The sequence below is a fragment of the Nocardioides sp. WG-D5 genome (assembly GCF_054031175.1).
In genome coordinates this window covers 948,094-1,157,500 of the sequence record NZ_CM132928.1, presented here as the reverse complement: position 1 = coordinate 1,157,500, position 209,407 = coordinate 948,094, and the positions used below count along the sequence as shown (strand labels likewise).

General features: G+C 68.2%; 193 protein-coding genes, 1 tRNA gene, 2 rRNA genes, 1 pseudogene and 2 riboswitches (2 of these 199 running past the window's edge). Of the genes and pseudogenes, 107 read left to right on the top strand and 90 right to left on the bottom strand.

Going from position 1 to position 209,407, the window contains the following annotated elements:
- The 4 genes from ACWZJV_RS05665 to ACWZJV_RS05650 all read left to right on the top strand — a co-directional run.
- A 23S ribosomal RNA gene (locus ACWZJV_RS05665) occupies positions 1 to 1,819 on the top strand (it extends 1,273 nt beyond the left edge of the window).
- A gap of 172 nt (positions 1,820 to 1,991) precedes the next feature.
- A 5S ribosomal RNA gene (gene rrf, locus ACWZJV_RS05660) occupies positions 1,992 to 2,108 on the top strand.
- Between the two features lie 127 nt (positions 2,109 to 2,235).
- Positions 2,236 to 3,345, top strand: coding sequence for a tetratricopeptide repeat protein (locus tag ACWZJV_RS05655; protein WP_457180536.1), 1,110 nt, complete (start codon positions 2,236 to 2,238; stop codon positions 3,343 to 3,345).
- A gap of 207 nt (positions 3,346 to 3,552) precedes the next feature.
- Positions 3,553 to 4,083, top strand: coding sequence for a DUF3145 domain-containing protein (locus ACWZJV_RS05650; RefSeq protein WP_008364247.1), 531 nt, complete (start codon positions 3,553 to 3,555; stop codon positions 4,081 to 4,083).
- A 93-nt stretch (positions 4,084 to 4,176) separates the two neighbouring features.
- On the opposite strand, the gene ACWZJV_RS05645 is transcribed toward ACWZJV_RS05650, so the two are convergent.
- The 7 genes from ACWZJV_RS05645 to aceE all read right to left on the bottom strand — a co-directional run bounded on the left by ACWZJV_RS05645 (position 4,177) and on the right by aceE (position 13,600).
- On the bottom strand, positions 4,177 to 5,622 hold the full coding sequence (locus tag ACWZJV_RS05645) for an acyl-CoA carboxylase subunit beta (protein ID WP_196873426.1): 1,446 nt from the start codon (positions 5,620 to 5,622) through the stop codon (positions 4,177 to 4,179).
- Positions 5,622 to 6,890, bottom strand: a complete 1,269-nt coding sequence (locus ACWZJV_RS05640) for a beta-ketoacyl-[acyl-carrier-protein] synthase family protein (protein WP_008364249.1) — start codon at positions 6,888 to 6,890, stop codon at positions 5,622 to 5,624. The genes ACWZJV_RS05645 and ACWZJV_RS05640 overlap by 1 nt, the downstream gene beginning before the upstream one ends.
- A 91-nt stretch (positions 6,891 to 6,981) precedes the next feature.
- Complete coding sequence (locus ACWZJV_RS05635) at positions 6,982 to 7,233, bottom strand: acyl carrier protein (RefSeq protein WP_008364250.1); 252 nt, start codon at positions 7,231 to 7,233, stop codon at positions 6,982 to 6,984.
- Positions 7,234 to 7,289: 56 nt separating this feature from the next.
- The gene (locus ACWZJV_RS05630) at positions 7,290 to 8,276 is read right to left on the bottom strand and encodes a beta-ketoacyl-ACP synthase III (RefSeq protein ID WP_457180535.1); all 987 of its coding nucleotides are present in this window, start codon (positions 8,274 to 8,276) and stop codon (positions 7,290 to 7,292) included.
- A complete protein-coding gene (locus ACWZJV_RS05625) occupies positions 8,273 to 9,463 on the bottom strand; it encodes an acyltransferase domain-containing protein (RefSeq protein WP_008364252.1) in 1,191 nt (396 codons plus the stop codon). The genes ACWZJV_RS05630 and ACWZJV_RS05625 overlap by 4 nt, the downstream gene beginning before the upstream one ends.
- A gap of 103 nt (positions 9,464 to 9,566) precedes the next feature.
- Positions 9,567 to 10,754 (bottom strand): PucR family transcriptional regulator, encoded by a 1,188-nt coding sequence (locus ACWZJV_RS05620; RefSeq protein ID WP_008364253.1) that lies wholly within the window; start codon positions 10,752 to 10,754, stop codon positions 9,567 to 9,569.
- 110 nt (positions 10,755 to 10,864) lie between these two features.
- Positions 10,865 to 13,600 carry a pyruvate dehydrogenase (acetyl-transferring), homodimeric type gene (aceE, locus tag ACWZJV_RS05615; RefSeq protein WP_457181936.1) on the bottom strand — a complete coding sequence of 912 codons (2,736 nt, stop codon included), beginning with the start codon at positions 13,598 to 13,600 and terminating at the stop codon, positions 10,865 to 10,867.
- A 190-nt stretch (positions 13,601 to 13,790) separates the two neighbouring features.
- Here aceE and ACWZJV_RS05610 point away from each other — a divergent pair, with 190 nt between their 5' ends.
- Complete coding sequence (locus ACWZJV_RS05610) at positions 13,791 to 14,684, top strand: carbohydrate kinase family protein (RefSeq protein ID WP_457180534.1); 894 nt, start codon at positions 13,791 to 13,793, stop codon at positions 14,682 to 14,684.
- On the opposite strand, the gene ACWZJV_RS05605 is transcribed toward ACWZJV_RS05610, so the two are convergent.
- The 4 genes from ACWZJV_RS05605 to ACWZJV_RS05590 form a co-directional block, all read right to left on the bottom strand.
- Positions 14,681 to 15,250: an RNA polymerase sigma factor gene (locus tag ACWZJV_RS05605; RefSeq protein WP_457180533.1), complete on the bottom strand. Its 570-nt coding sequence runs from the start codon at positions 15,248 to 15,250 to the stop codon at positions 14,681 to 14,683. The genes ACWZJV_RS05610 and ACWZJV_RS05605 overlap by 4 nt on opposite strands.
- On the bottom strand, positions 15,247 to 15,702 hold the full coding sequence (locus ACWZJV_RS05600) for a peroxiredoxin family protein (protein WP_457180532.1): 456 nt from the start codon (positions 15,700 to 15,702) through the stop codon (positions 15,247 to 15,249). Before ACWZJV_RS05600 ends, ACWZJV_RS05605 begins: the two co-directional genes overlap by 4 nt.
- A 92-nt stretch (positions 15,703 to 15,794) precedes the next feature.
- Positions 15,795 to 16,757, bottom strand: a complete 963-nt coding sequence (locus ACWZJV_RS05595; protein ID WP_457180531.1) for an NAD(P)/FAD-dependent oxidoreductase — start codon at positions 16,755 to 16,757, stop codon at positions 15,795 to 15,797.
- A complete protein-coding gene (locus ACWZJV_RS05590; RefSeq protein WP_457180530.1) occupies positions 16,754 to 17,878 on the bottom strand; it encodes a glutamate-cysteine ligase family protein in 1,125 nt (374 codons plus the stop codon). The genes ACWZJV_RS05595 and ACWZJV_RS05590 overlap by 4 nt, the downstream gene beginning before the upstream one ends.
- 67 nt (positions 17,879 to 17,945) lie before the next feature.
- On the opposite strand from ACWZJV_RS05590, the gene ACWZJV_RS05585 reads away from it, so the two are divergent.
- Positions 17,946 to 18,731: a siderophore-interacting protein gene (locus ACWZJV_RS05585; RefSeq protein ID WP_196873432.1), complete on the top strand. Its 786-nt coding sequence runs from the start codon at positions 17,946 to 17,948 to the stop codon at positions 18,729 to 18,731.
- Positions 18,732 to 18,920: 189 nt separating this feature from the next.
- The gene (locus tag ACWZJV_RS05580) at positions 18,921 to 20,108 is read left to right on the top strand and encodes a Cmx/CmrA family chloramphenicol efflux MFS transporter (protein WP_196873433.1); all 1,188 of its coding nucleotides are present in this window, start codon (positions 18,921 to 18,923) and stop codon (positions 20,106 to 20,108) included.
- Between the two features lie 34 nt (positions 20,109 to 20,142).
- Here ACWZJV_RS05580 and ACWZJV_RS05575 read toward each other — a convergent pair whose 3' ends face one another.
- A complete protein-coding gene (locus ACWZJV_RS05575; RefSeq protein ID WP_196873434.1) occupies positions 20,143 to 21,327 on the bottom strand; it encodes a glycoside hydrolase 5 family protein in 1,185 nt (394 codons plus the stop codon).
- A gap of 35 nt (positions 21,328 to 21,362) precedes the next feature.
- Positions 21,363 to 22,385 (bottom strand): LacI family DNA-binding transcriptional regulator, encoded by a 1,023-nt coding sequence (locus ACWZJV_RS05570; RefSeq protein WP_196873435.1) that lies wholly within the window; start codon positions 22,383 to 22,385, stop codon positions 21,363 to 21,365.
- A 140-nt stretch (positions 22,386 to 22,525) separates the two neighbouring features.
- Here ACWZJV_RS05570 and ACWZJV_RS05565 point away from each other — a divergent pair, with 140 nt between their 5' ends.
- From ACWZJV_RS05565 to ACWZJV_RS05505, 13 genes are all read left to right on the top strand, one after another.
- Positions 22,526 to 23,803 carry an ABC transporter substrate-binding protein gene (locus tag ACWZJV_RS05565; RefSeq protein ID WP_008358195.1) on the top strand — a complete coding sequence of 426 codons (1,278 nt, stop codon included), beginning with the start codon at positions 22,526 to 22,528 and terminating at the stop codon, positions 23,801 to 23,803.
- Positions 23,804 to 23,832: 29 nt separating this feature from the next.
- The gene (locus tag ACWZJV_RS05560) at positions 23,833 to 24,705 is read left to right on the top strand and encodes a carbohydrate ABC transporter permease (RefSeq protein WP_457181935.1); all 873 of its coding nucleotides are present in this window, start codon (positions 23,833 to 23,835) and stop codon (positions 24,703 to 24,705) included.
- Positions 24,702 to 25,586: a carbohydrate ABC transporter permease gene (locus ACWZJV_RS05555; protein WP_457181934.1), complete on the top strand. Its 885-nt coding sequence runs from the start codon at positions 24,702 to 24,704 to the stop codon at positions 25,584 to 25,586. Before ACWZJV_RS05560 ends, ACWZJV_RS05555 begins: the two co-directional genes overlap by 4 nt.
- A complete protein-coding gene (locus ACWZJV_RS05550) occupies positions 25,583 to 26,812 on the top strand; it encodes an AGE family epimerase/isomerase (RefSeq protein ID WP_457180529.1) in 1,230 nt (409 codons plus the stop codon). The genes ACWZJV_RS05555 and ACWZJV_RS05550 overlap by 4 nt, the downstream gene beginning before the upstream one ends.
- Positions 26,809 to 29,877 (top strand): GH92 family glycosyl hydrolase, encoded by a 3,069-nt coding sequence (locus tag ACWZJV_RS05545; protein ID WP_457180528.1) that lies wholly within the window; start codon positions 26,809 to 26,811, stop codon positions 29,875 to 29,877. Before ACWZJV_RS05550 ends, ACWZJV_RS05545 begins: the two co-directional genes overlap by 4 nt.
- On the top strand, positions 29,877 to 32,837 hold the full coding sequence (locus tag ACWZJV_RS05540) for an alpha-mannosidase (protein WP_457180527.1): 2,961 nt from the start codon (positions 29,877 to 29,879) through the stop codon (positions 32,835 to 32,837). The genes ACWZJV_RS05545 and ACWZJV_RS05540 overlap by 1 nt, the downstream gene beginning before the upstream one ends.
- A 29-nt stretch (positions 32,838 to 32,866) precedes the next feature.
- Positions 32,867 to 33,775: an endo-beta-N-acetylglucosaminidase H gene (locus ACWZJV_RS05535; protein WP_457180526.1), complete on the top strand. Its 909-nt coding sequence runs from the start codon at positions 32,867 to 32,869 to the stop codon at positions 33,773 to 33,775.
- 82 nt (positions 33,776 to 33,857) lie between these two features.
- Positions 33,858 to 35,417: a TIGR03767 family metallophosphoesterase gene (locus ACWZJV_RS05530; RefSeq protein ID WP_457180525.1), complete on the top strand. Its 1,560-nt coding sequence runs from the start codon at positions 33,858 to 33,860 to the stop codon at positions 35,415 to 35,417.
- 133 nt (positions 35,418 to 35,550) lie between these two features.
- Complete coding sequence (locus tag ACWZJV_RS05525) at positions 35,551 to 35,964, top strand: DUF3052 domain-containing protein (protein WP_196873439.1); 414 nt, start codon at positions 35,551 to 35,553, stop codon at positions 35,962 to 35,964.
- A gap of 69 nt (positions 35,965 to 36,033) precedes the next feature.
- A complete protein-coding gene (locus tag ACWZJV_RS05520; RefSeq protein WP_457180524.1) occupies positions 36,034 to 37,698 on the top strand; it encodes an AMP-binding protein in 1,665 nt (554 codons plus the stop codon).
- Positions 37,695 to 38,159 (top strand): peroxiredoxin, encoded by a 465-nt coding sequence (locus ACWZJV_RS05515; RefSeq protein ID WP_196873441.1) that lies wholly within the window; start codon positions 37,695 to 37,697, stop codon positions 38,157 to 38,159. The genes ACWZJV_RS05520 and ACWZJV_RS05515 overlap by 4 nt, the downstream gene beginning before the upstream one ends.
- A 184-nt stretch (positions 38,160 to 38,343) precedes the next feature.
- Positions 38,344 to 38,419, top strand: a tRNA-Val gene (locus tag ACWZJV_RS05510).
- Positions 38,420 to 38,576: 157 nt separating this feature from the next.
- Positions 38,577 to 38,783 carry a hypothetical protein gene (locus ACWZJV_RS05505; protein WP_457180523.1) on the top strand — a complete coding sequence of 69 codons (207 nt, stop codon included), beginning with the start codon at positions 38,577 to 38,579 and terminating at the stop codon, positions 38,781 to 38,783.
- Positions 38,784 to 39,038: 255 nt separating this feature from the next.
- On the opposite strand, the pseudogene ACWZJV_RS05500 reads toward ACWZJV_RS05505, so the two are convergent.
- The 3 genes and pseudogenes from ACWZJV_RS05500 to ACWZJV_RS05490 form a co-directional block, all read right to left on the bottom strand.
- A pseudogene (locus tag ACWZJV_RS05500) lies at positions 39,039 to 40,088 on the bottom strand (recombinase family protein); the annotation flags it as partial.
- Between the two features lie 38 nt (positions 40,089 to 40,126).
- Entirely contained in the window at positions 40,127 to 41,611 is a 1,485-nt protein-coding gene (locus ACWZJV_RS05495) for a tyrosine-type recombinase/integrase (protein ID WP_457180522.1), read from the bottom strand.
- A complete protein-coding gene (locus ACWZJV_RS05490; protein ID WP_457180521.1) occupies positions 41,608 to 41,844 on the bottom strand; it encodes a helix-turn-helix domain-containing protein in 237 nt (78 codons plus the stop codon). The genes ACWZJV_RS05495 and ACWZJV_RS05490 overlap by 4 nt, the downstream gene beginning before the upstream one ends.
- Before the next feature lie 197 nt (positions 41,845 to 42,041).
- Here ACWZJV_RS05490 and ACWZJV_RS05485 point away from each other — a divergent pair, with 197 nt between their 5' ends.
- On the top strand, positions 42,042 to 42,296 hold the full coding sequence (locus tag ACWZJV_RS05485; protein WP_457180520.1) for a hypothetical protein: 255 nt from the start codon (positions 42,042 to 42,044) through the stop codon (positions 42,294 to 42,296).
- Positions 42,297 to 42,346: 50 nt separating this feature from the next.
- On the opposite strand, the gene ACWZJV_RS05480 is transcribed toward ACWZJV_RS05485, so the two are convergent.
- The 11 genes from ACWZJV_RS05480 to ACWZJV_RS05430 all read right to left on the bottom strand — a co-directional run bounded on the left by ACWZJV_RS05480 (position 42,347) and on the right by ACWZJV_RS05430 (position 50,881).
- Positions 42,347 to 43,093, bottom strand: a complete 747-nt coding sequence (locus tag ACWZJV_RS05480) for a hypothetical protein (RefSeq protein WP_457180519.1) — start codon at positions 43,091 to 43,093, stop codon at positions 42,347 to 42,349.
- Positions 43,059 to 43,463, bottom strand: coding sequence for a recombinase family protein (locus ACWZJV_RS05475; protein WP_457180518.1), 405 nt, complete (start codon positions 43,461 to 43,463; stop codon positions 43,059 to 43,061). The genes ACWZJV_RS05480 and ACWZJV_RS05475 overlap by 35 nt, the downstream gene beginning before the upstream one ends.
- Positions 43,450 to 43,821 (bottom strand): hypothetical protein, encoded by a 372-nt coding sequence (locus ACWZJV_RS05470; RefSeq protein ID WP_457180517.1) that lies wholly within the window; start codon positions 43,819 to 43,821, stop codon positions 43,450 to 43,452. The genes ACWZJV_RS05475 and ACWZJV_RS05470 overlap by 14 nt, the downstream gene beginning before the upstream one ends.
- A 20-nt stretch (positions 43,822 to 43,841) precedes the next feature.
- On the bottom strand, positions 43,842 to 44,675 hold the full coding sequence (locus ACWZJV_RS05465; RefSeq protein WP_457180516.1) for a replication-relaxation family protein: 834 nt from the start codon (positions 44,673 to 44,675) through the stop codon (positions 43,842 to 43,844).
- A gap of 265 nt (positions 44,676 to 44,940) precedes the next feature.
- Positions 44,941 to 47,157: a type IV secretory system conjugative DNA transfer family protein gene (locus tag ACWZJV_RS05460; protein ID WP_457180515.1), complete on the bottom strand. Its 2,217-nt coding sequence runs from the start codon at positions 47,155 to 47,157 to the stop codon at positions 44,941 to 44,943.
- A complete protein-coding gene (locus ACWZJV_RS05455; RefSeq protein ID WP_457180514.1) occupies positions 47,144 to 47,341 on the bottom strand; it encodes a hypothetical protein in 198 nt (65 codons plus the stop codon). The genes ACWZJV_RS05460 and ACWZJV_RS05455 overlap by 14 nt, the downstream gene beginning before the upstream one ends.
- 71 nt (positions 47,342 to 47,412) lie before the next feature.
- Positions 47,413 to 47,628, bottom strand: coding sequence for a hypothetical protein (locus tag ACWZJV_RS05450; protein WP_457180513.1), 216 nt, complete (start codon positions 47,626 to 47,628; stop codon positions 47,413 to 47,415).
- A complete protein-coding gene (locus ACWZJV_RS05445) occupies positions 47,625 to 48,245 on the bottom strand; it encodes an MT-A70 family methyltransferase (RefSeq protein WP_457180512.1) in 621 nt (206 codons plus the stop codon). The genes ACWZJV_RS05450 and ACWZJV_RS05445 overlap by 4 nt, the downstream gene beginning before the upstream one ends.
- A gap of 120 nt (positions 48,246 to 48,365) precedes the next feature.
- Positions 48,366 to 48,920, bottom strand: coding sequence for a vWA domain-containing protein (locus ACWZJV_RS05440; protein ID WP_457180511.1), 555 nt, complete (start codon positions 48,918 to 48,920; stop codon positions 48,366 to 48,368).
- A gap of 111 nt (positions 48,921 to 49,031) precedes the next feature.
- On the bottom strand, positions 49,032 to 50,120 hold the full coding sequence (locus ACWZJV_RS05435; RefSeq protein WP_457180510.1) for a hypothetical protein: 1,089 nt from the start codon (positions 50,118 to 50,120) through the stop codon (positions 49,032 to 49,034).
- Positions 50,117 to 50,881 (bottom strand): hypothetical protein, encoded by a 765-nt coding sequence (locus ACWZJV_RS05430; RefSeq protein ID WP_457180509.1) that lies wholly within the window; start codon positions 50,879 to 50,881, stop codon positions 50,117 to 50,119. The genes ACWZJV_RS05435 and ACWZJV_RS05430 overlap by 4 nt, the downstream gene beginning before the upstream one ends.
- A gap of 205 nt (positions 50,882 to 51,086) precedes the next feature.
- On the opposite strand from ACWZJV_RS05430, the gene ACWZJV_RS05425 reads away from it, so the two are divergent.
- On the top strand, positions 51,087 to 51,854 hold the full coding sequence (locus tag ACWZJV_RS05425; protein ID WP_457180508.1) for a hypothetical protein: 768 nt from the start codon (positions 51,087 to 51,089) through the stop codon (positions 51,852 to 51,854).
- Here ACWZJV_RS05425 and ACWZJV_RS05420 read toward each other — a convergent pair.
- The 3 genes from ACWZJV_RS05420 to ACWZJV_RS05410 all read right to left on the bottom strand — a co-directional run bounded on the left by ACWZJV_RS05420 (position 51,825) and on the right by ACWZJV_RS05410 (position 53,898).
- Complete coding sequence (locus tag ACWZJV_RS05420) at positions 51,825 to 52,250, bottom strand: hypothetical protein (protein WP_457180507.1); 426 nt, start codon at positions 52,248 to 52,250, stop codon at positions 51,825 to 51,827. The genes ACWZJV_RS05425 and ACWZJV_RS05420 overlap by 30 nt on opposite strands.
- 168 nt (positions 52,251 to 52,418) lie before the next feature.
- A complete protein-coding gene (locus tag ACWZJV_RS05415; RefSeq protein ID WP_457180506.1) occupies positions 52,419 to 52,910 on the bottom strand; it encodes a DUF3846 domain-containing protein in 492 nt (163 codons plus the stop codon).
- A gap of 646 nt (positions 52,911 to 53,556) precedes the next feature.
- Positions 53,557 to 53,898, bottom strand: a complete 342-nt coding sequence (locus tag ACWZJV_RS05410) for a hypothetical protein (RefSeq protein WP_457180505.1) — start codon at positions 53,896 to 53,898, stop codon at positions 53,557 to 53,559.
- Positions 53,899 to 55,347: 1,449 nt separating this feature from the next.
- On the opposite strand from ACWZJV_RS05410, the gene ACWZJV_RS05405 reads away from it, so the two are divergent.
- The 3 genes from ACWZJV_RS05405 to ACWZJV_RS05395 all read left to right on the top strand — a co-directional run bounded on the left by ACWZJV_RS05405 (position 55,348) and on the right by ACWZJV_RS05395 (position 57,363).
- Complete coding sequence (locus ACWZJV_RS05405; protein ID WP_457180504.1) at positions 55,348 to 55,863, top strand: hypothetical protein; 516 nt, start codon at positions 55,348 to 55,350, stop codon at positions 55,861 to 55,863.
- Positions 55,864 to 56,227: 364 nt separating this feature from the next.
- The gene (locus ACWZJV_RS05400; RefSeq protein ID WP_457180503.1) at positions 56,228 to 56,656 is read left to right on the top strand and encodes a hypothetical protein; all 429 of its coding nucleotides are present in this window, start codon (positions 56,228 to 56,230) and stop codon (positions 56,654 to 56,656) included.
- Between the two features lie 224 nt (positions 56,657 to 56,880).
- Positions 56,881 to 57,363 (top strand): hypothetical protein, encoded by a 483-nt coding sequence (locus tag ACWZJV_RS05395; protein WP_457180502.1) that lies wholly within the window; start codon positions 56,881 to 56,883, stop codon positions 57,361 to 57,363.
- Positions 57,364 to 57,497: 134 nt separating this feature from the next.
- On the opposite strand, the gene ACWZJV_RS05390 is transcribed toward ACWZJV_RS05395, so the two are convergent.
- The gene (locus ACWZJV_RS05390) at positions 57,498 to 57,746 is read right to left on the bottom strand and encodes a hypothetical protein (protein ID WP_457180501.1); all 249 of its coding nucleotides are present in this window, start codon (positions 57,744 to 57,746) and stop codon (positions 57,498 to 57,500) included.
- A gap of 340 nt (positions 57,747 to 58,086) precedes the next feature.
- On the opposite strand from ACWZJV_RS05390, the gene ACWZJV_RS05385 reads away from it, so the two are divergent.
- The 4 genes from ACWZJV_RS05385 to ACWZJV_RS05370 all read left to right on the top strand — a co-directional run bounded on the left by ACWZJV_RS05385 (position 58,087) and on the right by ACWZJV_RS05370 (position 62,899).
- Complete coding sequence (locus ACWZJV_RS05385) at positions 58,087 to 59,691, top strand: hypothetical protein (protein WP_457180500.1); 1,605 nt, start codon at positions 58,087 to 58,089, stop codon at positions 59,689 to 59,691.
- Between the two features lie 265 nt (positions 59,692 to 59,956).
- Positions 59,957 to 60,565: a hypothetical protein gene (locus tag ACWZJV_RS05380; RefSeq protein WP_457180499.1), complete on the top strand. Its 609-nt coding sequence runs from the start codon at positions 59,957 to 59,959 to the stop codon at positions 60,563 to 60,565.
- Positions 60,566 to 60,732: 167 nt separating this feature from the next.
- On the top strand, positions 60,733 to 62,136 hold the full coding sequence (locus ACWZJV_RS05375) for a DEAD/DEAH box helicase (protein ID WP_457180498.1): 1,404 nt from the start codon (positions 60,733 to 60,735) through the stop codon (positions 62,134 to 62,136).
- Between the two features lie 217 nt (positions 62,137 to 62,353).
- Positions 62,354 to 62,899, top strand: coding sequence for a hypothetical protein (locus tag ACWZJV_RS05370; protein ID WP_457180497.1), 546 nt, complete (start codon positions 62,354 to 62,356; stop codon positions 62,897 to 62,899).
- Between the two features lie 317 nt (positions 62,900 to 63,216).
- Here the strand turns inward: ACWZJV_RS05370 and ACWZJV_RS05365 are convergent, their stop codons facing one another.
- Genes ACWZJV_RS05365 through ACWZJV_RS05355 form a run of 3 tightly spaced genes read right to left on the bottom strand, consistent with a single transcriptional unit; the run spans position 63,217 to position 65,044 of the window.
- Positions 63,217 to 63,681: a dCMP deaminase gene (locus tag ACWZJV_RS05365; protein WP_457180496.1), complete on the bottom strand. Its 465-nt coding sequence runs from the start codon at positions 63,679 to 63,681 to the stop codon at positions 63,217 to 63,219.
- The gene (locus ACWZJV_RS05360; RefSeq protein ID WP_457180495.1) at positions 63,678 to 64,349 is read right to left on the bottom strand and encodes a RibD family protein; all 672 of its coding nucleotides are present in this window, start codon (positions 64,347 to 64,349) and stop codon (positions 63,678 to 63,680) included. The genes ACWZJV_RS05365 and ACWZJV_RS05360 overlap by 4 nt, the downstream gene beginning before the upstream one ends.
- Positions 64,346 to 65,044: a helix-turn-helix domain-containing protein gene (locus ACWZJV_RS05355; RefSeq protein ID WP_457180494.1), complete on the bottom strand. Its 699-nt coding sequence runs from the start codon at positions 65,042 to 65,044 to the stop codon at positions 64,346 to 64,348. The genes ACWZJV_RS05360 and ACWZJV_RS05355 overlap by 4 nt, the downstream gene beginning before the upstream one ends.
- 532 nt (positions 65,045 to 65,576) lie before the next feature.
- Here ACWZJV_RS05355 and ACWZJV_RS05350 point away from each other — a divergent pair.
- From ACWZJV_RS05350 to ACWZJV_RS05295, 12 genes are all read left to right on the top strand, one after another.
- The gene (locus tag ACWZJV_RS05350) at positions 65,577 to 66,623 is read left to right on the top strand and encodes a hypothetical protein (RefSeq protein ID WP_457180493.1); all 1,047 of its coding nucleotides are present in this window, start codon (positions 65,577 to 65,579) and stop codon (positions 66,621 to 66,623) included.
- On the top strand, positions 66,623 to 67,627 hold the full coding sequence (locus ACWZJV_RS05345) for a hypothetical protein (RefSeq protein WP_457180492.1): 1,005 nt from the start codon (positions 66,623 to 66,625) through the stop codon (positions 67,625 to 67,627). Before ACWZJV_RS05350 ends, ACWZJV_RS05345 begins: the two co-directional genes overlap by 1 nt.
- The gene (locus tag ACWZJV_RS05340; RefSeq protein WP_457180491.1) at positions 67,624 to 68,451 is read left to right on the top strand and encodes a phosphotransferase; all 828 of its coding nucleotides are present in this window, start codon (positions 67,624 to 67,626) and stop codon (positions 68,449 to 68,451) included. Before ACWZJV_RS05345 ends, ACWZJV_RS05340 begins: the two co-directional genes overlap by 4 nt.
- Complete coding sequence (locus ACWZJV_RS05335) at positions 68,448 to 69,518, top strand: hypothetical protein (RefSeq protein WP_457180490.1); 1,071 nt, start codon at positions 68,448 to 68,450, stop codon at positions 69,516 to 69,518. Before ACWZJV_RS05340 ends, ACWZJV_RS05335 begins: the two co-directional genes overlap by 4 nt.
- A gap of 38 nt (positions 69,519 to 69,556) precedes the next feature.
- Entirely contained in the window at positions 69,557 to 70,573 is a 1,017-nt protein-coding gene (locus ACWZJV_RS05330; protein WP_457180489.1) for a tryptophan--tRNA ligase, read from the top strand.
- Between the two features lie 17 nt (positions 70,574 to 70,590).
- Positions 70,591 to 71,283, top strand: coding sequence for an HAD family hydrolase (locus tag ACWZJV_RS05325; protein ID WP_457180488.1), 693 nt, complete (start codon positions 70,591 to 70,593; stop codon positions 71,281 to 71,283).
- 732 nt (positions 71,284 to 72,015) lie between these two features.
- Positions 72,016 to 73,980 carry a type I restriction-modification system subunit M gene (locus ACWZJV_RS05320; RefSeq protein WP_457180487.1) on the top strand — a complete coding sequence of 655 codons (1,965 nt, stop codon included), beginning with the start codon at positions 72,016 to 72,018 and terminating at the stop codon, positions 73,978 to 73,980.
- The gene (locus tag ACWZJV_RS05315) at positions 73,973 to 75,214 is read left to right on the top strand and encodes a hypothetical protein (protein WP_457180486.1); all 1,242 of its coding nucleotides are present in this window, start codon (positions 73,973 to 73,975) and stop codon (positions 75,212 to 75,214) included. The genes ACWZJV_RS05320 and ACWZJV_RS05315 overlap by 8 nt, the downstream gene beginning before the upstream one ends.
- The gene (locus ACWZJV_RS05310; RefSeq protein WP_457180485.1) at positions 75,211 to 78,330 is read left to right on the top strand and encodes a type I restriction endonuclease subunit R; all 3,120 of its coding nucleotides are present in this window, start codon (positions 75,211 to 75,213) and stop codon (positions 78,328 to 78,330) included. Before ACWZJV_RS05315 ends, ACWZJV_RS05310 begins: the two co-directional genes overlap by 4 nt.
- Positions 78,317 to 78,559, top strand: coding sequence for a helix-turn-helix domain-containing protein (locus ACWZJV_RS05305; protein ID WP_457180484.1), 243 nt, complete (start codon positions 78,317 to 78,319; stop codon positions 78,557 to 78,559). Before ACWZJV_RS05310 ends, ACWZJV_RS05305 begins: the two co-directional genes overlap by 14 nt.
- Before the next feature lie 385 nt (positions 78,560 to 78,944).
- Entirely contained in the window at positions 78,945 to 79,442 is a 498-nt protein-coding gene (locus tag ACWZJV_RS05300; protein ID WP_457181933.1) for a DUF4365 domain-containing protein, read from the top strand.
- The gene (locus ACWZJV_RS05295; RefSeq protein ID WP_457180483.1) at positions 79,421 to 80,686 is read left to right on the top strand and encodes a hypothetical protein; all 1,266 of its coding nucleotides are present in this window, start codon (positions 79,421 to 79,423) and stop codon (positions 80,684 to 80,686) included. The genes ACWZJV_RS05300 and ACWZJV_RS05295 overlap by 22 nt, the downstream gene beginning before the upstream one ends.
- 59 nt (positions 80,687 to 80,745) lie before the next feature.
- Here the strand turns inward: ACWZJV_RS05295 and ACWZJV_RS05290 are convergent, their stop codons facing one another.
- Entirely contained in the window at positions 80,746 to 81,186 is a 441-nt protein-coding gene (locus ACWZJV_RS05290; RefSeq protein WP_457180482.1) for a hypothetical protein, read from the bottom strand.
- Between the two features lie 451 nt (positions 81,187 to 81,637).
- On the opposite strand from ACWZJV_RS05290, the gene ACWZJV_RS05285 reads away from it, so the two are divergent.
- Positions 81,638 to 82,639: a restriction endonuclease gene (locus ACWZJV_RS05285; protein ID WP_457180481.1), complete on the top strand. Its 1,002-nt coding sequence runs from the start codon at positions 81,638 to 81,640 to the stop codon at positions 82,637 to 82,639.
- 34 nt (positions 82,640 to 82,673) lie between these two features.
- On the opposite strand, the gene ACWZJV_RS05280 is transcribed toward ACWZJV_RS05285, so the two are convergent.
- On the bottom strand, positions 82,674 to 83,141 hold the full coding sequence (locus ACWZJV_RS05280) for a hypothetical protein (RefSeq protein ID WP_457180480.1): 468 nt from the start codon (positions 83,139 to 83,141) through the stop codon (positions 82,674 to 82,676).
- Positions 83,142 to 83,523: 382 nt separating this feature from the next.
- On the opposite strand from ACWZJV_RS05280, the gene ACWZJV_RS05275 reads away from it, so the two are divergent.
- Both ACWZJV_RS05275 and ACWZJV_RS05270 read left to right on the top strand, forming a co-directional pair.
- Positions 83,524 to 84,006: a hypothetical protein gene (locus ACWZJV_RS05275; RefSeq protein WP_457180479.1), complete on the top strand. Its 483-nt coding sequence runs from the start codon at positions 83,524 to 83,526 to the stop codon at positions 84,004 to 84,006.
- A 210-nt stretch (positions 84,007 to 84,216) separates the two neighbouring features.
- Entirely contained in the window at positions 84,217 to 84,525 is a 309-nt protein-coding gene (locus ACWZJV_RS05270) for a histone-like nucleoid-structuring protein Lsr2 (protein WP_457180478.1), read from the top strand.
- Between the two features lie 21 nt (positions 84,526 to 84,546).
- Here the strand turns inward: ACWZJV_RS05270 and ACWZJV_RS05265 are convergent, their stop codons facing one another.
- Positions 84,547 to 85,125, bottom strand: coding sequence for a hypothetical protein (locus tag ACWZJV_RS05265; protein WP_457180477.1), 579 nt, complete (start codon positions 85,123 to 85,125; stop codon positions 84,547 to 84,549).
- A gap of 614 nt (positions 85,126 to 85,739) precedes the next feature.
- On the opposite strand from ACWZJV_RS05265, the gene ACWZJV_RS05260 reads away from it, so the two are divergent.
- The 3 genes from ACWZJV_RS05260 to ACWZJV_RS05250 all read left to right on the top strand — a co-directional run bounded on the left by ACWZJV_RS05260 (position 85,740) and on the right by ACWZJV_RS05250 (position 90,534).
- Entirely contained in the window at positions 85,740 to 86,387 is a 648-nt protein-coding gene (locus ACWZJV_RS05260; protein ID WP_457180476.1) for a hypothetical protein, read from the top strand.
- Positions 86,387 to 86,647: a hypothetical protein gene (locus ACWZJV_RS05255; RefSeq protein WP_457180475.1), complete on the top strand. Its 261-nt coding sequence runs from the start codon at positions 86,387 to 86,389 to the stop codon at positions 86,645 to 86,647. The genes ACWZJV_RS05260 and ACWZJV_RS05255 overlap by 1 nt, the downstream gene beginning before the upstream one ends.
- Before the next feature lie 308 nt (positions 86,648 to 86,955).
- Positions 86,956 to 90,534, top strand: coding sequence for a fibronectin type III domain-containing protein (locus ACWZJV_RS05250; RefSeq protein ID WP_457180474.1), 3,579 nt, complete (start codon positions 86,956 to 86,958; stop codon positions 90,532 to 90,534).
- A gap of 132 nt (positions 90,535 to 90,666) precedes the next feature.
- Here ACWZJV_RS05250 and ACWZJV_RS05245 read toward each other — a convergent pair whose 3' ends face one another.
- The gene (locus ACWZJV_RS05245; RefSeq protein WP_457180473.1) at positions 90,667 to 91,929 is read right to left on the bottom strand and encodes a PGN_0703 family putative restriction endonuclease; all 1,263 of its coding nucleotides are present in this window, start codon (positions 91,927 to 91,929) and stop codon (positions 90,667 to 90,669) included.
- A gap of 212 nt (positions 91,930 to 92,141) precedes the next feature.
- Between ACWZJV_RS05245 and ACWZJV_RS05240 the strand changes: the two genes are divergently transcribed.
- The 3 genes from ACWZJV_RS05240 to ACWZJV_RS05230 all read left to right on the top strand — a co-directional run bounded on the left by ACWZJV_RS05240 (position 92,142) and on the right by ACWZJV_RS05230 (position 94,783).
- Complete coding sequence (locus ACWZJV_RS05240; protein ID WP_457180472.1) at positions 92,142 to 92,555, top strand: hypothetical protein; 414 nt, start codon at positions 92,142 to 92,144, stop codon at positions 92,553 to 92,555.
- Positions 92,556 to 92,685: 130 nt separating this feature from the next.
- Positions 92,686 to 93,924, top strand: a complete 1,239-nt coding sequence (locus ACWZJV_RS05235) for a hypothetical protein (protein WP_457180471.1) — start codon at positions 92,686 to 92,688, stop codon at positions 93,922 to 93,924.
- A gap of 7 nt (positions 93,925 to 93,931) precedes the next feature.
- Positions 93,932 to 94,783 carry a GIY-YIG nuclease family protein gene (locus ACWZJV_RS05230; RefSeq protein WP_457180470.1) on the top strand — a complete coding sequence of 284 codons (852 nt, stop codon included), beginning with the start codon at positions 93,932 to 93,934 and terminating at the stop codon, positions 94,781 to 94,783.
- A 135-nt stretch (positions 94,784 to 94,918) separates the two neighbouring features.
- Here the strand turns inward: ACWZJV_RS05230 and ACWZJV_RS05225 are convergent, their stop codons facing one another.
- From ACWZJV_RS05225 to ACWZJV_RS05210, 4 genes are all read right to left on the bottom strand, one after another.
- Entirely contained in the window at positions 94,919 to 96,037 is a 1,119-nt protein-coding gene (locus ACWZJV_RS05225) for a hypothetical protein (protein ID WP_457180469.1), read from the bottom strand.
- An 88-nt stretch (positions 96,038 to 96,125) separates the two neighbouring features.
- Positions 96,126 to 96,518, bottom strand: coding sequence for a DUF6527 family protein (locus ACWZJV_RS05220; protein ID WP_457180468.1), 393 nt, complete (start codon positions 96,516 to 96,518; stop codon positions 96,126 to 96,128).
- A complete protein-coding gene (locus tag ACWZJV_RS05215; protein ID WP_457180467.1) occupies positions 96,518 to 97,681 on the bottom strand; it encodes a ThiF family adenylyltransferase in 1,164 nt (387 codons plus the stop codon). The genes ACWZJV_RS05220 and ACWZJV_RS05215 overlap by 1 nt, the downstream gene beginning before the upstream one ends.
- The gene (locus tag ACWZJV_RS05210; protein WP_457180466.1) at positions 97,659 to 97,919 is read right to left on the bottom strand and encodes a multiubiquitin domain-containing protein; all 261 of its coding nucleotides are present in this window, start codon (positions 97,917 to 97,919) and stop codon (positions 97,659 to 97,661) included. Before ACWZJV_RS05210 ends, ACWZJV_RS05215 begins: the two co-directional genes overlap by 23 nt.
- A 154-nt stretch (positions 97,920 to 98,073) precedes the next feature.
- Between ACWZJV_RS05210 and ACWZJV_RS05205 the strand changes: the two genes are divergently transcribed.
- Both ACWZJV_RS05205 and ACWZJV_RS05200 read left to right on the top strand, forming a co-directional pair.
- Positions 98,074 to 98,451, top strand: a complete 378-nt coding sequence (locus ACWZJV_RS05205; protein WP_457180464.1) for a hypothetical protein — start codon at positions 98,074 to 98,076, stop codon at positions 98,449 to 98,451.
- Positions 98,448 to 99,029 (top strand): ImmA/IrrE family metallo-endopeptidase, encoded by a 582-nt coding sequence (locus tag ACWZJV_RS05200; RefSeq protein ID WP_457180463.1) that lies wholly within the window; start codon positions 98,448 to 98,450, stop codon positions 99,027 to 99,029. The genes ACWZJV_RS05205 and ACWZJV_RS05200 overlap by 4 nt, the downstream gene beginning before the upstream one ends.
- Before the next feature lie 253 nt (positions 99,030 to 99,282).
- Here ACWZJV_RS05200 and ACWZJV_RS05195 read toward each other — a convergent pair whose 3' ends face one another.
- From ACWZJV_RS05195 to ACWZJV_RS05185, 3 genes are all read right to left on the bottom strand, one after another.
- Entirely contained in the window at positions 99,283 to 99,579 is a 297-nt protein-coding gene (locus ACWZJV_RS05195; RefSeq protein ID WP_457180462.1) for a hypothetical protein, read from the bottom strand.
- A 261-nt stretch (positions 99,580 to 99,840) separates the two neighbouring features.
- Entirely contained in the window at positions 99,841 to 100,293 is a 453-nt protein-coding gene (locus ACWZJV_RS05190; protein WP_457180461.1) for a nitroreductase/quinone reductase family protein, read from the bottom strand.
- Between the two features lie 97 nt (positions 100,294 to 100,390).
- A complete protein-coding gene (locus ACWZJV_RS05185) occupies positions 100,391 to 101,614 on the bottom strand; it encodes an MFS transporter (protein WP_457180460.1) in 1,224 nt (407 codons plus the stop codon).
- 84 nt (positions 101,615 to 101,698) lie between these two features.
- Here ACWZJV_RS05185 and ACWZJV_RS05180 point away from each other — a divergent pair, with 84 nt between their 5' ends.
- Positions 101,699 to 102,622: a LysR family transcriptional regulator gene (locus ACWZJV_RS05180; RefSeq protein ID WP_457180459.1), complete on the top strand. Its 924-nt coding sequence runs from the start codon at positions 101,699 to 101,701 to the stop codon at positions 102,620 to 102,622.
- 54 nt (positions 102,623 to 102,676) lie between these two features.
- Positions 102,677 to 102,928, top strand: a complete 252-nt coding sequence (locus ACWZJV_RS05175; protein ID WP_457180458.1) for a hypothetical protein — start codon at positions 102,677 to 102,679, stop codon at positions 102,926 to 102,928.
- Between the two features lie 9 nt (positions 102,929 to 102,937).
- Here the strand turns inward: ACWZJV_RS05175 and ACWZJV_RS05170 are convergent, their stop codons facing one another.
- Positions 102,938 to 103,855, bottom strand: coding sequence for a LysR family transcriptional regulator (locus tag ACWZJV_RS05170; protein WP_457180456.1), 918 nt, complete (start codon positions 103,853 to 103,855; stop codon positions 102,938 to 102,940).
- Positions 103,856 to 104,063: 208 nt separating this feature from the next.
- Between ACWZJV_RS05170 and ACWZJV_RS05165 the strand changes: the two genes are divergently transcribed.
- The 7 genes from ACWZJV_RS05165 (at position 104,064) to ACWZJV_RS05135 (ending at position 112,969) form a co-directional block, all read left to right on the top strand.
- Entirely contained in the window at positions 104,064 to 105,173 is a 1,110-nt protein-coding gene (locus ACWZJV_RS05165) for a PrpF domain-containing protein (protein ID WP_457180455.1), read from the top strand.
- Positions 105,174 to 105,231: 58 nt separating this feature from the next.
- On the top strand, positions 105,232 to 106,437 hold the full coding sequence (locus ACWZJV_RS05160; protein ID WP_457180453.1) for a Bug family tripartite tricarboxylate transporter substrate binding protein: 1,206 nt from the start codon (positions 105,232 to 105,234) through the stop codon (positions 106,435 to 106,437).
- Between the two features lie 4 nt (positions 106,438 to 106,441).
- Positions 106,442 to 108,514, top strand: a complete 2,073-nt coding sequence (locus tag ACWZJV_RS05155) for a tripartite tricarboxylate transporter permease (protein WP_457180452.1) — start codon at positions 106,442 to 106,444, stop codon at positions 108,512 to 108,514.
- A 46-nt stretch (positions 108,515 to 108,560) separates the two neighbouring features.
- Entirely contained in the window at positions 108,561 to 108,935 is a 375-nt protein-coding gene (locus tag ACWZJV_RS05150; protein WP_457180451.1) for a universal stress protein, read from the top strand.
- A 97-nt stretch (positions 108,936 to 109,032) separates the two neighbouring features.
- A complete protein-coding gene (locus ACWZJV_RS05145; protein WP_457180450.1) occupies positions 109,033 to 111,105 on the top strand; it encodes an MMPL family transporter in 2,073 nt (690 codons plus the stop codon).
- Complete coding sequence (locus tag ACWZJV_RS05140; RefSeq protein WP_457180449.1) at positions 111,102 to 112,355, top strand: sensor histidine kinase; 1,254 nt, start codon at positions 111,102 to 111,104, stop codon at positions 112,353 to 112,355. The genes ACWZJV_RS05145 and ACWZJV_RS05140 overlap by 4 nt, the downstream gene beginning before the upstream one ends.
- Positions 112,352 to 112,969, top strand: a complete 618-nt coding sequence (locus tag ACWZJV_RS05135) for a response regulator (RefSeq protein ID WP_457180448.1) — start codon at positions 112,352 to 112,354, stop codon at positions 112,967 to 112,969. The genes ACWZJV_RS05140 and ACWZJV_RS05135 overlap by 4 nt, the downstream gene beginning before the upstream one ends.
- A 1-nt stretch (position 112,970) precedes the next feature.
- Here the strand turns inward: ACWZJV_RS05135 and ACWZJV_RS05130 are convergent, their stop codons facing one another.
- Together ACWZJV_RS05130 and ACWZJV_RS05125 are read right to left on the bottom strand one after the other, a co-directional pair.
- Positions 112,971 to 113,630, bottom strand: a complete 660-nt coding sequence (locus tag ACWZJV_RS05130) for a response regulator (protein WP_457180447.1) — start codon at positions 113,628 to 113,630, stop codon at positions 112,971 to 112,973.
- The gene (locus ACWZJV_RS05125; RefSeq protein ID WP_457180446.1) at positions 113,627 to 114,883 is read right to left on the bottom strand and encodes a sensor histidine kinase; all 1,257 of its coding nucleotides are present in this window, start codon (positions 114,881 to 114,883) and stop codon (positions 113,627 to 113,629) included. Before ACWZJV_RS05125 ends, ACWZJV_RS05130 begins: the two co-directional genes overlap by 4 nt.
- A 144-nt stretch (positions 114,884 to 115,027) precedes the next feature.
- On the opposite strand from ACWZJV_RS05125, the gene ACWZJV_RS05120 reads away from it, so the two are divergent.
- Together ACWZJV_RS05120 and ACWZJV_RS05115 are read left to right on the top strand one after the other, a co-directional pair.
- Entirely contained in the window at positions 115,028 to 115,930 is a 903-nt protein-coding gene (locus ACWZJV_RS05120; protein WP_008358146.1) for a type II CAAX endopeptidase family protein, read from the top strand.
- A 9-nt stretch (positions 115,931 to 115,939) separates the two neighbouring features.
- The gene (locus ACWZJV_RS05115; RefSeq protein ID WP_457180445.1) at positions 115,940 to 116,536 is read left to right on the top strand and encodes a DUF4232 domain-containing protein; all 597 of its coding nucleotides are present in this window, start codon (positions 115,940 to 115,942) and stop codon (positions 116,534 to 116,536) included.
- Positions 116,537 to 116,554: 18 nt separating this feature from the next.
- On the opposite strand, the gene ACWZJV_RS05110 is transcribed toward ACWZJV_RS05115, so the two are convergent.
- On the bottom strand, positions 116,555 to 117,811 hold the full coding sequence (locus ACWZJV_RS05110; RefSeq protein ID WP_457180444.1) for an MFS transporter: 1,257 nt from the start codon (positions 117,809 to 117,811) through the stop codon (positions 116,555 to 116,557).
- Positions 117,812 to 117,915: 104 nt separating this feature from the next.
- On the opposite strand from ACWZJV_RS05110, the gene ACWZJV_RS05105 reads away from it, so the two are divergent.
- Genes ACWZJV_RS05105 through ACWZJV_RS05085 form a run of 5 tightly spaced genes read left to right on the top strand, consistent with a single transcriptional unit; the run spans position 117,916 to position 125,501 of the window.
- On the top strand, positions 117,916 to 119,355 hold the full coding sequence (locus ACWZJV_RS05105; RefSeq protein ID WP_457180443.1) for a pyridoxal phosphate-dependent decarboxylase family protein: 1,440 nt from the start codon (positions 117,916 to 117,918) through the stop codon (positions 119,353 to 119,355).
- Positions 119,352 to 120,701 carry a lysine N(6)-hydroxylase/L-ornithine N(5)-oxygenase family protein gene (locus ACWZJV_RS05100; protein ID WP_457180442.1) on the top strand — a complete coding sequence of 450 codons (1,350 nt, stop codon included), beginning with the start codon at positions 119,352 to 119,354 and terminating at the stop codon, positions 120,699 to 120,701. The genes ACWZJV_RS05105 and ACWZJV_RS05100 overlap by 4 nt, the downstream gene beginning before the upstream one ends.
- A complete protein-coding gene (locus ACWZJV_RS05095; protein WP_457180441.1) occupies positions 120,698 to 122,995 on the top strand; it encodes a GNAT family N-acetyltransferase in 2,298 nt (765 codons plus the stop codon). Before ACWZJV_RS05100 ends, ACWZJV_RS05095 begins: the two co-directional genes overlap by 4 nt.
- Positions 122,992 to 124,998: a penicillin acylase family protein gene (locus ACWZJV_RS05090; RefSeq protein WP_457180440.1), complete on the top strand. Its 2,007-nt coding sequence runs from the start codon at positions 122,992 to 122,994 to the stop codon at positions 124,996 to 124,998. Before ACWZJV_RS05095 ends, ACWZJV_RS05090 begins: the two co-directional genes overlap by 4 nt.
- Positions 124,989 to 125,501 (top strand): GNAT family N-acetyltransferase, encoded by a 513-nt coding sequence (locus ACWZJV_RS05085; RefSeq protein ID WP_457180439.1) that lies wholly within the window; start codon positions 124,989 to 124,991, stop codon positions 125,499 to 125,501. Before ACWZJV_RS05090 ends, ACWZJV_RS05085 begins: the two co-directional genes overlap by 10 nt.
- A gap of 1 nt (position 125,502) precedes the next feature.
- Here ACWZJV_RS05085 and ACWZJV_RS05080 read toward each other — a convergent pair whose 3' ends face one another.
- Both ACWZJV_RS05080 and ACWZJV_RS05075 read right to left on the bottom strand, forming a co-directional pair.
- Positions 125,503 to 125,838 (bottom strand): DUF1048 domain-containing protein, encoded by a 336-nt coding sequence (locus ACWZJV_RS05080; RefSeq protein ID WP_457180438.1) that lies wholly within the window; start codon positions 125,836 to 125,838, stop codon positions 125,503 to 125,505.
- 370 nt (positions 125,839 to 126,208) lie between these two features.
- Positions 126,209 to 126,718 (bottom strand): hypothetical protein, encoded by a 510-nt coding sequence (locus tag ACWZJV_RS05075; protein ID WP_457180437.1) that lies wholly within the window; start codon positions 126,716 to 126,718, stop codon positions 126,209 to 126,211.
- A gap of 151 nt (positions 126,719 to 126,869) precedes the next feature.
- Between ACWZJV_RS05075 and ACWZJV_RS05070 the strand changes: the two genes are divergently transcribed.
- The 3 genes from ACWZJV_RS05070 to ACWZJV_RS05060 all read left to right on the top strand — a co-directional run bounded on the left by ACWZJV_RS05070 (position 126,870) and on the right by ACWZJV_RS05060 (position 128,323).
- Positions 126,870 to 127,415 (top strand): hypothetical protein, encoded by a 546-nt coding sequence (locus ACWZJV_RS05070; RefSeq protein WP_457180436.1) that lies wholly within the window; start codon positions 126,870 to 126,872, stop codon positions 127,413 to 127,415.
- A gap of 93 nt (positions 127,416 to 127,508) precedes the next feature.
- Positions 127,509 to 127,889 (top strand): hypothetical protein, encoded by a 381-nt coding sequence (locus ACWZJV_RS05065; RefSeq protein ID WP_457180435.1) that lies wholly within the window; start codon positions 127,509 to 127,511, stop codon positions 127,887 to 127,889.
- A gap of 23 nt (positions 127,890 to 127,912) precedes the next feature.
- Positions 127,913 to 128,323 (top strand): MarR family winged helix-turn-helix transcriptional regulator, encoded by a 411-nt coding sequence (locus tag ACWZJV_RS05060; protein ID WP_457180434.1) that lies wholly within the window; start codon positions 127,913 to 127,915, stop codon positions 128,321 to 128,323.
- Between the two features lie 4 nt (positions 128,324 to 128,327).
- On the opposite strand, the gene ACWZJV_RS05055 is transcribed toward ACWZJV_RS05060, so the two are convergent.
- From ACWZJV_RS05055 to ACWZJV_RS05045, 3 genes are read right to left on the bottom strand one after another with little or no spacing between them, the layout of a single operon-like run.
- Positions 128,328 to 128,822, bottom strand: a complete 495-nt coding sequence (locus ACWZJV_RS05055; protein WP_457180433.1) for a hypothetical protein — start codon at positions 128,820 to 128,822, stop codon at positions 128,328 to 128,330.
- 43 nt (positions 128,823 to 128,865) lie between these two features.
- Positions 128,866 to 129,381, bottom strand: coding sequence for a SigE family RNA polymerase sigma factor (locus tag ACWZJV_RS05050; RefSeq protein ID WP_457180432.1), 516 nt, complete (start codon positions 129,379 to 129,381; stop codon positions 128,866 to 128,868).
- A complete protein-coding gene (locus tag ACWZJV_RS05045; protein WP_457180431.1) occupies positions 129,368 to 130,831 on the bottom strand; it encodes a hypothetical protein in 1,464 nt (487 codons plus the stop codon). The genes ACWZJV_RS05050 and ACWZJV_RS05045 overlap by 14 nt, the downstream gene beginning before the upstream one ends.
- Between ACWZJV_RS05045 and ACWZJV_RS05040 the strand changes: the two genes are divergently transcribed.
- The 4 genes from ACWZJV_RS05040 (at position 130,793) to ACWZJV_RS05025 (ending at position 136,944) form a co-directional block, all read left to right on the top strand.
- Positions 130,793 to 133,054 (top strand): HAD-IB family hydrolase, encoded by a 2,262-nt coding sequence (locus tag ACWZJV_RS05040; protein WP_457180430.1) that lies wholly within the window; start codon positions 130,793 to 130,795, stop codon positions 133,052 to 133,054. The two genes, ACWZJV_RS05045 and ACWZJV_RS05040, sit on opposite strands and share 39 nt — an antisense overlap.
- A 20-nt stretch (positions 133,055 to 133,074) precedes the next feature.
- Entirely contained in the window at positions 133,075 to 134,265 is a 1,191-nt protein-coding gene (locus tag ACWZJV_RS05035; protein WP_457180429.1) for a zinc-dependent alcohol dehydrogenase, read from the top strand.
- Between the two features lie 14 nt (positions 134,266 to 134,279).
- Positions 134,280 to 135,860: a lactate racemase domain-containing protein gene (locus ACWZJV_RS05030; RefSeq protein ID WP_457180428.1), complete on the top strand. Its 1,581-nt coding sequence runs from the start codon at positions 134,280 to 134,282 to the stop codon at positions 135,858 to 135,860.
- 193 nt (positions 135,861 to 136,053) lie between these two features.
- Entirely contained in the window at positions 136,054 to 136,944 is an 891-nt protein-coding gene (locus tag ACWZJV_RS05025) for a lysophospholipid acyltransferase family protein (protein WP_457180427.1), read from the top strand.
- Between the two features lie 3 nt (positions 136,945 to 136,947).
- Here the strand turns inward: ACWZJV_RS05025 and ACWZJV_RS05020 are convergent, their stop codons facing one another.
- Both ACWZJV_RS05020 and ACWZJV_RS05015 read right to left on the bottom strand, forming a co-directional pair.
- Positions 136,948 to 138,030, bottom strand: a complete 1,083-nt coding sequence (locus ACWZJV_RS05020) for a baeRF2 domain-containing protein (protein WP_196873461.1) — start codon at positions 138,028 to 138,030, stop codon at positions 136,948 to 136,950.
- 43 nt (positions 138,031 to 138,073) lie between these two features.
- Positions 138,074 to 138,508: a hypothetical protein gene (locus tag ACWZJV_RS05015; RefSeq protein WP_457180426.1), complete on the bottom strand. Its 435-nt coding sequence runs from the start codon at positions 138,506 to 138,508 to the stop codon at positions 138,074 to 138,076.
- Between the two features lie 149 nt (positions 138,509 to 138,657).
- On the opposite strand from ACWZJV_RS05015, the gene ACWZJV_RS05010 reads away from it, so the two are divergent.
- Together ACWZJV_RS05010 and ACWZJV_RS05005 are read left to right on the top strand one after the other, a co-directional pair.
- On the top strand, positions 138,658 to 138,993 hold the full coding sequence (locus tag ACWZJV_RS05010; RefSeq protein ID WP_457180425.1) for a hypothetical protein: 336 nt from the start codon (positions 138,658 to 138,660) through the stop codon (positions 138,991 to 138,993).
- Positions 138,994 to 139,001: 8 nt separating this feature from the next.
- Positions 139,002 to 139,874: a serine/threonine-protein kinase gene (locus ACWZJV_RS05005; RefSeq protein WP_457180424.1), complete on the top strand. Its 873-nt coding sequence runs from the start codon at positions 139,002 to 139,004 to the stop codon at positions 139,872 to 139,874.
- Positions 139,875 to 140,332: 458 nt separating this feature from the next.
- Here the strand turns inward: ACWZJV_RS05005 and ACWZJV_RS05000 are convergent, their stop codons facing one another.
- The gene (locus ACWZJV_RS05000; RefSeq protein ID WP_457181932.1) at positions 140,333 to 140,548 is read right to left on the bottom strand and encodes a LuxR C-terminal-related transcriptional regulator; all 216 of its coding nucleotides are present in this window, start codon (positions 140,546 to 140,548) and stop codon (positions 140,333 to 140,335) included.
- Positions 140,549 to 141,008: 460 nt separating this feature from the next.
- Here ACWZJV_RS05000 and ACWZJV_RS04995 point away from each other — a divergent pair, with 460 nt between their 5' ends.
- Positions 141,009 to 142,316, top strand: coding sequence for a hypothetical protein (locus ACWZJV_RS04995; protein ID WP_457180423.1), 1,308 nt, complete (start codon positions 141,009 to 141,011; stop codon positions 142,314 to 142,316).
- A gap of 155 nt (positions 142,317 to 142,471) precedes the next feature.
- Positions 142,472 to 142,897, top strand: coding sequence for a hypothetical protein (locus ACWZJV_RS04990; protein ID WP_457180422.1), 426 nt, complete (start codon positions 142,472 to 142,474; stop codon positions 142,895 to 142,897).
- A 179-nt stretch (positions 142,898 to 143,076) separates the two neighbouring features.
- Here the strand turns inward: ACWZJV_RS04990 and ACWZJV_RS04985 are convergent, their stop codons facing one another.
- Genes ACWZJV_RS04985 through ACWZJV_RS04975 form a run of 3 tightly spaced genes read right to left on the bottom strand, consistent with a single transcriptional unit; the run spans position 143,077 to position 145,455 of the window.
- Entirely contained in the window at positions 143,077 to 143,742 is a 666-nt protein-coding gene (locus tag ACWZJV_RS04985) for a response regulator transcription factor (protein WP_008358089.1), read from the bottom strand.
- Positions 143,727 to 145,220 (bottom strand): sensor histidine kinase, encoded by a 1,494-nt coding sequence (locus ACWZJV_RS04980; protein WP_457180421.1) that lies wholly within the window; start codon positions 145,218 to 145,220, stop codon positions 143,727 to 143,729. Before ACWZJV_RS04980 ends, ACWZJV_RS04985 begins: the two co-directional genes overlap by 16 nt.
- Complete coding sequence (locus ACWZJV_RS04975) at positions 145,189 to 145,455, bottom strand: hypothetical protein (protein ID WP_457180420.1); 267 nt, start codon at positions 145,453 to 145,455, stop codon at positions 145,189 to 145,191. Before ACWZJV_RS04975 ends, ACWZJV_RS04980 begins: the two co-directional genes overlap by 32 nt.
- A gap of 104 nt (positions 145,456 to 145,559) precedes the next feature.
- Between ACWZJV_RS04975 and ACWZJV_RS04970 the strand changes: the two genes are divergently transcribed.
- Positions 145,560 to 147,101: an AMP-binding protein gene (locus tag ACWZJV_RS04970; RefSeq protein ID WP_008358083.1), complete on the top strand. Its 1,542-nt coding sequence runs from the start codon at positions 145,560 to 145,562 to the stop codon at positions 147,099 to 147,101.
- A gap of 16 nt (positions 147,102 to 147,117) precedes the next feature.
- Here the strand turns inward: ACWZJV_RS04970 and ACWZJV_RS04965 are convergent, their stop codons facing one another.
- The 9 genes from ACWZJV_RS04965 to ACWZJV_RS04925 all read right to left on the bottom strand — a co-directional run bounded on the left by ACWZJV_RS04965 (position 147,118) and on the right by ACWZJV_RS04925 (position 156,728).
- Complete coding sequence (locus tag ACWZJV_RS04965; protein WP_457180419.1) at positions 147,118 to 148,815, bottom strand: phytoene desaturase family protein; 1,698 nt, start codon at positions 148,813 to 148,815, stop codon at positions 147,118 to 147,120.
- An 82-nt stretch (positions 148,816 to 148,897) separates the two neighbouring features.
- Positions 148,898 to 149,560, bottom strand: a complete 663-nt coding sequence (locus tag ACWZJV_RS04960) for a TetR/AcrR family transcriptional regulator (RefSeq protein WP_457180418.1) — start codon at positions 149,558 to 149,560, stop codon at positions 148,898 to 148,900.
- A gap of 127 nt (positions 149,561 to 149,687) precedes the next feature.
- Positions 149,688 to 150,611, bottom strand: coding sequence for an intradiol ring-cleavage dioxygenase (locus ACWZJV_RS04955; RefSeq protein ID WP_457180417.1), 924 nt, complete (start codon positions 150,609 to 150,611; stop codon positions 149,688 to 149,690).
- Between the two features lie 104 nt (positions 150,612 to 150,715).
- On the bottom strand, positions 150,716 to 150,964 hold the full coding sequence (locus ACWZJV_RS04950) for a zinc-ribbon domain-containing protein (RefSeq protein WP_040755044.1): 249 nt from the start codon (positions 150,962 to 150,964) through the stop codon (positions 150,716 to 150,718).
- Positions 150,965 to 150,985: 21 nt separating this feature from the next.
- Entirely contained in the window at positions 150,986 to 152,629 is a 1,644-nt protein-coding gene (locus ACWZJV_RS04945; RefSeq protein ID WP_457180416.1) for an amidohydrolase, read from the bottom strand.
- Positions 152,629 to 153,462, bottom strand: coding sequence for an ABC transporter permease (locus ACWZJV_RS04940; protein WP_457180415.1), 834 nt, complete (start codon positions 153,460 to 153,462; stop codon positions 152,629 to 152,631). The genes ACWZJV_RS04945 and ACWZJV_RS04940 overlap by 1 nt, the downstream gene beginning before the upstream one ends.
- Positions 153,459 to 154,403 carry an ABC transporter permease gene (locus tag ACWZJV_RS04935; protein WP_008358074.1) on the bottom strand — a complete coding sequence of 315 codons (945 nt, stop codon included), beginning with the start codon at positions 154,401 to 154,403 and terminating at the stop codon, positions 153,459 to 153,461. Before ACWZJV_RS04935 ends, ACWZJV_RS04940 begins: the two co-directional genes overlap by 4 nt.
- Positions 154,396 to 155,601, bottom strand: coding sequence for a polyamine ABC transporter substrate-binding protein (locus ACWZJV_RS04930; RefSeq protein WP_196873470.1), 1,206 nt, complete (start codon positions 155,599 to 155,601; stop codon positions 154,396 to 154,398). Before ACWZJV_RS04930 ends, ACWZJV_RS04935 begins: the two co-directional genes overlap by 8 nt.
- A complete protein-coding gene (locus ACWZJV_RS04925; RefSeq protein ID WP_378905918.1) occupies positions 155,598 to 156,728 on the bottom strand; it encodes an ABC transporter ATP-binding protein in 1,131 nt (376 codons plus the stop codon). The genes ACWZJV_RS04930 and ACWZJV_RS04925 overlap by 4 nt, the downstream gene beginning before the upstream one ends.
- Before the next feature lie 154 nt (positions 156,729 to 156,882).
- Between ACWZJV_RS04925 and ACWZJV_RS04920 the strand changes: the two genes are divergently transcribed.
- From ACWZJV_RS04920 to ACWZJV_RS04910, 3 genes are read left to right on the top strand one after another with little or no spacing between them, the layout of a single operon-like run.
- Entirely contained in the window at positions 156,883 to 157,689 is an 807-nt protein-coding gene (locus tag ACWZJV_RS04920) for a Nif3-like dinuclear metal center hexameric protein (protein ID WP_457180414.1), read from the top strand.
- A gap of 42 nt (positions 157,690 to 157,731) precedes the next feature.
- The gene (locus tag ACWZJV_RS04915) at positions 157,732 to 158,448 is read left to right on the top strand and encodes a zinc ribbon domain-containing protein (RefSeq protein ID WP_008358069.1); all 717 of its coding nucleotides are present in this window, start codon (positions 157,732 to 157,734) and stop codon (positions 158,446 to 158,448) included.
- A complete protein-coding gene (locus ACWZJV_RS04910) occupies positions 158,445 to 159,131 on the top strand; it encodes a histidine phosphatase family protein (RefSeq protein ID WP_050800669.1) in 687 nt (228 codons plus the stop codon). The genes ACWZJV_RS04915 and ACWZJV_RS04910 overlap by 4 nt, the downstream gene beginning before the upstream one ends.
- A gap of 94 nt (positions 159,132 to 159,225) precedes the next feature.
- Here the strand turns inward: ACWZJV_RS04910 and ACWZJV_RS04905 are convergent, their stop codons facing one another.
- Together ACWZJV_RS04905 and yaaA are read right to left on the bottom strand one after the other, a co-directional pair.
- A complete protein-coding gene (locus tag ACWZJV_RS04905; protein WP_457180413.1) occupies positions 159,226 to 159,516 on the bottom strand; it encodes a GIY-YIG nuclease family protein in 291 nt (96 codons plus the stop codon).
- Between the two features lie 99 nt (positions 159,517 to 159,615).
- Positions 159,616 to 160,407, bottom strand: coding sequence for a peroxide stress protein YaaA (gene yaaA / locus ACWZJV_RS04900; protein ID WP_457180412.1), 792 nt, complete (start codon positions 160,405 to 160,407; stop codon positions 159,616 to 159,618).
- Between the two features lie 103 nt (positions 160,408 to 160,510).
- Between yaaA and ACWZJV_RS04895 the strand changes: the two genes are divergently transcribed.
- A complete protein-coding gene (locus ACWZJV_RS04895) occupies positions 160,511 to 160,834 on the top strand; it encodes a hypothetical protein (RefSeq protein ID WP_457180411.1) in 324 nt (107 codons plus the stop codon).
- 17 nt (positions 160,835 to 160,851) lie between these two features.
- Positions 160,852 to 162,315, top strand: a complete 1,464-nt coding sequence (locus tag ACWZJV_RS04890; RefSeq protein WP_457180410.1) for an RNB domain-containing ribonuclease — start codon at positions 160,852 to 160,854, stop codon at positions 162,313 to 162,315.
- A 44-nt stretch (positions 162,316 to 162,359) separates the two neighbouring features.
- Here the strand turns inward: ACWZJV_RS04890 and ACWZJV_RS04885 are convergent, their stop codons facing one another.
- On the bottom strand, positions 162,360 to 163,292 hold the full coding sequence (locus tag ACWZJV_RS04885) for a TauD/TfdA dioxygenase family protein (RefSeq protein ID WP_457180409.1): 933 nt from the start codon (positions 163,290 to 163,292) through the stop codon (positions 162,360 to 162,362).
- 139 nt (positions 163,293 to 163,431) lie between these two features.
- On the opposite strand from ACWZJV_RS04885, the gene ACWZJV_RS04880 reads away from it, so the two are divergent.
- From ACWZJV_RS04880 to ACWZJV_RS04870, 3 genes are all read left to right on the top strand, one after another.
- The gene (locus ACWZJV_RS04880; RefSeq protein WP_008358057.1) at positions 163,432 to 164,712 is read left to right on the top strand and encodes a hydroxyacid-oxoacid transhydrogenase; all 1,281 of its coding nucleotides are present in this window, start codon (positions 163,432 to 163,434) and stop codon (positions 164,710 to 164,712) included.
- 85 nt (positions 164,713 to 164,797) lie between these two features.
- The gene (locus ACWZJV_RS04875; RefSeq protein ID WP_008358056.1) at positions 164,798 to 166,009 is read left to right on the top strand and encodes a multidrug effflux MFS transporter; all 1,212 of its coding nucleotides are present in this window, start codon (positions 164,798 to 164,800) and stop codon (positions 166,007 to 166,009) included.
- Positions 166,010 to 166,125: 116 nt separating this feature from the next.
- Positions 166,126 to 168,837: a DEAD/DEAH box helicase gene (locus ACWZJV_RS04870; protein WP_457180408.1), complete on the top strand. Its 2,712-nt coding sequence runs from the start codon at positions 166,126 to 166,128 to the stop codon at positions 168,835 to 168,837.
- Positions 168,838 to 168,963: 126 nt separating this feature from the next.
- Here the strand turns inward: ACWZJV_RS04870 and ACWZJV_RS04865 are convergent, their stop codons facing one another.
- On the bottom strand, positions 168,964 to 169,713 hold the full coding sequence (locus tag ACWZJV_RS04865) for an SGNH/GDSL hydrolase family protein (protein ID WP_457180407.1): 750 nt from the start codon (positions 169,711 to 169,713) through the stop codon (positions 168,964 to 168,966).
- A 144-nt stretch (positions 169,714 to 169,857) separates the two neighbouring features.
- On the opposite strand from ACWZJV_RS04865, the gene ACWZJV_RS04860 reads away from it, so the two are divergent.
- Positions 169,858 to 171,078: a sensor histidine kinase gene (locus ACWZJV_RS04860; RefSeq protein ID WP_457180406.1), complete on the top strand. Its 1,221-nt coding sequence runs from the start codon at positions 169,858 to 169,860 to the stop codon at positions 171,076 to 171,078.
- Entirely contained in the window at positions 171,075 to 171,755 is a 681-nt protein-coding gene (locus tag ACWZJV_RS04855) for a response regulator (RefSeq protein WP_457180405.1), read from the top strand. The genes ACWZJV_RS04860 and ACWZJV_RS04855 overlap by 4 nt, the downstream gene beginning before the upstream one ends.
- A gap of 373 nt (positions 171,756 to 172,128) precedes the next feature.
- Here ACWZJV_RS04855 and ACWZJV_RS04850 read toward each other — a convergent pair whose 3' ends face one another.
- Positions 172,129 to 173,391 carry a DUF222 domain-containing protein gene (locus ACWZJV_RS04850; protein WP_457180404.1) on the bottom strand — a complete coding sequence of 421 codons (1,263 nt, stop codon included), beginning with the start codon at positions 173,389 to 173,391 and terminating at the stop codon, positions 172,129 to 172,131.
- Between the two features lie 459 nt (positions 173,392 to 173,850).
- Positions 173,851 to 175,677 (bottom strand): flavin-containing monooxygenase, encoded by a 1,827-nt coding sequence (locus tag ACWZJV_RS04845; RefSeq protein ID WP_457180403.1) that lies wholly within the window; start codon positions 175,675 to 175,677, stop codon positions 173,851 to 173,853.
- Positions 175,678 to 175,784: 107 nt separating this feature from the next.
- Between ACWZJV_RS04845 and ACWZJV_RS04840 the strand changes: the two genes are divergently transcribed.
- The 3 genes from ACWZJV_RS04840 to ACWZJV_RS04830 all read left to right on the top strand — a co-directional run bounded on the left by ACWZJV_RS04840 (position 175,785) and on the right by ACWZJV_RS04830 (position 180,158).
- Entirely contained in the window at positions 175,785 to 176,966 is a 1,182-nt protein-coding gene (locus tag ACWZJV_RS04840; protein ID WP_457180402.1) for a GAF domain-containing protein, read from the top strand.
- 97 nt (positions 176,967 to 177,063) lie between these two features.
- Positions 177,064 to 177,774: an ABC transporter ATP-binding protein gene (locus ACWZJV_RS04835; RefSeq protein WP_457180401.1), complete on the top strand. Its 711-nt coding sequence runs from the start codon at positions 177,064 to 177,066 to the stop codon at positions 177,772 to 177,774.
- Positions 177,774 to 180,158 carry an ABC transporter permease gene (locus tag ACWZJV_RS04830; protein ID WP_457180400.1) on the top strand — a complete coding sequence of 795 codons (2,385 nt, stop codon included), beginning with the start codon at positions 177,774 to 177,776 and terminating at the stop codon, positions 180,156 to 180,158. The genes ACWZJV_RS04835 and ACWZJV_RS04830 overlap by 1 nt, the downstream gene beginning before the upstream one ends.
- A gap of 133 nt (positions 180,159 to 180,291) precedes the next feature.
- Here the strand turns inward: ACWZJV_RS04830 and ACWZJV_RS04825 are convergent, their stop codons facing one another.
- Entirely contained in the window at positions 180,292 to 181,227 is a 936-nt protein-coding gene (locus ACWZJV_RS04825; protein WP_457180399.1) for a TerC family protein, read from the bottom strand.
- Between the two features lie 202 nt (positions 181,228 to 181,429).
- Here ACWZJV_RS04825 and ACWZJV_RS04820 point away from each other — a divergent pair, with 202 nt between their 5' ends.
- A complete protein-coding gene (locus ACWZJV_RS04820) occupies positions 181,430 to 182,812 on the top strand; it encodes an FAD-binding oxidoreductase (protein WP_457180398.1) in 1,383 nt (460 codons plus the stop codon).
- A 24-nt stretch (positions 182,813 to 182,836) separates the two neighbouring features.
- Positions 182,837 to 183,664 (top strand): hypothetical protein, encoded by an 828-nt coding sequence (locus ACWZJV_RS04815; RefSeq protein WP_457180397.1) that lies wholly within the window; start codon positions 182,837 to 182,839, stop codon positions 183,662 to 183,664.
- A 3-nt stretch (positions 183,665 to 183,667) separates the two neighbouring features.
- Here ACWZJV_RS04815 and ACWZJV_RS04810 read toward each other — a convergent pair whose 3' ends face one another.
- The 5 genes from ACWZJV_RS04810 to ACWZJV_RS04790 form a co-directional block, all read right to left on the bottom strand.
- Entirely contained in the window at positions 183,668 to 185,371 is a 1,704-nt protein-coding gene (locus ACWZJV_RS04810; protein ID WP_457180396.1) for a copper resistance CopC/CopD family protein, read from the bottom strand.
- Positions 185,368 to 186,078 (bottom strand): YcnI family copper-binding membrane protein, encoded by a 711-nt coding sequence (locus tag ACWZJV_RS04805; RefSeq protein ID WP_457180395.1) that lies wholly within the window; start codon positions 186,076 to 186,078, stop codon positions 185,368 to 185,370. The genes ACWZJV_RS04810 and ACWZJV_RS04805 overlap by 4 nt, the downstream gene beginning before the upstream one ends.
- 65 nt (positions 186,079 to 186,143) lie before the next feature.
- Positions 186,144 to 186,665: a cell division protein FtsQ gene (locus tag ACWZJV_RS04800; protein ID WP_457181931.1), complete on the bottom strand. Its 522-nt coding sequence runs from the start codon at positions 186,663 to 186,665 to the stop codon at positions 186,144 to 186,146.
- 86 nt (positions 186,666 to 186,751) lie between these two features.
- The gene (locus ACWZJV_RS04795) at positions 186,752 to 187,381 is read right to left on the bottom strand and encodes a 3-oxoacid CoA-transferase subunit B (protein WP_008358027.1); all 630 of its coding nucleotides are present in this window, start codon (positions 187,379 to 187,381) and stop codon (positions 186,752 to 186,754) included.
- Between the two features lies 1 nt (position 187,382).
- Positions 187,383 to 188,147, bottom strand: coding sequence for a CoA transferase subunit A (locus ACWZJV_RS04790; RefSeq protein ID WP_008358026.1), 765 nt, complete (start codon positions 188,145 to 188,147; stop codon positions 187,383 to 187,385).
- A gap of 128 nt (positions 188,148 to 188,275) precedes the next feature.
- Here ACWZJV_RS04790 and ACWZJV_RS04785 point away from each other — a divergent pair, with 128 nt between their 5' ends.
- Entirely contained in the window at positions 188,276 to 189,037 is a 762-nt protein-coding gene (locus ACWZJV_RS04785; RefSeq protein WP_008358023.1) for an IclR family transcriptional regulator, read from the top strand.
- Here the strand turns inward: ACWZJV_RS04785 and ACWZJV_RS04780 are convergent.
- Genes ACWZJV_RS04780 through ACWZJV_RS04760 form a run of 5 tightly spaced genes read right to left on the bottom strand, consistent with a single transcriptional unit; the run spans position 189,012 to position 194,862 of the window.
- Positions 189,012 to 190,031 carry an LLM class flavin-dependent oxidoreductase gene (locus ACWZJV_RS04780; protein WP_457180394.1) on the bottom strand — a complete coding sequence of 340 codons (1,020 nt, stop codon included), beginning with the start codon at positions 190,029 to 190,031 and terminating at the stop codon, positions 189,012 to 189,014. The genes ACWZJV_RS04785 and ACWZJV_RS04780 overlap by 26 nt on opposite strands.
- Positions 190,032 to 190,067: 36 nt before the next feature.
- Complete coding sequence (locus ACWZJV_RS04775; RefSeq protein ID WP_457180393.1) at positions 190,068 to 191,705, bottom strand: glycoside hydrolase family 13 protein; 1,638 nt, start codon at positions 191,703 to 191,705, stop codon at positions 190,068 to 190,070.
- Positions 191,706 to 191,740: 35 nt separating this feature from the next.
- Complete coding sequence (locus ACWZJV_RS04770) at positions 191,741 to 192,592, bottom strand: carbohydrate ABC transporter permease (RefSeq protein ID WP_457180392.1); 852 nt, start codon at positions 192,590 to 192,592, stop codon at positions 191,741 to 191,743.
- Positions 192,593 to 192,595: 3 nt separating this feature from the next.
- The gene (locus ACWZJV_RS04765) at positions 192,596 to 193,552 is read right to left on the bottom strand and encodes a carbohydrate ABC transporter permease (RefSeq protein ID WP_457180391.1); all 957 of its coding nucleotides are present in this window, start codon (positions 193,550 to 193,552) and stop codon (positions 192,596 to 192,598) included.
- Between the two features lie 2 nt (positions 193,553 to 193,554).
- Positions 193,555 to 194,862, bottom strand: a complete 1,308-nt coding sequence (locus ACWZJV_RS04760; RefSeq protein ID WP_457180390.1) for an ABC transporter substrate-binding protein — start codon at positions 194,860 to 194,862, stop codon at positions 193,555 to 193,557.
- 184 nt (positions 194,863 to 195,046) lie between these two features.
- Here ACWZJV_RS04760 and ACWZJV_RS04755 point away from each other — a divergent pair, with 184 nt between their 5' ends.
- From ACWZJV_RS04755 to ACWZJV_RS04745, 3 genes are all read left to right on the top strand, one after another.
- Complete coding sequence (locus tag ACWZJV_RS04755) at positions 195,047 to 196,072, top strand: LacI family DNA-binding transcriptional regulator (protein ID WP_457180389.1); 1,026 nt, start codon at positions 195,047 to 195,049, stop codon at positions 196,070 to 196,072.
- Positions 196,073 to 196,212: 140 nt separating this feature from the next.
- Positions 196,213 to 196,893, top strand: a complete 681-nt coding sequence (locus ACWZJV_RS04750; protein ID WP_008358019.1) for a Crp/Fnr family transcriptional regulator — start codon at positions 196,213 to 196,215, stop codon at positions 196,891 to 196,893.
- A 31-nt stretch (positions 196,894 to 196,924) separates the two neighbouring features.
- Positions 196,925 to 197,743, top strand: a complete 819-nt coding sequence (locus tag ACWZJV_RS04745; RefSeq protein WP_008358017.1) for a hypothetical protein — start codon at positions 196,925 to 196,927, stop codon at positions 197,741 to 197,743.
- Here the strand turns inward: ACWZJV_RS04745 and ACWZJV_RS04740 are convergent.
- Positions 197,705 to 198,739 (bottom strand): CobW family GTP-binding protein, encoded by a 1,035-nt coding sequence (locus tag ACWZJV_RS04740; protein WP_008358014.1) that lies wholly within the window; start codon positions 198,737 to 198,739, stop codon positions 197,705 to 197,707. The genes ACWZJV_RS04745 and ACWZJV_RS04740 overlap by 39 nt on opposite strands.
- A 113-nt stretch (positions 198,740 to 198,852) precedes the next feature.
- Positions 198,853 to 198,948, top strand: a riboswitch (glycine riboswitch).
- Between the two features lies 1 nt (position 198,949).
- A riboswitch (glycine riboswitch) is annotated at positions 198,950 to 199,050 on the top strand.
- 56 nt (positions 199,051 to 199,106) lie between these two features.
- Between ACWZJV_RS04740 and gcvT the strand changes: the two genes are divergently transcribed.
- The 6 genes from gcvT to ACWZJV_RS04710 all read left to right on the top strand — a co-directional run bounded on the left by gcvT (position 199,107) and on the right by ACWZJV_RS04710 (position 205,113).
- Complete coding sequence (gene gcvT / locus ACWZJV_RS04735; RefSeq protein ID WP_008358012.1) at positions 199,107 to 200,210, top strand: glycine cleavage system aminomethyltransferase GcvT; 1,104 nt, start codon at positions 199,107 to 199,109, stop codon at positions 200,208 to 200,210.
- Between the two features lie 8 nt (positions 200,211 to 200,218).
- On the top strand, positions 200,219 to 200,590 hold the full coding sequence (gcvH, locus tag ACWZJV_RS04730) for a glycine cleavage system protein GcvH (RefSeq protein WP_008358009.1): 372 nt from the start codon (positions 200,219 to 200,221) through the stop codon (positions 200,588 to 200,590).
- A gap of 37 nt (positions 200,591 to 200,627) precedes the next feature.
- A complete protein-coding gene (locus ACWZJV_RS04725) occupies positions 200,628 to 202,034 on the top strand; it encodes an L-serine ammonia-lyase (protein ID WP_040755223.1) in 1,407 nt (468 codons plus the stop codon).
- Positions 202,035 to 202,103: 69 nt separating this feature from the next.
- Positions 202,104 to 203,072 carry an SDR family NAD(P)-dependent oxidoreductase gene (locus ACWZJV_RS04720; protein WP_008358004.1) on the top strand — a complete coding sequence of 323 codons (969 nt, stop codon included), beginning with the start codon at positions 202,104 to 202,106 and terminating at the stop codon, positions 203,070 to 203,072.
- On the top strand, positions 203,069 to 203,503 hold the full coding sequence (locus tag ACWZJV_RS04715) for an SRPBCC family protein (protein WP_008358002.1): 435 nt from the start codon (positions 203,069 to 203,071) through the stop codon (positions 203,501 to 203,503). The genes ACWZJV_RS04720 and ACWZJV_RS04715 overlap by 4 nt, the downstream gene beginning before the upstream one ends.
- Positions 203,500 to 205,113, top strand: a complete 1,614-nt coding sequence (locus ACWZJV_RS04710) for a phytoene desaturase family protein (protein WP_008358000.1) — start codon at positions 203,500 to 203,502, stop codon at positions 205,111 to 205,113. The genes ACWZJV_RS04715 and ACWZJV_RS04710 overlap by 4 nt, the downstream gene beginning before the upstream one ends.
- A 49-nt stretch (positions 205,114 to 205,162) precedes the next feature.
- Here the strand turns inward: ACWZJV_RS04710 and ACWZJV_RS04705 are convergent, their stop codons facing one another.
- The gene (locus ACWZJV_RS04705) at positions 205,163 to 205,648 is read right to left on the bottom strand and encodes an FBP domain-containing protein (protein ID WP_040755221.1); all 486 of its coding nucleotides are present in this window, start codon (positions 205,646 to 205,648) and stop codon (positions 205,163 to 205,165) included.
- Between the two features lie 59 nt (positions 205,649 to 205,707).
- Here ACWZJV_RS04705 and ACWZJV_RS04700 point away from each other — a divergent pair, with 59 nt between their 5' ends.
- Both ACWZJV_RS04700 and ACWZJV_RS04695 read left to right on the top strand, forming a co-directional pair.
- Positions 205,708 to 206,319 carry a TetR-like C-terminal domain-containing protein gene (locus tag ACWZJV_RS04700; RefSeq protein WP_457180388.1) on the top strand — a complete coding sequence of 204 codons (612 nt, stop codon included), beginning with the start codon at positions 205,708 to 205,710 and terminating at the stop codon, positions 206,317 to 206,319.
- A gap of 151 nt (positions 206,320 to 206,470) precedes the next feature.
- Positions 206,471 to 207,049 (top strand): hypothetical protein, encoded by a 579-nt coding sequence (locus tag ACWZJV_RS04695; protein WP_196873498.1) that lies wholly within the window; start codon positions 206,471 to 206,473, stop codon positions 207,047 to 207,049.
- 16 nt (positions 207,050 to 207,065) lie between these two features.
- Here ACWZJV_RS04695 and ACWZJV_RS04690 read toward each other — a convergent pair whose 3' ends face one another.
- Both ACWZJV_RS04690 and ACWZJV_RS04685 read right to left on the bottom strand, forming a co-directional pair.
- A complete protein-coding gene (locus ACWZJV_RS04690) occupies positions 207,066 to 209,015 on the bottom strand; it encodes a caspase, EACC1-associated type (protein ID WP_457180387.1) in 1,950 nt (649 codons plus the stop codon).
- Positions 209,012 to 209,407, bottom strand: the 3' portion of a protein-coding gene (locus ACWZJV_RS04685) for a hypothetical protein (protein WP_008357995.1). 12 nt of this gene lie beyond the right edge of the window; 396 of the gene's 408 nt are visible here — the last part of the coding sequence; the start codon falls outside the window, past its right edge; the stop codon is at positions 209,012 to 209,014. The genes ACWZJV_RS04690 and ACWZJV_RS04685 overlap by 4 nt, the downstream gene beginning before the upstream one ends.

The window sequence follows — 209,407 nt, the reverse complement described above, 5'->3', positions numbered from 1 at the left end:
TTTTCCGGGGTGGGTAGGGGAGCGTCGTGTATCGGGTGAAGCAGCGGAGTGATCCAGCGGTGGACGGTACGCGAGTGAGAATGCAGGCATGAGTAGCGAATGATGTGTGAGAAACACATCCGCCGATTGATCAAGGGTTCCAGGGTCAAGCTAATCTGCCCTGGGTAAGTCGGGACCTAAGGCGAGGCCGACAGGCGTAGTCGATGGACAACGGGTTGATATTCCCGTACCGGCGAAATGACGCCCATGATGAGGCGCATGATGCTAACCATCTGAAGCGCACGTGACCGATCCCTTCGGGGTGAGGCGTGTGTGTGGAACATGGGACCCGAGTGTGTAGTAGTCAAGTGATGGGGTGACGCAGGAAGGTAGTCGAACCGGCGCGATGGTTGTCGCCGGCCAAGCATGTAGGACTGAGTCTAGGCAAATCCGGGCTCTGTATGTCTGAGATGTGATGGGGAGCCGTTTGGTGAAGTCGATGATCCTATGCTGTCGAGAAAAACCTCTAGCGAGTCATGAGCCGCCCGTACCCCAAACCGACTCAGGTGATCAGGTAGAGAATACCGAGGCGATCGAGCGAACCATGGTTAAGGAACTCGGCAAAATGCCCCCGTAACTTCGGGAGAAGGGGGGCCCGGATCGTGAACCCACTAGCTGGGGGAAGCGTGAAGGGCCGCAGAGACCAGGCCCAAGCGACTGTTTACTAAAAACACAGGTCCGTGCGAAGTTGTAAGACGATGTATACGGACTGACTCCTGCCCGGTGCTGGAAGGTTAAGAGGACGGGTTAGCACTTGTGCGAAGCTCAGAATTTAAGCCCCAGTAAACGGCGGTGGTAACTATAACCATCCTAAGGTAGCGAAATTCCTTGTCGGGTAAGTTCCGACCTGCACGAATGGAGTAACGACTTGGGCGCTGTCTCAACCGTGGACTCGGCGAAATTGCACTACGAGTAAAGATGCTCGTTACGCGCGGCAGGACGGAAAGACCCCGGGACCTTTACTATAGTTTGGTATTGGTGTTTGGTTCGGCTTGTGTAGGATAGGTGGGAGACTGTGAAGCGCATACGCCAGTGTGTGTGGAGTCATCGTTGAAATACCACTCTGGTCGTACTAGATGTCTAACTTCGGACCATGATCTGGTTCAGGGACAGTGCCTGATGGGTAGTTTAACTGGGGCGGTTGCCTCCTAAAATGTAACGGAGGCGCTCAAAGGTTCCCTCAGCCTGGTTGGCAATCAGGTGGCGAGTGTAAGTGCACAAGGGAGCTTGACTGTGAGACAGACATGTCGAGCAGGGACGAAAGTCGGAACTAGTGATCTGGCCACGGCATGTGGAAGCGTGGTCACTCAACGGATAAAAGGTACCCCGGGGATAACAGGCTGATCTTCCCCAAGAGTCCATATCGACGGGATGGTTTGGCACCTCGATGTCGGCTCGTCGCATCCTGGGGCTGGAGTAGGTCCCAAGGGTTGGGCTGTTCGCCCATTAAAGCGGCACGCGAGCTGGGTTTAGAACGTCGTGAGACAGTTCGGTCCCTATCCGCCGCGCGCGTAGGAAACTTGAGAAAGGCTGTCCCTAGTACGAGAGGACCGGGATGGACGAACCTCTGGTGTGCCAGTTGTACCGCCAGGTGCATGGCTGGTTGGCTACGTTCGGAAGTGATAACCGCTGAACGCATCTAAGCGGGAAGCACGTTTCAAGATGAGGTTTCCCACCCTTTATGGGTTAAGGCCCCCTACAGACTATGGGGTTGATAGGCCGGAGGTGTACAGCAGTGATGCCCAGCCGACCGGTACTAATAGGCCGAGGGCTTATCTTTCATAAACCCTCAACAAAAACAACAACCATCGAAGACTGATTCTTTGATGAGACTGTTCGCGTCCACACCAACTAGCAACAAGCTAGAACTGAACAATGGCTTGGCCACCCCAAGCAGCTCTGCCTGGCAGCGAAAGCGCCGGCGGATGAGTGCGGGGGTGAGTCGATAGAGTTACGGCGGCCATAGCGAAGGGGAAATACCCGGTCCCATCCCGAACCCGGAAGTCAAGCCCTTCAGCGCCGATGGTACTGCAACCGAGAGGCTGTGGGAGAGTAGGACGCCGCCGGACAAAATTTCAGGTAGAGGCCGCCCTTTTGGGCGGCCTCTACTGCTTTTACCAGCACCGATCTTGTCTGCACAATGATCTGGGGATCTTTCGAAGTCGGCTGCCAGAGGCAGCAGTGAGGATGGCAGCTATGGCTGACGAGCGCCGTAGCAACAGGGGCGGTAAGCCCGCCGGACGCCCGGGGCGTCCGAAGAGCTCGGGTTCATCCGCTGGTGGCCGTGGAGGCCGATCGGGCGGCGGTCGACCGGGCACCGGCGCAGGTCGCAGCAGCGACCGTCGCGATGGTGGCGGCGGCCGCGGAGGCGAGCAGCGCCGTGACGGTGCTCGTGGCGGAGACCAGCGCCGCGACGGCGGTCGTGGCGGCGAGGAGCGCCGCGACGGCAAGCCCTCGACCGGACGCGGCGGTCCGCGCGCAGGTGGCCGTCCTGACGGTCCGAAGCGCGGCGGCGGCAGCGACCGCAAGGGCGGTTACTCCAAGGACCGCGGCGGCAAGCCCGGTGGCAAGCCGCAGCGGCGCTTCGACGAGCCGCGCGAGGAGCGTACGGCGGACCAGCGGGCCTACGACGGTCCGGAGCTGCCGGATGAGGTGACCGGCAAGGAGCTGGACCGGTCCATCGCGGCTCAGCTGCGTGGTCTCCCGGAGAAGCTGGCGGCGCGGATCGCCCGCCACCTGGTCGCTGCCGACATGTTCATCGACTCCGACCCCGAGCTGGCCTACCAGCACGCCAAGGCGGCCAAGTCGCGTACGCAGCGGATCGCGGTGATCCGTGAGGCGCTGGGGGAGGCGGCGTACGCTGCCGGCCACTACGCCGAGGCGCTGGCTGAGCTGCGCGCGGCGAAGCGGATGAACGGGGCGACGGCCTACCTGCCGATCATGGCGGACTGCCACCGTGCATTGGGCCAGCCCGAGCAGGCGATCAAGCTCGCTCACAGCCCGTCCGTGGTGAACTTCGAGGCGCCGGCGAAGGCCGAGATGACGATCGTCGAGGCCGGTGCTCGTCGAGACATGGGCCAGTACGACGCGGCCCTGCGCATCCTCGAGCAGTCGCCGCTCAACAACAAGAGCCGCGAGCCGTGGGTGGTGCGGCTGCGCTACGCCTACGCCGACACGCTCCAGGACGCCGGCCGGGACAAGGACGCGCTGACCTGGTTCCACCGCACCTACGCGATCGACGCCGACGAGATCACCGACGCCGCGGCACGGGCCGAGGCGCTTGAGAAGACGGTCGAGAGGGACTGAGTCCCTCCTCGGTTCGGGAAGTCAGTGGCGATCGACCTCTGTGTTGGTCGCCACTGACCGTTTTGCCTCGATACTGGAGATCCTGGGCCGGGTAGGTAAGAATGGACTGCACAACTACATCCATGTGATCCACCGAAGTGTTTCCTTCACGCATGATCGAGCCCGCTGGGGAAGGCGTAGCTCGCGCCGCAACGAAGGAGATATTCGGTGACCACTCAGATCAAGGACCCGAGCGCCTCGCGTGGTATCGCCCGAGGCGTTGTGTTCGTGCATTCGGCTCCCTCCGCGCTCTGCCCTCACATCGAATGGGCCGTCGCGGGGGTTCTCGGTGTGCCGGTGAACTTCGACTGGACGGCGCAGCCCGCCCAGGCCGGCACCTACCGAGCTGAGCTCTTCTGGTCGGGTGCGATCGGTTCCGCTGCGGCGATCGCCTCGGCGCTGAAGGGATGGACGCACCTGCGCTTCGAGGTCACCGAGGACGCGACGTCCACCTCCGAGGGTGCGCGCTACTCCTTCACCCCCGACCTCGGCGTCTTCCACGCCGTCACCGGGATGCACGGGGACATCATGATCCCGGAGGACCGGCTCAAGGCCGCGGTCGTGAAGGCCTCTCTCGGCGACACCACGCTCGAGCTCGAGGTGGACAAGCTCCTCGGCAAGCCGTGGGACGACGAGCTGGAGACGTTCCGTCACGCGGGAGAGGGCGCGCCCGTACGCTGGCTGCACCAGGTCGTCTGAGCGACCCCGTCGGCCGCAGAGCACGGCCGACGACCGACAGAGGCCCCGGAGCGTGAGCTCCGGGGCCTCTGTGCGTTGTCTGGCCGGTGTCGGTCAGAGGGGGATGTTGCCGTGAGCACCGCGGCGTACGCCGACGGTCTGGATCGCGTCCTCGAAGGCGGCAGCGATCGCGCTGCGGGTGGCCGAGGGCTCGATGACCTCGTCCACGACGCCGATCTCGACGGCCTTGTCGACACCGCCGGCGAGACGCTCGTGCTCGGCTGCGAGCTCCGCCTCGACCTGAGGACGGAGATCGGGCGCGACCTCGGCGAGCTTGCGGCGGTGCAGGATGCGGATGGCGGCGACCGGGCCCATGACCGCGACCTCGGCGCCCGGCCAGGCGAAGACCTTGGTCGCACCGAGGGAGCGGGCGTTCATGGCGATGTAGGCGCCACCGTAGGTCTTGCGGGTCACCAGGGTGACCCGGGGGACCACACACTCGCCGAAGGCGTGCAGGAGCTTGGCGCCGCGGCGGACGACCCCGTCCCACTCCTGACCGACGCCCGGCAGGTAGCCCGGGACGTCGACGACGACGATCAGCGGGACGCCGAGCGAGTCGCAGAGGCGTACGAACCGGGAGGCCTTCTCCGCGGAGAGGGAGTCGAGGCAGCCGCCGAGCCGCAGCGGGTTGTTGGCCACGACGCCGACGGTGCGGCCGCCGAAGCGGCCCAGGGCCGTGACGATGTTGGGCGCCCAGCGCGCGTGCAGCTCCTGGGTGGTGCCCTCATCGAGGATGTTCTCCACGAGCGGGTGCACGTCGTAGGCGCGCTTCTTCGACTCCGGCAGCTGCTCGGCGAGGTCCTTGTCCTCCACCGCGGCGACGTCGAGGCCGCCCTGGGAGCCGAGGAGGGAGGTGACCGTGCGGGCCTTGTCGAGCGCCTCGCGCTCGGACTCGGTGAGGATGTGGACGACACCGGAGCGGCGGCCGTGCGGCTCCGGGCCACCGAGGCGCAGCATGTCGACGTCCTCACCAGTGACGGAGCGTACGACGTCGGGGCCGGTCACGAAGATCCGGCCCTCGGGGCCGAGGATGACGACGTCGGTGAGGGCGGGACCGTACGCAGCGCCGCCGGCGGCGGGGCCGAGGACGACCGAGATCTGCGGGATCTTGCCGCTGGCCTGCGTCATCGCGTGGAAGATCCGGCCCACGGCGTGCAGGGAGAGCACGCCCTCGGCGAGCCGGGCACCGCCCGAATGCCACAGGCCGATGATAGGGATGCCGTCGGTCATAGCCCGGTGGTAGGCGTCGACGACCACACGGCAGCCGAGGTCCCCCATCGCGCCGCCCATGACGGTGGCGTCGGAGCAGAAGGCGACCGCGCGGGTGCCGTCGACCTCGCCGACGGCAGCCAGCATGCCCGAATCGTCGTCGGGGGAGATGAGCTTGACGGTGCCCTCGTCGAAGAGCGCCTTCAGACGGGTCAGCGGGTTGCGCGGGTCCTGGTCGCGAGGAAGCTTCTGCTTCGCCGCGGGGGCCGGCGCAGGCGCCGTGATCGTCATCAGATGCTTCCGTAGACGACCGCGACGTTCGCGCCACCGAAGCCGAAGGAGTTGTTGAGCGCTGCGATGTCGCCGACCGGCAGGTCGCGCGTCTTGGTGGCGATGTCGAGCTCGACCGCGGGGTCGAGGTTGTCGAGGTTGATCGTCGGGGGCGACTGGCGGTGGTGGATCGCCAGCACGGTCGCGACGGTCTCGAGCGCGCCGGCTCCACCGAGCAGGTGGCCGGTCATCGACTTGGTCGAGGTGACCACGACGTTCTCGACGTGCTTGCCGAGGGTGGCGTGGAGCATCAGGCCCTCGGCGATGTCGCCCTGCGGGGTCGAGGTCGCGTGGGCGTTGACGTGGGCGATCGTGCTCGGGTCGATGTCGCCGTCCTCGAGCGCGCGCTTGATGGCGCGGCTGCCGCCACGACCCTCCGGGTCGGGCTGGGCGATGTCGTGGGCGTCGGCGGTCACGCCGGAGCCGAGGACCTCGGCGTAGATCCGGGCGCCACGGGCCTGGGCGTGCTCGAGCGACTCGAGCACGACGATGCCGGCGCCCTCACCGAGGACGAAGCCGTCGCGGGCGGTGTCCCACGGACGGCTGACCGAGGTCGGGTCGCCGCCGTCGGGGCCGGACGCCGTCTTGGACAGGGCCATCATGTTGGCGAACGCGGCGATCGGCAGCGGGTGGATCGCGGCCTCGGTGCCACCGGCGAGCACGACGTCGGCCCGGCCCAGACGGATCTGGTCGGCGGCCAGGGCGACCGCCTCGGAGCCGGAGGCGCAGGCCGAGATCGGGGTCTGAGCCGCGGCGCGGGCGCCGTAGGTCAGCGAGATGTTGGCTGCCGAGGCGTTGGCCATCAGCATCGGGACGGCCAGCGGGCTGACCCGGCGCGGTCCCTTGGCGAGAAGCGTGTCGTAGTTGTCGAGCAGGGTCGTCACCCCGCCGATCCCGGTGGCGACGGCGACGCCGAGACGCTCACCGTCGAGGCCGGCCTCGGTGGCCGTGCCTTCGAAGCCGGCGTCCTTCCAGGCCTCGGCCGCGGCGACCACGGCGAACTGTGCGGAGCGGTCCAGGCGCCGGGCCTTGACCCTCTCCAGAACCTCGGACGGCTCGACGGCGATGCGGCCGGCGATGCGTACGGGAAGCTCTTGAGCCCACTCCTCGGTGAGCTCGCGGATGCCGGAGCGGCCGGCGATCAAGGCATCCCAGGTGGTGGCTACGTCTCCGCCGACCGGGTTGGTGGTGCCCAATCCGGTGACGACTACTCGGGTGCGGCTGCTCATGTGGTCTCCGTGGGGTGTTCGGCGCGTTGGGATCGGGTGACGAAGGTCCGGCGGCTCGGCCTGGGAGGGTTGGCCGAGCCGCCGGGGCGCGTCAGGCGTTCGCGGAAGCCTTCTCGATGAAGCTCACCGCGTCGCCAACGGTCTTGAGGTTCTTGACCTCCTCGTCGGGGATGGATACGCCGAACTTCTCCTCGGCGGCAACGACGACCTCGACCATGGACAGCGAGTCGACGTCGAGGTCGTCGACGAAGGACTTGTCGAGCTGGACGTCGGCGACATCGATGCCGGCGACCTCGTTGACGATCTCGGCGAGGTCGGAGCGGATCTCTTCGGTGGTGGCCATGTGTGGTGCTTCCTCTCGGATTTTCTTTGTGGTGAAACTCTGGGTGGTGCGGGGGACTAGGGCAGGACGACGACCTGGGCGGCGTAGACCAGCCCGGCGCCGAATGCGATGAGCAGAGCGGTGTCGCCCGACTGAGCCTGCCCCTCTTCGATCATCCGCTCAAGGGCCAGCGGGACCGAGGCGGCCGAGGTGTTGCCCATGGTGGCGATGTCGCGGGCGATCTTGACCGACTCCGGGAGCTTCATGGAGCGGGCCAGGGCGTCGACGATACGCATGTTGGCCTGGTGCGGGATGAAGCAGTCGAGCTCGTCGGCGGTGATGCCGGCCTTCTCGAGCGCCTCCTGGCCGACCTTGGCCATCGCGAAGGAGGCCCACCGGAAGACGGGGTTGCCCTCCATCGTCAGCCAGGGCGTCTCCTTGGCCTCGTTGGCCACGAACCAGTCGGGTGTCTGGATCAGCTCGGCCTTGTCGCCCGAGGAGCCCCACACGACCGGTCCGATCCCGGGCTCCTCGCTCGGGCCGACGACCGCTGCGCCCGCGCCGTCGGCGAAGATGAAGGCGGTGCCACGGTCGTGCGGGTTGGTGATGTCGGAGAGCCGTTCGACGCCGATGACGAGTACGTGACGGGCGCTGCCACCGCGGATGAAGTCGTTGGCCATCGCGATGCCGTGGCAGAAGCCGGCACAGGCGGCCGAGATGTCGAAGGCGGCCGGGTTGTCGGCGCCGAGCTCGTCGGCGATCAGCGCCGCGACCGCGGGGGTCTGGCGCATGTGACTGACCGTCGCGACGATGACGCAGTCGATCTGGTCGATGCCGATCCCGGCTTGCTCGAGGGCCTTGCGGGAGGCGGCGACCGACATCATCTGCACGGTCTCCTCGTCGTTCGCCCAGCGGCGCTCGACGATGCCGGAGCGGGTGCGGATCCACTCGTCGGAGGAGTCGATGAGGCCGACGATCTCGCTGTTGGGGATCACCCGGCTGGGGCGGTAGCCGCCCACACCGAGGATGCGGGCGTTCGGGGCACCTGTAGGGGCTGAGATCACGAGTGCTGCGCTCCCGTCGGGTGCAGGCGGAGCAGGGGCTGACCGGGGGAGACGAGGTCGCCGTCCTCGACCAGCCACTCGATGACCTCGCCCCCGTGGGCCGAGGTGATCGCGATCGTGTCGCGGAGGCTGGCGATCGCACCGATCTCGGTGCCGGCCGGGATCACGTCGAGGCCGGACACCGTCTCGGAGAGCTTGAAGGTGCCCTTGGAGGGGGAGACGACCATGCGCCAGGTCGGCGTGGTCTCGATCGGGTTGGCCTCACCGTGCTTCTCGACGAACGCGCGGGCGTCCTCGAGCTGGTCGGGCGTCTTCAGGGCGAAGGTCTCGACGCCCTTGAGGGCTCGCTTGGCGATCCCGGTCAGGGTGCCGGCCGGCGGCATCTCCAGGATGCCGGTCACGCCGATGTCGGACATGGTGTCGAGGCAGAGGTCCCAGCGCACCGGGTTGGCGATCTGGCCGACGATCCGGTCCAGCGCCTTGGCGCCGTCGTGGACGATCTGGCCGTCCTTGTTGCTGATCAGGCGCGTACGCGGGTCGTGGGTCGAGACGCTCTGGGCCAGCCGGGCGAGGTGGCCGACAGCAGGCTCCATGTGCTTGGTGTGGAAGGCGCCGGCGACGCTGAGCGGCATCAGCCGGGCCTTGGCGGGCGGCTCGGCGGCGAAGGCCTCGAGCTGCTCGAGCGTGCCCGCGGCGACGATCTGGCCGGGGCCGTTGTCGTTGGCGGGGGTGAGGCCGTGCTTCTCGATCGCGGCGAGGACCTCCTCGCGGACGCCGCCGAGGACGGCGGTCATGCCGGTCGGCGTCTTCGCAGCGGCCTCGGCCATGGCCTTGCCGCGCTCACGGACGAGGACCATCGCCTGCTCGGCGCTGATCGCGCGAGCGCCGGCGGCGGCGGTGATCTCACCGACGCTGTGGCCGGCGACGGCGCCGATCTTCGAAAAGGCGTCCGCGGGCTGCGGGAAGAGCTGCAGGGCCGCGACCAGGCCGGTGGCGACCAGCAGGGGCTGGGCGATCTCGGTGGCGCGGATGGTCTCGGCATCGGCATTGGTGCCGTAGTCGATCAGGTCGAGGCCTGCGACGGTTGAGAGCCACTCCATACGAGCGGCGAAAGCGGGGTCCTCCAGCCACGGGGTGAGGAATCCTGGTGTCTGAGCACCTTGTCCGGGGGCGACAATGACGAGCACGGAATGATGGTCCCGTCTGGAGGGGTCCTGGTTCACCTTCGGCGACAACGAATATCTGTCACGCAATCTTGTAGGAGTTCTACAATCCGCGCCGGAACCAGTGTCAGTGGTCCTGCTGTCGGCCGAGGATCAGCGCGACTTGCAGCGCCAGAGCGTCCCGCGAGTCGGTCGGGGTGAACCCGGTGAGCTCGGCGACCTGCTTGAGACGGTAGCGCACGGTGTTGGGGTGCACGAACAGGGTCCGGCCGGTGGCTTCCAGGCCGCCTCCGGCCGCGAAGTACGCAGCCAGCGTCTCGATCAGCGTGCTGCGGGCCTCCACCAACGGCTGGTAGAGATGCTCGATCAGGTAGCGGTGGGCCCACGCGTCGCCGGCCAGGGCGCGTTCGGGCAGGAACGACTGGCTGCGCGCCGGACGGGGTGCGTCAGGCCAGCCGGGCGCGGCCCGGTAGGCCGAGAGCGCGGCCCGGGCCGAGTCGGCGGCGGTGGCGAGGCCGGTGGCCATCGGCCCGACCACGACGGGCCCGTCGGCGAAGAGGTCGGCGATGCGCTCGGCGGCTTCGAGGGGGTCCTCGATGCCACCGAGCAGGGCGACGAGCCGGTCACCCTGGACCGCGCACAGGGTGTGCATGTCGTGGGCGCGGGCTCGGCGGCGTACCTCCTCCATGGCGGCGTCGAGGCCGATGCCCTCGGGCGCGTGGCCGAGGACGGCGCACAGCTGCAGGTCGGCGTCCCAGCCGAGCGCGCTGGCCCGGGACAGGACGACCTCGTCGGTCTCGGCGCGCAGGACTGCGTCGACCACCAGCGCCTCGAGCCGGGCGTCCCACGCGCCACGCTGCTCGGCGGCACGGGCGTAGACCTCGGCGGTGGCGAAGGCGACCTCGCGGGCGTAGCGGCCGATCGCCTCGTGCACGTCGGCGGCGTCCTCGGGGCCGAGCAGGTCGTCGATGTTGGCCTCGACCACCTCGATCGAGAGGCGGACGAGGTCGACGGTCTGCTGGAGCGTGATGATGCCGGTCAGCGCACGTGGCGCGACGCCGAACATCGAGGCGGCCAGGTCGGGCTTGGCGGTGTCAGCGGAGGCGCCGCCGGCGTACCAGCCGACGAACTCCTTGATGCCGGCCTGGACGATCAGGCCGACCAGGGAGCGGTTCTTCGCGGAGAGATCCTTGAACCACGGCATCGCGTCGTCCATCCGCGAGGTCGCTGCGGTCGCCAGCCTGCCGGTGGCACGCCGCAGCGCCTGCGCGGTGCGCTGGCGGGTGGGAGGGATCACTGCGGTCACGTTGTCCATTCTTGCGCTTAGTACATCTCATGACATGCCGAGTCGGCGCATCCGACCCCTCTGGCTCGCTTCGCTTCGCCAGACAGGGGGTCAGATGCGCCGACTCGGCGCCACGAGGGTCAGGCGTCGCCGCCCTCTTGCATGATGCCCTTCGTCGCTGTCGGGTCGTCGATGCGGTAGGTGTCGAAGGCCTTCTTCACCAGCGCGGCGTCGATCTCGCCGGCCTCGGCCAGGGCCTGGAGGGCCTGGACGACGACGGACTGGGCGTCGATCTGGAAGAAGCGACGCGCGGCCGGGCGGGTGTCGGCGAAGCCGAACCCGTCGGCACCGAGGACGCGGTAGTCGTCCGGTACCCAGCGGGCGATCTGCAGCGGGACGGCCCGCATGTAGTCGGAGACCGCGATGACGGGGCCGTTGGACGCCGAGAGCTTCTCGGTGACGTACGGCGTGCGCGGGGTCTCGCCCGGGTGGTTGAGGCTCCACTGCTCGGCGTCGATCGCGTCACGAGCGAGCTCGTTCCACGAGGTGACCGACCAGGTGTCGGCGTTGACGCCCCAGTCCTCCTTGAGGATGCGGGCGGCCTCCTCGACCCACGGGAACCCGACGCCCGAGGCCAGCAGGCGGACCTTCGGGCCGTCGCCTTCGGCGGTCGAGACCTGGTGGATGCCCTTCAGGATGCCCTCGACATCGACGCCCTCGGGCTCCTTGGGCTGGCTGACCGGCTCGTTGTAGACGGTCAGGTAGAAGATCACGTTCTCGCCGTGCGGGTGCTCCTCGGAGGTGCCGTACATCCGCTCGAGGCCGCTCTGCATGATGTGCGAGACCTCGTAGGCGAACGCCGGGTCGTAGTGCACGACCGCCGGGTTGGTCGCCGCGAGCAGCGGGGAGTGACCGTCGGCGTGCTGGAGACCCTCACCGGTCAGCGTGGTGCGGCCGGCGGTGGCGCCGATCAGGAAGCCGCGGCCCATCATGTCGGCCATGGCCCAGATGGAGTCGCCGGTGCGCTGGAACCCGAACATCGAGTAGAAGATGTAGAACGGGATCATCGGCTCGCCGTGGGTGGCATACGCGGTGCCGGCAGCGGTCGCCGAAGCGAGCGCCCCCGCCTCGGAGATGCCCTCGTGGAGCAGCTGGCCCTGTGCGGACTCCTTGTAGGAGAGCAACAACTTCCGGTCGACGCTCTCGTACTGCTGGCCGCCAGGGTTGTAGACCTTGGCACTCGGGAACATCGCGTCCATGCCGAACGTGCGGTACTCGTCGGGCGCGATCGGGACGATGCGCTTGCCGATCTCCGGGTCACGCATCCAGTCCTTGAGGAGCCGGACGGTGGCCATCGTGGAGGCGATCTTGTTCTTCCCGGAGCCCTGCTTGAGCTCGGAGTAGACCTTGTCGCCCGGCAGGGTGAGCGGCTTGAACTCGACCCGGCGCTGGGGGAGCGGGCCGCCGAGCTGCTTGCGGCGCTCCATCATGTATTCGATCTCGGCCGACTCCGGGCCCGGGTTGAAGAACGGAGCGGCGCCGGTCTGCTCGTAGGTCGCCTCGAGCTCCTTGTCGGAGATCGGCAGGAGCAGACGGTCGCGGAACTTCTTCAGGTCCGCCATGGTCAGCTTCTTCATCTGGTGGGTGGCGTTCTTGCCCTCCAGAGCGTCGATCGTCCAGCCCTTGATGGTGTGGGCCAGGATCACGGTCGGCTGCCCGACGGTCTTGGTGGCCGCGTCGAAGGCCGCGTAGACCTTGCGGTAGTCGTGACCACCGCGGGGGAGCTTGCGGATCTGCTCGTCGCTCATCTGCTCGACCATCTTGCGCAGGCGCGGGTCGGAGCCGAAGAAGTTCTCCCGGACGTAGGCACCGGTCTCGACCGAGTAGGTCTGGAACTGGCCGTCGGGGGTGGAGTTCATCTTGTTGACCAGGACGCCGTCGACGTCCTTGGCGAGCAGCTGGTCCCACTCGCGGCCCCAGATGACCTTGATGACGTTCCAGCCGGCACCGCGGAAGTTGGACTCCAGCTCCTGGATGACCTTGCCGTTGCCGGTCACCGGGCCGTCGAGCTGCTGCAGGTTGCAGTTGACCACCCAGACCAGGTTGTCGAGCTCCTCGCGGGCGGCGACCCGGATGGCGCCGAGCGACTCGGGCTCACCCATCTCGCCGTCGCCGAGGAAGGCCCACACGCGCTGGTCGGAGGTGTCCTTGATGCCGCGGTTCTGCAGGTAGCGGTTGAACCGGGCCTGGTAGATCGAGTTGATCCCGGTCAGGCCCATGGAGACCGTCGGGAACTCCCAGAAGTCCGGCATCAGGCGCGGGTGCGGGTAGGACGAGATGCCCTGGCCGACGCCGTGCTGCACCTCCTGGCGGAAGCGGAAGAGCTGCTCCTCGGTGAGCCGGCCCTCGAGGAACGCACGCGCGTAGATGCCGGGGGAGGCGTGGCCCTGGATGAAGACCTGGTCGCCGCCGCCGGGGTGGTCCTTGCCGCGGAAGAAGTGGTTGAAGCCGACCTCGTAGAGGCTCGCGGAGGACTGGTAGGTGGCGATGTGGCCGCCCACCTCGAGGCCCTTGCGGTTGGCGGAGGAGACCATGACGGCGGCGTTCCAGCGGATGAAGGCGCGGATGCGTCGCTCGATGTCCTCATCGCCCGGGAACCACGGCTCGCGGTCGGAGGGGATGGTGTTGATGTAGTCGGTGCTTCGCAGGGCGGGGACGCCGACGGACTGCTCGCGGGCGCGCTCCAGAAGACGCAGCATGACGTAGCGGGCCCGTTCGCGCCCGCTCGACTCGAGCATCGCGTCGAACGAGCCGAGCCACTCACTGGTCTCTTCGGGATCGATGTCCGGAAGCTGGGTCGGTAGACCCTCGTGGATTACGGTCGGCTGGGCGGGGGTCGGGCCCTGCGGACCACCAGTCGTCTCGGTGGATTCTTCGGTCACATCCTCAATGGTCGCACGCGGTCGCGAGCGGTCGCGCACCCGCGGTGGGTTACTGGACAGTAGGAGGTTTCTGCTGGTCAACCCCGAAAATTCGTTGGTACGTCGAGTTGCTAATCTGCCGCCCGTGACCAGCCTGGATCGTGACAATGCCGTTGCTGACGTATTGGTGGTAGGTGAGGCACTGGTCGACGTGGTCACCACGTCCGACGGTGTGACCCAGGACCATCCCGGCGGTAGCGGCGCCAATGTCGCCGTCGCGCTGGGCCGGCTCGGCCGTCCGGTGCGCTACGCGGCGTCCTACGCCGACGACGCCCGTGGGCAGGCTCTGGCCGCCCACCTGGCCGGTTCCGGGGTCCGGATGGCCTGCGACCCGCACGTGCTGGCCCGGACCTCGACGGCGCAGGCGACCATCACGGCCGACGGGTCGGCGACGTACGTCTTCGATCTGGAGTGGAAGCTCGGCGAGGTCGCGGTGGGCACGCCGCGGTTCGTGCACATCGGCTCGCTCGCCCCGGTGCTCTCGCCCGGCGCCGAGACGGTCTTCGCGCTGCTCGACGGGCTCCCGGACTCGGTGCGCGTCCTCTACGACATCAACATGCGACCCACCCTGACCGGAACCGGCCAGGAGGTCGTCTCGCGGATCGAGCGGGCGGCGGCGTACGCCGATGTGGTCAAGGCCAGCGACGAGGACCTGGAGACCCTCTACCCGGGGATCGGTCTGGACAAGGCGGCCGCGCGGCTGCTCGAGCTCGGTGCCGGTGCGGTCGCGGTGACCCGCGGCGGCGACGGCGCCAGCTGGATCACCGCCTCCGAGCGGATCGACGTCGAGGCCCAGAAGGTGACCGTCGTGGACACCATCGGTGCCGGTGACACCTTCTCCGCCGGCCTGGTCGACGCGCTGTGGGACGACTTCGACCGCGACCGCCGCGAGGTGCTCGCCCACGGCGTCCGGGCGGCGGCGGTCACCGTCTCGCGCGCCGGTGCCAACCCGCCGACCCGGGCCGAGCTGGGCAGCTAGGCCGAGTCTGCGAGCGCGGCCCGGAGCGCTGCCCGGGCGCGATGCAGGCGTGACTTCATCGCGGGCAGGCTCAGGCCCAGGTGCTTCGCGACCGTTCTGCCGCTGTAGCCGTGCACGTCGCGCAACAGCAGCACCTGCCGTTGGTCGGGTGGAAGCTCCGCGATGGCCGCGGAGACGAGACGAGCCTCGATCCCTGCCAGCGCGGCCTCCTCGGCCGACGAGCTCGTTCGCAGGGGCAGATCGGTCACCTCGGCGAGGACGTGCCTCCTGCTGACGGTCCAGCGACGTACGCACTCGTTGCGCACGATGGTGAACATCCACGACGCCAACGCTCCGGTCGCTCGCAGCGTCCCGATCTTGCGGTAGAGGATGACCAGCGCCTCCTGCGTCGCATCCTCCGCGTCCTGCTCGCTCAGGCAGAGCGACATGGCGAACCGCCGAACGTGCGGGTGGGCTCCTTCCACGAGCACCGAGATCGCGGCCACGTCGCCCGCCTGCGCTGACCGGACGACGGCCGTGTCGGGCCACGAGCCGCGCATGTCCGTCTGCTGGTCCACCATGGTCATCGCGCGCGTTGTGGCAGGGCGTCGAGCGCCGCGAGGACGTCGCGGTGACGGTATCCGCCGGTCGGCACGGTGACGATGTCCGCGTACGTGACCCAGCCGGTGGCGTCCACGATGACGGTTCCGGACTGCATCATCGAGCCGAGCAGGCGGCGGGCGAGGCCGAGGTCACCGTGGAGTCCGGGGACGACGGGGAACGGGACCTGCCGCCGCTCCACCCAGGCCCGGGCCGTGGTGGCGTCCTCGGGGACGGCGATCAGGACCCGAACGCCTCGGTCGCGGAAGTCCTTCGCGTTGGACGTGAGGGTGCGTACGTGGGCGTTGCACATCATGCAGGTCGTGGTTCGCATGAAGTAGACGAGTGTTCCCCGGTGGCCTTCCCCGAGGAGATCGGCCGTCGCGCCGTCGCTCAGCTGCACGGAGGTGGACTCGATCGTGCTTCCTACGTCGATCACGTGTGTTCCTCTCTGTTCCGCCCGCGGCGCGGGCTGTCGCAGACAGGAGCGATCCGGCGCGCAAAAGGATTCAGCTCGGCCGCGCCCGCTGATCAGCTGGTCCCGAGCCGCTCGGCGAGCGTACGTCCCAGCCAGGCCGCCGAGCGGATGGCGCTGCCGCAGTTGGCGACGAGGACGCCCGGGCTCGGCTCGTCGACCACGAGGGTCTTCTGAGCGGTGTCGACGCCCCAGAGGATGTCGTCGACGCGGGCATCGCGGAGCCAGGGGAGGGTCTCGGCGAGACCGCTGTCGAGGATCTCCTTCCAGTGGTCGACGGCGCCCGAGGTGTCCTCGTCCTCGACGATGTCCTCCTGGCCGACGAGGACCCTCAGCCGCCCGTCGATGAGCTTCACGAAGACATAGCCGAAGCCGTCGCCGATCGGCACGATCGTGTGGGGCAGCTGCTCGCGTTCGGGCGGGACCGGGAGGTCGAGCACGAACAGCTGGCGCTTCTCCGGCTCCGCGCTGGCCTGCGGGAACACCGAGGCGTTCGCCGCGCCCATCGCGCCGAGGACCCGCCCCGCGCGGATGGTGCCGCGGGAGGTCTCGACCACATGACCGCTGCCGTCGGGGCGTACGCCGGTGACGAGCGCGTCGACCAGCGTCGCCCCCGCTTCCCGGGCGTGGTCGCGGAGCATCTCGACGAGCCCGGTCGCGGAGACGTTGAGCGCGGGGATGTGCTCACCGGTGTGCAGCAGGTGGTAGGTGTTCTCGATCATCCCCAGGTCGGCGCCGGGCGCGGCACCGCGGATGTACTGCTCGGTCTGGGTCGTCATCTCGCGCTTGACCGGGTCGGGCCACGTCCACCGGATGCTGCCGCCCGCATAGCGGTAGGTAGCGACATGGCCGGGGTCGTCGGCGGGGTCGTGGTCGATGAGGACCACCCGCAGGCCGGGCCGGGCCAGGAACGTGGCCGTCGCAGCGCCGATCGGGCCTGCTCCGCAGATCGCCACGTCGGCCTCCGCAGGCAGTGTCACGAGTCGGTCAGCGGGCAGGTCGGCGGGGAGATCAGTCAACGAAGTCCTTCCGGGTGGTACATCAGGCCGGTGCTCGAATATGCGTCCAGAAGGCTATCGGCTGGGGTACGTCCCTCGCTCAGCAACTGGTCCAGACCATCGAGGTGGCCGACTTCGTGCCGCAGGCCAGCACGTTCGGAGAGCGCCCGGCGCGCCGCCGCGAGCACCTGGCGGGCGCCGGCAGCGATCTCGGGGTCGGCGAACGCCGCGGTCGCGGCCCGCTGGTGGAGGTCGCGACTGGGCCTGTCGGCCAGTCCGGGCAGGTCGTCGGCGAGGCAGACGCCGAGCGTCAGCGCCGCGCCGCCGAGCAGCAGATCCCGGGTGAGGAAGGAGTCGAAGGCCTTGAACTCGATGCGTCCCTCCTCGCGAGGGATCCGCGGTGGGTGGACCATGGTGGGCTCGACGCCCGCGGTCGTCTCGACGAAGCAGCGCGCCGCCACCCGGCGCCAGGTGCGCTCGTAGGTGCGCTTGCTGGGGCCGTGCCAGACCTTTCCGGCGTGGAAGGGTGAGCTGAAGCTGAACGGCACCATGAACGGGCTGTAGTAGGTCAGCCTGCGGGTCACCTCGACGACCTGTGCCGCGGAGAGCCCCGGGAAGGACAGGTTGATGTCGGGGCCGTAGCTCAGGTTGGAGACCTCGGCGTGGTCGTACTCCCGGTGCTCGGCCCGCATCCGCTGCTCCCACTCGTTGAGCGGCGGGTCGAGGACGTACGCCTCGCGGACCGGGTTGAAGCCGACGATGCCCAGGTGCAGGCCGAGGGGCTCGAGACGCTTGGCGATGTCGCCCTGCAGGTCGACGAGCCGGTCGGCGGCCTCGGTGATGCTCGGGCAGATCGGGGTGCGGATCTCCACGCCCTTGACCAGCATCGTGGTGAAGGTGCCCTCGGCGTCGAACCGCTCGTCGCCCTCGAGGTACCAATAGCCGCTCTTGATGCCGAGGTCGCCGCGGACGAGGCCGTCGTCGGTGGTGCCGGAGCCGTCGGCGAGAGCGCGTTGGAGGGCGTCGAAGTCGAGGTCTTCGAAGTCATGGAATGTGCCCGCGTCGCGAATCGCACCCGCGCCTACGTCGGGTGACTCCGTCACCAGGGCATACTCGAACTCGAACCCGGCGGAGTAGAGCACGGCGCAACTCTAGGGCAGTCGGCGGGCCACCATCCGCATTTCTCGGAAATTAGGTTAGGCTCCCCTCATGTTTCGCGCGGACAAGCCGGAGACAAAGCCGGCGACACGGGTCGTGGTCACCTCGACCCGCCGGCTCAGTGCCGGGATGACCCGCGTCCATTTCCGTGCCGAGGACCTCTCCGCGTTCGACGGCAGCGTGTGCACCGACCGGTTCCTGCGTCTGGAGATCCCGGTCGGTGACGGCTCGACCGTCTGCCGCACCTACACCGCGCTCGACCCCTCCGTCGCCGAGGGCACCCTGGCCGTCGACTTCGTCCACCACGGTGACGAGGGCGTCGCCGGCAGGTGGGCTGCCGCCGCGGCTCCGGGTGACGTGCTGACCGTGCGCGGGCCCGGTGGGACGTACGCCCCGGACCCGGCTGCCGACTGGCACCTGCTCGTCGGCGACGAGTCCGGTCTGCCCGCGATCCGCGCGGCGCTGGCGGCGCTCCCGGCCGACGCGGTCGGCTACGCCGTGATCGAGGTGCCCTCCGCGGAGCACCTCCAGCAGGTCGAGGCGCCGGCCGGCGTCGAGGTGCGCTGGGTGGACGCCACGGTCGACCCGCCGCTGGAGACCGTCGTCCGCGAGCTGCCCTGGCTGCTCGGCCGGGTGCACGCCTTCGTGCACGGCGAGGCCGAGGTCACCATGCAGCGGATCCGTCCCTACCTGCTGCGTGAGCGCGGGATGCCGCGCGGGGACCTGTCGATCTCCGGCTACTGGCGCCGCGGCAACAGTGAGGACAGCTTCCGGGTGTGGAAGCGCAGCCAGGCCGCCGACCGGCAGGCTGCGTACGCCGGTCAGGCGCTGCGGTAGTCTGACGGCCATGTCGAGCCCTGAGGCAGCCACTGTGGGGGCTTTCGGTCACGCCGTCAGCCCCCTGAACCACTGAGGTTCGAGCCCTCCCGCCCTGGCGCGAAACGCGCGGGCGGTCGATAGGCCACCCCGGGTGCTGGCCGTGGTGACGAGACGCGTTCCGTCCGTTTCCTGCCTCGGAGTATCCACATGCCTCTCGCGCTCTACCTGCTCGCCCTGGCGGTCTTCGCCATGGGCACCTCGGAGTTCATGCTCGCCGGCCTCGTGCCGGACATCGCCGCCGGCCTCGACGTCTCGGTCGGGACCGCCGGTCTGCTCACGTCCGCGTTCGCCGTCGGGATGATCCTCGGCGCGCCCGTCATGGCCGCGTTCGCTCGCCGGTGGCCGGCCCGGGCCGCCCTTCTCGGCTGCCTGGCGCTCTTCGCCGCCTGCCATGTCGTCGCCGCCGTTACGCCGGCCTTTTCCGTGCTGTTCGCGACCCGGGTGGTGGCGGCGGTCGCCAACGCCGGGTTCCTGGCGGTCGCGCTCAGCACCGCCACCCGCCTCGTCGCTCCCGACCGGAAGGGCCGCGCGCTCGCCGTCCTGCTGTCGGGTACGACGCTCGCCACCGTCGCCGGTGTGCCCGGCGGGGCGCTGCTCGGCGCCGCCCTGGGCTGGCGGGCGACGTTCTGGGCGGTCGCGCTGCTGTGCGTGCCCGCCGCCATCGGGATCGCCCACGGGGTGCGGCCCGGCACGGTGGAGGCGTCGGTCCGGTCCGGTCCGTCCTTGGTCGCCGAGCTCGCCCAGCTGCGAGCGCCGCGACTGCTCGTCGCGATGTCGCTGGGTGCTCTGGTCAACGGCGGAACCTTCGCCGCGTTCACCTTCGTGGCACCGATCGTCACCGGCCCGGCCGGGTTGGCCGAGGTGTGGGTGTCGCTGGCGCTGGTGCTGTTCGGCATCGGCTCCTTCGTCGGGGTCGCCGCGGCCGGGCGGTTCTCCGACCGGCACCCGCGGCTGGTCATCGCCGTGGCCTCGCCCGCGCTGCTCCTGGGGTGGCTGGCTCTGGGGCTGCTCGCGGACCGTGCGGTGCCGCTGCTCGTGCTGGTGCTCGTCCAGGGCGTCCTGGCGTTCGCGGTCGGCAGCAGCCTGATCGCGAGGGTGCTCTACGCGGCCTCGGATGCGCCGACCATGGGCGGCGCCTACGCGACCGTGGCGCTCAACGTCGGTGCCGCGGCAGGTCCGGCGCTCGGGGCGGCCACCCTGTCGGGCACAGGCGTGCTCGGGCCGGTGTGGGTGGCGGCCGTCCTGACCGGGGTCGCGCTGGTCGCCATGGTGCCGTCGCTCCACCTGATCGCCCCGCGGGACCGGCCCGGGAGTGGCGTCGTGCCGACTCCGTGACCGGTCCGCGCGGCGCGACCCGATCAGGCCCGGGTCAGCGGGGCGCGACGATCTCGACCGGCCCGTCGACCCGGGCGGCGACCCAGGCGCGGTGGAAGTCGCTGCCCGGCGCGACCTCGGCCCGGCGCTCGGGCTCGCGGAGCAGGTCGACCGGGCACTCGAGCTGTCGGCGCGGTGTCGGAGCAGGGCGAGGACCGCTGTGCGCCGCGATCGCCTCGGCCAGCGCCTCGGCGACCGGCTTGCGCCGGTGGTCGACGGTGAAGAGACCGAGGTCGTACTCCCGCTCGGGGAAGTCGACCAGTGACCGGTCCAGGTCGTGGGAGCACCACCAGGTGATGCCGAACAGCGCCGGGTTCTGGACGACGTGGTCGACCGTTCCCCGGACGAACTCGCGGACGGACCCAGGGTCGATCTCCGGCAGGGGAGCGCCGATCTCCTGGAGCCAGACCGGGCGCCCCGGCTCGGTGGCGTACGCAGCAGCCAGCTCGACCAGGTAGTCGGCGTGCGTGAGCGTGGCCGGCCCCAGGGGCGCGTCGATCGCGCCGACGCCGTTGAAGACCCAGGAGTGCACGGTGCTCAGGTCGCCGAGCGTGGTGACGTCGGCAGGCGCGAAGGGATGGTCGGGCGCGTAGAAGGCGTCGTCGAAGAGCGAGTGGAGGCAGAGCAGGCCGGGGGCCGCCTTGCGGGCGGTCTCGAGGAGCTCGTGGGCCCACGAGCGCGAGTCGGCGATCGTGGTCGGGTTGGACGGCCACAGGTTGTTGACCTCGTTGCCGAGGGTGAGGGCGAAGACGTTGTCGCGGGTGGAGACCGCGGCGGCGAGGGTGTCGACGTAGGTGCGCAGGCCCGCGCGCACCTCCGGGTGGCTGAAGACCGATCGCTGGTGGTGGGTGAGCACCCACGAGGGCAGGAAGTCGAAGCTCGACAGGTGTCCCTGGACCAGGTCGACGCAGACGTCGAGGCCGCGGGCGGCGGCCAGATCGATGGTGGTGAGCACGTCGTCGACCGCCGCGGAGCGGATCAGCGAGCGGTTGGGCTGGATCCACGGCCAGACCGGGAAGATGCGTACGTGGTCGAGACCGAGGCCGGCGAGGTCGTCGAAGTCGCGGGCGATCTGGTCGGCGTCGAAGTCGAGCCAGGAGTAGAACCAGCCGGATGAGGGCACGTGGTTGGCTCCGAAGCGCAACGGGGCAGTGGCGGCGGGGGTCGGGTGAGCTGGCACCCGCGCAATATAAACCGTTTAAGTAAACCAGGCAATCAGCGTCCGGCGGGCGGAGCCGTGCTCTCCCGCGGGACGAGGACCGGGGTGCTCGACTGGTGACGCACGGTGAGCGTCGGGTCGGCGATCAGCCGGAGCAGCTCACGGGCCGCCTCGGTGGCCCAGCCCTGGGTGTCACGGGTGAGTGCGGTCAGTGCGGGGTGGGTCAGCCGGGCCAGCAGGGAGTCGTCGAAGGAGAGGATCGAGAGGTCCTGCGGCACCCGTACGCCCATCTCCAGGGCGACGCCCAGTCCTGCCACGGCCATCACGTCGCTGTCGTAGACGATCGCGGTCGGCCGCTCCCGCCGCGAGAGGACCCGACGGGTGATGACGGCGCCCTCGGAGTCGCTGTAGTCGGTCGGGATCGAGACCACCTCGGCCAGCTCGTGGCGCGCCTTGGCCTCGGTGAGCACGTCCATCCGGCGCTTGGTGTGCAGGAACTGTGGCATACCGGCGACGTGGACGACGTGGCGGTGGCCGAGCGCTGCGAGGTAGTCGACCGCCTCGTGCATGGCCTCGCTGTCGTCGGCCCAGCTGTAGCTCAGCGACGTGTCCGGGAGCGGTCCGCCGAGCACCATCACCGGCACGTCGAGCGCCTCGAGCACGGCGAACCGGGGGTCCTCGATGAGCGGGTCGAGGAGCACGAAGCCGTCGACCCGCTTCTCGGCCGCCCAGCTGCGGTAGGCGGCCATCTCCGCCTCGGGGTCCTCGACTACGAGCAGCTGCAGCGCGGTGCCGTCCTCGGCAAGGCCGGCCTGCAGGCCGGAGACGACCTGGCCGAAGAAGGGCTCGAGCCCGAGCGTACGAGCGGGGCGGGACAGGATCAGGCCGACCGCTCCGGCGCGCGAGTTGCCCAGGGACCTGGCGGCCCGGTGGGGGCGCCAGTTCATCTCGTCGGCGACGGCCAGGATGCGTCGCCGGGTCTCCTCGCTGACTCCCGGCCGTCCGTTGAGCGCGAACGAGACCGCGCCCTTGGAGACGCCGGCGCGCTCGGCGATGTCCGCGATCGTGGGTCGTGCCATCGGGCAAGTCCTTCCTGGGTCGAGGCAGGAGGCTGATTGTGGCGCTCCTCACACGGATGCCTTGACGGCACACCTCGTTCGGTGAATAGTACGGCCCGAACTTAACCGCTTTATCAAAAGCTTTCAGCAAGGAGCCGAAAATGAGCGTACGCCGGTTGGTGGGGGTCGCCGCTGGATTGGCCATGGGCATCACTGCGATGACGGGTTGCGGGGCAGGTGACGAGCCGTCCGCCGGTGACCTCGAGGGCAAGATCGAGGGCAAGGTCTCGATCCAGACCTGGGCGCTGAAGCCCAAGTTCACCGACTACGTCGAGGGCGTGATCGCCGCCTTCGAGAAGGAGAACCCCGGCGTCGAGGTCACCTGGCTCGACCAGCCCGGCGACGGCTACGACCAGAAGGTGCTCACCCAGGCCCAGTCCGGTGATCTCCCCGACGTCGTCAACCTGCCGCCGGACTTCGCGCTGCCGCTGGCCGAGCAGGACCAGCTGCTCGACCTCGAGGAGACCGACGTCGACCTGGAGGGGACGTTCGTCGAGGGTGGCCTGCAGGGCTACCGGTACGACGGCCTCGACGGCACCTACGGCTACCCGTGGTACCTCGGCACCGACGTGAACTACTGGAACACCAAGCTGCTCGAGGAGAACGGCCTCGACCCGGAGAACCTCCCGACCGACTGGGACTCCCTCTTCGAGCAGGCGGCGACGTACCAGAAGACGGCCAAGGGCTCGTCCTACCTGGTCAGCCGCAAGCCGGGCATCAACGACTTCCAGAACCTCGGCGTCGACATCTTCAACGAGGACGGCACCGAGCTGACCTTCAACCAGCCCGAGGTGGTCGAGCTGGTGCAGAAGTTCGCCGACGGCTACGAGGCGGGCCTGCTGCCGAAGAACCTGCTCTCGGAGGAGTTCCAGGGCAACTCGGCGATGTACAACGAGTCCAAGGTCGCCTGGACCACCGGCGGTGGCCAGCACATCAACACGACGCTGAAGACCGAGGCCCCCAGCCTGGTCGACGTGACGACCTCCAACCACGCCTTCGGCGACGGCCCGCTCTACGTCCAGGGCCTCTCGGTCAACGCCGGGTCGAAGAACCTCGCCGCCGCCAACGCGCTCGCCCAGTTCGTGACCAACGCCGAGAACCAGAAGGCCTTCGCCGAGCTGGTCCCGGGCATCTACCCGAGCACCACCGAGTCCGCCGAGGACGAGTTCTTCGCCAAGAGCGACGGCACCAACGCCGGTGACGCCCAGGTGACCGCGTTCGAGACCCTCTCGACCGCGATCCCCAACAACCCGCGCTGGTCGCCGGCCATGGAGACGATCCTGCAGCAGCAGCTCGCCGCGGCGATCACCGGAGACGCGACCCCGCAGGAAGCCCTCGACAAGGCCGTCGAGGAATGCAACAAGATCCTCACCCAGTGACGAGTCCGATCACGAGGCCGGGCGGCCGGGTGCGTGACCACCGGTGGTTCACGCCCTGGCTGCTGGTCGCGCCGGCCGTGGTGTGGCTGTGCGTCTTCAACGTCTATCCCGCCCTCAACACCATCTACATGGCGTTCACGAACACCAAGCCACTGGGCGGCGGGGAGTTCACCGGGCTGGCCAACTTCGAGCGGATGCTCGACGACGACCAGCTCGTGCACGCGCTGACCAACTCGATCCTCTACATGATCGTCTGCGTACCGCTGCTCACCCTGCTGCCGCTGCTGCTCGCGGTGCTGGTGGAGAAGAAGCTGCCGGGCCTGACCTTCTTCCGGGTCACCTTCTACACGCCGGTGGTCGCCTCGGCGGTCGTGGTCGCGCTGATCTGGGGCTGGCTGCTCGACGACCGCGGCGCGATCAACTCGATCCTGTCGGCGCTGCAGGTGGTCACCGAGCCCATCCCGTTCCTGACCGACCGCTGGCTGCTGCTCTTCAGCGCGATCAGCCTGACGGTCTGGAAGGGTCTCGGCTACTACATGATCATCTACCTCTCGGCCCTCGGGAACGTCGGCAAGGAGCTGCACGAGGCGGCCGCCGTCGACGGCGCGGGCCCGGTCCGCCGCTTCTGGAGCGTGACCGTCCCGGGCGTACGCGGCACGATGCTGCTGATCACGATCCTGATCACCATCTCGGCGCTGCGCGTGTTCACCGAGCTCTACGTGATGACCGGCGGCACGGGTGGCCCGGGCGGCAAGGTGAGCTCGATGGTCATGCTGATCCAGCTCTACTCCACGGGCTTCACCGGCAGCCTCGGCTACGCCTCCGCGCTGAGCCTGCTGCTCTTCGTGCTCACCCTGCTGCCGATGCTGCTGCTGGCCCGGCTCAACCGGAAGGACGGCTGATGACCGACACGCGACCGCGTTCTTCGAAGCGCGCGAAGAGGTCGTACTCGTTCCACCGGATGTCCACGGGCGAGATGGTGACGCGCTACGTGCTGCTGCTGGTGGTGCTCGCGATCACGGTCCTGCCGTTCGTGTGGCAGCTGTCGACCTCGCTGAAGTCGATCGACGAGGACGTCTACTCCTCGACCCCGAGCTTCATCCCGGAGCACCCGACGTTCGCCAATTACGTCAAGGTCGCCGAGGTGGTGCCGGTGGTCGACTACGCGATGAACTCGGTCGTCGTCGCGGTCCTGGTCGTGGGCGGCAACATCCTCGGCGCCACGATGGCGGGCTACGCGCTGGCGAAGCTGCGCTTCCGCGGGTCGAGGCTGGTGCTGGGCGCGCTGCTGGCGACGCTGATCCTGCCGGGGGAGGCGACGATCATCGCCCAGTACGTCACGGTCCGCTCGCTCGGCCTGACCGACACCCTGCTCGGGGTCGCGCTGCCCGGCATGATCGGGATGATCAACGTCCTGCTGATGCGGGCGGCCTTCACCGCGATCCCCGACGAGCTCGAGATGGCCGCCAAGGTCGACGGCGCCAACGCCTGGCAGCGGCTGATCCACGTCAACCTCCCCGGCGTACGCGGCATGCTCAGCGTCATCTCGATCTTCGCGTTCATCGGCGCCTGGGACGACTTCCTGTGGCCGCTGATCGTGCTGACCGACCCGGAGAACCTCACGCTGACCGTCGGCCTGCAGTATCTGTCCGGAACGTTCACCAACAACCCCCGCCTGATCGCGGCAGGCACCATGATCTCGTTCGTCCCGATCGTGATCGTCTTCGCGGTGCTGCAGCGCTACTTCTTCCGCGGGGTCGAGGAAGGGGCCATCAAGGGATGACCGAGGTGCAACTGACCGCCGCCGAGATCGCCCGCTTCGAGGAGGAGTCGGCCCGGTTGCTGGCCTTCGCCCGCGGGTCCCGTCACGAGGGTGGCGGCTTCGGGTGGCTCGACGAGCACGGTCTGCTCACTCCCGGGCGGCCCGTCGAGACCTGGATCACCTGCCGGATGACGCACGTCTTCGGGCTGGCGCAGCTGCGTGGTGACGCCTCGGCTGCTGCGTACGTCGACCACGGCGTCGCCGCGCTCACCGGGCGGCTCCACGATGCCGAGAACGGCGGGTGGCACTCCGCGGTCTCCCCGGAGACCGGCGAGGTGGTCAGCACCGTGAAGGAGGGGTACGCCCATGCCTTCGTCGTGCTCGCCGCCACCACCGCGTACGCCGCGGGCCACCCCGGCGCGGAGGCGCTGCTCGACGACGCGCTGAGCGTGATGGAGGAGCGGTTCTGGCGCGAGGAGGACGGGCTCATCCTCGACGTGTGGAGCGCCGACTGGGCCTCGTTGGACGGCTACCGCGGCGTCAACGCCAACATGCACGCCGTCGAGGCGTTCCTCGCGGTCGCCGAGGTGACCGGGCGCCGGGTCTGGCTCGAGCGCGCGCTGCGGATCCTGGAGCGGGTCGTGCACGGCTTCGCGCGCGAGCACGACTGGCGGCTCCCGGAGCACTTCTCCTCGGCCTGGACCGTGGAGCTGGACTACAACATCGACGATCCGGGGCACCCATTCCGGCCGTACGGGGTCACCATCGGGCACCTCTTCGAGTGGGCGCGGCTGGCGCTGCACGCGCGGATCATGCTGGGGTCGGAGGCGCCGTCATGGCTGCTCGAGGACGCGCAGTCGCTCCTCGCCGCCGCGGCCTCGCGCGGCTGGGCAGTCGACGGTGCCCCCGGCTTCGTCTACACCACCGACTTCGCCGACCAGCCGGTCGTGCGCGAGCGGATGCACTGGGTCGCCGCCGAGGCGGTCGCCGCGGCCTGGACGCTCTTCCGAGACACCGGCTCGGCCGATGCGCTCGCCGACGTACGCCGCTGGTGGGCCTACTGCGAGGAGCACCTCGTCGACCGCGAGGGCGGTTCATGGCACCACGAGCTCGACGCCCGCAACCGGCCCTCGGCCACGGTCTGGCCAGGCAAGCCCGACGTCTACCACGCCTACCAGATGGCGATCCTGCCGTTGCTCCCCGCGAGCGCGAGCTTCGCCGGTGCGGTGCTGAAGGGGCTCGCGTGAGCCTCACTCTCGGGAACGGGCCCGCCGACCCGGTCAACGCCCGTGCGGGCGTGGGGTACTCCTCGCCGCAGGCGTGGTGCTTCGAGGTCGAGCCGGGGGCCGGCCATGTCGAGGCGGAGCTTCCGCTGGAGGCGCCGATCGAGGTGGCCGACGGGGACGAGCTGCGCTTCGTCGTGTTCCCCGAGTCGGCCTCGTCCGATGAGCGGCGGTGGGAGGCGACGTACGTCTGTGTGGACGGGCTGCTCGACGACGGCCGGCGGCTCAGCGGGATCGGGCTCGTGGACCAGTACGGGCAGGCGCTGACGCCGACCGGGCAGGGGGAGGGGAAGCGGGCGTGGGTCGACCAGTGGAACCTGCGCCGGGTGCCGCTGACCGGGCTCGCCGGCCGCCGGATCGTGCGCCTCCTCGTCGTGGCGCGGGCGGCCGAGGTGCCGTTGCGGGTGTGGGTCGACGATGTCACCGTCGGGCCCGCCCGCGTGCTCCCGGCCGCGCCGCTCGACCAGGTCGACACCCGACGCGGGACCCACTCCAGCGACCGGTTCTCGCGCGGCAACAACGCGCCGCTGGTCGGCCTGCCGCACGGCGGTGTCTTCGGGCTGCCGATGACCGACGCCTCGGCGGGCAACTGGCCCTACGCCTGGCACGCGCACCACCGTGAGACCGCCGGCGGACCCAACCGTCCGGCGATCGAGGCGTTCGCGACCTCGCACATCCCGAGCCCGTGGATGGGCGACCACGGGGTCTTCCAGGTGATGCCGAGCCCGCTGGTCGAGCCCGACGACGACCGGCGTGCGCGGGCCTTGGGGTTCGACCACGCCGACGAGCAGGCCGGGCCGCACCGGTACGCGGTCGCGCTCGACGGCGGCGTCACCGCCGAGCTCGTCCCGGGCGACTTCGCGCTCGGGATGCGGTTCACCGGCGCCCGCTCGCTGGTGCTCGACCACCACGGCAGGATCCGGACGCTGACCTGCCAGAACGACAGGGGACAGGTGGTCGTCCGTGCCCTCCTGGACGGCCGCGATGGCAAGCCGGCCCAGCACATCCACCTCCGCGTCTCCGGGACTTCGCAGCTGCGTCTGGGCGGCGGCCGGCTCCGTGGCCACATCGCGCTGAGCGGCGCGAGGGCTGTCGACGTACGTCTGGGCATCTCGACGGTCAGCGACGAGCAGGCGGCAGCCAATCTCGAGGCCGCCGGGTCGTTCGACGAGATGGCCGCGCGGGCTCGTACGGCGTGGGAGCAGGCTCTGGCGACCGTCGAGGTGGAGGGAGCGAGCGAGGACCAGCTGGTCTCGATCCGATCAGGGCTCTACCGGCTCTTCCTCTACCCGAATCGCTACGGCGAAGGGCCCACGCACGCGCACACCTCGCCCTACGACCTCACCACCGTCCGGCATGCGCCGATGACGGTCACCCACGGCTTCTGGGACACCTACCGCACCGCCTGGCCGCTGCTCGCGCTCCTCGACCCGGCCGGTGCCGGCTCGCTCGCCGAAGGCTTCGTCGAGCACTTCCGCGACCGCGGCTGGACGCCGCGGTGGAGCGCTCCGGGCGCCGAGGACTGCATGACCGGCACCACCTTCGACACGGTGGTCGCCGACCTGGCCCTGCGCGAGGTGCCCGGGATCGACCTGGAGACCGCCTACGCCTCGGCGCTGAAGAACGCGACCGTGCCGCCCGATGACGTACGCGTCGGCCGCAAGGGGCTCCGCCGCGGGATCTTCGCCGGCTACGTGGACACCGACACCCACGAGGGGATGTCGTGGACCCTGGACAACGCGATCAACGACTGGGGGATCTCTCGGCTTGCCCGGAGGTTGCGTGCGGGTGGATCACCCCGCACCTCGGAGGACCTTGCGGCGGAGGAGGAGTACTTCGCGCGGCGGGCGCTCGGATATCGCAACGTGTTCGACCGTGAGAGAGGGTTCTTCATCGGTCGCGACCCCGCGGGCGAGTGGCGTGGAACATTCGATCCCGACGTGTGGGGCCACGACTACACCGAGACCAACGCCTGGGGGACCGCGTTCACCGCACCCCACGACGGCGCCGGGCTGGCCGAGCTCCACGGCGGCGAGGAGGCTCTCGGCGCGAAGCTGGACGACTTCTTCGCCCGCCCGGAGACGGGCGCGGCCGAGCTGAGCGGCCACTACGGCTTCGCGATCCACGAGATGACCGAGGCCCGGGACGTACGCATGGGGATGCTCGGGCTCTCCAACCAGCCGGCCCACCACATCCCGTTCATGTACATGTTCGCCGGGCGGCACGACGACGCCCACCGGATCGTCCGCGAGTGCCTCTCCCGGCTCTTCGTCGGCTCCGACCTCGGCCAGGGATATCCGGGTGACGAGGACAACGGCGAGATGTCGGCCTGGTATGTCTTCGCCACGATCGGGCTCTACCCGCTGGTCCCGGGCTCTGCCTCCTACGTGATCGTCCCGCCGTCGGTCCGGCGGACCGTGCTGCGGCCGACCGACGGCAAGGAGATCGTCATCGAGGCGGTCGGCACCGGCGGCCACATCCGCTCGGTGACGCTCGACGGCGAGCCCTGGGACGAGGTCTCGGTCCCGCACGCCCGCCTGGCCGACGGTGCGCACCTGGTCGTCGAGCTCTCCGAGACGCCCTGCGGCTGGGCGAAGGCGTCCCGCCCGCCTTCTGCGTCCCGGACGGCTCCCGGCCTCCCCGTGACCGACGCGACCGTGGTGGTGCCGGACTCCCTGACCGACGACACCGGCGAGACCACGGTCGCGCTGAGGGCGGGGGAGCGGATGGAGGTCCCGCTCCTCGGCGAGCGGCGGCTCTCGCTCTACACCGTGACCTCCGCCGAGCCGGGCGACCTGGCCTGGAAGCTGGACTATCTCGACCCCGACGGCACGACCGTGGCCCGCGAGGAGCGGGCTGGTGAGACGTACGTCTGGGCAGGTCAGACCCGGGTTTTCCGGGTCAGACGCGGCGAGCCGGTCGCGGCGGGAGCCGTACGGTTCACCGCGTTGACCGACTGCGTGCTCACGCAGCTGGAGTTCATCGAAGACGACGCCGACAACAGAGACGACAGACAGGACGAGCACTGATGCACGACGACGTACACCTCACCGAAGGCCGCGTGAGCCGGGTCCTCAAGGAGCGCCTGTGGCCGGCCGTGCACACCGCCTCGGCGCCCGTGAGCGTCGCCTGGCACGAGCTGCCCGGGGAGCCGATCGCTCCCGCGGAGGGGCTGGCGCTGACGTACGAGCCCTTCGAGGTCGGCAGCGACTGGGGTCCGGCCTGGGGGACCGCCTGGTTCCGGATCACCGGCACCGTGCCCGCGGAGTGGGCCGGCAGGCGGGTGGAGCTGGTCTGCGACCTCGGCTTCGACGTCAACATGCCCGGCTTCCAGTGTGAGGGGCTGGTCTACACGCCCGAGGGCGAGCCGATCAAGAGCCTCAACCCCCGCAACCAGTGGGTGCTGGTCGCCGACGAGGCGAAGGGTGGCGAGGAGATCGAGCTCTTCCTGGAGGCCGCGGCCAACCCGGTCCTGCTCGACTACCACCCCTTCCTGCCCACCCAGGAAGGCGACATCGAGACCTCCTCGAAGAAGAGGCTCTACACCACCCGCCGGATCGAGTTCGCCGTCTTCGAGAAGGACGTCTTCGAGCTCTGCCTCGACCTGGAGACGCTCCACGAGCTGCAGGTCGAGCTGCCCGAGGGGCCGCGCAAGTTCCGCATCCTGCAGGCCATCGACGACGCCCTCGACCGGGTCGACCTGCAGCGGATCCGGGAGACGGCCGCCGACGCCCGAGAGGCGCTGACCGAGGTCCTCGAGGCGACCGCGCACGACTCCGCCCACCAGATCGCCGCGATCGGCCACGCCCACATCGACTCCGCATGGCTGTGGCCGGTGCGCGAGACGATCCGCAAGGTCGCCCGCACCACCTCCTCGATGACGGAGCTGCTCGGCGAGGACCCCGACTTCCGCTACGGGATGTCATCGGCCCAGCAGTACGCCTGGCTCAAAGAGCACCGTCCGGAGGTCTACGCCAAGGTCAAGGCGGCGGTCGCCGAGGGCCGCTTCATCCCGCTCGGCGGCATGTGGGTCGAGTCCGACACCACGATGCCGTCGGGGGAGTCGCTGGTGCGGCAGTTCCTCTACGGGCAGCGGTTCTTCGAGACCGAGTTCGGGATCCGCTGCAAGGGTGTCTGGCTGCCCGACTCCTTCGGCTACAGCCCGGCGCTGCCGCAGCTGATGAAGCGGGCCGGGTTCGAGTGGTTCTTCACCCAGAAGATCTCCTGGAACCAGGTCAACAAGTTCCCCCACCACACCTTCGAGTGGGAGGGCATCGACGGCTCCCGGATCCTGAGCCACTTCCCGCCGATGGACACCTACAACTCCCGGCTCTCCGGCGCGGAGGTCGCCAAGGCCTCCCGCCAGTTCCGGGAGAACCGGGTCGCCACCGGCTCGATCGCTCCGGTCGGCTGGGGCGACGGCGGTGGCGGCACCACCCGCGAGATGGCCGGCAAGGCCCGTCGTCTCCGCGATCTCGAAGGCTCCGCGCAGGTGTCCTGGCGTCACCCGGACGAGTTCTTCGCCGAGGCCCGGGCCGAGCTGCCGGACCCGGCGGTCTGGGTCGGTGAGCTCTACCTCGAGCTCCACCGCGCCACCCTCACGTCCCAGCACCTCACCAAGCAGGGCAACCGGCGCTGCGAGCATCTGCTCGTCGAGGCCGAGCTGTGGTCGGCCACCGCGGCGGTCCGTAGTCTGCTCGACTACCCCTACGACGAGCTGGACGCGCTGTGGCAGCAGATCCTGCTCCAGCAGTTCCACGACATCCTGCCCGGCACCTCGATCGCCTGGGTGCACCGCGAGGCGGCGGCGCAGTATGCCCGGGTCGCCGAAGTGGCGACGGCCATCGTCGAGCGGGCGCTCACGGCGCTCGCCGGCGAGGGAACCGTCGCGCTGCGGGCCGACGGGCGCTCGGGTGCGGTGCTGGCGGCCGAACCGGTGGCGGCCGTCTCCGTGGTCGAGAAGGACGGGACGTACGTCTTGGGGAACGGGGTCGTCGAGGTCACCGTCTCCGCCGAGGGCCTGATCATCTCGGCGGTCGATCTCGCGACCGGTCGCGACGCGATCCCGGCCGGGGCCGAGGCCAACCTTCTCCAGCTCCACCAGGACTTCCCGAACATGTGGGACGCCTGGGACGTGGACCGGTTCTACCGCAACCGGGTCACCGACCTGCGCGAGGTCACCTCGATCGAGATCACCGAGGACGGGCTGGTCGTCGAGCGGCCGATCTCGCCCGAGTCGTCGACGACCCAGGTGCTCTCGCTGGCTCCCGGGTCGCGGGTGCTCGACATCGCGCAGAGCACCGAGTGGCACGAGACCGAGAAGTTCCTCAAGGTGGCCTTCCCGCTCGACGTCAGGGCCGAGCAGACGCTGGCCGAGACCCAGTTCGGCTACCACCGCCGCCCGACCCACACCAACACCTCCTGGGAGGCGGCGAAGTTCGAGACCTCGATGCACCGCTGGGTGCTGGCCTCCGAGCCTGGGTTCGGAGTGGCGCTGGTCAACGACTCCACCTACGGCTTCGATGTGACCCGTCCGACGGCGCTCACCACCGAGGTGCGGCTCTCGCTGCTGCGGGCGCCGCGGTTCCCCGACCCGGAGACGGACCAGGGCGTGCAGACCCACCGTTACGGCCTGGTCATCGGGGCCGACGTCGCGACCACAACCGAGGCCGGGGCCGCGCTCAACACACCGGCTCGCCGGATCACCGGCGCGGACGCCGTCCAGCCGCTGGTGACCGTCTCCGGTGACGGTCTGGTGATCTCGAGCGTGAAGCTCGCCGCCGACCGCTCCGGCGATCTGGTCGTGCGTGTCTACGAGTCCACCGGCGCGCGTACGCAGGGGGAGCTGCGCGTCGCGGAGAGCTACGAGCGGGTCGAGGAGATCTCGCTCGTGGAGGACCCGATCGCCGAGGTGAGCGCCGATGGCGGTGTCGTCGCGCTCAGTCTCGGGGCCTTCGAGGTCCGCACCCTGAGGTTCCACCGCAACTAAAGGCCCACCAAAAGGAGACCAGTAGCACCATGTCAGTTCCCCACATCTCACGCAGACACATGCTGCTCGGCGCGGGCGCCGCGGCCATCGGAGCGACCGCCGCCACCGGCCTCGCCCCCTCGGCGGAAGCGGCGCGCCCGCTCGCGTCGCCGACGCTGATGACCGGATACGTCGAGGTCAACAACTACAGCATCGGCAACGTCGCCAAGTACGAGCTGGCCGGAGGCGGCAACGTCTTCGACATCGGTCTGATCTTCGCGGCCAACATCAACTACGACGGCCAGCGGGCCTACCTCTACAACAACCCGCAGGTGCAGGCGCAGCTCGACGCCGCCGACGTGCACATCCGTCCGGCCCAGGCCAAGGGCATCAAGATCCTGCTCTCCGTGCTCGGCAACCACCAGGGCGCCGGCTTCGCCAACTTCCCGGACCGGGCGTCTGCCGAGGCGTTCGCCGACCAGCTCGCCGACGCGGTGACCCGCTACGGCCTGGACGGGATCGACTTCGACGACGAGTGGGCCAACTACGGGGCCAACGGCACCGGCCAGCCCAACGACTTCTCCTTCGTCTACCTGCTCCAGGCGCTGCGCTCGCGGATTCCGGACAAGCTGATCACGCTCTACTACATCGGCCCGTCCGCACAGCGGCTCTCCTACGGCGGGGTCAACGCCGGCGACCTGCTCGACTACGCCTGGAACCCCTACTACGGCACCTGGGGCGTACCGAACGTCCCCGGGCTCGGCAAGCCCGAGCTCGCCCCCGCCGCGATCAACATCCAGGGCACTTCGGCCTCGACCGCCGCCAGCCTCGCCTCGCGCACGGTCTCCCAGGGCTACGGCGTCTTCAACACCTACAACCTCGGCTCCGCCGACGCGAGCGCCTACCTCTCCAACGTCACCCGCAACCTGTACGGCAAGGCGACCGTCTACACGGGCTGACCGATAGGAGCGGTCGCCGCGGTCTGGGAGTATCGTTCGCGCACGGACCGCGGCGGCCGGTGCTGAGGGAGAAGAGGCGTAGATGGGTGTCACGAGCGAGAGCGGGCGGATCGTCGCGGGTGGCCGGAAGGGCACCTACGTACGTCTGGCCGAAGGCCCTCAGGAGCGCCACATCTCGCGCACCGACCTGGCCCGGAAGCCCGAGGAGCTCGGTGATCCGGTGCTCACCGTCGCCCACCTGTCCGACATGCACATCTGCGACCACCAATCGCCGGCGCGGGTCGAGGTCCTGGACCGGCTCATGGACCCCGACGCCTCGACCCGGGAGCTGATCGAGGAGATCGGGACGTACCGGGCCCAGGAGCTGCTGACCGCACAGGTCGGAGCGGCGATGGTCGAGGCGATCAACGAGATCACCGAGGGACCCGTCGGCGGCGGCCCGCTCGACCTGGCGATCGCGACCGGCGACAACACCGACAACGGGCAGTACAACGAGCTCGACTGGTACCTGACGCTGCTCGACGGCGGCCGGCTGACCCCCGACTCCGGCGACATGCTGCACTACGAAGGCGTCGCCGCCCTGCCGGACAAGCGCTTCTGGCACCCCCAGGGCGAGACGTACGACATGCGCCGGGGCGATCACGGTTTCCCGCTCGTCCCCGGGCTGCTGAAGGCCGTGCGGCGCGCGATCGACTCACCCGGGCTCGAGGTGCCCTGGCTGGCCGTCAACGGCAACCACGACGGGCTGCTGCAGGGCACCGTGCCGGGCAACTCCGCCATCGCCGAGATCGCGGTCGGCGACCTGAAGGCGATCGCGATGCCCGAGCACTGGACCGACGAGGCGAAGGCGAAGCTGATCGCCGGGCTGATCTCCGGTGACCCGGCGGCGCTCGCGATGCTGGCCGAGCTGGAGCCGTACGAGGTGACCGCCGACCGGCGTCGCCGGCAGACCACGCTGCAGGAGTTCGTCGACTCCCACGTCCACGACGAGGCGAAGCCGCCGGGCCACGGGTTCCACGCCGGTGGCGAGTCCTACTACCGCCACGACGTCAACGACGAGGTCACCTTCGTCGTCCTCGACACGGTCAACCCCGCCGGCGGCTTCCAGGGATCGATCGACGCCGAGCAGCTGGAGTGGCTCGACGCCGTGCTCGCCTCCACCGACTACGACGAGCGGCTCGCCGTGATCGCCAGCCACCACGACGTGGCGTCGCTGGTCAACGACATGAGCGGCGCGGGCGGCAGCCGGCGGGTCCTCGGCGACGAGATCGAGCAGACCGTCTCGCGTCATGAGAGCGCGGTCCTCTGGCTCAACGGCCACACCCACCGTACGTCGGTGAAGCCTCACGGCTCGTGGTGGGAGGTCACCGCGCCCTCCCTGATCGACTGGCCGCAGCAGGGCCGGGTGGTCGAGCTCATCTCCGACGGGGACGTGCTCACCATCGCCACCACGATGCTCGACCACGCCGGTCCCGCCCGGTGGAGCGGCTCCATCGAGGAGGTCGGCCACCTCGCCTCGCTGTCTCGTGAGCTGGCCGCGAACGACTGGCAGACACCGAAGGTCCCCCTGGCAGAGCATCCCTTCTCAGGGACGGCCCAGGACCGCAACGTACTGCTCCATCTGCTCGATCCGAGGGCCTGAAGGGCCTCCGACACGCCGTTATCTAGCGGTTGACAGGCGGGTGGGGTTGCGTGGACCAGCGTTCTCCGCTGGACTACCACCAACCAAGTTCATGCAAGCGGCATGGACACATCAAGCCTTGGAGGAAAGACACGTGAGCTCGACCGCAGCCACAGGGCCTGCGGACCGGCTGGGCCTCAAGTCCGGCATGGTCATCCAGGAACTGGGCTGGGACAACGATACGGATGACGAGCTGCGGGTCGCCATCGAAGACGCCGTCGACGCGGACCTGGTGGACGGTGAGTACGGCAATGTCGTCGACGCCGTGCTGCTGTGGTGGCGCGACGACGACGGCGACCTCGTCGACGGACTCGTCGACGCGCTGACCGACCTCGTCGGAGGCGGGGTCATCTGGCTGCTGACGCCGAAGGTGGGCCGCCCGGGTGCGGTCGACGCGGCGGACATCGCCGAGGCCGCGCCGATCGCAGGACTGTCCCAGACCACCACCGCATCTGTGAGCAAGGACTGGGCCGCGACGCGTCTGCTGGCGCCGAAGACTCCTGCCTGATGGCAACGGTTCTCGGGGTCGCTGGACACCCGCAGGAGTCTTCGCGTGAGCGACGTTAGACTCCCAACGGTGTTCTCGACTACGGCTGCCAAGGCACGCACCGCCGGATCCGCGGCGATGATCCTGGCCGGTTCCGGCATCGTCCGGCCGGTCAGTCCGCTCGGGCTCGCACGGACCGGTCTGGCGCTCGCGCGCTGGGGCACCGGGCCGGCCGGAGGCTTCATCGGCCTCGCCCACCGCTATCCGCGCCGCACCGCGGTCATCGACGAGCTCGGGTCGCTGACGTACGCCGACCTCGACCGCCGCTCCAACGCGATCGCCCGGGCCCTCTCGGCCCGGGGGATCGGCGAGGGCGACGGGGTCGCGATCATGTGCCGCAACCACCGCGGGTTCGTCGACGCCACCTTGGCGGTCGCGAAGCTGGGCGCCGATGTCCTCTACCTCAACACCGCCTTCGCCGGTCCGCAGCTCGTCGGGGTGCTGGAGCGCGACAAGCCCGCGCTGATCATCCACGACGAGGAGTTCACCGGGATGCTGTCCTCGGCGGCCTCGGCCCAGCGCCTGGTCGCGTGGGTCGACTCCGACGATCCTGGTGAGACCCTCGAGTCGCTGGTCGCCGGCGACGCGCGGCCGGTGCCGCCGCCGAAGCGGCACGGCCGGATCGTGATCCTGACCTCCGGCACGACCGGGGCGCCCAAGTCGGCGCCGCGTCCGGAGGCCGGGTTCGACGCCGCGGTCGCGCTGATGTCGCGGATGCCGATGAAGGACGGCTGGCGCTGTTTCATCGCCGCGCCGCTCTTCCACACCTGGGGGCTCGCCCACCTGCTCTTCGCCGAGCTGCTCGGCACCACCATGATCCTGCGTCGCCGGTTCGACCCGGAGGACGCGCTGGCGACCCTCCAGGAGACCGGGGCCGACTCGTTCGTGGTCATCCCGGTCATGATGCAGCGGATCCTGTCGCTGCCGGAGGAGACGCTTGCTGCGTACGACCTGGAGGGGATCGCCTCCCGGCTGAAGGCCGTCGCGTCCTCCGGCTCGGCGCTGCCCGGCGACCTGGCGCTGGAGTGGATGGACCGCTTCGGCGACAGCCTCTACAACGTCTACGGCTCGACCGAGGTCTCCTACGCCTCGATCGCCGACCCCGTCGACCTGCGCGAGGCGCCGACCTCGGCCGGCAAGATCCCGTGGGGCACCCGGATGAGGATCCTCGACGCCGACGGCGTGCCGGTCCCCGACGGTGAGGCCGGCCGGATCTTCGTCGGCAACGGCCTGCTCTTCGAGGGCTACACCAGCGGCGGCGGCAAGGAGGTCGTCGACGGTCTGATGGCGACCGGCGACGTCGGACGGTTCGGTCCCGACGGCCGGCTCTACGTCGAGGGCCGCGACGACGACATGATCGTCTCCGGCGGCGAGAACGTCTTCCCGCAGGAGGTCGAGGACTGCCTGATGCGCCACCCGCTCGTCACCGACGCGGCCTGCGTCGGGGTCGACGACGCCGACTTCGGCAAGCGCCTGCGTGGGTTCGTCGTGGTGGTGCCCGGCACCGAGGACGGCGTCGATGCGGTTCTCAAGGACTGGGTCAAGGAGAATCTTGCTCGCTTCAAGGTGCCGCGGGAGATCGTCGTGACCGACGCTCTGCCACGCAACGCGACGGGCAAGGTGCTCCGCCGCGAGCTGGCCACCTGGGACATCGAGGCGGCAGGATCGAACGGCGAGAGGGCGGCAGGGCAGTGAGTGGACTTCAGATCGGCGGTCCGGCTCCGGACTTCACCCTCCGGGACCAGTTCGGGGCCGACGTCACGCTCACCGACTTCCACGGCAAGAAGGCCGTCGCGATCTTCTTCTTCCCGTTCGCCTTCTCCGGTGTGTGCACCGGCGAGATGAGCGGACTGCGCGACCGGCTCGACGAGTTCGTCACCTTCGACACCGAGGTCCTGGCGATCTCGTGCGACCCGGTCTACGCGATCCGGCAGTTCGCCGACACCGACCGGCTCAACTTCCCGGTGCTCTCCGACTTCTGGCCCCACGGCGAGGTCACCAAGGCCTACGACGTCTTCAACGAGCGCACCGGAGCCCCGCTCCGGTCCTCCTACGTCATCGACAAGGCGGGTGTCGTGCGGTGGGCCGTGCACAACGACAACGCCGACGGCCGCGACCTCGAGGAGCACCTCCGGCAGCTCCACGCGGCCGTCTGAGCAGGTAATTTACGGGTCATCAAAGGTCCGTTAACAGGCTGGTTACATCGCTTTTCCTATGCCCTGGGCGGGATCTAATCTTGAGTTGTTGAGCCGCTGATGACCCGAGACGTCAGCGGCTCAACTTCCATTTACGGCCCAGTTCGCCGGGCCCGCCCCTGATCGCGTACTCTTGGGGCGCTTCGGACGCATAGCTCAGTTGGTAGAGCGCCTCCCTTACAAGGAGGATGTCAGGGGTTCGAGTCCCTTTGCGTCCACCAAAGGATTGTCATTGGAACCCATGACATCTCGAGGATCCAAGTAACAGTCATCGCCGGGCCCATCAGGGCCCGGCGTTTCTGTCTTCCCAGCCGGGAGCGTGAGCTCGGCTAGTTCCCGGCTAGCCTGGAGGGCATTGGCGAAGACGGTGTGGTCGGCGTGGGTGACCGGCTGTTGGTCGGGGTCTTCGATGACGGGATCGATGTAGATCCGGGTGAACCACGCCTGGTTGAAGCGGCGACGGTCTGCGTCGCGGAGCTGCTGGTAGGTCGGAGCTGGCTCCGTGATCAGGTTGAGCACGGCGTCGAGGGTCGCTTGGGTGTCGATACCAGCGCGTTGCAGGGCGCCGAGTTCGCCTTCGAGTGAGGCGAGCTGGCGGGCGAGTTGTTCCTGCTTCTCGCGGGCGATGTCGGGTGGCACGACACCATCCATGGCGTTCTCCGCCCACTTGTACCGGTCGCGGCGGATCTTGTCGATGCGCTTCTGCAAGCTTGTGCTGTCGGCCTGTGCACCTGCTTGGAGTGCATGGAGCTGCTCGGTGAGACGTTGGCGGATCTGCGGTACCGCGGTGGTGCGCCAGGGCTCCTGTTCTGTGCTCCAAAGCCTTCCGACTGCTTGCTCGATCTTGTCGACGGCGATGTAGGGCGCTTGGCAACCGTTCGATTTGGTGTGGCGACCGGAGCAGACGAAGTACTCGTAGACGCCGCCTCGTCCGCGGCTGCGGCTGTAGACCATGCGTGAGCCGCACGGGCCGCAGTAGAGCGTGCCGGTGAGGTAGTGGAGATGCTTGCGTTCTCGGTTGCCAGCGGCTCGGTTTTCCGCGAGGCGATCCTGGACCGCTGCGAAGACTTGCTCGTCGATGATCGGCTGGTGGGTGCCGGGGTACTCGACGTCGCGCCAGGTGACGTAGCCGGCGTAGTAGCGGTTGGTGAGCATGCGGTGGACCTGGCTGCGCGGAAGCGGCCGCTCGGCCTGCTTCTTGGTGGCTTTGATCGTGAGCCCGCGCGCTTCGAGCAGTTCCGTCATGCGGGTGAGGGTCATGTCGCGGTTGTTGGCGTACTCCTCGAATGCCCAGCGGATGTGGTGGGCGCGTTCGGGGTCGACTTGGATGACGCGCGCCTCGCGGCCGCTTACAGTCGTGCGGACGTTGAGGTAGCCGACGGGGGCACGTGTCGGGGTGCCGCCTTGGCGGACCTTCTCCTCCATACCCTTGACGACCTCTTGGGCGAGGTTCTTGCTGTAGAACTCAGCCACCGAGCTGAAGATGCCGTGGACGAGCTGACCCTGCGGCGTCTCGTCGACGTTCTCGCTCACCGAGATCAGGCGGGCACCAGTCTCGCGGATGGCGAGGTTGATCATGACGTCGTCGTACCGGTTGCGTGCCAGGCGGTCGAGCTTGTGCACGATGACGTACTGAATGCGGTTCGCCTTGATGTAGGTGAGCATCCTCTGAAGCTCGGGTCGGTCGGTGGTCTTGGCTGACTCACCAGCCTCGACGAACTCCCTGACGACATGGGCGCCGACGCTGTCGGCCTTGCCCTTGATGGCCGTGCGCTGTGCCGGTAGGGAGAGTCCTTCTGCCAGACCGCCCCGGTGGGCCTGGTCCTTGGTACTGACCCGGATGTAGCTGACAGCGCTGACTGCGAGGCCTTCGGTCTGGAGAGCTGACATCTCATCCTCGTTTCGTAGTAACAATCGGCGGAACAGGTTCATGCGGCAAGGTCTCCACCACCTTCCAGGTCTCGTACCTGGGCATTGAGGCGTTCGTGCAGTTCGCGGATCAGCCACCCGGTGCTGTGATCATGCGGGCAAGGCTGGTGTGGGCGCATGCTGTCCAAGCGATCCAGCTGCTTCGCGAGTGCTGCAATCTCGGCTGCAGTTTGCTGCAGTTTCAGGCCGGTGTGAGCGTCCGAGGGCGTGCTGTTAACAGGGGTCGGCTGCGACTCACGGTGTGCAGATTCTGCCTCCAAAACCATACGTCGGGGGTTCGAGTCCCTCTGCCCCTGCCAGGGGTCAGCGCATCGATTTTCGGTGCCTTGACCTGTGGAAAAGTCGGTACCTGCTGCAGTTTCGGATGCAGTTTGCTGCTGTGTGAGGCTGCCTAGAGCGTTCAGTGCCTCAGATTCGAGTTCCATGTCCGCGTGCTGGTAGATCTGCTGAGTCGTTGTGATGTCGGCATGGCCAAGGATGTGTTGGATGTCCCGATCGGGCACGCCGATCTTCTTCAGGAGCGTTGCCGTGGTGTGTCGCAGATCGTGGAGACGGATACGCGGCAAGCCGGCCTCGGCGCAGATCGCCTGGAACTGGCGAGTGAAGTTCTGCGGATCGATCCCAGTCCCCGTCGTGGAACGGAATACGAGATTCGTCTCGTCGCCAACGTCGCCGTCAGGAGGCGCCACGGGCCCGAGGACGCGCCGCACACTCTCGGAGAGCGGTAGGACCCGCTGGCCGGCTTCAGTCTTGACGGGCGAGATGGTCAACTTCCCGTCGATCCGCTGGAGTTGTTGGTCGATCCGGATAGTTCCCGCTTCGAAGTCGATGTTCTTCCACGGCAAGCCAAGGACTTCACCTCGACGGGCGCCGTAGGTGGCAAGGATCAGGAAGGCGCCATACCAACGGTGGCGCTTGACTACTTCGAGGAATCGCTCGAGTTCGGCGGGCGTCCATGGCGTGATGTTCTTGCGTTGGTATTTCGGCACGGTGATTCGACTGGCGGCGTTGCGTAGGACCAGCTCCTCCCGTTCGGCGTGACCAAGTGCGGCGCGGAGGGTGGCTCGAGCCTTGTTCGTCGTCCGGGCAAGCCCGGTGCGTGCGTAGATGTCGTTTACGAGCTTCTGTACGTCGCGGGGTGATAGCTGCGACAAGCGAAGCTTGCCGACCCCAGGTTTGAGGTACTTGCGAGTGATGAAGCTGTAGTCATAGATGGTTGTTGGTCGCGCCCTGATGGGAACGACCTCCTGGAGCCAGTAGTCGAGATACTCGCCGACCGTCTGCTCGCGCTCAGGGGTGCGGAAGCCATCGCGATCCCGCTTGAGCCGCTCCTGGAGTCGGGCGTTCGCTTCGGGCCGTGTGGCTGCAGTGACTGTGATTCGCTTGCTGCCACCGCCGACAAGGCGGATGATGCCTTGCGCGGCCCACCTGCCGTTGGGTCGCTGGAAGACAGTTCCCTCGCCGTTTCCGCGCCTACCGCTCATCGCTGGTACTCCTCACGGCTCTCGGTGATGAACGCCTCCAAGTCGGCGGGATCGATGAGCCGACGGCGCCCGATGCGTACGGTCGCAATCTGGCCGTAGTTCGCGGCGCGGAGCAGGCTGTCAACGCTGATGCGCAGTTGGTCGGCCGCCTCTTCGAGGGTCAAGAGGCGTGTTGGGCCTCCCCGCGGCTCCTCATTGTTGTTGGTGTGGTTGGTTGTCGTAGTGGTGGCCATATGTGCCTCCTTCCATAATTCTCTTATTTCTGGTTCCACATTCCCCGGATACCCCCGTTATTGCTCCCATAATAAAGAAATATGGGGCGGAATGTAATAGTAAATGGCGATAATACATCGGAATTCCGAGGTTTCTGGTTCCTTGCCGCGATAATCCGCTTCTCCTGTGGCGATATTCGGCATATAGTGAAATACATATGACGAACGATGAATTTGACCGGCTATTCAAGGATATGAGTGATAGATTCGACAAGATTGAGGGTCGGCTCGACGGTATGGCTACGAAGGGCGATCTCGATGGTCTCCGTATTCAGCTCGATGGACTCCTTGACCGTATGGACACCGACAGCACGGAGCGTGCCGCGATGGTTCATCAGCAGGATCGGCAGCAGGGCAAGCTCGATGATCACGAGGACCGCATTGCTGGGCTCGAGCAGCAGTTGGCTGCCTAGTTGCATTCCGAAGCCGGAGACCTGATGCGAGAGCGCCCCGTGTGGGCGCTCTACTTGTTGAACAGGTAGAACCTCCCTTGGTAGGCGACGATGTCGTAGGTTTCGCGCACTAGGTTGAGCACCTTCGACGGATCGATCGAGGCGAAGTAGCCGACTTCGGATTCATCGAGCGCTTGATCGAGTTCGAGCGTCTCGATCGTGTCGGCGATCAGCTGGCTGGGGTCGTCGAGCGACATCGCGAAAGCGTCGTGGAAGAGGTCACGGGCGTTCTCCTCGGTGACGTCCGGCAGACGCAGGAACGCGGCGAAGGCCGACCCAAGCTCTCGGATGGCTTCCTGGATGTCCTCGCTGTACGTCTCGACTGTCGGTGTCGGGCCGCGTAGTTTCTCAGCCTGTCGGAGGATGTAGGTGCCCAGCCAGTTGGCCCACTCGTACATCTCCACGGAGATGCTGCGGTCGGAGAAGACCCTGGCTAGCTCGTCGCTCATTTGCTCGAAGTTGGCACTGGCGGTCACTGCGAAGTGATGGAGAGCCGGTGCGCGGTGTGGTCCTTCGTAGTCGGCGAGGTATCGCGAGATGGCTCGTGCTCCGATGTGGGAGACCTCGCCGCCGTATTCCTGGGCGGTAGCGATGGCGTCTTCGATCGTGACGCGCAGCGCTGGGTAGGTTTCGTTGGCGCCGGTGAAGTCGACCTCCCCGGGGTTGAGCCGCTCGGCCGGTGGTCCGGAGTAGCGGTTCTGGTCGTCTGGCTGGTCGGGTGTGTTAGGCCGTTCCATCTGGTGCCTCGCGTACGTCATCGTCAGTCACGACCCGCAGGACCGCATCGCTCTCGGCGAGGACGACTTGTGCGCCGTAACCCTGGAGTTGCAGCACCTCGGACAGCCCTGCCGATGACGTACGGCCGAGGCGGCTTACCTCCAGGACCACGACGTAGTCGACGTCGTGGTCTTCGACGAAGTCATAGAGCGCCTCCATACCAGGCTTGGAGTTGGCGTGGGCGGACACGCCCTGGTCGACAAACTCCTGCAGCACGCGAGCACCGAGGCGTTCGGCCGTCGACCTACAGCGCTCGAGTTGGAGCTCCACTGAGCGTTCACTTGTAAGCATTGTCGAGGCAGCTACCCGGGCGTAGGCGACCGCTGTTGGCTCGGAGCTACGCCGTTCCATGGTTGCTCTCCTTGCTTGCGTCGGTGGCCTCGAGGAAGGTGGCGAGCGCCAGCAGCCACCTTGTCGGAGGAGTCCCGAAGCGCACCGCCTCGAGCTCGGTCCGCGCCTTGGGGTTAATCAGGTGCCCGGTGGCGGCGAAGCGCTCCAGGGCGCTGCCCGGTCCGCCGTGAACGGTGGCGGCGATCAGGCGGGCGGTCGCTTCGTCGATGCGCTTTGCCTTCTTGTGGGCGCGCTTGGTGACCTTGTCGATGCGCCGCCAGGCGCGGCGTTCGTTGTGGTCGATTGGCCCGTACAGCAGCGAGCGAGCGGTGACTCGCCCGCCGGTTTGGCGCTGGTTCTTTTCGTTGGTGATGCTCATGGATTCCTCCTCTTGGGCTGTTAGGGGGTTGGTGGTGTTGGGCCGCCTGGGCTGCCGTCCGGGGCGTGGGCGACGACGGCAGTGGTGATGAAGTCCTCTGCCATCACGACCCGATGCAGTTCGGGTGTTAGCCCTGGGGTGCGTTCGAGCGTTCGCTCGATGGCTTCCCGTCGTGGCCCGTCGTCGACGATCCACAGCACGGCGGGGAAGATGCCGTGCTTGGTCTGGTAGGCGCCGGTCGCGAAGTAGCGCTGGTAGACCTGTGCCTTGCGTGAGATGGCTGGCCCGTGCTCGGTGCCGAGATCGCGTTCGAGGAACCAGTGGTTCTCGTAGTCGCCGGCGATCGTCACTGCGGTGAGGTCGGGCTTTAGGACTTCGGCTCGGCCATGGGCGCCGAGGAAGCGGATCCAGTTGTCGGGTTCGGCGCTGAGGGTCAGCTCCTCGATCTCCTTCGTGTGGAGCGTCTGCTGGAGCTGCGCGGCGAGCTCGGTTACGGCGATGGTGTGCGTGATGAACGCTCGCCCCGGCTCCACGTAGCGGCGACGGTGGTCACCGTCGATGACCGACAGCAGCCGGTCGCCCGTCACGTCGAGTTGCCAGATCACGCTCTCGGCTCCTCGCTTGGAGCCGCCGAGTCGCTGACTCAGTCGCCTCAGGAGGCGGTGCCGCTCCAGCCGCGCCAGTGCGCGCTGGCAGCTGCGTAGCGATGCCCCTTCACTGGTGAAGCCCTCGACGAAGTGCCAGCGGCGGACCTGCTGTGTCGTCGCCAGCCGGTGGGCTCGCAGCATCCGCAGCACTCGGAGGTCGCGTGGGCCGAGCCTGCCCTCCAGCCAGCGCACATCGACCCGCGTCATGACAGCCTCGGCTGCGACCCGGCGATGCGACTGGTGTTGGTTGGCACGTGGTGGTGTTGCTCGTTCCGGTGATCGTTCCGGCGATCGCGACCAGCAAGGACCTTCCGTCCCAATCCGGCCCACGACCTGCGATGCCGCTCGTGTTCCAGATGGGACTGACCCGCTTTCAGCGGGTCTTCCTCCGCTCCGCTTCGCCTGCCAGCTTCTCTCAGCCGATCCGCTTCGGCTTCTGCTCCTCCAGTCGCAGCTTGTCCTCGTACCAGCCTCATCGCTGCCTCCGCTTCCGGCCGACTGGCGGCGGCTGGCCAGGCAGTTGGGGCACTGCCAGCTCCTGGGCGGCGGGGGGTGTTGGCCCGCCAGGGGCGGTTTCCGGGCCGGTGGCGGCCTGGGCGGGGCCAGGCGGCGCTGCCACCGGCTTTGGCGCCGGAGCGGCCCACCGTGCGCGGCTGTGCGCCCGCACACGCTCGGGGTCTGCGATGGTCTTGCTTGGCGGTAGAGTGCGAACCAGTGCCCATCCTTGTGGGTGGCCGTCGGCGACGAGGTTGGCGTAGGCCTCGTACTTGCCCAGCGACATGAAGTCCTCGCTGGTGAGGTCACGCACGCCACGTGTGAAGTGGTTGGCGTCCTCGTACTCGGTGCGGAAGACGATCTTGCTGCGGGCGTTCATGTCGACCGCTGAGCGCATCTCGGGTGGGAACTGTCCGACGAACTGTGCGGCCAGGAACCAGCCGACGCCGAGTGAACGGCTGACTGCCAGCGCATCCGCGAGGCTCGAGGGCAGGTGTAGGAAGCGGGGTGCTTCGTCGACATAGACGACGCCGGGGCGCTTCTCCGGGGTGTTCTCGGCTGCTCGTTCCTGGATGGCTAGCCACAGGTCGGCGACGAAGAGGGAGCCGAGCATGCTGGCGGTTCCGGCTCCGATGAGTCCCTCGTTGAGGGGCACGAGCACGATTAGGTTCTCGCGCCAGATGTTGCGCAGCGACAGGCGGGTCTGGCGCTGGTCGAGGGTGTGAAGTAGGGCCGGCCGGAGCAGCAGCTGACGTAGGCGTGAGAGCGGTGCGGCGATCGCTGCCGCTTGTGCTGCTGGTGACTGGCTGTCGTACCAGCCCCAGAAACTGGCCAGCCCTTCGTCGTGCTGCAGGTTGCCCATGACAGTGCTGCGGAAGGGCAGGTCGGTGAGGATGCGGGGAACGTCCGCCAGGGTTGCTGGGACGCCGGTGATCACGCTGGCTCGGGCGAGTGAGCGCAGGGCACCCGAGAAGATGTCGAGCGTGCGAGGTCCCCAGCCGCCGGCGAACAGGTCGCCGAAGACCGCCATGATGCCGTCGACCACCACGTCCGGATCACGCCCGGCCACGTCCAGCGGGTTGAAGCCCACCGGTTGTTCATCGCCGACATCGAGCACGACGACCTGGTCACGTCGCTCCCTAGGAACCCTGGCGAGTAGATCGTCGACAAGCTGGCGCTTCGGGTCGAGCACGATCACCGGACGACCGGCCTTCATGTCCTCCTCGACGAGGTGGAGCATGGCCGTGCTCTTGCCGGACCCGGACGGCCCGTAGGCCACACCGTGGAACAGCGCATCATGGGACGAGATGCCGACCAGACGGTCTTCTCCGAGCACCGCCGATCGGGCGAACACTCGCTCCGTGTCGTGCACCGCAGCCGAAGGACGCAGTGGCTTCGGGTGCGGGCTCGGGATGCCGGGCAGTGCCTCTTCGCCGAGCGGCCAGCCGATCAGGCCGACCAACTCGGCGCAGCTCAGCTCAAGCCGTGGGCGGCGCGGGAGCTGGGCGCTGTCGAGCAAGCGGTGGTCTTCTCGCACCAGATCCACCCACACACCAGGTGTCCGAGCGGTCAGAACGGCACCGAGTAGGTGTTTCACGAGCCGCTGCGGACGGTCTGGATCTGGCGAGGTGGTTCCGAGGCGCACGGTGGCGGCGAAGCTCGGCTCCTCCGTGCGTACGCGCAGGGCTTTGCGTTCCTCGGCGTTCGCCGGTCGCGCCGATCCGGTGAGCATCTGCCACCAGCCTGTCGACGGTGGCAGTACGTCGGCCGGTAGCAGGGCGGGGGCGTGTGGGTGCCCCAGCACGATCTGCATGGCGACCGCCTCGTCCTTCGTCAGGTGGACGCTGGCCGCTGAGAGCAACCCCCGGGTGACTGCCAGAGGGTCATCGGTGCGCAGCGGTAGTCCCATCGGGCGAAGCTGCAACCGGCCGCTGGCCTCCATAGGTGTTCGGGTCGGTGCGCTGGAGAACAAGACCCCCGGCAGCTCGTCCCGCAGTAGTCGCTTCACTGTGTGCACGGCGGTGACGTCGCAGCCCAGCAGGTGCGCGACGCCGTCGGCGGTACCGCGCAGCTCGAAGACGATCGGTGAGCGCAGTCGCTGGCTTGCTAGATCGACGAGCAGGGCATGGACGCGTGACTCGTCGAGCGGCCGCGGGAGGTGCAGTCTGGTCCAGACGATCTCAGGCCGAGTCATGTCGGTCCTCCTCGACCTGGCGATCCTCCTGGTCGCGATTCGCGTCCGGCAGGTTCTTGCCCTCCAGGTAGTGGTCCACCGCGGTGCTGACGATGCGCGAGATGTCTGGATTCACGCGGCGGATGCCACGTGCGACGATGCGGAAGTCGCCTTGGCGACGGTTCTTGCGAGTGCGGCGGGTCATGTCAGGTCACCTCCTTCGGGGTCGTTAGGGCGCTCGTGAGCGCGAGCTTGTGTTGGCGGTAGTGGTGCGGGTCACCAGCGGCGGCGCTGGGCGTCTCGGATGCGCCAGACGAGATAGGCGACACCGACCACGAGGCCGAGGCCGACAATCCACGGCAGCAGGTCGACGAGTATGTCGATGGCCAGCTGCAGCGCGATGGCGATGCCGAGCACCATCAGGGCGGTGTTGACGAGCCACTGGACGGGGTTACGCACGGGCTTCTTCTCCTCGTCCTTCTTGGTGGTCACGACGCCTGCTCCTCGTCGGGCTCACCCGGGCGGGCCTTGTCGGTGTAGATCGGCACCGGGAAGCCTGGAATCTCGATGTCACTGGGGATCTGGTCGCCCCACACGCTCCAGTCGGAGGTGCTCAGCGGCCGGCGCCTAGCGAAGAGCTCGAGGTACGGCCCGGGGCTGACGCGCTCGATGAGGGCGAACTGCTCCTCAGGCTTGTGGCTGTGGTCGGTGATCGGTGCGCTGAACCACGACGGCTGCGAGCGGTAGAGCACAGGGGCCTTGCCGCGCGTGGCGAACACGACGTGCTCGGTAGCGTTGCGCAGGTAGTTGCCGAGGCCGAGCTTGGGCCACTTCACCCAGGTCAGTACCGAGCGGGGAGTGAAGCCCCACGCTTCGGCGACCTCGTGCGCAGCGACAAGCGTGGCGTTGGTGCACCAGATCCAGGCGTGCGCGTCGTCGTCCATGAGGTCGGCGATCGGCATCTTCTTGATCCGGTCGAGGGTCATCAGGTCGTAGTGCATCTGGGCACCACGGGCACCCTTCTGCTGGATGTCCCAGGGCGGGTCGGCCAGCACGGTCTTGAACGTCCGCTGCGACGATGAGGCCACCGCCGTCGTGTTGTCGGTCATGAAGGTCTCCGTTTCTGCCAGCGAGCTGGCATTTAGTGATGGGTCGAATCCTCTTGAGAGGTCGTGCTCCGGCCGCTGCGAGAGGCCGGAGGGCCGGGCGGGGGAGACCCCCGCCTCTGGTTAGGCCGGCGACGGGGCAAGTCGATGGCGAGTCAGGCCGTGCAAGATCGCCTTCGCAAGCGCTCCAGGCGGTTGGCCGTGCGGGATCGCGATGCTGACGTCAGCTCCGGGTACAGATACGTCGGACGGCGCACCGAGCACGCAGGCGTAGACCGTCGCCGGCAGGTGCGCTAGCTCGTCGAGCACGCCGTCGGGGTTGCTGTCGGTGATCTGGAAGTCGCTCAGCACCGCCACCACGGCGTCGTGCTCGGGGTACTGCCGGAGGACTTCCCCTACTCGGTGCACGGCTGGCCGCAGATTGCTGGTGCCAGCGCCTCCCAGGGGCAGACGCAAGGTCGGGTCGAGAGCGCGAATCCCCAGTCGGGTGAGTCGCTGGGCTGAGATGTCGCCAGCCGGGGTGTCGAAGTGCGCCACCGTGGCCAGCTCGCGCTTACAGCGACACCGCTGACCGACGGCTACAAGTGCAGCCCTGATCTCGGCGTAACGGTTGGAGATCGGATCGGATCCACCGGGCGCGGTCACGGAGCCGGAGTCGTCAACGACAGCGACGAACAACGTCGGGATCTTCGGACAACGGCCAACCGGCCCTAGTCGATCGACCCCCCCCAATGGCTGTATTGGCGGCTTCACCGATCAGCGAGGGAGCGAGCAGTCTCGAGGTAAGCATCATCGCTCACCGCCAGCGCGGGTGCGACGGCCGATCGGAGTCTCCTTGAGGCCGAAGCCGTGCCCGACCAGTCCAGGGTTGTTCCGCAGGATCCGCCACTTCAGTGCCGTGATGTGCCTGCCGGCCGCGCGGCCGCGGGCGGCATGCTCGTCGCGGACCGAGGTTGCTTCAGTGCTTGCGGTGAGGTGGCGAACGAGCTGTGGATGCGATGCGAGGTGGTTGGCGCGTTCGAGCTCGCGTGCGTAGTCGGCCTCGGCGGCGTCGATCTGGTCGGCGATCTCGTCGGTGTAGAAGTAGGCGTTGATTCCCGACGCGAGCGCGATGCCGATGGCCAGCAACCCGTAGACGAACCCTGCTGCGGAGCCCTCGATGATCGCCCGCAGCCAGTAGATGCCACCGGCGATGGTGAGGCTGGCGATAACGCCCGTCCCGATGATGACCTTGGCGAATCCCAGGCCGAGGTCAGGTGCCCGAAACAGATGCTCGTAGGGCACCAACGTTTCGGGCAGCTCACCGGACTCACGATGACGACGAGCTGCTCCACGCAGGTCACGCAGCTCGCCACCGACCATGCCCGCAGTCAGCGCCGCCATGCCCGTGGCCAGCGCCTGGGGGATCGCGGTAACCGGATGCTCACCATAGGACAGCGCGGCACCAGCCTGACCAGCGACGTCCCCGCCGAGCAGGAAACCCCAGCGCGTCAGGTACCACTTCTTGGCACCGGGCTCGCGACGACGGAACGGCCGCAACGCCTGGCGCGTGCGCACGAAGGCGTCTCGTGCCTCCGCCAGAACGGCCCGGTGACCATCAATGTGGCGGCAAGCCTCCTCAGCGGGCATCTCGGTGGCAGCCTCAGCCTTTTGCGACTCGCGTCGAGCCACCAGGCCCTCTGCCTCCCAGAGCGGATCCTGCTCCGATGCCAGGTCGTCGTACTCCAGCTCGGCATAGGTTTCGGCCACGGCGTCGGGGCGAACCGGGAGGCTCGCGGCATCGACGGGCTGGAGGCGAACGGCCTCGGCCAGCGCCTCGATGTCCTCGGTCCGGTCGTTCGGTCCCTCGCCGGACAGCACGCGGAAGATCGACCTCACGATGCTGCTCCTGCCGCTTCGGTGACGACCTCACAGCGGTCGGCCCCGGTACGCGTACACAACGTGTTATAGAAGGTCTTGACCGCATCGACCACCTCGGTTGCCGGTGCATCCTGTGCCACCTGCCCGATCCCCGAGAACGTCACCTCGCTGCCGCTGAGATCCGGGACGGCGAAGCTACTGGCGGCATCCTCGGGGGAGTGGACGATCTGGGCGAGCGTCACGCCGGTGTTCTGCAAGCCGTCGGTCAGGAGCAGGACATGGAGCTGGCCCTCGTCAGTCTGGCTGGCCCACTCGGCAGCAAGCCGAAGCTGCGCCACAATGTCCGAGCCGTCCTGGTCGAGCGTCGCGACGGCATCTGTGTAGGAGCCGGTCACCTGCTCACCGACCGCGTCGACCGCCTTGCCGAGCCGGCGCGCCTTAGCCTGGTTCGTGGCTCCGCGCAGCTCGATCCGCCCCTCGAAGAGCGTGACCGTGGAGGCGCTGGATCCGGTGAAGGCGACGACCTTCGCGGTGCCACCGCAAGCGGCGACGGACGCGAGGCTGTCCTTCATCGCCCCGACACGAGGAGCGTCGAGCCCGTTGTCGCGACCGGAGCCGCTGGCGTCGAAGGCGATGTAGGCGTTGATCGGGTTATCGCCGCAGGACTCGATGAGCTCCTTGGCATCTCCGATCCCGCTCGGCGAGCTGCAGGCCGCCAGGCCGAGCAGAGAGAATCCGGTGAGCATGAGGGCAGGAAGCGTCGAGGTTGTATGTTGCATACGTCGGCTCCGTTTCGTGATCTATGGCTAGGTCTGGGATGGGTGTTGATGCGGTGGGTGGCCACGTTGGCGCGGGGCCACCCACGTCTTGTTGCTCGTCATGGCGGTAGAGCCGCCTCGTGAGCTCCTTGTGTCGATACGCTGACACGTCGGGAGATCACTGTCATCGACAGATTTCTTGCAAAGTTGCAGGTAAGTTGCGCACATGACGATCGGGGTTGACAACGAGCACGAGCGTGCTGTGGAGATCCTGAAGGGACTGAAGCAACTGCGTCGTCTGGAAGGTCCGTATAAGCCCGAGAAATTGCTCAAGGTTCCCAGGCTCATCGAGCTCATTGCGTACGGCGATCTGCTCCGAGCGGCCGACCGACTGCAGGACGTCATCTGGATGCATTCACCACATGACAAGCACGTAAAAGCGGCATGCGCCATGTTGGCGTTTACGCCCTACCACGTCGGAAGCATGGATGCTCGCCTGAAGGCCGTTGCGACGGAAGACTTCGCCGACCAGGCAACCATCCGGCGGTGGGGTGATATCGGTCTCAAGAAGATCGCCCACAAACTGTCTTTGCGTCACGACGATATCTGGCGGCCGCCCCTTGCTGTGTTAACAGCAGAGCTTCAGGAAGCAGCACTCGAAGTTTCAATCCACTACTACTACCCGGCGGGTCTGCCTCCCCCGCAACGTCCTATCGCAATTATCGACAACCAGTACTGCGCGTGGCGGTTTCCGTGGGACCCGGGTAATGACGAGGATAAAGTCACCGAGACGCCGCTTGGGGACTTGAACTTCAAGTTAGCCTCGGCCAGGTTCGAATTCACAAGTGAGGAACTACCCAAGGAAGTTCAGTTTGTGTTTCGACGAAAGACCGATCTTCGATACGCTTCCTATGTGCGGTCGGACCTTGCAAACGTATATATCCAGACCTACCACGTAAAAGAGTCAGTTGCCCTCGAGATCGGCCCAGCCTGACCTTTCTGCGACCATCGCTGCGAAGGCATCGGCGAGTTGCTCATAAATCTCGTCAGGGAAGGCGTCGACGCCCATTCGTTCACGTGACGGCTGGTCGATGACCTTCTTGACCTCCCGCAACGCAAGGCGTAGGTGATCCTTCGACGGCTGCTTGCCGTCGATGATGACCGCGGGCGGTCGATCGACGTTGGTCAGCGACAAACTGGGTGTGGGGAGATCCGACGCGACATGGATATCAATGTCTAACACCTCTGATAGTCGCTCAAGTGTTGGCGGCTCTTTGCGGGGGAGCTGAAGCGACAGTACGACGGCCTGCTGACGCGTGCAGTGGATCGCCCAGTCAAACTCTCCCGCCGGGGTGGACTCCACGCTGCGCATCACTTCGAGAAGTGTCATCTCACGGGGGCTTTCCGGATGATTGTCTTGATGTCGTTCGATTGCGGTCCTACTTTCGATAAGCGCAAATGAAATTGGGCGGGAGCCTGAGCGTGCTCGTTCGAGCTGCACTCAGACTCCCGCCCGCCGGGATGTGTCGTCAGGCGAAGTGCCCGACAGCGGTTGGCGTCACGGGTCGACGGGGACGACTCTGAGGTCGTCGATCTCTCGACGATGCATCTTTAGTTGGAGCCCCCAGATGGTGGCTCCGAAGAAGTCAGCGAAGTCGATGTCCTCGCGGTACCACTTGGAGGAGCCAGTCACCTTCACCTCGACGGCGAAGCTGGTTCCGGCTGCGAGGAGCAGCTTTCGGGTCTCCTCGGGAACGTCAAGGGTCTCGCCGTTCCGGTCTGCTGGGCCCACCAAGACGGCGGGCCCGTTGATGTAGTCGGCCCCTCTGGCCGATGGCAGATTGAGCCACCAGAAGAGCGTTGCCCGAACATTCATGGGCATGCCGATGAACTTAGCCTCGGCGTCCACGAAGAACGATGAGCCGTCGATGTCGACCGGGATCGCCTCGACCTCACCGCCAACTGCACGCTGGTAGTCCTGCAACTCATCGAAGCGCACGAGGACCACGGGCTCTCGCTCATCGAGCGGGAAGAGGATGCCATCCGGCATCGTAATCACCTCTTTCGTAGGCGCGTATCTCCGGACCCGGGTTGGCCGGAGATGTCTGCCTGCGAGACAGGAGAGAGGGGCGGATCCAGAGCCTGGGTGGGCTCCGCGAACTGGATCCGCCTCGTGGGTTTGCCACTCGAATGAAGATCGACGGCCTGGCGTACTCCCAATCACGAGGGTGGGTGGTCAGCCGATGAGACCAAGGATCTCTACTTCGTAGGCGGTGCTCTCCAGTGATACCCAAACTGGAGAGCTGTGCCGGCGAGGAGTGATACCTCGTCGGTGGAAGCCTCATCCCCGAGTTCTATATATAGAGGCGGGCGGCCATGGGGTGGGCTTCCACCGAGACACCGCGGCAACCGATCGTTCCTGCGGTGCGGTATGCGGGTCCACGAGAGTGGTGGTGATGAAGGTCGTCGCGGCCGGGCTCGAACCCTCCAGTCGTTGGTCGGACGACGTCATGGTCCGAAGCGTCGGATCATGACCCATGCTGGAGTCAGATCACCGGTTCATGAACGCTGCTCCCCAGCCCGTGACTGATGCTTGGCTAGGGAGTGACGAGCACGAAGGGTCGGACTCCGGGGTGAGCGGGAGTCCCGGCGCTCAGCGCTGATCACGCTGGCACCGGAACTCCACGACCGTTCCTCTACGGCGTGCGCTTGGCGGCGCTTGAGCCGGATGAACGGGTAGAGGAGGTCTTGCCTCCGGTGTTGCCATCCCCGCTGAAGATCGCGGCGATGGCGTTGCGCTGAGTCTGAGCGTTGCGCTCGATCTCAGCCTTGACCGTCTCGGCCTTCTTCAGGACGTCGGGATCGCTCTTCATCTTCGCGATCCGGTCCTCGATGGCCAGGCGGATCTCCTCGGTGGCACTGCGACCCGTGAGCTGAGCGATGACGTCCAGCTGGGCCCGCAGGTCCTCCGAGATCCTCACAGCCAGAGTTCTCATCTGGCTTCCACCCGAGACGGGTGGCGCGGTGTTGTCGCTCATTGCGACCTACCTCCTCGGTGAATTGCGGCTGACCACGTGGTGGGTGATCAAAAAGGCCGCAGAGCGCCGATGAGGAATGTGCTCCCTCCGTTCAGCAAGACTCGTCTGTTAGACGGCAAATGCTGATAACAAGGCGGATTGTGAACTACATTTGACAATTTGTCAATACTTTTAGTGTGGTTTCGGTCGATTGAGGCACCACATATGGCGTTTCAAGAGTCTCTTGAACAGGGGTGCCTGTACGTTGCGCAGTGTTGTTGTGAAATTAACAACGTACGGCATGACTGGTCGACGAGTGTCTGCGTTAGCACCGCCACGCATGCCAGAACGCGACCGGCGGTCCAGACTATTGGCGGGTGGGGAAGTCTCGCGTGGCAATTCGGATCTCAATAAGAGAATTTCGTCGTCTCGCTCGATCCCTGCCGCTTAGGCAGGCCGCATCCCAACTCGGACACAAGTTCCACACGCGGCCCGGCTGCTGCGCCCCTAGGCCGCCTCGCTGCTGGGCGCGTGGCCAACGGTGCGTCCCCACTGTTGGGGGTATCTGACCGCCTGGTCCGTTCAACAGACGAACGGGACAGGAGGGTAAATGACGATTACTGAATCGGGCTGACACCGGGAGGGAAGGATCTTGCACTCCGGATCAACACTCTTGCTAAGGGTCCATGGTCTTCGTCACCCGCTTGCCATCGCGGCGAGCGCTCGGTCACGCCGTCGAGCCTTGCCGCTGAGGCAGAGTTATGCCCGCTGATCAGGCTGCCTACGAGCGGTCGAACCTCGACTGGGGTCGTCTGCAGCGTTACGCGCAGCGGGTTGCACGGGAGACCAGGCTCCCGTTGAAAGAACCGATCACCTACAGCGAACAGCAGACCCGGTCAGAGACTGTGATCGTTCGCGGCGGCTTCCTCGGGCTGTTCAAACGGCCTACCCAAGTTCCAGTCTCTGACGTCAAGGTCACAACGGTGATCGGTGCGCATTGGCCTCTCCATCGATGGGACTGGCATAGGTCGACCGAGACAGGCAGGCGAGGCCGAGGATCCACCTGGCATGAAGAGACGAACTGGGAGTGGCAACTCACCGCGCTACTGCCCTCCGGCGAGATCGTTGTCGCGTATTACCACGACGAGACGGTGATGGGAGGCGGCGAAACGGGTTTCTTTAGGATTTTTACTCCGACCTCTCGTTCGGCGCCGGCTACTGAGAGGGATGTTCTCGATCTGGACCATTCATTTCCATACCACTCGCACCAGCCTGGGCATGGGAAACTGAATGTCTGGGGAACCCGTGATCCTGGTCCCCTCCGGCGACATGCGAAGGGTGTCGGGATTAACCTACGACTCAAAGGCATCTTGGAGGGCGGCATCCCGAGTGCCTCGATCGACTGAAGGCTTGAGGTTCGAGGTTTGAGGATAAATCCCTCCACGAGGGTCTAGGAGAAGGAAGTCGGCAATGATCGCTACCTGGCCAGAACTAATCCGCTTCGCGAAACAAGTCGCCCTGGTGCGGCGACAGCGTTCGGAACCACAGGAATTGGTCTCTGTGCCGGGCGGCGTCAAGATCATCGAGGACCGCGTCGGCTTTCTTGGCCTTCGGACCAGGCATCGCGAGGTGAGCATTCCTCCAGTTGTGCTCCTCCGCGGTTGGCCGCTGTTGCATCTCGGCTGCGTGTATGAGCACGTCGCTTGGGGTGGAGACACGCCACCGCTGGTCGAGGAGAAGCTTGGGGCGATCTGGATTGATGGCGACGGTGGGTTGCATGTCGTCGAGACCCAGAGTGGCTCCCCGCCTTCCGTACGAGCCCTAGACGAGTTCGATGCAGAGCGGCTTTCGGGTGTCCGTGAATGGACCTATAGCCACAGTGACAGGCATGGACAGCGTACGCACGAGTACAGCATGGCTACCTTCGCGCCTGTTGATGGGGACCCCTTCCATTCAATCCGCGGCGCCTTGGCCAAGTTCTGCTAGGCGGTACCTATCAGGCTCACGGGTATGGGATTCCGGCGGCTGTTCCAAGCAGCGTCGAGGTTTTCCGTCACCACCATTGGGGACACTTGTGCGCCTGTGCGCTCTTTACGGCGCCATCCCGGATGCTAGTCGTAGGCATCCAACCGGGTTGCCGTTGACTGAACTGGAGAGACTCATGCGACTCACCCTCCCTTTGCTGCGCTCGTGGGAGCAGGAGTGCATCTGCGGGCATGTCGGATCCGGCAACGGTACCAAGCCGCCGACGTGCCCGAACTGCGGCAACAGCTGGTGAGACGGACAGGCCGCGCGTGGCGCTATCTCGCTGCGTCTGTTGGTTCAATGAATTGATGGAGGACCAAGGAGCATGGGACTCTTCTCGCGCAAGGGAAAGACACCCGTCCCGTCGGATCTCTTTCCAAACTGGTCGACGGACCCGATCGTGCAACAGTTCCCGAGCCGCGCGACGACACCACCGGATGACTTGTTCGAGGCCGTCTCGACGATCCTCGAGCGAGGTGGCGGCGGGAACTCGCTCCTCGCTTGGGAGCGAACGCTCCTTATCCTCAGCGTGCAGATAGACAGGTATGCCGAGAAGCTTCCGGATGGCGATCAGATGGTGATCGCAAAGGGGCAGATCCTAGCGCGTCCAGACTTTGACATCCGCATGCTCTTCGACTTCCTGACCTACTTCGGAGGTTTCGGCATCGCAGCCAACAACGCGCTCGTGGAACAGGTCCCTTCGGTACTGGACGCGATCGCCGAGGCAGTTGCGGCAGGTGCATTCAGCGACTGATGCCTCTCGCCGAACATCTCCTCAAGGTCCGTAGTGCAACGCCTTCGACGATCTGAGCGAGACGCAGGCTGGGATTAAAGCAGGCCGGCAGTCACCCATTCGTTGATATTATGCACCAATTATGTTAAAATAGTCGCATTCCTTCCTTGTGAGATGGAGCGCTCTGAATTCGAGCAATTGCTCGCGGCTGGAGCGCTCCATCCCAACGTTACAAGGAGGAATATATGGGTATTCAAGACGATCGCCAGAGCAGCCTAACTGGTCGTCTCGCAGGATCGGATGAGAAACTCGAGCTGTGGCTGGTCAATGCGGGACTAGACCCCAAGCTGCCGGTCACAGAGTCGTACGGGTGCTTCAGCTTTGCTGAGGCGCAGGCTTCGCTTTTCAAGACTCTCCGGCATGTGCCGGTGCCCGTCTTTCTTGACGACGAACGTCAAGATGACGTCGGGTATCGCGAGCGCGTAAAGATACCCATCGTCCTCGACCATGCTCGTGCCGTGTGGTATCCGCACGACGGGGAAGACAACGAGGGTAGTCCCGCCTGGCTCTTTGAGGGCTGGGTGATGTCTGATCGCGTGGACCCTTACACGCCTCGTCGGCGAGTACGGATCTCCGTGTCACCGCTGCACGCCCATTGCTTCGAGGAAGACGACGAGATATTCCTCTGGCAGTACATCCCGAGTCACGAGGTCGTTCCGACCGTGTGACCCCAACAGGCCCGGAGTCCCCAGACATCACGTCTGGGGACTCCGGGCCATCTTCATGTCTTGTAGAAGCGTGGTTTGGTCCAGATTCAATGTGGCCTGTTTGGACCGTCGAAGTGCGCACCCGACCGGGGCTGCTACCCAGCGAGGTTCCGCCAGGGCGGGCCAGCCGCGTCGGTCATGGTCCGGCGGGCCTGGACATGCTCGGCGTGGATGTGAGCGTCAGGATTCGGGCAGTCCTTTTTTGCCCAGAGCTCCTGGAACTTCTGCCAGGCGGCCATCCCTACCAAGACCGACCCTGCGGCGACACCGCTCGCCCAGTCCATCTGCAGGGTCGCGCTGATGGCGATGCCGCCGGCCAGGCCGACCTGGAACGCGGGCTTCATCGGGGGAACTCCGACCCGAGCGGGGGCACGTTACTGGAATCGCTCATGTGCTTCTCCTTGGTTTGCATTGTTCGGCCCGCTGGAGGGACCCGTGATCGCCGGCCAGTACTTGGGCGGTGACCAAAAGCGAAGCGCCACACACGGCACACACAAGCCCGTTGCGGCGAGAATCTCTGTGTGAGCGTGCGTTGGGGTGGGGTGGACGACTGAACGCCCTACCCCAGGTAGGGGTTGGAGCACGTCGAACTACCAGCGGCGGGCAGGCACAACCGGCAGAATCAGAGAATCTTGTAGACCGTTGAAGAGCGTTGAGGTAGGCATGGGCGATCCGGAGCTCCTCGTGAGTGACGTCGAGAAGCTGCTCTTCCCTACCAGCGGCCAGGTCAGCGTGAGCACCGCCGGACTCGATGCGATCAACGAATCAGTCTCCAAGGCCATGGCCCAGCACCTCGGTATTGGATCTCGTCTGGCCGAGACATTCGCCTGGTGGCTGGTTCGGCAGCTCGTGACGGAGACTCCTCACCGGACCGATGAGACGTCAAGAGCCCACCTCCTCGCCGCCCGGCATCTGCTCGCACTTGGTGACTACACCGACGAAGCAACCATTCGAGAGGAGACGGGAAAGTCGTTTGACCGGATCCGCGGCAGCGAGGTCAGGCCGCGGAGTGAGAACGAGCAAGCCGAGGATGCACTACGGGCGAGCAGCACACTGCGGATGTCGTACGCAGCAGCGGCCGCGTTTGGGGGGAGCCGCGCGCTGTTGCGTACGCCGACACGGGAACATCCGTCCCGGCGGCTCGAGGTTGTTCATACGTTGGCGACGGCGTTGGCTAAGCGAATTGACGGAGCGGGAAGCCTACAGTCGGACTGGAAGGATTTCTACAACGCAGGGGCTGAGACTGGACTGATTCAGTCCGTACGCGGCTTGAGTGGTGGATGGGGACCGACAAGAGATACTTGGAACAGCGCAGCGCTGGCGCCATACCCGGTGTTCAACTCTCGGACAGACCACCCTGTCCTGAAGGACACGCGGACGTTCTTTCGCGCCAGTGAAGCCAGCGGCCCGATCCTCCTACAGGAGCCCCGTTCGTACCTTGTCGTAGAGCCGCGCAAGATCTACCGCGGGGTCGTGATCGTTTCCTACGATAGCCACCCCGGACGAGCAGAGAACGTGCCGATTCAAGACATTCGTGTCCGTGTGCAAGGCCCGGGACGAATGGTCGGGTCTGGGCGCTTCACTGCCTTTGTGGAGGTTCCCGGTGTCACTCCACAGGCGCTGTGGGACTCTCTAATCGTGGTGTTGCCGCACCCAACGCTGTCGGCAGCCATCCGATTGGCGGGGAATGCCAGTGCTACTACAGAACGACGAGGACGCAAGAATCCGGTCGAGGCCAGCAAGCGCGACCTCTTTGGGGATGGCGTCCAACTCGGAGGTCTGGGCGAGGCGTTCATCCTGAGGCCGGCCGACTACGCGGCGGTGATGTTCGACTTTGTGATCGACATGCCCGACTTCGAGATTGACGCCGTAGCGCGGCGCGTCGACGGGAATGAATTCCTGCCACGCGTGCATGTTGGTCCCGGGGACGTCTTCGAGGTGAAGATTGAGTACCGGAATACTGGTACCGTGCAGCAAGATGGCGTCCAGATCGTTCTCGGCGACCTGCCCCTAGAGTTGCGCTACGTCGAAGGCTCGCTTGAGATTGCGAACTCGAAGACCGGCGGCTGGCGCGCTTCTGGCCATGACCTTTCGCCTAATCGCGGTGTGAGCCTCGGCTCCTATACTGCCGGTGCTAACGCGTTCGTTAAGTTTCGGCTCATGGCGAGAGATCGGCGAATCTTTCGTTACGAGACTGGTATCCATTGGCTGACGACCGATAAGCTTATCAAAGTCTTTACTGCTAATGGCAGCAAGTCGACAGGTATCACCACACTTTTGTCTGTGTGAGGTGGCCTTATGGGGAGCTTCAATCCCATGGTTTAGTTGACATTACAACTAAACCATGTTAATATAGCAGGTGCGAGATTCTCCTCTTAAGAGTCGAGCAATTCTATCGCACCTTGCGTTCGATATCGCCAAGTCGATTGTCTCGGATTGCCAGCCAAGCGGCATCGTGATCTTCCCGGAATGGAATGAGATCGCTGTCCCGTTTGGCTGCGCAGTCCTGTGCAGCTTCCCCAACTCTTCCCGCGACGCGGGAAAGGAGGCTGCCATGGACAGCAACAATGATCCCTTTACGGAGATCACCATCGTCGACGGGCAAGAGTGCCGTCGCCATACGAACCCCGACGGCAGCGTCGGGGGTTGGGTGGCCCTCACGGCCACCGTAGAACCAACGGTGCACCTCGCAGAAGGTGTCCAGGTTCGAGACCGTGCCACGGTTCGTGACGCGGTGACCGTCAGGGGCGACGCGATCATCGCTGACGACGCCATCGTTCGAGAACAGGCCGAGATTTCCGGCCCCGCGCGAATCGGCGGCTGCGCCATCATCGGCGGCGAGGCGATCGTCGCCGATGCGGCGGTTCGTGGCAGCGCTGTCATCAGTGATCGCGCGGTGGTCAGTGACCCCGGGACGATCGTCGAAGGCAATGCCGTGATTCGAGGCGAGGCCAACGTGTACGATCACCCCCATGTCGGTGGCAACGCCGTCGTTCGGGGCAGGGCTGTCGTCTCTGCCTACGCCAGTGTCGAGGGCAACGCCGTCATCCAGGATGACGCAAACGTCCTTGGGTGCGCGCTGATAAGCGGGAATGCCGTGGTCTGTGACAAAGCGTGGATCGTTCGCGACGCCCGAATCACCACGGGCGTAATCACAGCATGATGCTCCCGGTTACGGCCGGGCACATCTTCACCCCCTTCTCCCTGCGCCCTCGTGCGCAGGGAGAAGGGGGTGCTTCAATTTGAACAGAGAGCACGCGCTGTCGCCTGAACCGCCCTGTTGCCCGCGAGGGCACGGTCTTGTGGAGCCCGGACAAGCCGCGAGAGCTGATGCTGACCGAGGGTTGCAAGCCGGGGGCGACATTCACCGAACTGCCGACGGCGCTCGCACCAGGGATCCCACCAAACACTAAGCCGATCGAGGAGGCGATCAGGGAAGTCGCTGTCGAAGCAGCTGATGCTCCGGCCTTGCCGAGGTCAGCGATCATGGACGTCTTGTCGCTGCGTGCGCCGCGCCTTCAAGATGGGGCATGCCAGCCGGAGGACGAGAGCACCGTCGTTGGCATCGTGTCGACGCTGCGGGCGATGGACGACTCTTATCTGGCCGTGCAGGGTCCCCCGGGGACGGGGAAGACCTGGACTGCGTCTCGGGTGATCAAAGAACTGGTCGAGCAGCACCACTGGCGTATCGGCGTTGTAGCCCAGTCGCATGCCGTGGTGGAGAACCTGCTCGCCGGGATCGTGTCGGCCGGCCTCGCGCCGGATCTGGTCGGAAAGAGCAAGAACGACCGACCAGATCCAACCTGGACCACGATCCCCGACACGTCCACCGCCCGCGCAGCGTTCCTCACCGCCCACGCCGCGACTGGATGTGTTCTGGGCGGGACCGCATGGACCTACGCCGCCACAAAGCTAATTGAGCGCAGAGGCCTGGACCTGCTGGTGATCGACGAGGCCGGCCAGTTTGCCCTCGCTCCGACCATCGGCGCCTCGATCGCCGCGAAGCGGCTCCTGCTCCTCGGTGACCCACAGCAGCTCCCGCAAGTGAGCCAGGGCACCCACGCCGAACCGGTCGACGAGTCTGCACTCGGCTGGATCATAAACGGTCACAAGACCCTGCCCCCCGAGAACGGCTACTTCCTGGAGGAGAGCTGGCGAATGCATCCTGCAGTCTGCGCGAAGGTCTCCACCCTCTCCTACGAAGGCCGCCTGGCCGCGGCACCGCACGCGAGCGAGCGATCACTGGAAGGCGAAGACCCAGGTGTTGAGATCATCGAGGTGGCGCACACCGGCAACCGGGTCGACTCACCGGAAGAAGCTGCCAGAGTGGTCGACCTCGTACGGCACCACCTCGGTCAGACCTGGACGACCGCACATGGCTCACGACCGCTCAAGGCAGGCGATGTCCTGGTCGTCGCGCCGTACAACGCTCAAGTTGCCATGATCAAGGAGCGCCTTAAGGCGGCAGGTCTGGGTGACGTTCCGGTCGGTACGGTCGACAAGTTCCAAGGGCAGGAAGCCCCGGTGACCATTTTGTCGATGACTGCGTCCTCTCAAGGCGACGTTCCCCGAGGCATGGGCTTCCTGCTGAGCCGAAACCGCATCAACGTCGCGATCTCGCGGGCTCAGTGGAAGGCCTACGTCCTGCGTTCACCGGCCCTGACCTCGTACATGCCGAGCAGCGCCAAGGAAGTGCTGGACCTCGGTGCGTTCATTGGTCTCGCGCGATCCTGATCTGGGGTCGACGTGGCGGGAGGAAACCCGTTTGAGTCGTCGTCGGTGATAGGTGGGCAGGGACGGGCTTCCTGAAATGCAATGGCCGGCGTGGGTGGCGGCGTCCACACTCGTGAAGAGTGGCTAACTCGTCAGCTGTGCGAGGTGGTCGTACGCCTTCGACTGGCCGTCGCTCAGCGTCGTCAGTGGAGATCTCGAAGCGGAGGAAACGGTGAACATGAGGAAATCGGCCAACATCCTGGGCCAGGACCTTGGCCTGACGGCACAGGAAACGAACATACTCCTAAAGGAAGAAGGCTTCCTTGAGGGAGAGCCTGGCGCATATGCGGTCACCGAGAAGGGTGCGAAGTACGCCGACGAACAAGACCATCACCGTGGCACCGGCGGGTCCAGCCTTTACAACCGTTACTGGACGACCCGTAGTTGGGATCCGTCCATCACGAACGAGCTGGACGTTACCGCCGAGCGCAAGCGGGAGATCCGGCAGAAGGCCGCCGATGCCCGACGCGCCTCGAGGGAGCCTGCAGCCGAGGACGCGAGCGGGCTTGCGCCTACGGATGACATAGATCGAGAAGGCATTAGCCTCCGTCCAATAGTCCTAGTAGGAGGCGGCGTGGTCGCTGCCTTCGGAATCTACAAGGCCGCTCCGCATATCAAACGCTTCGTCAAGGAGAAGGTTGTCCCCCGGCTCCGCAGGGCGAGAACCGAGGTCAATATGCCTGGTGCGCTGAACCAGGATCCTGACGACAATTCCCTGAGCTGAATGTGTCGGGTGCTAGAAGGCTTCCGGCTCAGGTGCAGTTGATGCAAGGGCTTGCGCGTACCTGACAGGTATGTGCCGGGTAAATGGGCCCGAGAATGCCGACACGGGCCGATCAGGATCTAAGTCTGCCGATTAAGCACCTACGCCCGGATTCGGCAGGCAATACGTTTCGGCGAAAGTCGTATCTAACCGGCATCGGTTGCACTGCGCCCCAGCCTGGGCCGCTCCTACGGCAGAAGGCTGTGTGGACAGGCGCTAACCCGGGGCTTTCACGACCCCGCCACAGATGCGATTCGAAGCGACATGTCGCGGGGCGGTCAGGGAACGTCAAGAAGATGCGTGTTCACTGCGCGGGCGGCATCAGCCAGTTCCGTCAGTTGGATCACGGTTCGGCCGGCCGCCTCGAGGGTCTCGGCGCCCACACAGTCGACGAAGGTCGATGGTTCGCGCCAGGCGTACACGATCCGTGGGATGCCTGCGCTCAGGATGTGCTGGGTGCAGGTGACCGGACGCGAGGCGCGGGTGCTGCACGGCTCGAGTGACGTGTAGATCGTCGCGCTCGTGAGGTCGGTGCCTTCAAGGAGTGAATCGAGCGCGGCTTCCTCGGCGTGTTGGTGCGGATCGTCCTTCCGCGACCATCCTTCGCCGAGCACGGTCCCGTCTGGGGATGTGATGAGGGCGCCGACGGAGAATGCAGTCGTCGACGGCGGGCAGCGTTCAGCCAGCTCGATTGCCCGAATCAACAGGCGGCGGTCGAGGTCTGAGGCGGTTCGATCGTTCATCGCGGAAGGTAGCGGAGCAGGACGCAGTCACCGATCTGCCGGGCCTCGGCGAGGTTCATGCGATGGCTCGGGTCTTGCGGAAAGTCGCCGGGGTTCACGAACCGCGGTGCAGCGGCATCGCCGACAAAGAACGGGGCGAAGACCAGATGGAGCTCGTCGGCGAGCCCGGCGGTGAGGAACATGGTGTGGATCGTCCCGCCGCCTTCGACCATCAGGCGTTGTACGCCGCGGGCGGCGAGGTCATCGAGGACCGCCTCGGGTGTGACGGTTTCGCCGAGCCCGACAACCGTGGCCGAACCGGCAAGACGATCGGTGAGGCTGGGTGCTGCGGTCTCGGTGGTGTAGGCGATCTTGTCGACCTCACCGGTGGCGAAGAACTTCGCGTTCGGGTCGAGATCACCGGAGGTGGTGATGGTGACCTTGATCGGTGTCGCTGTGCGGCCGTCGGCTTCGCGCTTCTCGCGCCGTTCATCCGAACGGACCATCAGGCGCGGGTTGTCGGCCCGAATGGTGTTGGCCCCGACGAGGATCGCGTCGACTCCGGCCCGGACTTCATCGACCCGGTCGAAGTCTTCGTCGTTGGACAACAGCAGCCGCTCCGAGGTGGCGTCGTCGATGTAGCCGTCTAGGGAGGCCGCGACGGAGAGCAGGACGTAGGGGCGAGTCACAGCAGGGTTCCAATCTCGTTCATCGCGCGCTCGGTGATCGCGGTGAACTGGGTAGGGGTTACGCACTGGGCGAGATCGGCGACGAGCCCAGTGCTCGTCCTGTTTTCAGCGCAGAGGGCTTCCAACGTACGTGCAGCAGTGCCGCCGGTGGGACCGAAGGGCAGGACTGGGATTCCGAGTGCTTGGGCGATGCTGACCTCAGCCGCGGTGCCTGACGCTCCGCCGACGACGATCATCAGGTCAGCTCCATGAACAACGTTCTCCCGGCCGAACCGGGCGCTGCTCATCACGAATCCTGCGGGGCGGAACTGGTCAGCGACGTAGGTGACCACCTCGATCCCGATGCCGACCGGGCCGTGGTTCACCGCGATGCCTGAGAAGGCGACGAGTCGCGCGAGCGCGGCCACGGTTGCATCCAGCAACTGGTCGTCGCACCCCGGCGCGCGGCTACCGCTGATGACCACGCAAGGCGGACCCGAGGCGGGCTCCGCACGCTCGGTGAGCATTCCCTCGAGCTCGGCCGGTGTGACGTTCAGAAGCTTGGCGAGGTGCGGACGGAAGGTGGCCAGGGGAGTGGCCTCGCCCGCTTCCCATCGCGCGATCGTCGAGCGGTCCACCTCCATCGCGTACGCCAGGCGCTCCTGGGAGAAGCCCGCGAGCTTGCGTTGACGCACGAGGTCGTTACGCCGTGCCATGCACCCTCCCAAGCCGGATCGAACCTTCTGTACGCACGTGCTGTGCGGCATCGCTGCACAGATGCGGCAACAGTGCGACATCGGTGCCATGTCCACAGCGTCCAGCCTCGCGTTGACTGGATCTCAGTAATCGAACTGCCCTGATCACAAGCCAGAATCCGGAGGCGCGCGTCGACATGAACAACGCTAGCGCAAACCCATCGTCGTCGGCGCGGACCACGGCCGCGATCTACAAGACCGTGTACGGGAGCTTCTGGCACTACGAGGCTGTCGGTCGGCGGAGGAGCAGCTATGTGCTCACCGCATGCGGACGACGTCTCGGCCGCTGGCACATCGAACCTGCGCAGTCAGCCGCAGCGATCCCGGCCGAGGACATCTGCGCCGGGTGCGTTCGAAAGCTGACCCACTAACAGCGCCACCAGCCCGCAGGTGGAGCCAGCCGCCGCCAAGGAGATCCACCCACGACGTCGACGGCGCCGTCGGGTCCGTCATGCCGCCACCCCATCATTTGCTGATCTCGAGGAGCACCACGATGAGCATCGACACTCTTCCACCCCCGACCACCGGCGTCCCCAGCTCCGGGGCCGCCGAGGAGCTCGGAGACCTCCTTCGCTCGCGTGGCCCGGACCGGGACCGCCGCTGGCGGATGTGGGCTCACCAGCTCACCGGCGCTACGACAACCACAGCGGCTGACCTCGTCGACCTTTGGAAGACGGTCGTCAACTTTGATCCGGTGCTGCAGGGACATCTCGCCGACCCGATCGATCTGGGTTCAGGCACGGTGCTTGTCGCCGGTAGCGGCAAGGAGACGCTGAAGACCTTCAACGTGTCCACAGCCGCCGCGGTCCTGGCCGCCTCAGCTGGAGCGCGAGTGGTGAAAGGGATCTCCGCCTCGGTGTCGGCGGTCAGCGGCTCCGCTGACGTTCTCGGAACCCTCGGGATCGAGTCGGTGAAGAGCGTCGGAGAGCTCAGGCGCGCCGTCGACGAGGTGGGCATCGCGTTCGTGCCGTACGCAATGTTCTGTCCCCGCTACGCCGCCGAGTACGACGACGTCTTCACCCAGGTGAACCCGTTCAGCTTCATGATGCCGATCGCCGTACTTGCCGTTCGTGCCGGCTCCTTCGTCTACGGCATCGCAGATCGTCGCGTCGGCCTGTCAGCGCATGTCATCAGCGCATGCCGACCCGATCTGCCTCACGGAAGCGTGGTCATGACCGAGCCCCAGCCGGGCGGGATCATCGACGAGAGCGTGCCGTACGGTCGGGCGCGCCACGCGCTTGCAGGCGGCGGATCGGTGAGCGTTCAGGAGGCGACGTACCCGGATGCGCCACCACACTGGGTTCGTGCCGTAGGGCACGGAACCGACCACGATGCCAACGCCGCCCGGCTGACCGCGTCCCTCGCACCTCGCAACTCGGGTCCGAGCTGCGATCTCGTCGAGACGAACGCCGCTCTCATCTGGTGGGAGTCCACCGGCCGTCTCGGCAACCTCACCGACGCGCGACGCCACGTTCACGAGGCACGGATCTCCGGACGCGCCCACAACCTGCTGATCACGCTCCAGGAAAGGGGCCTGTGATGACCGCCGCCACGTCACCCATCAACTCGACAGTCCAGCCGATCTCACGGCCGGTGCATGATCGTCTGGGACCGCTTGCCCGCCGGTTCTCCCACGAGGACAGCGCCGCGGATGTCCTTCCCACAGACCTCACTGATCTCGAAGTCGTCACAGGGTTCGGGCCGACCAACGCTCCCACTGCCGGGACGTTGTCGGTCATGATCGGCATCGTCGAGCTGCAGCAACGACTCGGCGTCCCGATGACGGTGATCGTCTCCGAGCTCGGCGCCTGGAACTCCCGCAATGTCGCCTGGGCGGACCTGCTCCGCGTGCGCGACCAGATGCTGGCATTCCTCCGGGTCATCGGGTTCGACGAGCACCGCGGAGAACTGCGAACCCATCTGCACGAGGGCAACCTCACCCGTGCCGGCCGGATCGCCCGCTATCTGACCCCCACGGACCTGGCCGAGCATTGCGAAGACCTCAACGACCTCTACGACGCTCATGGGTTGCTCGGTGGGGAGGTCGGCCTGACGGTTGACTCGCTCTATACCGTCGCCGACATCCTCGGACCCGCCGAGAACGGTGCACGCAACATCTTGATGGTGTCCGGCATGGAAGAGGCCTACTTCACACAGCTGGCGCGGATCGTCCTCGAGCGACAGCGCACCGCGGGAGATCTCAGTCTCGGCTGGGAGGCCGAGGTCGGAGCGGTCTACTTCCGGGTCATCGGTGGACTCGGTGGGTATCCGAAGATGTCCAAGAGCATCCCCGCATCGGCCATCCACCTCGGGATGAACCACGACGATCTCAGAGCCAAGATCCTCAGCGATGCCCCGGCGGATCAGCCGGCGCTGTTCTCGGCAATGGACCTGGCCAGTGGATGGAGTGACGCGCAGATACGTGCAGCACGCTCTTCCTACGATGCTCGTGACGCCGATCCGATCACCTGGGCACAGGTGAAGTCCGACTACCTCGACACGTTCGTCGAGTACGCGGACCAGTGGAAGCGCTGCGCACGATGAGCGCCGCAGCCATGACGAGCGACCCGTTCGCCCACCCACGCCAACGCAACCGAACCCGACTCGACAGCGACGGCTCCGGTAGACCCAGCGTGCTGAAGGAGTACGCGCACCTGTGCGGCGAGGACGTCCGAGCACTGTCCAAGATCGAGCATCGGCTCCGCTCCGCCGGCGTGCCGATGCCCGAGATGCTCGACTGGTCAGCAGAGCCGCCCACCACGGTCCACGAATACGTCAACGGCGAGCACCGCACCGACCTCACCCCGGAGATGATCGATGCCGCAGCCGAGGTCTTCGCGAAGCAGCTCAAGGTGCTCCGTCGTACAAGCGCACCCTGGGTTCCTCGTCGCCCGGTCGGGCTGCCCGCGCGGAGCCGAGAAGCGGCACACGCCGCTCGTTCGAGTTACCTGAGAGACGCCATCGTCGGGTCGTGGCACCGGATCAGCGAGCTCGCAGCCTCCCACCCCTGGACCACGACCCATGGCGACTGGCGAGCCGACAACCTCCTCTATGCCGACGACGGGGTCCTGGCCGTCCTGGACTGGGAGATCCTCATCTCCGTGCCCGTCGCCGAGGCGGTCGGCTACGCGGCAGCCTCGCTGACCCACAGCTGGCGGCCCGACCTGCGAGCTCCGCTCGATCCCGGCACCGTGGTCACGTTCATCCGCAGCGCCGAGAGGCATCACGCACTGGCGCCCGGCGAGACCGGGCACGCGCGCCTTGCCGCGCTCCATGTGGCTGCCGTACGCCTGGCCGAGGATGAGGCCGACGGGATCGACGCCCCCACCCTCTCCGAACTCACCCGACACCTGGGAGCCCGACGATGACGATGCCCAACGTGCTGCAGATCCCGTCACACATGACCTACGCCAAGGCGCTCGGCCCCGCCCACACGGTCCCTGAGGTGGCTAGCCCGACTCTTCGGATCGCTGACCTCCTTGCCCAACCACGGTGGGACTTCGACATCGTTCACCTCCACTCACTGGAGCTCGTGACCCTCGATAACCTGATCCGGCTGCGCAAGCGCACGGTCGCTGAGGGCGTACGTCTGGTGGCCACGATCCACGACCTCGTGCCCAACATCGAGGCCAATGTCGGTGACTTCCTGATCAAGGTCGCCTACGTCGCGTCCGAGGCCGACCACGTGTTCACCCTCACGCCACAGGCGGCCGACCAGATCGCAGAGCTGGCACCTCACGCCGAGCCCGCCGAAGCCTTACCCCATGGCGCCGCCATCGCGATCGATTCGATTCCCGCCGTTCCCGTCAGCGGCGACGGGGGGTTCGCCGTGTTCGGTGCTTTCCGCCCCTACCGCGAGCTCGAGATCTTGGTGCGGGCGTGGCAGCGCTTGGGGGAGGAGCGCCCCAAACTTCGAGTGCTGCTTCGATCGGTCACCCGGGCCGACCAAGAACGTGACGCCGCGCTGCTCAACCTGCTCGAAGAGACCGCACGCGCTGATCCACGACTCCATCTGACTTTCGCGAACACCATGCTCGGCGACGACGACTTGGTGGACTGGCTCACAGGCGCGTCCGCACTCGTACTGCCCTACTCCCACATCACCCACTCCGGGCAGCTCGAGCTCGCTCGAGACATCGGCCTCCCGGTCATCGCGCCCGACATCGCGAGCCTGCACAGCCAGCTCACCGCGGGCCCACGAAAGGACCTGCCCGTGGTCTGGTTTGCACCCGACACGCTCACCATCGACGCGTTCCCGACATGCCTGCGCCACGCCAGCGAACTCGCCCTCGACACCGCCCACCGCAGCAGTGCCATCGCAACGGAGGACCAGGACCATGTGCGGGCGGTCCGACTGGCCGAGCGCACCGAGATCACCGAACGTCACGCCGAGGTCTACGCGGACCTCCTGACCAGGACCGGAGAGCGAGTATGACCACAGAGTCGAACCTGACCGCCCCTAGACTCCACCTCATGTCGCAGACAGACGCCAAGGTCTCCCTGACCGGAATCAAGCCGACAGGCGAGCCACACCTCGGGAACTACATCGGCGCGATCCGACCTGCGCTCGAGCTGACCAAGCAGCACGAGTCGATCTACTTCATCGCGGACTATCACGCCCTGACCAGCATCAGGGATCCCGAGCTCCTGCGTCACTACACCCGCTCGGTCGCCGCCACCTGGCTTGCCGCCGGCCTCGACCCGACCGAAACCCTCATCTACCGCCAGTCCGACGTGCCCGAGATTTTCGAGATGCACTGGGTGATGTCCTGCATCACCGCCAAGGGTCTGATGAACCGAGCCCACGCTTACAAGGCCGCCCGCGACCAGAACGCCGCAGCCGGACGCGACGAGCTCGACGCCGGCATCAACATGGGGCTGTACAACTACCCGGTCCTCATGGCCGTCGACATCCTCATCATGGGCTCCGACATCGTCCCTGTCGGCAAAGACCAGATGCAGCACGTCGAGTACGCAGCCGACATCGCCGGCACGTTCAACCACCTCTACGGCAAGGCGTACACCCTCAAGATCCCCGAAGCCTCCGTCCCGGCCGAGGACTCCGGGCGTACGCTGCCTGGCCTCGACGGCCGCAAGATGAGCAAGTCCTACGGCAACACCATCCCGCTCTTCCTGCCCGAGGCGAAGCTTCGGAAGATGGTCCGCAAGATCCCCACCGACAGCACGCCGGTCGAGGAATCCAAGGACCCCGAGACCTCCCACGTCTTCCAGATCCTCGCCCAGTTCGCCACCCCGGCAGAGACCGAAGACACCCGACAGCGACTAACTGCCGGCGGGTATGGGTGGGGACAGCTCAAGAACGACCTCGCCGACATCCTCGAACGCGAACTCGGCCCGATGAGAGAGCGCTACGACACCCTCATGGAGCCCGGCAGCGACCTCGACCGCATCCTGCACAACGGAGCCGAGGCAGCCAGGAAGCGTGCCCGACCCGTCCTCGACGGCGTACGCGCTGCGATCGGCATCTGAGGCAGATGGACCGCTCGATGTCAGCCACGACGGTGATCTTCGACCTGTTCGGGACGCTCGTTGCCGCACCATCGCGCTCGGATCGAGCCGCCGCCGTGCGAGCACTCAGCGCCGCAGCAGAAAGCGGCACCGCAGCTGTCGATGAATATCTCCACGAATCGTGGACGACCAGACACGACGGGTCGCTCCCGGACGTCGACTCACTCGTCGACCACCTGATGAAGCACGTCGGCTCGTCTGCGTCACCGAGCCGGGTTGCCGCGGCGTGGCGAAGCCTGGCTACCCCCAGACTCGTGCCGGACCGGTCGGTCTCGACGCTGCTCGCCGATCTCCGTGGGAACGGGATCCGCATCGGGCTCGTCAGCGATGCGAGCGCCGAGATTGCCGAGGCATGGCCGGCCGTTCGGCTCGCGCAAGACGTCGACCACGCCGTCTTCTCCTGTACTTCAGGTGCGGTAAAGCCGTCCTCGGCGCTCTACCGAGAAGCCCTCGAGCATCTGGCAGCCTGTCCGGCCGAGGCTCTCTACGTCGGTGATGGCGGTGGCGACGAACTCAGAGGAGCACGGGAGCTGGGCATGACTCCCGTTCGTGTCGCTCGCCGAGGCGGCGCCGGTACCTTGGCATTTGGCGTTGGGCCCACGTGGGGCGGCCTGGCCCTGTCGTCGGTCGAAGAGATCGGTGCTGAACGCCTTGTGCGGCTGGGTGTGTAGCCGGCTATATGGAAGCCCGATCTGGCCGACCTATCTAGCGGTTCGTCGCCGATCTGGCGTCGAGGTCCCCGCTCCGGAGGCGTACCGAACCGGTGACCCCAAGTGCCCGCCGGAACGGCGCTGATGAGCGTCTGCGAGCCTCCGGATGGATCTGGGCGACTTCGACGCGCGGCTACCTCAGTCACGGGAGCAGCACTAGGTCGCTTCTGGCGCCAATGCGATGTCGGGTTCTTGACTGCTACGTCTGAGTGAAGGTTCCGATCAGACGCCGGAACCGTAAGGTCGATCTCCGGGCACCGGATTACGAAAGAGGAGATCTGACCTCCGACAGCAAGAGACTCGTCCCGGAGGGGTTGCGGAGACCACCCCTACGAGCTGACTCGGGGCCTGACGGCGACTTTTGACCGTCACAAGCCACCGTTCCTCGAGGTCGGCCACGCGGACGAGGACTCAGTATCGTCCTGCAGCGCAGCCAGGATCGATGTCCCGGCGATGACGAGGTCCGGGCAATGTCGGCCGCGGTAGGTGTCGCGGCCTGCTGGACTGCGTCGATAAGGGCTGCTCGAAGTTCATGGCTCAAGTCGTGGATCATGCCGGGCCGACATTGTGTCGCCAGGCTCGGAGGTTCTGCAGAGAAATGAGCCGATCGTGCTGAACGTGGCGTGCAGATCGACTCGAAAATGTAAAGTATCTGATACAAGAACACCGCGACTCGACGAGCGAAGAGGCTTCATGACAACCACTCCCCAGGCCCATGCCCAACGCGCGGCGACGACCGCGAACGTCGTCTGGGACACTGCAGACAAGTTCCTGCGCAACGTCGTCGAGGAGACCGAGTACGGAGACTACATCCTGCCATTCACGGTGCTGCGTCGCCTCGAGTGCCTGCTCGCCGACACGAAGACAGAGCTGATCAGCGTCGTCAAGATGCTCGTCGACAACGACACCCCAACGCGATTCATCGACGCCGAGGTCAAGCGTCGTTTCGGGCTGAGTTTCTACAACACCTCGCCGCTGAGCATGGCGACGATCGCCTCGACGGACGACAACGTCGCGAAGTCGGTCCTCGCCTACGTCGGGGAGTTCTCGAGCAACATCGCCGACATCTGGACGTCGTTCGAGTTCCCGCGCCTGGTGCAGAAGCTCGACGACGCGAACCGCCTGCACCAGGTCATCCGCCACTTCGCGGGGCTTGACCTCTCGGCGAAGTCGATGCCGAACACCGTGATGGGCGACCTCTTTGAGGACGTCATGTACCGGGCTTTCGACAAGAAGGGGAAGGCCGCGGGTGGGTTCTACACCCCGCGCGACGCCATCCACCTCATGGTCGACCTGCTCTTCGCCTCCGACGAGGAGTCTTTGGCCGGGCGCAGCACGACGCGCTCGATCTACGACCCGACGGCAGGGTCGGGCGGAATGCTACTCGTGGCGAAGGACCACCTCGCAGCGCTCAACGAGGACATCGAGGTCAACCTCTTCGGCCAGGAGATGATGCCCAACTCCTACGCGCTCGGTAAGGCGGACCTCCTCATCCAGGGCGGCCTGCCCGACGCGATCCGCAAGGGCGACACGCTTATCAGGGACGAGTACGAGGATCGGCAGTTCGACTACGTGCTGTCCAATCCGCCGTTCGGCACCGACTGGGAGGTCGAATACGACTCGGTCGTCAGGCAGTCGAAGGTGGACGGTACCCGCTTCTCCCACGGCCTGCCGGGCAAGAGTGACGGGCAGATGCTGTTCCTCGCGCACTGCGCCTCGAAGCTCGCTCCCGCAGGCAAGGCAGGACACGGTGGCCGCGCTGCCGTGGTCTCGAACGCCTCGCCGCTGTTCAATAGCGACAAGGGTCCGACATCGATCCGTCAGTGGCTGTTCGACGAGGATCTCATCGACGCGGTTGTGCAACTGCCGAACGACATGTTCTACGGCACCGGCATCGCGACCTACGTATGGATCCTCGATACGAACAAGGAGCCCGCGCGCCGGGGCAAGGTCCAGCTCATCGACGCCTCTGGTCAGTGGGACTCGATGCGCAAGCCGATGGGCTTCAAGCGTCGCCAGATGACCGAGAAGAAGCGCATTGTCGTGCACGAGGCTTACAAGGCTTTCGAGGAGGCAGACCCGGCAATCTCGCGGGTGATGGTCAAGGAGGACTTCATGTTCCGCGACGTACCCGTGTACAAGCAGGCCCGGCTCGCGACGAGGTTCTCCGGCGAGGCGATCGAGCAGGCCAGCGAGCACAGGAGCTGGTCCAACGAGTATGTCGAGATCCTGCGGGGTCTTGACGGCTTCGTCTGGAACAAGCTGCCGGAAGCGTTCAAGCAGCGCTGCAAGAACGCCGGTCTCAAGGCTCCACTGGGTCTTGTAGACGCCGTGTGCGCTGCGATGGGTGTTCAGGACGAAGACGCGCCTCTCGCCATCGACCGTAAAGGAAACCCTGTGCTGCTAGACGGGTGGAAGCTTACTGAGCGGGTGCCGATGAGTGAAGACCTCGACGAGCACATGGCTCGTGAGGTGCTGCCATTCGCCGCGGGCGCGACCTGGGATGAGGCCAAGGCCAAGGAAGGCAACGAGATCCCCTTCACCCGGATCTTCTACGTCCCCGAGGAGCCACGCGCGCTCGGGGACATCGACGCCGATGTTGCGCGCCTCATGGGCGAGCTCCGTGTCATGTTCGAGGCGGTGCACAAGGATGCGTGAGACCGCGCCGCTATGGCGGTACGTCGACATCCGCACGTCGAACGTCGACAAGAAGTCGAAGCGCGGCGAGCAGCCTGTTCGCCTCGTGAACTACACGGACGTGTACTACCACCAGTGGATCACACCTAACCTCGATCTGATGGTCGCGTCAGCCTCCGCCGAGCAAATCGCTCGGCTTGGCGTGAGGGCCGGGGACGTCATCATCACTAAGGACTCGGAGTCGCCCGATGACATCGGAGTTCCGGCGCTTGTCACCGGTTCGGCCCCAGACATGGTGTGTGCTTACCACCTTTCTCTGCTGCGTCCGGATTCGTCTGTGGCTGAGCCACGCTTCATCTACTGGCTCCTCGAATCGGATTACGCAAAGTGCTACTGGCTCAACAACTCATTCGGGGTCACGCGGTATTCGCTTCTTGGCGGCGCGATTTCGCGCCTTCCAGTGCCGACTTACAACCTCGACGAGCAGAATCGCATCGCCGACTACCTCGACCGCGAGACTGGCGAGATCGACGCGATGATCGCGAAACTCGACGAGCTGGCCGTGACGCTGCGTTTCCGGGTGGGTGAGGTCGCGACGCGTGCGGTGTTCGGCTTGGACAACGGGCAACTGCACCGAACGATCGACGCGAGCTCCCCGCTGGTTGGTATCCCTGACCACTGGGATCACACAAAGTTCGGCTACGACTTCGTCGAGAGCACAGAACGAAACGGCGACGACCCGCCAGGCCCCCTGCTGTCAATCTCGGAGTATCGCGGGGTCGAGCTCAACACCCGAACGGACGGTCAGCAAGCGTCGGCAGACGTGTCGAAGTACCGGGTTGTGCGGCCTGGGCAACTGGCGGCCAACATGATGTGGCTCAACCACGGAGGGCTCGGTGTGTCGTCAATGACGGGCTATATCAGCCCGGACTACAAGGCCTTCTGGATCTCCGATCGGTTCGCCCCTCAATACGTTCACTACCTCTTCCGGAGTTCGAGGTACGTCGACTACTTTTCAGCGATCAGCACGGGGGTCCGCCCGAACGCGAAGCGGGTGACGAAGACCGTGCTGGACGCTACGCCGGTTCCGCTGCCCGACATGGACGAGCAGAAGCGCATCGCCTATCACCTCGACGAAGTCACCGGGCGCCTGGACCAGATGCTCGCCAAAGTCGCCGACCTGAAGCACCTTCTCCTTGAGCGCCGGTCGGCGCTCATCACCGATGTCGTCACCGGACGAAAGGACATCGCATGAGCGCTGACCAGCAATTGATGGAGCTCGAGTTCGAGAAGAACCTCTGTGAGGCGCTCGGCGAGCGCGGCTGGATCTACGAGAGCGCCGGCAACCCGGGCGCTGCCGGCTGGGACGTCGCGCGCGCCATGGTGCCCGGTGACGTGCTCGACTGGCTCGCCACGCAGTACCCCGACGAGTACGAGAAGGCGGTGCCCTCGGACCTCGTGAACGGCGCGCTCGAGCTCGCGCAGTCGAAGCTCCTCGAGCACGTCATCAAGGAACTCGGCAAGATCACGAAGATGGACCCGATCAGCGGGCACCCCATGGGCGGTCTACTCGGCGTGCTCCGTAAGGGCTTCAGCTATGCCCAGGTCGGCCGGCCGACGGCAAAGTTCGGGCCCCTCGTCGTGTTCCCGCCGGCGAACCCTCAACTCACGAGCGTCGTCGACCAGTCTGCAGCTGTGAAACTCCGTGTCCTGCGTCAGGTGCGCTTCGACACGAAGACGACTGAGACGATCGACGTCGTGCTCCTGGCCAACGGCCTGCCGATCGTCACCCTCGAACTCAAGACCGACAACACGCAGACGGTCAACGATGCCATCAAGCAGTACAAGGTTGACCGGGTGCCCGGCGCGACAAGGGCGCTGCTCGCTCCGGGCCGTGCACTCGTGCACTTCGCGGTGTCGAACGACCGGGTCTTCATGACGACGAAGCTCGCCGGTGCGGACACCGTGTTTCTGCCGTTCAACCAGGGCGACGATGGTCACGAGGGCAACCCGCCCTCGGAGACAGGCTCGGCATCGGACTACCTGTGGCGCGAGATCCTCGCCCGGCCGATGTTCATGCGCATCGTCAAGGACTTCGCGCTCTTCGAGCCGGGACGGGCGAAGAAGAAGGATGGCCGGCTCGTCTTCCCCCGGTTCCACCAGCTGCGCGCCGTCGAGCGCGTGGTGGCCGACATCGAGGCTCACGGACCGGGCGGCCGATACCTCGTGTGGCACTCGGCGGGCTCGGGCAAGACGAAGACGATCGCGTGGCTATCGCATCGGCTCATCAGGCACATGGGTGCCGACGCTTCCTCGACCTTCGACTCGGTCATCGTCGTCACCGACCGGACCGTGCTCGACGAGAACGTGCGCGACGACATGAACCTCGTGCAGTCGTCCACCGGTCTCGTGGTGAACATCGGCAGCGCCTCAGGTGCGAAGTCCGCGCAGGTGAAGACGGCGCTCTTGGACGGCGGCCACATCATCACATGCACCCTGCAGACATTCCCGCACGTCATGAAGCTCATCGAGGACACCGCACAGCTGCAGGGCCGGCACTGGGCGATCGTGGCCGACGAGGCGCACTCCTCGCAGACGGGGACCTCGGCCCGAGCCCTCAAGGCGCTCCTCGTCGACGTCGAGCTCGACGACGACGAAGAGATCAGCGCTGACGACCTGCTCGCGGCCACGGACTCGGCCATCGCACAGAGCGCAAACATCACGTTCATCGCGCTCACGGCGACGCCGAAGGCGAAGACGCTGCGTCTGTTCGGCACGAAGGTCGACGGTGAGGACCGGTGGGAGGCGTTCGACAACTACACGATGGCCCAGGCGATCGAGGAGGGGTTCATCCTCGATGTCCTCACGAACTACTCGACGTACGACATGTTCCTGAGGGTCAAGAGCGCGCTCGACGACGAGGAGAACGAGACGGAGGTGGAGACGCGCCGTGCCGTGAAGGACATCCTGAGGTTCGCACAGCTGCATCCGACCGCGATCGCGCAGAAGGTCCAAGTCGTCGTCGAGCACTTCCGGCGCAACGTCGCAGGGCAACTCGACGGGCAGGCCCGCGCGATGGTCGTGACCTCGGGGCGCAAGGATGCCGTCTTGTGGTCGGAGAAAATGAACGCCTACATCGCCGCTTGCGGCTACGACCGGGAGTTCCAGGCCCTCGTCGCCTTCTCTGGGGCGATCGAAAACGACGCCGGCATCGATGTCACCGAGGTCTCGATGAACGGCGTGAGTGACGTGGCGACCGCCTTCCGCGAGGAGGACGCTTACAAGGTCCTCATCGTCGCGAACAAGTTTCAGACCGGCTTCGACGAGCCGCGCCTGATGGCGATGTACGTCGACAAGGTGCTCACCGACATCGCCACGGTGCAGACCCTTTCGCGGCTCAACCGGATCTACCCCGGCAAGTCGGCTCCGATGGTCGTTGACTTCGTCAACAGCCCGGAGAGTATCCAGCGCGACTTCGAGCGGTACTACACGGATGCCCATGTCGAGGGCGAAGTGGACGCGAACGCGCTCATCGAGCTCGCTGAGCGCCTGGACGCCTCGGGGCTGTACACCGAGGCGCAGTTGCACGCCGTGGCCGAGGCGTACATCGAGAAGCAGGGCGGCGAGGCGATCCAGCAGGCCCTCGGCCCGATCAAGCACGCCTGGGGCACTGAGCTGCAGAAGGCGAAGCTCACGCAGGACAAGGACCGGTACGAGGAGCTCAAGCAGTTCCGTGCCGACGTGATCAGCTACCGCAATGCTTGGCAGTTTCTCTCGCAGATCGTCGACTACCAGGACGAGGACCTGCGCCTGCGCGCGGTCCTCGCGACCTTGCTCGCCCGCAACCTCCATCTCACTCCCGAGACGTACGACGACTCATACTTGGAGGGCGTGCAACTCGGTGGCGTGAAGCTCGTGCCAGGCAAGGTCGGCGAGAACTACGCCCTGTCGTCGGGCGAGGAGAGCCAGACCCTCGACTTGCCGACCTTCGGCACGCAGCCCCACAGTGACGCTGCGAAGCCGAAGGGGCCGCTCGAGGAAGCCATCGAGAAGGTCAACGACCTGTTCAGCGGGCAGGGCATCGACGCGAACCCGGTGAGCGTCGCAGGTTTCATTACCGCGTACTGGGGGTACCTCGACGCCAACGAGGAAGCCGTGGCGATGGCCAAGAGCAACACGGTCGAGCAGCTCGACAGCTCGACGAAGTTCTCGGACGCTGCCGAGTACGCGGCGTTCCAGGCATTCCAAGACTCTGGTGAGATCAAGAAGGCGCTGGCTGACCCGGACGTGATGGACAGGCTCATCGCGATCAGTGCCGAGATGATGCACGCCGAGCACCACGGCAAGGCCGACGACGTTGACCCAGTCTGAAGAGCCGATGAGCGCGGTGGCTAAGCGGATCCGTGAGGCCCGCGATGCCCACGGCTGGTCGCAGGAAGAGCTGGCAGAGCACGCCGGCGTCTCGCGGCCGAGCATCGCTCGGATCGAGCGCGGCGACGATGTCAACACCGCGACGCTCGTGAAGGTTGCCTACGTACTCGGGCTGACACTGGAGGTGCAGGTAATTAATGAATCCGACTCGTCGCAGTCAGGGGTGTAGTGGCCGTGATCGAGTCTTCGCAGCCTGACTGCTAGCCACACCAACCGCCCTCGGTGTGACAACCAACGGGTTCGAGGATCCCGGACAGACGCTCACGTCGGGCAGGTCTGTGGTGCTGGGACTGCGGTTGGGAGGGCTTCGCCGTATCCGTGTGCTGAGGCGTCGCTGGTGTAGGTCAGCCCCGTCTCGGTCTTCTCGAGCGACCTCAGCATGCCGACACCACACCCTGCTGCGCCGTAGCAGCGAACCGCAGCTGAAGTCGAGGTTCTTGCACGCGGGCGGTGCCGGCCATGGTTCGATGTGGTGTGCGAGTTTTACAGGGCGTGCATGGATGACACAGCAGGGGTCTCATGTGGTGCCAGACGGTTCCTTGCCCGTGTCGGCGATGAAGGAGGAGCTCAGCAAGGCTTACATCGGCATGGTTGCTGGCGCCGCTGGTCTCACGCTGGGAAGTTGGAGCCAGGACTACGACTGCATGGACGTCACGCTGTCCTCAACCGTCGACTACTCGCCTCAGCGGTGTGCGCCGAAGATCGATGTCCAGTTGAAGTGCACCGGCCAGGCGTCGGTGGTGCGGGACGGTCACATCGCATGGTCGTTGGACGTGCGCACAGTCGAGAAGATGACGAAGCTCAACCGGTCGAACCCCATGCTGTTGTGCGTGCTGGTGACCGCGGCTGACTACTGGGACTGGCTTCACCACGACCATGCAGGTTTGTTGGCCAAGAGCCATATGTATTGGCTGTGGGGGCATCAGATGCCTGCTGCGATGATGGGACAGGAAACGCAGACCATTCATCTGCCCGATGGCAATCGGGTCACTCCGGAGTCGATCCTTATGTTGATGGAGGAGGCAAGCGCATGGCAGCCGCAGATTCTATGAGCGAGCGGCTGGCCGAGTACGCCGAGGTCCTGACCGACTCGAACGTCGCTCAGTTCCTTGCCACCGAGAGTTGGACGATCCAACAGGATCTCGGGTGGGAGCAGGTGTGGGCCAATGCCGAGGTCCAGCACCGTGGCTCGCCCATGTATCTCCACATTCCACGCAACAACAGGCTTGAGGACTACCAGCTCAGGTTGGCTCAGGCCGTCGAGGCGATCGGTCAGGCCTATGGCTGGACCCTGCCGACCATTGCAGAGCGGGTCTCGGCGATCCGTGCGGACCTGTTCTTCGTACGAGTCGATCAGAGTTCCAAAGACGGCACGATTCCGCTACGTCAAGCCAGCGAGCTCCTTGAAAGCATCGACTCGATGGTGCGATCGGCAGCGTTGACGGCCCACAATCCCAGAGGGACAGGAAAAGGACGGCTGCCCGAGTACGTAAGAGACTTCCTTGCCGAGGACGTACGGATGGGCCACACCAAGCGCGGCAGTTTCATTATCACGGTGGCGGCACGACTCGACACCGACGAACTACCAGGCTTCCCGGCCTCGCCTCACGATGACACGGCGGGGACCGTCGCCGAGCGAATCTTCGCCGCGCCGCCCGTCGAAGAGCCACCAGTCGAAGAGCCGATGGCCAACTACACCCGACGGGTGATGACCACCCTCTCAAGAAGCTTGGAAGTCACGCAGCGATACGTCGTCGCCGGCGGATCCTCCGATGAGCTTGAGGAGGCCGTCGCGCAGGGAATGCGCCTACCTCTGATCAAGGCACTGCGCACCGCCGGGGGAGGGGAGGGTGTTCGGGGGCTGGATCTGTCCTTCGAGTGGTCTGCGCTCGAGCCGATGTGGGCCGATGTGCCTAGCGAGATCCGCATCGACCGTGAAGTCCTCACCTCCCTCGAGCCGGTGGAACGACAGTTGGCCAAGCGTGATGAGGAACCAAGGCAGGAGACGATCGTGGGCGCTGTTGTGGAGCTCAAGCGGGCAGCCGACGCGGACAGCAACACTGGTGAGTACGAGGGCGAGGTCGTAATCCAGGGCGAGATCGACGGCAGACAGCGACGAGTCACGGTTCCGCTGCATGGCGATGACTACGACTGGGCCATCCAGGCGCACCGCCGCCGCATCCCGTTCACCGTCAGTGGTCGTCTTGAAAAGGTCGGCAGGAGTTGGCGGCTCGGCGGACGCGTTCAAGCCGACACTTCGTTCCTTGAGTACGTGACCAAGCGTCCTCAGGATTAGCCCACAGGGCTCAGTCGGGTCCAGGCGGAAACCGGCCGCACAGTGAGTGACAATGACGGCTACGTACTGCCGCGACGCCCCAGCCGGTCTTCAGCCCAGGAGACGACCGCGTCTGCGGTCTCCTCCAGTGTGGCTGAAGACGTGTCGAAGACCGTTGAGATATGCACGCGCAGCCAGTCAGCGAACTCCTGCTGCTGTTCAATGTCACGGGCACGCCACGCGGGTCTTGCCGCGATCCGGTCGCGTCTGTCGGTGGCGGAGCAGTCGAGCGCGGCGAAATGAACACTATCGACCCACCTTCGTCCGGGCAGATCCTCGAGGTAGTCCGGGACAAACGGGCCTAGCAGGAGCATGGGTAGGCCATTTTGAGCGACGCCGTGCGCGACGTGCAGCCAGGTGTCTCGATAGGCGTGCCAATCGATGTTCACTGGACCGCCCATCGGATCGATGAGCCAGTCGACATCGAATACGGCGCACCAGCGGTGGAGCCGTTCCAGCAACAGTGGGAACAACGCTGACTTGCCGGCTCCGGATGCACCCGTGAGGACCAGCAGCGGGAGCCGGGTCGCTGCAAGGTCAACCGCAGCACATCGCCCGCAACCGGCGGTCCCGTTATCGGAGGGCAGCATTGCGCGCGGTTCGTCGCAGGACTGGCAATAGTGAATGCCAGGCACCGTAGTCGGTCCGGCCGCAGTGTCATCGCATCCATGGCTCCTGGGATGGCATCTGCCAGACTCCATGGGCAAACGGTCATCGGCTAGTTCGGACCCAGGTGGCCACCGCAGGTCTCAGGTGCTTCCAGCCTCCGTATCTGTGGCGTGCCCGAGGCGCAGATCGAGGTCGCGGTGGTCGTGCTTGATGAACTGCTTCGGCCATCGCTACGTACCTTCACATGCCTTGCTGAGCGGGGCTGACCCTGCCAAACATGGCATGGCCAGTAGCGCGGACGCTATGGCATCTGGCAAGTGCACCCGTACTGCCAGCCGCACCAGACCCGCTGCGAAGCTCGAAACTGGCATCAAGAACGGCACAAGACGACAAGATGGACGCATGCAGGACGAGCCAGTTTCGTACAGCGTGTTCGAGGCGGCGGTGCGCGTGGCCGGCGCCGCGCTGCACTACAAGCGATCACTAGAACAGATTCTGCGCAACAGTGGGGTCAGCGAGAACGGCTACGCCCGCCATCGTGACAAGAATAAGTACGTCATCATGCGCTCGATCTGGGATGACCTGGATCGTGCTGGCCCACGTGGACGGAAAGTGCAGCATCGAATCATCACTGCGTTGGCCAACGTCGACCGGCCTGAGCCCGATGCGCCAGACCAGACAGCAGGTCGCGATGCCATCGCCGACCTACGTCGTCTAGCCACCGAAGCCAAGTTGCTCGTATCCCCGGCGGAGGAGGCACGCAAGCAGCGGCGCGAGGCGGCAGCCGCGAAGGTGCAGGTGACGACGAGCCGTCGTGAGCGCCTATCTGTGCTAAACCGTACCTTCGCGGACTGGCACACCGATACGGACCGACAACGCCGTGGATACGGGTTCGAGCGGCTCCTAAACGACCTGTTCGACCTGGCCGAACTCGAACACCATTGCTCGTACAAGACTGCTGTCGACCAAGTCGATGGTTCGGTAACCTTCGAGGCATTTACCTACCTCGTTGAAGCACGATGGAGACAAGACGTTGCCACAGCCAGTGATCTAGAGACGTTTTCCAGCAAGGTATCGCGCCGTCTCGACGCTACACGTGGCATATTCATCTCAATGGCAGGGTTTCGCGATGAAGCCGTGCAGTTGTACCGCCTAGCCAAGGACAACCGCTTGATTCTCATCGACGGCCAGGATTTGGCCTGGATCCTTGATGATCGCATCGACCTGATCGACGCGCTCAAGGCTAAAGTGCAGGCCGCCCAGGTCCGGGGCGAGCCGTACCTGCGCCTGGCGGAGATCAGCTGACTTGGCGGTCAGCTCTGCAGGACTTTGTGCACACCTACTCGGCAAGCAGCCGACGAACAACCTCCATGTCGCGCTCCTGATTCGGCACGATGTGCTTGCGTCGCACCGTGAACTGGTCTTTGTGGATCACCATGAGACGCAGGCCGTTGGCCGGGATCAGCTGCGCCTTGCGCTCGTCGTAGAGCCGGCGCTGCTCGCCCCGATGGATGCCGGACACCGTGAGCACGTCCGGCTTGTCGAACAGCTTCACGGCCTGAGAGTGCTGCTCCTCTTGAAACTCCATGACCAACCCAAGGGACTCCCAGTACGCATCGACCGGGAGCCGCACATGTCGTCCGGTCTTGGGTGACAGGTCGCCGAGCAGCCATGCGAATCGATGCTCGCGGGAGGCTGGAACGCCCAGGACTGCATCGCACAGGTCCGTCACGTAATGCTGGTCTTGTCGCGGCATGGCTTGCTCCTTGAACACGCTATCGAGGTGCTCGCGCATGGTGGTGAGCACGATCAGCCTGTCCGGGTCGTGTCGCGAGTCTGACCATCACATCTCGGTGATGCACAAAGTCGGCAAGACATCCCCCAGATTGGGCGAACCTCCAACTCCGGCGACAGTAGAGCCCGGGTGTGCGGGAGCTCGTCTCGACAAGGGTCGCAACCTTGCCGCCATGCGCTCGGAGCGGTCTAATCGCGAAACCCGTATAACCCACGTGGTCGGGCATCGTTCGCAACGGGCATGCGCTTGGCGGAACCGGACGGATACCAAGCGTCGCCGGCGCGACGTTCAGCGGGCAACCTGGTGCTGGTCAAGCCAGGTGAGGTTGGCGTCCCCCCGCAGGTGTTGGCCCAAACCGACATTGAACTATCCGCTGAGCCAATAGACTCTCACGATGATCGTTGCGATCGTTGGACTAGTTGGTGTCGTCGTCGGGGCTATCGTCACCGGGGGTGTGAACTATGCGATTGCACGTCGCGAGGAAAGGTTCGCACAGCGTGCCGCGGTACGTCTACTTTGCACTGATCTGCACAAGGTCGTCGCGGTCACCGAGAGTGTTGCCAATGATGGGAACTGGGGTCCTGAGAAGGGGCCGCTACCAACCAGTGCTTACGAGGCACATGCCGGAACTTTGGCGCGCATGCTTCCGTCACGTGAATGGAAGGAAGTCGAGGGCTCGGTGCTCGGCGTACTGTACCTGGATGGGATCAGACAGGAGTTGATCGAGGGGGACCGCTCTGCAACAGCTAGCGAACTCCAAAGCGTCCATCGGATTCGTGGGTTTATCGAGGTCACCCTAAGGACTCTGGATCGCGAGGCCTGGGCCATCAAGCCGCGACCAGGGAGCGAAACGGAGAAGCACGGCAGAGGCCACTGAGTTGCACGCGACTCCAGTGTTGCCCAGTTGTCAGTGGAGTGGCCTTTGCCACAGCGACGGTCACGATAGAGAGCGTCGTTCCCGCTCAGCCGGAAGCCCATCGAGGGCTGAGTGGCGTCGCCGTTTCCGGTTCCCAAATAGGCCGAGTTCAACGTACGATCTGTGGCGCGTGACCCATAGACGAAGGGAAGTCACATCGTGGCTCGGAAAGTGCAAATCATTCTCGAGGACGACCTCGACGGCGGCGAGGCCACTCAGACCGTGACGTTCGGTCTGGCTGGAACAAACTACGAGATCGATCTCAGCGAAAAGAACGCCGACAAGCTCGCCAAGGCACTGGACCCGTTTGTTGCTGCGGCTCGGAAGGTTGGCAAGACTTCAGGCCGTACCAAGAAGGCCGCTGTTGGAAGCGGAACCCCTGCAGAGATGCGCGCCTGGGCCAAGGACAACGGCTACGAAGTTCCTGAACGCGGTCGGATCCCTGCCGACGTCCGCAAGGCATTCGACGCAGCCAACTGACCCACGGACCCCTCCTGTGGGTCAGTTGGCGCGGACGTACCAGAACTGGCTGGGCTTCCCGCTCGGTGCGGTGGTCGTCACGAGGTGGCCGCGACCGTTCATGTCGTGAATCGCGTCGTAGACGCTGATGTAAACTACGTTCGGGATGCGCCTCCAGACCTCGTGAAGCCGCAGACCCTTTTCGCCGGCAGTCCAGCCGCCGCTCTCGATCAGTTGCTCAATCTCCGCCACGCACTCTGCGACTGAGAGGTGACGCATGTTTGGGTAGTGCGACGGGCTTCGGAGCGTCTCGTCACCTTCCGGCTCGTCGATCAGCAGCCAGTCGCGCTGGAGCTGGTTACTGACTCGGTTCCAAGCATTGCGCACGGCTCCGCTGTCAGGCCCGAAGCGCTCTTCAAGCAGACGAAGCCAACCAACCCAATTCGCAAGAACTCCCTCGTCGTACTTCTGCAGTACAAAGTCGCGCATGGCCGGGTCGATACCGCTCGGGCCACTTCGGGTCGTAACCGAGTGCGCCTGTGCACGGGCAATCTTTCCGTGCTGCCCGCAGTAGCAGGGATCGGCATCGCAGAGGTGGCAATAATCGCTCATCGTCGCCATTCAAGCATCAGCGTGCGATTTGTTCACGCTTCTGAGGCGCACCGCTACCGTCTGCCGAGTCACGCCGTATCTATCGCCCAGAGCGCGGAGAGTCCAGCCCTGCTCGCGGAGCGACGCCATCTCGCTCAACGCGCCAGGGTCGAGGTGCTCCTGCCGCCGCACCTCGACCCCAGCCTCTTAAGCCGGGCGAGCACCGTGTTCTCCGCGATGCCGTACTTGCGGGACAGCAGAACGCAACCATTCCGCTCGCGTAGCCAGCGGTCATCGCGTCGAGATCAGCCGCCAGAATTTGCCGCACACGCGTCGTTCCGACCAGCTTGGGGCCAAATCGGAACCGCGCCGACCCGTTCGTCGTTGGACAGCGGCACAGTTGTACGCAGGAGACGGCGGCCAACAGCACCAACAAGCCGCGGATCTCCCCGACGCCTGCACCACGCTCGGTATCCGCTGGATGAGTCTGCCGGACTTCGTCGACGCGCAGGGGTGGAAGATCCAACTTGGCTGGTGATCGGTCCATGTCGTAAGTGGTGCACGCTCGCCAGGTCAAGGTCGGCAAATTGTCGGTGCTGCCCTCTACTCTCAGGTCCGAGGGGATTACGACGGAGGGACAGACCATGTCAGATCTGCTCCAAGAGGTGCTCAAGCACCGCTACGTCTACGTGCCGCACCGACAAGTCAAGGACAGCCTGGCGCTGGGCAAGAGGCTCGGTCTGGCCGTTGCGCGATCACAAAGGGTGCCACTGACCGTGCTGTCGCCGCGTAAGAGCGATGTGACCCAGCACGCCGAGCTCAACAAGCTGACCATCGTGACCGAGCGCAGTGGATACATTGCAGACGGTGGTGTGGTCCTTGTTTGGTGCCCGAGGTTCAAGACCATGGAGAAGCTCCATCATTTGGAGAGCAGTACCATCGTATTGGTCGAGTGGGTCCCGGGTGAGATGGAGCCCTGGGCGAAGGTCACCGGCGCGTACAACGTAGCGACTGGTGTGGTCATGGATGCCGGGCTGAGCGCCGAGGCGGAGAAGGCGCTGGAAGGAATCGTTTACGAGGGATACAAGGGCTGGACGGATGACATCTCCGCTCGGGGCGTTTTTCGCCACCTCAAAGACCTCCTGGCAGCCGGCGCCTACGACCGTGCTCTAGTGCTGGCGTACGCGCGCCTGACCATGTGGGAGCGCGCCATCGAGCGGCTCGAGAAGATCCTCGACAAGTTCGAGGCCGCGAGCCACGAGCCGCGGCCTGTTCGAGGTACGGGCGAGTGATGAGCAGAATGCGCGTCGAGCACACTCTTTACGGGCGCCTAGTCGAACCGGGGGCCACATGGACCGAATCGCTGCCGCAGCTGCAGTTTCAGGCCGTCATCGTATGCGATGCCATCAGCCCAGACCGCTGGCATGCGGAGGTTCGTTTCGGACGCCACGTGTTGATCTCCACACCGCAAGTCAATAGTCACGAACGGGCTTCTCGGCAGGCTCTCGACGCCTTCGAGGCGAGGGTCGTCGAGCTTTTTCGCGAGGACTGACGCCGAGCAGTTTGGCGTGCGTGGCGTGGTTTGCGCTGTGGCAGACGACGCGGGAAGTCCCTGGCTCCTCGAGACCCCGTTGTATGTCAGGTAGGAGCGAGGCGTCTAGCGCTAGGGCGCTGGAAGTTCCGATAGGCAGTAACAGCGGCCGTGGCGTGCCCCAGCTACTCCCCGATTTCAACGAAGTCGCCTGGCCGTCGGCGGTTGCTCTCGGGTATCGGTGTTTGGCTGACTCACGTGGCCACTGCGATGGGCACGTCACGGTCGGGCTGCCAGTAGCGATGGGCACAATCGGAGAGCAGGCGCATGTGAAGACGACGGCATCTCGGTTGGTTCTTCTGGTGGCAATGACGTTGGCCATCACCATGATGCAGCCAACACTGCCAGGGCACGCTGCGAGTGCGCTGTCGGTTTCACCGACATCGGGCATCGCGGGAGAGAGGGTGACATTCTCCGGGAGATTCCCTGGCCCGAAGAGGCCTGTCGTCTTGCAGCGGAAGGTCGGGCGGACCTGGACAAAGGTCGTCTCGGCCAAGTCGACGGCGACCGGTCGATATGTGATCAGGTGGAAGATTCCGACCAGCACGACGACATACCGGGTTTACGCCAGGCGGGTGCGAATCAACGGCCGCGTCTACAGCGCAGCTGTGTCAGCCTCGCGGACCGTCAAGACGCAGCGCCAGACAGCGGTGCTCCTCGCACCCGCCACCGGGACGGTCGGTCAGAAACTCACCGCCACGGCCCAGTTCACTCCGGTCAGGGTGGGCAGGCCGGCGAGACTCGAGATGCGTAGCGGTGACCAATGGGTCACGATCGCCACGAAGATGCAGACCTCGACGGGGAAGGCCACCTTCACGATCACTGCGAACACACCCGGCTCCAAGGTTTACCGCGTCACGGCGATGCAGTTCAACGGCGCGGCAGCGATCACGTCGGCAACGCGCACCATCAAGGTTTCCCCACCACCGGACACCACGGCGCCGCCGGTTCCCTCCGGCGTGGCAGCTGATCCTTCCGACCAGCGCGTCACGTTGTCATGGAATGAAGTGCTGGCCAGCGATCTGGCCGGGTACGTGGTCTACCAGGCCGCGCTATCAGGAGACTGGACTCGGCTCAACTCAGCTCCCTTGACGCGCACGAACCAGACCGTAACTGGCCTGGCTAACGGCACTACCTACAGGTTTGCTGTGGCCAGCGCCGACACGTCTGGGAACGTCTCGGCACGGTCCTCCGCCGTGACCGTCACGCCTGCTGCGCCCCCAGATACGACTTCGCCGTCTGTGCCCGGAGGTCTGCAGGTCGCGGCCGGTGACCAGGCAGCGGAGGTCGCCTGGCTGCCAGTCCTCGACGATGACCTTGCCGGGTACCGGGTCTATCGCGCGATGCTCCCCTCCGGTGGCTGGGAGCAGGTTGGGGAGACCAACTCAGAGACCACGACGCTTCGCGTCACGGAGCTCATCAACGGCACGACCTATCAGATCGCCGTGGCAGCGTTTGATGCAACCGGGAATGAGTCTGGTCGCTCAGAGCCGGCGACCGTCACACCCCAGTCAGCGAGCCCGCCACCGGGACCGGTTGTACAAGAACACTGCGGAGACGTCACCAACTCTGAGCGCTGGACGACTGCTGAGGTACACGTCCTTACCTGTGATCTTCGTATCCAGTTCGCCGCCATCGTCACGGTTGAGCCGGGCACGATCATCAAGGTCGCCGAGGGGGTCCGGATCCATCTCGACGGTGGCCAGTTCCGCGCCGTTGGAACGAGTGCCGCACCAATTCTGATCGCGTCGGCTCACGACGACACTGCCGGAGGTGACACCGATCGCGACGAGGACCCGACCGTCCCACCGACAGCCTGGCGCGGCCCGTACCTCTACGGGACAGGTGGCGCAGATCTTGAGTGGGTAACGGTGCGCAACGGGGCGCTGACCCGCGAAGCAGCCTCTGAACCAGCGACCACCACGCTGAACCGTGTCTCCGCCACCGAGATCGTAGTGATGACTCCAACATCCACAGTCACGAACTCACATACGGCCGGCTCACTCGTCGTTGACAACATGCACCATGTGGGCGCGAACTCGTCTGTTTCTGTCACCGGGAACGAAGTGGGAACGAATCTCAGGGTCGAGACCCGCGGCGGTCCTACCCGCGTCGGCGGCAATACAGTTCAAGGAACACTGAGAGCGACAACCGGACGGCAGAGCGACGTGCCAGGTGGGCAACTCGTGGTCGAGGACAATCAGATCACGGGCAGCAGGCCACCCCTTAACCAGTTTGCGCTAACCATCGACACTGGCGCAGTTCACGGCACGCCGTCTCCAGTGGTGACTGGAAATGTCATCGGGATGAGCGGACAGACGGTCTACGTGCGCGGGGCGAACCTGAACCCAGCACGAATCGACAACGTGGTCGCCGACGGGCAACCAGGCACTCTGGAACTCGTCGGACGAGTGACCGGAGACCTCATGGTCTCTGCCGAGGACGACTTCGCACTCGTGGTCGGAACGACGATCTGTGGAGAGGCTGCATCTTGGCTTTGGTTGTCTGGGCTCACTATCGCTCCCGGTGCGACCTTGTCTCTCGCGGCCGGGGCGACTGTGAAGTTCCGGCACCACTCGCCGGGCTGCTGGGGCGGAAGCGCGCCCAGCTTGGCCGTCCAGGGCACCTTGACCGCGATGGGCACTGACCAGGCACCGGTCATCCTCACCTCGGACGGCGATGACTCCGCAGGCGGCGATCTAGACGGCGATGGCCCACCGGACGGACCCATTGCAGTGAACTGGGACGGCGTCGTCGCGGACGCCGGCAGCACCGTCACTCTCAACGGCGTCGATGTCCGATACGCATCCACCGCACTCTTCAGCTATGCAGATGCACATGCTGAGATCCACGGTCGGGTCGCCGACTCTGACGTCGGAGTCCATGGTTACGGGGGCGCTTTTGTCGATGCGCGCAACGTTGACTGGGGCGACCCGAACGGTCCCGCGCCGATCGGAACAGGTGCCGCAGCCGCGGGAAGCGGCGTGGTGGCGGTCCCCTGGAGAGGCTGGGTCGAGCCGGAGGTACCGACGAGGTCAGACCCCGGAACACCTCCGACTACATCAGGCCCCGGATGCAAACAGTTGATGTTCCTCGGTGTTCGCGGATCTGGCGAATTGCCGTACGAACAGAACGGGGACCTGTGGTACTCAGGATGGGAAGACGGCCTCGGCGAACCAGTCCAAGGCGTCTACAACGGGTTCGCACAAGCACTGTCCGATGCCGGGCGCACTGGGCCGGAAGTACATAAGGTCATCGGCCTTCGATACACCGCGATGCATGTGCCTCTTGTGGAGGGCGTGGTCGGTGGCATGGTTTCGGTTGGCATCGCGACCGGCTATAGCTGGGCCGCCTATCGAGCAAGCATCTGGGAAGGGGTTGACCGGCTCGAGCAGTACATCGAAGACGAGATCCATCGCTGCGAGGATGCTCAACGGTATGTACTTGTCGGCTACTCCCAGGGTGCTCTGGCCATCCACCTCTATTTGACGGAACGCGCCAGCTCCAAGGCGCTGGCGAAGATCTCAGCGGTCGGGCTCGTCGCCGATCCTGCGAAGAACTCCTATCCGGAGGAGGATGTATACAGCAACGACTTTGTTCAGGCCGGAGACACCGCGGTTGCGAGGTCGCGAGAGGGAGCGTATGCATACGCCGGTCTTCGCGGTTCGGGTCCATTGCCTAGCGATGTCGCCGCGCGCACAGTGTCGATGTGCCACGAACTAGACATCGTTTGCGCGCCTGGGTGGCCGGCATCGGAAGCAGCGCACACCAACTACGCCGGTAGTGGCAACGAGATGATCGACATGGGGGCGGAGCTTGCAGCCCGAGCAACAGGGTCGGGGCCCTGACCTGCCTGAGCGAGTCGATGAGTGACGCCCACCTGAGTGGCATACGGATCCCCGGTGCTGATGGCGAGCCGAGGGCCACCGGGCGATCCTTCGAGTGATCTCTCATGATCAATTCGACGCCCAGGCGTTGCCTCAGACGAGGTAGCGCAGCCGGAACGCGCCCGACCATGCCGCCAGGCCAGGTAGCTGGTCGGCCGCGTCGAGGATCGTCTCAAGCGGGGTCCAGATCAGGTGGTTCTGGTCGACGAGGTGCTCGCGCACGACCCTGATGGCGCTGGCCGCGCCGGGATCGTCGGCAAGCGCGACCACAGCGACCGCTCCTCGAGGGTAGGCCGAGTCTCGGTCCGTGCGTTGTTCCAGGGCTGCGGCGAGGATCAGGTTGCGCCACAGCTGGTTGGACTTACTCCCGCGCAGCACCTCATGGGCCATGTCTGGATCGGCAAACCAACCAGATGTCGCGGTCACCTCCCGGTACCGAGCGGTGGAGTACGCCGTGGCGCTGAAGGGCTCGGTGTACTTCGTCTCGATCCCAAGGAACCGGGACTCACTGTTGGTCTCGTAGAACACGATCGCGTCGAACGCGGTGCGGTCACCCAGGTATGCGGCAGGTGGCTGTGGCGCGTACTCGCATACGACGTCGGCGATCCGAGTCGCGGCAGGGTCGAAGACCTGTTGGAACAGCGTCAGGAACGCGGGTTCACTGCGCAGGGAGCCGAACAGGTTAAAGCACATCGGCATGCTGGAGAGGAGGTTGCGTGACAACCGCACGGGGTCCAGACTTCCGCCCTCAGCCTTGACCTGCTTGATGCGGTCCAGGGCATGGGCATGGGCCTCAGCGGTCAGGAAGTTCGCTGCCGGGTCGTGCATTTGGGCGGGAAGGTAGCTCCCCAGGGCCGGATACTGGCCGTATCTGCCTGGCGGTATGCCCAGGACGTTTTCCCGGTACCAGGACTGATGCCGGCGGTACGTCGCCAGCCTTGGTGACTCCTTGGCAGGGAAGATCTCCGCATCGTCCCAGCGGGGTCGCATGGCGAGGTCCTCACGGCTGTCCATCTCGAGTGCCGGGCTGGACAATATGGTTTGTGTCTCCCCGCTCGGGTAGACGTAGACCGTCAGCGGTCGCGGCTGTGTGAGGCCGGCGGCGATCAGCCCGCCGAGGTAGTGCAGCGTTCCGCCGGCGCTGAAGTCGCCCTTCTCTAAGTCGAAGATCCCGCGGTACTGCTCGCGACCCGGCCGGGCCGCGAGCTCCTCGACGCTTCGCGGGGGCGGGTGCTCGGCCAGACCACACCATACAAACCTGTCCCGGTCGACCCATGCAGTTTCGGTGATAGGTCCGCCTGGTGCTTGGCGCCACACGCTGATCCCGGGAGGAACGTTTGGTCTCAACAACCTCATCCGAGCACTGTAGGCACAGCCAGCGCCGGCACGGTTCGGGAATGCAGGTTGTCCCGAGGACAGGGCAATCGGCGTTGTTGAGCAGATCTACGACGAGCCGATTTGCTCAGGTCGACCTCGGCACTAGCGAACGACGCACGCCCGTCGGCCCATGCCGAGAGAACTCGAGGATTCCGCCAACGGGCCTAGTGGTGGTGTGCGAATGCGAGCGCATGCGGTTGCAGCGCGGTGTCGAGGTCGCCGGGATCGAGCCAGGGATCGCTCGTGATGTCGCACGAGCATGTCATGGCGACTGGACGTTAGCGGAGTACGTCGCCGAGCGGCCTCACCTTTGGCCGGGGGAGACTGTCGCCATGCTGGGAAGCCAGCAACAGGAACGTTTCCTCAAGTGCAGTGAGCAGAAGCGGGGCGATTCGCCGAAGCCGGTGTGGACCACGACCCTGAGTGGCGGCGCACTGGCACAGGCATCCTTCCTGAAGCCGATCACCAGGGAGAAGGCCGAGAGACTGCTCGCGGGGGTCGTCGAACGCGCTGTCTCCTACAACGACGACCCCGGCAAGCCGATATGGGTCAATCGACTCACATTGTTCGGATCGCTGCTCGACGATGAGGCCAACGAGTCGTGACAGGTGTCCCCCGGTCTCGAAGACACCGCTCAGGCATCGGCTCTCCCACGCTGCGGAAGCAGTTCGGAACCGGAGAACCGAATGAGTGAAGTCGATACGATTGTTGTGGCCGTACGTGAGGGAGTTGAAGATGCCTAGCGAGATCGAGCTACTGAGTGACGGCTCCGGGCTCGCGGTGATCGGCGATCCGGCGGCAGTTGAACTGTTCCTCGCATCGGAAGGGTTGCCGTCCCGCGAGCTCGATCTGCCGCGGCTCGGCAAGGTACTGAGTACCGGCGGCGCGGCCACCCAGGCGGGCGCCGAGGTCGCGGCGAACTCGGGCCGCTGGGTGAAGCTCACCGAGGAATCAGCTCAGGCGATGAAGAAGTACAAGCTGATGAAGGGATCCAGCCCCGGCGTCAGTAGGGCCGTCCTCACCGAGGGCGGCAAGAGCAAGGGCTTCCTGCAGCTTGTGCGCACACCTGGATCGGCGCTAACCAACCCGGCACTCCTATCCGGCGTAGGCGGCATGATGGCGCAGCTCGCGATGCAGCAAGCCATGGAGGAGATCACCGACTACCTGGCCAAGATCGACGAGAAGCTCGACGACGTACTTCGTGCCCAGACGAACCAGGTGCTCGCGCGCATGGACGGTGTCGACCTGGCGATCAGAGAGGCAATGAAGGTCCGCGAGACCGTCGGCCGGGTTTCCGAGGTCACCTGGTCCAAGGTTCAGGCCACCTCCACCACCATCCTCGACACGCAGGCCTACGCCCTGCGCGAGCTCGGCGACCTGGCCAACAAGTTGGAGCGAAAGAAGAAGGTCGGCGACCTCGCCAAGGCGACCAAGGAAGCTCAGCCCGAAGTCCAGAAGTGGCTCGCCGTCTTGGCACGCTGCTTCCAGCTCCAAGACGCAGTCGCCGTGCTCGAACTTGACCGGGTACTCGATGCCACCCCGGATGAGCTCGACCGGCACCGGCTCGGTCTACAGGCTGCACGACAGGACCGGGTGGCCCTCATCTCTGAATGCACTGAACGCCTGATCTCGCGTATGGACATCGCTGCTGGCACTGCGAACACGAAGGTTCTCCTGCACCCCTCCAAGGCGCCCGCGCTCGTCGAGGCAAGCAACGAAGTCTCGGGATCCATCCTCGAGTTCCACGGTCGAATTGGCATCGAGGGCAACCGTGACCCCCAAGAAGCACGACGCGGGAAGTCGGCTGCAACTGAGGTCAGAGATCGAGCAATCGTCGCTGGGAGCGAGCGTGTAGACGCAGCAAAGCGAGCCGGCAACTTGGCGTTCGATCGAACGCGGTCCACCACAGGAGACCTCTCAAGGCGCGTCGCGGAGCAGGCTCGCAAGATCCGGTCGAATGACGGCGACGAGTGAGCGGCACGTGAGCGCACCCTCTCCCACGGGCGACCTGACCCTCGGCCACCTCCTCGACGCCGCCGGGCTCGCCCCGTCCGACGTCGTCGTCGTGCGCCATACCTACAAAGCGGGCCATGAAGACGAGCTCCGGGGACCCGAGGACCTCGCGCCCGACCGCTTGCGCGACTACACCCACCGTCAGGGCGTTCGAAACAAGCTCGGCAAGATCCCACCACCAATCTGGCTCGTCTTCATCGCGACCGGAGGCCTTCGCTGTCGCCTCGTCACCGTGTACGACAATCACGGCGAGTTCACCGATCGACGCACTGACATGCTCCGGTACTTCGATCTCCAAGAGTCGACTCTTCTCTCCTCGCTGAAGAACAGGCTGGTGGTGGAGTGGTCGAAGGACACCATCAACTGGGCCAAGCCCGGTGCCTCGGCAACGGCGTTTCCGGTCGTGGAGATCGCCGATCCAGAAGCGGTTCCCTTCCCTGGCTTCGACGGAGTGCGGATCGGGTACGCCGAACTGCAGACGATGGTCAAGGACTCCCGCTACGCCGCCTGGCAGACCGCGCTTGGGTCCGTACAGGGGATCTACTTGATCGCCGACACAAGCACCGGACACCTCTACGTAGGCAAGGCCGACGGCGGCGAGCGGATCCTCGGGCGCTGGAGCCAGTACGCCCAAGACGGTCACGGCGGCAACAAAGCACTGCGCGAACTCGCAGGAAGCGACGCCGAACACCGACGCCATTTCCAGTTCAGCCTGCTTCGAGTCTTTGGCCCATCCACCCCGACCGCTGAGATCGACGCAGCAGAAGCGCACTGGAAGCGCGCCCTACTGAGCCGGGGCTTCGGTCTGAACCGCAACTGACCGCCAGCCGGACGATGACGACAACTGGGCAAGCAAACCGCTCCAGATCTTCGTCAAAGGATTCGATCACAACGCCGACCTACGCCGTCGGATTATTGACTGCTCAAATAGTCACGGTGTCGATCAGCCGCGCGGCTAGTTCTTAGGCGGCCAAAGTTCCCAACGGTTTCCACGTCCTCGGCGAACTTCAGCGTCGGGGTGCTGCTCTTGCAGTTCCTGAAGACGCTGCACTACTTCAGCGATCGGCAGGCCAGACGGAACGATGGCGAGCGGTTTGAGCTTCGGCGTAGGGGGAGTGGTGGCTTTGGCCTCCTGGTTCCGTCGAACCATGTCCTCGAGCATCTTGCGGGTCTCGCGGAGCCGAGTTCCCCATCCCGGCCATGCAGGACACGGGCTGTCCGCAGGGGGAGAGACCCAGCCGTGCTTGTCCCAGGGCGTTGGACAGTCGGCGCACATGTCTTCGGCCTCAAGGCGAGGAACGGCGAGGAGCTTGTCGAGCCTCCATTTGTCGATGTCTCGTTTGGAACGGATCTTTGAGCGTTCTGCCTTGTCGTCGGTGGCCTTCATGGCTGCTTCCAGCTGGGGCACCTTGTCGCGCAGCTCAGTGATCTCACGGATCCGGCTTTCGCGGTAGTAGTGGAGCATCGTGAGTCGACGATCGGCCGGGAGGTAGCCGTGGGCGTCCGGGACGTCTTCGGGGCCGCCGACGACAGGCTCCAACTCCTCGACCTTCGCCCGGTAGTGCCCGATCGCCTCGTCGAGGTTCCTGATCTCGTCAGCTCGGCGGCTCGGGTCCATCGCCGGGAAGGCTTCTCCGGAGCGGTACCGAGCGACCTCCTGCGCCTTGTGTTCGAGGATGGAGCGGCACTCCAGCAGTGCCAAGCGGGCCTTCTCGCGCTCGGGGTCGTACCGATCCTGATTCTCTTGACGCTTGACGGCGCGCTCTGCTTGCTTGCGTTCGAAGTCGCGGTCCCACCGCTTCATCTCGGCATCGAGCTGGCGCTTGGTCTTGGGCTTGTGGTCGGGCTCGGCGCGCTCCCACTCCTCCATGATCTGCTGGGCGCGCTCAAGGTCCGCCGCTTGCTCCTCCATCCGCCACGGGTTCCAGAACTGGTCCTGGTGCAGGTCGATGAAGAGAGCCCGGGCCTTGATGTTCTCCTTGAAGGTCGATGTGGCGCCGGGCTTGGGGCGCCAGAGGCGTCCGTCGTGTTCGTAGATCTCGTTTTTCGGCGTCGCGACGTTCGACTTGGCCATGGCGCCTATATTGCCTATGTGGCTGGACGACACGCCAGTGGACGGCTCGCCCCGGCGCTCGTCAGCCTACGGGTCGAGGACCTCGTCGTCACGAACGCTTAACGCGATGCCAGATGCGCATCCACCAGCTCGGCTTCGACGCAGGCGCATGCTGCGACTCGACCGCGCGTCGGTCGGAGGCCTGCACCCTGGCGGCCTGAGCGGCGTCGAGCTTGCTGTGCCAGTCGACCTCTCCCCGGGTGATGAAGTAGTGGGAGTTGCAGGGCAACCCCGTCGCGGCGACCGACGGTTTTAGAGACACCTCGCCGTCGTAGATGACCCGGTATCGGGCTGGGGATAGCTTTGTGACGACCTCCCGGCCGCAGCCGCAGGGACAGAGGTGCCCAGCGGCGTCGAATCGCGTGGAGACGTAGAGGACCCCGGGCTCCATGGGAGTAGGGAACGACTCGACGAACTCCGCGATGTAGTGCTGGCTCGGCATCACGAGGCGTTCCCGTTCCGAAGTTCGTTGAGAAACAGCTTGTAGACGGTCTGGTTCGTCGACGTGTGGGTTGCGTAGAACCCGAGGAAGCGCTTCCAGCGGATGACGGCGAGGTTCGCGTTCAGCGCGTTGAGGTCAGCGATCTGGATGTTGGTGCTGTAGTCGTCTTGTCCTGGCGGGACAGCGGGCGCGGTCGGCAACTGGATCTCGTCGCCGGGCAGGTGGGCCGTTACCTTTGCTAGCCCGCTGAGTCCACCTTCGCCCTCGCGGAAGCTCATGCCGACGTCGATGAACGGCACATCGCGGTCGCGGAGCGACTGCATGATCTCCGGCCTTGCCTCGCCGTCCGCGGCGGCGAGGAATACGAATGTCGCGCCGTCGAGCAGGTTCAGGTTCTCGGCTGTCAGCGCGACTGGGTGGGCGGTGATGCCGGTGTGCATGCGCGAGTACTCGGCCGCGAAGTATTCGGCCTTGTTGGGCTTGGAGTCGACAACTGCCTTCGCCGCAGCGCCGGGCGCACGGAACGCGTTGTGGTGCTCGAAGTGGTCGCCGTCGATGAGGATGATGCGATCGACCCAGGTCTTGGCGACCTGGTCGAGGATGTAGCTACCGGTGCCGCCGACACCGACGATGGCGATCGTGTGACCGCGGAAGAGGTTGCTGTAGTTCGCCAGCCCCGCCCGGGTCGTGTTGGTGTCGGAGTAGACGAGCGGAAGGTCGTCGGGAACGATCTGAAACGCGCCGCCGGGAGTATCGGTGGCCGAGGGGTCGAGCTGCTTGGCAGCGGCGAGCAGGATGTGGGCGTACTGCGCGATCTTCGCGTGCAGGTTGGCGTAGGTGCCACTCGGAGGCTTGAACGACAGCATGTAGTCGGCTGTCTCGCCGTTGCCGAAGCCGTGCGCCTGGCCACCGCTTCCGAGGGGCTGGTCTCGATCGTCGCGGGGTTCCTCGCCTGCGAACCAGATCCGGTGATCACCACTCGCATCGGTGATCACACCTCCGGAGTAGGTCACAGGGAGCACCAGGCGCCCGTCCTTGTGGAGCCCGGACGGCGAGAGGTATGGAAGCCGGTGGACGACAAGGTGCCCGGCCTCGAGCACCATGTCGTAGCCGTCGGCCACCAGCTGAGCGATCTGCTCGTCAGGAGCGGTTGGCGGGTTCAACGACAAAGTCCATTCCGTTCTTGACGACGACGTCCTTGCCCGGACGCAGCGCGTGATCGGGCCCGTGACCGCGGCTGACCTCAACCAACGTTCCTGCCGGGTCGTACGGCTGGCCTGGGAAGGCGAGCTCCACCACCTGCTCGAAGCTGATCTTCTTCTCGCCCCACTCAAACGAGCGGGTGTTGATCGTGATCGTCACGACCTTGTTCGCGGCCTTCTCTGCTTCCGATGCAGTCATGCCTGTTTCCTCCGGTCTTCCGGCGCTAGATGTCCGTGTGTCGCATCTGCAACACTGTCTTGAGTATAGAACAGAGCGAGTCGACTTCCAAGCAGTGCGTCGACAGTGCAACACTGACAGGGACCACCGACACTTCGGAGGGTGAGAGGACTGCATGGCGAAGACGAAGATCGACACGGCAGGGCTGTACGCAGCTCTCGATGCTGAGCGCACTGCGCGCGCGTGGTCATGGCGCCAGTTGGCGAAGGAGGTCGGCACCAGCCCGTCGCTGCTGTCGCGCCTCGGTAACGAGCAACGCCCCGATGCTGATGGCTTTGCGACCCTGGTGCGTTGGCTGAACATGCCGGCCGAGACGTTCATGATCGATGCGGACAGTCCATCCGAGAGTCAGCCCGAGCCGGATCTCGTCACCCAGCTCGCGCCGCTGCTCAGGGCGCGCCAAGACCTTGACGACAAGGACGTGGCCTACCTTGAAGAGGTCATTCGAGCGACCGTGAAGCACATGCACGCCACCCGGGGGGAGTCGGAATGAGCACCAAGCGCACCATCAACAAGGCGGCCTGTAAAAGGTTGGCCGGTGAGGTGCGCGCCGAGCTCGGGCTCGATGCCATGCAAGCGCTTGACCCGTGGCAACTGGCTGAGCTCTACGGTGTCCGGGTGCTGGCGCTCGGGGACCTGCCGCTCGATCATGAGGTCCGCGACCACTTCCACAACGTCCGCCGTGACGTCTTTTCCGGCGCGCTGCTGCCGCATCGCAACGGCGCCCTCATCATCGAGAACGACTCGCACCCGCTCGCGCGTCGACGTTCGACTATGGGGCACGAGATGGCGCACGTCATTGGGGAGCACAAGTTCGGCACAAGTCTGGTCAACGAGCGGGGGTGTCGAACGGCTGACAAACTCCAGGAGGACGAGGCGGCCGAGATCTCCGGAGAACTTCTGGTTCCGTCCGACGCCGCCAGGCGACTCGCGCGCCAGAAGGCGACCGACGACGAGGTAGCGTTGCGCTTCGGTGTTTCCGTCGAGCTGGCCCGCTGGCGGATGAACGCCACCGGCGCCCGAATCATCGCGCAGCGCGCTGCGAATTATCGCCGCGCGTCTAACAGCTGAGTGGGAACGGCGGCTCAGTGGCCTGACCTGACCCAGACGTCTGGCTTGTCTACAACCGCCGGCTCCCAACCTGACGGACCCAGACCGGTTCGTCGGGACCGCAGTCCCGCTCCTCGATGTCGATGTGGAGTCGATGAACAGCTCCTCATCGAGGTACGCGAGCCGGGCCGCGACGTGGTCGATCAACAGTCCGTACACCCAGAGCGCGGCCCCGTAGTCGGCGAACCCGCCCGCCACCGGCGCCTCCAGGTAATCAGTCCGGGCGACGACGAAGAAGCGCCCAGGCCCAAGAGTCGTATGCGCTCCGACCTCGAGAGATGACTCGATACTCGATGGCTTTGCGGTAGCGCGGCTCGAGATACTCGCTCAGCATCAGGTCGTAGTACGCCAGGCTCTCGATGGCATCAGCCGGTCGAGTGAACGGGCCAGCCTCGACAACGGGTGTGGTGGCGGTCCCGACCCGGGCGGCATCCGGCCAGCCGATGAGGAAGTGATGAAGCCCGGCCGGAAGTGCGCCACGGTTCAAGGCCGGGAGGTGCGCGTCGGTCATCAGGCGCTTCGCTTCAGGATTGCTCGCACGGTCTCAACGTGGACCCCGTAGGCCGCAGCCAGCTCCCGCTGCAAGGCGCCGGATCGGTAGCGATCCACCAACTCGGCGCGCTGGACGTCCGACAGGCGGACCTGCCTCTGCTTCGCCCTCCGAGCGGAGGTGGCGTCATTTCCGGACCTGACCTGCAGGTTTGTGTTCCTCAGCCATGTCGCGAGCGCGGGACAGGGGTTCGACAGTTGTCCTGTTAGGTCCACCACAAGATCAGTCCTCCACGGCGATGTCGGCGACGGTGAGCCGGAAGACGGGATGGCGGTGTGCGTCGGCTGCGATGTCCTCGTCGGGGGAGTCCGCCGTCACGGCGAAGTAGGGCCGGGTCACCGGTACCTCGCGCAGGTACTGACGCAGCACCGGAACGCTCGCCGATGGGTCCAGCTCGTTCACATACAGCGTTTCAGAGCGGCCGCCCCGGCTGAGCGTGACCCGGCCGGCGGCGCGGGCGTTGCGTACCCAGTTGGTGACGCCGTAGCCGGCGACCAGCCAGCGCTCGCCGTCCCGGGCCATGACGTCGACGGGGGTGGAGTGTGGTGTGCCCGTCCGGCGGCCTGGGACGGTGAGGATGTGCCGGTACGACTTGCCCAGTCCAAGCCGGGTCATTGCCGCGAACGCGCGGTTGACCAGGCGGGTGACGGCGTTGACGCGATAGGTCCTGGCCATCGGCTTCTCCTCGGGTTCGTGGTCCGTCGGTGGTGGCCTCGAGCGAATGACAGGCCGACCGCGCTGGTCCACGATACGGCGACAGGCGTCTCGCTGGTCAGCGCGGAGCCGCGTACGTCTTCGGTGGTGTCTGTGCACTGATCTCGTTTGCGGTGTCGGGCAGGAGGGTGTGGGCGGCGGCGAAGGCGATCAGGACGATCGCGATGACCATGGTCGCGGTGCCGGTCCAGCCGGCGGTGAAGGCGAGGCCGCCGAGCCAGCCGAAGAGGCTGGAGCCGGCGTAGTAGAAGAGCGTGTAGAGCGAGGTGGCCTGGGCGACGCCGCTGGTCGCCATGGGGCCCACCCAGCCTGACGCGATCGAGTGTGCGGCGAAGTAGGCGGTGGCGAACAGCAGCAGCCCGATCAGGACTGAGGTGAGCCGGTCGGGGATCGTCAGCGCGGCGCCGGCGACCATGGTCAAGGATGAGGCCAGGAGTACGCGGCGCCGGCCGAAGCGGCCGGCGAGCGTCGCTGCGAGCCGGGCCGACACCGCCCCGGAGAGCCCGGCGAGGAAGATCACCGCGGTCAGCGACGGAGGCAGGTCGAACGGCTCGAGCTCGAGCCGGTAGCCGAGGTAGTTGAAGACCGCCACCTGGGCGCCCATGAGGAGGAATCCCTGCGCGTAGAGCGCCAGCTGGGTGGGGTTCGTGAGGTTGGCGACCATGCCCGGCCAGACACCGGTGGGGCGTGACCGTGCCGTGGCTGGGCGGGAGCGCTCGCGCGGAAGGGCGGTGACCGCCACGGCGGCGCCGAGAGCGCTGACCACGCCGGCCACCAGGGCGGCCACGCGCCAGTCGCTCACGTCGGCGACCGGCGCCGCGATGAGCCGTCCCACCAGTCCGCCGACGACCGTCCCGGAGATGTACGTCGCGGCCGCGGCCATGGCGACGCGCCGGCTCACTTGCTCGTCGAGGTAGGCCAGGGCGAGGGCCGGGGTGCCGCCCAGGGCGATGCCCTGCCCGACGCGGAGGAGGACGAGCACGGGGAACGAGGTCACGAACGGAAGCACCAGCCCGATGGCAGCCGCGGCGAGGATGGCGATCGTCATCGCCCTGGCCCGGCCGATCCGGTCGGCGATCCACGACCAGCCGAGCGCGGCGACGGCGAGCCCGATCGTGGCCCCGGAGATGGTCAGAGCGGCCTGGGAGGCGTCGACCTCGAAGTCGCGGCTGAGCGCTGGGATCAGCGCCTGCGGGTAGTAGAGCTGCACGAACGTCGTCATCCCGATCGCGACGAGGGCGATCAGCACACGTCGATGTCCGGGTCCGTCCTGTTGGCTCACCTTCGTCACGCTAGGCAGTCCGAAACCATGCGTCCAATGCATGAGTGGTGCCGAAAGAATGCATCAGCGCATACAGTGTCGACTGTGGATGCCGCCGCCCGAAATGTCCTGCCGATGCTCCCCGCCCTCGCCGCGCTCGCTGAGACGGGCCAGACGCTCGCCGCGGCCGACCTGCTGCAGATGCCCCAGCCGACGGTGAGCCGCATGCTCGCCCGGCTCGGCAGAGAGCTGGGCGTGGACGTGGTCGAGCGGCACGGACGAGGTCTGCGGCTGACCCGCGCCGGAGAGGCGCTCGCACCCCATGCCGCGGCCGCGGTCGCGGCAGCCACGGCAGGCATCGAGGCGGTGCAGGCTCAGGAGTCCGGCGCCCGCGGACGGATCGCCCTCGCCTTCCAGAGCACGCTCGGAGAGCGGGTCGTGCCGGCGCTGGTCAAGGCGTTCCTCCAGGAGCATCCGGGCGCGTCCGTCGACCTGATCCAGACCTCACGACCACGGTGCCTGGCGGCCGTCGCCGACGGCACCGCCGAGATCGCCCTGATCTCGCCGCTCGAGGAAGGCGCCGGCCTGCGCCGATGGCGGCTGCACACCGAGCCGCTCGTCCTAGTCGTGCCGCCCGGCCACCGCCTGTCGACACGTGCCCGGGTGAGCTTCGAGGAGGCAGCGGAGGAGACGTTCATCTGCATGAAGCGCGGCTACGGGATGCGTACGCTGCTCGAGGAGCTCGCCCGGGCCAGCGGCGTCACGCCCACGATCGGCTTCGAGGGCGACGATCTCGCCACCCTCCGAGGCCTGGTCTCGGCCGGCCTCGGGGTCAGCCTGGCACCTCGCGACCCCCACGGCGCCACCGGCTGTGTCGAGGTGCCGTTGACCAACCCGGAGGCGGTGCGGCACATCGGCGCCTGCTGGCTCGACCGCAAGCCCTCGACGCTGGCCGCTGCCTTCCAGGACCTGCTGCGCCGGCGCGGTCGACGGCTGACCGAGATCGGCCTGCGCCCGCCGGCCGCCTGATCCGTCCTTCAGAAATCAGTGCGGCACCGGATCCCGCAGTGCCATCATGACGACATGGCAGGGCAGGCTCGGAACATCGGCAAGTGGCAGCCAGCGGCACCGAGAGGCTACTTCGACGGGACCGTCGAGGTCCTCCACCACGACCGCGCTCTGCCGGAGGCGTCAGTCAGCTTCTCCGGCGGCCCGGACCGCGTCCACACCGACGACTCCGAGACCGAGACCGAGTTCGACCCGGTCCGTCGCGTCGGCTTCACCGCCCCGCTCGTGGTCCGTGAGCCGCTCGTCTGGGAGGGCGACCAGGCCTGAGCGCGCGCCTCAGGAGTAGGTCGACGAGGTCTCGATGAGCACGTCGTGCAGGGCGAGCTCAGCAGCGCTGCGGACGCGACCGGTGCGGTGCGCGACGAGGATGCGCCTCGGGGGAGCGGTGTCGCCCAGGGAGATGACGCGTACGTCGGGATGCTGGTTGACGGTTGCCGTCCTGGGGGCGAGCGCGATCCCGAGACCGACGCTGACCATCGCCTGGGCCTCCTGGTAGTCGTTGGCCTGGAACGCGATGGTCGGGTTGAAGCCCGCGGCGACGGCGCTGCGCTGCAGGACCTCGACGACCGGGTGACCGCCCGCGCGGATGATCCAGGGCTCCTCGGCGAGGTCGGCCATCCGGACCGTACGCCGCCGGGCGAGGCGGTGGGTGGCCCCGACGAGCAGCACGGTGGGGTCGGTGAAGAGCTCGGTGAGCACCAGCTCGTCGTTGCCGACCCGCTCCCAGGCGTAGTCCCACAGGAGGGACATGGCGACCTTGCCCTCCTCCAGCATGCGCACGAGGTCGTCCTCGCGGCCGCTGTGGATGGTCAGCGCGATGTTGGGGTAGAGCTCCTTGTAGCGCCGGACCGCCAGGGGTAGGAACGAGCTGCCGATCGTGGGGAAGGTGCCCAAGGTGACGCTGCCGCGACGTACTCCTGCGATGTCGGCGAGGTCCGACTCGGCGGCCGCCAGTTGGCGCAGGACCTTGCGTGCGTGGGTGGCGAGCACCAGGCCCGCGTCGGTCGGGGTCATGCCCCGGGCGTGGCGGTCGAGGAGCGGCTGGCCGGCCTCGCGCTCGAGCCTCAGAAGCTGCTGCGAGATCGCGGACGGTGTGTAGCCCAGCGCCGTGGCGGCACTGGTCACGGATCCTTCCTCCACGATCGCCAACAGGATCTGCAGCCGTTTGATGTCGATCACGACCCCAGTCTGCATGAAGTTCTGCTACATGGCCATGTAGGGCCGTGCAGTGCTGCTTCAGCCGCGACGACGTGCAACGAGGCATGGGAACCGTTCCGGAGGCGCCTGTCGAGCATGCAGCTTTGCTACACGATCATGTTCGAACTCGCGATTGTGCTACAAGTCACCTCGCTCCAGTCTGTGTGGGTCCGGAGAGCCCGGACGACTCGGCTCAGGAGGCAATATGCGCGAGATCGCCGCGACATGGATGCGGGGTGGCACCAGCAAGTGCTGGGTCTTCCGTCGCGACGACCTGCAGGTCCCGGATCTGTCCGTCGACGAGGTGCTGCTGCGGATCTACGGCAGCCCCGACCACCGTCAGGTCGACGGGGTCGGTGGTGGCACGTCCACCACGAGCAAGGCGGTCATCCTGGCTCCCTCGGCAACGTCCGGGGTGGACGTGGAGTACACGTTCGCCCAGGTCGGCATCGAGGAGGCCAAGGTCGACTGGGGGAGCAACTGCGGCAACTGCTCCGCCGTGGTCGCGTCGTTCGCGATCAGGGAGGGCTGGATACGGCCCGGGGCGTCCGAGACGGCGGTTCGGGTCCTCAACACCAACACCGACCAGCTCATCGTGCAGCGCGTCCCGACCCCCGGCGGCGTGCTCGACGAAGAGGCCTCCGCGACCATCCCCGGCGTCCCCTTCCTCGGCGCACCGGTGCACATGGGGTTCGTCGACCCGGCCGGCCGGAGCACCGGACACCTCTTCCCCACAGGGCATCAGCGCGACACCCTGTCCGGGGCGGTGGGCGGCGTCGTCGTCACCCTCGTCGACGCGGGCGCGCCCGTCGTCGCCGCCCACGCCGCCGACTTCGGTGTGCGCGGTGACGAGGACATCGCCGAGCTCGACATGGTGCCGGGCCTGCTGGCCCGTCTCGATGCCGTACGCCGGGAAGCGGGTGTCCTGATGGGACTCGCCCCGACCCCGGAGGCCGTCGCCCGGGCCGTTCCCAAGCTCGCGCTGGTCGCCGCTCCCGATGCGGCGAACGAGGAGGGGACCGACCTGACCGTCCGCATGCTGTCGATGGGGCGCTTCCACCCGGCGGTCCCGGTCACCGGCTCCGTGGCGCTGACGCTGGCCGCCGACGCCCCCGGAACGGTGGTGCACGACCTCGTCCCCGAGGGGCGGCCCACCACCGGCCTGCGGCTCGGCACGCCCGCGGGCCGGGTCAGCACCTTCGCCGAGGAGCACGACGGCGTCCCCGTCGTCGGCGTCGTACGCACCTACCGCCGTCTCGCCCACGGATCCGTGGTCCTGCCGGACCCGCCGCTGCTGCCGTCCGCATCGGCTTAACCATCTGACCCCTTGACACGGGATGCCCGTGTGAGGCTCGCTTCACCTGGAGGAACTCATGACCCAGCACGTCGATGAAGAGGACGTGGCCACGACTGCAGACGAGGATGCCGGCTCCGCGCAGGATCCGCCGGAACGCCCCGCGCCGAGCCCGCGACTCGCCGGCGCAGTCCTCGCAGGCTTCACCGCGTTGGCGGTGGGCGTCTCCGTCCTGGGCGGGGACTTCTTGAACCCGGCCGCCTCGACGGCCGACGGTGACTACTCGGGTGAGACCGTCGAGATGATGATCCCGCTGGCCGAGGGTGGCGGCACGGACACCTGGGCGCGGTTCGTCGGCGCCGAGCTGACCGAGGCGGTGCCCGGCTCGCCGGGCCTGGCGCCGGTCAACGACGACGGTGGCGAGGGCATCCTCGGCACCAACCACTTCATGACCTCGGCGAAGACCGATGGGACCGAGGTGCTGGTCAGCACGGCCTCGACGGTGGTGCCCTATCTCCTCGACATGCCGGCCGTGCGCTACGACTTCGACAAGCTCCGGCCCATCCTCGCCAACGGCACCGGAGCGGTCGTCTACGCCCGGACCGGCGCCGGCGTACGGGGGGTGGAGGACCTCGTCGGCCGCGACAAGCCCCTCATCTTCGGTGGCATCGCGGCGACCAGCCTCGACCTCACCACGATGCTGGCCTTCGACCTCCTCTCCGCCGACATCGACGCGACCTTCGGTTTCGAGGGCCGCGGCCCGGTCAACCTCGCGCTGCAGCGCGGCGAGGTCGACATCGACTACCAGACGACGTCCTCCTACGAGCCCGCGGTCGAGCCGCTGGTCGAGGACGGCACCGCGGTGCCGCTCTTCTCGCTCGGGCAGGTGGACGAGGACGGCGAGATCGTGCGCGATCCCAACTTCCCCGACCTGCCGACCGTCGTCGAGGTGTACGAGCAGATCCACGGAGAGCAGCCCGACCCCGCGGCGCTGGAGACCTATCGCGCCATCCTGGCGCTGACCTACACGTACCAGAAGGCACTCTGGGTGCCCGAGGACACACCGGACGAGGCGGTCGAGCTGCTGCGCTCGACGGCGGACGAGATGGGCGCCGAGCCCGCCTTCCAGAAGTCCGCGGCCGAGGTGCTGGGTGGCTATCCGCTCGACGCCTCACCCGACCTCGCCGACCGGATCGGCGAGGCGTACCGGGTGGACGAGAGCGTCCGCGAGGACGTCCTCGAGCTGCTCGAGACCGACTACGACATCACCATCGAGCAGAGGTAGAACGATGACCGACGCAGCCTTCTCGGCCCTCGCCTCCCTGGCCGATCCCTCACTTCTCATCATGCTCGCCGTCGGCGTGGTGGCCGGCCTGATCATCGGCCTCATCCCCGGTCTCGGCGGCACCGGCGCGGTGGCGATCCTGCTACCCATCACGTTCGGCATGGACCCCGAACCCGCTCTCGCCATGCTCATCGGCGCCCTGGCCGTCGTGCACACCTCGGACACCGTCGCCGCCGTGCTGCTCGGTGCACCCGGATCGGCCTCGGCCAGCGTGACGATGCTCGACGGCTACTCCATGGCGAGACAGGGGCAGGCCAAACGGGCGCTGTCCCTCGCCTTCCTCTCCTCGATGGCCGGCGGCCTGATCGGGGCGGTCGGGCTCACCCTCGCCATCCCGCTGGCACGGCCGCTGGTGCTGTCCTTCGGCAGCCCAGAGCTCTTCATGCTGACCATCCTCGGCGTCTCGCTCGCCGCGGTGCTCTCGCGCGGCAATGTCGTCAAGGGCCTGACCGCGGGTCTGCTCGGGCTCCTCCTCGGTCTGGTCGGCACCTCGCCCACGACGGCCGAGGAGCGGTTCTCCTTCGGGTCGCTGTTCCTCAGCGACGGCATCTCCCTGGTCGCCGTCGCGCTAGGCGTGTTCGGCCTCGCCGAGATCGCCAGCCGCGTCGGTCAGCGCCGGGTGACCGAGAAGCCCGTGGAGCTCTCCGGCGGCTGGGGATCCGGCATCCGCGAGTGGATCACCCACTGGACCCACGTCATCCGGGGCGCCCTGATCGGCATCTGGGCCGGTGTCCTGCCCGGGGTCGGCGCGACCGCCGGCACCTGGCTCGCCTACGGGCAGGCCGTCGCCACCGCCAAGGACAAGCGCAAGTTCGGCAAGGGCGACCCTCGCGGCATCGTCGGTCCGGAGAGCGCCAACAACTCCGTCGAGGCCGGCGACCTGATCCCGACCTTCCTCTTCGGCATCCCCGGAGGCGTGCCGTCGGCGATGCTGCTCGGGATGCTGCTGACGTACGGCATCCAGCCGGGGCCGGCGATCGTCACCGACCACCTCGACCTGATGTACCTGATCGTGTGGGCGTTCGCGATCGCCTCGGTCGCCGGAGCGTTCCTCTGCTTCCTGGCCACCGGGTCGCTGGCGAAGCTCACCAAGGTGCCCTTCGCTGTCCTCGGGCCGGGTCTCCTCGTGGTGATGCTCCTGGGTGCGTTCCAGGAGGGTGGCCAGCTCGGCGACCTGTGGGTGATGGTCGTGCTCGGAGTCGTCGGCTTCTTCCTCAAGGCCACCGGCATGCCGCGGGCACCGTTCCTGATCGGCTTCGTCCTGGCCATCCCGATGGAGCGCTACTACTACCTGACCGCGAGCCTGTACGACGGTGCCTCCTGGGTCGCCCGGCCCGGCGTGCTCGTCTTCGCCGCGCTGCTGGTCGTGCCCGTGCTGTGGTCCCTGGTCAAGCGGCTCCGCCGAGCGTCCGGGGCTGTCGACGACGGCCACCGTGACGAGCACGAGACCGACGAGAGCGATGCGGACGAGCTGGAGGGGTCGCTGGCACGTACGCCCTGGTCCCTCGGCGTCGCCGTGATCGCGGTGCTCGTCTTCGCAGGGGCGCTGTGGGTGAGCGGGTCGTTCTCCGACGAGGCGCAGCTGATGCCTCGGCTCGTGGCCCTGGGCGGTCTCGCCGCAGCGGCCGTGCTGACCTGGCAGGAGCTCAGGTCCCGGCGGGACGTCCCACGGGACAGCAGTGGTCCCGCCAGCGGTCCCGTCGACGAGCCGTCCGGTTCCTCCGGCGCGACCATGCTCGCCACCCGGGTCGAGCCGAGGCTCGACGCCAGAGCCCTGAGCCGGCGCCACGACCTGCTGATCGGGGCTCGCACCTTCGCGGCCATGGCAGCGTTCCTGGTGCTCGTCATGGTCGGTGGCTACCTGGCGGCGACGCTGGTGTTCACCCCGTTGTTCCTCCTGTACGCAGCCCGCACCCGCCCGCGCACGGCGATCATCTACACCCTCGTCCTGGGTGCGGTGCTCCTGGCGCTGCCGTCGCTGCTGCCGGTCGACCTGCCGTTGGGTCTTCTGCAGTGACCGCGCCGATCTCCCGCCCGTCCACGTATCACCGAAAGGAACGCCGATGACCATCGTCGTCGCCTACGCCGACACCCCACCCGGACACGCCGCCGTCACGGCTGCGGTCACCGAGTCCCGTGAGGGCGAGACGGTGGTCGTCGTCCCCGCCGTACGCGGCGAGCGGGTCCCCGAGGTGGGCGAGCTCGAGGGCCGCTGGCCCGACCTCGCCGGCCGCGTCGAGGTCGAGCGCGGAGACCTGGGTGACCCCAGCGACACCGTCGTCCAGGTCGCCCAGCGCCTCGAAGCACGTCTGATCATCCTGGGTCTGCGGGCGCGGACCCCGGTCGGCAAGCTGGTCTTCGGCAGCACCGCTCAGCGGATCCTGCTCGACGCCACCTCGCCGGTGCTCGCGGTCAAGCCGCCCGTGGCCGCCACCTGAGCGTGGACGAGGCGCCGCCGCATCAGCCATTTGGCTGATTCCCGGCTCAGCCTTGTTCGCGATGATCTGCCATGCCACCGCTGATGGAGTTGGTGGCATGGCAGATTCTCTTGTTCGTACGCGGTCGGTCGCCCGTCCGCACGTCGCAGACAGGTTGACCTCACGGCGAGGGGCGTGGCTGGCCCTCGGGCTCGCAGCGGTCGTGATGGGCGTGCTCTTCGGACTCCTCGGCGGGGTGGAGGCACCGGAGCGGTCCGGGCAGGCGCCGGTGGGCTCGGAGTCGACGCGCGTCGGTGAGCTGATGGAGGAGTTCCCGGGGGCGGACCGTCAGGCCGCGATCGTCGTCGCCACGCGCGCGGACGGCGGCGAGCTCTCCGCGGGTGACCTCGAGGGTCTCCGCCCGGTCGGGGACGCGGCGGGTGCCGGCGAGCCCATGGTCAGCGAGGACGGGAGGGCGGCGGTCCTGTCGGCCCCGATCAGGGTCGGAGCCGACAACGCCGAGACGGAGGCGACGATCGAGGCCCTTCGTACGGCCATCGCGGCGAAGGCGCCCGACGGGATCATCCTCGAGGTGACCGGTGGGCCGGCATTCGGTGCCGACATGGCCGCCGCCTTCGAGGGCGCGGACGTCACGCTGCTGCTGGTGACGATCCTGATCGTCGCGATCCTGCTGATCATCACCTACCGATCGCCGGTGCTGTGGCTCGTCCCGCTGATCGTGGTCGCGCTCGCCGACGGGCTGGCGGCGAGGGTCACCGCGGCGGCCGGAGCGCTGTGGAACCTCGAGTTCGACGCCGGCATCGTCAGCGTGCTCGTGTTCGGCGCCGGCACGAACTACGCGCTCCTGCTGATCTCCCGCTACCGGGAGGAGCTGCAGCAGAGCGAGGACGACCGGGCTGCGCTGAGCCGCGCCTGGCGCACGACGGTCCCCGCGGTGCTCGCCTCGAACGTGACGGTCGTGCTCGCCCTGCTGGCCCTGGTCTTCGCCACGATCCCGATGACCCGCGGCCTGGGGATCCCGGCCGCGATCGGTCTGCTGATCGCGCTGGTGGCGGTGCTGTTCGTGCTGCCGCCGTTGCTGGCGGTGTGCGGGCGCAGGCTCTTCTGGCCGTTCATCCCTCGCCCTGGCGGGGCACGCACCCAGGGGCGTACGTGGCGGGTGATCGCCTCCCGGGTCGCGAAGCGGCCGGTGGCAAGCCTCGTCGGCGGGCTCGCGCTGCTCGCGGTGATGGCCGCCGGCCTGTTCGGCACCTCGGTCGGCCTCGACCAGGTCGAGAAGTTCCGGGTGCAGTCCGAGTCGGCCGCCGGCCTGGAGACGCTCTCGGCCCACTTCCCGCCGGGCGAGGCCCAGCCGATCCACGTCGTCGCCGACAGCACGGCGACCGACGAGGTGGTTGCGGCCGTGGCCGAGGTCGAGGGAGTCGTACGCGCCCACCCGGCCGGAACCACCGACGACGGATCGCTCACGAAGATCTCCGTGACCAGCGCCTTCTCGCCGGGCACCGAGCGCAGCCTCGACCAGATCGCCGAGCTTCGTGAGGCCGTCCACCCGATCCCGGGCGCGGACGCGCTCGTCGGCGGTGCCGTCGCCACCGAGCTGGACGCGAAGGAGGGGAGCGAGCGCGACCTGCTGCTGGTCGCGCCGCTGGTGCTCGCGGTGAGCTTCCTCGTCCTCCTCGCACTGCTGCGTTCGCTGGTCGCCCCGGTGCTGCTGCTCCTGGTCAACCTCGCCAGCGCGGCGGCCGCGATCGGGGCGGGGAGCTGGCTGAGCCGGGTGCTGTTCGACCAGCACGCACTCGACCTCCAGGTGCCGATCCTGGCGTTCCTGTTCCTGGTCGCGCTCGGGATCGACTACACGATCTTCCTCGTCCACCGGGCGCGCTCGGAGGTGGCGACGGTCGGCACCCGGGCGGCCATGGTCGAGGCGGTCGCCCACACGGGCAACGTGATCACCAGCGCGGGCATCGTGCTGGCCGCGGTGTTCGCCGCGCTCGGGGTGCTCCCGCTGGTGGTCCTCGGACAGCTCGGCCTGATCGTCGGGGTCGGCGTGCTCGTCGACACGCTGGTGGTGCGCACGGTGATCGTCCCGGCGATCTTCGCACTCGTCGGCGAACGAATCTGGTGGCCGAGCAGGCCGGCGGGGCGGGCCGGGAGAGTATTGGTCTCATGAGCGTCGTGCACATGCCGCTGGGGTGGACCGGCCCCTCGGGTTCCACCTCGGCCCGGTCGACGGTGCGGGCCATGGAGGTCGGCCAGCACGTCATCGCCGTCGTGCTGACCGCGATCGGCGTCAGCCGTGCCGTCGGCGACGGCGTGGCGCTTCCGGTCGCGGTCGCCTCGGGAGTCGCGATCCTCGGGTGGCACACCGCCGGGGTGGTCCTGCCCTCCCGGACACGCTCGCGCCGGCTCCTGGTGTGGTGGCTGGTCGGCTTCGCCGCGATCTGGACCGCCGCGGTCGTGGTCTCGGCCGAGTTCGTCTGGCTGGCGTTCCTGCTGTGGCTGCTCGCCGGTCACCTGCTGCCGCTGCGCTGGGGGCTGGCCTTCTCGGCACTGATCCTCGTGGTCGTGATCGTCGCCCCCGTCCTGGACCGCGGCACGACCAGCTATGCGGACGTCTTCGGCCCGGTCATCGGCGGCATCTTCGCGTTCGGCATCTCGCGTGGCTACCTCCAGCTCCTGCGGGACGCCGCCGAGCGCGAGCGGCTGGTGACCTCGCTGCGGAGCGCCCAGCAGGAGATGGCCGAGCTGCAGGACGAGCTCGTGCTGGCGCAGCGCCACTCCGGGGCCGTCGCCGAGCGCACCCGGATCTCCCGCGACATCCACGACACCATCGCCCAGGCGCTCTCCTCGATCCGGCTGCTGACCCATGCCGGCGGCAGCCGCACCACGGACGAGGACGCGTCGCGGACGTTCGCGCAGGTCGAGGCGCTCGCCGGCGACAGCCTCGCCGACGTACGCCGGATCGTGGCGGCGCTGGCTCCCGCCGAGCTCGAGGACGCCGCGCTCGCCTCGGCGCTGCGGCGGATGCTCGACCGCGCGCACGACGAGGCGGGCCTGGTGGCCGAGCTCCATGTCGACGACACCCTCCCGCTGCTGCGGACCGAGGTCGAGGTCGCACTGCTCCGCACCGCGCAGTCGGCGCTGTCCAACGTACGTCTCCACGCCGGCGCCACCCGGGTCGTCGTCACCCTGACCGACGACCAGGACTCGGTACGCCTGGACATCAGCGACGACGGGGCCGGCTTCGACGTCGCCGCCTGGGAGCAGGACGCCGGCGGCGCGGGATCGTCGAGCTACGGCCTGCGGTTCATGCGGGCCCGGCTTCGCGAGCTCGGCGGCGGGCTCGACGTGGAGAGCACGCCCGGGGAGGGCACCGCGATCTCCGCCCATCTGCCGATCCACACCGAGGGGCCGCGATGACCACGGTGCTCCTCGTCGACGACCACCCGGTCGTACGCAGCGGGCTGCGTGCGGTGATCGACGCCGGCGAGTCCCTGCGGGTGATCGGCGAGGCGGCCACGGGGGAGGAGGCGATCGTGCTCGCCGGCGACCTCCGTCCCGATGTCGTGCTGTGCGACCTGCGGCTCGGCAGCGGGATCGACGGCATCCGGACCACCGCCGCGCTGAGGGCTCTCGACCCGGCGCCGGCGGTGCTGATCCTGACGACCTTCGACCGTGACGCCGAGGTGCTCGGCGCGATCGAGGCCGGTGCCGCCGGCTATCTCCTCAAGGACGTCGACCCGGAGGTCATCGTCGAGGGGATCCGGCGGGCCGCCGCCGGTGACATGGTGCTCGCGCCGGACCTCGCCGCGCGGGTGCTCAAGGGCATGCGGAGCCCGCTGCCGCGGCTGACCGACCGGGAGATCGAGGTGCTGCGGCACCTGGCGCGGGGCGCCACGAACCGGGAGATCGCCCGCACGCTCTTCGTCACCGAGGCGACCGTGAAGAGCCACCTCGCGCACATCTTCACCAAGCTCGACGTCGACAGCCGCTCCCGAGCGATCCACGTCGCCCAGGAGACCGGCCTGATCTGAATCAGTGCTCGATGAGCCCGGACTGGTAGGCCCAGACGGCGGCCTGCAGCCGCGACTTCACCCCGAGCTTGGGCATCATCCGGGCCAGATGGGACTTCACCGTGGAGACCTCGAGGACGAGGGCCTGGGCGATCTCCTCGTTGGACATGCCCTCGGCGAGGTGGAGCAGGATGTCGAGCTCGCGGGTGGTGAGGAGCTCGGTGCCGCGGGCGGCGGTCACGGGCTGCGTACGCCTCCGGGTGACGACCTCGCGCAGGACGCGGCGGGTCAGGGAGGTGTCGAGGGTGCCATGACCGGCGGCGACGGAGCGGACGGCGGCGACGATGGCGTCGGGGTCGGCGTCCTTGAGGAGGAAGCCGGAGGCGCCGGCCTCGAGGGCGCCGAAGACGTAGTCGTCGATGTCGAAGGTGGTCAGGACGAGCACCGGGACCGGGTCGGCGACGTCGGGTCCGCAGAGCTCGCGGGTGGCGCTGATGCCGTCGCGGCCGGGCATCCGGATGTCCATGCAGACCACGTCGGGGCGCAGCGCCAGCGCCTGCTCGACGGCTTTCGCGCCGTCCTCGGCCACCGCGACGACCTCGATGTCGGGCTCGGTCTCCAGCAGCGTACGCAGCCCGGCACGCACCAGCGGCTGGTCGTCGGCGACCACGACCCGGATCATCCGGACACCTCCGCGGTCTCGACCGCGGGGATCCGCAGCCGGGTCTGCCAGCCGCCCTCGGCGGTCGGCCCGGCCTCGAGGGTCGAGCCGGTCAGATCGGCGCGCTCCTGCATCCCGACCAGGCCGAGCCCGCGGCGCCTCAGGGACCCGGAAGGCGCGACGGGACCGGGTGGCGGCCCATTGCGCACCATCACCACCACCTCGGCCGGCTCCCGGGCGTCGACGACCACCTCGCACGGCGCTCCCGGCGCATGCCGGGCGGCGTTGGCGAGGCACTCCTGCACGGTGCGGTAGGCGGAGAGCTGGGCGAGCGGCCCGACCTTCTCGAACGCTGTCGCGGGCCCCAGGTTCGAGAGCGACACCGGGAGCCCGGCACGACGGGCGTCCTCGACGAGCGATCCCAGATGGGACAGGCGCTCGTGCCCGCTCGCCTCCTCGGCCTGCCCGGGGCTGCGCAGGAGCGTGACCAGGCCGCGCAGCTCGCGGAGCATCGCGGTGCTCTGGGTGCGGACCTGGCGTACGGACTCCTTCGCGCCCGCCGGGTCGGTGTCGATCTGCCGCTCGACCGCGCCGGTCATCACCGCGATGCCGGTCAGGTGGTGGGCGGCGATGTCGTGGAGCTCGCGCGCCATCGCGGTCCGCTCCTCCGCGATCGCCGCGGCGATCTGAGCGGACTGCTCGCGGTCGACGGCGAGAGCGAGGTCGGTCCGGGCCACCCGGGCATCGCGCCGCGCCCGCACGGTGGCGGCGAGCAGCGCCGGCAGGACGATCACGCCCGCACCCTGGACGAGGCCGGCGAGGGCCGCGGTGCCGGCCGCGAGGCCGATGCTCGTCTGGCTCAGTGCCGTTCCCGCCGCGACCAGCAGCCCGGCACCGGCCAACCCGCCGGCGAGCGCACCGATCCGGCGGGGGAGCGGGGTCGAGGTCACCGCCGACCACACCGCGACCACCACGGCGGCCGAGGAGAGGCTGGTGACGTCGCCCGCGCCGCTCACCGCCAGCACGACCGCACCCGCGGCGACGACCAGCAGCACCGCCAACGGCCGCGCACGCCGCCCGAGCAGCACCACCGCCTGGCCGGTGAGCACCGCGAACGCGACCCACCAACCGGCGCTGCCGAGAGCCGGGGTCCCCGCGACGGACGGGTCGGCGGAGTCGAGGCCGGGTGCGACCACCAGCAGCACCGTGGTGAGCAGCCAGACCACCAGGGGCGGGAGCAGTCGCGTCACGATCCGTGTCGTCACATCGTTCACGCGATCATCCTTTACGCAACCGGTCTCGGTCACCAGCATCTTTCGATGCAAGTACGAAGGTTCGCCCTTTTGCCCGGCGCGACAGGGTCGCTCAGATTCCTAGGTTCGGGTCACGGAATCGACCCGACTCGAAAGAGAACGACCATGACCACCACACTCCCGGTGACCCAGCCGGACCAAGGCCTACGAGCATTCGTACGCCGCCACCAGCTCTCCACGTTCTTCGTGCTCGCCCTCGCGGCGAGCTGGCTGGCCTGGACGCCCTACGTCCTGTCCAACAGCGGCCTCGGCCTCTGGGACCTCACCTTCCCCGGCGGCATGATCGGCGGGCAGCTCCTCGGGATGCTCCCGGGTGCCTACCTCGGCCCGATCGGCAGCGCCGCGCTGGTCACCGGGATCGTCGGCGGCCGGGCGGGCCTGCGGGCCTGGGTTCGGGGGATGTGGCGCTGGCGGGCGAGCTGGCGCTGGTACGCCGGCATCCTGATCGGCGTGCCGGCCGCGATCATCGTCTCGCTGCAGGCCACCGGGCACCAGATGGCGACGCCGTCGCAGGCGTGGCTGATCGTGGCGGTGGCGTACGTCCCGGGGCTGCTGATGCAGATGGTCACGACCGGTCTCGCCGAGGAGCCGGGCTGGCGCGACTTCGCTCTGCCCCGGCTGCAGCGCAAGGTCGGGCCGCTCGGCTCCGCGTTCGTGCTCGGTCCGATCTGGGCGCTGTGGCACATGCCGCTCTTCCTGACCGACTGGGGCGGCTGGCCGGAGGTCAGCTGGTTCGCGCCGCTCGTCTTCGCCGGCTTCTGCTTCACCTTCGGCATCGTGATGACCTGGGTCTTCAACCGCACCGGGCAGAGCCTGCCGCTGGCCATGCTCCTGCACGTCAGCGTCAACAACTTCGCGTCGGTGGCCTTCGCCGAGGTCTTCCCCGACGTCGACGCCGACGAGTTCCAGCTCGCGCTGCTGGTCGGGTCGGGTGTCGTCGCAGCGCTCCTGGTCCTCGCCACGCGCGGGCGGCTGGGATACGTAAAGGAATCGGCTCGGTCTGTATAGATTCAGCAGGTGCCTCTCCGTATCCGGCGCAGTGCCGCGCCGCTCGTCCTCGCTACCATCGCACTCGCCGTGTCGGCGTGCTCCTCCGAGAACACCGACGACGCCGGTGCGCAGAGCAGCCCCAGCCCGTCGGCGGAGAGCGGGTCCGCAACCCCGACGACCGAGCCGACCACCGAGCCGTCCGAGTCGGAGGAGGCCGGTGGGGAATGTGCCACCGGCGACCTGACCTTCACGGTCTCGGAGGAGTCCCAGGCGGGCGGCTACTACCTGGTCACCGCGACCGCCAAGCCCGGCGTGACCTGCACCCTCGCGGGCCGGACGATCGAGGCCGGCTTCGGCTCGGCCGTCTCCGGCGACGTGATGCCGAGCGAGCAGGCCGAGGGCGAGCCGATCACGATGACCGGCTCCACCAAGGCGTACGCCGGGGTCAACCCGCACAGCGGAGCGCAGCAGGGCGGCGTGCAGTTCGACGAGATCATCGTCTCCGCGCGCGAGGGCGACATGGACCCGGTGTCCCTGAAGCTGCCGAGCACCGCCGAGGTCGATCAGCCGATCGGCACCAACTGGCACACCGACGCCGCGAAGGCCGTGCCCTTCTCCGGCTGACCCGTCAGATCCGGTTGATCAGATCCGTTCGGCGACCGGCGCCTCGGAGGCTTCGGCCTCCGGGGCGCCGTCCTCGGCCGCGGTGAGCAGGAAGCGGAGCCGGGTCAGCACCAGGCCAGCGGTGAGGGTGCCGCCGATGACGACGAACGCCCACAGGTGGCCGAGGCCGCTGCCGATGAGGGAGCCGGCCAGCGCCGGTCCGAGGATCTGACCGAGCGTCAGGGTGAGTCCGAGCGAGGCGTTGTAGCGGCCGCGCAGGTGGTCGGGGGCGATGGTGTTCGCCAGGCCGGTCACGATCGGCGCCCACAGCGTCTCGCCGAGGCCGAAGATCGCGAGGCCGATCACGACGGCGGCCACCGCGCCGGCCACGGGCATCAGGTCTGCGGCCGCCAGCACGCTCCAGGCCAGCGACCAGGTCAGCACGGCGCAGGCCAGAGCGGTCGTACGCCGCCACCCCGACGTGAGCCGCAGCAGGACGACCTGCCCGCACACGATCACGGCGGCATTCGCGGCGAAGGCCCAGCCGAGAGCGGTCGCCGGCACCCCGGCCACGTCCACGGCGTAGGCGGTCGCGCCGGCCTCGAGCTGCCCGTAGCCGAAGGTCACCGCGAGCACGCCGCAGCCGACCAGGGCCACCGCCCGCCGGTCCCGGAGCACCTCGCCCCAGGAGCCGGCGGTCGCGTCGTCCGCGTCGCCCTGCGCGGGGCGGGCGGGGGAGCGGACCAGGAAGGCGAGCACCGCGGCGTAGGCGAGGTAGGCGACGGCGTCGCACAGGTAGAGCGTCTGGAAGGTCTCCGGGCGCTCGACGTCGATGAGGAACGCGCTGACCAGGCCGCCCAGGCCGATGCCCGCGTTGAGCCCCAGGAAGGCGAAGCCGTAGGCGCGCTCGCGGTCGGCCGCGGGGACCATCGCGGCCAGCATGGTCGTCGTGCCCGGCCACAGCGGAGAGGCGCCCACGACCACGCCGGCGAGCACCGCCATCGTGGGCACGGTGCCGTCGACGAAGCCGAGCGACCCGATCGAGACCGCCTCCACGGCCAGCGCGCCCAGCAGCACCGCGCGAGGTCCGAAGCGGTCCAGGAGCGCTCCGACCCCGGGGGCGGCGAGCAGGCCGACCACGCCCATCCAGGCGAACATCCAACCGGCGGTCGACGACCCGAGGTCCTGGACCTGGGCCATGTAGACGTAGAGGAACGGCAGGGTGAGGCCGTTGCCGAGGGAGGCGAACGCGAAGCCGGCGAGCACGCGAGCGGCCTGGCTGGGGGAGTTCGGCACGGGTGTGATCGTCCTCTCTCTGGCCCACCTGTCTGGCGGGGATGCGTTTAGGGTAGCCTCACTTAGGTTCGCCTAACCTAATCCCCCCGCGTCGAAGGAGACCAGTGAGCGCACCGCACTTGGAGCATCTGTTCCACCCCGACAATGCTCGTGAGTACACCAGCGGGATCACCGAAGCAATCAGACTGCTCGTCGACCAGCTCGCCACGCTCGAAGGCCCCACCACCGGGATCTCGCCCGAGGCGGCCGCCGAACCGGTCGCCGAGGTCGACCTGGACAACCCTCTCGTCGACAGCACCGCGGCGCTCGCCGAGGTCAGCCGGCTGTGGCTCAAGGACGCGGTCTGGTTCCACGACCCGTCCTACGCCGCTCACCTCAACTGCCCGGTCGTCATCCCCTCCCTCGTCGGGGAGCTGCTGATCGCGGCCGTCAACACCTCGATGGACACCTTCGACCAGTCCGTGGGCGGCACGTTCATGGAGCGTCGCCTCATCGACTGGACCGCCGCCCGCGCCGGTTACCCCGAGGCGACCCGCGACGGCATCTTCACCAGCGGCGGCAGCCAGTCCAACCTGCAGGCGCTGCTCCTGGCCCGCGGCGAGGCGGAGCGCCGCGGCGTACCTCTGGACCGGCTGCGCTTCCTGACCTCCGCGGACAGCCACTTCTCCATCGCCAAGTCGGCCCGTCTGCTCGGCATGGGCGAATCGGCCGCGATCGCGATCCCGACCGACGCCGAGCACCGGATGGACGTCGCCGCGCTGCGTGAGGCGCTCGACGAGTGCGTCGTCGACGGCCTCGTGCCGGCGGCGGTCGTGGCTACCGCAGGCACCACCGACTTCGGTGTGATCGACCCGCTCCACGCCATCGCCGACGCCTGCCAGGACTTCAACGTCTGGTTCCACGTCGACGCGGCGTACGGCGGTGGGCTGCTGGCCTCGCCGAAGTACCGCCACCTGCTCGACGGCATCGACCGGTCGAACTCGATCACGATCGACTACCACAAGACCTGGTTCCAGCCGGTCTCCTCCAGCGCGCTCCTGGTCCGCGACCTGGCGACCATGCAGCACGCCTCCTGGTACGCCGACTATCTCAACCCGCGGGAGTCGGAGAACCCCAACCAGGTCGACAAGTCCCTGCAGACCACCCGCCGCTTCGACGCGCTCAAACTGTGGCTCACCCTGCGCACGATGGGCGCCGACCAGATCGGTGCCTACCTCGAGACCGTGATCGACCTGGCCCGCGAGGTCTACGACATCCTCAGCCTGCAGTCCGACATCGAGGTCGTCACGCCCTCCCAGCTCTCCACCGTCGTCTTCCGCTACGTCGACCCGCACCTGGACGAGGACGCCTTGGGCGACCTCAACCGACGGATCCGTGCGGAGATGTGGAGCGGCGGCCGCGGTGTCGTCGCCGCCACCAAGGTCGACGGCCGGCAGTTCCTCAAGCTCACCCTGCTCAACCCCATGGCCTCGGTGCAGGACGTGCTCGACATCATCGAGCAGGTCCGTACGCTGGGCCGTGCCGTTCCGGAGGTCGCCCGATGAACGCTCCCGACACATCAGCTGACGTCCATGACCTGATCGGCATCGGGCTCGGCCCGTTCAACCTCGGCCTGGCCGCGCTCGCCGACCCGATCGACGAGCTCGACTGCCTCTTCCTCGAGGGCCGCGACCGGTTCGACTGGCACCCGGGCATGATGCTCGACGAGGCCACCCTGCAGGTGCCGTTCCTGGCCGACCTGGTGACGATGGCCGACCCGACCTCGCGGTTCAGCTTCCTCAACTTCCTCAAGCAGACCGGCCGGATCTACCCGTTCTACATCCGGGAGAACTTCCTGCCCCACCGGCGCGAGTACAACCAGTACTGTCAGTGGGTCGCCTCGCAGCTCGGCTCCGTCCGGTTCGGGCAGCAGGTCGCCTCCGTGGAGCACGACGGCGAGACGTACGTCCTCACCACCGCTTCCGGCGAGACACATCGGACCAGGCGGCTGGTGCTCGGGACCGGGACGAGCCCGCGGGTCCCCGAGTGCGCGGCCGAGGCGGTGGCGGCCGAGGGGCCGGCGCTGCACAGCTCGGAGTACCTGGCTCGCCGCGACGAGCTCGTGTCCCGGCGCAGCATCACCGTGGTCGGCAGCGGCCAGTCGGCCGCCGAGGTGTACCTCGACCTGCTGAACGCCCAGCCCGACCACGACTACCAGCTGGCCTGGCTGACCCGCAGCCCGCGATTCTTCTCGATGGAGTACACCAAGCTCACCCTCGAGCTGACCTCGCCGGAGTACTCCGCCTACTTCCAGTCGCTCCCGGCCGAGAAGCGCGACCGGCTGCTGAAGTCGCAGCAGAGCCTCTACAAGGGCATCTCGGGCGACACGATCGACGCGATCCACGAGGCGCTCTACACCCGCTCGGTCACCGAGGCGGCCGAGACCACGCTGCTGACCAACACCGAGGTGCGCGGCGTGACCCGCACCGACGGCGGCTACCACCTCGCGCTCCACCACGTGGAGCAGGAGGAGGACTACGCGATGTCGACCGAGGCGCTCGTCCTCGCGACCGGTTACCGCGCCGGCATCCCGGCCTTCCTGGAGCCGGTCCGTGACCGGATCCGCCTGGACTCGCAGGGTCGTTATGCGGCCAGCGCGACCTTCTCGGTCGACACCGCAGACCGTGAGATCTGGGTGCAGAACGGCGAGGAGCACACCCATGGCTTCGTCGCCCCCGACCTCGGCATGGGCGCCTACCGCAGCTCGGTGATCCTCGCCGCCATCCTCGGCCGCGAGCCCTACCCGGTCGAGAAGCGGGTCGCCTTCCAGGAGTTCGGCGTCCCGGACCGCTTCAAGCTTCAGCCCGGGGTCTCGACAAGCTCGACCACCGTAGATATGGAGAACCGATGAGGATCACGATCGAACCGCTCGAGATCGAGGCCCACCTCGGCACCGTCCACTCCTGGGTGACCCATCCGCGCTCGGCGTACTGGATGATGCTCGACGCCACGCTGGAGGACGTCGCCGCGGAGTACGCGCGGATCGCCGCCCACCCGCACCACGACGCCTGGCTCGGCCGGGTCGACGGCGTGCCGGCGTTCCTGGTCGAGACCTACGACCCCGCGCGCAGCGAGCTCGCCGGGATCACCCACGTGCCCGACCTGGCGCCGGGCGACCTGGGCATGCACGTGCTGGTCGCACCGACCTCCGGCGAGCCCGTCTCGGGCTACACGACCCGGGTCTTCCGGGCGGTCATGCGGCACTGCTTCGCCGATCCCGGGGTCCGTCGTGTGGTGGTCGAGCCGGACGTACGCAACGAGCCGATCCGGCGCAAGAACACCGAGGCCGGTTTCGTCGAGCTGCGCGAGATCAGCATCGGGGAGAAGACCGCGATGCTCTCGGTCTGCACCCGGGAGATGTACGCAGCCGCCCACCTGCGCCCGGAGAACGTCCGGGTCGCTCACCGGCACCTGGTCGCCAAGGCGATCGCGGAGTTCAGCCACGAGCGGCTGATCGCCCCGACTGCCGTCGACGAGGGGGCCGACGGCGGCTGGGAGCTGCAGGGACCGTCCTCGACGTACGCGTTCTCCGCCCGTCGCTTCCTGCTCGACCACTGGGTCGTGGACCCGGACTCGATCGTGCGACGCACCGGTGAGGCACGGGACGTGGAGGACGTGGTCGACGCGCAGGCGTTCGTCGCCGAGTTCGCGCCGGATCTGGGCATCCCGGACAAGCTGCTGCCGACCTACCTGGAGGAGCTGGCGGCGACCATCGCCTCGGCCTGCTGGAAGCTCGAGCACCAGACGCTGACCGCGACCGACCTGGTCGACGCCGACCACCAGAGCGTCGAGGGGGCGATGAGCGAGGGCCACCCCGCCTTCGTCGCCAACAACGGCCGGATCGGCTTCGACATCGACGACCACGCCCGCTGGGCGCCGGAGACGAGCAACGACCTCAGCCTGCTGTGGGTCGCCGTCCCCCGGGACCAGTCCCACCTGGCCCTGGGCCGTGGCGAGGACGAGGACCGCCTCTACGCGGCCGAGCTCGGTGAGGCCACCCTGGCCCGGTTCGCGGCGAAGCTGCGCGGGCTCGGGCTCGACCCGGACGGGTTCCGCTACCTGCCCGTCCACCCGTGGCAGTGGCGCCACAAGCTGGCGGTCACCTTCGCGGCGGACGTCGCCGCGCGCCGGATCGTGCTGGTCGGCTCGGGGGAAGATGTCCACCGTCCGCAGCAGTCGATCCGGACGTACTTCAACACCAGCCGGCCCGAGCGGCACTACGTCAAGACCGCGCTGTCGATCCAGAACATGGGCTTCATGCGCGGACTCTCCCCGGCCTACATGGCCGCGACCCCGGTCATCAACGACTGGGTCGCCGACCTGGTCGAGGGTGACGCGGAGCTGAAGGAGCGCGGCTTCGGCGTGCTGCGCGAGCTGGCCTCGATCGGCTGGACCGGCGACATCTTCCACGAGCTGCCGACCCCCTCGCCCTACCGGAAGATGATCGCCGCGCTGTGGCGCGAGTCGCCGGTGCCGCGGCTCGCCGAGGGGGAGCGGTGCGCGACGATGGCGGCGCTGCTCCACCGCGACGCGGCCGGTGCCTCGTACGCCGCCGAGCTGGTCCGTGCCTCCGGGCTGCCCGCCCGGGAGTGGGTGCGCAGCTACCTCGACGCCTACCTGCGGCCGCTGGTGCACTGCCTGCTGGCGTACGACCTGGCGTTCATGCCGCACGGCGAGAACCTGGTGATGGTGCTGCGCGACCACGTCCCGGTGCGGATGTTCATGAAGGACATCGGTGAGGAGGTGGCGGTGATGGGTGACCTGCCCCTGCCCGAGGAGGTCTCCCGGATCCGCGGTTCCTTCCCGGACGACGTCAAGGCGCTGGCCGTGCACACCGACATCTTCGACGGGGTGCTGCGCTACGTCGCCGCGATCCTCGATGATGAGGGCGTGCTGCCGGAGACCGAGTTCTGGGCCGAGGCCCGGGCGTGCATCGTCGACCACGCCGCCGACCACCCCGAGCTGGCCGACGCGGTCGCGCGCTACGACTTCCTGCGCCCGCGCTTCCGCCACTCGTGCCTCAACCGGCTGCAGCTGCGCAACACGCTGCAGATGGTCGACATCACCGACCAGGCCGAGTCGCTCATCTTCGCGGGCACCCTCGCCAACCCGGTCGCCGACCCGGTCGCCAGTCCGGTCGTATGACGCCCCCATCAAATGGGCTCTGCCGTGACGAGTGGGGCATCCCGCATGTGCGGGGTGCCTCGCTGACCGAGGTGGCCCGGCTCCAGGGCCGGGCCACCGCGCGGGACCGCGCCTGGCAGCTCGAGATCGAGCGCCTGCGCGGTGAGGGCCGCACCGCCGAGCTGCTCGGCCCGGCCGGGCTGGAGTGGGACACCTTCGCGCGCCGCGCCCGGATCGAGGCCGTCGCGCGCGCTGCCTACGCCGGGCTCGACGTGGAGACGCAGGAGTTCCTGGCGGCGTACGTCGACGGGGTCCGCACCGGACTCGCCGAGACGTCCTGCGTCGAGCTGGACGGGCCCGACGGGCTCGGGCCGGCGCCGGGGACCTGGCAGCCGTGGACGCCGCTGGCGGTCTTCTGGGTGCAGCAGATCCTCTTCGGCTCGTTCCCCTCGAAGCTCTTCGGCGCCCGGGCCGCGCGCGTGCTCGGCGCCGAGGCCGAGCTGTTCCGCACGGAAGGGTTGACCGGAGGCCTGTCCGGCGGCTCCAACGCGTACGCCGTCGGCGGCGGCCGCACCGGATCCGGTCTGCCGCTGGTGGCCGGGGACCCGCACCGGGTCTTCGAGGCGCCCAACGTCTACCTCCAGGTGCGGCTTGCGTGCACCGATCCCGACGACGCCTTCGACGTGGTCGGGATGACCTTCCCCGGCGTACCCGGTGTGCAGCACTTCGCGCACGCCGGTCGGGTCGCCTGGGGGATCACCAACGCGATGGGCGACTACCAGGACCTCTACCGGGTCGACCTGCGTCCGGGCGGCGACGTGGTCCGGCGGAGCGAGGAGACGGTGCTCGTCCGCGGACACGAGCCGGTCTCGGTCGAGATCCTCGAGACCGAGCGCGGGCCGGTGGTCCTCGATGATCCGGAGGAGGGCTGGGGTCAGGCGCTGCGTACGCCCGGCCACGAGCTCGGTGACCTCGGCTTCGGGGCCCTGTTGCCGCTGCTGAGGGCACGTTCGGTCGCCGACGTGGAGGCGGCGGTGGCGCACTGGGTCGAGCCGGTCAACAACTGGGTGATCGCCGACGTGGCCGGCGACGTCGTCCACACGGTCGGCGGCCGCGTGCCCACCCGTGACGAGGCGGGGGACTGGACCGGCTGGGTCGACCCGCTCCCGCGGCGTACGGCCTCTCCTGGTGGCGCCGTGGTGACCGCCAACGACCGGTGCATGCCGGAGTTCGACGTGCTCGCGACCGGCTTCGCGCCGCCGTTCCGTGCGCACCGGATCGGCGAGCTTCTCTCCGACGCAGGTCCGCTCGAGGCGAAGGACGCGGTGGCGGTGCTCGCCGACACCACCCAGATGGCCGGTGGGCCGCTGCTGGCGCTGGTCCCCGCCGACCTGTGGCCGCAGGCCCTGGACGAGTGGGACGGTGCGATGGACGGGTCGCCGGGCGCGGCCTGGTACGCCGAGCTGCGCGCCGAGGTCGTCGACCGGATCTGCGCGGCACCGGCGCTCGCGCCGCTGCGGGAGCCGTCGGAGCACGGGCCGCTCTACGAGCCCTGGTTCAGCCTGCCGGCCCGGGTGGCCGGTGCGCTGCACGTCATCCTGGCCGCCGAGAAGCCGTTCGGCCTGGACCTGCGCGAGCTGGTGGCCGAGGCGGCGAAGGCCGTGGCCGGCCGTGAGCCGACGCCATGGCCGGAGAGCCACCGCTTCTGGCCGCTGCACGCGCTGGAGCAGTTCGAGCTCCCGCACATCCGGTCCGCGCCCGCCACCCCGCTGCCCGGCGACACCGACACGGTCCGCTGCAACGCCTGGATCCCGGGCACCACCGTGACCGTGCGTGGATCGGTGGCCCGCTACGCGTGGGATCTCGCCGACCGCGCCAACAGCCGATGGGTCGTACCGCTGGGTGTCAGCGGCGACCCGGACAGTCCCCACCACACCGACCAGCACGACGCCTGGGCCGACGGAGGCGCCGTACGCGTCGTCACCGACTGGTCCCTGCTCACCGAGGAGAAGACATGCCCCTGACCGACCCGGTCCTGACCATCCGCGACCTGGAGCCGTCGGCCGACATCGACCTGCTGTGCGGCTGGCTGCACGACGACCGGGCCCGCTTCTGGGGCATGGTCGAGAAGCCGCGCGAGGAGATCGAGGAGATCTACACCTGGCTGCAGGAGCAACCGCACCTGGCGGCGTACATCGTCGAGATCGACGGCGAGCCGGTCGCCCTGTTCCAGACCTGGGACCCCGAGGTCGACGAGCTCGGCACCTTCTACGACCGCCGCCCCGGGGACATCGGTGCCCACCTCTTCCTGGCCGACACCCCCACCCGCCAGGGCCGGACCGAGGGCGTCCTCGACTTCTTCATCGAGGAGGTCATCGTCAAGGCCGGTGCCCGCCGCATCGTCGTCGAGCCGGACGCCACCAACGAGGCGTCTCTCGCCCGGCTCGACGACTACGGCTTCAAGCGCGGCCCGGTCGTCCAGCTCCCGCACAAGGTCGCCCAGTACGCCTTCCTCGACCTGCCCTGACTCACGACAGCTTCTGGGCGACCTCGTTGAGGGTGGCCCGGAGCTTGTCCCGGTAGACGTCCTGCTGCTCGGGCAGTCGGGCGTCGCAGAAAGCGGCCAGATCAGTGCCGGTGACCTCGACGACGCTGCGGCCGGCGGCGGCTTCGGTCTCGAAGAGGTCGAGGATGTCGCGCAGGATGTCGACGATGTCCATGCCGTCGCTGGTGGTGAAGCGCCACATGTAGCTCTTCATCTCGGCATACACGGTGCGGTAGTCGGCGGGGAGTGCGGCGGCGCGGGCTTCCATGCGCTTCCAGTCCTTCTTGTCGCCGATGAGTCGGGTGAGGATGTTGTTCATGTTCTGCTTCTTTCTTCGGTGGTTTCGGCTCCCTGTTTTGGGGCCGTGGAAGAAGCGTGCAGGGCTGACGTAGCGTCAGGGTCAAGCACTGATTCGAAGAAAGTTCTCGAAGCCTCGAGCCTGCCTGGTCGTCAGGCTGCGAGGGTGTGATCGAGGAGTACGTCGCGCAGCGTGAACTCTGCCCGAGACAAAGGTGGTGGGTCTTGTGCCCAGGTGTCGGGTGGTGGGCTGAGATAGATGTGCCCGGTGGGTGTGACCGTGATGATGCTGCCATCGGGCCCGGGTCTGGCTCGCCAGCCGGGGGCTTCCTTGGCCTGATTGCTAGTCGGGGGGTTTAGTACCCACGAATGACCGCGCCCCCGTCGACACTTCAACGCGTCATGAGTCGCGACGCCGCTTCCTCGTAGGCGGTCAAAGCGCGGTCTCGGGCCCCGAATGATTCCCGCTTTCCGTCATAAAGTGCCGACGTTGATCGTAGGGTGTCGGCTGCCTCGGCGATCGACAACTTCAGTAGTCGCATACGTCCCAGGAGAAACCCGGCCTCGGCGTTTGCCTCGCCCCAAAGCCAGTGCGCTTCGGATCGCTGCCGCCTCCAATCGGCGTGGTCCTCCTCGGACACCGGTGGAGCCTCCTCCGGGTCAAATGCTGGTGTGCCCACCGGGAGTTGCTGGATTGAAAGGGAGTGACTGTAGGCGTCCCTGGCGTGGTTCCACATGCGGTCGGTGACCTCCCAGAACCGTGCAAGGAGTTCGTCAACCTGGCGTCGCTGCTCCGCTTTCCGTGCGTGGCGGGCGTCGATCCACTTGCCGCCAAGCGCCGCGCTAGCGCCGACAAGGGCGCCGACGAGACCGCTGCCCGCGCTGATCCATGCTGGGTCCACAGATCGGGATGCTCCCCGAGACCTCGTCGGCCGTGTTGGCGGAGCGGCCGGACGTAGACATTTGTGGGGACATCTTGCCCTCGACCTCGCCACCGGTTCGGTTGGGGCCTCATACGGTGCGCCCGTGACGTTCGAACAGGTGATGACGGTGGTGGCGGTCGCGGTCGGTCCGGCCGGTATCGGGCTTGGCTGGTGGCTCTCGGAGTTGGGTACGACCAAGCGGGCTAGGGACGCGGCCAAGGACCGGGAGAAGCAGGAGCAGGGTAGCCGCGCGATCCGGGTCCTCACCTCGGCGGCGACGATCGAGAGCGAGGGCCGGACCATCGCTCACGCGGCCTACCAGCGGGCCGCGAACCGTCCGCCCGACAAGGATCAGGTGATGGAGTCGATCAACGCGTTCAACGCCGCGATGGGCGACCTCAACCTGTTGATCCTGGAGGCCGAGGTGTTCGGTCCGAAGGGACTGGCCGAGATCGGCCGGGAGTTGCAGGAGCGCGGCCGGGAACTAGCGGAGGTGACCTGGTCGTTGCAGATCAACTTCACGGCCGATGCCATCGACCAGGTGCAGAAGGTGACGCTGCCGGGGTTCCTGACCGCGATCGAGGAGGCGACGGCCGATGTCCGGGCTCTGCTCGGCAAGGACGACCTGGCGCGCGATCGAGAAACACTCAAAGAACGGGTCGGCGGCGAACCCTGAAGCGAAACACACCCACCCAACCGAGCTCTCCCCGAGAAGCAAAACACATCGATCCCGCCGCCCAGATGTATGCGAAGCGCATACAGTAGCTTTGTGGACCCCAGCCTCGAAGCCGCAATCAACGAGTGGCATACCAGCGTGAACGCCGCCGACCAAGAGCGCGCGAAACACGCAGTAGGCGACCCGGTCGTCGTCCTAGGCCCGAACGGCGCAGGCCCGATCACCCCCGCGCAGTTCGCCGAGTGGGTGGAGCATTCGGGAATCGAGCTGACCCCCAGGTCCTGGCACCCGGTCAGCGAGCGCCTGATGGTGGTCGAGGAGGATGCCACCTGGCCCGAGAGCACGAAGCCCACGCGGGTGGCGACGGTGTTCCGCGCCTCCAGCGGGAAGATCACGGCTGCACTGAGGCTGCCGGACCTCGAGGCCGCTCTCGAGCTGGCCTACATCTGCCGCGAGATGGCAGCAACCGAATGACCGACCGGGGCCCGGGACAGGTCATGTTCCACTTCGTCCGACACTGGGCACGCCGGCCGGTCGCGACAGACGCGGCGGACGAAAATGGGCGACTCGTGCTGGTCTGCGAGGCAGTCCATGCGCTCGGTCAGCGCGGGGTCCCGGTGACCGTGAACGCGATCGCCCACGAGATCGGGATCGACCAGAGTGGAGCTTCTCGACTGATCAAGAGCGCCATGGCGGCGGATTACCTGACCATGGCGGCGTCTTCGACCGATCGTCGACGGCGCGAAGCATCACTCACCCCCGCTGGGCGGTCCATGCTCGACCAGGCGCATCGCTGGCAGGAGGACATCTTCGTTGAGCTGACCACAGGGTGGAGCGACAAGAAGCGCCGCGACTTCCAGCAGGCGATGACTGATCTGATGGACCGCTCCTACGCGATGGACGCGTGAGCTGCTAGGAGTCGGCGACCATCTCGACCAGCCGTCCCATGGCCCCGAGCTCGGCATCGTGAACGCCCTCGTCAGGAACGATGACGAGCGACCACAGCCGACTCCCGACCGCAACGTTCCCGACCACGAGATCCCCGTCGTCGTGCGACTCGATACAGACGAACGCCCGGTCGCCGACCTCCACAGGCGGAGGAGACGGGATGCAGTCCTCCCGGCTCGCGTCGAGTCCAGCAGAGACGGACGTGTCGACCAGCGTTGTCACGAAGATCGCTCCCCGGTCGCTGGTGTAGGTGCAGACGTCGTCGTCGGCGGTGTGCGACCAGGACCCGGGGATGGCGCTGGCGACCTGGGCGGGCTCGAAGAGACACGGCCCGGAGGCCTCGACGGGGGAGGTGGAGGGGCTGGGCCCAGGGCTACCGCTGCTGGGCTCGCCGGACCCGCAGCCTGCGAGAGCGGTCGTCGAGAGGACAGCCGCGACGCTCAGCAGCTTCCTCGACACGTACGTCTCCTCTGGGTTTGCGGGGCTCCGCCAGTTTTGCAGGTCACCCTCGCAAGCCCGCAACCGAGGTTGGGTCGGGCGCGGCGAGATCGGGGAGCAGGACGCGAAGCCGCGCCAGCGCGTCGCTGGTCTGGGACTTGACGGTGCCGATCGAGGCGCCGAGCGTGGCCGCGGTCTCGCGCTCGGTGAGGTCGTCGTAGTAGCGCAGGACGATGACGGCGCGCTGCCGGGGCGGAAGCCGTAGGAGCGCATCGCGAAGGGTGAGGCTCCAGGTCAGGTTCGGCTCACCCGTTCCCTGGTCGGGCAGGTGCTCGACCAGGGTCTCGCGCCACCGACGGGTGCGCCACCGGGTGGTGGCTTCGCGGGCGAGCACCTTGCGGACGTACGCCTCGGGGTTGTCCTTGATCCTGCCCCACTTCGGGACCACCTTGATGAGCGTGGTCTGGACGAGGTCCTCGGCATCCTCCGCGTGCCCGGTGAGGAGGAAGGCCGTACGCAGCAGGGCCGGGCGGCGGCCGGCGACGAACTCCTCGAACAGATCATCGTCAGGCTCCGGCACGGCGCCTCCAGACGAAGATCGCGAGGGCTGCGGCCACGACGGTCGTGCCAGCTGCGATGGTCGGGACCCAGGGCGACCTCGGACGAGGTGGGGCGGGCTGGTTCTTCACCGGCGAGCTGAGGAGGTTGAGAGCCAGGTTGGCATTGTCGACGTACTCCGAGAGCCTCGTGGTTGAACCGTCTCGGATGTCGATGGCGACCAGGTCGCCCCGGGCGTCCTCGCCGTGGCGTTTCAGGGCCGCGAGGTGGAACTCGTCCAACCAGCAGAACACTCCGACATAGCTGCCCGGGATCGGATCGCCGTAGCCGTGGTCGTCGGCGTCCAGGTCCTTGACGTAGACGGGCGTTTCCGCACCGTTCCCGAAGATCGCGGCGATGCGCTTCGCATCGTGCGAGAGGGCGAGGAACTGGGTCCGGTTGATTCGCCCTGCGGTCTGAGGAACGTTGGCGGGCGTCGTGGAACCGTCGGTTTCGATGACGAGCGTGCTCTCGATCCCCGCGACGATGCTGCCAGCTGCGTTGGTGCTCGCGCCAGCGAGCGTCGCCGCGATGGCGACGGCCTGACCCGTGGCCAGGTCGAAGACCGAGCTGCCAGCATCGGCCGACGAGCAGCAGTCCCGCATCTGCCCGATCTCGACGCCGAGATGAGTGGGGTCGAACCAGACCAAGGCTCGGCCGTCGAGGCCATGCTGCGTCGACTGCATCATTCGCTCGACCTTGCCGGTGACGGTGTCGTAGACGGCATGACCGACGATCGGTGGGACATCGGAGAATGCGTTGCTGCTCGGCACTTTCGGACGTTCCGGGAGCGGATCGGGAACCGAGCCGGTGATCCAGTACGCCACGTACCGGCCGTCGGGTGACAGCGCGGCGTCACCGAGGTACTCCGGATGCGCGTCGGGTAGGTCGAGGAACCGGTAGTCGCCGGTGGTCGCCGAAACTCCGACCAGCCCGAATCCACGATCGGCCCAGCCCTTGCGCTCGGCTTGGATCGTCGCGATCAGGACCCCTGGCGGACCCTGATCGTCGGTCCCCGGGAGATAGGGGCTCGGCCTGTAGATCCGTGCCGGGACGTACGTCTTCGTCTCGGTGTCCGTGACGGGCGGCTCGACGGCGCGCTGCTGCCAGGTCACCGAGCCCAGCGCGATCAGCACCAGACAGGCGACTGCAGCGATGGCGACGGTGCCGACACGCCGCGTACGTGCCATCCGACGGCCACGACGCCACAGCTGCCCAGGCGGGGTGCCGCCGGTGGGTGCCTCGCGGGCGAGGTCTTCGAGCAGGTCAGTCAGCACATCGGTCTCCAGATCGGTCGTCCGATGGCTTACACGTATCGAGCCCGGCGGAAGGTTGGGTGCCGATTTGAACAGAATTGACGTGCGGACTTTGCTGGATTGGGCAGAATCACCCGGGTGACCTCTGAGATCAGAGAACGGCTCGCGGGACAGCACGTCCTGCTCACGGGCGTGACCGGGTTCGTCGGGGAGGCGCTGCTGCACCTGCTGCTGACCGAGGTGCCGGACGTACGCCTCAGCGTGCTGGTGCGGCCCAAGGGGTCGACCCCGGGAGCGGCCCGGATCGCGAAGCTGCTGGCCAAGCCGATCTTCGAGTCGGTCTCGGACGCGCAGGTGAACGTCGTCGAGGGCGATCTCTCCGACCCGCCCGCGCTGCCGGACGATCTCGACGCCGTCGTGCACTCCGCCGGCGACGTCTCGTTCGACCCGCCGGTCGACGAGGGCTTCGTCACCAACGTCGTCGGGGTGCGCGAGCTGCTCAAGCGGGTCGAGGAGACCGGGCGCGACATCCACTACCTGCACGTCTCGACCGCCTATGTCTCCGGCCGGCGCAGGGGCCACATCCCCGAGGGGCCGGTGGACCACGACGTCGACGTGGACGCCGAGCTCGCCTGGGGGCTGGCGCAGCGTACCGCTGTCGAGGAGCGTTCACGCAGCGTCGAGGTGATCTCCAAGCTGCGCAAGCAGGCCGAGCGCGAGCACGGCCGCGCCGGTCTGATGACCGCCGCCGCTGCCGCCGAGGAGGCACGCAAGAAGTGGGTGAAGGAGGAGCTGGTCCGCCTCGGCACCGAGCGGGCCCGCTCGCTGGGCTGGACCGACTGCTACACCTTCACCAAGGCGCTGGGGGAGCGGGTCGTGGAGGCCCACGCCGCCCGTGGAAACCGGGCCACGATCTACCGCCCGGCGATCATCGAGTCGGCCGTCTCCCGTCCGCATCCGGGGTGGATCGAGGGCTTCAAGATGGCCGAGCCGCTGATCCTGGCCTACGGGCGCGGTGAGCTGCCGCTCTTCCCGGCCGCCGCCGACACCGCCATCGACATCGTGCCCGTCGATCACGTGGTCGCCTCGATCGTGGCCTGCCTGGCGCACCCGCCGCGGCACGGCGAGCCGGCCTACTTCCACCTCGCCTCCGGCGACCGCAACCCGGTGACGTTCGGGATGCTCTACGAGACGGTGCGCGCCTACTTCGAGAAGCAGCCGTTCGCGGCCGGCGACCGCGGTGCCGCGCGGCTGCCGGAGTGGACCTTCCCGGGCGGTGCCTCGGTCGAGCGGATGATGGCGACCGGGGAGAAGGTGCACAAGCTCGCCGACACGCTGCTCGGCCTGGCCCCGCGCAGCGACCGCACCCGCGGCTGGGCGCGCGACCTCGACCGCCAGGGCCGGCGGCTGAAGTTCCTGCGGCGCTACCTGGACCTCTACAAGGAGTACGCCCAGGCCGACCTCCGCTTCGTCGACGCCAACACCCTCGCGCTCTACCGGTCGCTGTCGCCGGCCGACCAGGAGACCTTCGCCTTCGACACCGGCGTGATCGACTGGCACGAGTATCTCCACGACATCCACGTGCCGTCGGTGACCAAGCCGGTCCGTGAGCTCGACGAGCTGCGCAAGCTGCGGAAGAAGCCGGTCCCCGGCCGGATGCCGCGGATCTCGGCGGCCTCGCCCACCGACGAGAAGCGGGTCGCGGCCTTCTTCGACCTCGACGGCACCCTGATGTCCTCCAACGTGATCGAGACCTACCTGTGGCTGCGCCTCGGCGAGCTCTCGGGCACCAAGAAGGCCGCGGAGATCGCCCGGATGGCCGGCAAGGTGCCCAAGTACGTGTGGGCGGACCGTGCCGAGCGCAGCTCGCTGCTGCGTACGGTCTACAAGGAGTACGCCGGCGCGCGGCTCTCCGAGCTCGACGAGATCGTCGATCAGCACCTGACCACGCACATCCTCGGGCGGCTGGCCCCGGACGCGGTCCGGCGGATCCGGGAGCACCGCGCCGCGGGGCACGTGACGGTGCTGGTCACCGGCGCGATCCGGCCGCTGACCAGGCCGCTGCTGCCGCTGTTCGACCACATCGAGGCCGCCGACCTGGCCGTCGACGACCGTGGCTACTGCACCGGCCACCTGGCCGCCTCGCCGCTGGTGGGGGAGTCACGCGGCGCGTTCGTCCGCGAGTGGTCCCGCCGCGAGGGCATCTCGCCGGCCGACTGCTTCGCCTACGCCGACTCCCACTCCGACCTCCCGCTGCTGGCCGCGGTCGGCCACCCGGTGGCGGTCCGGCCCGACGTACCTCTCTTCCGGCACGCCAAGAGGTCGCACTGGACGATCGTCGACTGGGAGTCCCCGGGACACGCGAGCCGCACGCTCGACCCGGCCGGGCTGCGCCGATGAGTTCGATGAGGAGGGGCTGAATGCTCGCGCTCGAGATGTACCGCAGCGTCGCCAAGACGGCGCTGGGCAAGGTCGCCGGCGGCCGGCTGCCGCTGCTGCTGACCGGGGCGGCGGCGCCGCTGCGGATGGTGACGCTCGACCCGCCGAAGGTCGAGCACGACGGCTGGGCGCGGCTGCGGGTCTCGCTCTCCGGCATCTGCGGGTCCGACCTGGGCATGCTGTCGGGGAAGACCTCCCTCTACTTCCAGCCGCTGGTGAGCCTGCCGTTCGTGCCCGGCCACGAGATCGTCGGCGAGCTGCTCGACCCGTGCGGCGACCTGGTGGCCGGCACCCGCGTGGTCGTCGACCCGGTCCTGACCTGCGCGGCGCGCGGGCTGGAGGCCTGCGAGGCGTGCGTGCGCGGCGAGACCAACCGGTGCTCGCGGATCACCGTCGGCGATATCTCCTCCGGGCTGCAGACCGGGTTCTGTCACGACACCGGCGGCGGCTGGTCCCAGCAGCTCTCGGTGCACCGCTCCCAGCTCCACGTGGTGCCGGAGGGCTACTCCGACGAGCAGGCGCTGCTCGCCGAGCCGGTCGCCTGTGCGGTCCACACGGCGCGAAGGGCCGCGATCAAGCCCGGTGACCGGGTGCTCGTCTCGGGCGCCGGGGCGGTCGGGCTGCTGGCCACGCTGGCCCTGCGCGAGCTCACCGACGCCGGCGAGATCCTGGTCGTGGCCAAGCACGCCCACCAGCGCGAGCTGGCGCTGGAGTTCGGCGCCACCGAGGTGGTCGCGCCGTCCGAGACGCTGCGGAGAATTCGCCGTGCGACCAGCGCTTTCATGCTCGAGCCGGAGATGCTGTCGGCGCCCTACCTCCTCGGTGGTGTGGACGTGACCATCGACGCGGTCGGCTCCAAGGAGTCGCTGCAGACCTGCCTGCACGCGACCCGCGCCGGTGGCCGGGTAGTGCTCTCCGGGATGCCCGCCTCCGCCGATCTGTCCGCGGCCTGGTTCCGCGAGCTCGAGGTGGTCGGGACGTACGCCTCCTCGCGAGGCTCCGGCGACTTCGCCACCGCTCTGGACCTGGTCGGCCACGACGCCATGTGCCGCCTCGCCAAGACCGTCGCGCCCTACCCGCTCCACCGCTGGCGCGAGGCCCTCGACCATGCCCATTCAGCCGGTCGGCTCGGCACCGTCAAGGTGGCGTTCGACCCTCGACGTACGTCATAGAAGGAGAGTCATCGATGACACGCCCAGGATTCGTTCTGGAGGTCGACGACCGTACGCCGCCCCTGCTCGTCCACGAGGGGCTCGGGTTCCGGCTGGAGGAGTTCCCGCAGGGCACCCGGGTGGTCTACCCGCCCGAGTCGCTGCCCACGGTGCCGGACGTGGAGGAGGCGATCCGGGAGGCCCTGGAGAGCCCGGTCGACTCCGAGCCGCTGCGCGAGCTGATGTTCCCGGGTATGCGGCTGACGATCGCCTTCGACGACCTCTCCCTGCCGCTGCCCACCATGAAGGCCCCCGACATCCGGGGCCGGATCATCGAGCAGGTGCTCACGATCGCCGCCGAGAAGGGCGTCGACGACGTCGAGATCATCGCCGCGCTCGCGCTGCACCGCCGGATGACCGACGCCGAGATGAAGCACATCGTCGGCGAGCGCGTCTTCCGCAGCTTCGCGCCGCAGGGCCTGCTCTACAACCACGACGCCGAGGACCGCGCCAACCTCGAGCACATGGGCGTCACCGAGAAGGGCGAGGACGTCGAGATCAACAAGCGGGCGGCCACCTCCGACCTGCTGATCTACGTCAACGTCAACCTCGTCGCGATGGACGGCGGCCACAAGTCGGTCGGCATCGGGCTGGCGTCCTACAAGTCGATCAAGCATCACCACAACGCCAAGACGATGGTCCACTCGCGCTCCTTCATGGACCACAAGCACTCCGAGATGCACTCCTCGGCCTGGCGGATGGGCCGGCTGATCGGTGAGCACGTCAAGGTGTTCCAGATCGAGACGACGCTCGACAACGAGGTGTTCGGTCGCCCCTATGACACGCTCCTGAAGCGCGAGTGGGAGTGGTCCTTGCGCGACCAGGCCACCGTGCTCGGCCTGCGCCGAGGCCTGGCCGTGGCGCCGCAGAAGATGCGCCACAAGATGTTCCACGACCTGCGCTCCAACTACGGGCTGACCGGGATCACCGCCGGCGCCGTCGAGCCGGTCCACGAGCTGACCGTGCAGCGCGTCCACCAGCAGCAGCGGGTCAAGGTCGAGGGGCAGTCCGACGTGATGGTGATGGGCGTGCCGTACCTCGGCCCCTACAACGTCAACTCGACCATGAACCCGATCCTGGCCGCCTGCATGGGCCTGGGCTACTACTTCAATTCCTACCTGCGGCAGCCGGTCGTCCGCGAGGGTGGCGTCGCGATCCTCTACCACCCGCTCGACGAGGGCTTCAACACCCTGACCCACCCCTCCTACGTCGACTTCTACGAGGAGGTGCTGGCCGACACGACCGATCCCGCCTTGATCGGGCCGAAGTTCGAGGAGCAGTTCGCGACGGACCCCTGGTACGTCCACCTCTACCGCACCTCGAACGCCTACCACGGGGTCCACCCGTTCTACATGTGGTACTGGATCGCGCACGCTCTCGACCACCTCGGTGACGTCATCTGGGTCGGTGGCAACCCGAAGGCCGCGGCCCGGATGGGCTTCCGGTCAGCGACCACCTTGCGCGACGCGCTGGAGATGGCCAGCTCGACCGTGGGGCCGTCGCCGTCGATCACCTATCTGCGCAACCCTCCGCACCTGCTGGCGGACGTCCGATGAGCGCCATCGTCGGTCGAGCCGGATTCGTGAGGAACGAGCGAATCCGTGTCGAGACCAACACAATCGGTTCGAGCGCGGAGGGGACTGTGTTGGTTTCGACACGCCTCCGCCTAGCGGCTCCGGCGGCTCAACCAGCGGGGGAGGCGGCACGATGAGCGGCTTCTGGAAAGAGACAGTCCGCGACATACGCCTGATGAAGCGGGGCTGGCGTTGGGGTCACCGGGCGCAGGTGCCGCGGTCGGCGGAGCCGTTCGTGCCGCCGGCGACGACGACGGTCTTCGACAACGAGTGGTCGCGCAAGCCCGCCGCCCGAGCGGTCCGAGAGGTCGCCCAGGCGGGGCTCGAGGCGGTCTTCCGGTCACAGGTGAAGACCCAGGTCGAGGGCCTCGACGTGCTCGACCGGCTCGAGGGCCCGGTGATCTTCGTGGCCAACCACGCCTCCCACCTCGACACGCCGCTCATCCTGCTGTCGCTCCCGGACCGGTGGCGACGCAAGACCGCGGTGGCGGCCGCGGCGGACTACTTCTTCGACACCTGGTGGCGGGCCGTGGGCTCCTCGCTGGTCTTCAACACGCTGCCGATCGACCGCCGTGGCGGCGCGCTCTCGACCCAGCCGGGGGAGGTGCTCGCCGAGGGCTGGTCGCTGGTCGTCTTCCCCGAGGGCACCCGGTCCAAGGACGGCACCGTCGGCCGGTTCCGGTCCGGCGCCGCCTACCTGGCGACGGAGTACGGCGTCCCGGTCGTGCCGATCGCCCACCGCGGCACCTACGCGGCGATGCCGCGCGGGGTGAACTGGCCCGAAAAGGACACCTCCGGGGGCCGCCGTCAGCTGACCGTACGCTTCGGGGAGCCGCTCCGCCCGGCCGTGGGCGAGTCGGTGCGCGAGTTCGCGCCCCGGATCCGGGCGGCGGTGTCGCGGCTGCTCGACGAGGACGCCACCGACTGGTACGCCTCGATGCGCCGCGCCGCCGAGCGCAGCACCCCCGACCCGGCCGGTGAGGAGATCGCGGAGTGGCGCAAGGTCTGGGCGGCCACGGAGTCGCCCGACACCGAGCCGGACAGGATCAGGGCCTGGCACCGCTGAGGATCAGGACCAGCGCAGCAGCGCCGCCACCGGAGCGTCGCCGAGCACGCTCGCGGGCAGCACGCACACCTCCGCGTCCGTGAGGACCGCGGCGGCGATGAGCGCCTCGCCGGCCTCGACCGGACCGGTGACCGGAGCCTCGCCGAAGGTGAGGCCGGGGTGGTCCGCCGGGTCGAGCGTGTGCCCGGCCAAGGCGCCCGGGTCGATCAGCAGGGTCTCGACGCGGCCGGTGACGAACGCGTCCGCGACGTCGCGTACGCCGGTGGCCGCGCGGTCGCCTCGGCCCCACGCCTCCTCGAGGCGGCGGACCAGGGCGGTGCGGCGGCGTACAACCCGGTCCAGCAGGGCGCTGCGGATCGCGTCGGCGCGAGCCTGGTCGCCGCCGTCCGCGGCACGCTGTCCGCTGGCCAGCTCGACCACCTCGACGGGCAGGTCGGCGAGGTCGGCGCGCAGCCGCCCCACCGAGGTCGGGTCGCCGCCGACGAGCACGAGGTCGTGACCGTGGTCGCGGATCAGCCTGGTCACCTCGGCGGCGACCTTGTCGGCGTTGTGGCGCCAGACGTTGTCGGTGGTCTGCTGCATCCGGTAGGCCGCCCAGCCGACGTTGTCCTGGGTCTTGTGCACGTGCTCGAGCTCGTCGCCCTCGACGGTGTTCGTGCTGGTCGGCTCCGGCAGGCCCGAGTCCCACAGGGAGATCTCGCCACCGGTGTGGTCGACCAGGACCAGGACGAAGGGCGTCGAGGCGTCGCGGGCGGCGATCCAGGAGCCGAGGTCGGGCAGCGCGTCCCAGGTGGCGACCTGGTTCGGCACCTCGGCGACGGCCACCTGGTCGTAGGCGATCCCCTCGGGCGTCGCGACGATGACGCGAGCCACCGGCGCCGGCTGCCGTACGTTCGTCTCCAGCCGCTCGGAGACCTGCGCCACGACATCCGGTGGCGCGCCCTGCGCGGAGAGCTCCTCGCAGGCGGCGCGCACGCGCAGCTCCTTGGCGTGGGCCGCGTTCTCCGAGTCCTGGCTGACATCGGCCAGCACGGTGGCGTACGGCCCCGGACGGGTCAACAGGTTGGTGAATCCAGCGGTGTCCATACCGGTGTGGTACCCACCTGCGGGGGATCTGACACGGGCCGGATCAGTCCGCCGCGCAGGTGACCTCGGTGACGTGCCACTCTTCGTCCTTGCCCTTCCCGGAGCGGGTGACCACGAAGGTGAACACCGACCGACCGCCGTCCGGGGTCAGCTCGACGGTGGCACCAGTCTCGGTGAGGTCGGTGGAGGTGATGCGTACCTTCTCCAGGTGGCCGCGGGCGTCCGCCGTCTTCTCGGTCGGCGGGGTCTGCACCGAGGGGCAGGCGCGGGCCCACTGCGCGACCAGCTCCGGCTTCGCCTCGACCGTCGTCCAGCTCGTGGTCCGGGCGAACCGGCTGGCCGCCGTCTCGGCCTGCTCGGTGGCGTGCTCGCGGAAGCGTGAGCGGGAGTAGCCGTAGCCGGCCACGGAGATCAGCACCCCGACCAGCAGCAGGACCCCGACCTTGAGCGCGATCTCGCGCCACTCGCTGCGTTGCACGGGATGTTCCTACCACCAGCGGCCCCAGGACCCGAACCGGCTCGCGGATGAGAGAGCTCTCATGGTCGTCTCACGATCACCTCACCGCGGGTCGAGATGGTTCTTGCATGGCGCCGGGAACACCCGGGGCAGAACCGAGAGGACGAATCATGAAGAAGCTTCCGATGTTGCTGGCGAGCGGGCTGGTCGGGGTCGTCGCGGCCGGTGCGATCACCTTCCAGAGCGCCGCTGCGGACGACGACCTCGCCAAGCGTGAGGAGAAGGTGGGCACCCAGGTGACCACCGTCGACGACGTGGACGACGACGACGCGGACGACGCCGCCGACGTCACCCGTGACGACGCCGGGAACGACACCGTGACCAACGGCACCGGCGTCACCCGGGCGACCAAGGACGCCACGCGGGACAACACCCGGGACAACACGCGGGACAACACCAAGGACGACAACACCCGCGACGACACCAACGACCGGACCAGGGACTGAGCTCGACGATGACCGACACCTGGGGCATCGTCCAGGGTGACGCGATCACCCCCGAGCTGACCGCGATGCGGCTGCTCGGGGGCGGCTCGTCGTACGAGGCCTTCCTGGCCTTCGACGAGGTCACCTACGGTCCTGTCGTGGCCAAGGTGCTGCGGCCGGGGCTGGTCGACAGCGAGACCAGCCGCAACGCGCTGCGGCGCGAGACCGAAGCGCTGACCAACCTGAAGCACCCGGTCCTCGTCCGCGCCCTGCGCGAGGACCTCGACGGCGAGCGGCCGTACGTCGTGATGGAGCACGTCGAGGGCCCGCGGCTCTCGACCCTGATCCGCCGCCACGGGCGCCTGCCGGAGCAGCAGTACCTGCCGCTGGCGCTCGACCTCGCCTCCGCGCTGCACTACCTGCGCCGCTCGGGGTGGGTGCACCTCGACATCAAGCCGAGCAACCTGATCATGGGCTCACCGGCGCGGCTGATCGACCTCTCGGTCGCCCGGCCCGTGGCCGCGGCCGCCGCGCTGCGCCACGAGATCGGCACCGACGCCTACATGGCGCCCGAGCAGTGCCTGCCTGGCGAGCTAGGCGAGGTCGGCCCCGCCTCCGACGTGTGGGCGCTGGGCGCGACCCTCTTCCACGCCGTCACCGGCGAACGCCCCTTCCCCCACGGCGACCCGACGGCCCCGGACCGCACCGAGCGTTACCCCCAGCTCGTCTCCCGCCCCGCCGCCCTACCCAGACGTACGCCGCCCGAGATCGTCAAAGTGATCGAGGCGTGCCTCGCTCCGGATGCCGGCGACCGCCCCGAGCCGTCCGAGATCGCCGAGACCGTCTCGCCCGCGCTCGAGCGGCTTCCGCGCGCCTCGCTGGGCGGCCTGCGGATCAGCTGATCCAACTCACGCTTCACTCGCGGTACAACATTGCTCCGCTGTAAGGAGCAGCAATCGGTCGTTCGCCCTACTGGATGGCCATCGAGAAGACGTGGAGCTGTTGAACCGTCCATAAGGCCAACCTTGGTGTCTACGGTGTCCGCAAGGTCCATGCCGAGCTCAACCGGGAAGGCTGTTGCGCCCGGGGGTTGATGGAGACATCGAAACCTGGAGGAGCGAGGAAGATGGCTGCGCAGCGTAAGTACCCGTTGGACTTGAGGGAGCGGGCCACGCGTTTGGCGGTGGAAGCGCGGGATCCGTCGGCGCGGGAGGCGAGGCCGCGATGACAAATGGCCGGTATGTCTGCCGGTATCTTGATCCACTCGGGCTGGGTGCCTTCGGTACGCCGGGACCTCAACCTGGTTGGTCCGCCTCCATGGCGTTCGTTCCCGAAAGGTCCACGGGTGACCGAGCGAGCCTCAGACTGTTCCGGCAGCGAGGTCGCAGCGGCAACGGCCGTCGTGTCGAACTAGTGCGTCGCCAAGAGCAAACCGGGTGCGGACATTGAAGTGCGCCATAAGCGACGAGACATCCTTACGCACCGTGCGAACCGACACGCCGACGGATCGAGCCACCTGTTCATCGGTTGCGTCAGATCGGAGCAATTCGACGACTTGTCGTTGTCTGGGGGTCATGCACTTGGCGATGATTTCTGGGGACATGTCCGCGCAGCCACAATCATTGCGCTGTGGCATGGAAACTGAATATAGGGGCCCATCTGGACTCGGATCACCAACGAGTGACTTGCGAATAGCTGATGCCTTCACTCTCCCGAGTGGACTGGTGGTATCCGTCTTCATCTTGGCCCTCCCGAGGTCAGAGATCGCCGCCCAGAAGGTCCATCGACTCGCGGCGAGTTCCGCAATCGTGAAGCAAAGTGACCCAGGTTGTCCTTGGAAATATCCAGTCTGGCGGCGTATGACGACAGACATGTCCACACGGTTAACTGGAAGCGACTATTGGGCGTTCTTGTCGTGTCGGAATCACGAATGGGCTGCAGGTTGCTGCAGGTTTATTTGATCTCGTTGCCGAGCCCCACCATCTGCGCCACGGTTCAGGTCTCTTGACTTGTGCTCAATCACGAGGAGGAACCTGATGAAAGAATTGAGTAGCGCTAGATCGCGCCTGTCTCCGATCCGGCTGGTCGGCTTGGTTGTGGTGGCGGCTGCTGCTGGCACACTGGCAGTCGCCGGCATGGCCCAGCCCGTGTCGGCGGCCGCCGCACCGATGACGATCGTGGCGCCGCCGGATGCGATTGCAGCCGGTGCTGTGATCGATCACGGCACCCCTGTCCTTGGAGCCGACGTCATCGTGTATGCGTGGCCGAAGGACTCGGTGCTTGATGCGCTCGCGGAGGGAGAGTCCGCTCCCCTCCACTACCTTGGATATGGCCAGACCACCAAGGGTGGCAATTTTGCCGTGTCGGCGAATCCTGCAACCATCCCAGCGGAAGTCCTCAACCCGGACGGGCGGATCGACCTAGAGATCCGCGTGGCTGACGCCACCCGTGAGGTGGGATTCAGCTACACCGTCGAGGCGCCCTCTGACGTGATGATTGCGTCGGAGTCACCCGCGTACACGGTCGCCGCTGCCGGGCCGGCCGCTGATCCAGAGGATCCTGCGGGCTCGACGACACCGCCCGCTCCGAACGTCCGCCTCGATCTCGGCACTGGAGTGGCCTTCGATGCTTCGAATGACCCTGCAGCATGGGTCGATGATGAAGGCAACACGTTCGGTGCGGCTCGGCGTGCTGAAGCGGCTGGGACTACTGTTTCGCCACGGAGTGCTCAGATGGACCGGGTCGCTGCTGGTGGTATGTCAACGATGGAGACCTGCGTCACGACCGCCGGCGCCTACATCCGCGATCGTCCTGAGCGATTCGTCAACGTCTACGGTTGGTCGGGAGCTAAGGTGAAGGTCAGCGAACTCAGTGGATCGGACCACACCTTGGGGGTAGCTGTGAGCAAGAGCAGCGGCTGGTCCAGTTACGGAACTAAGACGAAGTCGTTCAGCGCAGGATCCAGTTGGTCGAACCTGACGAACATGGGCGTGAGGAATCGAGTCAACTACCGCGACTACCACAGCAGTTGCTCTGCGTGGACGTATCGCCGCCCGGTTGGTTACTCCGACTTGCTCGACAGCACATCGCCCGTGATTTCTCATAAGTACCACAGCGCCTACTGCACACGGAAGATCGCCGGTCAAGAGTGGCACACCGGTTCCGCGAAGAACCAGACTTTCGGCACGGGTGTCGATGTCGGGCCGATCAACGTTTCCGCTCAGTCCGGCTACGGGTCCAGCCAGGATCTCTATTTCAACTTCAGCTCCGAGACCCGGTTCTGTGGAAACAACTCAAACGGCCTTCCGTACTCAAGCAGCGTCGAAGGCCACGACCACCCGTGACCAATAGGCAATGCACCAAGCGACTCCTCGCAGCGATCTCTCTCGTGCCCTTGACCGTTGGGTGCTCACTGCGAGGAGACGCGGTCAAGCTGACGCTCCCTTCCGGCGAACAGTGGATCTATACCGGTATTCCATTGCTGGAGGTCAACCAACCAGTGACGATCGGGATCGACGGCGTTGTCTGCACCGACCGTCCCGGCACGTTGGACGTGACCGCCGTGCGGGCGGAGGACCCGACCAGCAACTTCAGGGTCGAGGACTACGCGGTGAGACCGAACGCGGCAGTGTCTGGTGGGGAGGCCCTAGGAACTGCCTACGGAGACATCGAAGCGGCTCAGTTCCAGGCGGGCCAAACGAAGGTTGACCGCACTTGCGGCGAGGGTGAAGACGGAGGAGGGTACGAGATCGCCATTCAGCTGACACGAACCGGGCCGGGGCGCGCCTACAGTCACGCGTTCCTTCTGGACTGGGAATCAGATGGAGCCGAGGGCACGCTGCGAGTGCCCTACGCGGTGGTCCTCTGTGATCAGACCCCGGCGAAGAAATGCGACGAGCGGAAGCGCCTCATCGATTCTGAGTGAACGTCGGCCAGGGCCACTTTGATGGCCGTCAACGGTGGCCGCGCTGGGATTCAGCGCGGCCACCGTTCAGCATCGAGACCGATGCAAACTGGCTCTTCTCAGATCAGGTGGGGGCGTCTGGTGATGTCGGAACCGTGACTGCGGGACCGTGAAGCAGAAGTACCCGGCTCGGGATCGGGTCAGGGCTGGAAGCGGTAGCCCATGCCGCGGACGGTCTCGACCCGGGCCGAGCCCAGCTTCTTGCGCAGGTAACCGACGTAGACGTCGACGACGTTGGAGCCGGGGTCGAAGTCCATGCCCCAGGCCAGGTCGAGCAGTTGCGCGCGGGAGAGCACCTGACCCGGATGCCGCAGCAGCACCTCGGCCAGCGCGAACTCACGCGCGGAGAGGTCGGTCTCGCGCCCGTCGACCCGCAGCCGCCGCGTACGCAGGTCCAGCGCCACCGAGCCGGAGCGGAGCTCGCCCACCTCGGCGTCGGTGTTGTCCTGCTGCCGCAGGCGTACGTTGATCCGGGCTCGCAGCTCGGCGAAGCGGAACGGCTTCGCGAGGTAGTCGTCGGCGCCGCCCTCGAGCGCGGAGACGGTGTCGTGCACGGAGTCGCGGGCGGTCAGCACTACCACCGGCATCCGGGACCCCTGGGCGCGCAGCTGGTCGAGCACCTCGAAGCCGTCGATGGTCGGCAGCCCGATGTCGAGCACCATCAGGTCGAAGGCGCCGCTGAGCGCCTCCTCGAGCCCTTCGAGGCCGTCGGCGACGGTGGTCGTCTGATGGCCGTCGGCGCTCAGGCCCTTGGCCAGGAAGGCCGCGATGCGGTCCTCGTCCTCGACGATCAGGATGCGGGCCATGCCTCTCCTTCGTGTGGGTCGCGGGGTGCGGGGAGGGTGATGGTGAAGCGGGCGCCGGGCGGTGTCGCGTCCTCGACGCCGACGGTGCCGCTGTGGGCCGTGGCGATGGCGGAGACGATGGCCAGGCCGAGGCCGAGCCCCGGCCGGTCGCCCGAGCCGGTCTCGGAGCCGCGGGCGAACCGCTCGAAGATGCGCTCCCGGTCCTCGGCGGGCACGCCGGGGCCGGTGTCGCGTACCCACAGCCGCAGGGTGCCGTCGACGGTTGCCGAGCCGACCGCGATCCGGTCGCCGGGCGCGGTGTGGCCGACCGCGTTGTCGCACAGCTGCAGCATCGCCTGGGTGACCCGCTGCGGGTCGAGGCGCCAGGTGCCGGGGGTGGCCGCGTCGAGGTGCCAGTCGCGGTCGGCGAGCGCGCTGGCCTTGGCGAGGATGTCCTCGGTGAGGGTGTCGACGTCGACCTCCTCCATCGTGAGGAAGTCGGGCCGGTCGTGCTTGGCGAGCAGGATCAGGTCGCCGACCAGCCGGCTCATCCGGTCGACCTCGTCGAGCGCGAGCCGCCGGGTCTGCTCGACCTCGGCCGGGTCGGACTCGTCGAGGAGCTCGAGGTGGCCGCCGATGATCGTCAGCGGCGTACGCAGCTCATGACCGGCGTCGTCGAGGAACTGCCGTTGGTCGGAGAACGCCTGCTCCAGGCGGGCCAGCATGTCGTTGAAGTTCCTGGTCAGGGCCGAGATGTCGTCGTTGCCCGACTCGGGCAGGCGGGCGGAGAGGTCGGTGGCGCTGATCGCGCCGGTGGCCTGCCGCAGCCGGGTCAGCGGGGCGAGCAGCCGCCCGGACTGCCAGGCCGCGACCAGGGTGACCAGCAGGGCGAGGAGACCAGCCACGATCGTGTAGGTCCGCATGGTGCTGCGCAGCTCGGCACGGTCCTCGTCGAGGTAGGAGACCACCAGGAGGGCACCCTCGGTCGTGCCCGTGGCGGTGTCCTGCCGCACGGGCTGGCTGGTGATGCGTACCTCGCCCTCGGCGGTGTCGAGATAGGTCGTCCCGCCGTCGTCGACGACGCCGGCGACGGCCCTGCTGAACCGCGCCGTGGAGATCAGCGGGTCCTCGGGGAAGTGCGCGCGCGGCTTGCCGTCGACCCAGGCGACGAGGAGCTCGTCGTCGTCGGGCACGTTGCGGCTCAGGAACGTCCGCAGCAGGCCCTCCACGTCGTACGGCGCCCGGGTCTCGGGGTCGATGCCCTCGGTACGCAGCCGGGAGAACTCGTCGAGCTCCTGCTCCATCTCGCGCGTGGTCGCGGCGTCGACCCGGCCGAGCTCGACGGCGTAGACGATGAGACCGGCGCCGGCCAGGGCGAGGGTGACCAGGAGGGCGACCGAGGCGGTGATCCGGGCGCGTACGGACAGCCCCCGGCGAGGCGGTGGCGTCGTCCCGGGAGCCTGAGGGTCAGTCGTCGTCATGGCGGTCGTCGCGGTCATCGTCGTCATCATCATCGTCGACGGGACCGGGGGTGACGACCGGGACACCCGAGGGGTCCGTGCTCGGGGACGATCCGGAGCTCGGCGAGGACGGCGAGGCCGACTGCGAGGGCAGCACGACGGGCTCGCGCGGCGGTGGGTCGTTCTCGGAGGCTCCGGCGAGGGAGCCGGCGAGGTAGACGCCGACCGCCACGAGCACGACCAGCGGGAGGACGAGTTTCAGGGTGCGGGACATGACCCTCCGATAGTGCCTGACGACCTGTCCGAAGTGGGGGTCCATGAGAGACCTCTCATCGATACAGTGATGCGGGTCACCACTTGCACCTGGAGGTAACGCCCGTGTTCGTCCCGTTCAGCGTCAACGACTTCATCGACCGTGCCGCATCCGTCTACGGCGAACGGGTGGGCATCGTCGACGAGCCCGACCAGCCGGCGGCCTCCCTCGGGGAGGTGACGTACGCCGAGATGAAGGCGCTCGCCAAGCGGATGGCGGCGAAGCTGGACGAGCTCGGCATCGGGGTGGGGGAGCGGGTCGCGATCGTCTCCCACAACTCGGCGCGGCTGCTGACCGCGTTCTACGGCGTCTCCGGCTACGGACGGATCTTGGTGCCCGTCAACTTCCGCCTCCGCCCCGACGAGGTCTCCTACATCGTGGAGCAGTCGGGCGCCTCGGTGCTCTGGGTCGACCCGGAGGTCGACGAGGCGCTCAAGGACGTGACCGCCAAGCACCGCTTCGTGCTCGGCGACGACGCCAACCTCTACGCCGCCGAGGGCGTTGAGCCGGAGCCGTGGGAGCGGGACGAGAACGCGACCGCGGCGATCAACTACACCTCCGGCACCACCGCCCGGCCCAAGGGCGTGCAGATCACCCACCGAAACATCTGGACCAACGCGCTGACGTTCGGGCTCCATGCCGGGCTGACCGATCGCGACGTCTACCTGCACACGCTGCCGATGTTCCACGCCAACGGCTGGGGGATGCCGTTCGCGGCGACCGGCCTCGGCATCAAGCACATCGTGCTGCGCAAGGTCGACGGGATGGAGATCCTGCGCCGCGTACGCGACCACGGGGTCACCTACATGTGCGCCGCCCCGGCGGTGGCGGCCGCCGTGCTCGACGCGCTGCCGCAGTGGCAGAAGACCGAGGGCGAGATCCCGGGACGGGACAAGGTGCGGATCATCATGGCCGGCGCTCCGCCGCCGACGAAGACGGTCGTCCGCGTGCAGGAGGAGCTCGGCTGGGAGTTCATCCAGATCTACGGCCTCACCGAGACCTCGCCGCTGCTGACCATCAACCGCACCCGTGCCGAGTGGGACGACCTCGACCCGATGGAGCGCGCCGCGAAGCTGACCCGCGCCGGCGCGCCCGCGATCGGGGTAAGCCTCGACATCTCGCCCGATAAGGAGGTCCTGGCGCGCTCCAACGTGGTGCTCGAGGGCTACTGGGAGAAGCCGGAGGAGACCGAGAAGGCGCTGGCCGACGGCTGGTTCCACACCGGCGACGGCGGCAGCATCGGCGACGACGGCTACCTCACCATCTCCGACCGGATCAAGGACGTGATCATCACCGGCGGCGAGAACGTCAGCTCCGCCGAGGTGGAGGACGTCCTCTTCCTGCACCCTGCGGTCGCCGAGGTCGCCGTCATCGGCATCCCCAGCGAGAAGTGGGGCGAGACCATCCTCGCCCTCGTCGTCCTCGCCGAGGGCGCGCAGGCGACCCAGGAGGAGCTGATCGCCTGGTGCAAGGAGCGCGCCGCCGGCTACAAGGCGCCGACGGTCGTCGAGTTCCGAGACTCCCTGGCGCGTACGGCCACCGGGAAGCTGCAGAAGTTCAAGCTCCGTGAGCCCTACTGGGGTGACCGCGAGCGCAAGGTCAACTAGACGTCCGGCGGGTCGCTCAGGCCGTCGCCCTGGGGCGACGCCGGGCGGCCCGACGGATCACCGAGCCCGGCTTCGAGGCCAGGAGCGGGTCGAAGTCGTCGGTGATCGGGGTCAGGTCGGCCTCGTCCACGAAGACCGCGCCGTCGCGTACCTCTGCGACGAGGTCGCGACCGAGCACGGCACCGGCGGTGCCCATGCCGCCCCAGATCGTGGCGTTGATGCCGAACATGTGCTCCGTGCTGCCGCCGGCGAGGAACAGCCCCGGGATGTGGGTGGTGACCCGCGGCCGGAAGGGGCCGAGGTTCCTGATCAGCGGCGCGATGCCGTAGCACGAGCCGTCGCTGGTCAACGTGAAGCGCTCCTGCGTGATCGGCGTGGAGGCCTCGCAGAAGACCATCCGCTCGCGGATGTCCGGGATCATCAGCTCGGCGGTGTCGAGCACCCGCTGGGTGAGCTCCTCCTTGAGCTGGAGGTAGCGCTCGTCACGGCCGTACGACGCTCCGTCGGTGGGGTCCTCGGAGACGTTCCAGAACTCGTGTCCCTTCGGCGCCCAGCTGACCAGCTCGAGCGTGGAGTAGCCCGCCGGCGCCGAGTGCGTACCCTCCGGGTCCTTGGCGGTGGGGCAGCTGATCCCGACGGGCATCTGCTCAGGACAGCGGCCCGCCTCGACCTCGCGGTAGTAGCCGTCGACGTCGTTGGTGGGCCACACCCACGCCAGCGGCGGCGTGCCGCGTTCGCGCAGGTCGACGTCGAGAGCGACGTAGGCCGCGAACATCGGCAGCGTCATCTCCAGGTTCTGGAGCCGGCGCCGCAGGCGGCGGGTCAGGTGCTCGTCGCCGACCAGGTCGGCCCAGGTCTTCTTGAAGTCCGCGGCGGAGACGACGGCCTCGGCGCGGATCTCCTCGCCGTCGGCCAGACGTACGCCGACCGCCCGTCCGTCCTCGATGAGGATCCTCTCGACGCGGGCCTTGGTGCGCACCCGGCCACCGTGGGTGGTGATCACGTCGGTGAGGTGGGCACCGATGACCTGCCCGCCGCCGCGCGGGTAGTAGGCGCCGGCCTGGAGGTAGTGGTGGAGGAAGCCGGCGTGCATCGCGGTGGGTGTGCGGTAGGGCGGCCAGGTGTAGTCGCCGTTCTCGGCGAGGATCACGGCCTGCGCGTCTGCGCTCAGGCCGCAGGCGTCCATCAGCTTCGTGATCGGCCGGATGCCCCAGCGCAGCAGGTGGTAGGGGCGCAGCCGCGGCTGCTCCCCGGCGGCGATGATCCGCATGATCCGTACGCAGCGCCGCAGCCCGGCCTCCTCGCCGGGGAAGGCCGCGATGAGCCGGGCGAGGTAGGTGTCCCAGCCCGTCGGCGTCTGGAAGGTGGTGCCGGGGATCATCACCTGACAGTGGCCCTCGGGTCGCTGGCGCAGCCACTTGATCCGCTCGGTCAGTGCGAGGCCGGACAGCGCGGTCTGCATCCGACCGCCGGGGCCGCACTCGCCGACGTAGTGGGTGCCGACGTCGAACTCGAACTTGTTGCCGGCGCGCCGGAAGACCTGGGTGCTGCCGCCGACGACCTGGTTGGCCTCGAGCACCAGGACCCGCTTGCCGTTGGCGGCGAGGTAGGCGCCGCAGGTGAGGCCGCCCGGCCCGGCGCCCACCACCACGGCGTCCCAGGTGTGGTCGTCGGCCTCGTGGCCCGAAGTGAGGGGTGTCGCGGTCTGCGTCATCACGGGTCGCTTTCGGAGCAGTAATTTGGAGTCGGACTCCAGTTAACTCGTTTCGACCCGTTCCGCCAAGTCCCGCCGTCCGTCAGGCAGGCGGCGGAGCCTGGATCAGACCCTCGAGCAACACCAGGCCGGCTTCGATCACGGCCAGCTCGACGCGCTCGGGCTCCAGCGCCAGGGCGTCCCGGCGCAACGCCAGCGCGGCCACCCCGTTCCAGGATCCGAAGAGGAAGTAGGACAACAGCTCCGGATCCACCTTCCGGATGGCGCCGGAGTCCACCGCATCGCGGATGCTCTGCTCGAACTCGCGCCGCAGCTCGCTGAACCGCTCGACGACCTGGTCCTCCACCGCCGACCGGGGGCCGCGCTCGCCGGTGACCATCAGGTACTTCACGACCGACGGGTGCTCCAGCAGCAGCCTCAGGTAGGCCGACCCGACGCCGGCGAAACGCTCCAGCGGAGTCGTCTGCGCGGCGTAGGCCGACCGGAGCGTCTCGGTGGCCACCGTCAGCAGTCGCTCGGTGACGGCTGCCATCAGCCCGTCCTTGGTGCCGAAGTGCACATAGACCGAGGCCGGAGAGATCCCCGCGAGGGCGGCTACGTCCTCGATCCGGATCTCCTCAGGGGCGTGCTGCGACAACAGCTGCTCGGCGGCCTCGAGCACCCGGGCGCGGGTTCGCTCCCGCCGGCGCGTCCCGCGCGCCGCGGCGTCGCCGGCCTGATCCTTCGGTTTCTGGGCGTCCTTCACCCGATCAGGGTAGGGCGCGGGCCGCGTGTCGAGTGGGCGCGTCTGTCCCGCGAGCCTGGGACAGTTGCGCCGACTCGGCGGGCTCTGGTGGGACAGTTGCGCCGACTCGCCGGGTTCTGGCGGGACATCAGCGCCGGGTCGGGGGCGCGGCGCCCATGGCGGCCTCGGTGGTGGTGTCGACCGCGACGGCGAGCGAGCCCCGGTAGCCGGCGCTCGGGCTGCCGGTGAACGTGCCCATCTCGAGGTCGTAGCCGTCGCTGAAGACGTTGTCGGTGTCGAGGCTGACCTTGGCGAGGTTGTCGGTCGAGCCCGTGTAGGCGTCGTCCGCGTAGACCTTGGTCAGCATCTTCTCCGGGAACGCGACCTGCGAGGTCGCGATCGCGTTCTCGCCGGTGGTCGCCGACTCGGCGTCGGGATAGACCTCGAAGTGCATGTGCGTCCAGCGGCCGTCGTAGCAGCCCGGGACGATCGTCGTGAAGGTCACCTGACCGTTGGCGTCGGCGACCTGGACACCGCGGAGGTACGTCTCGTCCTCGACGCCCTCGGAGTACATCGAGTAGCGGCCCAGTGCGTCGCACTGCCACAGATAGACCGCGGCGCCTTCGAAGGGCACGTCGTCGTTGGCCATGTCGGTGACCGTGAAGGTGAACCGCAGGGGCACGCCGTCGACGGTGGTGCCGCCGTCGAGGCTGGAGGTGATGTCGCTGCGTACGATCCCGGACTTGGTCAGCACGTTGGTGCCGTTGGTGCCGTCGGCCGGGTAGGGGCCGTTGGTCTCCTGCGGGATCTCGCCGTCGGCGGTCGTGGACGCGTCGGCCGCGGAGCCGCCCGTGGAAACGGAAGAGCCCGACGAGCCGGACGCCCCACAAGCGGCCAGGGCGGCAGCGCCGACGCCGACCCCGACGAGCCCGAGCACCCGGCGCCGGGTCAGCAGCGTCGAGATGTCGAAGCCGGCACCCTGGTCGACCACCTCCTCCTCGGGGCGGGCGAGCAGGCGGCCTTCGAAGGTGGGGCCTTCAGGGGTGTGCTCGGGTTCGGGTACGCGGCTCATCTGGTTCTCCTTGACGTCGGTCTGGTGCGTTGACCTGACTCTGACGTCCGGATCGGTGAGGATCTCGTGCCCCGCCTGTGAGGTTCCTGTGAAGCCGCGGCGGATCAGCCGACGCCCGGACGTGGCGCGGACTGGAGCTGCTCGGCCTGCTCCTTGGACAGCTTCGAGGCGTAGCCGCAGTAGGTGCAGTCCATCCGGCGCGACCTGCTGACGGGGAAGAGCGGGATGAAGAAGAGGGTGAACTTGTTGACGTTCTCGAAGAGCCGCTGCGCGGCCCGCTGCCCACAGTTCGGGCAGACCAGCGAGAGCGTCGCGAGCAGCCGCGTGTAGGTCTTGAACCCGAAGATGATCATGCCCACGAGTCTTGCACGCGGTCAGAGCCGGTGGACCTCGCGACCGTCGACGTACGTGTGGGTCACCCGGGTCCGGCCGAGGACGGTGGGGTCCGGGCCGAGGATGTCGTGGTCGACCACGACCAGGTCGGCCGCGTACCCGGTCTCGATCCGGCCGGTGGAGTCCTCCAGGCGGTTCAGGTAGGCGGTGCCGGTCGTGTAGCCGGCGAGGGCCTCGGCGACCGAGAGCGCCTCATCGGGCAGCAGCGGGGCGGCGTCGGTGGGCTGGTCGGGGGAGCGGCGGTTGACCGCGACGTGCATGCCGAGCAGCGGCGCCGGGTCCGAGACCGGCCAGTCGCTGCCGCACGCGATCCGGGCACCCGTACGCAGCAGCGACCCGAACACGTACTGCTGCTCGCGCGCGGCCGGTGCCAGGAACGGCAGGGTGAGCACTTCCACCGCCTCGTCCAGACAGGCCCACAGCGGCTGGATGTTGGCGGTGACCTCGAGCTCGGCGAAGCGCGGCACATCGGCGGCGTCGACGACCTGCACGTGGGCCAGATGGTGGCGCAGCCCGTTGGCTCCGTTGGCCGCACGCGCGTGCGCGATCGCGTCCAGGCTGTCGCGGACCGCTCGGTCCCCGAGGGCGTGGATGTGGGCCTGGAAGCCGTGGGCGTCCAGCGCTGCGACGTACTCCGCCAGGGCGTCGGCCGGGATGAAGGAGAGTCCGCGGTTGTCGGTGAGTCGGCCGTGGGTGTCCAGATAAGGAGAGAGCATCGCGGCGGTGTGGGTCTCGCAGACGCCGTCCTGCATCAGCTTCACGCTGGCCGCGTCCAGTCCCGCCTGGGCCGCGAGCGCACGGCGTACGACGAGCTCGGGCAGCTGCTCCAGGCCGCGGTCGCGGTCCCACCACTGGGCCAGGACGACCTTCGCGGTGAGCGCGCCGGAGTCCCGGGCGGCGATGTAGGTCGGCAGCGAGTCGGGCATGCCGAGACCGTCGCCGACGAGCGCGTCCTGCCAGCCCACGATGCCGACGGAGTGCAGGTGGCGCTGGGCGGTCAGCAGGGCGTCCGTCAGGTCCTGCGAGGTCGGGGCGGGCACCAGCGAGCCGACCAGCGCCATCGCGCCTTCGTGCAGCGCGCCGGTCGGGTTGCCGGAGGCGTCCCGCTCGATCCGCCCGTCGGACGGGTCCGGCGTACGGGCGTCGATGCCGGCGATCTCGAGCGCGCGGCTGTTCACCCAGGCCGAGTGGTGGTCGCGGTTGGGCAGGAAGACCGGTCGATCGGGAAGCAGGCGATCGAGCGGCGAAGCATCCGGTACGCCGCCGGGGAAGGAATCCATCGACCAGCCGCCCCCGGAGACCCAGGCACGCTCAGGGTTGGCCGAGGCGTAGGACTCGATGGCGTCCAGATACTCCTCGAGCGTGGACAGTCCGGTCAGGTCGCACTGGTTCATCTCCAGCCCGGCCTGGACCGGGTGCACGTGCGAGTCGTGGAAGCCGGGCAGCACCCAGCGGCCGTCGAGCTCCTCGACGACGGTCTCGGGACCGACAAGTGAGTCGAGCGACGGGCCGACGGCCGCGATCCGCCCGCCCCGGACGGCGAGGGCCACGTCCTCCCAGCGGCCCTCGCGCAGCACCCGGCCCCCGCGCAACAGCAGCTCCGCAGGGAGAGCCTGTTCCCCCATCAGGCCACGGCCATGGTGTCGGTGACCGAGGAGCCCGAGCGCTTGAGCACCCGGGCCACAAGGCCGAGAACCAGGAGCGTGAAGACCAGCAGGATGGTGGAGACCGCGGCGATCTCGGGCTTGAGACCGGAGCGGACCGAGGAGAGCACGTAGACCGGCCACGAGGTCGTGCCGGAGACGTTGATGAACGAGGAGATCACCGTGTTGTCGAGGCTCAGGGTGAAGGCGAGCAGCCCGCCGGCCAGGACCGCCGGGCCGACCAGGGGCAGGGTGACCTTGAAGAACGTCGCCACCGGCCGGGCATAGAGGTCCGCCGACGCCTCCTCCAGGGACGCGTCCAGCCCGACCAGGCGGGCCCGGACGATGTAGGTCACGACCGCGGTCGCGAAGAGCGAGTGACCGATCACGAGGCGTACGTAGCCGTTGTTGAAGGGCAGCAGCGACCAGTCCTGGCCGAGCGTCACGAACCAGGGGAGCAGCGCGATGCCGTCGACGATCTCGGGGGTGACCGAGACCAGCAGCAACAGCAGCGTGAACGGGCCCGTCCAGCGGCCCGGGAACCGGGCCATCGCCATCCCGGCCAGGGTGCCGAGCGCACTGGCCAGGATCGCCGCGATCACGGCGGTCTGCAGGGAGACGGCGACGGTGTGGCGTACGGTCGGCCGCTCGATGATCGCCGTGAACGGCTCCAGGCTGAAGCCGTCCCAGGCGGTCAGCAGGCGGCCGCCGTTGAAGGAGTAGATGCCGATCACGATGATCGGGGCGAACAGGAAGACGAAGACCAGCGTGGTCCACACGCCGAGCGCGAGATTGGTTCCGGACGGCCTGCTCATGCGGTCGCCACCTCCTTCGTTCCGACGACCTTCGTTCCACCGACGTTCGTTCCGATGACCAGTCTGGTCCGGCGCCCGACGAGCCAGCCCACGCCCCACAGCAGCGCGATGGCGAGGACCACGACGAGCATGGTGAGCAGGATGAGCACGACCGCCATCGCCGATCCCAGCGCCCAGTTCTGCGCGGTCAGGAACTGGCTGGCGATGAGCGAGCCGACCATGGTGCCCTTGGCGCCACCGAGGACGGCCGGGGTGACGTAGTCGCCCATCATCGGGATGAAGACCAGGATCACGCCGGCGACGATCCCGGGCCGCGCCAGTGGCAGCGTGACCTGGAAGAACGTCCGCACCCGGCCGGCGCCGAGGTCCTTCGACGCCTCGCCGAGGGCGCCGTCGACGCGATCGAAGGCGACGTACAACGGCAGGATCATCAGCGGGAGATAGTTGTAGATCAGGCCCAGCAGCACCGCCCCGCGGGTGTTGAGCAGGTCGTGCGGGTCGCCGACCAGGCCGACGTCGGTCAGGAACCCGGCCAGGGCGCCCTCCGAGGAGAGGATCACCTTCCAGCCGATCGTCCGGATCAGGAACGAGGTCCAGTAGGGCACCATCACCAGCGCGACCAGCAGCCCACGACGGTGCGCGGGGACCTTGAGCGCCATGTAGTACGCAGCGGGCAGCGCGATCAGCAGGCAGGCGATCGTCCCCAGCACGCTCATCCACAGCGTCGCCCGGAAGATCGTGAAGAAGGTCGGGCTGAACGCCTCGGCGTAGCGTTCCAGCGACATCACCGCGTTGCTGTGGGTGCCGAACATCCCGGGCTTCTCGCCGAGGCTGAACCAGGCGATCTGCAGGAACGGCACCACGAAGAAGACCGTCAGCCACAGCCACGCCGGGACGGCGAGGACGAACCCGGGAAGCCTGCTGGACGCGCTCCTAGGCACTGGCGGCGGCCTTCAGCTTGTCGTAGACCTCCGTACGCCGGTCCTGGGCCTCGTTGACCGCACCGTTCTTCATCGTGGCGAGCTGCTCCTCGGTGAAGAAGATCATCTCCGGCAGCTCGACGTTGCGCTCCTTGGCCATCTCCTCGATGCCCACCGCGCCGGTGTTGTAGCCGATGTAGTCCATCTCCAGGAAGGAGTTCTCCGGCTCCAGCACGTAGTCGAGGAACGCGTGCGCGGCCTCCGGGTGAGGGGCGCCGGTCGGGATGCACCAGTTGTCCATCCACAGCTCGGTCGTCGGGCCGGGCAGGACCCACTTCCAGCGGTCGGGCTGCTTGTGCTCGAGGATGCCGAGTCGGGAGTCGCCGTTCCAGTTCTGCATGAGCGCGAAGGTGTTCTGCTGCATCGCGCCGGTGGCCGGGTAGGAGTCGAAGCCGGCGATGTGCGGCGCCCACTTCTCGACGGCCTCGGCCTCGTAGGCGTCGTAGTCGGCCATGTCCTCGGTGTTCCAGTCGATGCCGTTGGCCCAGAAGTAGAGGCCGGAGACACCCTGCGGGTCGTCGAGCAGCGAGGTCTTGCCCGAGGCCTCGTTCTGCATCGCGTCGATGAAGTCGTTCCAGGTCACCAGGTCGCGCTTGATCACGGTGGTGTCGTAGACGAATCCGGTTGTGCCCCAGCACTTGCACACCGAGTACTCGTTCTCCGGGTCCCAGTCCTGGCCGAGGAACTGCGGGTCGACCTTGGAGATGTTGGGGATCAGGTCCTTGTTGAGCGGGACGATGATCTCGTTCTCGATCAGCTGCGGGATGTAGACGCCGGTCGGCACCACGATGTCGTAGCCGCTGGTGCCCTTGGCCGCCACCAGCTTCGAGATCAGCTCCTCGTTGGAGCCGTAGGAGTCGAGGGTCACCTTGGGTCCGGTCTTGCCGAAGGCGTCGATCACCTCGGGGGAGTCGTAGTCGCCCCAGGTGTAGATCGAGAGCGACTTCTCGACCGGACCGCCGGTGGCGCCCGCGCCCGGCTCGACGGCGCTGGACTCGCCACCGCCGTCGGAACCACAGGCGCTCAGGGCGACGCCGGCACCGGCGAGAGCCGCCAGGCTCAGGAAGTGGCGGCGGGAGAGCTCCTGGCGGATCGCTCGCGCGCCGGCATGGCTGGCCAGGATGCGTACGTTGCCGTTCTTGTCTACAGGCTTGCTCACTGTGGGCTCCTAGCGGTGGTCGGGTCGAGTGGGGTGTCGAGGGGGAAGAGACGTACGTCCTCGGCGGCCCAGCCGCAGAGGACCGGGTCGCCGGGGGAGAGCCGGACGGCGCCGTGGGTGGGGCGGCGGATGAGGAGGCTGGTCTCGTCGGTGACCTTGACGAGGTACTGGATCACCTCACCCAGCGGAGAGACCTGCAGCACCTCGCCCGCGACGGTGTTGAGGCCCTCGGCCTGCGTGCCGGGCTCGATCGAGATCAGCTCGGGACGGATCGCGGCCTGGTGGGCCTCGCCGGGCTTCCCGTCGGGCTTGGCGGGACCCTCGACGACCACGAAGGGGGTCTCGACGGTGGTGCCGTCGGCGCTGACCTCGCCGTGCAGGAAGTTCTGCTGGCCGACGAAGCCGGCGACGTAGGCGCTGGCCGGCTGGTTGTAGACGGTGTCGGCGTCGGCGAGCTGCTCGATCCTCCCGGCCCGCATGATCGCGATCCGGTCGCTCATCGCGAGCGCCTCACCCTGGTCGTGGGTGACGAAGACGAAGGTGATCCCGAGGCGGGACTGGAGCAGCTTCAGCTCGAGCTGCATCTCCTCGCGCAGCTGGCGGTCCAGGGCGCCCAGCGGCTCGTCGAGGAGCAGGACACTGGGACGGTTGACCAGCGCCCGGGCCAGCGCCACCCGCTGCTGCTGGCCACCGGAGAGCTGCGTCGGCGAGCGGTCGGCGAAGTCGAGCATGCGCACCATCCGCAGTGCCTCGACGACCCGCTCACGGATCTCCGCCCTGGGCGTCTTGCGCTGCTGCAGGCCGTAGGCGACGTTCTCCGCGACCGACTTGTGCGGGAACAACGCGTACGCCTGGAAGACCGTGTTCACGTCGCGCTGGTAGGGCGCGAGCCTGACCACGTCCCTACCGCCGATCACGATGCTGCCCGAGTCGGGCTTCTCGAATCCGGCGATCATGCGCAGCGTCGTCGTCTTGCCGCAGCCCGAGGGACCGAGCAACGAGATGAACTCGCCGGCCCTGATCTCCAGGTCGAGGCCGTCGACCGCTGTGGCCTGGCCATAGGTCTTGGTCAGGCCGCTGATCGTCACCGAGCCGGAGGATGGGTCCGGGGTAGCTTTCGTGGTCATCGCTGCTCCAGTCGATTGTTCACTTAGCGCTGCATTCCACCACAAGATCCGGGGAAAAGTACGGAATCGGTTGTAAAAGAACGGTTACGAACTGGATTCCGTGCCGGGTGTCGCCGCTGGCTGTGGCCCCGGTGGCGGGATCTAGGGTTACACCATGCCGATCCCGCCCACCCCGCCGACACTGGCTGCCGTCATCTCGCTGCTGGACGACTGGTATCCGCCCGCCACCGCCGACGACTGGGATGCTGTCGGGCTGGTCTGGGGCGAGCCCTCGCAGCCGGTCTCGAAGGTGCTCCTCGCCGTCGACCCGACCCTCCCGGTCGCCGAGGAGGCGGCCGCCTGGGGTGCGGACCTGGTCGTCGTCCATCATCCGCTCTTCCTGAAGGGCGTGCACGGGTTCGCGCCGACGACCCCCAAAGGGCGTACGCTCTCGACGCTCGTCTCCGCGCGGTGCGCCCTGCTGACCGCGCACACCAACGCCGACCAGGCGCTCGGCGGGGTCTCGGAGTCGCTGGCGCTCGCCCTCGGGCTGAGCTCGCTGCGGCCGCTGGTGCCGGGGGTCACCGACGACGTCGGCACCGGACGCGCCGGGACGGTGGAGCCGACGACGCTGGGTGCCTTCGCCGAGTCGGTGGCCGCGGCGCTGCCCGCGACGGCGGCCGGGATCCGGGTCGCCGGAGACCTCGACCGGCCGGTCTCGTCGGTGGCGCTGTGCGGTGGCGCGGGTGACTTCCTGCTCGACCAGGTGGCTGCGTACGACGTCTATGTGACCAGCGATCTGCGCCACCATCCGGCCTCGGAGTTCTGTGAGAAGGGTGGTGCGCTGATCGACATCCCGCACTGGGCCGCCGAGTGGACCTGGTTGCCTGTGCTGGCGAGGCGACTTCGGGAGGCATTCGGGGATACGGTGGACACCCGGGTCTCGGAGATCGTCACCGACCCGTGGACTTTGCGATTGTGAATAGCTGAGGAGAATCCGCTGAAAGCCGACCCGTTCGCCCAGGTGAAGCTGCTCGACGTCTGTGAGCTGGACTCGCGTGCGCTCCAGCTGCGCCACCGCCGTGCGCATCTGCCGCAGGCCGCCGTCGTGGCGGAGCTGCAGGCATCGAAGAAGACCACCGACGATGCCGTACGCGACGCCCGGGTCACCCGCGACGACCTCGAGCGGGTGCAGAAGAAGGCCGACGCCGATGTCGAGGCGGTCAAGACCCGCCGCCGGCGCGACCAGGAGCGGATGGACTCCGGGGCGATCAGCAGCGCCAAGGACCTCGAGCGCATGCAGCACGAGCTGGCCACCCTCGACCGCCGGATCTCGGTGCTCGAGGACGAGGAGCTCGAGGTGATGGAGCAGCTCGAGGAGGCTCAGGCGAACGTGACCCGGCTCGAGGCCGAGCTCGCCGAGATCACCGAGAAGCTGGCGGTCGCGGTCGACTCCGTCAACGTCGAGACCTCGAAGATCGACACCGAGCTCGCCGCGGTCGCCGAGGAGCGTACGCCGGCGCTCGAGGGCATCCCCGACGACCTGCTCGCCCTCTACTCGCGGCTGAGCGAGAAGATGGGCGTCGGCGCCGCCGAGCTGCGTGCCCGCCGCTGCGGCGGCTGCAACCTCCAGCTCGACCCGGCCGAGATCTCCCGCATCCGCGGCCTCGCCGCCGATGAGGTCGTGCGCTGCGAGGAGTGCTCCCGCATCCTGGTCCGCACCGCCGAGTCCGGCCTGTGAGCGAGAAGCCCGCTCGCGGCTGGGGAGCCGGCGCGGAGGCGACCACGCTCGTCCTGGTGCGCCACGGGGTCACCAAGCACACCTCGTCCAAGGCCTTCTCCGGAGGGCTCGGCGGCGACAACCCGCCGCTGACCCAGGAGGGCCGCGAGCAGGTGCTGCTGACCGCGGAGTGGCTCAAGCCGCTCGCCCCCGCCGTCGACGCCGTCGTGACCTCGCCGGTCCTGCGGGCCGCTGAGACCGGTGAGATCCTCGCCGGCACGCTCGGCGCCCGGCTGGTCGAGGAGCCCGGGTTCGCGGAGATCGAGTTCGGCAAGTGGGAGGGGCTCACCTTCGCCGAGGTCGCCCAGCAGTACCCCGAGGAGATGAAGACCTGGATGGGGGCGACCGAGGTCGCGCCGCCGGGCGGCGAGTCGTTCGACGCCGCGCAGGTCCGGGTGCTCGACGGGCTCTCCCGCGTCCTCGAGGAGCACGCCGGCCAGACCGTCGTGATCACCTCGCACGTCTCGCCGATCAAGCTGATCGTCGCCCACGCGCTCGGCACCCCGATCGGCGGCGTCTTCAACATGGAGCTCTCGCCCGCCTCGGTGACCGTGGTGGCCTTCTACTCCGACGGCCGCGCCTCCATGCGCCTCTTCAACGGCCTCCCGGTCGCCCGCGACCCCTTCGCCACCGGCACCTTCTGACCGACGGAGGCCGAGTCGGCTCGACCGGCGGCGGCCCCGCTGGTCGAGCCGCCGGAGCCGCTAGGCGGAGGCGTGTCGAGACCAACACAGTCGTCTACGGCGACCGTTTGCCACGACGGCGAGCAAGGTCGTGGAGTCGGCCGAAGTCCCCGGCTATCAGGGCCTCGCGCTTAGCTCGGCTCCACCCTTGGACCTGTTTCTCACGTTCATAGGCGCCGAAGATCGTCCGATGCTCTTCGGCATACGCCAGCGTCACCGGCAGGCGTCGAACGGTGAACTCGGCTCCGAGGCCGGCGTTGTGCTCGGCAACGCGTCGCTCTAGGTCGTAGGTGCTTCCGACGTAGAGCATGTGATCGCGGCAGCGGAGAATGTACATGTAGGGCATGACCCCGATTCTGGGTGTGACCACCGACAGTTTCGCGTTGACGGCTGTGTTGGTCTCGACACGCTCGCTGGCGCTCGCGGCTCGACCAGCGGTGGCGATTCAGATCTCAGCGACGACGATGTCGAGCTGGGTGCCCTTCTTCGTCGGAGCGCCTTGCTCGACGGTCCAGCCGAGGTCGCGGAAGGCTTCGGCGAGCTTGGCGGGGGTGCGGGGGTTGGCGCCGGACTCGAGGAGGGCGCGGACGAGGCGGCCCTTGGTGGCCTTGTTGAAGTGGCTGACCACCTTGCGCTGGCCGTTGTGCTCGTGGAGGACGCGGACGGTGGCGGTGCGGGCAGGCACTGTGCTCGACCCTTCGGCGTCGGGGCGCCAGAACGCGGCGTACGTCCCGGACCGGAGGTCCACGAGCAGACCGTCGCCGAGGGCATCGGTCATGCCGGCGCCGAGGTGGACGCGCCAGTGGGACTGGATGCCGCCGATGCCGGGGAGGGTGGTGTCCCCCGAGAGCCGGTACGCAGGGATCCGGTCGGCCACGCCGACGAGGCCGAACACGGAGCTGGTCACCATGACCCGGCTGGTCGCGCGGCGCTTCGCGGCCGGTGACAGGGTCGCGAAGGAGAGGGCGTCGTAGAGGACGCCGGTGTAGATCCGGTCGGCGCGGGCGGTGGGCGCCTCGAACAGCCCGGCGTTCAACGTGACCAGCTCGGGCTGGGTCTTCGGGATGCCGAGGATCTCGACGGCGGCCTCGGGGCGGGTGGCGCACAGCTCGACCAGCGCGTCGATGACCTTGGCGCGCGCCGGGTTGAGCACCGGGAGGCTCAGGTCGTCGAGCGTGAGCGGGTTGCCGCGTACGGCCGCGGTCTTGCCCTCCGAGGGCGGCAGCAGGATCAGCACGGTGACTATGGTGCCGTCCGGGACCAGGATGGCCGAATCGAGGATTGGGTATCTTTCAAAGCGCCTGTGACCTGCGAGAACGCGGCGTGACTACAGTCCAGAGATGATCGCCCTGGCCGCCGAACCCGCGTCCGAGACAAACCTCGGCGGCCTCCTTCTCGTGATCGTCATCATCGGGGTGTTCTGGATGATCCAGGACGTCTCGAAGAAGGCCCGGGCACGCTCGGAGCACCTCAGGGCGAAGCGGTCGCTGACCTCCTCCCAGCGCAAGGCGCTGGCCCGGATCAACAGGTCGGCGAAGGCGCACAACGGGTCCAAGAAGGACCTGTGGGAACAGTTCGCCGCCTTCAAGGGCAACCCGAAGGCCTTCGGCAAGGAGGCCGCCTCGCTGTACAAGACCTACAAGGCGAAGTCGAAGAAGAAGTAGCCACTAGAGTTCCGGCCATGGGCTCCGCACGCATCATCCGGGTGGCCAGTGCCGACAACGGTGTCGCCGCCACCACGCTCCGCGACGGGATCGCCGCGCTCCAGGCCGAGCTGGGGGTGACCCCCGAGTTCCCGCCGGAGGTGGAGGAGGCGGCGGCCGCCGCGGCGGGCAACCCGAGGCTCCCCGAGCTGGACCGCACCGACCTGCCGTTCGTGACCATCGACCCCGAGACGTCGATGGACCTCGACCAGGCGCTCCACCTGGAGCGCGACGGCGAGGGATACGTGGTGCACTACGCGATCGCGGACGTGGCCGCCTTCGTGTCGCCCGGCGACCCGGTCGACATCGAGGCCAACAAGCGCGGCGAGTCGCTCTACGCCGCCGATGCGAAGATCCCGCTCCACCCCAAGGTGCTCTCCGAGGATGCCGCCTCGCTGCTTCCCGACCAGGTGCGACCGGCGCTGCTGTGGACCCACAAGCTCGATGCCACCGGCGAGGGGATCGACACCTTCGTCGAGCGCGCGCTGGTGAGGTCGCGGGCGAAGCTGTCCTACGACGGCGTGCAGAAGATGTTCGACGGCGAGGGCTTCGGCGACACCGACTATGCCGGGTCGCTCGAGCTGCTCAAGGAGATCGGTGAGAAGCGGATCGCCCTCGAGGCGGCCCGCGGCGGGGTGAACCTCCCGCTGCGCGACCAGGAGATCTCGGTCGTGGGCGAGCACTGGTCGCTCGAGTACCGCGACCTGCTGCCGGTCGAGAACTGGAACGCCCAGATCTCGCTGCTCACCGGCTTCGCCGCCGCGGACCTGATGGTCTATGCCCGCGTGGGGCTCCTCAGGACCCTCCCCGACCCCGACCCGCGAGACGTCCAGCGGCTGCACCGCACCGCCCGGGCGCTCGGGCTGGAGTGGCCCGCGGAGATGCTCTACCCCGACTTCATCCGCTCCCTGGACGGCAAGAACGGCAAGCACGCCGCGATGGCGATCGCCTGCACCCGGCTGCTGCGCGGGAGCGGGTACGCCTCGTTCAACGGTGAGCTCCCCGAGCTGACCGAGCACTCGGCGCTGGCCAACGAATACATGCACGTCACCGCTCCGCTGCGCCGGTTGATCGACCGCTACGCCGGCGAGGTCTGCCTGGCGCTGTGCGCCGACCAGCCCGTCCCCGACTGGGTGACCAGCGCGTTCACCACGCTCCCCGAGACGATGCGGGCCTCGTCCCGCACCAGCGGCGCCTACGAGCGCGGCGTGGTCGACCTCGTCGAGGCCGGGCTGCTGTCCACGCGGATCGGGGAGACGTTCGACGCGGTCGTCGTCGAGGTCGACGACGAGGACAAGCGGAAGGGCGCGATCACCGTCGAGGAGCCCGCCATTGAGGCCGGCGTCACCAGTGCGTCGGCCCTCCCGCTGGGCGAGGAGGTCCAAGTGCGGTTGGAGACGGCCGACGTCGTCGCCCGGAAGGTCGCCTTCACCATCGCCTGAACCGGCGGCCGGCCGCCCCGCGGGGGTCGGGGCGGCCGTACGCCTCAGGAGATCAGCTCGTCGAGGCGGTTGTAGACCTCGGCGGAGCCCTCGATGACCCGGCTGTGCGCGCCGCCGATGGAGACGGGTACGTCACCCTGCACGGTGATGCGCCGCACCTCGCGCGGCAGCTCGTCGAAGTCGGCGACGGCGTAGTGCTGGGTGGCGCGGTTGTCCCAGATCGCGACGTCACCCTGCTGCCAGTGCCAGCGGACGGTGTTCTCCAGGGCGGTCACCCGGTCCTGGAGCAGGTTGAAGAGGGTGGCGCTCTCCTTCTGGTTCAGGCCGGTGAAGTGCTTGACGAAGTGACCCAGCACGAGCGCGCGCTCGCCGGTCTCCGGGTGGATCCGGACCGCCGGGTGCTCGGTCCGGTAGATCGTGGAGACGAACTCCTCGCGCTTGCGCGCGGCCACGTCGTCGGTGGACTCGGCCTCGTCGGGGCGTACGTAGTCGTAGTCGTTGGAGTGGACCGCCCACAGGTCGTCGACCAGAGCCTTGAGCTGCGGGTGGAGCCTCTCGTAGGCGGTGACGGTGTTGGCCCAGACGGTGTTGCCGCCGTACTCGGGGATCTCGGCGCCGCGCAGGATCGAGAACGCCGGCGGCCGGTCGACGAAGGTGACGTCGGTGTGCCAGGAGTTGGCGGCCATGCCGCGGTTGGCCTTCAGGGTCAGGACCCGGGCGCTGCCGGTGTTGACGGTCGGGTGGGCGGTCGTCAGCGGGCCGAGGCGCTCGCCGAACGCGATCTGCGTGCGGTCGTCGAGATGGTCCTGGCCGCGAAAGAAGACGACTTTGTGCTTCAGGATCGCGGCCCGGATCTCGGCGATCGTCTCGGCGGGCAGGTCGCCGGAGAGGGTCACGCCGTCGATGCGGGCGCCGATCCGCCCGCCGACCTTGTGGACGGTCAGCTCGTTGACGGGGGATGCTTCGGTGATGGTCATGCGTGGTCTCCTCTGACGGCGTCGGCTTGATCTGAATAAAGTCTAGTGAAATACATGACTTAAGACCACGGGTGTCTCACGAGACGTTTGGGCACTGCGCACAATGATGCGCATGGGGGTCGGTCGATATCGTGCGCTCATGACGCACGCAACGCCCGAGACCGTGTTCACCTATGGCTCCCCGCAGCTCAAGTTCGGCACCGGCGCATCGGCCGAGATCGGCTACGACCTGGCGTCGCTGGGCGCCCGCCGCGCCCTCGTGGTGACCGATCCCGGCATCTCCGCGACGGGGCTGCCGCAGCGGGTGGCCGAGCAGATGAAGACGTACGACGTCGAGGCCGTCGTCTTCGACGGCGTCCATGTCGAGCCGACCGACGAGAGCATGCGGGCCGCGGTGGAGTTCGCCCGCGAGAACGGGCCGTTCGACGCGATCGTGGCGGTCGGCGGCGGGTCGAGCATCGACACCGCCAAGGCGGTCAACCTGCTGACCACCAACGACGGCGACCTGATGGACTACCTCAACGCGCCGGTGGGTCGCGGGCTCGCGCCGGCCAAGCCGTTGCTGCCGCTGGTCGCGGTGCCGACGACCACCGGCACCGGGGCGGAGTCGACGACCGTGTGCGTCCTCGACGTGCTGTCGCTGAAGGTGAAGACCGGGATCTCGCACGCACGCCTGCGGCCCACCCTGGCCGTCGTCGACCCGGACCTGATGATGACCCAGCCGGCCGGGGTCACGGCGGCCGCCGGGATGGACATCCTGTGTCATGCACTGGAAAGTCTCACTGCCCGCCCCTACACCTCCTATGAGCGCAAAGAGCCGTCGCAGCGGGTGCCGTACTGTGGCGCCAACCCCATCGCGAACGTGTGGTCGGAGAAGGCCATCTCGCTGTTGGCGACGTCGTTCCGGTCGGCCGTCGCGAACGGTGAGGACACGATCGCCCGGGGCGAGATGGCGCTGGCGGCAACCTTTGCGGGCCTGGGATTCGGCAACGCGGGGGTCCACATTCCCCACGCGAACGCCTACCCGATCGCCGGCCGCGTGCGGGACTTCCACCCGAAGGACTACCCAGGGGCCGAGCCGATGGTCCCGCACGGCATGGCGGTGGCGCTGACCGCTCCGGAAGCATTCCGCTACACCTTCGATGCGAATCCCGGCCTCCATCTGCACGCGGCGCATCTGCTGGCTCCTGATGTGCTCGGTTCCGGGCCGGAACGGGATCGTCTGCCCCAGGTGCTGACCGACCTGATGCGCGACATCGGGATCCCGGCGGGGATCGGTGAGGTCGGCTACGTCGCCGCTGACATCCCCGACCTGGTCGAGGGAGCACTCAAGCAGCAGCGGCTGCTCGCCACCGCACCGAAGCAGCCGTCGGCCGAGGACCTGACCGGGATCTTCGAGAGGTCGATCACGCTCTGGTGAGGAATGTCCGGCGGGGCTACGACGTTCGGTTGGTTGTCTTCTTCAACTGTCTTTCCCCGACCAGACTCTTCCGGAGGTTCCCTCGGTGACGTCAGTCCCGCCGCGGCTCTTGCTCGCACTCGCCCTGCTCTCGGCATCCGCGCCGCTTGCGATCGACTTCTACCTACCCTCCTTCCCGCAGATCGGCTCCGATCTCGGCGCCGCGGCGAGCAACGTGCAGCTGACCCTCACCGCCTTCCTGATCGGGCTCGCGCTCGGCCAGATCGCCTGGGGCCCGATCTCTGACCGGTTCGGGCGCCTCAAGCCCCTGCTGATCGGCTCGGTCGTGGCCGCGCTCGCCGGTGTGCTGGCCGCGCTGGCGCCGACCGTCGAGCTGCTGATCGCGGCCCGCTTCGTCCAGGCGCTCGCCGCCGCGGCGGGCATCGTGATGGCACGGGCAATCGTGGCCGACGTACTCCACGGCTTCGCCGCCGCCCGCGCGATGTCGATCATGATGTCGATCAGCGGGATCGCGCCGATCCTGGCCCCGGTGATCGGCGGCGCCCTCGCCGGGTTCGTGCCCTGGCGCGGGGTGCTCGGGATCGTCGCCGCGATCGCCGTGCTGCAGGTCGTCGTCGTGCTCCTGGTGATCCGGGAGAGCCTGCCGGCCGAGCGGCGGAGCAGCCGGGTCGAGTACGCCGACCTCGGCCGCCTCCTCGCCAAGCCCGCCTTCCTCGGCTACACGCTGACCCAGTCGCTCACGTTCGCCACCCTGATGACGTACGTCTCCTCCTCCTCGTTCCTCTACCAGTCGGTGATCGGCACCTCGGCGGCCGTGTACGGCATCGGGTTCGCGGTCAACGCCGCCTTCCTCACCGTCGCCGGGCTGGTCTCGGCGCGGCTGGCCAAGCGGCAGGTGCACCCGGCCCGGATCATCCGCTCGGCACAGCCGGTGATGGCCCTGGCGGCGTTGTCCGTGCTGGTCGTCGCGCTGCTGCCGGTGCCGAAGGTACTCATCCTGCTGCCGATCGTGGTCGTCACCACCTCCGTAGGCCTGATCATGGGCAACACCGGCGCCTTGGCCATCGAGCAGGCCCGGCCCTCGGTCGGCGCCGGCTCGGCGCTGATGGGCGGGATCATGTTCCTCGGCGGTGGCCTCGCCTCGCCGCTCGGTGCCGTCGCCGGCGAGCACACCGCGGTGCCGCTGGCGATCACCATGGTGGTCACCTCGGTCCTCGGCGCGGTCGCCTTCTCCCTCGCGCGGCGCTCGGTCGCCCGCAACCCGGAGTCGGAGGCGGCCTTCGCCACCGCGGCCTGACCTGCCGAGACGTCACCCCCGTCGGCCGAGTGGGCACGGTGGTGCCCACTCGGCCGACCGTGGGTGACGCTTCGCCCGACGTACGTGACGCCTCGGCGCTGACTACGCTTCGCGGGGTGGAGCTCCGTGTTCATCAGCAGCGTGCGCTGTCCGCGCTGGGCGCGGCCTGGGAGGCGGGGCGGTCGCGGGCGTGGGTGGTGCTTCCGCCGGGTGCGGGGAAGACCCTCGTCGGGCTGGAGACCGCGCGGGACGCGATCGACGACGGGGCGAAGGTCGTCGTGCTCAGCCCGAACACGGCGATCCAGGGACAGTGGCTGCGGCAGGCGGCCGCACTGGGCCTCTCGGCGTCGTCGTCGCGGGAGCTCACAGCTCCGCTGACGTCGCTGACCTACCAGTCGGTCGCGGTCTTCGGCGATCCCGACGACGAGGCGGAGACCGGGGAGAGCCACCTGGCCAGGCTGCACGACAACGGCCGAGCCCTGGTCGAAGCGCTGCGAAGCGCCGGGCCGCTGCTGCTCGTGCTGGACGAGTGCCACCACCTGCTCGAGGTCTGGGGCGAGCTGCTGGGCGAGATCCTCCAGCTGCTTCCGGACGCGCGGGTGCTGGGGCTGACCGCGACCCCGCCCGAGGCGCTGACCAAGGAGGAGTCCGCGCTGGTCGGGACGCTGTTCGGCGAGATCGTCTTCTCGACCTCGATCCCGGCGGTGGTGCGCGAGGGCGACCTGGCGCCGTTCGCCGACCTGGTGTGGCTGACCGCCCCGACGGCGGGGGAGCGGGAGTGGCTGCGGGGGAGCGCGGAGCGGTTCGAGGAGCTGCTCACCGCGCTGACCTCGGCCGATCTGGGCAGCGTGCCGTTCCTGACCTGGCTGGACCGGAGGTTCGTGGCGCGGTCGGAGGGCTCGCCGTCCTGGGCCGAGCTCGCGAAGGCCTCGCCCGACCTGACCACCGCCGCCCTACGAGCCCACCATCGCGGGCTGATCGCGCTGCCGGAGGGGGCGACGCCGACCGAGGCCCATCGTCGTGACCCGTCGGCCGAGGACTGGGTGGCGCTGATCGGCGACTGGGTGCGCGGACATCTGATGTCCTCCGAGGAGGCGGCGGACCAGGAGGCGCTGGCCGCTATCAAGCAGGCGCTGCCCGCGGTCGGCTACTCGCTGACCCGGCGCGGCATCCGGGCCGGCCGCTCACCGGTGGACCGGGTGCTGGCGCGCTCGGAGGCCAAGACCACAGCGACCGCGGCGATCGTCGACCACGAGCGGCTCGCGCACGGCGACTCGTTGCGGCTTCTCGTCGTCACCGACCACGAGCGGGCCTCGGCGACGCTGCCGGTCGATCTGCGCGGCGTGATCGCCGAGCAGTCCGGCTCGGCGCGGGCGGTGCTCGCGACCCTGTGCGGGTCCCACGACGACGTCCTCCTGGTCACCGGCGCCACCGTCGCCGGGCCGCCGGCGACCCTCGCCGCGCTGGTCGCGCACATCGCCGAGACCGACCCCGCGCTGGCCGCGGGCCTGGCGGTCGAGAAGGAGGAGGCGTACGCCACCCTCGTGGGGCGCTGGGGGAGCCGGCAGTGGGTCGCGCACGTCACCCGGTTCTTCGAGGCCGGCGGCTGCCGGGTGCTGGTCGGCACCCGCGGCCTGCTCGGGGAGGGCTGGGACGCCCGGTCGGTGACCGGGATCGTCGATCTCACCGCCGCCACGACCACGACGGCGGTCGTGCAGCTGCGCGGGCGGTCGCTGCGTACGGATCCCGGGCGGCCCGACAAGGTCGCCGTCAACTGGACCGTCGTCTGCGTCGAGGAGGAGCACCCGCGCGGCGACAACGACTGGAAGCGACTGGTCCGCAAGCACTCAGGCTTCTTCGGCGCCGACGAGGACGGCTCCGTCGTCGACGGCGTCGGCCACATCGACGAGTCCTTCTCCCCGTACGCCGCCCCGCCCGAGTCCGACTTCGACACCGTCAACGCCCGCATGGTCGCCCGTTCGGAGGACCGCGCGGCGATCCGGGAGCGGTGGCGGATCGGGGAGCCGTACGCCGATGTCGCCGGCCGCACCGTCAGGATCCGCCTGCGCCGGGCGGGTGCGCTGCGTGCGCCGGCCGGGGTCGTCCTCGCTCCCCGGCCACCCGGCTTCCGGCTGCTGGAGGGCCGTGTCCCGGAGTGGCGACTGCCGGCGAAGGCCGCCCTCGTGCCCGCAGTCCTGGCGAGCGTCGTGCTGGTCGCCGTCCTCGTCGCCGGCGGCGGGGGAGCGGCGGCGCTCGGTGGCGTGGCCGGTGCGCTGTGGATGCTGTGGGCCGGGTACGTCTACCGCGACGGCACCCGGATCGCCTCCCAGCTGCGCCGGCGACCGAGCGTGGGCGCCGTCGCCGCGGCGGTCGCCGACGGGCTGCACGAGACCGGCCAGACCTCGGCCGGCGCCGGCGGGCTGGAGATCGCGGTGGATTCCGACGGCAGCTACCGCGTCCACCTGGCGGGGGTGCCCGAGAAGGAGTCGGCGCTCTTCGCGGCCTCGCTCGAGGAGGCGCTGGCGCCGATCGCCGCGCCCCGCTACCTGGTCTCGCGGCCGGTCGTGGGCGACCTGGACCCCCTCGCGAGCCTTCGCCTGGGGGTCTCCGGAAGACACACCGCCGAGGCCGAGGCCTGGCACGCGGTCCCCACCGCCCTCGGCCGTCGCGCCGCCGACGCGAAGACGTTCCGCGCCGCCTGGGAGCGCTGGGTCGGCGGCTCCGGCCTGCTCTACACCGGCTCACCCGAGGGCGCCGGCCTCCTGGCCGCCCAGCGCGGCGCCGACCCCTTCGACGTCACCGCCGTGATCCGCCGCCACTGGTCCTGACCTCGCCCCCGCCGAGGCGTCGCTCCCGTCGGCCGAAAGGTCACCGGCGTCGGCCGAGTCGGCACAGCGCTGCCCGCTCGGCCGACGTACGTGACGCCTCGGCAGACGCCGTTGACGCCTCGGCCGTCAGTCGGCGATCGCGGTCCAGGTCGGGAACTTGGCGGTACGGCCGTCGCCGGAGGACCGGCCGGTGAGGCGGCGGTGGATCCACGGGCCGACGAACTCGCGGTAGTAGGCCAGACCCTTCTTGCCCGCAGCGGCCTCGAAGTCGAGGTCCCACCAGCCCTCGGGGACCTCGACGCCGAGCGAGTCGAGGACGCGGGCGGCGACGCGGTGGTGGCCACGGGCGTTCATGTGCAGGCGGTCCTCGCTCCAGAAGCGGCCGTCGGTGAGGGTGGTGTCGGGCCAGTTGTAGGCGCGCACGATGTCGTCACGGTGGGCGACCCGCTGCTCGACCAGGTCGACGAGCTCGTCGCCGCGGCGCTGGAAGACCTTGCCGAGCGGGAGGCGGGCCGACGGGTTCGCGCCGGAGAGCAGGATCAGGGTGATCCCGTTGGCGTCGCAGGCCTCGAGCACGGGCTGGAGGTAGTCGGCGATCGCGTTGGCGTCGGCCTTCGGGCGGAGCATGTCGTTGCCGCCGCCGTTGAAGGAGAGGTGGGTCGGCTTCAGCGCGAGCGCGGCGGGAAGCTGCTCCTCGACGATCGGGCGGATGAGGCGCCCGCGGATGGCGAGGTTGGCGTACTCCACCCGGGTCCCCGACGCCGCCCACCCCTGGGCGACCAGGTCGGCCCAGCCGCGTACGTGACCGTCCGGGGTCTCGTCGCCGACTCCCTCCGTGAACGAGTCACCGATCGCGACGTAGCGCACTGCCTCCACGAGTCCTCCAACCCCAGTCATCCAACCCAGTAACCCATGCCAGATCCATTGCCAGCCTCTGGATTCTAGTCCGCCCGGGGTCTGACCATGACATCCGTCCCCGGGCTGACGTCGCGGCCGCCTCGGCTCCTCTACGGTGGCCCTGTGGAGGAGTTGGTACGCCCCTGGCGGCTCGGCCCGCGTGGGCGATGGTGGTTCGACGTACTGCTCGCCGGCACCCTGTTCCTGATCATCCCGTTCTACGCGATCCAGGTCATGCTGAACGGTGGCGCCGCGAAGGACGTCGACAGCAGCAGCCACGTCGCCGATCTCGTGCTCGTGGTGGTCCAGCTCGTACCCCTGCTGTGGCGCCGCCGGCATCCGGTGATCGTCTACGCGATCGTGGCCGGCGCCTGCGGCCTGCAGGTGCTCCTCATCGACTATCCGCTGGTCTCGCAGGTCTCCTACCCGATCGCGGTCTACTCGGTGGCCCGCTACGCCAGCCCGCGCTGGGGACTGGCCGCGCTCGCGGTGGGCCTCTTCGGCTCCGTCCTCGGCACCCACGACTGGATGAGCTCCGTCGACACCACCTCCACCGAGCCGCAGGACGGCATCAACTGGAGCACGTACGTCCCGGTCGCGCTCTCGCTCGCCACCTTCCCGGTCGCCGCCTGGGCGCTGGGCGCCCTGGCCCGCACCAGAGCGGCGTACGTCGACTCCCTGATCCAGCGCAACGAGCAGCTGCGCCGCGAGGCCGAGCAGCGCGCCGAGCTCGGGGCGACCCAGGAGCGGGCCCGGATCGCGCGCGAGATGCACGACGTGGTGGCCCACGGGCTGAGCGTGATCGTGGTGCAGGCCGACGGCGCGCGCTACGCGGCCGAGCAGGATCCGACCCTGGCGCCCAAGGCGCTGGTGACCGTCGCCCAGACCGCGCGCGAGGCACTGACCGAGATGCGGCAGCTGCTCGGTCTGCTGCGCGACGGCGACGCCCTGACCCGCCCTCAGCCGCGGCTGGGCGACATCGCGACGCTCGTCGAGGAGACCCGGGCTGGTGGGATGGAGCTGACCGCGACCCTCCCCGAGCCCGGCCTCGCCGTGCCCGAAGGGATCGCGCTGACCGCCTTCCGGGTGGTGCAGGAGTCGCTCAGCAACGTACGCAAGCATGCCGGTCCGGGCGCCGCGGCCAAGGTCACCGTGACGGCCGGGAGCGGCAGCCTGGAGATCGAGGTCACCGACGACGGCCGGGGTGCCGCCGCCGATGCGCGCGAGTCCGGCGGTCTCGGCCTGGTCGGGATGGAGGAGCGGATCACCGCCCACGACGGAACGCTCGAGACCGGCCCGGCGGCGGGCGGCGGCTTCCGCGTCTACGCAAGGATGCCGCTATGACTGGCTCCACGACGATCCGTGTCCTTCTCGTCGATGACCAGGAGCTCGTGCGAGCCGGCTTCCGGATGCTCATCGACTCGCAGCCCGACCTCAGCGTCGTCGGCGAGGCCGGCGACGGCCAGGAGGCCGTCGCCGCGCTCGCCCACGGCGGCACCGAGGCGGACGTGGTCCTGATGGACGTACGCATGCCGCGCATGGACGGGGTCGAGGCGACCGGCCTGATCGCCGGCCGCGAGGACGCACCGAGGGTGATCGTGCTGACCACCTTCGACCTGGACGAGTACGCCTTCGCCGCGATCCGGGCGGGCGCCGCGGCGTTCCTGCTCAAGGACGCCCGCCCCGAGGACCTGCTCACTGCGATCCGCACCGTGCACGCCGGCGACTCGGTCGTCGCGCCCAGTACCACCCGGCGACTGCTGGAGCACTTCGCCGCTTCCGCGCCCTCGACCAGCACGCCCGCCGCTGCCGAGCAGCGGCTGGCGGTGCTGACCGAGCGCGAGCGCGAGGTGCTCACCCTGGTCGGCCGCGGCCTGTCCAACACCGAGATCGCCGAGACCTTCGTGGTCGCCGAGGCGACCGTGAAGACCCACGTCGGCCGGCTGCTGGCCAAGACCGGTTCTCGTGACCGCGTCCAGCTCGTGGTGCTGGCCTACGAGACCGGCCTCGTAGGCCGTTAGTCCCTTGGGCGAGCCGTTCAATTGGTCGGCTCCGTGTGGCTGGGGACTGCTCGTCGTTGCCGATTCGTTCTGACCGTTGTTCATGGGCTGGTGGCCGCCGACCCGTTACGGAGGGTGTTCTCGGCGGATCCCGGTGTCAAGGACGGCCTGCGGCCGCCGGCTTCGCCGGTCGCCTTCGGCGATCCTTGACACCGGGCTCCGCCGAGAATTTTGGCTGGCTATCGGGTCGGCGGCGGCAGTTTGGCGCAGCGAGACTTGGCTTCGGCACGGGCTTGGAGATCCGGCCAGTGCTCCGGGCAGGCAGACGCGTTTCCTCGGCTTTTACTAGACGATGACACCTTGTGAATCCTTCACAAGGGACCGTCATTGCGTTTCAGGTAGGCCGGGTGAACCGGATCTGCCCGTCCGGGAGTCGTTCGTATCCGTAGTTGGGGTCGTGGATCCGTCGGTGGTCACTGCCACACAACAGGACCATGTTGGCGAGGTCGGTTCTCCCACCTTCGGACCACGGTTGCAGGTGATGTGCTTCGGTCCAGGCGGCGGGGGCGTCGCAGTCTTCGGCTTGGCAGCCTTGATCTCGTAGACGCAGGGCTCGGTGTTGGATCGGATGCGCCAACCGGGTGGTGCGGCCCAGGTCGAGGATTTCGGAGTCGGTGCCGAGGACGACGGGGATGAGGTCGGCGTTGCAGGCCATCCTGCGGGCTTCGGCGGCGGTGATCTGGTCCCCGTCGAACCCGAGGGCGGCGGTGCCGAGGTCGGCACGGAGCTGATCGACGCTCATCGTGATGAACACCGTGGTTGCATGGCCACCGTGGCGGGGGAGCTGGTCGACGTCGTAGGTCTCGATCACCCGGGCGAAGGCCTGGCCGAGCAGCCGGTCGTAGGGCGCTTTGATGCCCTTGTCCTGAGCCGACAGCTTCCTCGGCTGGGCCAGCGAGTCCAGGATCGTACGCAACCGCATCCCGACGGCTCGGGAGACCCGGGCGTGGATGTCGATGGTGCCGTCGCCGTTGTCACGGGCCTGGAAGATGGTGCGCCGCTGGGCGTGTTCCTCCTCGCGGTGGAGGACTTTGGCCTCAGCCTGCTCGAACCGTGCTGGGTCGATCTCGGCGAGGATCCGTTTCCCGACGATCGCCAACTCGTTCGCAGTCAACCGGCTGGCGTAGTCCACCAGGAGCTTCTCCGCGAGGACCAGGTCCTCGGCACTGGCAGCGGGGTCGGCCTCGATCGCGTCGAGGGCCTTCGTGATCACCCGGGCCTTGTCCTGGGACACCACACCTTCGGCCAGACCAGCAGCGACCAGGTCGTACTTCGCGACACTGGCCGCGAGTTTGATCTGGGACCGGGCCACAGCTTTGTCGACCAGCAGTTCGGTCTGCAGCCACCCGGAGGCGTCCTTGGCACCGGTCTCCTCGGCGATATCACCAGCCGAGGCGAGCACGCGTAGCTTCAACGCGGCCTGCTGGGCCTGGAGTTTCTCCAGCCGCTCGAGGAGGTCTTTCTTCTGTCCGGTGCGCCAGTAGACAGGGTCACTGGCCAGCAGGTCGTGAAGGGAGGACTCGATGGCACTCAGCGCAGCGTCGATCGCATCACCGGGGTTGGTGCCCCAGGGGTCGATCTCGTGGCCGAGACTCATCACTGTCCTCCCTTCAGAGGTGTGCTGTGATGGGTCTGATTCTACTCCTTCAAGGCGCCTCGAGCCATCTATTTCTGCAGGTCATGCGCCATTTTGCGACGAGCGGACGACATCGTTCCTGTGGATGATAAGTGGCCCGAAGGGCCACCATTCCACCCGCCAGCACCATCTATCCCGGGAGCGAATTCGCTGCGCCACACCGGGGCCGCCGCCCCGATAGCCAGCCAATCTTTTCTCGATCTGGTCCGGAGTCCAGGACCGCCGAAGGCGGCCGGCGAAGCCGGCGCCCGCAGGGCGTCCTTGACGCCGGACCAGATCGAGAAGACCCTCAGGAAAGGGTCGGCGGCCCAGACCAGCCCCGAAGAAACGGTTCGGGACGCGTGGTCTCGACAAGCTCGACCACCGGGGCATCACCTGTCCCGTGAGAGATGGTCTCGACAGGCTCGACCACCGGGCCAGCTAGGACAGATGATGCACCGGCGCCAGGTTGTAGACCGGCGTCTCGATCCCCTCGAACCGGGCCTTGAGCTGCAGCGCGAGGTAGAGCGAGTAGTGGCGCGACTGGTGCAGGTTGCCGCCGTGGAACCACAGCGCCTCCTGCTGGGTCGGCTTCCACATGTTGCGCTGCTCGCCCTCCCAGGGGCCGGGGTCCTTGGTGGTGTCGGAGCCCAGGCCCCAGCACTTCCCGACGCGATCGGCGACCTCCTGGCTGATCAGGTCGGCGGCCCAGCCGTTCATGGAGCCGTAGCCGGTGGCGTACACGACCAGGTCGGCGGGGAGCTCGGTGCCGTCCTCGAGAACGACGGCGGACGAGGTCAGATGCGAGACCTGGCCCTGCGCGAGCTTGACCGACCCGTCGGCGACCAGCTCGGCCGAGCCCACGTCGATGTAGTAGCCCGAGCCGCGGCGCAGGTACTTCATGAACAGCCCCGAGCCGTCGTCGCCCCAGTCGTGCCGGAACCCGGCCTTCTCCAGGCGTGCGTAGAAGTCGGCGTCGCGTTCGGCCATCTGCTGGTAGAGCGGGATCTGGAACTCGTGCATGATCCGGTAGGGGAGCGAGGCGAAGACCAGGTCGGCCTTCTCCGTGGTCATCCCGGAGGCGACCGCGCGCTCGGAGTAGAGGTCGCCGAGGCCGATGTCCATCAGGGTGTCGCTCTTCACGATGTGGGTCGAGGACCGCTGCACCATCGTCACGTCGGCGCCGTGCTCGAACAGCGCGCCGCAGATGTCGAAGGCGGAGTTGTTGGATCCGATCACGACCACCCGCTTGCCCTCGTACGCATCCGGACCTGGGTGCTGGGAGGAGTGGTGCTGCTCGCCCTCGAAGATGTCCATGCCGGGCAGGTCGGGGATGTTCGGCTTGCCCGACATCCCGGTGGCCATGATGAGCTGCTTCGGGTGGAGGGTGATCTCCTCCCCGCCACGCGTGACGTTGACCGTCCACTCCCCGTCCTCATCGGAGTAGGAGGCGCTGGTCGCCGTGGTCGAGGACCAGTACGGCACCTCCATCACCTTGACGTAGGACTCCAGCCAGTCGCCGATCTTGTCCTTGGGCGCGAAGACCGGCCAGTTGTCGGGGAACTTCAGGTAGGGCAGGTGGTCGTACCAGACCGGGTCGTGCAGGCACAGCGACTTGTAGCGGCCGCGCCACTGGTCACCGGGCCGCTCGTAGCGGTCGATCACGAGCGACGGCACGCCGAGCTGGCGCAGCCGCGCACCGAGCGCGATGCCGCCCTGCCCGCCACCGATGACCACCACGTACGGCTGCTCGGTCAGGCCCAGCGTCTCCGCCTCGGCCTGCCGCTTCTCGGCCCAGGTGACCCGGTCGCGGTTGACGCCGTGCTCGGCACCCTTCGGGCGACGTTCGCCGCGGGGCTCCTCGTGGCCCTTGAGCTCGTAGAGCGTGGTCAGGAAGGTCCATGCCTTGGGGCGGTCACTCTCGACCTTGAGCCGCAGCAGCCCGCGGCCGCGGCCGATGGCGGTCTCGAACGTGAACCACGCGGTGGTCACCCCGTCCGCGGTCGTCTCGGGCTCCTCGAGCGCGAAGCCGGAGGGATCGACCCGTTCCAGCGTGGCCGAGAGCAGGTCGGTGACCCCGGTGGGGTCCTCGACGGTGGTGATGTTCCAGGAGAAGGCGACCAGGTCGCGCCAGAAGCTCTTGGTGGCGAACATGCCGGCGGCCCGGGGGATGTCGCGCGCCTTCAGGGCGGCTTCGAAGTCGGTGAGCCAGGTCTGCGCCGGACCGCTCTGCACGGCCGCGGGAGGGGGTTCGAGTGTCTGCGTCATGGCACCAGCACACCGCCGCGCGGGCGCCGGAGAAAGGGTTGCAACGGATTGCATGTGGCGCGGGTCACAGCAATGCACCTACCCTCGGAGGCGGAGGTGGACGCCAGATGACAGTGACCGGAGCAGTGCCGGCGGGAGCAGACCTGCCGCGCCTCGCCCGCGACCTCGTACGCGTCCACGACGCCGTCCTGTCCGGCAGCCGCCCGCCGAGCACACCCAGGATCCTGGTCGAGCGCTCCTGGCGCCGCGTGATGAGCATGGGCCTGGAGCCCGGCAGCAGCAACGGCCGACGTACGCCGTCAGCGGCCGAGTGCGCGGCCAGGAGAGCCCGCTCGCCGCTGGCGACGGTGATCGGCGACCTGCGGGCGGTGCTGACCTCGGCGGCGGATGCTGCGACGTACCTGATGGTGGTCACCGACGCCGAGGGTGTGGTGCTGTGGCGCGAGGGGTCGGCGCGGGTGCTCAAGATCGCCGACCAGCTCGGCTTCGTCGAGGGCGCGCTGTGGACCGAGCGCGCGGTCGGCACCAACGCCATCGGCACGGCACTGGCGGAGGCGGCCCCGGTCGAGCTCTTCTCCGCGGAGCACTTCGAGCAGGCCCAGCATCCCTGGTACTGCACCGCCGCCCCGATCCACGACCCCCGCACCGGAGCACTGCTCGGTGTCGTCGACGTCAGCGGGCCCGCGCTGACCCTGCACCCGGCGATCGGCGCCCTGGTCGAGAGCGCGGTGCGCCTGGCCGAGATGAGCCTGTGGCGCCACCACCAGGAGTGGCTCGAGCGGCTGCGCCGCGAGACCGACCATGTCGTCTCCGCCGTCGAGGGGCCGCTGCTGGTCGTCGACGACGACGGCTGGGTCGCCCACCACGCCGGCATGGCCGCCCGCGACCGGATCGCGGCACCCCGGCGGGACAAGATGCTGACCGTCCCGGGCCTGGGCCTGTGCCTGCCCGAGCGGGTCGGCGAGCGGGGTTGGCTGGTCCGGCCCACCTCGTCCGGCTCGGGAAATCTGACCGCCCGGCTCGATCCGGACGGCACCCTGGAGGTCGTCTCGGAGTCGGGCAGCTGGCGCACGACGCTGACCCGGCGCCACGTCGAGATCCTCACCCTCGTGGACCGGGCCGGTCCACAGGGCCTCACCGCCCGCGGGCTCAGCGAGGCCGTCTTCGGCGACGCCGAGCACATCGTCACCGTCCGTGCCGAGGTCTCCCGGCTGCGCCGCTCGATCGGCGCCCTGGTCTCGACCAACCCCTACCGCCTGGCCGACGGAGTGACGTTGACCCGGGGATGACCCTGAGCCGACCCTTGCCGATCAACCCCAGGTCGTACGCCGGGATCAGCCCCCAGCCCGATGTGGGCTGACGCCTCGCGACGAGAGGCTCTGGGGCATGACACAGACCTCTGTTCCCACGATGACGGCCGCCGCCCGAGCGGTGGGCCTGACCAAGACCTACGGCAAGGGTGCCACCGAGGTGCATGCGCTGCGCGGGGTCGACCTCGAGATCCGCCGCGGCGCCTTCACCGCGATCATGGGCCCGAGCGGCTCGGGCAAGTCGACGCTGATGCACTGCCTGGCCGGGCTGGACCGTCCGACCTCGGGTGAGGTGGTGGTCGCGGGCCAGCCGCTGGAGAACCTCAACGACGACCAGCTGACCGTCTTCCGCCGGGAGAACGTCGGCTTCGTCTTCCAGGCGTTCAACCTGCTGCCGATGCTGACCGCCGGCCAGAACATCCAGCTCCCGCTGGAGCTGGCCGGCAAGCGGGTGACCGACGAGACCCGCGCCCGGGCGCAGATGATCGCCGACACCCTCGGCATCGGCAAGCGCCTGGGCCACAAGCCCTCCGAGCTATCCGGCGGCCAGCAGCAGCGCGTGGCGATCGCCCGTGCGCTCGTCACCCAGCCCGCGATCCTGTTCGCCGACGAGCCCACCGGAAACCTCGACTCCGATACCTCGGCCGAGGTGCTCGACCACCTCCGGCGCAGCGTCCGCGAGCTCGGCCAGACCGTGGTCATGGTGACCCACGAGGCCTCCGCCGCTGCGTACGCCGACGAGATCGTCACCGTCAAGGACGGGCACATCGAAGGGGTGACGCGCTGATGCGGACGGTGTTGTTCGCATCCCTGCGAACCTACGCCCGCCGATACGCCGCGGCCGTGGTGGCGGTCGTCGCCGCGGTCGCGCTGATCGTGGTCACCAACGCGCTGACCTCGGCGACGAAGTCCGGCCTGTTCGCCGGCATCGACGCGCCGTTCCGGAACGCGGTCGGTGCGGTCGACTTCCCGAGCGAGGAGGTCACCGAGAAGTACGTCGAGAAGGGCGGCTGGGCGCTGGCCGCCTCGATGCAGCCGGTCCGGACCGAGAAGACCATGCTCGGCCAGGAGATCATGGTCGGCGCGGTCTCCACCGAGAAGCGCTGGCAGTGGCAGGAGCTCGAGTCGGGCCGGTTCCCGACCCGCGCCGGCGAGGCCGTCGTCGACGCCAACGCCGCCAAGACCAACAAGGTCGCCATCGGCGACACCCTGAAGGTCGGCACCGGGAAGTCGGCGGTCGAGACGACCGTGGTCGGTCTCGTGGACGCACCGTCGATGTGGTCCGCGCCGGTCTACGTCACCTGGCCCGAGATGCAGGGCTGGAAGAACCAGTACGTCCAGACCGTGATGACCGCCGGCACCGGCGACGAGGCCGACAAGTGGATGAACACCGACGACTACCTCACCGAGCTGCAGACCCAGCTCAACAAGGAGGTCAACGTCGTCGCGTACATGGTCCTGATCTTCGCCTTCATCGCGCTGTTCGTCTCCGTGCTGGTCATCACCAACACCTTCTCGATCCTGTTCGCCCAGCGGATGCGCGACTTCGCGCTGCTGCGGGCGATGGGCGCCACGAAGCGCCAGGTCCTGAGGTCGGTACGCCGCGAGGCGCTCGCCCTCGGCCTGCTCGCCTCGCTGCTCGGCCTGGTCGTCGGCGCCGTCCTCGGCTGGGGGATCGTCGCGGTGGTGCGGCAGCTCGCCGAGACCGCGCCGCTGGGCGACGTCTCGCTGGAGTGGCCGTGGCTCCTCAGCGCCTTCGTCCTCGGCACCCTCACCACGCTGGTCGCCTCCTGGCTGCCCACCCGCCGCCTGATGCGGCTCAGCCCGCTGGCCGCGCTGCGCCCGCAGGAGGGCTTCGACGTGCGCGGCGCCGGCATGTTCCGGCTCGGGCTGGGCGGTCTCGCGACCCTGGCCGGTATCGCGATCATCTTCGTGGCCGTCGGCTGGGACGACGCGCAGACCGGGATGCTGATCGTGCTGGTCGGCTGCGGGGTCACGTTCATCGGCGTGATGCTCCTCGGACCGGCCCTGGTGCCGGGTCTGGTGCGGATCGCCGGGTCGGCCCTGGCGCGGGTCGCCGGATCGCCGGCGAAGCTGGCCGCGGCCAACGCCGGACGCAACCCGAAGCGCACCGCCGCCACCGCGGCCTCGCTGCTGGTCGGCGTCACGCTCACCACCGGCGTACTCACCGGGATGAACACCATCCGGGCCGCCACGCTGGACGAGATGGCGAAGCAGCACCCGATCGACATCGCGCTGCAGGCCGAGTCCGCACCGCTGGCCGACTCGGTCCTCGGGGACGCGAAGGCGGTCCCGGGCGTCGCGGACGCGGTCGCCGTACCGGGTGCGCTGGCCTCGGTCGAGGCCGACGGCAAGCCCGTCCCGGTGCCGGTCGTCGCCCCGCCCGCGGGCGACATCGCGATGAAGGACCTCACCGTGAAGCCGGGCACGATGGTGGTCTCGCCGGTCGCCGCCTCGACCTTCGTGGAGGACTCCTTCGAGGCGTCGGGGGAGAAGGTCGAGCTGGTCGTCGGTGACCGGAGGGTCACCGTGACCCTGGACGTACGCGAGATCGACGGTGCCGCGCAGATCTCCGCGGCCACGCTGCGCGAGCTGACCGCCGACCCGCAGACGTACGCCGTCTGGGTCCGCGCCGACGCCGGAGCCGACCCGGAGGACCTGGCGGGGGCACTCGGGGTGCTCGCGCCGGACGCCGAGCTGATCAACGGCAAGGCTCAGCGTGCCTGGGTCGAGCTCCAGCTGGACGTGTTCACCTGGGCGGTGATCGGGCTGCTGGCGATCTCGGTGCTGATCGCGCTGGCGGGCATCGCCAACACCCTGGGCCTCTCGGTGCTCGAGCGTGGTCGTGAGCACGCGCTGCTGCGGGCCCTGGGCCTGACCAAGCGTCAGCTGCGGCGGACGCTGGCCGCCGAGGCGGTGCTGCTCTCCGCGGTCGCCGCCGTGGTCGGCACGGCGCTGGGCGTCTTCTTCGCCTGGGGCGGCAGCGAGATCCTCATCGGTGACATGCTGCCCGACGCCAGCTTCGACCCGCCGGTGCTGCAGCTGATCGGTGTCGTGGTCGTCGCCGGCGTGGCCGGCCTGGTCTCCTGCGTGGTGCCCTCCAAGCGGGCCACCAGGGTCAGCCCGGCGGAGGGACTCGCGCTGGACTGACCCCGGTCGGGACTGTGTTGGTCTCGACACGGACTCGTTCGTTCCTCACGAGTCCGGCTCGACCGACGGGATGGCCCGTCGGTCGAGCCGCGAGGCCGCCCGCGGCCGAGCGTGTCGAGACCAACACGGTCGCCTACTTGTTCGTCTTCTCCAGGTCCTTGGTCTCCTCCTGAGCCTCCGTGCGCGCGGAGGCGATCAGGCTGGTGGTGACCGTGACGGCGAGGATGCCGACGATGATCACCAGCGAGAGCCACGTCGGCACGACCGGGACACCGTCCCAGTGGCCGTGGGCCCAGTGCAGGCCGAGCTTCACGCCGATGAAGGCGAGGATCGCGGCCAGACCGTAGGAGAGGTGGACCAGCTTGGACAGCGCGCCCTCGAGCACGAAGTAGAGGGCTCGCAGGCCGAGCAGGGCGAACGCGTTGGTGGCGAAGACGAGGTAGGGGTCGCCGGTGATGCCGTAAACCGCCGGCACCGAGTCGATCGCGAAGATGATGTCGGTGGCGAAGATGGCGAGCACCACGATGGCCATCGGCTTCAGGCCGATCTTGCGGCCGATGCGTACGGCCAGCATCTCGTCGGGGTCGACCTTCTGGTCGTGGCCCTGCAGCGCCTCGATGAAGATCTTCGCGGCGGTGACCAGCAGGATCGCACCGAAGATCAGGAAGACGATGTCCCACTGGGACAGCGCCGCGGCGCCCAGGGCGATGAAGATGCCGCGCAGCACGAGCGCGCCGACGATGCCGAAGAGCAGCACCTTCTGCTGCAGGTGGCGTGGCACCGCGAAGGCCGCGAGCAGCAGCATGAAGACGAACAGGTTGTCGACGCTGAGCGACTTCTCGACGATGTAGCCGGTGTAGTACTCGAACCCGGTCTGGCTGCCGTGGGCGTTCCAGACCCAGACGCCGAAGGCGAGCGGAAGCGCGATGTAGAAGGCCGACCAGCCGATGGCCTCCTTCATGGAGACGTCGTGGGGCTTGCGGGTCAGGACGAAGTCGAGGGCGATCAGCACCACGACGGCGGCGATGGTGACGGCCCACAGGGTGGGCGTGGCGATGGAATGCAGCATGCAGGGTCCTCAGGCGTGTCGATGAAACGTCTGAGGTCTCCCTCACCCCGGATCGGGGTGTCATTCCGGGACGGTGTCGGCACCGACGTACTGACCGGAATGAACTTGGTGAGGTACTCCCCTCGAGGTAAAGCGTATCGGTAACGCCGAACGGGTGTGCAAATCGTGGTCAAGGACGTCGGCCGGACGACACAATGGCGCGATGACGACGGAGTCACAGCCTTCCCTGGTCGACGACCTCTCCGCCAGCGTCTCCGAGGTGGTGACCGACGAGCTCTCGCTGCTGGCCGCCTCGACCGACCGGTCCGGATCGGTCGCCGCCGGTCTCCCGCTCGCCGTGGTGAGGGCCCACAGCGTCGCGGACGTCCAGGCGGCGATGCGGGTGGCCTCGGCACACCGGGTGCCGGTCGTCCCGCGGGGCACGGGCACCGGGCTGGCCGGGGGAGCGGTGGCCGGCGCCGGTCACCTCGTCGTCGACCTGTCCGCGATGGACCGGATCCTCGAGCTCGACCCGGTCGACGAGCTGGCGGTCGTCGAGCCCGGTGTGCTCACCGCACGGCTGGACGCGGCGGCCGCCGAGGCGGGCCTGAGGTACGCACCCGACCCGGCCTCCGCGGCGATCTGCTCGATCGGCGGCAACATCGCGACCAACGCCGGCGGGCTGCGGTGCGTGAAGTACGGCGTCACCCGGGAGGCGGTCCTGGGCCTCGACGTCGTCCTCGCCGACGGCACCCTGATCCACACCGGCCGGCGCACCATGAAGGGCGTCGCCGGGCTCGACCTCACCGCCCTCTTCGTCGGCTCGGAGGGCACCCTGGGCGTCGTCGTCGGGGCGACCCTGAGGCTCAGGCCACGGCCGGTCTCCACGCTGACGGCGTCCGCTGCGTACGCCTCGGTGGCGGCGGCCGCACGCGCCTGTGCCGGGGTCGCCGCCGCCCGGCGGCTGCCGTCGATGCTGGAGCTCATCGACCGGCGCTGTCTCGAGGCGATCGACCGGTTCGCGGGCACCTCGTATGCCGTCCGCGGTGATGCGCTGGTGATCGCCCAGGCCGACGGGCCCGCGGCGGAGTCGGAGATCGAGGCGATCGCGGCCGTGCTCGGCAAGGAGGCCACCTGGATCGAGCAGGGTGTCGACGAGGACTCCTCCGACCGTCTCGTCGCGACCCGTCGTCAGGTCCTGCCGGCCATCGAGGCCGAGGGTGCCTTTTTCATCGAGGACATCTGCGTGCCCCGCTCCCGGCTCGCCGAGGCGGTGGAGCGGATCTCCGGGATCGCGGACCGCCACGGCGTACGCATCTACACCCTCGCCCACGCCGGCGACGGCAACCTCCACCCGGTCATCGGCTGGGACCCTTCGCCCGGTGACGTCCCGGGCGTGATGCCGCCGGCGGAGACCGCCGCGGGCGACGAGATCTTCGGGCTCGCCCTCGAGCTCGGTGGCACCACCACCGGCGAGCACGGGGTCGGCCGGCTCAAGCGCAGCTGGCTCGAGCCCGAGCTCGGGGCCGACTCGATCGACGTCCAGCACCGGATCAAGGCGGCCCTGGACCCGCTGGGGATTCTCAATCCTGGTGTCGGGTTCTGACCAGCGCCATGACACCCTTTACCCGTGCGTGTCGGAATTGCTGCTGTCGTTCTGTGTCTCGGTCTTGCGGTCACCCTGATCGCCTGCGGCGGCGAGCCGGAGGCAGCCGACCCCACCTCGACCCCGAGCGTGGCGACGGTCGTGACCGAGATCGAGGGCGCCGACGGCACGTCTGCGACCGCGGGCGGCTACACGCTCGGTGACGTCCGGCTGCCGGCCGAGGCGGGCACCCCGGGCACGGTGAGCTTCACGATCACCAAGGACGGTGACCCCGTCACCGACTACATCGAGGAGCAGACCAAGGACCTCCACCTCTACGTCGTCCGCGACGACCTGGAGGTCTTCCGCCACCTGCACCCGACCCAGGGTGAGCCCGGTGCCTGGTCCGGCGACCTGACCCTGCCGGCCGGCGGCACCTACCGGGTGGTCGTCGAGTTCGCCGCCCGGACCCCCGACGGCAAGGGGGACCAGGCGATGCTCGGCGCGACGGCGGAGGTCGCGGGGCCGGCCGAGGTGGACGTACCGGGCTCCGACGACGGCACCGTGATCGCCGCGCTGGAGGAGACCCCGAAGCCCGGGATCGACCAGGAGATCGGTGTCCTGCTCTCCGACCCGGCCGGCAAGCCGGTCAACCTCGGCACCTACCTCGGCGTCTACGCCCACGTCACCGCGTTCAGCCGCGAGACCGGCGAGGTCATCCACCTGCACCCGCTCGGCGGCCCCGAGAACGGCGAGGACGGCACCCGCCTCGGCATCCACGTGAAGCCGCCGAAGGCGGGTGACTACGTCTTCTTCGTGCAGGCGCGCGTCGACGGGATGATCCACACGCTCCGGCTCCCGGTCACTGTCTGACGGTCACTGTCTGACGGGGAACTCCAGCACGCCCAGCGGGCTCTCGAACTCACCGAGCCGCAGCCCGACGGTGGCCTCCCAGGTGCCGCCCTTGGGCAGCACGACGTCGGCCTCCCAGGTGCCTGCGCCGACCGACCGCAGGCCGAGACTGCCCAGGTCGACGTCGCCCGAGCGCAGCTTGGCGGTCGGGACCGCGGCCGCCTCGACCGGCTCGCCGGCCGCGTCCTGGATCTGCAGCCGGAGCACGTTCGGTCCCGGACCCGCGGGGGTCAGGGTCGCGTAGACCCGGTGGTCGTCACCGAGCTCCGCGGCCTGGGTGTTGGTCCGCGCGACCGCGGCCGTGCCGGCCCCGGTCGAGCCGGCGCCCGCCTGGGGCGGCTGGTCGACCAGGAAGCCGGTGACGCCGAGGACGACGACGAGCACGCCCGCCTCCATCAGCACCGCGCGGCGCAGCATCGAGCCCGCCTCGACGGTGTCGTCGTGGCCGGCCGCCTGGCGGACGCGGGGGAGGACCAGCAGCCGGTTGCCGGCCGCCATCACCGCGACCGCGACGACCAGGGCGATCTTGGTCATCAGCAGCGTGCCGTAGGTGCTGTTGAGCAGGTTGTCCCAGGAGCCGAGGATCCGCCAGCCCATCAGCACCCCGGAGACCGCGAGCGCGGCCAGGGACGCGGCCGCGAGCGTGGAGAAGCGGGTGACGATCTCGGCCGCGACCGCGCCGCGCCGGGTGATCAGCGGCAGGGTCAGCGCGAGACCGACCAGACCGCCGAGCCAGAGCGCACCGGCGACGAGGTGGAGGACGTCGGTGATCGTGACCAGCCAGGCGGGTACGACCGCGCGCGAGTGGCCGACCAGGGCCGGTGCGCAGATCGCGACCAGTCCGGCGGCGGCGGCCAGGCGAGGACGTTCGCGCAGGGCGAGCGCGGCCGCGATGCCGAGGATCCCGACCAGCGCGCTGAGCCACTCCTTGCCGACCGAGGCCGGCGACCAGGCGTCGAAGGTGAGGATCGCGCCCGGTCCGCTCTCGCTCTGCAGTGCACCGCTGGCCGGTGCCAGGGCCACCAGCGCGACCACGGCGACCATGCCGGCGAGGATCTGGACGCGCTGGACCCGGGTGATGGCGCGGTCGGGGACGCGGTGCTCCCCGACGATCACCGCGCGGAACCAGACCAGGCCCACGACCAGCAGCAATGCTGCGTACTGGAGGAACTGGAGGACCCCGTGGATCACGGCCGTCGCCCGCGACGGCTCCGTGGACGGCGGCGGGGCGACGCTGAGGCTCGGGGCACCGACCGCGAAGGTCAGCGAGCCCGAGATCGGGTGGCCGTCGGCGGAGACCGCCCGCCAGGCGACGACGTAGGTGCCGTCGCCGAGGCTGCTCGCCTTCGCGAGCGCGATCTCCATCTCGGTGCCGCTCGCGGTCGCCTCGGAGGTCACCTCCTGACCCTTCGCGTCGTAGACCGTCACGCCCGCCGGAGGCAGCGTCACCGCCTCGTCGAAGGTGAAGGTGATCGTCTCCGGCGCTTGTTCGAGGACCGCCCCCTCCTCGGGGTCGGTGCCGATCAGCGAGGCGTGCGCCTGTGCGGGGGAGATGCCGAGCATGACCGCGTACGCAGCGGCAGCAAGCACCACCAGCAGCCGAACCAGGCCGCGCCGGCCCGGGCCCCGGTGGTCGGGGCCGGGCCGGCGCGTCAGGGGAGCACTCACGCCTTACGACGCCCCAGCGCGAGGGCGGTCGAGCCCGCGATCAGGCCGAGGATGCCGGCGCCGGCGCCGACACCGCCCCACAGGTTGCTGTCGTCGTCCTCGGTCTCCACGGCAGCGGCCGGCTCGGCCTTCTCCGCGGACTCCTCGGCGCCGTGGCCGTGGCCGTCCTCGGCCTCCGCCGCGGTGACCTCGAAGGACGGGGCCGGGCTCTCGGGCTCCTCCGTGGCACCCTCGGGGGTCTCCTCGATCCAGGCGGTCTCGCCCTTCTCGCAGGTCTGGACCGTCGGAAAGGCGAGGGTGCCCTCCTTCTCCGGCAGCTGCAGGGAGACCTCGAAGGCGTCGCGCTGGCCGTCGGGCAGCGGGGTCTTCGCGGTGTAGACGATGGTCGCGTCGCGCTCGGTCAGCTCGTTGCCGTGGGCGTCCTTGATCGGCTCGGCGAGCTTCTCGGTGGTGACCTTCACGTCGTAGAACGGCTGGCGCGTGGGGGTGACCGTGTTGATCCCCTCCGGCACCTGGATGGTGATCTTGTTGGTCGGGGAGCCTTCGCAGCCGTGGCCGACGCTGAAGGTCAGCACCGTGTAGGCGCCGGCGGCTGTCTCGGTCGGGGTGACCGTAACGTGCGCGGAGGCCGGGGCGGCGACCAGGAACGTGATGGCCGCGGCAGCGATGGCGGGCGCGCCGAGGCGCGCGAGGGTACGTCGAGACATGGTTGATGCTTTCTGTGGAGTGTCTGCATGGTCGGGCGCGGGTGCCCGGGTGTCGGGTCGGGTCCTCAGGCGAGGACCGGCGGCCCGCGGCCGGCAGCGACGTACGTCCACAGGTGGTTGCGCAGAACGATCGTCTGCGTCAGGGGGAGAAGACGGAGCGGGATCGGGGTCCGCGGCGTCGTGAGCGCCCGGGAGATGACCTGCCAGGCCCGGCGGTGCAGCAGCCAGACGACGACGGTGAGCACCGCGGCCGCGGCGTGCGCGACCAGCATCGAGGAGTCGCCCCCGCCGGTCGAGTGCGCGTGGGCGGCCGGGGCTGCGTACGCCTCGAAGGCCTCGTGCATCCCCAGCTGCGCCGCCCCGGCCAGCACCGCCCCCAGGACGATCCCGACTCGTCGCTGCAGCACCACGACGCCTGCTCCGAAGGCAGCGAAAGCCGTCGCCACCAGCCACAACGCGTCCGGCAGCTCCCCGCCGCCGGCCAGGTGGGCCAGGCTGGACCCGGTGGTGATCTCCACCGCCGCGAGCAGCGCCAGCCACACGCTCCCGCGCGTCGGCCGCACCACCCTCAGATCCACGCCGGACATTGTCGCAGACATGCCGAGCCGTCACGTACGTCGGCCGAGACGTCACACCCGTGACGTCTCGGCCGACGCGGCTGACCTCTCGGCGGTCAGCGGAGGATCGGCGGCTCGGTCTTCTCCTCGACCTCGTTGAGCGTGACACCCGGGGCGAGCTCGACGAGGCGCAGGCCCTCGGGAGTGATGTCGAGGACGCACAGGTCGGTGATGATGCGCTGCACCACACCGAGGCCGGTGTAGGGGAGCGAGCACTCCTCGACGATCTTGTAGGAGCCGTCGCGGGCGACGTGCTCCATCAGCACGACGACCTTCTTGGCGCCGTGGACGAGGTCCATCGCGCCGCCCATGCCTTTGACCATCTTGCCGGGGATCATCCAGTTGGCCAGGTCGCCGCCCTTCGAGACCTGCATGGCCCCGAGGATCGCGGCGTCGATCTTGCCGGAGCGGATCATCCCGAAGCTGGTGGCCGAGTCGAAGAAGCTCGCCCCCTTGCGGACGGTGACCGTCTCCTTGCCCGCGTTGATCAGGTCGGGGTCGACGGCGTCCTCGGTCGGGTAGGCGCCGGTGCCGAGGATGCCGTTCTCGCTCTGCAGCACCAGCTCGACGTCGTCGGGGACGTAGTTGGGCACCAGCGTCGGCAGCCCGATCCCGAGGTTGACGTAGTCGCCGTCGGAGAGCTCCGCGGCGGCGCGGGCGGCCATCTCTTCACGTGTCCATGCCATCTCAGCGGACCGTCCTCTTCTCGATGCGCTTGTCGGCGGCCTGTTCGGGGGTCAGGGGCACGACACGGTGGACGTAGACCCCGGGGAGGTGGACGTCGTTCGGCGGGATCTCGCCGGGCTCGACGAGCTCCTCGACCTCCGCGATCGTGATCTGGCCGGCCATCGCGGCCAGCGGGTTGAAGTTGCGGGCGGAGTCCTTGAACAGGAGGTTGCCGTGGCGGTCGCCCTTCCACGCGCGGACGATGCCGAAGTCGGCGACGATCGCCTCCTCGAGCACGAACTCCTGCTCGCCGTTGCGGGTCTCGAAGGTCATCACCGGCTTCTCCGGCGAGGTCTTGATGACGTTGCCGGCGTCGTCGTACTTCCACGGCAGCCCGCCCTGCGCCACCTGAGTGCCGACGCCGGTGCGGGTGTAGAACGCGGCGATGCCGGAGCCGCCCGCGCGCATCCGCTCGGCCAGCGTGCCCTGCGGGGTCAGCTCGACCTCGAGGTCGCCGGAGAGGTACTGCCGCGCGAACTCCTTGTTCTCACCGACGTACGACGCGACGACCCGGCGCAGGCGCCCGGCGCCGAGCAGCAGGCCCAGGCCCCAGTCGTCGACGCCCGCGTTGTTGGAGACCACCTCGAGGTCGGTCACGCCCGCCTCGAGGATTGCGTTGATGAGCACCGAGGGGATGCCGCACAACCCGAAGCCGCCGACCGTGAGGGTCGCTCCGTTCGGGATGTCCGCGACCGCCTCGGCGGCTGAGGAGATGACCTTGTCCATGACGATCAGTCAAGGGCGGGTCCGTCGCTCGGTCAATAGATGATCGCGAGTTCACGCTCGATCTTTCGTTGAACGACCCCACTGCCGCAGAGGCGTTCACTGAGTGGACGTCGTCTATCGTACGTCTCATGGAACCCGGTCCCAGCGTGATCCGCCGCAGCGCGCACCTGCTGCGGCTGCTCGCCGCGCGCGAGCCGGAAGGCGCGACGACCACCCAGCTCGCGACGACCGCCGCCATCCCGCGCCCGACCGCCCACCGGCTGCTGAGCACGCTGCAGGAGGAGGGGCTGGTCGAGCGCGACAACACCACCGGCGCCTGGCACCTGGGGCCGGAGTGCTTCCTGCTCGGCGCCGCCGCGACCACCCGCCACGACATCACGCCGGCGGCCCGGGCAGCGGTGCTGCGCATCGCCCGCGAGACGGGGGAGAGCGCGTTCTTCTCCATCCGGCGTGGCGACGAGACCGTCTGCGTCCTGCGCGAGGACGGCAGCTTCCCGATCCGCTCCCACGTGCTCCACGAGGGCATCCGGTTCCCGCTCGGCGTCGCCTCGGCCGGCCTGGCGATCCTGGCGCTCATGCCCGAGTCGCGCCGCGAGGCCTACCTCGCCCGCACCGACCTCGTGCCCGCCTACGGCGAGGAGCACTCGGCGTCCGCTCTGCGGAAGCGCATCGCCGCGACCCGCGAGCGCGGCTTCGCGGTCAACCCCGGCCTGATCGTGGTCGGCAGCTGGGGCCTGGGCGCCGCCGTCTTCGACGCCCACGGGCAGCCCTACGGTGCGCTGAGCATCACCGGCATCGAGGCCCGCCTCGCGCCCCCGCGCCAGGCCGAGCTCGGCCGCCTCCTCCTGGAGGCCGCCCACATGCTCAGCTCTGGTTCGGAACCGCGGTGATGATCCCCGCGGTCATGATCTGGGCGAGCGCGGCGTCGGAGGCGAGCTGGGCGTCGCGGTCGTAGGTCGAGGTGAAGGCGAGGAGCTCGTCGGCTCCGGTGGTCTCGGCCAGCCGGTCGAGGCGGCGCCGGACGGTGTCGGCGGAGCCGGCGGTGGTCCGGGCGAGATGCGCCTCGACCCGCTCACGGAGCTGGTTCGACCAGGTCTGCGACCGGATCGCCGCGACCGGCTCGAGCGGACCGAACTCGCCGGTCTGCCGCGACCGGGCCATCGCCCATGCCTCCGGCAGCGCGAGCTCGGCGGCCTCGGCGTCGGTGTCGGCGACGAGCACGTCGACGGAGACCATCACCGAGGGCTCGGCAGCCCGCGAAGAGGGCCGGAAGTCCTTCCGGTACGCCCCGAGGACCTCGTCCAGCCGAGGGCTGTCGAGCACCGGACCGCCCACGACCACCGGCAGGCCGAGCTTCGAGGCGAGCGCGACACCGTGCCCGGTCGCGAGCACGAACATCGGGATCTGCTGGGCGGCCGCAGGCCGCGCGGTGACCGCCGCGGTGCGGTCGAGGTAGCCGCGGAGCTCCTCGATGTCCTCGGCGAAGGTGTCCGGGTCGTCGAGATCCTGGCGCAGGGCGCGGCGTACGGGTGCGGTGAAGCCCAGCGTGCGCCCCAGGCCGAGGTCGATGCGGCCGGGGTAGAGCGCGTCGAGCATGAGGAACTGCTCGGCCACGACCAGCGGCTGGTGGTGCGGCAGCATCACCCCGCCCGACCCGAGCCGGATCGTGGAGGTGTGCGCGCCGAGCGCACCGATCAGCACCGGCGGCGCCCCCGACGCGATCCCCGGCACCGCATGGTGCTCGGCGACCCAGAACCGGTGGTAGCCGAGCCGCTCGGCGGCCACCGCCCGCTCGATCGTGTGGGTCAGCGCAGCGCCTTCGGGATAGCCCGTCCGCGTACGGGAGCGGTCCAGCATGGAGAGCCTCACACCAGGCTCAACCACGCCGGACCCCTAACAGTTCCCAGCCGGATCCGGGAATCAGCTCGGCGTCTCGCCGCTGAGGAACCACACCGTCGTGTCCGGCGGCAGCAGGTGACCCTCGATCGGTGAGCTGGCGAAGAGGATGGTTCCTTCCGGCAGAGGCACCGGCCGTGATCCGAAGTTGGTGATGCAGTCCCAGCCCTGGGGCCGAGCGAAGTGGAGCACCTCAGGCCGGTTCTCAGCTCGCCACGCGAAGCCGCGACCGCGCAGCTTCGACCGGAGTGCCAACGCACGCCGGTACATCTCGAGCGTCGAGTGGGGATCGGTCTCCTCGGCGGCTACGGAGCTCTCGGCGAACCAATCGGGCTGTGGAAGATGCGCAGTCCCGCGCGAGAAGCCGAACGACGGCCGATCGGGAGTCCATGGAATCGGTACGCGACAGCCGTCGCGTCCCTTCCGTGAGCCACCGGAGCGGTGGAACTCGGGATCGTGGATGAGTTCCGTCGGCAGGTTCCCCACCTCGTGGAGGCCGAGCTCTTCGCCCTGGTACAGGTAGACCGAGCCGGGCAGAGCCAAGGTGAGCAGGGTCGCGGCCCGGGCACGCCGAAGCCCGAGCTCGCGGTCGAGCGGTGGCACGGTGCCGTCGCTGAGCAGCCATGCGGCGGCGGTCCCCCGCGGATCGTCCTCGGCACCGGGTAGCCCGTAACGAGTCGCGTGCCGTACGACATCGTGGTTCGACAGGACCCACGTGGCGGAGGCGCCGACGCTCTCGGTGTCGGTGACCTGTCGGTCGATGCGGGCCCGGAACTCCTCGGCGTCCCAGGCCGCCTCGAGAAGATCGAAGTTGAAGGCCTGATGGAGCCCGTCGGCGCGTACGTACCGAGGCCTACGTGCCGGCGCCACGCAGGCCTCGGCCACCGCCATCCGCGGCGAGTCGTACTCGTCGAAGATGCGACGCCACTCAGCGTAGATTCCGTGGACCTCATCACGGTCCCACAACGGATGGGAACCCTCGGCATCGGCCAGGTCGGGGAGCTCCGCCGTGGGCGTGAACGGCTCGGTGAGGTCTTTCGTGAGGCCGTGGGCGACATCGATGCGGAATCCATCGACGCCACGGTCGGCCCAGAACCGCAGCGTGGTGAGGAAGTCGGCACGCACCTCGGGGTTGTCCCAGTTCAGGTCGGGCTGCTCAGGCGCGAACATGTGCAGATACCACTGCCCGTCCGGCACCCGAGCCCAGGCTGACCCGCCGAAGATCGACTGCCAGTCCGACGGTGGGTTGGCTCCGCCTGGTCCGGTGCCGTCGCGAAAGATGTACCGGTCACGAGCCGGCGATCCCTGGGGGGCGGCCAGGGCCTCGGTGAACCAATCGTGCCGGTCGGAGGTGTGGTTGGGGACGAGGTCGATGATCACCCTGATGCCGGCGCCGTGGAGCGCGGCGACCATCTCGTCGAAGTCGTCCAGGGTGCCGAGTCGCGGATCCACGTCTCGGTAGTCGTCGACGTCGTAGCCGCCATCGGCGAGCGCCGACGGGTAGAACGGGCTCAGCCATACTGCGTCGACGCCGAGCGAGCTCAGGTAGGGGACGCGGGACGTGACGCCGCGGAGGTCGCCCAGGCCGTCGTCGCCGGAGTCGGCGAAGCTTCGGGGATAGATCTGGTAAACGGCGGCGTCAGCCCACCAGTCGGAATTCATGGCAGCAGTCCTTGCGTCATCGAGGTGTTGGATGGTCATCCCTTGGTGGCTCCCTGGAGGAGGGCCTTGGTGAACTGACCCTGGAGCAGCAGGAACACGAGGATCGTGGGCGCCATCAGGAGCAGGGCGCCTGCGTTGAGCAGCACGATGTCGGTGCTGTACTTCGACTGGAACGCCTGCAGGGCGCCGGCCATCGTGCGCTTGTCGGGGTCGTTGACCAGGACGAGGGCTAGCAGGAAGGTGTTCCAGGTCGAGAGGAACATCAGCAGCACCAGGGAGGTCACGGCCGGGGTGGCCAGCGGCAGGTGGACACGCGTGAGTGCTCTCCAGGGTCCGGCGCCGTCGAGCGAGGCGGCCTCGGTCAGCTCCGCCGGGGCGTTCAGGAAGTGCGCCCGCATCCAGAACACGGCGAACGGCATGTTGAGTCCGACCAGCGGCAGGATGAGACCGAGCTGGCTATCGAGCAGACCCAGCTGGTTGACCTGTTGGTAGAGCGGCACGATCACGATCTCGTAGGGAAGGGTGAGCGTGAGCAGCAGGAGGAGGTAGAACGCCCGGCCCAACGGGATCTCTAGGACCGTGATGGCGTACGCCGCCATCGTCGCGATGAGCACGGAGAGCGGCACCACGCCGAGCACGATCAGGACGCTGGACTTCAGCAGCGTGGTGACGTTGGCGACGGTCCAGGCGTCGAGGAAGTTGTGCCATTGCGGATCGGACGGCCACGACAGACCGCCGGGGATCGTTCCTTGCGGCGCCAGGGCTGCCGAGAACATGCTGACCAGCGGGACGATGGAGTAGACGCCTGCGATGAGGATCAGTGCGACTCCGGGGGCTCGGCGGCGCAGAGCCGGTGTGCGAATGAGGGACGGCGATATGACAGCCACGGGTCAGTCCTCTCGGAAGAGACGTTGGAGCGGCAGGACGATGGCGACGATGAGCAGCGCCAGGACCACGGCGAGGGCGGAGGCGTCACCGAGGCGGCTCTCGCTGAAGGCGAGGTCGTAGACCTTGACCCCGGGGACCATGGTGGCGCCGCCGGGGCCGCCATGGGTGGCCAGGTAGACCACGTCGAAGCTGGCGAGCGCGCTGATGATCGTCACCGTGGTGCACACGCCGATCTCCTGCTTGAGCCCGGGGACGGTGATGTGGCGGAAGCGTGCGATCGCTCCGGCTCCGTCCAGACGCGCGGCTTCGTACAGCTGGGACCCGATCTTTCCCACACCCGACATGAGCAGGAGCGTGCAGAACCCGGTCGACAGCCAGGTGCCGATGAACCCGACCGCCACCAGCGCCCAGTCGAAGTCGCCCAGCCAGGCCCGGGTGTATCCGCCGAGGCCGATGAGGCGCATGACCTGGTTGACGACGCCGTTGTCGGCGTACATCCAGGTCCAGGCCACGCCTGCCGCGGCACCGGGGATGATTTGGGGGAGGAACAGCACGGTGCGCGCCAGCGTCCCGGCGAACCGGCCCTGGATCGACTGCATGGTCGCGGCGGCGACCAGGCCGAAGCACACCAGAAGGACGGTGAAGAACAGGATCAGCACGAGCGCGTGGAGCAACGGTTCGAGCAGCTCGGAGTCGGTGAGGATGGCGACGTAGTTGTCCAGGCCGACCCAGGTGGATGGGCCGATGCCGTTCCAGTCGTAGAGCGAGTACCAGACCGACTGGATGACCGCGCGGAGGTTGAAGAACCCGTAGAAGGCCAGGGCGGGCAGCGCGAAGAGCCAGCCACTCCAGCGCCGGGCCGCCGAACGGATCCGGCGGCGGGGGAGGGTCCGTCGCCGGGCCGGCTCCGCGAGCCTCGGCGGAAGAGTCGTCGGGGTGGATGTGCCGATGTCGATCATGATCAGTCCTGCAGCCCGCTCTGGTAGGACTTCTGGAGGTGCTCGACCACGTCCTCGGGCTCGGCCTTGCCACTGAGGAGGAGCTGTAGCTGCGCCGGGAGGTCGGTGTTCACCGCGGGGACCGAGTTCTGGATCCAGGTGAAGAACCCGTCGGTCGCGGTCACGGCGGCGTACCCGGCCTGGATCTGGCTCTCGACGTCGGCGTCCAACGTCAGCGGGTCCTGATCGGTGGCGTTCGCTGCCGGGTAGCCGTTCTCGGTGGCGACTTCGGCGGCCTCGGGAGAGGTCAGGAAGTCCAGGAACAGAGCGGCCGAGTCCTTGCGATCCGAGCGCGCGGCGATGGAGAACGCCAGGGTGTTCGCGGTCATGCTGATGGGCGGGCCGCCGGCCTCGCGGGGCGGGATCAGGAAGACGCCGTACTCGCCGTCGAAGGATGCCGGCAGCGCCTGTGTCATCCAGGAGCCCTGGACCATGAACAGGCCTTTGCCCGCGGCGAACCGGCCGTACGAGGCGTCCTGGTTGATCGCGTTGGCGTCGTGGTTGAAGTAGCCGGCGTCCGCCCATTTCTGCAGGCGCGCGGTCGCCTCGGTCGCCTCGGCCGTGTCGAGAGAGGCGCCGGGCTTGCGCCATGCCACGTCCAGAACGGACTGCGGCCCCATGTAGTCGCCCAGGAGCAGGTTGTACAGGTGCCCGACGAGACCGTCCGCGTTGGACGCGACGATCGGCGTGATCCCCATCGACTTGGCTCTCGCCATCACGGTTTCCCACTCGTCGAGAGTCCGCGGGATCGTTTTCATTCCGACCTTCGTGGCGAGGTCCCGGTTGTAGAACACCCCGGTCAGCGGACCGGCGGCGCCACCGCCGACGTAGAGGGGGCCGGAGCCGATCTCGCCGTTCTGGACGCGTCCGGCGTCCAGGACGCTGGCCGGCACCTTCTCGCTCCACCCGTACGCGTCGTCGTAGGCGTCCAGGTTGGTGACGAGCCCGTCGCGGACGGCGCCGCTCAGGTCCCCGACGAGGGCGAGATCCGGCGGGCTGTCGGAAGCGAGCAACCTGGGCAGCACGGTGTTGTAGTTATTGTCGGCCTCGACCTGCAGGTCGACCGTGATGGCCGGATGCTCCTTCATGAAGGCGTCGGCCAGTGCCTGCTGATAGTCCTCGAGCCCGGCTGCGGTGAAGAGGGTGAGCGTCGCCTCCTGCTCGCCGACGTCGGTTCGTACGCTCGTCGGACTCACCTCAGCCGCAGGTGCCCTGCCGCCCGGGCCGGCGCACGCCGCCATCGACGCCGCCGCGACCATCGCAGCTGCCACCCCCAGGATCCTCAGTCTCCGCATCGGCCTCATGGCCACTCCCGTCTACCGTGTGCTGGAATCGTTTCCAGTCACAACTGTGATCCCAGTCACGCGGCTTTGTCAAGGCCGGATGGAAGCGCGCTCAAATGGCGTTAGGTGACTTCCTGGAAACGTTGCCAGTCGGTCGCGTATCATGCTTGACATGGAGTCTGAGCAGCCGCGCGAGCTGACGTTGGCCGATATCGCCAGGATCGCGGGAGTGGGCCTCGGGACCGCGTCGCGAGCGCTCAGCGGCAGACCCAACGTCTCTCCCGTGACCCGGCAGAAGGTGCTGGACGTCGCCAAGAAGCACGCCTACGTCGTCTCGCCCGATGCCTCGAGGCTCAAGAAGGGCTCCACGGGCCGAGTCGCGGTCGTGGCGCCGCACCTCTCACGCTGGTTCTTCGGTGCGATCCTTGAAGGCATCGAGTCGGTGTTGCGCGAGTCGCAGCTCGACGTGCTGCTCTACCACGTCGGCAACCTCGAGGACCGCAGGTCCTTCTTCGAGCGGCTGCCCGCCCGGCGCAAGGTCGATGCCGTCATCGTCGTGGGCTTCCCGGTCGAGGAGGCGGAGCGCCAGAGCCTTGAGCTGATGCTCGGCGTCCAGGTCGTCGCGGCCGGTGGTCAGCACGAGGTCTATCCGCATGTCTGTATCGACGACCTCAAAGCCGGTGGGCAGGCGATGGGTCATCTGCTCGGGCTCGGCCACGAGCGGATCGCGATGATCGAGGCGATAGACCCCGACCAGCCCCGCCAACCGTCCGGGCGGAGTCGCGCCTACCATCTCGCCCTGGCCGACGCAGGGATCGAGCTCGACCCGTCGCTCGTGGTCACCACCGACTGGGGTGGCGAGCAGGGCGCCGCGGCGATGGCCCGGCTGCTCTCGTCCTCCGAGCTCCCGACCGCTGTCTACGCCCACTCCGACGAAGTCGCGTTCGGTGCCATGCGCACCATCCGGGACGCCGGCCTGCGGATTCCCGAGGACATCTCCATCATCGGCATCGACGACCATCCACACGCAAGCTTGCTGCACCTGACCACGATCAGGCAGGACGCCCGCCTGCAGGGCGTCCTGACCGCCCAGATGCTCCTCGGCCTGCTGCACCAGGAAGAAGGCACGGCGCGATCCGTCACGGTCGACACCCAGCTGGTGGTGCGCCGCACCACCGCCGCGCCGCGCCGTGCCTGATCGCGCTCAGGTGTGGGTTTGCGGGTGTGGCGAAGAACGCACCCGACAGGCGTGCGATGCGGGACACACATCCGCTGTCCGAGCCGTCGATCTCGGTACGCTGATGGCTTCAGCCAAATGACGACAGGAGCGGCTGGGTAATGGATCAAGACGTGCTTCGGCACGCACCGCTTTTCAGCGAGCTGGACGACGAGTCGATGACGGCGCTGCTCGCGATGATGGGCCAGACCCGCCTCAGGCGAGGCGAGGTGTTGTTCCACGAGGGAGACGCCGCGGACCGGCTCTACGCCGTCGTGAACGGCAAGGTGAAGCTGAGCCGCGCCGCGGCCAACGGACAGGACAACCTGCTGGCGATCCTGGGGCCGGGCCAGGTGTTCGGTGAGCTGTCGCTCTTCGACCCCGGTCGGCGCTCCTCGACGGTCACGGCCGTCACCGACGAGGTGGAGCTCGCCTCGCTCTCGCACGATGACCTGCTGGGCCTCCTCGACGGGCGCCCCAGCGTGACCCGTGGCCTGCTCGCCCTGCTGTCGGGCCGGCTGCGCCGGGCCAACGACGTGATCGGCGACCTGGTCTTCGCCGACGCTCCCCGCCGGGTCGCCAAGGCGCTCCTCGATCTCGCCGAGCGGTTCGGTCAGGAGACCGAGGAGGGCGTCCACGTACGCCACGACCTGACCCAGGAGGAGCTCGCCCAGCTCGTGGGCGCGGCTCGGGAGACGGTCAACAAGGCGCTCGCCGACTTCGCTGCCAAGGGCTGGGTCAGGTTGGAGTCGCGCTCGGTGGTCATCACCGACATGGAGCGGATCGTCCGCCGAGCCGGGTGATTTCTGCTCGTGAGCGGTGGGACCATCGAGCATGGTCTCACCGCTCGATGAGCTGCCCCAGCCGCCGGCCCGGCGGCCGGACCTCGACGAGGACTTCTCCGGCGGGCTGTCCGAGCAGTGGTGGATCCCGCACTACCTGCCGCACTGGACGACACCGGAGCGGTCCGAGGCTCGCTACCGGCTCGTCCCGGGTGGGCTCGAGCTGCGGATCGAGGCCGACCAGCTCGACTGGCGGCCCGAGGATGCGCCCCTGCGGGTCTCGAACCTGCAGACCGGCACGTACTCCGGCCCGGTCGGCTCCGCGCGCGGGACGCACCGTCACCGGGAGGACGGGCTCCGGGTCCGGACCGAGACGCCGCAACAGCTCCTGTTCGCGCCCGCTCGCGGTCGCGTGGACGTGACCGTCGCCGCGAGCCGGGACGACGGCTGCATGCTCGCGGCGTGGCTGGTCGGCACCGAGCACCTCTCCGGCGAGGACTCCGGCGAGATCTGCGTCTTCGAGATCGACGCGGACGCGATCGGCACGACCACGGTCGCCCGTTGCGGGGTCAAGGCGCACCACGACCCGCGCCTGAGTACCGACATGGCAGAGGTCACCGTCCCGTTCGACGCGACCCGGGCCCACACCTGGACGGCGATCTGGGACGGCCGGGAGACCGTCATCGGCTGCGAAGGTCTCGTCGTACGACGCGTGCCCCAGGCTCCGACCTACCCGCTGTTCCTGATGATCGACCTCTTCGAGACCGGGCCGCCGTCCGGATCCCACCCGAAGACGGCGACCGTCCACCGCGTCCTAGGCTGGGCGTCGGCGTCAGAGGCTGACCCGGACCAGCTGGCGGAGCCGGCGTAGACCCTCGGTGCTCGGCCGCTCGGCCTCGGTGAGGGCGTCGGTGAGGTGCTTGCGGACCGAGTCGGTCTCGAGGTCGAGGCCGATGGCCACGAGCTCGCTCGTCGCGCCCGGTGTGCGCCTGGCCGCGGCGACATGGGCGCTGCGTCCGACCAGGTTGACGTGGTAGCTGCGAGGTCCCTGGCCGGTCGCGACGGCGACGGTCCCCTTGATGCGGTACGCCGTCGGGGGCGGGTCCTCGAGAAGGTCGATCAGCCGGGCCGGTTCGATGGTGCCTGGGTTCGTCACGGTCACCGAGGCGGCGTGCTGATGTGCCTGGTGGTCGGAGGCCGCCTCGCGCAGCAGTGCGGCGATCGGCAGCTCGTCGGGCGGGTCCTCGGGCACGGCGGCGTCGTAGACGAGTCGTGGGTCGATGCGGCCGCCCACTGCGTACGCCACGTGGACCTCGGGGTTGTGCTCCCGCACCCGCGCCTCGATCCGAGCCAGGGTCTCCTCCCGCTCGGCCGACGGCACCAGGTCGGTCTTGTTGACCACCACCAGGGAGGCGGCTGCGAACCGGACCGGTGCCGGGCCCCGGCCGTCGTCGAGGGTGTCGAAGTAGGAGGCCGCGTCGACGACCTCGATGAGCCCACCGCGGCGTACGCGCTCGACGCCGCTGAACCGGACCAGCTTGGCCAAGGTGCCGGGCTCGGCCAGCCCGCTGGCCTCGACGATGACGACGTCGAGCCCGAGCCGCGGGTGGGTCAGCTTCTCCAGAGCGTCGTCGAGGCCGCCGGCGTCGGGCAGGCAGCACAGGCAGCCACCGGCGATGGAGGCCGGCTCGTCGATCTGGCCGGTGACGAGCCCGGCGTCGACGTTGATGTCGCCGAAGTCGTTGACGACCACGCCCACCCGGGCACCGGGCTGGCGCAGCAGATGGTTGAGCAGCGTGGTCTTCCCCGACCCGAGATGGCCGGTGAGGATGACCACGGGAACGCGGGTGCTGGCGTTGGGTGGCACCGAGCCATCGTAGAGCCGGTGAGAACAGTTCCCGTTAGTGGGTCGCGGTGCCGAGATCTTGACGGCCGAGGAGGCCAGACCTAGGTTTGCCGCACAACTTCACATCCGCCACTCGAACTGCAGCGGGAGAGTCCTCGCCCATCCCGGGTGAGGCGCCGAAGGAGCAAACCTCCCCAGAATCTCTCAGGCCCCATGACCGCTGTGGTGAGGCGACCTCTGGAAAGTCAGGATCCGACGATCCTGCACCCACGGTGCAAACCGTCCCCGTCGGGGCGGTGAAGCTCTCAGGTAGCGATGACAGAGCGGGGAGGTCACCCGTCCACGGGTGCCGCTGTCGGCACCCACCACCAGGGAGCCTCCCGCACACATGACCTCATCCGTCCCTACCCCTCTCCACGAGATCCACCAGGCCCTCGGCGCCTCGTTCACCGACTTCGCCGGCTGGGACATGCCGGTCCGCTACGGCTCGGAGACCGCCGAGCACCACGCCGTCCGCACCGCCGCGGGACTCTTCGACCTGTCCCACATGGGCGAGATCGAGGTGACCGGGCCCGAGGCCGGGCGAGCCCTCGACCACGCCCTGGTCGGCCGCCCGTCGGCGATCGGCATCGGCCGAGCCCGCTACTCGATGATCTGCGCCGAGGACGGCGGCATCATCGACGACCTGGTCGTCTACCGGCTCGAGGAGGAGCGCTACCTGGTCGTCGCCAACGCGAGCAACGTCCACGTGGTCGCTCCGGCACTGGCCTCGCGAGCCGAGGGCTATGACGCCGTGGTCCGCGACGCCTCCGCCGAATGGGCGCTGATCGCGGTCCAGGGACCTGCCTCGGCGGCGATCGTGGCGGCCTTGACCGACCTCGACGTCCCCTCCCTGCGCTACTACGCCATCGACGCCGGCACGGTCGCCGGTGTCGAGGTCCTGCTCGCCCGCACCGGCTACACCGGCGAGGACGGGTTCGAGATCTACTGCGCGCCCGCGTCGGCCGCTGCGGTCTGGGAGGCTCTCACCGAAGCCGGTACGCCGCACGGGCTGCAGCCCGCCGGGCTCGCCTGCCGCGACACCCTCCGGCTCGAGGCGGGCATGCCGCTCTACGGCCACGAGCTGAACCGTGACACGACGCCCTTCGAGGCCGGACTCGGCCGGGTCGTCTCCTTCGACAAGCCCGACGGCTTCGTCGGGGAGGCCGCCCTGGCCGTACGCCGCGACGAAGGCCCGCGCAGCGTGCTCGTCGGTCTGGTCGCCGCCGGGCGCCGCTCCCCGCGGGCCGGCTACGCCGTCGTGGACCCGGCCAGCGGCGACGAGATCGGCGTCGTCACCAGCGGCTCCCCGTCGCCGACGCTCGGACGTCCCATCGCGATGGCGTACGTCCGGCCCGATCTCGCCGCCGCCGGCGTCAAGGTCCAGGTCGACGTACGCGGCAGCCGCGAGGATGCCGAGATCGTCGACCTTCCCTTCTACTCCAAGAAATGAGCACCGCCATGAGCAACCCGACCCACCTGTCCTACACCGCCGAGCACGAGTGGCTCGAGACCCGCGGCGACGTCGCGCGGGTCGGTGTCACCGCCTTCGCCACCGAGGCGCTGGGCGACATCGTCTTCGTCGAGCTGCCCGAGGTCGGCAGCAAGATCACCGGGGGAGAGAGCTGCGGTGAGCTGGAGTCGACGAAGTCGGTCAGCGACATCTTCGCGCCTGCTGACGGCGAGATCCTCGAGGTCAACGCCGCCGTCGTCGAGGACCCCGCGCTGATCAACAGCGACCCGTTCGGTGCCGGCTGGCTCTTCGAGATGCGCGTCTCGGGCGCCCCCGAGCTCCTCGACGCCGCGGCCTACGACGCTCTGATCGAGGAGTGACGTGACCGCCGAGGTCGCCGGATCCACGGCCGTCGCGATGGCGCTGAGCGCCTTCGACCTGTACTCGATCGGCATCGGCCCGTCGTCCTCGCACACCGTCGGCCCGATGCGCGCCGCGAAGACCTTCGTCGACGGTCTCGTCGCGGACGGTCGCCTGGATGCGGTGACACGGGTGAAGGCCGAGCTCTACGGCTCCCTCGGCGCGACCGGTCACGGGCACGGCTCCGAGGGAGCCGTGCTCCTCGGCCTCGAGGGGGAGGAGCCGGCGACCGTCGACACGCGCGCGTCGTCCGGGCGGGTGGCGGCCATCCGCGAGTCCGGGGAGCTGTCGCTCGGCGGCCACGGTCCGATCCGCTTCGACAGCGGCACCGACCTGGTCATGCACCGCCGCGCCAGCCTGCCGGGCCATCCCAACGGCATGGTGTTCACCGCGTACGCCGCCTCGGGGGAGGTGCTGTGCGAGCGCACCTACTACTCCGTGGGTGGCGGCTTCGTGGTCGACGAGCACGCGGTGGGCGCCGCTCGGGTGGTCCCCGACCGCTCGCCCGTCCGCTTCCCGTTCGCCACCGGTGCCGAGCTGCTCGGCATCTGCGAGCGCGAGGGGTTCCGGGTCTCCGACCTCATGCGTGCCAACGAGCTGACCTGGCGTACGCACGACGAGATCCGCGCCGGCCTCCTGGAGCTCTGGCGGGTGATGGCCGACTGCGTGCAAGCGGGCTGCGACCGTGATCCGGTCACTGACGGCGTACTCCCTGGTGGTCTGCGGGTCCCGCGCCGGGCGCCGCTGCTCTACCGCGACCTGGCCTCCGGAGCCGGTGCCCAGGACCCCTTCCGGGTCATGGACTGGGTCAACCTGTTCGCCCTCGCGGTCAACGAGGAGAACGCGTCGGGCGGCCGCGTGGTCACCGCTCCTACCAACGGCGCGGCCGGCATCGTGCCCGCCGTCCTGCACTACTGGGTACGTTTCGTGGCGCCCGAGGCCGGGCTGGACGAGGCCGCGATCGAGGACGGCATCGTCCGGTTCCTGCTCACCGCGGCCGCGATCGGCATCCTGTGCAAGACCAACGCCTCGATCTCCGGCGCCGAGGTCGGCTGCCAGGGCGAGGTCGGCTCGGCCTGCGCGATGGCCGCCGGCGCGCTGTGCGAGGTGCTGGGCGGCACCCCGGAGCAGGTCGAGAACGCCGCCGAGGTCGGGATCGAGCACAACCTCGGCCTCACCTGCGACCCGGTCGGTGGGCTGGTGCAGATCCCGTGCATCGAGCGCAACGCCATCGCCAGCGTGAAGGCGATCAACGCGGCCCGCCTCGCCCTCAACGGCGACGGCTCCCACAAGGTCAGCCTCGACAAGGCGCTGAAGACCATGCGGGAGACCGGGGCCGACATGAAGGTGAAGTACAAGGAGACCTCCCGCGGAGGCCTCGCCGTCAACGTCATCGAGTGCTGAGCCGGGAGGGATTCCTCGGCGCACGGCGCCGTCGCATGAAGTCGTCCTCCACGGGTACCGCCCCTGAGGATGTCGATCACTCTTGTCACCGGAGCGTCGAGCGGGATCGGCCTGGCGGTCGCGCGCCTCGCCGCCACCCGCGGGGACCACGTCGTCCTCGTCGCCCGGGATCGCGAGTCGCTGGACGTCGCTGCGAGCGGTTGTGCGCGGCTGGGGGCCGCATCGACCATGCTGCTGCCGCTCGACGTGGGGGACGACGATGCGGTGCGGGACGGCATCGGGGCGGTGCTCGACCGGCACGGGCAGCTCGACACGGTCATCCACTGCGCGGGAGTGGTGGCGCTGGGTCGCACCGAATCCCTACCACCCGAGATCTTCGAGGGCGTGCTGCGCACCAACCTCCTCGGCTCGGTCAACGTGGCACGTCAGGTGGTGCCGGTGCTGCGCCGACGGGGCAGCGGGACGCTGGTCCTGGTCGGTTCCGCGCTCGGCCACATCACGGCGCCCTCGATGAGTCCCTACGTCATCAGCAAGTGGGGCGTTCGCGCGCTGGCCTATCAGCTGCGCCTGGAGAACCGCGACCGACCTGACGTCGCGATCGTGTACGTCGCGCCGGCTGGCGTGGACACCCCGATCTATCGCCATGCCGCGAGTGTCATCGGTCATGAGGGCCGGCCTCCGCCTCCGGTCTCGAGCCCCGAACGGACAGCCCGGCAGATCCTGCGCCGGGTCGATCGCGGCCGTGGCCGGCCACAGCTGAGCCTGGCCGGCGAGGTGATACGGCTGGGGCATGCGCTGCCGCTTCTCCACGACCGGGTGGTCGCGCCGATCCTCGGGTTCCTGCTCACCGACCTGACCCGCCCCGTGGACCCGCATCCGGGCAACGTCCTGACCAGCATGAGAGGCGAGAACGCGATGCGCGGCGGCCGCGGGAACGCCGCCCTGGGAGTCGTGCGCAACCTGGCAGTCCGCATAACGCGCCGGGGGCGGGGTACCGCTACGTCCAGTGACCCCGAGCCGCCGAGGACGTCTCCATGAGCAGAAATCACAGGCTGGTCCACGCCTCACCTGAGCACGTGTGGGAGGTCCTCTCGGACGGTTGGCTGTACCCGCTCTGGGTGGTCGGCGCGTCTCGGCTGCGCGACGCCGACAAGGACTGGCCGAACGTCGGCTCTCAGCTGCACCACTCGGTCGGCGTCTGGCCGCTGCTGCTCGACGACAGCACCGAGGTGCTCGAGTGCGATCCCGGGAGCAGGCTGTTGCTCCGTGCGCGCGGGTGGCCCATCGGTGCCGCACACGTCGAGATCACGGTGGAGCCAGCAGGTGAGGACACCGAGATCGCGATCCGTGAGCAGGCCGTCGCAGGCCCGGGCGCACTGGTCCCAAGGCTGGTGCAGGATCCGCTTCTCACCTGGCGAAACGTGGAGGCTCTGCGGCGCTTGGCCTTCATCGTCGAACGCCGCCCATGAGTGAGGCCTCCTACGACGCGGTCGTCGTCGGTTCCGGGCCCAACGGCCTGGTCGCGGCCAACCTGCTCGCCGACAAGGGCTGGTCGGTGCTGGTGCTCGAGGCCCAACCCACCACAGGTGGAGCGGTACGCAGCTCCCAGGACGTCCACCCCGGCTTCATCCACGACACCTTCAGCGCGTTCTACCCGCTCGCGGCCGCCTCGCCCACCATCCGCGGCCTCGGCCTGGACGAGTACGGGCTGCGGTGGAGGCATGCTCCCGCGGTCCTGGGCCATCCCATGCAGGACGGCAGCTGGGCGCTGCTGCACCGCGACCGACACGTCACCGCAGAGCTGCTCGATGCCCAGCACACCGGCGACGGCGACGCGTGGTTGGAGCTGTGCGGTCTCTGGGACCACATCGGTGAACCCCTCGTCCACGCTCTGCTGACCCCGTTCCCGCCCCTGCGGCCCGGGGCCCACCTGCTCAACGCCCTACGTCGGGCAGGAGGCCTGGCGGCGGTGCGTACCCTGCTCACGCCGGCCGGAGACCTCGCACGCACCCACTTCGGGGGCGAAGCTGCGCGTCTGCTCCTGGCCGGCAACGCCGGACATGCCGACATCCCGTTGGACGCGCCGGGCTCCGGCACGATGGGACTTCTGCTCGCCATGCTGGGCCAGACTGTCGGCTTCCCTGTACCGGAGGGCGGTGCCGGCATGCTCGCCGCCGCGCTGGAGCGCCGCCTCCGTGAGCATGGCGGCGACGTCCGCTGCGGTGCCGAGGTCACCCGCCTCGGCGTCGAGGACGGTCGCGTCACCGACGTACGCACGCGTGACGGCGACCGGATCAAGGTCGACCGGGCCGTGATCGCCGCCGTCGCGGCACCCCATCTGTACGGCCAGCTCCTCGATCCCGCTGACGTGCCGCGACGGGTCGCGGCCGGCATGGAGAACTTCCAGCTGGACCCGGGCACGGTCAAGGTCGACTGGGCCCTGCGCAAGCCCATCCCATGGCTCACCGAACCCGCGTACGCGCCCGGCACCTTCCACGTCGCCGACTCGGTCGAGCAGATGACCGAGTCGTTGTCTCAGGTCTCCGCCGGCGTCATCCCCGATGCTCCGTTCCTCCTGGCAGGTCAGATGACCACCACCGACCCGAGCCGCTCGCCGGCCGGGACGGAGTCGGTGTGGGCCTACACGCACGTGCCGCAGACGGTGCTGCGCGATGCGGGGCCTGACGGGCTGCGCGGGCGATGGGACGAGGAGGAGTGCGAACGTTTCGCCGGCCGCATGCAGGCGCGCATCGAGCGGCTGGCGCCCGGCTTCGGCAGCGCCGTCGCCGCACGACGGGTGCTCGGGCCCCATGAGTTCGAAGCTCTCGACGCCAACCTCATCGGCGGCGCGATCGGTGGCGGCACCTCCCAGCTCCACCAACAGCTGGTCTTCCGACCGGTGCCGGGCACGGGGCGGGCGGAGACCGGCATCACCGGACTGTTCCTCGGGTCCGCCTCCGCCCACCCCGGCGGCGGCGTGCACGGGGCCGCCGGCAGCAACGCCGCTCGCGCCGCCCTCCTGCACGATCGCCTTCGGTGGCGTGGTCGTCGTCAGGCACGGTCGACAACGACCCGGTGACGGGCCGAGCTCGACGGCACGGCAGTCGCGAACCCCCGGCGTCAGGCCGCTACGCGGGCCGGAGCACCCGCGCCACGAATGAGTCGAGGTTGCCGAGCAGCCGGTCGACCTTCTGCTCGACACTGAGGGTCTCGTGGACGACCGGGGTGTCGAGCCTGCGCTTGTTGCGCGCCTTGAGGGAGCAGTCGAGGTCGGCGCAGATGTAGGTGCCGACCGAGTTGCCGTCCTGCCCGGAACGACCGGCGCGCGAGGCGACCAGCAGCGCGACGTCACCGACCGTCGTGCACAGCGCGCACATCGTCTTCCGCGGCCCTCGCGTCTCGCGTGAGGCCCGGAGAGCCACGCCGCAGAGCCTGCCGTCGTGCTCGGTGACGAGGTAGTGGTTCTGTGGCGCCTTCGGGTCCTGCCAGCCGAGGTAGTCGAGGTCGTCCCACGGCCGTTCGGCCAGGTCAGCAGGCATGTTGAGGCGCTTGGTCGCACCCTTGGTGAGGTTGACGAACGAGGAGCGTACGTCGGTCTCGGTCAGCGGCTTCATGCTCATCAGGCTAGGATTTCCTACAACTGTTAGGCAACTCGTTATTCAGGAGGTTGTTGATGGGACGTCCAGGGCTGAACCGGACCGCGGTGGTCGCGGCCGCCGCCGACCTCGCCGACGAGCTCGGCTTCGACGCCGTCACCATCTCGGTCCTCGCGCGCCACCTCGGCGTCAGGTCGCCGACCCTCTACTCCCACATCAGCGGAGCCGCCGACCTCCGCACCGCCGTCACCGCGTACGTCCTGGACGAGCTCGCCGACGCCACCAGCGCTGCCATGTCTGCGGGGGAGTCTCGCGACCTCCTCGTCGCCTACGCCAACGCCATCCGCGACTTCGCCCGACGCTCACCCGGCCGCTACGACGCCACCACCCGTCAACGCATCCCACCCGCCCCGGACTCGAGTTCCGCCCCGCCCTCGGTGGACGACGCGATCGCCGCCGGCCGCCGCAACGCGGATCTCGCCCTCGCCGTCGTCCGCAGCTACGGAGTGGCCGAGGCCGACGAGACGTACGCGGTCCGTCTGATGTCCAGCCTCATCCACGGCTACATCACCCTCGAGCTCGCTGGGACCTTCGCCCACAGTCAGCCGCCGAGCGAGACCACCTGGCCCGACGTCCTCGACGACCTCGACCGCACGCTCACGCGGATAGCGACGGGGCGACGTCTCTGACCGCGACGCGAGTGCCGCCTGCGGCGAATCTATACCCCGGAACGGGGATCTACTTCTCGGGCAGCCAGGCGGATACTTCGAAGTAGCTGCCCGGCCGATCTCGGCACCCGGAGTCTTCGGCCGCAGCTCACCAGAAGGCGGAGGTGGCGCTATGCGCCGGATTCTCTTGGCGTTGACACTCTGCGTCGGCCTGCTGATCGCCGGCAGCCCCCACGCCTCTGCGGTCCCCACCGACCTGGACTCGTGCCCGACGGACAGGCCGACGTTGTACGACGTGACCATCGGCAACACGAACGTGGCGGACTTCGCCAGCGACGGCCATGTCTGGGCTCTCGACTCGTATCTCCAGCATGTCCAGGTGTGGAAGATCGGTCAGAAGCACTACTGCTTCCGCATCGAGTACGACGGCACCTGGACCAGCTTCGCGGGCGTCAGCCCGGGCGGCACCGGAACGATCAGCGAGGGCCTCACCGGCACCTTCTACGGCCTGCGGATCCTCCGGCTGACCGGCGAGTTCAACCCGCAGTATCCGCTCAGCGGCCACGTCGCCGACTTCGACTGGCAGTGCCAGGCGGACGGCACCTGCACCGGGCTGCGGCCCTCGCCCGCCATGTACTTCTCCCCCATCACCAACGCCAACATCACCTGGTCCGAGTTCCACGCCACCAGTGCCGCCAACGGCACCTGGCACGACACGACGTACGGCTACTCCGGCGACATCACGGACTGAGTCTTCTCAGACGTGGTCAGGTCGTGCCGGACCCTGCGCCGCCCCGTGTCGGCGACTGCTGGACCTGCCAGGCAGCGAAGGCGGCCAGCAGACCCCCGGCGATGCCGACCCACCCGGCCGGACCCACTTCGCCCTCCTCGCCGATCGCCTGCCAGGCGGCGATGACGACCCCGACGTAGTGGAGTGCGGTGAGGGCACCGGCAGAGATCAGGACGGCGGTCGCGAACCGACGCCGGGAGGAAAGAAGTAGCGTGCCGAAGGCCAGGCAACCGACCGCGGCGGCCGGCTCGAAGATGTATTCGGCGCTCGCGCCTTCCTCGACCTCGGTCCAGTACGAGCTGAAGCCGTCGTAGGGGATGAACAGCGCCACGGTGGCCAGTCCGGCGCCCACCATGGCCGATACGAGCCAGACGGGCTCGACAGGACCGAGGTCGCGGTCCCTCGACGACACGCTCGAGCACGCCCGGCCTGCCACGACAGCCCCCACTCCGCCGCACACGACGAGAAGACTCAGGCCGACACCGACGCCGCCGATGTCCTCGAGGGAGAACTTCACCAGTCCGAGGCCGGCGGCGCTCATGAGGACCCCGACCACGATGAACAGTCCGGATGCGTCGGCCGAGGCCAGCTGCTGGCGGCGGAGCCGGCCCGCAGCGAGGAGGAGAGCGAGGGCGGCAAGCGCCACCTCGAACGGCGTGACCACCGCGAACGAGTTCCACGACGTCGGCGCCTCGGCCAGGAACGGCAACGGAATCGCAGCCAGGAGCGCCACGGCAGCTGTCGATGCGGCGGCCGACACCCATGCGGAGGGCCGGGGCTCGGTAGCTGCCAGCGGCCGCGGGTTGTGCTCGCGCTCGCGATCGGGCTCGCGATCGGGCTCGCGATCGGGCTCGCGCGCGACAGCGGCTTCGGGCACCGGTGCGGGTGTGGCTGGGGTGTCTGGTACGGGCGGCGCGACTGTCGGCTGCTCCGGGGCGGCGGGTGGCGGTGGGGGCGACGTCTCGACGGGCCTGCAAGCTCGTTCGGCCGAACCTCGCACGACGCGCTGCGTGTCGTGCTCGGCCATGTCCTCCAGCGCCATCCGGGCAGCGGCGGCGCGATCGGAGTCCTCGTCGTCCAGCAACGCGGCCAGCTCCTCCACCGCCCCGAGACGTACGTTGGTGAACGGGCTCGAGATGGCAGCACGCAGGTCGGCCAGCACGTCCGCCGGTTCGGGCGGGCGGTTGCTGCGGGCGATGTAGAAGTCCCCCTGAACGTCGAAGACCCACTTGCCCGGAGTCTGCGACGGCGTGACGTTCCGCACCCGGTCGAAGGCGAAGTCGTACAGCTCGTCGACCGACACGAAGCCGTCACGGTCCCGGTCCGCCTCGCCGGTGGCCAGACCCTCGACCAGAGCCGAGGTGAACACCGACGGTTTGCCCTGGCCGGCAAGCTGGTCGCCCTCGAACGAGTACTCCATCGCGCTCGACGCCGTCAGCACGATCCGCCCGCGGCCGTCGAAACGCTCCATGATGTCCATGCGCTCGTCGCCGCGATTCATCATCCCGCGCGCGAACGCGCCGCTGTAGCAGCAGTCCAGGAGCAGCACGATGCGCCGGGATCGACTCTTCGTCATCTGTCTGTTCACGTAGTCGGCGGGCAGGGACGTCGCGTCCAGGTGGTCGACCTCGGTGTCGGGCGTAGCGAAGTAGAGCCTCCCGTCCTCATCCTTCACCCCGTGGCACGACAGGTGCAGCAGGAGGAGATCGTCAGGCCCGCGGTCATCGAAGAAGCTCGAGACCTTGCGCCGGACCACGTGCTCCGGCTCGTTGAGCGACACCTCGACCTCGAAGCCTCCGATCTCGGCGTTCCGGAGCACGCCTGCCAGCTGCTCGGCGTCGGTGGCGGGCGCGCGAAGCCTGCTCAACCGCTGGTCGTGGTAGGTGTCGTTCGCCACCACCAGCGCGCTGCGCCGCCCCGTGGTCATGGCACCGGTGAGGAAGCAGGCGGGTCCGGCTCCCCTGACGCGTGCAGGGCTGCGACGAACTCATCGATGAGTCGATCCTGCTGCTCCCGCGACGCCGAGTCGATCTTGAGTGTCTGGTCGCCGATGGTGAGCTCGACCGCGTGGGCTCCGCGAGCAGAGGACATCCACCCGCGTATCGCCCCCACGATGGCGGTCACGGCGACCAGGGGCTCCTGGAAGGCCACGATCAGCACCCCGATCGCCGCGATGTCGATGCCACGGGTGCCGGCAGGCGCCTCGCCCGCGCTCGCGCGCTCGACATCATCGACGCCGAGGTCCAGCAGCTCCCGGCGCAAGACCGAACTGAGCTCCTCGAGACGCTCCACATCAGGATCGTGGATCGTGATGGTCAT

Excerpts from the sequence above, each read along its gene's own strand:
- ACWZJV_RS05415 (WP_457180506.1), bottom strand. The coding sequence starts at position 52,910 with ATGCCGGATGGCATCCTCTTCCCGCTCGATGAGCGAGAGCCCGTGGTC.
- ACWZJV_RS04775 (WP_457180393.1), bottom strand. The coding sequence starts at position 191,705 with ATGAATTCCGACTGGTGGGCTGACGCCGCCGTTTACCAGATCTATCCC.
- ACWZJV_RS04855 (WP_457180405.1), top strand. The coding sequence starts at position 171,075 with ATGACTGGCTCCACGACGATCCGTGTCCTTCTCGTCGATGACCAGGAG.
- ACWZJV_RS05570 (WP_196873435.1), bottom strand. The coding sequence starts at position 22,385 with ATGGCACGACCCACGATCGCGGACATCGCCGAGCGCGCCGGCGTCTCC.
- ACWZJV_RS05325 (WP_457180488.1), top strand. The coding sequence starts at position 70,591 with ATGTCAGCCACGACGGTGATCTTCGACCTGTTCGGGACGCTCGTTGCC.
- ACWZJV_RS05285 (WP_457180481.1), top strand. The coding sequence starts at position 81,638 with ATGGCATCTGGCAAGTGCACCCGTACTGCCAGCCGCACCAGACCCGCT.
- ACWZJV_RS05035 (WP_457180429.1), top strand. The coding sequence starts at position 133,075 with ATGCTCGCGCTCGAGATGTACCGCAGCGTCGCCAAGACGGCGCTGGGC.
- ACWZJV_RS05605 (WP_457180533.1), bottom strand. The coding sequence starts at position 15,250 with ATGACCATGGTGGACCAGCAGACGGACATGCGCGGCTCGTGGCCCGAC.
- ACWZJV_RS05060 (WP_457180434.1), top strand. The coding sequence starts at position 127,913 with ATGTTCCACTTCGTCCGACACTGGGCACGCCGGCCGGTCGCGACAGAC.
- ACWZJV_RS04750 (WP_008358019.1), top strand. The coding sequence starts at position 196,213 with ATGGATCAAGACGTGCTTCGGCACGCACCGCTTTTCAGCGAGCTGGAC.
- ACWZJV_RS04695 (WP_196873498.1), top strand. The coding sequence starts at position 206,471 with ATGCGCCGGATTCTCTTGGCGTTGACACTCTGCGTCGGCCTGCTGATC.
- ACWZJV_RS05340 (WP_457180491.1), top strand. The coding sequence starts at position 67,624 with ATGAGCGCCGCAGCCATGACGAGCGACCCGTTCGCCCACCCACGCCAA.
- ACWZJV_RS05000 (WP_457181932.1), bottom strand. The coding sequence starts at position 140,548 with ATGACCCCCAGACAACGACAAGTCGTCGAATTGCTCCGATCTGACGCA.
- ACWZJV_RS04885 (WP_457180409.1), bottom strand. The coding sequence starts at position 163,292 with ATGACCATCACCGAAGCATCCCCCGTCAACGAGCTGACCGTCCACAAG.
- ACWZJV_RS05235 (WP_457180471.1), top strand. The coding sequence starts at position 92,686 with ATGCCTAGCGAGATCGAGCTACTGAGTGACGGCTCCGGGCTCGCGGTG.
- ACWZJV_RS04785 (WP_008358023.1), top strand. The coding sequence starts at position 188,276 with ATGGAACCCGGTCCCAGCGTGATCCGCCGCAGCGCGCACCTGCTGCGG.
- ACWZJV_RS04905 (WP_457180413.1), bottom strand. The coding sequence starts at position 159,516 with ATGCCCTACATGTACATTCTCCGCTGCCGCGATCACATGCTCTACGTC.
- ACWZJV_RS05645 (WP_196873426.1), bottom strand. The coding sequence starts at position 5,622 with ATGACGATCACGGCGCCTGCGCCGGCCCCCGCGGCGAAGCAGAAGCTT.
- ACWZJV_RS05445 (WP_457180512.1), bottom strand. The coding sequence starts at position 48,245 with ATGACCGACAACACGACGGCGGTGGCCTCATCGTCGCAGCGGACGTTC.
- ACWZJV_RS04955 (WP_457180417.1), bottom strand. The coding sequence starts at position 150,611 with ATGAGCCGCGTACCCGAACCCGAGCACACCCCTGAAGGCCCCACCTTC.
- ACWZJV_RS05455 (WP_457180514.1), bottom strand. The coding sequence starts at position 47,341 with ATGACCCGCCGCACTCGCAAGAACCGTCGCCAAGGCGACTTCCGCATC.
- ACWZJV_RS05390 (WP_457180501.1), bottom strand. The coding sequence starts at position 57,746 with ATGAAGCCCGCGTTCCAGGTCGGCCTGGCCGGCGGCATCGCCATCAGC.
- ACWZJV_RS04700 (WP_457180388.1), top strand. The coding sequence starts at position 205,708 with ATGGGACGTCCAGGGCTGAACCGGACCGCGGTGGTCGCGGCCGCCGCC.
- ACWZJV_RS05580 (WP_196873433.1), top strand. The coding sequence starts at position 18,921 with ATGCCTCTCGCGCTCTACCTGCTCGCCCTGGCGGTCTTCGCCATGGGC.
- ACWZJV_RS05370 (WP_457180497.1), top strand. The coding sequence starts at position 62,354 with ATGAGGAAATCGGCCAACATCCTGGGCCAGGACCTTGGCCTGACGGCA.
- ACWZJV_RS05425 (WP_457180508.1), top strand. The coding sequence starts at position 51,087 with ATGACGATCGGGGTTGACAACGAGCACGAGCGTGCTGTGGAGATCCTG.
- ACWZJV_RS05225 (WP_457180469.1), bottom strand. The coding sequence starts at position 96,037 with ATGGCCAAGTCGAACGTCGCGACGCCGAAAAACGAGATCTACGAACAC.
- ACWZJV_RS04795 (WP_008358027.1), bottom strand. The coding sequence starts at position 187,381 with ATGGCATGGACACGTGAAGAGATGGCCGCCCGCGCCGCCGCGGAGCTC.
- ACWZJV_RS05170 (WP_457180456.1), bottom strand. The coding sequence starts at position 103,855 with ATGCAGACTGGGGTCGTGATCGACATCAAACGGCTGCAGATCCTGTTG.
- ACWZJV_RS04805 (WP_457180395.1), bottom strand. The coding sequence starts at position 186,078 with ATGTCTCGACGTACCCTCGCGCGCCTCGGCGCGCCCGCCATCGCTGCC.
- ACWZJV_RS05150 (WP_457180451.1), top strand. The coding sequence starts at position 108,561 with ATGACCATCGTCGTCGCCTACGCCGACACCCCACCCGGACACGCCGCC.
- ACWZJV_RS05380 (WP_457180499.1), top strand. The coding sequence starts at position 59,957 with ATGGACAGCAACAATGATCCCTTTACGGAGATCACCATCGTCGACGGG.
- ACWZJV_RS05030 (WP_457180428.1), top strand. The coding sequence starts at position 134,280 with ATGACACGCCCAGGATTCGTTCTGGAGGTCGACGACCGTACGCCGCCC.
- ACWZJV_RS04895 (WP_457180411.1), top strand. The coding sequence starts at position 160,511 with ATGATCGCCCTGGCCGCCGAACCCGCGTCCGAGACAAACCTCGGCGGC.
- ACWZJV_RS04765 (WP_457180391.1), bottom strand. The coding sequence starts at position 193,552 with ATGATCGACATCGGCACATCCACCCCGACGACTCTTCCGCCGAGGCTC.
- ACWZJV_RS05090 (WP_457180440.1), top strand. The coding sequence starts at position 122,992 with ATGACGCCCCCATCAAATGGGCTCTGCCGTGACGAGTGGGGCATCCCG.
- ACWZJV_RS04880 (WP_008358057.1), top strand. The coding sequence starts at position 163,432 with ATGACGCACGCAACGCCCGAGACCGTGTTCACCTATGGCTCCCCGCAG.
- ACWZJV_RS04835 (WP_457180401.1), top strand. The coding sequence starts at position 177,064 with ATGACACAGACCTCTGTTCCCACGATGACGGCCGCCGCCCGAGCGGTG.
- ACWZJV_RS05655 (WP_457180536.1), top strand. The coding sequence starts at position 2,236 with ATGGCTGACGAGCGCCGTAGCAACAGGGGCGGTAAGCCCGCCGGACGC.
- ACWZJV_RS05275 (WP_457180479.1), top strand. The coding sequence starts at position 83,524 with ATGATCGTTGCGATCGTTGGACTAGTTGGTGTCGTCGTCGGGGCTATC.
- ACWZJV_RS05155 (WP_457180452.1), top strand. The coding sequence starts at position 106,442 with ATGACCGACGCAGCCTTCTCGGCCCTCGCCTCCCTGGCCGATCCCTCA.
- ACWZJV_RS05175 (WP_457180458.1), top strand. The coding sequence starts at position 102,677 with ATGGCAGGGCAGGCTCGGAACATCGGCAAGTGGCAGCCAGCGGCACCG.
- ACWZJV_RS04800 (WP_457181931.1), bottom strand. The coding sequence starts at position 186,665 with ATGTCCGGCGTGGATCTGAGGGTGGTGCGGCCGACGCGCGGGAGCGTG.
- ACWZJV_RS05365 (WP_457180496.1), bottom strand. The coding sequence starts at position 63,681 with ATGAACGATCGAACCGCCTCAGACCTCGACCGCCGCCTGTTGATTCGG.
- ACWZJV_RS04840 (WP_457180402.1), top strand. The coding sequence starts at position 175,785 with ATGACAGTGACCGGAGCAGTGCCGGCGGGAGCAGACCTGCCGCGCCTC.
- ACWZJV_RS05160 (WP_457180453.1), top strand. The coding sequence starts at position 105,232 with ATGACCCAGCACGTCGATGAAGAGGACGTGGCCACGACTGCAGACGAG.
- ACWZJV_RS05395 (WP_457180502.1), top strand. The coding sequence starts at position 56,881 with ATGGGTATTCAAGACGATCGCCAGAGCAGCCTAACTGGTCGTCTCGCA.
- ACWZJV_RS04825 (WP_457180399.1), bottom strand. The coding sequence starts at position 181,227 with ATGCTGCATTCCATCGCCACGCCCACCCTGTGGGCCGTCACCATCGCC.
- ACWZJV_RS05265 (WP_457180477.1), bottom strand. The coding sequence starts at position 85,125 with ATGGCGACGATGAGCGATTATTGCCACCTCTGCGATGCCGATCCCTGC.
- ACWZJV_RS04720 (WP_008358004.1), top strand. The coding sequence starts at position 202,104 with ATGTCGATCACTCTTGTCACCGGAGCGTCGAGCGGGATCGGCCTGGCG.
- ACWZJV_RS05490 (WP_457180521.1), bottom strand. The coding sequence starts at position 41,844 with ATGGCCACCACTACGACAACCAACCACACCAACAACAATGAGGAGCCG.
- ACWZJV_RS05405 (WP_457180504.1), top strand. The coding sequence starts at position 55,348 with ATGATCGCTACCTGGCCAGAACTAATCCGCTTCGCGAAACAAGTCGCC.
- ACWZJV_RS05480 (WP_457180519.1), bottom strand. The coding sequence starts at position 43,093 with ATGACGTACGCGAGGCACCAGATGGAACGGCCTAACACACCCGACCAG.
- ACWZJV_RS05315 (WP_457180486.1), top strand. The coding sequence starts at position 73,973 with ATGCGTGAGACCGCGCCGCTATGGCGGTACGTCGACATCCGCACGTCG.
- ACWZJV_RS05530 (WP_457180525.1), top strand. The coding sequence starts at position 33,858 with ATGGGTGTCACGAGCGAGAGCGGGCGGATCGTCGCGGGTGGCCGGAAG.
- ACWZJV_RS05240 (WP_457180472.1), top strand. The coding sequence starts at position 92,142 with ATGCGGTTGCAGCGCGGTGTCGAGGTCGCCGGGATCGAGCCAGGGATC.
- ACWZJV_RS04725 (WP_040755223.1), top strand. The coding sequence starts at position 200,628 with ATGGCGCTGAGCGCCTTCGACCTGTACTCGATCGGCATCGGCCCGTCG.
- ACWZJV_RS04830 (WP_457180400.1), top strand. The coding sequence starts at position 177,774 with ATGCGGACGGTGTTGTTCGCATCCCTGCGAACCTACGCCCGCCGATAC.
- ACWZJV_RS05195 (WP_457180462.1), bottom strand. The coding sequence starts at position 99,579 with ATGACCGACGCGCACCTCCCGGCCTTGAACCGTGGCGCACTTCCGGCC.
- ACWZJV_RS05010 (WP_457180425.1), top strand. The coding sequence starts at position 138,658 with ATGAAGAAGCTTCCGATGTTGCTGGCGAGCGGGCTGGTCGGGGTCGTC.
- ACWZJV_RS04975 (WP_457180420.1), bottom strand. The coding sequence starts at position 145,455 with ATGTCCCGCACCCTGAAACTCGTCCTCCCGCTGGTCGTGCTCGTGGCG.
- ACWZJV_RS05145 (WP_457180450.1), top strand. The coding sequence starts at position 109,033 with ATGGCAGATTCTCTTGTTCGTACGCGGTCGGTCGCCCGTCCGCACGTC.
- ACWZJV_RS05135 (WP_457180448.1), top strand. The coding sequence starts at position 112,352 with ATGACCACGGTGCTCCTCGTCGACGACCACCCGGTCGTACGCAGCGGG.
- ACWZJV_RS05620 (WP_008364253.1), bottom strand. The coding sequence starts at position 10,754 with ATGGACAACGTGACCGCAGTGATCCCTCCCACCCGCCAGCGCACCGCG.
- ACWZJV_RS04920 (WP_457180414.1), top strand. The coding sequence starts at position 156,883 with ATGCCGATCCCGCCCACCCCGCCGACACTGGCTGCCGTCATCTCGCTG.
- ACWZJV_RS05085 (WP_457180439.1), top strand. The coding sequence starts at position 124,989 with ATGCCCCTGACCGACCCGGTCCTGACCATCCGCGACCTGGAGCCGTCG.
- ACWZJV_RS04980 (WP_457180421.1), bottom strand. The coding sequence starts at position 145,220 with ATGACCGCGACGACCGCCATGACGACGACTGACCCTCAGGCTCCCGGG.
- ACWZJV_RS04715 (WP_008358002.1), top strand. The coding sequence starts at position 203,069 with ATGAGCAGAAATCACAGGCTGGTCCACGCCTCACCTGAGCACGTGTGG.
- ACWZJV_RS05020 (WP_196873461.1), bottom strand. The coding sequence starts at position 138,030 with ATGGACACCGCTGGATTCACCAACCTGTTGACCCGTCCGGGGCCGTAC.
- ACWZJV_RS05005 (WP_457180424.1), top strand. The coding sequence starts at position 139,002 with ATGACCGACACCTGGGGCATCGTCCAGGGTGACGCGATCACCCCCGAG.
- ACWZJV_RS05635 (WP_008364250.1), bottom strand. The coding sequence starts at position 7,233 with ATGGCCACCACCGAAGAGATCCGCTCCGACCTCGCCGAGATCGTCAAC.
- ACWZJV_RS05165 (WP_457180455.1), top strand. The coding sequence starts at position 104,064 with ATGCGCGAGATCGCCGCGACATGGATGCGGGGTGGCACCAGCAAGTGC.
- ACWZJV_RS05485 (WP_457180520.1), top strand. The coding sequence starts at position 42,042 with ATGACGAACGATGAATTTGACCGGCTATTCAAGGATATGAGTGATAGA.
- gcvT (WP_008358012.1), top strand. The coding sequence starts at position 199,107 with ATGACCTCATCCGTCCCTACCCCTCTCCACGAGATCCACCAGGCCCTC.
- ACWZJV_RS05100 (WP_457180442.1), top strand. The coding sequence starts at position 119,352 with ATGAACGCTCCCGACACATCAGCTGACGTCCATGACCTGATCGGCATC.
- ACWZJV_RS05550 (WP_457180529.1), top strand. The coding sequence starts at position 25,583 with ATGACCGAGGTGCAACTGACCGCCGCCGAGATCGCCCGCTTCGAGGAG.
- ACWZJV_RS05475 (WP_457180518.1), bottom strand. The coding sequence starts at position 43,463 with ATGGAACGGCGTAGCTCCGAGCCAACAGCGGTCGCCTACGCCCGGGTA.
- ACWZJV_RS05585 (WP_196873432.1), top strand. The coding sequence starts at position 17,946 with ATGTTTCGCGCGGACAAGCCGGAGACAAAGCCGGCGACACGGGTCGTG.
- ACWZJV_RS05245 (WP_457180473.1), bottom strand. The coding sequence starts at position 91,929 with ATGAGGTTGTTGAGACCAAACGTTCCTCCCGGGATCAGCGTGTGGCGC.
- ACWZJV_RS04745 (WP_008358017.1), top strand. The coding sequence starts at position 196,925 with ATGGTCTCACCGCTCGATGAGCTGCCCCAGCCGCCGGCCCGGCGGCCG.
- ACWZJV_RS05565 (WP_008358195.1), top strand. The coding sequence starts at position 22,526 with ATGAGCGTACGCCGGTTGGTGGGGGTCGCCGCTGGATTGGCCATGGGC.
- ACWZJV_RS05140 (WP_457180449.1), top strand. The coding sequence starts at position 111,102 with ATGAGCGTCGTGCACATGCCGCTGGGGTGGACCGGCCCCTCGGGTTCC.
- ACWZJV_RS05210 (WP_457180466.1), bottom strand. The coding sequence starts at position 97,919 with ATGACTGCATCGGAAGCAGAGAAGGCCGCGAACAAGGTCGTGACGATC.
- ACWZJV_RS05375 (WP_457180498.1), top strand. The coding sequence starts at position 60,733 with ATGCTGACCGAGGGTTGCAAGCCGGGGGCGACATTCACCGAACTGCCG.
- ACWZJV_RS05420 (WP_457180507.1), bottom strand. The coding sequence starts at position 52,250 with ATGACACTTCTCGAAGTGATGCGCAGCGTGGAGTCCACCCCGGCGGGA.
- ACWZJV_RS04890 (WP_457180410.1), top strand. The coding sequence starts at position 160,852 with ATGGGCTCCGCACGCATCATCCGGGTGGCCAGTGCCGACAACGGTGTC.
- ACWZJV_RS04755 (WP_457180389.1), top strand. The coding sequence starts at position 195,047 with ATGGAGTCTGAGCAGCCGCGCGAGCTGACGTTGGCCGATATCGCCAGG.
- ACWZJV_RS05400 (WP_457180503.1), top strand. The coding sequence starts at position 56,228 with ATGGGACTCTTCTCGCGCAAGGGAAAGACACCCGTCCCGTCGGATCTC.
- ACWZJV_RS05025 (WP_457180427.1), top strand. The coding sequence starts at position 136,054 with ATGAAGCGGGGCTGGCGTTGGGGTCACCGGGCGCAGGTGCCGCGGTCG.
- ACWZJV_RS05190 (WP_457180461.1), bottom strand. The coding sequence starts at position 100,293 with ATGGCCAGGACCTATCGCGTCAACGCCGTCACCCGCCTGGTCAACCGC.
- ACWZJV_RS05295 (WP_457180483.1), top strand. The coding sequence starts at position 79,421 with ATGGCAGCCGCAGATTCTATGAGCGAGCGGCTGGCCGAGTACGCCGAG.
- ACWZJV_RS04925 (WP_378905918.1), bottom strand. The coding sequence starts at position 156,728 with ATGACCACGAAAGCTACCCCGGACCCATCCTCCGGCTCGGTGACGATC.
- ACWZJV_RS05130 (WP_457180447.1), bottom strand. The coding sequence starts at position 113,630 with ATGATCCGGGTCGTGGTCGCCGACGACCAGCCGCTGGTGCGTGCCGGG.
- ACWZJV_RS05220 (WP_457180468.1), bottom strand. The coding sequence starts at position 96,518 with ATGCCGAGCCAGCACTACATCGCGGAGTTCGTCGAGTCGTTCCCTACT.
- ACWZJV_RS04710 (WP_008358000.1), top strand. The coding sequence starts at position 203,500 with ATGAGTGAGGCCTCCTACGACGCGGTCGTCGTCGGTTCCGGGCCCAAC.
- ACWZJV_RS05260 (WP_457180476.1), top strand. The coding sequence starts at position 85,740 with ATGTCAGATCTGCTCCAAGAGGTGCTCAAGCACCGCTACGTCTACGTG.
- ACWZJV_RS04850 (WP_457180404.1), bottom strand. The coding sequence starts at position 173,391 with ATGAGTCTCGGCCACGAGATCGACCCCTGGGGCACCAACCCCGGTGAT.
- ACWZJV_RS04940 (WP_457180415.1), bottom strand. The coding sequence starts at position 153,462 with ATGAGCAGGCCGTCCGGAACCAATCTCGCGCTCGGCGTGTGGACCACG.
- ACWZJV_RS05430 (WP_457180509.1), bottom strand. The coding sequence starts at position 50,881 with ATGCAACATACAACCTCGACGCTTCCTGCCCTCATGCTCACCGGATTC.
- ACWZJV_RS04820 (WP_457180398.1), top strand. The coding sequence starts at position 181,430 with ATGACGACGGAGTCACAGCCTTCCCTGGTCGACGACCTCTCCGCCAGC.
- ACWZJV_RS05300 (WP_457181933.1), top strand. The coding sequence starts at position 78,945 with ATGAAGGAGGAGCTCAGCAAGGCTTACATCGGCATGGTTGCTGGCGCC.
- gcvH (WP_008358009.1), top strand. The coding sequence starts at position 200,219 with ATGAGCAACCCGACCCACCTGTCCTACACCGCCGAGCACGAGTGGCTC.
- ACWZJV_RS05345 (WP_457180492.1), top strand. The coding sequence starts at position 66,623 with ATGACCGCCGCCACGTCACCCATCAACTCGACAGTCCAGCCGATCTCA.
- ACWZJV_RS05355 (WP_457180494.1), bottom strand. The coding sequence starts at position 65,044 with ATGGCACGGCGTAACGACCTCGTGCGTCAACGCAAGCTCGCGGGCTTC.
- ACWZJV_RS05255 (WP_457180475.1), top strand. The coding sequence starts at position 86,387 with ATGAGCAGAATGCGCGTCGAGCACACTCTTTACGGGCGCCTAGTCGAA.
- ACWZJV_RS05410 (WP_457180505.1), bottom strand. The coding sequence starts at position 53,898 with ATGAGCGACAACACCGCGCCACCCGTCTCGGGTGGAAGCCAGATGAGA.
- ACWZJV_RS04845 (WP_457180403.1), bottom strand. The coding sequence starts at position 175,677 with ATGACGCAGACACTCGAACCCCCTCCCGCGGCCGTGCAGAGCGGTCCG.
- ACWZJV_RS05310 (WP_457180485.1), top strand. The coding sequence starts at position 75,211 with ATGAGCGCTGACCAGCAATTGATGGAGCTCGAGTTCGAGAAGAACCTC.
- ACWZJV_RS05330 (WP_457180489.1), top strand. The coding sequence starts at position 69,557 with ATGTCGCAGACAGACGCCAAGGTCTCCCTGACCGGAATCAAGCCGACA.
- ACWZJV_RS05205 (WP_457180464.1), top strand. The coding sequence starts at position 98,074 with ATGGCGAAGACGAAGATCGACACGGCAGGGCTGTACGCAGCTCTCGAT.
- ACWZJV_RS05335 (WP_457180490.1), top strand. The coding sequence starts at position 68,448 with ATGACGATGCCCAACGTGCTGCAGATCCCGTCACACATGACCTACGCC.
- ACWZJV_RS04950 (WP_040755044.1), bottom strand. The coding sequence starts at position 150,964 with ATGATCATCTTCGGGTTCAAGACCTACACGCGGCTGCTCGCGACGCTC.
- ACWZJV_RS05320 (WP_457180487.1), top strand. The coding sequence starts at position 72,016 with ATGACAACCACTCCCCAGGCCCATGCCCAACGCGCGGCGACGACCGCG.
- ACWZJV_RS05120 (WP_008358146.1), top strand. The coding sequence starts at position 115,028 with ATGACCACCACACTCCCGGTGACCCAGCCGGACCAAGGCCTACGAGCA.
- ACWZJV_RS04995 (WP_457180423.1), top strand. The coding sequence starts at position 141,009 with ATGAAAGAATTGAGTAGCGCTAGATCGCGCCTGTCTCCGATCCGGCTG.
- ACWZJV_RS05535 (WP_457180526.1), top strand. The coding sequence starts at position 32,867 with ATGTCAGTTCCCCACATCTCACGCAGACACATGCTGCTCGGCGCGGGC.
- ACWZJV_RS05640 (WP_008364249.1), bottom strand. The coding sequence starts at position 6,890 with ATGAGCAGCCGCACCCGAGTAGTCGTCACCGGATTGGGCACCACCAAC.
- ACWZJV_RS05200 (WP_457180463.1), top strand. The coding sequence starts at position 98,448 with ATGAGCACCAAGCGCACCATCAACAAGGCGGCCTGTAAAAGGTTGGCC.
- ACWZJV_RS05095 (WP_457180441.1), top strand. The coding sequence starts at position 120,698 with ATGAGGATCACGATCGAACCGCTCGAGATCGAGGCCCACCTCGGCACC.
- ACWZJV_RS05080 (WP_457180438.1), bottom strand. The coding sequence starts at position 125,838 with ATGAACAACATCCTCACCCGACTCATCGGCGACAAGAAGGACTGGAAG.
- ACWZJV_RS05350 (WP_457180493.1), top strand. The coding sequence starts at position 65,577 with ATGAGCATCGACACTCTTCCACCCCCGACCACCGGCGTCCCCAGCTCC.
- ACWZJV_RS04790 (WP_008358026.1), bottom strand. The coding sequence starts at position 188,147 with ATGGACAAGGTCATCTCCTCAGCCGCCGAGGCGGTCGCGGACATCCCG.
- ACWZJV_RS04985 (WP_008358089.1), bottom strand. The coding sequence starts at position 143,742 with ATGGCCCGCATCCTGATCGTCGAGGACGAGGACCGCATCGCGGCCTTC.
- ACWZJV_RS04705 (WP_040755221.1), bottom strand. The coding sequence starts at position 205,648 with ATGAAGCCGCTGACCGAGACCGACGTACGCTCCTCGTTCGTCAACCTC.
- ACWZJV_RS05460 (WP_457180515.1), bottom strand. The coding sequence starts at position 47,157 with ATGACTCGGCCTGAGATCGTCTGGACCAGACTGCACCTCCCGCGGCCG.
- ACWZJV_RS05465 (WP_457180516.1), bottom strand. The coding sequence starts at position 44,675 with ATGACGCGGGTCGATGTGCGCTGGCTGGAGGGCAGGCTCGGCCCACGC.
- ACWZJV_RS04690 (WP_457180387.1), bottom strand. The coding sequence starts at position 209,015 with ATGACCACGGGGCGGCGCAGCGCGCTGGTGGTGGCGAACGACACCTAC.
- ACWZJV_RS05540 (WP_457180527.1), top strand. The coding sequence starts at position 29,877 with ATGCACGACGACGTACACCTCACCGAAGGCCGCGTGAGCCGGGTCCTC.
- ACWZJV_RS04945 (WP_457180416.1), bottom strand. The coding sequence starts at position 152,629 with ATGGGGGAACAGGCTCTCCCTGCGGAGCTGCTGTTGCGCGGGGGCCGG.
- ACWZJV_RS05470 (WP_457180517.1), bottom strand. The coding sequence starts at position 43,821 with ATGAGCATCACCAACGAAAAGAACCAGCGCCAAACCGGCGGGCGAGTC.
- ACWZJV_RS04965 (WP_457180419.1), bottom strand. The coding sequence starts at position 148,815 with ATGACGCAGACCGCGACACCCCTCACTTCGGGCCACGAGGCCGACGAC.
- ACWZJV_RS05495 (WP_457180522.1), bottom strand. The coding sequence starts at position 41,611 with ATGAGCGGTAGGCGCGGAAACGGCGAGGGAACTGTCTTCCAGCGACCC.